The organism is Tardiphaga sp. OK246 (assembly GCF_900188215.1).
GTDB classification, from domain to species: domain Bacteria; phylum Pseudomonadota; class Alphaproteobacteria; order Rhizobiales; family Xanthobacteraceae; genus Tardiphaga; species Tardiphaga robiniae.
In genome coordinates this window covers 345,783-576,468 of the sequence record NZ_FZOX01000005.1, presented here as the reverse complement: position 1 = coordinate 576,468, position 230,686 = coordinate 345,783, and the positions used below count along the sequence as shown (strand labels likewise).

Sequence of the window (230,686 nt, the reverse complement as noted above, 5' to 3'; positions counted from 1 at the left end):
CATGTCCGCGCCATGCTCGACTTCCACAAGATGGGCGTGCCGACGGTCGATTACGGCAACAACATCCGCCAGATGGCCAAGGAAGAAGGCGTCGACAACGCGTTCGACTTCCCGGGCTTCGTCCCCGCCTATATCCGCCCGCTGTTCTGCCGCGGCATCGGCCCGTTCCGCTGGGCTGCACTCTCCGGCGATCCCGAGGACATCTACAAGACCGACGCCAAGGTGAAGGAGATCCTCGGACACAACAAGGCGCTGGTGAACTGGCTCGACATGGCGCGCGAGCGCATCCAGTTTCAGGGCCTGCCGGCGCGGATCTGCTGGGTTGGGCTCGGCGATCGCCATCGCCTCGGCCTCGCCTTCAACGAAATGGTGGCCTCGGGCGAACTCAAGGCACCGATCGTGATCGGCAGGGATCATCTCGACTCGGGTTCAGTGGCAAGCCCGAACCGCGAGACCGAAGCGATGAAGGACGGCTCCGACGCCGTCTCCGACTGGCCGCTGCTCAATGCGCTGCTCAACTGCGCATCTGGCGCAACATGGGTGTCGCTGCATCACGGCGGCGGCGTCGGCATGGGCTTCTCGCAGCATTCCGGCATGGTCATCGTCGCCGACGGCACGCCGGAAGCGGCAAAGCGCCTCGAACGGGTATTGTGGAACGATCCGGCCACCGGCGTGATGCGTCACGCCGATGCGGGCTATGAGGAAGCCATCGACTGCGCCGAGGAACATCACCTCAATCTGCCATCGCTGCAAGCCAAGGGCTGAGTGCGGCGTATGCAAATCCTGCGCGCCGCGAACTACAAGGTGATGCCCTGGAAGAACGGGCTGGGATCGACCACGGAGATCGCGATCTTCCCGGCGAATGCAAAGCTGGACGATTTCGACTGGCGCGTCAGTATGGCGCAGGTGACGAGCGACGGACCGTTCTCGTCATTTCCCGGGATTGATCGTACACTTCTGGTCATCGATGGCGCCGGCATCGACCTCAATGTCCACGGCAGCGTATCTGTGCGCATTGATCGCAGTACGATCCATTCCTTCCCGGGCGATCAGCAAACGTCAGCGTTACTGATCGACGGCCCCATTACAGATTTGAATGTGATGAGCAGGCGCGGGATCGTCTCACAGCATGTGAGACGCATCAACGTCATGAAACGTCAGGATTTTATAGTTTCTGCACAAGCGTTTCTGTTCGTTGAGCATGGCACTGCGACCGTACGGTCGGCATCGACCGTCGACAGCCTGTCGGCGCATGATGGGCTGCTTGTGGAACAAGGATCAGCACCTGTCGCGATTGAGTCCGATGCGACGGCGCGTGTAGTCATCATCGAATTCGGTAGATAGCCGCCACACACTGATTTTGATGACGCCATAAGTTCCCGAAATGCCATCCAAATCAAATATATAACCAAGAGTGATTACGCCTATATGATTGGTGGAGAATCGCGACACCACTTGGTCCGACTTATGGCGCAATTGCGAGGCTGGATATTCAAATGCACAAGCGGCATCTCAATATTCCGATTGAAATTGTTCGTACCGTCGTTGCCATTTCAGAAACAGGTAGCTTGACCAAGGCTGCGGAGCAATTGGGGTTGAGTCAGCCCGCGGTGAGTTCGCAGATCAAGCGCCTCGAACAACTTGTTGGCGGTTCGCTGTTCAGCAAGACGCCAAACGGAAGTTGTCCGACCGATCTCGGCAAGCTGGTGCTTGCGCAGGCGCGCAAGATCATCGAGGCCAACGATCAGGTGCTTGCGCTCGGCGGAGCCGATAATCATGTCGACCGGCTTCGTTTGGGCCTGAGCGTTGTCCTCGCGCAGCGCTTCGTCGCCGAGCAGAGCCTGAGCAACCTCAATGACATCCATATCCATGCCGGAATGTCCACCGAGATTGCGACAGCGTTGATCGACGGCCATGTCGACGTCGGGTGTTTTTTCCAGCGGGGAGAAATCAGTGCCGATCTGGCTCCGCTCATTGTCGATGAATCCGAGGATCGGCTGGCATGGGTTCGCTCGAAATCATTCGTGCTCAGCCCCGGCGCACCGATCCCAATCGTCACCTGGACCAATGACGACTGGATGATTCATACACTCACGCGGCATGGCCTTTCCTATCGGATTGCCTTCAGCAGTCAGGACTACAGCGCGAAGAAAGCCGCCGTCGAAGCCGGCATCGGACTGACGGCTGTTCCCAGCCGGATCATTCCGCCGGGACTGGTCTGGGCCAGGGACTATTACTTGCCGGAGCTTCCGACCATCAAAGCGCTGCTCTGTATTCGCCCGGGTATGACATCGCCGCGTGTCCTGGAAATCAAGGATCAGCTCTCGGCGATGTTCCTGCGCCCCGCACTGCCCATGGAAAACGACAAAGTTGCCTAGCGAAGCTGCATATTTCAGAGAGCAGGCCGAGCGCTGCGAAAAGCTGGCGCGGGAGATTGATGATCCCGTGGTTCGCGAACGACTGCTGAACCTGGCCACGGAATATGCTCGCCGCGCGGAAAGGAAACCTGTGCAGCCCCGAGCCCGGCAATCGCCGCGGCCGGATCGGCGCTGAGCGACAACGCGCTACTGCCGGATGCCGTGTTTTTCCAGATCCGCCTGAACCGCCTCGTCTGAGAGGTCGAGCTTGCGCGAATGTTTCCAGTCGTGATGTGAGGTCTCGACGAGACGCTTCACAACATGATGCGCATCGGTCTCAATGGCCAGCTCGCGGCGATCGTCAAAACTGCCCGGCGTGAGATTGATGGAACCGACGATAGCGCGTTCCTCGTCGGCTAACAGCATCTTGCCGTGCAGCTTCATGTCATTGAGCCGGTGCACCTTGGCGCCGACGTCATGCATGATGCGCAGGCCCCCGATCCCCTCGATCAGCTTGTTCTTCTTCAGCTTGTGCGGCTGCCGCGCCATGATGTGGACCTGAACGCCGCGCAGCACAGCGCGAACCAGCCGCTCGATGATGTCCGTGTCCTGATAACGCTCGTTCTGGATCCAGAGCGTGTCCCGCGCGGAATCGATGAAAGCACCGATCCGCTCGCGGCCGTTGTTCGGGCACCAGATCAGTTGCGAGTCCGGGTTCGGCACGAAATCCTGCTTCGCCCAGTCGGCCTCGAAGCAATCCACCATCTCGGAAATTTCGAGCTTCTTGGTCGTGGTCACCGCGTAGTCGCGCGTCTCGGTGAGATCGCGGGTCTCCCAGTTCAGCGACTCGACAAAGCCCCACTCATGATCGATCACCATCGATTTCTGATGGGTCAGCGCGAAGGCCGGATTGCTGTCACGGACCTCGACCCCGGCAGCAGCCAGCGCCGCGGCGGTTTCGTTATTCTCGCTCTCGCCGTTGCGCCGTGCCGGATTGAGCATGACGCGCACGTTGACGCCGCGCCGCTTCGCCGAGATCACCTCATGCAGCAGCGTCGGATCGGTGAACAGGAACATCCGGATGTTCAGGCTGCGCTTTGCCGCCCTGATCGGATCGATGATGCACTGCGCGGTGTCATCCGGAAACACGAGCAGGTTATGCGTCATGATTGACCTCTCGCGAAGGTGCCCGCAAACGGCTGTTGGTTCTGCAAAACAGCGTCATGGCCTGGAACTACGTCTCCGACTCTATACTTGAATGCGGCGCGGCAGAAAATGGGGCCCGCGCCAGCGCCGAACGGCGGTGATGAATGAGGTTATCGAGGCGCTGTGCCGAAGAGACCAGCGTCGCCATTTCAAGTGCATCGTCATCATTGCGCATGGTCTTCGCCAATTGCGCGCTGAGAAGATCGTCGACCTCCTGCTCGATCGCGCACAGTTCCGCATCGTCCGCCGCCGCCCGGATCCGGCGCGGCAATGCATAAAGTGCATTGAGTGTCGCCTCACGGTGGTCGGGCGGCCGGATGCCGAGGAATTTCCAGGCGGCAGCCAGCACAGAGGCAAGGGCGCCAAGGATCATGGGGGCGAGATAGATGTCGTCGCCGTATTTGTCCATGAAGCTCTGCTCGGTACCGTTGTAGTAGGCAGCAGCGCCGGGATGAATGGGGATAACGGCATCGGGATCGGTGTCGGCAGCGGCGATACCGGCCAGTTGCGGTTGCCCGGCGATCAGATCGCGGCGCGCCGCGATCACCATTTCGGTCAGACGCGCGATCAGGCTGGAATGGAGCTTCTTGTTCGCGACCAGATAGTAACTGACCCGAAGCGTCGTCACGTCATCATCCGGGACGGGCGGCGCGCCGCGGAGCGACCCTTTCGGAATGTCGAAGCTCTCATAGGCGCCATTGGCATCGGCAATGGCGCCGGCGGCATCGATCGGGATCAGCACGGGCGCGCCGGTTTTGAACAGACCGCGCACCAGGGACAAATACTTCTCGGTCAGCGGGATCACCACCAGCAGGGCGCCGACTTCCTTGGCTTCCACCGCGCGCCGGGTATCGCTGACCTCAAGATTCTTGAATGTGACCCTCGCGCTCGTCAGGTCGTATTGCTTCGTGAGCGCATCGACCAGCCTGCGATTGACCTCGCCGCCCACCACACCGACGGTGCGGCCGCGCAGGCCTTCGACGCTGGTGATTTTCGAGCCGGGCGGCGCGATCAGCATGACGACCGCCTTGGCCATGACGGCAACGGCGCGCGCCTCGGAGAGATCGCCGACATCGGCCCGGACCACAGCGAGATCGACCTTGCCGGAGGAGAACGCCTTGCCGGCATCGACGGCGTTGCCGAAGGTCTCGAAATCCAGCCGGATTGGCGACTTCCTGGTGGCGAAATGGCTGGCGATGATCGATGCCGTCTTGCCGGCTTCGCCATCGATCGACCCGACCGCCAGCTTGAGCACGGTCGGACGCTCGATATAGCGCCAGGTCAGAAGGCCGCCGCCCACCACCAGACCGAGGATGCCGGCCAGCAGAAGCACCCTGCCCCAGAACGGGAAAGCAACGGATCGCACGTTCATGTTCGGTCCTGCGCAGCCTTGCCAAATTAACTGACGCTCCTGCCCGCATGCCACAATGCGCGGGCTGTCAGCAAAAATCCATCTGTACCCGACTACAGTTAAGACCCGCTAACCGACGGCGGCTATATACTGCGGCCGCCAGGACTGCTCATGATTCCCGGTCTGGCCGTGTTGCTGGAGACAATGTTCGATGACTCGTCTGGTACTCGAGATGCTCCGGCCCTATCGCGGCTGGCTGATCATCGTCTTCCTCGCCATGCTGGTCGAGATCGCCATGAGCCTGGCCGCGCCTTGGCCGCTGAAACTGGTGCTCGATGACGCGCTGGGCAGCCATCACCTGCCCGCCTGGCTGGACTGGGCCCATGACTACGGCATCGGCCGCCACACGCTCGGCGTCGCATTGTTCGCCGGCATCGCCACCCTGGTCATCGCCGTGATCGGCGCGATCGCCACTTACATCGACAACTACTATTCGACATCGGTTGGCCAGTGGGTGGCCAACGACCTGCGCATCCGCATCTATGCGCATCTGCATCGGCTATCGCTGCGCTATTATGACAAGGCCAAGACCGGCGCGCTGATGTCCACGATCACCACAGACGTCACAACGCTGCAGAACTTCGCTTCATCATCGACGCTGGATATCCTGCTCGATCTCATCACCATCGTCTTCATGATCGGGCTGATGTTCTGGCTCGACTGGGATTTTACGCTGATCGCGCTCGGCATCACGCCGTTCCTGATCGTCTTCGTGTTCCATTTCAAGCGCGCCGTGAAGGAGGTCACGCGCACGGTGCGGCAACGGCAGAGCGAGATCGTTGCCGTGGTCCAGCAGGGCCTCGGCCAGGTGCGCGCAGTCACGGCCTTCGGCAGGCAGGATCTCGAACTGGCGCGGCTGGAGGCCGCCAGCCATGCGACGGTCGAGGCCGCCATGAAAGCGCGGCAGGTGAAATCACTGCTCTCGCCTGTGGTCAGCATCGTGGTGGCGTTCTGCACCGCCATCGTGCTGTGGAAGGGGACCTCGCTGATTGTCGCTGGCACCATGACGGCTGGCGCGCTCACCGTGTACCTCGCTTATCTCGCGCAGTTCTTCAAACCGGTGAAGGATCTCGCCAGCATGACCAGCGCGATCGCGCAGACCACCGTGGCGCTGGAGCGGATCCAGAACATCCTGGCCGCCGACGATGTCATCGTGGAAAAATCGGGTGCGGTCGATCCCGGTCGCGCCAAGGGAGCCATCACCTTCGAAAACGTCGCCTTCGCCTATAGCGAGGAGGCCAGCGTGCTCCGCGACGTCTCGCTGCATATCGAACCCGGCCAGATCGTCGGCGTGGTCGGGCCGACCGGCTCCGGCAAATCCACGGTGCTGAGTCTGATCCCGCGCTTCTACGATGCGACATCGGGGCGCGTGCTGATCGATGGCACCGACGTCACCGACTACAAATTATCGGCGCTGCGCGCCCAGGTCGGCTTCGTGCTGCAGGAGACCGTGCTGTTCCGCGGCACGATCCGCGAGAACATCGCTTATGGCCGGCCTGGTGCCACCGACGACGAGATCGTTGCCGCCGCGAAGATCGCCAATGCCGACGAGTTCATCAGCCGCATGCCGCATGGCTACGACTCCATGGTCGGCGAACGCGGCGACACGCTGTCCGGCGGCCAGCGCCAGCGCATCGGCATCGCGCGTGCGGTGGTGCGCAACAGCCCGATCATGATCCTGGACGAGCCGACCGCGGCGCTCGATCCGGAATCCGAGGCGCTTGTGATCGAGGCGCTGCGCCGGCTGATGCAGGGGCGCACCGTCATCATGATCGCGCATCGGCTCTCGACCATTCGCGACGCCGACAAGATCATCGTGCTGAAAGAAGGCGTCGTCGCCGAGCAGGGCTCCAACGACGAACTGATCGCGCAAGGCGGCATCTATGCAGAACTGGTGAAGATCCAGCAGCGGGTAGTGAACGAGCAGTCCGCGGGCGCATCGTAAGCGGTGCCGGAACGCCTCTTTATAATCATTCTAATAACATACGTGCGTTTGTCTTGACCTTGTCAGGACGCTGCTCGACAAGGTCGGGCATGACCGTCCACCAGACTGCATCCGAAACATCCATACACGAATTGCGCCTCGGCAATGCGCCGCGCGGATTCATCGGAACCATCGTGGCGTTGCAGCCCGATATTGCAGGCGCCGCCGAGAGCGGCCACGAGCTCGAACGGCATCTGCTGGAAATGGGCTTCACCGAAGGTGCGCGCGTCGAGATCCTGCATCAGGGCGCCATCCAGCGCGATCCGATCGCGGTGCGCGTCGACAATATTACGATCGCCGTTCGCCGGCGCGAAGCCATGGCAGTTGTTGTGAAATGACCCATACAGACGTGACCACCGAGCGCTTTCATCTCGCGCTGGTGGGAGCCCCCAATAGCGGCAAGACATCGCTGTTCAACGCACTCACCGGCAGCCGCCAGAAGGTGGCCAACTATGCGGGCGTCACCGTCGAGCGCAAGGCAGGCGCCTTTGTGACACCGGCCGGCCGTCAGGTGACGCTGCTCGACCTGCCCGGCACCTATTCGCTGCGCGGCCGCAGCCCGGACGAAGAGATCACCCGCGACGTCGTGCTCGGCAAGCGCCCCGGCGAAGCCGCGCCCGATCTGGTCCTGTGCATCGCCGACGCCACCAATCTGCGCCTCACGCTGCGGCTGATCCTGGAACTCAAGCGTACCGGTCGCCCACTGCTGGTGGTGCTCAACATGTTCGACATCGCGCAGCGCCGCGGCGTCAGCATCGATGTCGATGCGATGTCCGCAGCACTCGGCGTGCCGGTGATCACCTCGATCGCGGTGAAGAAGGCCGGCGTCGAGGAATTGCGCAAGCGCACCGACGAATTCGCCGCCAATATGCCGACGGTCGCCGCCGGCGACGGCTGGAAGCCGCTCGGCCTGTCCGAGATGAAGGCGCTGCAGCGCGAGGCTGACCGCATCATCCGCGACACCGTCACGATGCCGAGCAAGCCCGACACGCTGACCACGCGGGTCGATGCCGTGGTGCTGCATCCGGTCGCCGGTCTCGCGATCCTCGCGCTCATTCTGTTCGTGATGTTCCAGGCGGTGTTCTCCTGGGCGCAGCCATTGATGGAGCTGCTGTCGGATTCATTCGGCGCGCTGGGCACGCTGGTGGCACAGGTGCTCCCTGAAGGAATCTTGCAGAGTTTCCTGCAGAACGGGTTGATCGCCGGCGTCGGCAGCGTGCTGGTGTTCCTGCCGCAGATCATCATCATCTTCCTGTTCATCCTGCTGCTGGAAGATTTCGGCTACATGGCACGCGCCGCGTTCCTGATGGACCGCATCATGGGTGGCGCCGGTCTGCATGGCCGCGCCTTCATCCCGCTGCTGTCGAGCTTCGCCTGTGCGATCCCCGGCATCATGGCGACGCGCGTGATCGACAACCGCCGCGACCGCCTGACCACCATCCTGATCGCGCCGCTGATGACCTGCTCGGCACGCATCCCGGTCTATACGCTGATCATCTCGGCCTTCATCCCGGCGGAAAACGTCTGGGGCTGGGTCAACCTGCAGGGGCTGGTGATGTTCGGGCTCTATATCGCCGGCATCGGCAGCGCCCTCGCCGCGTCCTTCGTCATCAAGTTCTTCATGTGGCGCGACTACCAGCCGGCACCGTTCATGCTGGAATTGCCGGACTACAAGCTGCCGCGCATCAAGAGCATCGCCATCGGCGTCTATACCCGCGCCAAGATGTTCCTGCAGCGCGCCGGCACCACGATCCTGTCGATGATGATCCTGATTTGGTTCCTGGCCTCGTTCCCGCAAGCACCGGCCGGCGCCGAAGGGCCGGCGATCAATTACAGCCTAGCCGCGATGATCGGAAAATTCCTGGAGCCGTTCTTCGCACCGCTCGGCTTCAACTGGCAGATCGCGGTAGCGCTGATCCCCGGCATGGCGGCGCGCGAAGTCGCGGTCGGCGCACTCGGCACCGTCTATGCGATCGAAGGCGGCAAGGAAGCGGCGGACGCCATCGGCCAGGCGCTGGCCAGCAAATGGAGCCTTGCCACGGCCCTGTCGTTCCTCGCCTGGTTCATCTTCGCCCCGCAATGCGCCTCGACACTGGCCGTGATCCGCCGCGAGACCGGCAGCACCAAGTGGATGGTGGTGACGTTCCTCTACATGTTCGCGCTGGCCTATGTGGCGAGCCTGATCACCTACACCATCGCGAAGGCGGCCGGGCTGGGGTAGCCCGGCCAGCGTGGCATCCTTCGCACCGACACTGTGATTTGAAGTTCATCCTGTGCCGCTGCATCACCATCGGTAACGCAGCGTCGCGATCACATCGCGCCGCATGCCATAATAGCAGCCGGAATCCTGACACAGCCGCACATAGGTCTTGTCGAACAGGTTGCTGGCATTGAGCTGGAACTTGAAGCCCTTGAACTGCGGTCCAAGTCCGGCAAGATCATAGTGAAGCGCCGCATCGAACAGCGTGACGCCGGGAACGTTATAGGTGTTCATGCTGTCGCCCGCTGTTTCCCCGAAATAGCGGACGCCGGCCGCCAGACCGAAACCATCGAGGACGCCGCTGCGGAAGGTGTAATCGGCCCATAGCGATGCCGCATTGCGCGGGACACCGATTGGCCGTTTACCGAGCGTATCAGGCTCCGAATTCGTATTGACCAGGTCGAGATAAGTGTAGGCGCCAAGCAATGTCAGGCTGCGATCGACCTGTACCTTGCCCTCGATCTCGATCCCGCGCGACCGGATCTCACCGGCCTGGACCCGGTTTCTGATATCGTTCGGATCCTGCATCACCACGTTCTGCTGCTTCAGGTCGAAAGCTGCGAAAGTCAGGAGCATCTTTTCTGGTTGATACTTGACGCCGAACTCCTTCTGCTGACCGGTCGTCGGCTTGAACGGATTCAGGGTCCTGTTCGACGCCCCAACGATCGGCTGGAACGACTCCGTGTATTGAATGTATGGCGCCACGCCGTTGTCGAACTTGTACAGCAAGGCGCCGCGCTTGGTGGTCGCTTCATCCGATGTCGCGGTGGTGCCGAAGGTCGTGCCGTCGAAGGTCGAGACCGTACGCGACTCGGCCCGATCATGCCGGACTCCCAATAGCGCAACCCAGCGGTCGAACTTGATCTGATCCTGCAGATAAACGCCGACCTGATCGAAGGTCTGCCTGCTGGCGCCATCGAAATCCAGCGCAGGAACAGTTATGCCATAGACAGGATTCAGCGCGTTGATCGCTCCAACATCGGCGAGATAGCCGTTGGAGGCCCGATCGGTGCCGGTCTGGTAGTCCACCCCGAACAACGTCATGTGCTGGAACGGTCCGGTCGCGAACTTCGCTTCGGCCTGATTGTCGATTGCAAAGGTACGCAGTGTTTCCGCCGCAGAAAACGCATCGCGGCCTATGCTGGTAATGTTCGTCTGGTTGGACTGGGGATAGACCGCCTGTGTATAGGTGCTGTTGTCGGTATAGCGGAGATTTTGCCGCACCGTCCAAACGTTATCGAAGCGATGTTCGAACAGATAGCCAATCGAACCATATTCGCGCTTGAATATATTATAGTTGGGGTCGCCCAGGTAGAAGCTGGTTGGAATCCGGACATTGACGGTCGAGAACAACGTTCCCACGCCATTCGGCAGTAGCTGATTGTAGAAGCCCGCTTTCGGGTCCCTTTGATAGGTCCCCTGGAAGGTGATCGTGGTATCGTTTGTCGGCCGCCACGTCAGCGACGGCGCGATCGAGACGCGCTGATAGTCGCCGTGGTCGACCTGGCTGCCGACGTCGTAGCCGGAAGCGGTGAGGCGATAGAGAAACTCCTTGTTTTTATCGAGTGGCCCGCTGACATCGATGCCGCTCTGGACGCGGCCGTAACTGCCGGTCGAAACGAACATCTCCTGATACGGCTCTGTGGTCGGCCGCTTGCTGACCATATTGACCACACCGCCCGGCGAGGCCTGACCGTAGAGCACCGACGCAGGCCCGTGCAGCACCTCCAACCGCTCAAGATTGAAAGGATCGACCAGCGTATAGGCGAAGGTGCCCGACGCCACCCGCAACGAGTCCAGATACTGATCGGCGAGAAAGCCCCTGACATAAACCTGATCGAAGCGGCCGTCCGCACCGTTCCGCTCGCCGACCACCCCGGACGTGTAGCGCGTGGCCTGCGACACGCTCTGCGCGGCCTGCGCCTGAATCTGATCCTGCGTGACAACGGAAATTGCCTGCGGCGTTTCGATCAACGGCGTGTCGGTTTTTGTACCCGTCCCGCTACGGGTCGCGACGTAGCCGTCCACGTGCCCCCAAGCGGTTTCGGGCCTCGGATTGACCGGACCTGGCGCAACGGCTTGCTGCGATCGGCGGGCAGCAACGCGACGGTCGCCCCGCGCGCCTGATGTGCTGCGTTTGACTTGAGGGCGCCGTGTCGCTTGCTGTTGTGGCGCGTCAACCGTCACTGCGGGAAGTGTCGACTGCGCACGAACAGCAGTCGTAAAATCGAGCGACATGACAAACGCACTCGCCGCACCGAGCCATGCGGCACGCTTCCAGTTCTTTGATTTTATGATCACGAATTGCCCCAGCTATTCAGCAAGCCTAAGCAGCCCGCTTTACAGCTTCTTCGTGATCCAAAGAGAGAATGGCAACAGGTCAACTGCTAGAATAGGTCAAAGTCGGCGCCGGATGCGATCGGCCTGGCGTTGGCAAATGGAGCCTGGCCACCGCACTGTCGTTCCTATGTGGCGAGCCTGATCACCTACACCGTCGCGAAGGCGGCCGGGCTGGGGTAAAGATCTGTAGCCCGGATGAGCGCAGCGATATCCGGGAGTGTCACGCCTGTTGAAACGCCGGCCCGGATGTCGCTTCGCTCATCCGGGCTACGAGATCGACTCAAAATCCCGCCGCGAGCCCATCCTTGCGCGGGTCGGAGCCGGCGACATAGCCGCCATCGATTTTACGCACGAGCTGCGCACCGCCGAAGCCGAAGGCGGAATCCGGCGGTTCGCGCTCGATGACATGGCCGCGGCTGGCGAGATCGGCCGCGACATTGTCCGGCACGGCCGTCTCGATCGCCACTTTCAACCCGGCGACATAGCGCCAGCGCGGTGCATCCGCTGCCGTCTGCGGATCCTGTCCCCAGAGCTGCATGCGCAGCATGATCTGCAGATGGCCCTGCGCCTGCATCGGGCCGCCCATCAGGCCGAAGGCCATCAGCGGCTCTTTGCCCTGCATGACGAAGCCCGGAATGATGGTCTGGAACGGGCGCTTGCGCGGACCGACCTGATTGGGATGACCCTCGGTCAGAATGAAACCGAAGCCACGATTCTGCAGGCTGATGCCGGTGCCGGGCACGACGACGCCGGAGCCGAAGCCCGAATAGTTCGACTGGATATAGGACACCATCATGCCGGAAGCGTCGCCGGTGGACAGGCACACGGTGCCGCCGGTCTTCGGTGCGCCGGCGCCGAAATCCTGAGCGCGACTCATGTCGATGAGCTTGGCGCGCGAGGCGAGATAGCTGGGATTGAGCAGATGCGCGACGGTGACATCGTGCATGTAATCTAGATCGGCGGCATAGGCATAGACATCGGCGAAAGCCAGTTTCGTGGCTTCGATCTGCAGATGGAAGGCATCGCCGCTGTCGAGCACAAGACCGTCGGTGCCGTAGGCCCGCATGATTCCCAGCGCCATCAGCGCCGCGATGCCCTGCCCGTTCGGCGGGATCTCATGCAGCGAGGCATCGCCGAAATCCTGATGGATGGTGCCGCACCAGTCATTGCGATGCGCGGCCATGTCGGCCTCGTCGAGCACAGCGCCATGTTCGCGCGCAAAGGCAGCGATACGCTGCGCGAGTTCGCCGCGATAGAAGGCTTCGCCTTTGGTCTCAGCGATCAATTTCAACGAATATGCATGGCCCGGCGCCTTGAAGAGCTCACCGGCCGCGGGCGCGCGACCGTTCGGCATGAAGGCCTCGGCAAAGCCCGGCTGGTTCTTCAACTCCTCCGCGCCGCGGCGCCAGAGTTCGGCGATCACGGGCGAGACGTGGAAGCCATTCTCCGCATAGGAGATCGCAGGCTCGAACAAGTCAGCGAATGGCAGCTTGCCGAAGCGTTCAGACAGGTCGACCCAGGCCGAGACGGCGCCGGGCACGGTGACGCTCTCCCACCCGCGATGCGGGAATGTCTTGTGATTTGCAAATCGCTCCGGCCTCCATCCCGCCGGCGACCGGCCGGAGGCGTTGAGGCCGTGCAGCTCCTTGCCATCCCAGAGGATGCAATAGGCGTCCGATCCGATGCCGTTGCCGGTCGGCTCGACCACGGTCAGCGTGATCGCTGCCGCGAGCGCCGCATCCAGCGCATTGCCGCCGCGCTCCAGCATGCGCAACCCGGCCTGCGTTGCCAGCGGCTGCGACGCCGCCACGACATTGCGCGCCATGACCGGCGAACGGCGGGAAGCGTAAAGGCCATCATGTCTGTATTGCATCAGTTCAGGCTCTCTTCAGGACTTTGCAGATCAACGCGTCTTCTTATCGTCATTTGCACGAGCCGAACAGACGGGTTGCACCTGCCAAATAGACAGGCGGGTCTGCTCACCTCTCGATCTTGCACCGGCTAGTCGCTTGCGCTTACGGTTCCTCGCCTTCCATCAAGAGGATCAGTATGGCCATCACCGTCATCCGCAACGCGGACTATGTCGTCGCCTGGGACGCCGCAAAGAACAGCCACACCTATGTCACCGGCGGCGATGTCGCTTTCGACGGCGGCCAGATCGTGTTTGCCGGCCGCGACTATCGGGGCGAAGCGGTCGAGACCATCGATGGACGCGGCTTCATGGTGATGCCGGGCCTCGTCGATATCCACTCGCATCCGTCCAGCGAACCGCTCAACAAGGGCTTTCTCGACGAGATCGGCTCGCCCGGCCTGTATAATTCGTCGCTTTACGAATACATGCCGATCCTGCGGTCCGATCCGGAAGGCGTCCCCGATTGCGTGCGCGTTGCGTATTCGGAGCTGCTGCTGTCTGGCGTCACCACGGTGGTTGATCTTTCGATGCCGCATCCGCAATGGCTCGATCTCGCCGGACAAAGCGGCCTGCGCGTCTATATCGCTCCGGGGTTCCGCTCGGCGCGCTGGTTCACGCCGAACGGCACGCTCGTCGATTACGAATGGAACGAGAAGGCCGGCGAAGACGGCATGCTGCAGGCCTTCGCGCTCATCGATGCCGCCGAGAGCCATCCGTCCGGCCGTCTGTCCGGCATGATGTATCCGGCGCAGATCGACACCTGCACGCCGCAACTGATGAAAGACAGTTACGCCGAAGCGAAACGCCGCGGCATTCCGTGGCAGACTCATGCCGCACAGTCGGTGTCGGAATTCCACGAGATCGTCCGCCGGCATGGCGTGACGCCGATCCAGTGGCTCGGCGAACTCGGCGTGCTCGGCCCGACCTCGCTGGTCGGTCACTCCATCTTCGTCGACGACCATCCGCTGACGCCGTGGCACACCAAGCGCGATCTCGCGCTGCTGGCCGAAACCGGAACGACGGTGGCGCATTGTCCCACCGTGTTCATGCGCCGCGGCATCGCGCTCCGTGATGTCGGCCGCTATCGCGCGGCCGGCATTTCGGTGGCGATCGGCACCGACACCTATCCGCACAACATGATCGAGGAAATGCGCAACGTGACGATGACCTCGCGGCTGATGGCCGGGCATCCGCGCGGCCTGAACTCGACCATGCTGTTCGAGGCTGCCACCACCGTCGGCGCCAAGGCGCTCGGCCGCAACGATATCGGCAAACTCGAAGCCGGCTGCAAGGCGGATTTCGTGATGGTCGACGTCACCCATCCGATGATGCAGCCGCATCGCGATCCGATCCGCAGCATGATCTATGCGGCGGCGGAACGCGCGGTCCGTCACGTCTATGTCGATGGCCGACAGGTGGTGAAGGACGGCGTGGTGCAGACCTTCGACTACCCGGCCGCGGCGCTGCGTGTGCATGAAGCGCAGATCCGCGCCGAGGAGCGCACGCCCGGTCTCGACTGGGCCGGCCGCAAGCTGACGGAAATCTCGCCGCTGTCGTTCCCGATGGCGTGGCCGTCGAACGAGTAAGGTCGCCGTAAGCTTCGCTCCAGGCGCCGGCGCGCTCCCTCTCCTCGCCCTTTGCGGGGGGAGGGTTGGGGTGAGGGGCGGGGTTTGACGCTTCAACACACGCGGACTCGCGGGTCGAGAAATTTTCCGACCCGCGAGTCCGCGTGTGCTGTGTCTGAAGTGATAGCCCCTCACCCGACCGGCTTTGCCGGTCGACCTCTCCCCGCAAAGAGCGGGGAGAGGTTAAAGCTTACACGCGCTCGATGATGATCGCCGGTGCCATGCCGCCAGCGGCGCACATGGTGACCAGACCGCGCTTCAGGTTGCGGCGCTCAAGTTCGTCGAGAACCGTGCCGATCAGGATCGCGCCGGTGGCGCCGATCGGATGACCCAGCGCGATCGAGCCGCCATTGACGTTGACCTTGCTGCGATCGAGATCGAGATCGAGGATGAACTTCTCGGCGACCACGGCGAAGGCTTCATTGATCTCCCACAGATCGATGTCTTCCTTCTTGAGACCGGCCTTTGCCAGCACCTTCTTCGCAGCCGGCACCGGCGCATTCAGCATCAGGGTCGGGTCGTCACCGATATTGGCCATGGCGACGATGCGCGCGCGCGGCTTCAGGCCATGCTTGTCGGCATAGGACTTCGAGGTCAGCAGCAAGGCTGCGGCACCATCGACCACGCCCGATGAATTGCCGGCGTGGTGGAAATGCTCGATCTTGAGATCCGGATATTTCTGGTTGATCTGCTTGCGGAAGGTCATGCCGCTTTCATCCAGCGGATGATCGGCCATCGCAGCGAAAGCCGGCTTCAGGCCGGCGAGACCTTCGGCAGTGGTTTCCGGACGCGGATATTCGTCCTTGGCGAGCACGATATTGCCCTCGTCATCCTTGACCGGGACGATGCTCTTGTCGAAACGGCCTTCCTTGATCGCGACGGCTGCGCGGCGCTGGCTTTCCAGCCCGAGCGCATCGAGCGCCTCGCGGCTGATGCCCTCCATCGAGGCGATCGCGTCGCCACAAATGCCCTGATGCGACTGCGGATGCACCTTGGCGAGCCGCTTGTTGCCCGAGCCCATGCCGAGCGGCGCCTTGCCGGCGGCCATGTCCTCGGCAGCCATCGCACCGGTGAGCGACATCATCTCGGTGCCGCCGGCGATGACGACGTCTTCCATGCCCGACATGATCTGCGCCGCCGCGAAATTCACCGCGGTGATGCCACCGCCGCAGAAACGATCGAGGGTGGTGCCGGAGGCCTTGATGTCATAGCCGGCATCGAGCGCGGCCATGCGGCCGAGATCGCCGCCCTGCTTGCCGCGCTGGGTCGAGGTCGACCAGATCACGTCATCGACGTCGGCGGTGTTGAGTTTGTTGCGCTCGGCAATCGCCTTGAGCACGGTGGCGGCGAGATGCTGCGGATGATGTTCGGCGAGCTTGCCCTTGCCCACTTTGCCGATGCCACGGGGCGTGCGGACTGCGTCGATAATATAGGCGTCGGCCATGATCGTCTCCCAAGAGTTTTGAAGTGTTTTTCTGACCGCGAGATTGGCCAAGCGACCCGTGAAGTCAAGGTGCGCAGGCGGCATGCACGTCTGCCAAAATTGGCGGGCATCCGGCGCAATTTCATCCGCTACCGGAAAATTGGCACAACCCAGGCACGATATTATAACCATACCGGTGCTATGAGAGGGAGGCCACCGCGCCGCTGCACGCTCATCGCGCTCAACAGCCAGAAATCCAGGAACCTATCTTCATGGATCAGCCTGATGTCACCCGCCGACGCTCGCGTGTATTTGCGCCCGGCCTCGCCGTTGCCGCGCTGTTGCTTCTGCTGCCTGTTGCGGTGTGGCTCGACCTGACCAATCTGGTTGACGCCGCCTTGCGCCGGCAGGCCAACGACCTGAACTCGGTGATCACGAGCGTGCGAGGTTATTACGCAACCAATGTGGTCGGGCGCGTGCTGGCCCATCAGGGCACCACGCAGGTGGTTCACAATTATGAAAGCGTGCCCGGCGCGATCCCAATTCCGGCGACGCTGTCCCTCGAACTCGGCCGGGTGATCGGCGCGCAGCAGGAGAATATCAACTATCGCTTCGTGTCGGATTATCCGTTCCAGAACCGCGCGCCGCATCAGCTTGACGATTTCGAGAAAGCATCGCTGCGCAGCCTGCGCGACAATTCCGAACAGAAGATCATCGACACCAAGGCGTCGCTGTTCAGCGACACGGTCCGCATCGTCGCGCCTGTGCTGATGGGCCCGGCCTGCGTCAGTTGCCACAACAGCCATCCGGAAAGTCCGAAGAAGGATTGGAAGGTCGGCGATGTCCGGGGCATTCAGGAAGTCATCATCACGCAGCCGATTGCGGCCAATCTGTTCTCGTTCAAGTTTCTGCTGGCCTATTTCGCGCTGGCTGCCGTCAGCGGCGTCTCGTTCCTGGCTTTGCAGCGGCGCCAGTCGCAGCGCATTGCCGGCATGAACCATGAGCTGGAAGCCAACAATGATTTCCTCGCCGCGCTCTCCATGAAGATCTCCCGCTACATCTCGCCCCAGGTCTACAAGAGCATTTTCAGCGGCCAGAAGGACGTCACCATCCATACCGAGCGCAAGAAGCTGACGATCTTCTTCTCCGACATCCAGAATTTCACGGCGACCACCGAGCGGCTGCAGCCCGAACTGATCACCCATCTGCTCAACGAGTATTTCACCGAGATGTCGGCGATCGCCCACGAATATGGCGGCACCATCGACAAATTCATCGGCGATGCGATGCTGATCTTCTTCGGCGACCCCGAGACCAAGGGCGACCGGCAGGATGCGCAGAACTGCCTGCGCATGGCGTGGCGGATGCAGCGCAGGCTCCTCGAACTAAACGCGAAGTGGCGCACCGAAGGCATCGAGGAGCCGTTCAAGGCCCGCATCGGCATTAATTCCGGCTATTGCAATGTCGGCAATTTCGGCAGCGCCGATCGCATGGACTATACAATCATCGGCGCAGAGGCGAACCTCGCGGCACGCCTGCAGTCGATCGCAGAACCCGGCGGCATCGCCATCTCCTATGAAACATTTGCGCTGGTGAGCGACATCATCACCTCGCATCCGCTGCCGCCGATCACCATGAAGGGCATCAGCCGCGAGGTGGTGCCCTATGCGGTGGACAGCATCATCGACGACAGGCCGGTACAAACCGATATCGTCGTTGAACGCATGCCGGGGCTGGATTTCTATCTGGACCCTTCCGCCGTGCGGCCGGCCGACGCCGACCGCCTGCGTTCCGTGCTGAACGAGGCGCTCGCCTCGCTGGATCGCAAGGTATAATCGGCGCCGAATCAACGCCCCAGCGCCACACAGCTGTGTCTATCGCCGGCAGGCAGGTTGCCCCGATTCAGCGAACACCATAGTCATGGCTGAATGACGCTGCGCCTGAAGAACTGCCCGGAATCAGATGCTCCAAGACGATCTTAGCCTGCAGGATGATCCCGGCCTTGCCGCCATGGCGGACACGCTCGCCAGATCGACCGACTACCGCGTCCTCCGCCGGCTGATCCCGCGCACCGAATTCGCGCCGGCCAATGGCCAGCCGACCCGATCCGGAATCCTCCTCGACGTCGAGACCACGGGTCTCGATCAGATCCGCGACGAAGTCATCGAGCTTGCGATGATCAAGTTCGACTATCTGCCGGACGGCAGCATCACGCGCGTTGCGGATGTCTTCACCGCATTCAACGAGCCGTCGCGGCCGATTCCGCCGGAGATCACCGAGCTCACCGGCATTACGGATGAGACCGTTGCGGGACACCGCATCGATCCCGATGCCGTCGCCGCTTTCGCCGACGACGCCGTCATCGTCATCGCGCACAATGCGGGCTTCGACCGCAAGTTTTCCGAGCGCTATTGGCCGGTGTTCCAGCACAAGGCCTGGGGCTGTTCAGCCACGGAAGTGGACTGGCGCAAACACGGCTTCGACGGCTCGCGGCTGGGCTATCTGCTCGCCGGCGCCGGTTTCTTCCATCAGGCTCATCGGGCAATCGACGACTGCCACGCGCTGCTGGAGATTCTCGCGTTCGAATTGCCCGATCTCGGTACGCCGGCACTTGCGGTTCTTCTGGAACGCGCCCGCAAGAAAACGATGCGGGTCTGGGCAGAGCAGTCGCCCTTCGATCTCAAGGACGAGCTGAAGCGGCGCGGCTATCGCTGGAGCGACGGCTCCGACGGCCGGCCGAAGTCCTGGTACATCGATGTCGAAGAAAGCAAGGAAGCGAGCGAAATCGAATTCCTGCGCAAGACGATCTATATGCGCGATGTCGAACCGCGCGTGCAAGCGCTCAGCGCGATGAGCCGGTTTTCGGTACGAGCGTAGAACATCTAAAGAAAAGGCTAGATATTCGCGCCGTCATTGCGAGGAGCTCTTGCGACGAAGCAATCCAGTCTTTTTCTTCTTGAAGACAAGAACTGGATTGCCGCGTCGCTTCGCTCCTCGCAATGACGAACGTTAATTCAATCCAGCCGGTGGTCAGACCGGCTGCAAACCGAGCGCCTGCGCTGCCTCGATCCAGACCGGCAGCTCCTTCTGATACAGCGCATTGGTCTCCTTGAAGCCGAGCGCCGGTTCGAGCACGAAGGTCTTCAGCACTTCCTTCACTTTCGGATCGCTGTTGGCGGCGACGCAAAGCTGCGACAACCGATCGACGATCGGCTGCGGTGTCGCCTTGGGCACAGCCCAGCCCGTGAAGCCACTCACCGTGAAGAACTTCGACGTCGCGCCCTGCTCGGGCAGCGTTTTCACATTCGGGACGGCGTCGACCTTCTTCGAATGCACGGCGAATGGCACGCCGCGGTCGCTCTGCAGCACACTTTGTGACGCAGTGTAGCTGCCCATCGCGAAATCGATCGAGCCTTCCGCCAATCCGGTCCACATCGGTGCTTCACCGCGATAATGGATCGGCTCGATCTTGAGGCCATACTGCTTGTTGAGTTCGTTGATCGTCATATGCGGCGCCGAACCGACGCTATAGGTGCCGAAGTTCACCTTGTCGTTCTTGCGCGCGAAGGCGACGAAGTCCTCCAGCGTCTTGACGCCCGACTTCGGACTGGCGACCAGCGGCAATCCGGCGCCGGGAATGACGCTGACCAGCGTCAGATCCTTGTCCATGTCGTAGCCGGGCGTCTTCAGCATCACCCGGTTCATCACATAGGTGGTCGAGATCGAGCAGAGAAGCGTGTGACCGTCTGGCTCGGCGCGCGCGACCTCCGCTGTGCCAATGGCGCCGGATGCGCCGGCCTTGTTTTCGATGACGACAGTCTGTCCGACCTGTTTGGAAATATATTCGCCGAAGGCGCGCGCGAGCAGATCGGTCTGCCCGCCGGCAGGATAACTACAGATCATGCGGATCTGCCGCGACGGCCAGGCGGCTTGCGCCGAAACATCGCGCGCGACGAATGGCATGGCGGCAGCTGCCGACCCGGCAGCAATGAAGTGACGACGATTGATGATCGCAGACATGTTTCCCTCCGTTGTTTTTTATGACGGTACCCGATCGCTCCCTCATTCGCCACGACGATAGGCGGGACAGATTGGCGCATTGGAAAAGCAAATCACTTCCAGCTCTGCACCTATCGGCTCACGCCATCTGGATCGCAGCGCGGCAGTGCAGTAGTGTCCGCGCCAACTAAAAATGCCGGACCGTTCGGATCTGGCGCGCACACATCACGTGAGGGACGAAACACCATGGCGCGGAATATTCTGATTCTCGGAGCTTCCTACGGCTCGTTGCTGGCGACGAAGCTCTTGATGGCCGGTCACAACGTGACCCTCGTGTGCCGGAAGAAGACCGCCGAACTCATCAATCGCGATGGTACTGAAGTGCGCATCAAACTGCGCGACGAACCGAACCACCGCGCCATCTTCTCACGCGACCTGCCAGGCAAACTGGATGCGACCTCACCGGATCAGGTCGACATATCGCGCTACGATCTGGTCGGCCTTGCGATGCAGGAGCCGCAATATACCAACCACACGATCCGCGTGCTGATGATCAAGATCGCCGCGGCGAAGCTGCCTTGCCTGTCGATCATGAACATGCCGCCGCTGCCCTATCTCAAGCGCATTCCGGGGCTGGCCGACATGAAGCTCGAAGAGGCCTATACCAATGCCCAGGTATGGGAACGCTTCGACCCGGGACTGGTGACGCTGTGCTCGCCCGACCCGCAGGCCTTCCGGCCGCCGGAAGAAGCGGCGAATGTCCTTCACGTCGGCCTGCCGACGAATTTCAAGGCATCGGCCTTTGCCGATCCGGCTCACAACAAGCTGCTGCGCGAACTCGAAGCCGACATCGACGCCGTGAAGCTCGACGGCCAGGACGTGCCGGTGAAGCTGAAAGTATTCGACTCGCTGTTCGTGCCGCTGGCGAAATGGTCGATGCTACTCACGGGCAACTATCGCTGCATCACGCCTGAAGAGCCGCAGTCGATCCGCGAGGCCGTTCACGGCGACCTGAAAGTGTCGCAGTCGATCTACGAGCATGTCGATGCCGTGGCGCGGCGTCTCGGCGCTGATCCCGAAGATCAGGTGCCGTTCGCCAAATACGCTAAGGCAGCGGAGAGCCTGCTCAAGCCGTCATCGGCGGCCCGGGCTGTCGCGGCTGGCGCGCCGTTTATCGAGCGGGTCGATCTTCTGGTGAAGCTGATTTCGCATCAGCTCGGCATGACCAATGCAAATATCGATCGCACGGTCGAGGTCGTCGATCAGAAGCTCAACGAGCGGCTGGAGTCCAGCGCGGGAATCTGACGCGCTGGCGTGACGGCGCTGCGATCCAGTACCGGCTTCGCGACTGACATCAGACGCGAAGCTACCGCCGCGACGGCATCCTCTATTCGATCGATATGATCTCGAGCTCCTGGGCGCCCGCGCCGACGATGTCACCGACGGCCTTGCCCATCAGCGATTTCGCCACCGGGGACACGAAGGAAATCGAACCGGCCTTGGGATCCGCTTCGTCCTCGCCCACGATCCGATAGGTCTGCACACGCCCGTCATTGCGGCTGAAAGTCACCGTGCTCCCAAAGGCTACGGTGTCGGTCGATGTCGGAGCTGGAACGAGTTGGGCCGTGCGGACACGGGCCGCGAAATAGCGCATGTCCCGCAACGGGATTGCCGCCTGCCGCCGCCGTTCGTTCACGTCGTCGATCGCGCTCGCGGCGTCATGCGCCTCGCGGGCCTGCTGGAGCTGCGTCTCCAGCGCCTGCAAACCTGCCTCGGTCACGAGGTTCGGATGAGGCGAGATCGGGCGATCGGGCAGCAGGGTTTCCGCAGCCGTTTCGGCACTTTCTTCCTTGGTGAAGGCAACGCTCAATCTCGAACTCCGTATCGACGCGATCCGCTGTGACGGCGCAGGAAGCGATTACCCCATTGGTTTGTCAAAACCATGCAGAAATAGCCTGATCGCGTAAATGGCACCCGGAATTTTGCTGCTTTGCGGCACCGGACGGCGACAAGGCAGCCTTGTTCCAGCGGAGGGGCAATCCGATTGTGTTTGCGATCTTCGGGGGTTATGCACTGGCTAGACCGATCCTAAATTGGATCGTGGACGGACCCTGCCCTGACCGCAGGGTCTGACATGCGCCAATGCCGAGCGCCGGCGGCGGTGCATTCAAGCCTCGCAGATCAAGAACGCCGTCAGGAAGGAATTCGTCGTGTCCAAGTCGCCCGTCGTCACCATCGACAACCATCCCGGCCGCTCCGCGCAGACCATCGGCATTGCGCGCATACTCGGCACGGACGAGACGCTCATTCATGAGCCGTCGGTGGGCGTGGTGGGCACCAAGGGCGACAGCCAGTGCTATATGGGCGTGATGTCCAAGGTGGACGCGATCCATGAGAGCCTGAAGAAGCGCATCGGTCGCGGCGAAGGCCAGTTGCCCTATCGCCTGGTGCAGCCGGAATACACCATCGCGACCTCGGACGGCATCCGCAACGGCACGCGCGAAATGCGCTATTCGCTGATCGGCCGCGAAGTGACCAACGACGCGCTGTCGGAGCATCTGAGTGCCACCGGCCTGCTCGGCACCATCGCCGTGGTCGCCTGCGACAAGCCGCCCGTCGGCGCGCTGGCCGCGCTGCTCGAACATAACGAGCCGTCGATAATCATGTCGGACGGCGCGATCCATCCCGGCACCGACCCGGAGACGGGCGAGAAGCTCGACATCGTCAGCGCCTATCAGGTCGCCGGCAATCCGGATGCCGAATATCGCCACCGCATCGCCTGCCATGCCTGCCCGGGTTATGGCTCTTGCGGCGGCATCTTCACCTACAACACCATGCAGACCTTCATCGGCGTGGTCGGCATGCAGCCGCTGCACATGGTGGCGCCGCCGTCGGACGATCCGCGCCGCGTCAAGGAATTCCCGGAGCAGCTGGTCAGCTATCTCGCCAACATGATCGCCAAGGGCATCAAGCCGCGCGACATCGTCAGCCGCGACTCGATCCGCAATGCGATGATCGTGTCGCTGGCGATCGGTGGCTCGACCAATGTGACGCTGCATGCGCCGGAAATCGCGCGCGCCGCAGGCTTTGCGGACTTCTGGAAAGAAGTGATGACGCCGGCGGAGTTCAACTACCTTTCGCAATATATCGTGCCGGTCCTCACCGACGCGCGGCCCTATGGCAAATATTCGATGGTCGATATCGATGCGGTCGGCGGCGTGCAGGTGATCGTGCGCGAGCTGATGGATGCCGGCCTGATCAATGGCGACGTGCTGACCTGCACCGGCGAAACGCTGGCCGAGCAGATCAAGCGCCTGGAGACCAAGCCGGCCGACGGCCGTGTCGTCTATACTGTCGCGAAGCCCTACAAGCCGACCGGCGGGTTGCGCGTGCTCGGCGGCAACCTGTCGCCGGAATTCTCCGCCATTCTCAAGCTCGCCGGCGTCGAAGGCGGACTCGAGGACAATCGCTTCCGCGGCACCGCGCGTGTGTTCGAAGGCGAGCGTGGCCTGCTGCAGGCGCTCGACCAGCATCCGGAGAAATTCCAGAACCACGACATGGTCATCGTGCGCTACGACGGCCCCGTGGGTGCGCCCGGCATGCCGGAAATGCTCGACCCGACCTCGCGCATCACCACCCTATGCCGCGAGCGCAACATCGTCGTGGGTCTCATGACCGATGCACGCTTCTCCGGCGGCTCGGTGGGTCTGGTCATCGGCCATGTCGGGCCGGAAGCCGCACTCGGTGGTGCCATCGGGTTGATCGAGGACGGCGACGAGATCATCGCCGATCTCAATCTCAACGAACTCAACTGCACGCAGCTGCAGGACCCCGCCATCTATGCCAAGCGCAAGGCGGCATGGGAGAAGGTGGTCGCGGACAATGGCGGCATCCATCCGAGCTGCGGCGAGGCTGATACTCGGCTCTTGCATCGCGCGCGCACAAGCGCCGTGCCCGCCACCCGCGGCGCCGGCCTGCATCCGAACCGCGAGGTTTGGGTGCGCAACCAGCGCGAGGCCACACGCTCCGGTTTCGTGCCGAAAAATACGCATCGTCCGGAAGCCAACAAGGCTTTCTAGACCTGAGGACGGGCAGTTAGGGCCGGGTTTGCTGCAAAGCTCCCGGCCTGAGCCATTTCCCGTCATCTTCCATCAGCTCTTCCCAAAGCAGCTGGAGCATTTTTCTTGACTGGAAGCACGATCTCTCGACAAACGAACTCGTTTGTCGGCGAAAACCTCATCCACTCTTCGGGGTCATGCCCTAACCGTCTCCTGCTTCAAGCATTTTGAGCGCCTCGCGGTTATCGGCGGCGCGCGCATCGTCGATGTAAGCGACGAGCAACCGGTTGATGGCGACCGAATCAAGCAGCCTGAATTCGCGGGGCCTGATCCAGCCATCGAAATAGCGGTCGATATAACCGATGGCGCTATCGCGCTCCTCCACCCAGTTCGGCCCGATCAGGCCTTGGGGGTGCGGTTCCCAGTAGCAGGAAATGAGGTGGCCGCCCTGGGCACCACCTTGGGCAGAGTGGCCAAGGATTCGCTGACCGTCGCGTGGCGCTTCACTCATCGGCCGAAGGAAGTGGCCGTATTCACGTAAAATCCGCTCAACCTGCATGCAACGCGATTCCATTCCCGGAGGCGCCGACCGACACCACGCAAACATCTAACGGGTCGCGCGTTTTTTGTTTCCCATGACAGACCGATCGGTGTCATCACGCAGCCGGCATTCGCACAGCGGTTTGAGACGTTCCAAAACGTGATGTGGGAGGTTGCAGGCGACGCAGATAAAGCGCTGTAGTTTTGCCGATCACAATAAATCGATCTAGAGCAAAACCAAACTGCTGCGGGTTAGCGCGAGCAGGTACGCTGGTCCGCCAAACCTCTGTAAATTAAGGCATCTTTCAGCTTTTATTAAGGCGTCGATAAGCATGCCGTTGCGCCAATCCAGATCGTGTCGGGTTGTCGATTGCTGTGGCGAATGGGTGACAGCATTTTACGCAAAAGCTGTCTAAGTCCACGCCATAGACGGAGCGAACGCGCTCTCGCTCTAAAATGGTTTTCTGGAGAAGAAGAAAATGAAGAACTTCCTGATGGGCACCGTTGCCCTGATCGCCCTGGGCGCCTCGGTTCCGGCAATGGCCGCTGACCTCGCTGCTCGTCCCTACACCAAGGCTCCGGCTTACGTTGCCGCTCCGATCTACAACTGGACCGGTTTCTACATCGGCGGTCACGTCGGCGGCGCGTTCAATGGTTCGAACGGCTTCGGCGGCACCTCCGACAATTCGGATGGCCGTTTCCTCGGCGGTCTGCAGATCGGCGCTGACTACCAGTTCGCTCCGAACTGGGTCGTTGGTATCGAAGGTCAGTACAGCTGGGTTGGTTCGAACAACACCAACGTCGCTTTCCTCACCACGCCAGGCGTCACCTACAACCTGAACCAGAAGGGCCTCGGCTCGGTTACCGGTCGTATCGGTTACACTTGGGGTCCGGCACTGCTCTACGTGAAGGGCGGCTACGCTTACTCCGACTACAGCGAATCGCTGGTCACCACCGCTGGTGGCGTTCCGGTTGCCTTCGCTGGCGGCACCAAGCATGACGGTTACACCGTCGGCGCCGGCCTCGAATACCTGTTCACCCAGAACTGGTCGGGCAAGGTTGAGTACCAGTACTACGACTTCGGCAAGACCACTTTCGCTGCTCCGTCGCCGGCTGGCATCGTCGGCCTGTCGTCCAAGAACGACGAGCACACCGTCAAGGCTGGCCTGAACTACCGCTTCAACTGGGGTGGCCCGGTTGTTGCGAAGTACTGAGCTTCGCGCCTGATTTCAGGCTCTTAACTACGGAAAGGCCGGCGGAAACGCCGGCCTTTTTCGTTTTACCCTTTGGTAACCTCGCAAGCCCCGCGACAGCCAAAGGTTGCCGATTTACCCGAATATTAACTCGGTACCTACATACTCTCTACGCGATCCGCCACCAGGACGGTGGACGCGGGGGGAATCAATGGCACTGACGTCGTTCATCGGAAAATTCGGACGGTTTCGTTTCTCGCGGCCCCGTTGGGGCATTCGCGGCAGCCTGTTCGCCGCCTTCGCTGTTATCGCGGGCATGGCGATCCTGATCAGTGCCGGTGCCGGCATGATTCTCGGTCAGCTCGGCGGCATGATGACGGACCTGAACGGCCGGGACATTCCGAAACTGACCGCCAGCCTTCAACTGGCCACCGCCAGCGAGAGCCTTGCCAGCCAGGGCCCGATGCTGCTGGCATCGAGCAGCCCCGACGTTCTGAAGGAACGCTCGCAGCGCATGCGCGATACGCACAAGATTGCAGTCGAGAAGCTCGACACCATCGCCAAGCTCGGCGCCGACAAGGCCGTGGTCGCCGCCCTGGCCGATACCGTCAAGAACATCGAAGACACGATTCGCAGCCTTGGCGCTGCCACCCAGGAACGTCTCGACGCCGTCGCCCAACATCAGAAGCAATACGACTCCCTGCGCGCCGCTGCAGCAAACTTCGTCAAGATGTCGGAGCCAGCCGCCACCGACGCCCAGAACGTGATGAACGACACGCTGCGGGCAACAGTCTTCTCGGCCGAAGATTCGGGCGAAGCCGCGCGAGTCATCGTGCAGGTCGGCGAAGTCGTCGCCAGCACCAACCTGATCTCGTCCGATCTGATGGCCGCACTGTCTGCCGGCTCGTCCGAAGCGCTCTCTCCGATCGAAGACAACTTCAAGGCCGCCCAGACTCGCGTCAAATCCAATCTCGATGCTCTCGTCGGCATCAAGGGGACCAAAGAACTCAAGGAAGCCGCCCTGCAGCTGCTGGCGATCGGTGACGGCAAGAACAGCGTCTTCAAGGTGCGCCAGAAAGAGATGGACACCGTCGAATATGGCGAACTCATTCTCGACGAGACGCGCAAGCTCAATGTCGGCCTCGGCATGAGCGTCAAGCAACTGGTCGACAAGGTACGCAGCGAGACCGATGCCGCCACGACACAGGCACAGACGACAATCACGCTCGCGACGCAGGTGATGCTCGGCCTCGGCGCGCTGACGCTGATCGGATCGGCATTGTTCGTCTGGCTCTATGTCGGCCGCAGCATCCTGCGCCGGCTCGCGCAATTGCAGCGCGCGATGCAGCGGCTGTCCAGCGGAGATCTCGACACCGAGATCGCCCGCAGCCGCCAGCAGGACGAAATCGCGGCGATGGCGGGCACGCTCGAAGTGTTCCGCGACAGCATGATCAACGCCCGCGCGCTCAGCGCGGAGCAGGATCAGGACCGCATTGCCAAGGGCGAACGCACGTCGCGCATCGAAGCCCGCATCGTCGACTTCGAGAGCAAGGTGCGCAATGCTTTGGAGAAGCTGCAGAGCTCGGCCGATTCCATGCAATCGACCGCGCAGAGCATGACGGCTACGGCCGATCGCTCCAGCGCGCTGGTCAGCGCCGTCGCATCGGCCGCAGAGGAAACCTCGGTGAACGTCCAGACGGTCTCGGCCGGGACCGAGCAGCTGTCGTCATCGATCAACGAGATCAGCCGACAGGTCGTAACCTCAACCGAAATCGCCGCAAAGGCCGTCAACGAGGCCGGCGAAACCGATGCAACGATGCAGGGTCTGGCCGATAACGCCAATCGCATCAGCGTGGTGATCGATCTGATCCAGACCATCGCGTCGCAGACCAACCTGCTGGCGCTCAACGCGACCATCGAGGCGGCACGCGCGGGCGATGCAGGCCGCGGTTTCGCCGTGGTGGCCTCCGAGGTGAAGAGCCTTGCCGATCAGACCGCAAAGGCCACCGACGAGATTCGCACCCAGATCGTCTCGATGCAGCAGGTCACGTCCACCGCGGTCGGTGCGATCCGCAACATCGGGCAGACCATCGCCGAGATCAATCACGTCAGTGCTGCCATCGCGACCGCCGTTGAACAGCAAGGTGCGGCAACACGCGAGATCGCGCGCAACATCCAGCACGCCGCCGGCGGCACCAGCGAAGTGTCGAGCAACATCGTCGGCGTCAGCGATGCATCGACGCAGGCCGGCACGGCTGCCAACGACGTGCTCGGCGCCTCGGGTGAACTGCGCCGCGAGGCCGACGTTCTTCGCGGTGAAATCGACGAATTCCTGTCGAGCATCCGCGCGGCATAGGAGCGGCGATCCAGCGCATGGCTGCACCCGGCCAGCGTCATTGCTCCAACCCTCAAAATCATGGACTGCTTTCACAGCAGCCCATGATCGGTGGCTGCGCAGAATGTAAGGATTGCGTGAATGCCCCCAACTCCCTCTGCATGGACATCGACCGAACTGCGCCACGACTGGCAACGCCATGAAGCCCAGGCACTCTATGATTTGCCGTTTGCAGACCTGATTTTTCAGGCGCAGAGCACCCACCGCAGCAATTTCGATCCGAATCACGTCGAGACTGCGAGCCTGCTCAGCATCAAGACCGGCGGCTGCGCGGAAGATTGCGGTTATTGCTCGCAAAGCGCGCACTACAACACTGACGTCAAGGCGACCAAGCTAATGGACCGCGACGCCGTGGTTGCCACGGCGCAGCGCGCAAAGGATGCCGGTGCGAGCCGCTTCTGCATGGCCGCGGCCTGGCGCAATCCCAAGGACAAGGATCTCGACCGCGTATGCGACATGGTCAGCGCGGTGAAGGATCTCGGCCTCGAGACCTGCGCGACGCTGGGCATGCTCACGGAAGATCAGGCCAAACGCCTGCAGGACGCCGGTCTCGACTTTTACAATCACAATGTCGATACCTCGCCGGAGTTCTACGGCAAGATCATCACCACGCGTACGATGGAAGATCGCATCGAGACATTGGCGCGGGCGCGCCATGCCGGCCTCAAGGTCTGCTGCGGCGGTATCATCGGTATGGGCGAGCAGGTCGAGGATCGTCTGGGCATGTTGATGCTGCTGGCCAACCTGCCGCATCATCCGGACAGCGTGCCGATAAATATGTGGAACGAAGTGAAGGGCGTGCCGGTCAACGACACCGCCGAACGCCCGGATCCAATCGCGCTGGTCCGCATGATCGCCGTGGCGCGTATCATGATGCCGAAGAGCGTGGTGCGGCTTTCCGCCGGACGGCAATATATGACTGATGAACTGCAGGCGCTGTGCTTTGTGGCCGGTGCCAATTCGATCTTCATCGGCGACGTGCTGCTGACCACGAAAAACCCCCAGAGCGACCGCGACGCCAACCTGCTGGACCGGCTCGGCATGACCTCGCGGCTCGACGACGTGAGCGGAAAGAGCACGGCGGCTCTTCCGGTTACCGCTTCAGCACAGGCCGATATGCGCGCCAGCGCATAAACCCATGCCCTGCGCCAGCCGAATTTGTGCTGGCGCAGGGGTCCTTGGCCCGCTAAGCCGGATGAAAAGGACATTGTGACAGAACCGATGCATTCGAAAACAGACGCCAGCACAAAGCCAGCCGACGACCTCCGATATCCCTGGGAGAACCATCCCGGGACCGATCAGGTGGTCGAAATCGCCCCGGGCGTTCTCTGGATCCGGCTCGACCTGCCGTTTCGCCTCAACCATGTGAACATCTATCTGCTGGCCGACGGCGACGGCTGGGCCATGGTGGATACCGGCATCGGCAATGACGCCACCATCGCTGCATGGACGAAACTGTTCGAAGGTCCGCTGAAGGGCAAGCCGATCAGCAAGGTGATTGTCACCCACGCGCATCCCGATCATGTCGGCCAGGCCGGCTGGATGGTGCAGCGGTTCAACTGCCCCTTCTATATGTCGCAAGTCGAATATCTGCAGGGCGTCTATCACCAGCACCGCCGAACCGAAGAGCGCATCGTCAATATGCGGCAGTTCTTCCATCGCCACGGCATGGATGCAGATATCACCGAGCAATTGCTCGGCCGCGGCCAGGAGTATCTGAAAAAGACGGTGCCACTGCCGGCGGCCTATCGCCGGTTGTCTGACGGCGACGATCTCGTGATCGGCACGCGCACCTTCCGCGTGCTCACCGGCGCCGGCCATTCACCGGATCAGGTGATGCTGTATTGCGAAGCCGATAAACTGTTCCTGTCGGCCGATCAGGTGCTGAGCAAGATCTCGCCCAATGTCAGCGTCTGGGCGCATGAGCCCGACGAGAATTCGCTCGGCTCCTATCTGCATTCGCTGAAGCGTCTCGCCGATACGCTACCCGACGATGTGCTGGTGCTCCCGGGTCATGGCGTGCCGTTTCATGGCCTCAAGATCCGCATCAAGCAGCTCGCAGACCATCACGAAGAGCGCTGCCAGATGATCGCCGCCGCATGCAAGGATACCGGCAAGACCTCGGCCGAGCTGGTGCCGGTGGTGTTTCACAAGCACAAGCTCGATGCCCACCAGACCGGATTTGCCGCCGGCGAATTGATCGCTCACGTCAATCACATGCTGGCGCAGAAGCGGCTGACCTCGACAATGGGCGCCGATGGCATGCTGCGGTTCAAATCGGCGTAACCTGCAGCGCAGCAAAAATTCGTGAATGACCTCAGGCTCTTGATGTACATCAAAAGCCGCGACGCTTAGTCAAATTGACCAATTGCGCCTCGACAGCCAAGCTGGAAAAGCTCTAAAACGCACCTGACGCTGGGTTCGGGTTTCGTTTTTGGGTCTTTTGCGATGGATTACAGCAAGTTCTTCAGTGACGCGCTCAATCGTTTGCATGACGAGCGCCGCTATCGTGTCTTCGCCGACCTCGAGCGCATTGCCGGTCGGTTCCCGCATGCGGTCTGGCACACGCCGCAGGGCCCGCGCAATGTCGTGATCTGGTGCTCCAACGATTACCTCGGCATGGGCCAGCACCCGAAAGTGGTCGGCGCCATGGTCGAAACCGCGACCCGCGTCGGCACCGGTGCCGGCGGCACCCGCAATATCGCAGGCACCCATCATCCGCTGGTGCAGCTCGAGGAAGAACTCGCCGACCTCCACGGCAAGCAGGCGGCGCTGCTCTTCACCTCGGGCTATGTCTCGAACCAGACCGGCATTTCGACGCTCGCCAAGCTGATGCCGAATTGCCTGATCCTGTCCGACGCACTGAATCATAACTCGATGATCGAAGGCATCCGGCAGGCCGGCTGCGACCGCGTCGTGTTCCGTCACAACGACGTCGCGCATCTCGAGGAACTGCTGAAGGCCGCCGATCCCGCGCGGCCGAAGCTGATCGCCTGCGAGAGCCTGTATTCGATGGACGGCGACGTCGCACCGCTGGCTGCGATCTGCGATCTCGCCGAACGTTACGGCGCGATGACCTATGTGGATGAAGTCCATGCGGTCGGCATGTATGGCCCACGCGGCGGCGGCATCGCCGAGCGCGATGGCGTGATGCACCGCATCGACGTGCTGGAAGGCACGCTCGCCAAAGCCTATGGCTGCCTCGGCGGCTATATCGCAGCAAACAAGGACATCGTAGACGCCGTGCGCTCCTATGCGCCGGGCTTTATCTTCACCACCGCATTGCCGCCGGCGATCTGCTCGGCCGCGACTGCTGCGATCAAACACCTGAAGAGCTCGAGCTGGGAACGCGAACGCCATCAGGACCGCGCTGCGCGGGTCAAGGCGATCCTCACCGCGGCCGGCATTCCGGTGATGTCCACCGACACCCATATCGTGCCGGTGTTCGTCGGCGATGCCGAACTTTGCAAGAAGGCCTGCGATCTGCTGCTCGAAGATCACGGCATCTACATCCAGCCGATCAACTACCCGACCGTCGCCAAGGGCGCCGAGCGCCTCCGCATCACGCCGTCGCCCTATCACGACGACGTGCTGATCGATCATCTCGCAGAATCGCTGCTGCAGGTGTGGGATGAACTCGGCCTGCCACTGCGCACCAAGGCGCTGGCAGCGGAGTAATCCTCTCACGGCCGTCATTGCGAGCGCAGCGAAGCAATCCAGAGGCCCGAAGCGAAGACTGGATTGCTTCGTCGCTATGCTCCTCGCGATGACGCGGAGAGAACGACGCCCGCCTCAAAACGAGTCACCATCATGGACATCATCTGGAAAGGTATTCTCGGCGGACTGCTCACCGCCCTGATTGCCTGGTTGTCCAAACGGGGCAACACGCTGCCCGGCATTCTGCCGTTGTTTCCGACCTTTGCGATCATTGCGCTCCTCATCGTCGGCGCAAAAGGCGACAGCGCGGGCTTCCGGGAAGCCTGCATGGCCGGCGCGAAGACCATTCCGGCCTATCTCGCTTTTCTCGGCATCTGCTATCTCACGGTCGGCACGTTCGATTACCGCCTCGCTCTGCTGGCCGGCGTGACCGCGTGGCTGTTCATTATCCTGATCGCCTTTTTCGGCCCGCGCTGGATTTAACGACGATCCGGCATTCCCCGGCGTCCGGCCAAATCCCTGTCGCCTGCACCGGCGCAACCGGCTAGATTTTCGCCTGACGGACGGGCTTCAGCCCGCCAAAGGGAGCACGCACGATGCTGCACGACTGGGGCGTGATTGTTGCCGCCCTCTGCTACATCGGATTTCTGTTTTGCGTCGCCAGCTATGGCGACCGGATCGCGCTTTTCCAGAGCGGCCGCGCCAAGGCCGTCATCTATCCGCTGTCGCTGGCGATCTATTGCACGTCATGGACGTTCTTCGGCTCGGTCGGCGTGGCCAGCCGGACCAGCGTGGATTTCCTCGCGATCTATGTCGGGCCGATCCTGTTCTTTGCCTTCTTCTCGCCCGTGCTGCGGCGTGTGATCCACCTCGCCAAGACCCAGAACATCACCTCGATCGCCGACTTCATCGCCGCGCGTTACGGCAAGAGCCAGGCCGTCGCCGCCACCGTGGCCGTGATCGCCATCATCGGTTCGGTTCCGTACATTGCGCTGCAGCTGAAAGCCGTCGCGTCGTCGTTGGAAACGATCCTCGGCGAGGACAAGGCCATTGCCGGCGTTCCCATCGTCGGCGACATGGCACTGGTCGTGACTCTCGCAATGGCGATGTTCGCCGTGCTGTTCGGCACAAGGCAGACCAATGCGACCGAGCATCAGCACGGCTTGATGCTCGCCGTGGCGACCGAATCCATCGTCAAGCTGGTGGTGTTCATCATCGCCGGCGCCTTCGTGACATTCTGGATGTTCGGCCCCTCGGAGCTGGTCGAGCGCGCGATGAAGACACCGGAGGCGATGCGCGCCATCAACTATGTCCCGTCGTTCGGCAATTTCCTCACGATGGTGCTGCTGTCGTTCTGCGCCATCATGCTGCTGCCCCGGCAGTTCCACGTCAGCGTCGTCGAGAATTCCAGCGACTCCGAAGTGAGCCGTGCGCGCTGGCTGTTTCCCACCTATCTGATCGCCATCAACCTGTTCGTCATTCCGATCGCCCTGGCGGGCCTCGTGACCTTTCCGTTCGGCGCCGTCGACAGCGACATGTATGTGCTGGCGCTGCCGATCGAAGCCGGCTCCAGCGCACTCAGCATGGCGGTGTTCATCGGCGGTTTATCGGCTGCCACCGCGATGGTGATCGTCGAATGCGTTGCGCTGGCCATTATGGTGTCCAACGATATCGTGTTGCCACTGGTCTTGCGGCGCGGACCGCAGACGCAGAATGAGCAGACCGACTTCGGCAACTTCCTGCTCAAGGCAAGGCGGTTTTCGATCTTCGCCATCATGGTGATGGCCTATTTCTATTTCCGCGCACTCGGCAATACGCAACTGGCCGCCATCGGCCTGCTGTCATTTGCCGCCATCGCGCAACTCGCTCCGGCTTTCTTTGGCGGGCTGATCTGGCGGCGCGCGACTGCCCGTGGCGCCATGGGCGGCATGGTGGTCGGCTTCATCGTCTGGGCCTATACGCTGTTCATCCCGAGCTTCCTTGAAGGCAGTACCGCAGGCGTCCTGTTCCTGCAGCACGGCCCGTTCGGCATCGAGGCGCTGCGGCCACAGGACCTGCTCGGCACTGAATTGCCACCGCTGCTGCACGGCACGCTCTGGAGCCTGTCGCTCAATATCCTGACCTATATCGTGCTGTCGCTGATGCGGGCGCCGTCGTCGATCGAACGGCTGCAGGCTGACGTCTTCGTGCCGAACACACTGGCGCCGATCACACCGGCATTCCGGCGCTGGCGGACCACGGTGACGGTGCAGGACATTCTCAGCACCGTGACCCAATATCTCGGCCCGGACCGCGCGCGCGAATCCTTCGATGCTTTCGCCACGCGTCGCCGTGTCGATCTCGATCCGGCCGCACCTGCGGATTTCGAACTGCTGCAGCACGCAGAATATCTGATCGCGTCATCGATCGGCGCAGCCTCATCCCGCGTGGTGATGTCGCTGCTGCTGCGCAAGCGTACGGTGTCGGCCAAGGCGGCCTTGAAGCTGCTCGACGATTCCCACGCGGCGCTGCATTTCAATCGCGAAATTCTGCAGACTGCGCTCAATCACGTCCGCCAGGGCATCGCCGTCTTTAACCCCGACCTGCAGCTCATCGTCTCCAACCGGCAGTTCGGCGAACTGCTCGGCCTCCCACCGCAGATCGTGCAGATCGGCATTCCGCTCCGGGAGATTCTGGAATTCATCGGCATCCAGAGCGCGTCGCCTTATGGCGACAACGAAACCCTGACGCAGGCGCGGTTGGCTGCCTACACCACCGAGGGCGAGCCTTATCTTGAACGTCTTCAGGACCGCCAGATCGTCATCGAGGTACGCACCAACAAGATGCCCGATGGCGGGCTCGTGCTCACCTTCTCCGACGTCACGCCCAGCTTCGAGGCAGCAGAGGCGCTGGAGCGCGCCAACGCCACGCTGGAAAAACGCGTCCGCGACCGCACCGAGGAGCTGACACGGCTGAATTCCGAACTGGCGCTCGCCAAGAGCACTGCGGAAGATGCCAACATCTCCAAGACCCGCTTTCTGGCCGCTGCCAGCCACGACATTCTACAGCCGCTCAATGCCGCACGGCTCTATGTCACCAGCCTGGTCGAGCGAAAGAGCGGCGGCGAGGACGCGCGGCTGGTCGAGAATATCGACGACTCGCTGGAGGCCATCGAGGAAATCCTCGGCGCCCTGCTCGACATCTCACGCCTCGATGCCGGCGCCATGAGTCCCGCGATTTCGAGTTTCCGCATCGGCGACCTGATGCGCTCGCTCGAGATCGAATATGCACCGATCGCGCACGCCCGCGGCGTCAAGCTCACATTCGTGCCGTGCTCACTGCCCGTGGAATCCGATCGCCTGATGCTGCGCCGTCTTCTGCAGAACCTGATCTCGAACGCGATCAAATACACGCCGCATGGCCGCGTGCTGGTCGGCTGCCGGCGCCGCGGCAAGGCCTTGCAGATTGGCATCTACGATACCGGCGTCGGCATTCCGATCCTCAAACGTGGTGAGATTTTCAAGGAATTTCACCGGCTCGAACAGGGTGCGCGGATCGCGCGTGGCCTCGGGCTCGGCCTGTCGATCGTCAAGCGCCTCGCGCATGTGCTCAATCACGGCATCGCGCTGGATTCCAATCGTAGCGGCGGCTCGTTCTTCTCGGTGACGGTGCCCGTGGCCAAGGCGATCAATCACACCACCGCGGTCACCAGCGCGACGCCGCTGTCGAAGTCACCGATGTCGGGCACGCTCGTTGTCTGTATCGAGAACGACATGGCGATTCTCGACGGCATGAAGACGCTGCTGCAGGCCTGGGGAGCCGAGGTCGTCGCTGTCCCTGATCCGGAAGCCGCGATGAATGCGATTGCCGAAATCCAGGCCTCAGGCCGACGCCTCACCGGCTTGCTGGTCGATTACCATCTCGATCGCGGCAACGGCGTCGCCGCGATCCGGGAAATCCGCAACCGTTTCGGCAAGGAAATTCCGGCCATCCTGATCACCGCCGACCGCAGCCCGCATGTGCAATCGGCTGCACGGCAGGACAAGATCGCCGTGCTGAACAAGCCGGTCAAACCGGCGTCGCTGCGTGCGCTGCTCGGGCAATGGCGCACGCAGCAGATGATCGCGGCGGAATAGTCCGATTATTGCGGCGTCTGTTCGCCCTGACGCCACTGGCCGCCGGCGATCTTCGCCGCGGCGATGACGGCCTGGGTGCGGCTCTCGACACCGAGCTTCTGCAGGATCGCCGAGACATGCGCCTTGATGGTCGCCTCGGACACGCCGAGCTCATAGGCGATCTGCTTGTTGAGCAGTCCCTGCGATAGCATCATCAGCACGCGAACCTGCTGCGGCGTCAGCGTTACCAGCCGATCGCGCAGTTTGCTCATTTCCGGATCGGCCGCTGCGGACATGTCGACGTCCGGTGGAACCCAGACGTCGCCATCCATCACGCGCACGATGGCATCGCGCAGCGTATCGACCCCGAAGCGCTTTGGAATAAAGCCGGACGCGCCAAAGTCGAGCGATTGGCGGATCGTACCGACGTCATCGCTGGCGGAGACGATAACCACCGGAATCGCGGGATACTGTGCTCGGAGGTAAATCAGTCCCGAGAATCCTGATATCCCCGGCATCGACAGATCGAGCAGGATCAGATCGACGTCGGAATCCTGTTCCAGCAGTTTGGTCAGATCCTCGAACGTACCGGCTTCATCGACCGTGGTCGTCGGCAGCACACTGCTGACCGCCTGCCGCAATGCACCGCGGAACAACGGATGATCGTCGGCAATAATGAGGCGCGAGGGAGCGATAACGGTCATCAAAATCCATGCAAAAATCTTGCGGCGAACCAGCGACCGCGTTGAGACGACGCGCAAAAGCGCATTTCGCCACAAGTGTCCCCCGCGCGACAACGTCTTGCAAGCGCCCAATGCTGCCACGCGGTAAATTGGTGAACGCGGGCCATTGTGCGGCGCAATATTTCATATGCACGCGCACGTCCGGAAGGACGTTTTCGCCACTGCGACGTCTGCGCACAGCCCCCTTGCGCACGGCCTAAAGTCGTATTGGGTCGCATTTCCCCGCAATGCTACCTTTTGCATCGAAGTTCTCTGCAATGAGCCGACAGAAGTTCGGCGCAGCGAGCGAGAAGCCACAATAAATTTTGCAACGGATTTGGGGAGCGATTCAAACATGTCCACCATCGCAGCTACATCGGCGAAAGCCCAGGGGATGACGAAGGACGAACGCTTCGTCATCTTCGCCTCCTCGCTCGGCACTGTTTTCGAATGGTATGACTTCTACCTGTTCGGCTCGCTGGCCGGCATCATCGGCGCGCAGTTCTTCGGCGTGATCGATCCCGCCACCAAGCTGCCGATGTTCAATCAGGCCACGCGCGACATCTTCGCGCTGCTGGCCTTCGCCGCGGGCTTCATCGTTCGTCCGTTTGGCGCCATCGTGTTCGGACGCGTCGGCGACATCGTCGGCCGCAAGTATACGTTCCTCGTCACCATCCTCATCATGGGCCTGTCGACGTTCATCGTCGGCATCCTGCCTAACGCAGCGACCATCGGCATCGCGGCTCCGATCATCCTGATCGGCCTGCGCCTGCTGCAGGGCCTTGCGCTCGGCGGCGAGTATGGCGGTGCGGCGACCTACGTGGCGGAGCACTCGCCGGCCGGCAAGCGCGGCTACTACACGTCGTTCATTCAGACCACGGCCACGCTCGGCCTGTTCCTGTCGCTACTCGTGATCCTGTTCACGCGGTCGGCGCTGGGTGAGCCTGAATTCGCCGCCTGGGGCTGGCGCATTCCGTTCCTGGTCTCGGTGGTTCTGCTCGGCATCTCGGTCTGGATCCGTCTGCGCCTGAATGAATCGCCCGTGTTCCAGAAGATGAAGGACGAGGGCAAGGGCTCCAAGGCTCCGCTCACCGAAGCCTTCGGCAACTGGAGCAACGCCAAGATCGTGCTGATCGCACTGTTCGGCGGCGTGATGGGCCAGGGCGTGGTCTGGTACACCGGCCAGTTCTACGCGCTGTTCTTCATGCAATCGATCCTCAAGGTCGACGGTTACACCGCGAATCTCCTGATCGCGTGGTCGCTGCTGCTCGGCACCGGCTTCTTCGTGTTCTGGGGCGCCCTGTCCGACAAGATCGGCCGCAAGCCGATCATTCTGGCAGGCTGCCTGATCGCAGCGCTGACCTTCTTCCCGATCTTCCGGATGATCACCACCAACGCCAACCCGACGCTGGAAAAGGCGATCGAGACCGTGAAGGTGGAAGTCGTTTCAGATCCCGCGCTGTGCGGCGATCTGTTCAACCCGGTCGGCACCCGCGTGTTCTCCACGCCTTGCGATACGGCCCGCGCCTATCTGGCCCAGTCGTCGGTCAAGTACTCGACCGCCTACGGTGCAGCGGGCTCGGGCGTGAAGGTCGTCGTCAACGGCAAGGACGTGCCCTACACCGCGGCTGCAGCGTCGAACCCGCAGGTTCTCGCAGCGGTTCAGGCGGCGGGCTATCCCAAGGCGGGCGACGCGCAGATCGTGAAGATGGCGCATCCGTTCGATATCTTCCGTCCGCAGGTCGCGGCGGTGATCGGACTGCTGTTCGTCCTGGTGCTGTTCGTGACCATGGTCTACGGGCCGATCGCGGCAATGCTGGTCGAACTGTTCCCGACCAAGATCCGCTACACCTCGATGTCGCTGCCCTATCACATCGGCAACGGCTGGTTCGGCGGACTTCTCCCGGCGACTGCCTTCGCCATCGTGGCCTCGACCGGCGATATCTATGCCGGCTTGTGGTACCCGATCATCTTCGCGGCAATCACCGTGGTCGTCGGCTTCTTCTTCCTGCCGGAGACCAAGGACGTCGATATCAGCGCGAACTAATCTCGCCAAGCCGGCAGCCTGGCTGCCGGCGGACACGACGACAACAAACCGGCCGCGGAGCAATCCGCGGCCTTTTTTTTGTTTCAGCAGATCTGCGAGCGTCAGGTCGCGCCGACGAACTGCAGCACCACCTCGCGGCGATGCGGGCGGGCGCGGTGTTCGATCAGATAGATGCCCTGCCAGGTTCCAAGCGCGAGCTTGCCTGACAGAACGGGAATGTGCAGCGAGGTTGCGGTCAGCATGGTACGAACATGCGCCGGCATGTCGTCGGGACCCTCCGTATCGTGCGTCCAGTCAAAATCCTGAGGCGCAAGACGATCGAGTGTTGTCATGAGATCGACCAGCACGGAAGGATCAGCGTTTTCCTGGATGGTGAGCGACGCTGAGGTATGGCGGATGAACAGCGTCAACGCACCTTCACGGGCGTCGATCTCGCTCAGGAATTTGCCGACCTCGCGGGTGATATCGATGAAGCCGGCACCGGATGTCTGCACAGTCAGCAGTGACGACATCACGGTCTCGACACGAACTGAAGACGGCGCACTGCGCGTGATGGATCTGGCAGATGTCACGACACTAACCTTTCGACTGGCAAACCTTCTGATGAACCAAAACGCGCATATGGCGTTCCCACTTCAATCTGGATGAACAATGGAAAACGCCATGAAGCCTAAGACATCAAGGGACATTCCGGGGCCGGGGCCACGCAAGGACGAACAGCGTGTGCAGGAGAAAGCTGTCATCAAGGACGCAGACAAGACAGATCAAGCCGACCGCGACGATATCGGGCTCGACCGCAAATAAGAGCTGCGCTCTGCGTTAATCGTCGGAGCTAACCACATCTGCGCGGTGAATTTCCTCGCCCTCCTCGTTGCGGACGGAAATGGCGAAGTGCTTGCCGCGGAGCTCGGGCCTGATCTTGTAAATATCGCCCGCGAGCTTGTCGGCGACCTCAGCGGCCAGCAATTCATTGCGCAAAATCTGCCCGGAAGCGTCGGGCACGGTCGTCCCATCGACGAGATCAAAATAAAATCTCGGCATCAAAGTGCTCCCTTAAGTCGAAAAACGTACGATTTGGCTCCTCTCTGCTAGTACCGAATTATTCTCGATATCGCGGCAAAAGGCGCTGCGATAATACCAGTCAGCTATGTGAGCGCTGCCATCCGGCGCTAAACTCGCAGCGCTCAGATCTTCCCGCTGGAATCGCGCTGGATGCGGCTGGCCATGTCGACAAGGCGACGCCACGCGTTTTCGACAAAGGCCATCACCCGATCGACGTCGCGTTCGCTCGGCAGCGGAATCTCGATCTTCCTCTCGCCATCCGCACTCCCTGGTTTTCCGGGCTTCAGCGAATCCTGCTTCGGGAGCGCTTCATCGGTCTTGCCGGCGACGGCTGGACCGCGCTGGGCAAGCTCCGCCTTCAGTCTGTCGTTGTCCCTCTGCAACCGCCCGATCTCGGTATCGAGCGCGGCACGTTCATCCGGCAAGACATAGCAGGCCCAGCCGGATCCCTTATCCGTGCATGTCGAAACCGTGCCGGTGCGGGTATCCAGGCGGATGACGCCTTCAGCGATCGGCGACAGCGAATAACGGCCATTCTCGATGTCCGGGAGGGCCTGCGCAGACGCACTGACGATCCCGGCCATCAGAACCGCGCCAACCCGCGCAGCGTACCGCATGGGCTGTCCGGGGGAGGCAAAACGCACCACAGCATTCTTCATGGAGATGCTCCGCGTTGCGAGTTCGGGGCGATAGCCGCCTTTACTCTCAAATGTGCTCAGATTTGAGATTTGAAAGGCGCTCGCTTCGCCTTCAACGCATCTGCCAGCAATTCGAGCCGGTCCTGGCCCCAAAATACTTCACCGTTGAGCACATAGGCGGGCGAGCCGAACACGTCGGCCGCAATCGCCTCCTGACGGTTCTGCTCATATTTCTCGGCGATCTCGCTGGACGCCGCGCGCTCTAGCAGTTTCGCGCCCGGCAGCCCCGAATCATCCGCCAGCCTGGTCAGCACGGCCGCGTCGCCGAGATTGAGCTGACCTTCCCAGACCGCAGGAAATGCGCGGCGCAGGAACGGGTCCGGATCGTGTCCAGCCTCAAGCGCCGCGATCACCAGACCATCGGCGAGTCGGCCATCGAATGGCCAGTTCTTTGGCTGCAGATGGAAATCGAGACCGCGCTTGTCGCGCCAGCGCTGCAATTCAAGCATCCGGTAGCGCTGCCGCACCGGATGACGCTTGCCCAGCGGAAGGCCGCCGGTTTCCGAAAACAGATCGCCGAGAAATACCGGCTTATGATTCACCTTGAGATCATAAGTACTTACGAGATCGCGAAAGAGCGTGTGGCCGATATAGGCCCAGGGCGATGGCAGCGAAAAATAGTAGTCGATCTCTTGAGACATTCCGGGCTCCGGCAGGGGCGTTTTCAAACTCTGCGGTACTCCAACAGCGCGCCCTGCGCCGTGCAAGATAGATCACCTCGAAAGTCACTCTTGCACTGCGGCGATCCCGCGCAGCGGGATTCGAATTTTGCCAATAAAATCAAGTGAATCAAGGCGCTAACAAGCGATCAGCGAATCTTGACTTGGCAAGATGCGCTAAGTATGGTCCGCCCGGCTTTGAAGGGTGATGGGGCGTTATTTCCAGCATTTGCAGCGTTATTTCGAGTGTCGCAAGCATGACGAACGGCACACGGGACGATGACAGTGAACGCAGAAACGATGGCAAATCGTCTCCCGATGAGGCTGCGCTTTCCGCAAGGCTCGGAAGTCTGAATCAGCGTCTGTCCAAACTTCAGGATGAGCGCAAACTTCAGACTGACCAATCCGAAACTGGAAGCGGAAACGCGCAGTCCAGGGCATCGGCCATGGCGGTGGGTCTCCGTCTTTCTTCGGAACTGGTCGCGGGCGTCGTCGTCGGAACGATTCTGGGCTGGGGCTTCGATCGTTTGCTGTCGACATCGCCGTGGGGCCTGATCGTTCTCATGCTGCTCGGTTTCGTCGCCGGCGTGATGAACGTGATGCGCTCGGCTGGTGTCGGGAAAAAAGCGGAATAAGAAATTCGCGCCCAAGACCTCTGCGTCGTTGGCGCAGCATTTGAGTGCCGGCTGTCCGGCAAGGAAACGCCGGACGTTCCGGCCGAATTGAAAGACCGACGTGGATGGCCGATCCGATCCATCAATTTGAGATCCACAAGATCTTCACCCTGGGCCATATCGGCAATCAGGAAATCGCCTTCACCAACTCATCGGCCTATATGTTCGGCGCCGTCGCCGTCGTGTCGCTGCTGATGATCGGCGGCAGCGCCGGACGTGCGTTGATCCCGAGCCGCTTCCAGTCGGTCGCCGAACTGTCCTTCGAATTCGTGTCGAATACGGTGCGCAGTAGCATCGGCGAAGAAGGGATGAAGTTCTTCCCGTTCGTGTTCTCGCTGTTCATGTTCATCCTGACGGCGAATCTGATCGGCATCATCCCCTATACCTTCACCGTCACCAGCCATCTGATCGTCGCCGTCGCGCTGGCATTGATGGTGTTCCTGACCGTGCTGCTCTACGGCCTCTACAAAAACGGTCTCGGCTTCTTCAAGCTGTTCGTGCCGCACGGTATTCCGATTTACATCCTGCCGCTGGTTACGGTGATCGAGGTGATCTCGTTCCTGTCCCGCCCGGTGTCGCATTCGGTCCGTCTGTTCGCCAACATGCTGGCCGGCCACATCACACTGAAGGTTTTTGCCGGCTTCGTGACCTCGCTCAGCGCACTCGGCGCACTCGGCATTTTCGGTTCGGTGCTGCCGCTGGCCATGACCACGGCGCTGACCGCGCTGGAACTGCTGGTCGCCTTCCTGCAGGCCTATGTGTTCACGATCCTGACCTGCATCTATCTCAACGACGCACTTCATCCGGGCCACTAACCGCGTTTTAGTGTTCTGGCGGAATTCCACCCCTCAACTGTCTTAATCCCCTATCCCAAGAAGGAGTTTTACTATGGATCCCATCGCAGCGAAGTACATCGGCGCCGGCATTGCTTGTCTCGGCATGGGTGGCGCTGGCATCGGCGTCGGCATGATCTTCAGCCAGTTCCTCAACGGTGCGCTCCGCAACCCGTCGGCTTCCCAGGGCCAGTTCGCTAACCTGATCTTCGGCTTCGCCGTGACCGAAGCGCTCGGCATCTTCTCGCTGCTGATCGCGCTGCTGCTGCTGTTCGCCGTCTAAGCTGAAAACGGATCCGGTTGCCGCTCCGTCCTGGAGCGCTTCCGATCGATAAGGAGACTGCTGTGGCTGAAGGTCAGGGCAAATCCAAGGGCGCCGATCACGGGACTGCCGCGCACACTGCGGCAGACGGTGGTCACAAGGCGTCGTTTCCGCCGTTCGAGAGCAACACCTTCGCTTCACAGCTGGTGTCGTTCGCGATCGCGTTCGGCTTGCTCTATCTGATCGTGTCGCGTCTGGCGCTGCCCCGCGTCGGCGGCGTGCTTGCGGCCCGTCAGCAGGTTCTCGATACGGACCTGAACGAAGCCGCCAAGCTCAAGGGCGATTCCGACGCTGCATTGAAGGCTTACGAAACCGAACTCGCCAATGCCCGCGCCAAGGCGCAGGCGATGGCGACCGAAGTTCGTGAGAAGCTCAATGCGGAACAGGAGCAGGCCAAGGCGAAGCTCGAAGAGAGCCTTGCCACCAAGCTTGCTGCAGCGGAGCAGACCATCGCCACCACCCGCGCAACGGCGATGGGCAATGTGCGCAGCATTGCTGCGGACACGGCCTCGGCGATCGTCGAACGCCTGACGGGCATCAGCCCGGATGCAGGCGCCGTCAACGCCGCGCTCGACGCGTCGCTGAAAGGATAAACGGATGTTCGGACTTCAAGCTGAATTCTGGGTCGCCGTCGCTTTTGTTCTTCTGATGGCGGTTTTCGGCTGGTTCGGTATTCACCGCACCATCCTGACGGCGCTCGATCACCGCAGCGTCCGCATCAAGCAGGAACTCGACGACGCCCGTCGCCTGCGTGATGAAGCCGCCGCGCTGCTCGCAGACTACAAAAAGCGTCATGCAGCGGCCGAGCGCGAAGCGCAGGACATCATCACGTCCGCCAAGGAAGAGGCCGAGCGCATTGCCGCGGAAGCCAAGACCAAGATGGAAGATTTTGTCGCTCGCCGCACCAAGAGCGCCGAAGGCAAGATCGCAATGGCGGAAGCCCAGGCTATCGCAGATGTTCGCGCAGCCGCAGCCGAAGCCGCAGTGAATGCCGCAGCCTCGGTACTGTCGCAGTCCGTAAAGGGCTCGGTGGCCGACGACCTGATCGCCAAGGGTATCGGCGAAGTTCGCTCCAAGCTGAACTAAGCGAAAGACTTCAAACTAAAAAAGCCGGCGCGAAATGATCGCGCCGGCTTTTTTGTTGGCTCGGATAACCCCTTAGCGCCGCTTGCGTGCGGGTGCCTGCGATTTCAGGGCCTGCGGATCGAAGCCGATATAGAAGATGTAGGAATCGCCTGCAGTGCCTGTGGGCACGGGATAAACAAGATCCTCACCGACCAGACTGAACGGCACGCTGGTCTCGCTGCCAATCTGCACATTGGTCTGGAACACCTTGGTGGCGATGGTCTTCGGCGTCACACCTTCCTGCACCACGGCGACACGCAGCGGCACATCGACCACTGCTGGCGCGCCGGCCGGCCCGACGATGACGCGGCCCTGGATGCCGATCTTGACCGAGATCTGACCGCCATTGAGATCGCAGGAGCGCGCTGTCCGGGTGATGGTGGCCTGGAAAGCCAGATCGTTGCCGACCGCAGGCTTGCCCGCAGCGCCGACTGCATAGGTCGAGGCGCCCGGCCGGATGCTGACGCTCGGGCAGGTCAGATCGTTCTCATCGGTCTGCGGCGACTGCGGCGCGCCGACCTCGGTGGACTTGCCCGAGAACAACTGGGTGAAGCGATCGGTCATCGACGGACTGCCGCCGCCGCTGCTGCTCGGCGAACCGCCGCCGAACATGCTGCCGCCGCCGCAACCGGCCAGCGTCAGGCTTGCTGCAGTGATCACCAGCAGGCCGCGGAGCGCGCCGGTGCGGCCGCTGATCGGCATCGAACGAATGTTGCGCATTGTGAAGATATCCCCGGAAATTCAGTCGTTTGCGCAGCCCCGCCCAAGGCGTGCGCAGGGCCTTATAACAGCGCAATGGCGGCGAACCCAAGGCGCTTGAGACAGGACAGATGCGCGCCATTGCGCCACATCCGGACATCGCGCTGCAGCAGAACTACCCGCGGAAGTCCTCATGCAGCATGCCGTAAAGCAGGTGATCCTGCCAGATGCCATTGATGCAGAGATAACGCCGCGCCAGTCCCTCGCGCGAGAAGCCACACTTCTCAAGCACCCGCACCGACGGCAGGTTGCTGGGAATGCAGGCGGCCTCGATGCGGTGCAGGTTCAATTCGCCAAACAAGGTCGGTAGTAGCACCCGCAGCGCCGCGGTCATCACGCCCTGCCCGGTATAGGGCTGGCCGACCCAGTAGCCGATGGTGCCGGCCTGGACGATGCCCCGGCGCACATTGGCGAGCGTCACGCCGCCCAGCAGCGTGCCATCTGACTCGCGAAACACCAGAAACGGATAGGCGCGATCGGCGGACGCATCGTCGGCATAGCGGCGCAGCCGGCGGCGAAAGCCGGAGCGCGTCAGGTCGTCTGACGGCCAGATCGGCTCCCACGGCGTGAGATAACTCCGGCTCAGCTCACGCAGATCGGCCCATTGCGGAAAATCGCTCATCACGGGCGCGCGCAATGCAACGCCGTAGCCGCGCGGCGCCAGCGCCGCCGGCATACTCGATGGCAAACGAAACAGGGCCATAGGCTCGCTCCCTGATGCCTCGGACCTCACCTGCCTAGTGGAGCAGGCTCTTGTCCTTGGCGCGGGTCAATCCTTCCGCAAAAGCCACTGCCGTGTCCAGCCCCCGGCCGCTGCCGAGCGCCGCCACGGCCGGGCGGCTGCGCGTCAGCAAGCCACGGGCGGCATTACGGGTCGATTCCACGCTGACATCATCGATACGCTGGACGAGTTCTTCCACGGTAAGCGGACGGCCATAGGCCAGCATGTGCCGCGCCAATTGCTCGGCGCGCGAGCTGCAGCTCTCCAGCGCCATCAGCAGACCGGCCTTCATCTGCGCCTTGGCACGCGCGATCTCGGCCTCGGTCAATGTCTCTACCGACTCGTTGATGACATCGACGATGACTTCCATCATCTCCGGCGCATCGGTGGGATCGGTGCCGGTATAGAGACCGAAGAAGCCGGTGTCGGTATAGGGCGCGTGGAAGGTGTAGATCGAATAGCAGAGACCGCGCTTTTCGCGCACTTCCTGGAACAGCCGCGAGGACATGCCGCCGCCGAGAATATTGGTGAAGACCTGCAGACTGAACAGCGACAGGTCCGATTGCGGCAGGCCTTCCAGCGCCAGCGTCAGATGCGCCTGTTCGAGATCGCGATTGACCACACGCGAACCGCCCTTGCCGAACATCGCCGGCTGCGGCTTCGGAGCGGCCGTGCCTTCGAAGCTGGAAAAGCGATCGGCGGCTTCATGCACGACCTGGCGATGATTCACGGCGCCAGCCGCAGCCACCACCATGTCCGGCCCGCGATAATGCGTGGACAGATAGCTCTGCAGCATGTCGCGGTCGAACCCCTTCAGCGTCTTGGCGGTGCCCAGAAGCGAACGGCCCATCGGCTGGTCGGGATAGCAGAGCTCGTTGAGATGTTCGAACACGACATCGTCAGGCGTATCCTGCGCCGCGCCGATCTCCTGCACGATCACGCTCTTCTCGCGCTCCAGCTCATCGGGCACGAAAGTGGGGTTGGCGAGAATGTCCGAGAGCACATCGAGCGCCAGCGGCACATCGGCCTTCATCACGCGGGCGTAATAGGCCGTGGTCTCGGTCGAGGTCGCGGCATTGAGATCGCCGCCGACCGCCTCGATCTCCTCGACGATCTCGCGCGACGAACGCTTCTTGGTGCCCTTGAACGCCATGTGCTCAAGCAGATGCGAGATGCCGTGCTCGTTGGGCTTCTCATCGCGGCCACCGACGCCGGTCCAGACGCCGAGCGCTGCGGTTTCCAGATGCGGCATGGTATCGGTGATGACCGTCAGGCCCGAAGGCAGTTTGGTAACTTCGACAGTCATCAGGACACTCCTTGCTTCGCAGCGCGGCTGACCGACAGCACGAACTGCTCAATATCGCTTTGGTCATTCTTCATGACCTTAATATGCTCGGGCTTCGTCATCAGCCCTTCCAGATAGACCGGCAATGCCGGCCGCACGCCGCACGCCGCTTCCACCGCATCGGGGAATTTCGCTGCATGCGCTGTCGACAGCACGACATTGGGCACATGCATCTCGGTGGTGTCGCGATCGGCGACGGCCAATGCCACGGCGGTATGCGGATCGATCAGATCGCCGGTCTCGCGCCACGCCGCGCGAATGGCGGCCGAGGTCTCGTCCTCGTCGGCGCGGCCGGATTCGAAATCGGCACGGATCGCGGTCAGCACTTTCTCGGGCAGCACGAAGCGACCGGACTGCTTCAGCGAATCCATCAGGCCGCGCACCAGCGCAGCATCGCGGCCGGAGGCTTCGAACAGCAGACGTTCGAAATTCGACGACACCTGAATGTCCATCGACGGGGACGACGAGGCGTGCACCTCACGCACCTCGTAGATGCCGGTCTTGAGCGTGCGATCGAGGATGTCGTTGACGTTGGCAGCGACGCGCAGCTTGCGCACCGGCAGACCCATGCGCTTGGCCACATAGCCCGCAAAGATGTCGCCGAAATTGCCGGTAGGTACCGTGAAATCAACGCTGCGTGCAGGCGCACCGACGGCGACTGCCGAGGTGAAGTAGTAAACCACCTGCGCAACGATACGTGCCCAGTTGATCGAGTTCACACCCGACAGCGACACGGCGTCACGAAACTTGTGATGATTGAACAAGCCCTTCACGATCGCCTGGCAATCGTCGAAATGGCCCTCGACGGCGAGCGCATGGACGTTCGACGCGCCGGTCGTGGTCATCATGCGACGCTGCACGTCGGAAATACGGCCGTTCGGAAACAGCACGACGAGATCGACATTGTCGCGGCCGGCGAAGGCATCGACGGCAGCGCCACCGGTGTCGCCCGAGGTCGCGACCACGATGGTGGTGCGCTGATTACGCTTGGCGAGAACATGATCCATCAACCGCGCGATGAGCTGCATGGCGACGTCCTTGAACGCCAGCGTCGGGCCGTGAAACAGCTCGAGCACGAACTGGTTCGACGCGGTCTGGTCGAGCGGCACCACGGCCGGATGGCGGAAGGTGGCATAGGCCTCATTGGCCATGCGGCCGAGATCCTCGTCGGAAATCTCACCGGCTACGAATGGCCGGAGCACCTCGACGGCGACTTCCCAATAGGGCCGGCCGAACAGCGACGCGATGGTCTCGGCTGACAACTGGGGCCAGACCTCGGGAATGTAGAGGCCGCCGTCGCGGGCAAGCCCGGTCAGCATGACATCGCAAAAACCGAGTTTCGGGGCCTCTCCCCGCGTCGAGATATAGGTCGTCAAGGCGTCCTCCAAAGGCGCGGAAACCGCCAAGCCTTTGATAATAATGGGGTTAAAACTTCGCTGGCAGCTAAGTCTGAGGGCACCATAATGGGTTTCGCCGGGTGGGGAAACCGCCAATGGGGCGGTCCGACGAACCAGGCACCCGAGCGTTAAGTTTCGCCGAACGCCCTCCGGATGACCGGCAGGATCGAGCTTCCTGGCTCAACCCATAGGGCAGCTACTCGCTTCAGAAATTCAATTTGGGAAGTTGGCCAATCGTTCGAAGCAAGGATTGGCCGGCTCTCAGACAGGACGGCACCAAGGTCATCCGGACTGTAAGCGTAGATGGCTCCGGAGCCGATACAGCATTCTCCATCAGCGAATAGAAGACTCTGATGTCCGCCATCCGCGATAAGGGAACGGTAGATTGGCACGGTCAGGTAAAGGACGTTCTCAATCGTGTTGATCGGCAGGTAGCTCACCGCTTTTTGGGGCCCAAGAGCCAGATGATGCTCCAGAATTCGCTTTCCTTCGGCGGCCAAAATGACGTCCCGGCTCTTCTCCACGATTTCCTCCGGAGCTGGCTCAAACAGCCCGCTGCTGCCCCTTGATCCACGCTCCGAAGGCAATCACCACCGCGGCCGCGAGGCCAAACCATGTGATCGCATATTGCATGTGGTCATCCTTGAGATGGATTTCGAGCGGCCCGGGCTTTGGAATGGCATTAGCCGGCACGGGACTTTCCAGATCGACATAGAACGGGGCCACAGCACCCCAGCCGAGCGCCTGCGCCATCGCGCGCTGGTCGCGGTTGAACCAGAGGCGCTTGCTGACGTCGTCATGGGGCGTCAACGTGCCCGCGGTTTCGGGAAAGCGCAGATAGCCGGTCAGCGTCACGGGGGCGCCGGTGATGAGCTTCTGCACGGCGCGATCCTGCTGGGCGCGATCCTGCATCGTGTTCTGCACGAAGCCCGCATTGATCACGACAGTCTCGCCGGATGCCAGCTGCGCCGGCAGGAAAGCCCAGGTCACCGGGCCGGGCACATCGGGCCGCACGCCGGAGCCGGAGCTGTAAACCATGCCGTCCGGCACGGGTTTGTAGGTGGCCGAGAAGCTGACGCGGCGGAATTCGTCCTTCGCCGGGGTCAGCGCGCTCCATGTGGCTGGCGCGGGCAATGTGCCGGGCGCACCTGCAAGGCGCTCCGTGAGTGCGGCGATCAACGCGTGTTTCTCGGTACGGCGCTGCAACTGCCAGAAGCCGAGGCTGAGGAGCACACCGATGATGATGAGCGTGATGATGCCGAGACCGGTGATACTGCGCCGGCGCGCTGCAACTGTGTTCATTTCGGCATGCGATCGATGAGTTGGCCTTCGGAGGCCTTGTGGTGGAATTGCAGGGCGATCAGCAACGACTTCATGGACCGCAACGGCAGCAGCGTGGTCGCGAGAATCAGCGGCAGCCACAATGCGGCATGCAGCCAGAATGGCGGCTGGTACTTGACCTCCACCACCAGCGCAGAGCCGACCACGATGGCACCGGCGAGCATGATGATGAAGATCGCCGGGCCATCACCGGTGTCGATGAAAGCATAATCCAGTTCGCAACGCTCGCAGCGCGGCGCCAGATTGATGAAGCCCGCATAGAGCTTACCCTTGCCGCAGCGCGGGCATTTGCAGGTCAGGCCGCGGATGACGGTCTGGCCGAGCGTGACGGGGGCAGCGAGTTGATCGGGCATTTCTGTTCTTTCCCCTCTCCCCCGCGCGAAGCACTGCTTCGCTAGGTGGGAGAGGGTGGATCGGACGAAGTCCGAGCCGGGAGAGGGGTTGCAGCGAAACGAGAGCCTGTCCCCTCTCCCGCCTTCGCTTCGCTCAGGCACCCTCTCCCGCAAGGGGAGAGGGGAAGAAAGAAAACGAAAGAGGGCGGCCCTGCGGCCGCCCTCTTGTAGCACCCGAATACGGTCAGTGCGCGGCTGCGCCGACGATAGGGCCGCCATAGCCCCAGACATAGATCGTGACGAACAGGAACAGCCAGACCACGTCCACGAAGTGCCAGTACCAGGCGGCGAATTCGAAGCCGAGGTGCTGCTTCGGCGTGAAGTGACCGGCATAGACGCGGAACAGACAGACCAAGAGGAAGATGGTGCCGACCAGCACGTGGAAACCATGGAAGCCGGTCGCCATGAAGAAGGTCGCGCCGTAGATGTTGCCCTTGAAGCCGAAAGCGGCGTGGGCGTATTCGAACGCTTGCACGCAGGAGAAGGCTGCGCCGAGCAGCACGGTGAGGATCAGCGCATACTTGACGGCCTTGCGGTCGCCTTCCAGCAGGGCGTGATGTGCCCAGGTCACCGTGGTGCCCGAGGTCAGCAGGATCAGCGTGTTGAGCAGCGGCAGGTGCCAGGGATCGAAAGTCTGAATGCCCTTCGGCGGCCAGACGCCACCGAACAGTGCTTCGCGGGTGGCATGGACGGGATCGCCGGGGAACAGCGACGAATTAAAGTAGGCCCAGAACCAGGCGACGAAGAACATCACTTCCGAAGCGATGAACAGGATCATGCCGTAACGGTGGCTGATCTGCACCACGCGGGTGTGGTCGCCCTTATACTGTGCTTCGCGGACCACGTCGGTCCACCAGCTTGCGAACACGTAGAGCACGCCGATGGTGCCGACGCCAAACACGATGGGCGCCGCGGCATACATGTGATGCATCCAGCTGACCGCGCCGACCGCCATGATGAAGGCGAACAGCGAGCCTACCGCCGGCCACGGCGAGGGATCGACGAGGTGATAGTCGTGGTGCTTTGCTTGCGCCGTAGCCATTGCGGTTCTCTCCGTCAGCTGCGCCGGTTGAAGCCGGTGCGAGTTCTCTCAATTATATAACGCGGAACGCTCCAGGATTTCTCTCAGAGCTTTCTCTTAGAGGTTACCCTTGCGCTTGTCAGTCTCCGTCGCCGCCAGCGGCTTCGGCGCCAGATCGCGCAGGGGGTAGAACGTGTAGGACAGTGTGATCGACTTCAGCCCGTCATTCTCGCTATCCGCGGCCAGCGCAGGATCGACATAGAATACGACGGGCATTTCGCGCTTCTCACCGGGCGCCAGGGTCTGGTCGGTGAAGCAGAAGCAGTTGATCTTCTGGAAATAGGCGCCGACCGTCAGCGGCGCCACGTTATAGGCAGCCTGTGCAGAGGTGGTGCGGGCCGACTGATTGGTCACGGTGTAGAACACGGTCACGACCTCGCCGATCTTGACCTCGATCTCGCTCTGCTCCGGGACGAATTTCCATGGCAGGCCGCCCGACACATTGGCATCAAAGCGCACGGCGATCTTGCGTGCGATCGGGCCCGTCGCGGGTGCCGAACTCGCCACCATCGTGGTGCCGTTGAAGCCGGTGGCGCGGCAGAACCAGTTATACAGTGGCACGGCGGCGTAGGACGCGCCGACCATGAAGGCCACCAGCAGACCGCAAGCCGCAGCCACCGTCGCATCGCGACCGAGGCGCGGCTTGGAGGCTTTGATGTTCTGCGGCTGATCGGTCATGTCACTCAGCTTTTGTCATTACATGGGCCGGATGAGAACGGCCGGCCCTTTGACCATGGTGACGGCAAAGAACAGCACGACGAGGATGCCGAGCGCCCAGGCGATGGCCAGGGAGCGTTCGCGCCGGCTCTTCTTCTGGGCCTCGGTGAGGACGATGCCGTCCGGCTGTTCAGGCTTGTGCTCGTTGTCCATCGGATCATGCGCCCCTCTACCAGACCAGCGGGAGGATGGCCTTCACGACCACCTCGAGCAACAGAATGGCAAACAGCGCGAACAGATAGACGATCGAGAAAGCAAACAGCTTGCGAGTCGCGCGATTGGCAGGCGTGCCTTCGCGCAGACGATAGACCTCGACGGCGAGATACATCATGCCGGCGCCGAGGATCAGCGAAGCCGTGCCGTAGACGGCCGAGAAATAACCGAGCGGCCAAGGTGCGACGGCAGTCGCGACCAGCACGACGGTGTAGAGCAGGATCTGCAGCCGGGTCGCGTCGGGACCGGCGACCACCGGCAGCATGGGCACGCCGGCGCGGGTGTAATCGTCGTTGCGGAACAGGGCCAGCGCCCAGAAATGCGGCGGGGTCCAGAAGAAGATGATCAAGAACAGCAGGACCGGTTCCATCGAGAGCGTTCCTGACGCCGCAGCCCAGGCGACGACCGGCGGCAGCGCGCCGGCTGCACCGCCGATGACGATGTTCTGCGCGGTCCAGCGCTTCAGAGCGATGGTGTAGATCACGACATAGAAGAAGATGGTGAAAGCGAGCAGCGCGCCGGCGAGCCAGTTGACGAGGATGCCGAGCGTCATCACCGAGAAGAAGGCCAGCACCAGACCGAAGGTCAGTGCTTCCGGCCGGGTGATGCGACCGCGCGGGATCGGGCGGTTGGCGGTGCGCGACATCAGCGCGTCGATATCGGCCTCGTACCACATGTTCAGCGCGCCGGAGGCGCCGCCGCCGACGGCGATACAGAGGATCGAGGTGATCGCCAGCACCGGGTGATGATCGCCCGGCGCCAGGAAATAACCGACCATCGCCGTGAACACGACCAGCGACATCACCCGCGGCTTGAGCAGCGCGATGTAGTCGGCAACACCCGCTTCGGAGATGCGGGGGGCAGACAGGTCGATGGTGTGGTGGTCGAGGACGGACAAGATCAATCTCACTTTTGTTACGAGCACTCCGCCGAAACTCTTGCGAGTTCGGCGGAGGCATTAACTCGGTGCGGCACCCAGGAGCGCCGCACGAAAACCACTTACTGAACGCGCGGCAGCACTTCGAACTGATGGAAGGGCGGTGGCGAGCTCAGGGTCCATTCCAGCGTGGTCGCACCCGAACCCCACGGATTGTTCGCAGCCTGTTCCTTGCGGACGAAGGCTTCGATCACGCCGTAGATGAAGATCAGTACGGCAAAGCCGGAGATGTAGGAGCCGATCGACGAGACCAGGTTCCAGCCGGCGAAGGCATCCGGATAATCGACATAGCGGCGCGGCATCCCCGACAGACCCAGGAAGTGCTGCGGGAAGAACACCAGATTCACGCCAATGAAGGTGACCCAGAAATGCGCCTTGGCGATGGTCTCCGAATACATGTAGCCGAACATCTTCGGGAACCAGTAATACCAGCCGGCGAAGATGGCGAACACGGCGCCCAGCGACAACACGTAGTGGAAGTGCGCGACCACATAGTAGGTGTCCTGCAGCACGCGATCGACGCCGGCATTGGCCAGCACGACGCCGGTGACGCCGCCGAGGGTGAACAGGAAGATGAAGCCCACGGCCCACAGCATCGGCGCCTTGAACTCGATGGAACCGCCCCACATCGTGGCGATCCAGGAGAAGATCTTCACGCCGGTCGGCACCGCGATGACCATCGTGGCGGCAACGAAGTAGGCCTGCGTCGCAGACGACATGCCGACGGTGTACATGTGGTGCGCCCAGACGACGAAGCCGATGCCGCCGATGGCGACCATCGCATAGGCCATGCCGAGATAGCCGAACACCGGCTTCTTCGAGAAGGTCGAGATGATCTGCGAGATCATGCCGAAGCCAGGCAGAATCAGAATGTACACTTCGGGGTGACCGAAGAACCAGAACAGATGCTGGAACAGGATCGGATCGCCGCCGCCGTCTGCGGCGAAGAAGGTGGTGCCGAAGTTACGGTCCGTCAGCAGCATGGTGATGGCGCCCGCCAGAACCGGCAGCGACAGCAGCAGCAGGAACACGGTGACCAGGATCGACCACACGAACAGCGGCATCTTGTGCAGGGTCATGCCCGGCGCACGCATGTTGAAGATGGTGGTGATGAAGTTAATAGCACCGAGGATCGACGACGCACCGGCGATATGCAGCGCCAGAATCGCGAAGTCGACGGCAGGCCCGGGATGGCCCGATGTCGAGAGCGGCGCATACATGGTCCAGCCGGCACCGACGCCGTTCGCGCCGGGCTCGCCCTCCACGAAGGTCGAGATGATGAGCAGCGCGAAGGCAGCCGGCAGCAGCCAGAACGACACGTTGTTCATGCGCGGGAAGGCCATGTCCGGCGCGCCGATCATCAGCGGCACCATCCAGTTGCCGAAACCGCCGATCATCGCGGGCATCACCATGAAGAAGATCATGATCAGACCGTGCGAGGTGACGAAGACGTTGTAGGTGTGGCTCTCGTGGAAAATCTGGACGCCCGGATACATCAACTCGATGCGGATCAGGATCGACATGATGCCGCCGATGACGCCCGCCACGATCGCGAAGATAAGGTACATCGTGCCGATGTCCTTATGGTTCGTCGAATAGACGTAGCGCCGCCACCCCGTCGGATGCGCATGCGCATGATCATCGTGGGCGTGATCGTCGTGAGCCGGTGTTGCCGCGGTCGTTGCCATTTTCAAATCCTGCTTTGTCTTCTTCTGGCAGTCTTTGGACCTTGCGGTCCCCTCGCCCTAATTTCTTACAGTGCGTGCGGAGCCTCGCGGCTCCGCCACCCGCTTACTGCGCCACAGCAGTTCCGGCCGAAGCGTAGGAATTCGCCGGATTGGACGCGAACTTCTTCTTCGCGGTCTCGACCCATGCGGTGAATTCCTGATCGCTGACGACGCGGATCGCGATCGGCATGAACGCGTGATCCTTGCCGCACAGTTCCGAGCACTGACCGTAGAACATGCCGGTCTTGGTGGCCTTGAACCAGGTCTCGTTCAGACGGCCCGGAACGGCGTCGATCTTGATGCCGAAGGACGGGATCGCGAAGGAATGGATGACGTCCGCGGCGGTCGTCTGCACGCGCACGACCTTGTTCACGGGAACGACGACTTCGTTATCAACGGCGAGCAGGCGCGGCTGCTTGTCGGTAGCCATCAGCGAGTCGAATTCGAACGGGCCGTTGTCGGGATAGCTGTAGGTCCAGAACCACTGCTTGCCGGTTGCCTTGATGGTCAGGTCGGCTTTCGGAATATCGAGTTCCAGGAACAGCAGACGGAACGACGGCACCGCCACTGCGACCAGGATCAGAACCGGGATGATGGTCCACGCCACTTCGATCAGCGTATTGTGCGTGGTCTTGGATGCGACCGGGTTGGCCTTCGAGTTGAACTTCATCACCACGATGACGAGAAGTACAAGCACGAACAGTGTGATGGCGGTGATCAGCCAGAGCAGAAAATTATGAAACCAGGTGATGTTCTCCATCACCGGCGTGGCAGCTTCCTGCAGCTTGAATTCCCACGGCGCGGGCTGCCCCATCACCTCTGCGAATGCAGCACCGCCAAAAGCAAGCCCGGCCCCAACAACTGCTAACCCCAGCAACCGGCGGCCAATCTGGCCCCTCGACATCCTCATGCCGCTCGCGCTCCCATAATTTACTGTCGCATTTCGGCCTGTCGCCGAATTATGCCGCCCGATCCGCACCCTGCCAATTTGCCAAAACGCCCAAGTGATTGGCCTGGAGGCAGTTGTTAGAATGCGTCGAAATCTAGCCTCTCAAACCATAATTCGCGGTCTGTCGCAATGCAGGAGTGGCGCATCCCGTAATGCATTCGGCGGTATTGAACGAAGGTCGCAATTGCTGCATGAAATCAGGCATAAACAGGCGTGCGGCAGCCGAACGGCGCTTGACAGCGGAATTGTCCGATGTAGGCACAGATCAGGCGATCGGCAGGATGCTGATTCGCGCCTGCGAGCGTTTTCGTGGCTCCGTGGATGCCTTCAAGGCGCCGTCATTGCCGTATCATTCCGTGGTCTGGAAAAATCCTCCGGACAGACAGCGTCAAGCGTGCTGCCCTGGACTACGCGACCACCACGTCACCGCCTAAGGAATCGACCCGGATGGGGCACTCGAAGTTGCAGCATAAATCGACCCTGAACCGCCCGGCCCACGGGATCGCAGGCTGGCGCCGGCTGGCGCTCGGTTGTCTCGCCCTGGCGGCGATCGCCGCCGTCCCGACTACCGCCAACGCCCAGGGTGCGGTGCGGTCGGTTCATGGCGACTGGCAGATCCGCTGCGACACCCCGCCCGGTGCCCAGGCCGAACAATGTGCCCTGATCCAGAGCGTGGTGGCGGAAGACCGCTCCAATGCCGGCCTGACGGTGATCGTGCTGAAGACCGCCGACCAGAAGAGCAAGCTGATGCGCGTGGTGGCGCCGCTCGGTGTGCTGCTGCCGTCCGGCCTCGGCCTCAAGCTCGACAATCAGGACGTCGGCCGCGCCGGCTTCGTGCGCTGCCTGCCCAATGGCTGCGTTGCCGAAGTCGTGATGGACGACAAGCTGCTCGCCCAGCTCCGCACCGCCAAGACTGCCACCTTCATCATCTTCGAAACGCCCGAAGAAGGCATCGGCTTCCCGCTCAGCCTCAACGGCATCGGCGAGGGTTACGACAAGCTGCCATAGGCTTTGAACCCGGCAGCATTAGCCGGAACCACGCCCTCTGTAATAGTCCAGCAATCGCCGGGCATCTTCAGATGTCCAGTCGGCCTCCCCTGCAAGATATCCCTCGACCTGCCCCGTCGTCCCGATCAGATATGAGATAGGCATCGCGTAAAGGCTGAACGGAGTATCCGGAGCAGCAACCTCGCCGGCACGCGCGACCAGTCCACCAGGGCCGATACCGACATCGAGATGTCTCAGCTTCAGGTTGCGCACGAACGAAGCGACGTCCGCGCGATCGGTGGCGATCGCGATCACCTGCAGATTTGCGCGCGTCTCGATATCCTGCAGCCGATCAAGAATCGGCAACTCGGTCTTGCAGGCCGGGCACCATGTCGCCCAGAAATTGACCAGAACGACCTTTCCTGGAAACGCGGTCAGATCAACCGGCTTGCCAACTAGGCGAGGCACCGCAACAGACGGGATCGGCCGCGCTCCCCGGATGACAGTGAACTGATGCCGGGTGGTGCCAAAGGGCGGCGGCCCATCAGGCCGCGCATCCGCGTTGGTGCGCCCCGCGGCCAATGCGACCGTCGTGGCCAGTGCCCGTTTGAGCAGCGTACGTCGCGAGATTGGCGAGCGAGCAATAGCCCGTCCGCGGTGCGGTGTTGTCACGGTCCAGCCTCCGATGGGCATCAAATAGGGTAGCGAAGCGTGCCGCTCAGGATCGGATATAGGACCAACCCGCTTCCTGTAGCTCGATGATCCGTCCAGGCCCGCTCGGAACCATCTGGACATTGTCGATAAACGAAATCGGATGGCCCTCGCTGCGCTCCATGCCGAGCTTGGTCGCTTCGCAGACCACGAAGCGAATGTCAGGGGTGAGAGCCTGGACGACCTTCAGCAGTTCCTTGACCGGCGACGTATCCACTCGAAACATATGAATGCCGGCGTTGTAAGCGACGATTTCGATCGAGAAGTCCTGCTTCGTCTCCCGATAGTATTTCGGCAGGTTTAGCGACGTCGAAATCAGGGCTCTCATGACGGTCGGGTCGTCAGTGTTGATCTGCAGTACGAGACGATGTGCCTTGGCCGCCGCAGGCTTCGTCTCCGGCGCCCACGGCTTTGAAATGGCGGACCCTGCGTCCGTCAAAGCCAGAGTGACGAATAACGGTGCCGCAAACGCCAGACCGAACGCCACCGTGGCCAAAGCCTTGCCGCTATAACTCCGCATTGAAATCATCGCTTGCACTCGAACACACTGAAAGGTTCGGCTTTTTTCAACGGCAATCCGTGGATGGCCGGATGAGAGCGTGAGCGCTCGCTACCTGAGGATCATGCTGCGCTTGGCGTAAGCCACGATACCGCTCAATGCGAGCAGCACGATCGCTGGAATCGGCGAACCGCCAATGACAAACACATGCGTAAAAATCGCACCGATCATGATGCAGCAGAGGAGGATCGCGCCAAACGCGACCGTTGAGGGAATGATGATCAGGACCGCTCCGAGGATTTCGAGCGTGCCGGTCAGATAGCGGAACCATTGCCCAAGACCGATATGTTCGAACTCCTCGACGAGCATCGGCACGCCGTAAAGCTTGGCAGTCCCCGCAGCGGCGAACGCAAGAGCGAGCAAGCCCCTGACGGCCCAGAGACTGATGGAGGTCCAGCGCCGCGGCGCTGGCGAGGTGACGGAAGACGATGACATGGGCAGCTCCGAAGATGGTCAAAACGGTTTCGGCGGCGCGGCTGACGGCAAAGTCTGCTTCAGATCCACGGCGCGCTTTCGAAGCACAAATTTCGGCAGTAAGATGAAAAAGACAAGTAGAATGCTTTTTCTGAGATAGTATGAAAAACATGACTAATAGAAAAACAGACGATATCGCGCTCCCCGAATGTCAGCAGGGCCGGGAAGTCGAAGATTTTCATCGGGCGCTGGGGATGATTACCGGCAAATGGAAATGTGAAATCCTCTGGCAACTGGTCCAGAACAAACACCGGTTCGGAGAATTGCAGCGAGCGATTCCGAATGTGACGCAACACATGCTGACGACACAACTACGCGATCTCGAGTCCAACGGACTCGTCAAGCGCACGGTCTTCGCCGAGATACCTCCGAGGGTGGAATATGAAATCACGGAATCGGCGAGAGCGCTCAGGCCGGTCTTTGACGAACTGTTCCGATGGTCGCAGGCGCATTTCTCTGCGATGCAGGCCCGATCCGCGACCTCATCCGGCTCCGACGAGAGCGCAGCGCCCCTGACTCATCCTTGATCCGGGAACGGAGCTGCTTACTCGCCGGGCACCAGGTTGACCGCATGACGGCGCCCGGGCTTCGATGCCGCGCGCAGGCGGCGGCGCGAGAAATACAGGATGAAGCCGGTCACGGTGAACAGCGGCATCAGGGCCGCGGCCAGCAAGAACACGATGCGGCCGGGCAGCCCCAGGAATGCACCGGTGTGGATGTGCAGCACCGCGGCCAGAATGCGCTCACCGAATGTCTTGTCGTTGTAGAGCTCTGCCGACACCATGCGGCCGGTCACGCCATCGATGCGGAAATCGTCGCGCGCTTCATCGAATGACGCATCCTTTGCCACCGAGCGGATACGCACGACACTGCCCGGTTCGTTCGGCACCTGCATGATCGCCATCGCATAGCGGCTGCCCTGATCAGCCAGAAACGTCGACCAGACCTTGTCGAGTGACGGAGTCGCAGGCGCATCAGCGGCAGGTGCTTTGGCGCCCCCCTTTGCTGCGCGCATTGCCGGCGCACTCGCAGCGGGCTTGCTCGACAGCAGCCAGGTCGCGCTGGCCTTGTACCAGTCGAACGACCACCAAAGGCCGGTGAGAATGGTCACCAGATAGACCGGCAGCAACCAGGTGCCGACGACGCTATGCAGCGACCTGTGAAACGGACGGCCGGGCATCGCCAGATTCGGCTTCATCCAGGCCTTGATGCTGCGGACACGGCGCGGCCAGCGCAGCACCATCCCGGAGATCAGCAACACGAACAGGCCAAGCACGGCGACGCCGGTGATCAGACGGCCATAGCCATTGCCGTTACCGGGCAGCAGCAGAAAGCGATGCAGGTTGCGCAGCGTCGCGAAAAAGCCCTCCCCCTGCATCGCCGAGATGACGCGGCCATCATAGGGATCGACATAGACCGACGAGCGCTCCCCAGTCTCGCTGCGGGCAAAGCGCATCCGCACCGCCGTGCCTGGCTCGCTCGAAAAGACGATGAGACCAACCTTGCCCGCCCCCGGCACCGCCTGAACCCGCGCCACCAGCTCATCAGGTCCGAGCACAGGTGCGGGCCGCGGATCCACCTTCGTCACATCGCGATTCAGCGCAGCGACGATTTCGTCCTCGAAGCTCAGCATGGCGCCGGTCAGCCCGATCAGGCCGAGGATCAGCGAGATCGCCAGGCCGATGATGGAATGGACTTGCAGGAATGCGGATTTGGTTCGTGAGGCCATGAAAAGCGATAATTGCCAGAAGAGATTGGTCCTGCAAGGAATACCGTTCACACAGGATGGTGCTCGGAGGTCTACCGCACCGCAGCCTGAGGCGCATCGGAGCGCAGTTTGTAATAGCTCCAAGGTAGCCCCATCATCGCTGGCACGGTTGCCCCCAGAGGATCTCGCCCCGGCGATGTGCAGGCCTCCCTTTTTGTCAAAACAGCACCTATCTTGGTTTCAATCGCCTGTTTCGCCGCAGGTTACGCCATTGTAAGGCGACCCATCCCCGGGTTGTCGCTACAAATTGAAATCGTGGCCCCGCGCCTGGCGCCGGGGCCGCGCCGCTGACATTGGAGCCTGCATGACCAGCCCAGCCACCACCTCCCTGATCGACCGCGCCAATCTGGACCGCGACGAGGTTCGCCGCGAGCTCATGCGGGGGCTTCAGGGAGCTGACGATGGCGAGCTGTTTCTTGAATACAGCCAGTCCGAGGCGCTTGGCTTCGACAACGGCCGGCTGAAGCAGGCGACCTACGACACTGCGCAGGGTTTTGGCCTCCGCGCCGTCAAGGACGACGCCGTCGGCTATGCGCATTCTTCCGACGTCTCGATCCCGGCGCTGATCCGTGCGGCTGATGCGGTCAATGCGGTCCGTGGCGGCTATGCGGGCACCTTTGCCGCAGCGCCTTCGCACACCAATGTGCGGCTCTATAGTGACGACAATCCGCTGGACGCGCCGGGCTTCGAGGCCAAGGTCAAGCTGCTGGCCGAAATCGACGCCTATGTGCGCGACAAGGACCCGCGCGTCCGCCAGGTCTCGGTCTCCCTCGGCGCCACCTGGCAGGTGGTCGAAATCCTGCGCCCGGACGGCGAGAGCTATCGCGACATCCGTCCGCTGGTGCGCGTGAACATTTCCGTCGTGGCCGGTCAGGGCGATCGGCAGGAAAGCGGCTCGAAGGGCTATGGCGGCCGCGAGGGCTATGCGCGCTTCATCGAGAGCGGGTCGTGGCGCACGGCAGCCGACGGCGCGCTGCGCGAGGCGCTGGTGAATCTCGAATCGATCCCGGCCCCTGCCGGCGAAATGGATGTGGTGCTCGGCCCCGGCTGGCCCGGCGTGATGCTGCATGAAGCCGTCGGCCACGGACTCGAAGGCGATTTCAACCGCAAGCAGACCTCGGCTTTCGCCGGTCTGATGGGTCAGCAGGTTGCCGCCAAGGGTGTGACTGTCGTCGATGACGGCACCATCTCGTCACGCCGCGGCTCGCTGTCCATCGACGACGAAGGCACGCCCACCAATCGCACAACGCTGATCGAGGACGGCATCCTGGTCGGTTACATGCAGGACCGCCAGAACGCGCGGCTGATGGGCATGAAGCCAACCGGCAACGGACGCCGTCAGGGCTATGCCCATGTGCCGATGCCGCGCATGACCAACACCTACATGCTGGCCGGCCAGCGCGATCCCGCGGAGATTCTGGCTTCGGTGAAGAACGGCATCTATGCGGTGAACTTCGGCGGCGGCCAGGTCGACATAACCTCCGGCAAATACGTGTTTCAGTGCACCGAGGCCTACAAGATCGAGAACGGCAAGATCGGAGCGCCGCTGAAAGGCGCGATGATGATCGGCAACGGTCCGACCGACCTGCACCGCATCAGTATGATCGGCAACGATCTCGCCCTCGATGACGGCATCGGGACTTGCGGCAAGCACGGCCAGGGCGTGCCGGTCGGCGTCGGTCAGCCGACTTTGCGCATGGACAAGGTGACCATCGGAGGAACGGGCCAGTGACCACGGATACGGAAACCACAACCGTCGCATCGACTGCAAAGCGCTGGTCCGGCCAGCTGGCACAGATCGTCGCGATTGTCGGCATCGTCTTCGTGGCCAAGGGCGCCCTCGCCGAACCGTTCTATGTGCCGTCGGCCTCCATGGAGCCGACGCTTCTGATCGGCGATGCATTGCTGGCGACCAAGTTTCCCTACGGCTACTCAACAGCCTCGCTGCCGATCCATGTCTCCCTTCCCGAGACCGGCCGCGTCTTCGCGACCACGCCGAAGCGCGGCGATGTCGTGGTGTTTCGCTGGCCCGGCGATCGCTCCCAGGTCTGGGTCAAGCGTGTGATCGGCCTGCCCGGCGACCGCGTCGAACTGCGCGGCGGTCAGGTCTGGCTTAATGGCGTCGCGACGTCGGTGAAGGCCGACGGCATCGGTGCCGCGGAAGACGATAGCGGCGGCTCCGAACCAGCGCATCGTTATGTCGAAACCCTGCCCGGCGGCGTGTCGCATCCGATCTTCAAGCTGCGTGACAACGGCCGCCTCGACAACACGCCGGAAGTCGTCATTCCCCCTGACCACCTGTTCGTGATGGGCGACAACCGCGACAACTCCGCCGACAGCCGCGTACCGGTGTCGCAAGGTGGTGTCGGCCTGCTGCCGATGGATAACCTCGTCGGCCGCGTCGATGCCATTGTCGGCTCATGGGATCTCGGCATGCGCAGCCAGCCGGTCACCAACTGGCTATCGGGCTTCCGCATGGCGCGGTTCTTTACCGGGGTGCATTGAGCACCGCGACAACAGCATGCGCACAGCAGATTTCATTTCCGCTGTGCTGCGTAATCCAGTCCATGACGCACTATTCCGCCGGCTGAACGAAGTCGTTCTCCCGGACGCCTGGATCGTCGCCGGTTGTCTGACGCAAACGGCGTGGCCCGAACTCAAGCTTCAACCTCCGGAAGTTTGGCATCTCGACATGACCGGCGAGGCGGGACCGCGATGACGTTCGAAGATATCCGCACACTCGCGCGCGCTTGGCCCGAAGTAGACGATGGCACTTCCTACGGTACACTGGCTCTCAAGGTGCGCAAGAAACTGCTGGTCCGACTAAAGGAAGACGGCGACTCGCTGGTGATGCCCGGCGTTCCGCGGGACGAGCGCGACATGCTCGTCGAGAACGAACCGAATATCTTCTATTTCACCGATCACTATCGCGATTATCCGATGGTGCTGATCCGCCTCTCCAAGGCGAAGCGCGCTCTGGTCGAACCGCTGTTGCGACGACAGTGGCTGGCGCTGGCCTCGAAGGCCGCGCGCAAGGCGTTCGAGACCGAAGGCTCTTCCCGTCAGAAATAGGCAATCGCGCGGCCGCATATGGCGACCGCGAACCAGATGGCGATTGATGCTAGCGCGCCTTGCCGCGCACCCGCAGGCATCGGTGACAGCGGCGGCAACGCTGCGATCCTCGGCACGATGATCGCCTCAACCCAGACGACATTGAGTAAGCCCAGCGCGATCAGAGCCGCCTTGATCTGAAACACGCGGTTCAGCACGACATGACTCGCTTCGGCGGTAAACAGAATGCCGCCGGTGAGCACGAGGCCGAGAAATCCGGCAATGGCAAAACGGCGCGCCCTGCGCAGCAGCGGACCGGGCGCCGTTGCAGCCAACCCGCCCGCGAGCCGGACATCCATCACCGCAATGGCACCGGCGAAGAACATCAGCGCAACGATGTGGCCGACATTGGCGGACATATAGAGCCAGCGCGATTGCCGGATCGCAGCGCCAATTGCGGACGCTTCCATCGCCATGAAGATCGCGGGCGCCCCCTCGGTCATGGGCCTGGCGCTATCGCAATTCGTAGGTTTTGCCGTCCACGGTGATGCGTTCGGCGCGCATCTCGTCTTTCTCGACGGTGGATGGATAGCCGAAGGCCGAGACCGTCTTGCCGACAGCCACGATATCGGCGGATGCCCCGCGCGCCGTCATGCGGGAGGTCGGCGCAAGAGTGACGGTCCAGGCCTTGTCGGACCCCTTGATCACGATGGTCGCATGCGGGTTCTCGAATTTGCTGTTTTCGACAGGACCGTTCACGGTGACCGGATTGGCGGCGTCGTAACTGCCCCAACCGTGATGGGCGACAGCGGCGACCGTCGTACCAGCAATCAGCAATCCAGCGTATGTCAGTGCGGGCAGGAGACGCGTCATGGCTCAACTCCCTTTATTGCCGGAATGCTACCTCACAACGCCCGAGATGAAACCCGGTTTTCGCCGCGGCGGCTTGATGTCGTTCTTCAGGAAGCAGCGCGCATTCTTGCCGGCATAACCGGGCCGCGCAAAGGTCCAGGCGCGGCATTTATTGTCGCCCTGGCAGGCATCGCGGCAGGCATCGCCGTGTTCGGCCTTGTCGTCGTTCTTGATCTCGAACGAACGATAGTCGCCGCCAAAACGATCTGTCGAGGTTTCCACCGGACCGGTGCGCGGCTCGATGACGCCGGCGCCACGCACGCCGGAGACGCAGCAATAGCTCTCGACCCGCGGCGGCACCTTGTCTTTCAGCCAGCACACCGCGTTTTCGGAATTATCGCTCGGATAGTTGAAGCTCCAGGCACGACACTTCTTGTCGCGCTCGCAGATCAGCGCGCATTCCGCGGGATCGCCGGACAGCGAGACCGAGCGCGAATAGTCACCGCCGGGACGATCGAAATTGGTTTGCGCCTGGGCTGGCGTAACGGCTGCGAGCAACAGCATGGCGAGGGCTGTCAGACACGCTCTGAACAGGTTCCTCGGCATGCGGGATGACTTTCAGCGGTTTGCAAACGGCGTAAGAAGGACGCCATTGGAACGCCGATCACCTGTACCGCCGATGAACGGATTTTCAGCTTCGCCAAGCCGCTGATCTAGAAGCAGTATTCCTTATAGGCGGGCGCCACCGAGCCACCCCAGGCGCCATGGAACCTGTCGAGCATCTGCTCGGCCGGAGTCTTTCCGGAATCCAGAATCCGATCGAGTGCCTCCAGATGGCGGGACTCATCGCGGCCGTGCGCGTCGAGCTTGCCGCGCCGGCGCAGGCCGCCATGGGCGAGCAACAGACACTCCTTGGCGATTTCGAACAGATACCGATCCTTGATCTTCGCCTTGAAGCCCAACTTCGGCACATCGTCGCGCAACGCCTGTCGCTCCGCCGCAGTCCAGTTCTTGACGATATCCCAGGCCGCATTGAGGGCGCTGTCATCATAAAGCAATCCGACCCAGAACGCCGACAGTGCCGGCAAACGATCCGACGGCACTCCATCGGCGCCGCGCATTTCGAGATAACGCTTCAGGCGAACTTCCGGGAAAATCGTCGAGAGATGATTGGCCCAGTCCGAGAGAGTGGGACGCTCGCCGGGTATCTTTTCGTTCTTGCCCGCGAAGAAGTCGCGGAACGACGAGCCGGACACATCGATATAGGTATCGCCGCGCTTGACGAAATACATCGGAACATCCAGCGCGTAATCGACCCAGCGCTCGAAGCCCATGCCGTCTTCGAACGCCCACGGGATCATGCCGGAGCGGGCATTGTCGGTGTCGCGCCAGACTTCGGACCGGAACGACAGGAAGCCGTTCGGCTTGCCTTCGGTGAATGGCGAATTGGCGAACAAGGCGGTCGCGATCGGCTGCAGCGCCACGGAAACGCGCAGCTTCTTGACCATGTCCGCTTCCGAGGAGAAGTCGAGATTGGTCTGCACCGTGCAGGTCCGGTACATCATGTCCAGACCGTACTGGCCCACTTTGGGCATGTAGTTGGTCATGATCTTGTAGCGCCCCTTGGGCATCACCGGAATCTGCGCGCGTGACCAGGAGGGCGTAAGACCGAGACCCAGAAAGCCGATGCCGAGCGGCGTCGCCACTTCGCGCACCTGCGCCAGATGCGCCATCAATTCGGACTGCGTCTGGTGGACTGTCTCCACCGGCGCGCCCGACAATTCAAACTGGCCGCCGGGCTCAAGCGAGATTGCGCCGCCGCCGGTGACGTCATAGAGGCCGATGATATTGCCGGCTTCCATGATCGGCTCCCAGCCGAGCAGATGCTTCATGCCGTCGAGCACCGCGCCGATGCCGCGCGGGCCTTCGTAAGGCACGGGATTGTGACCAGCGAGCGTGAACGGCGTCTTCTCGTGTTCGGTCCCGATGCGGAATTCCGATGGCGGCTTCACGCCCGCCGCCAGCCACGCCACGAGTTCGTCGCGCGACTGCAGCGGCGTCATATCGATTTGGTCACGCGCCATGGAAATTCCGAATGAAAGGCGCTGCAATCTGTTGCGCGCGGTGTCGGGAACGCCCGCGGCCCGTGCGGGTCGCGAACGCAGGCAAAAATTTAAGGTTCATCGCGCCGGCGCGGCGTCTCTGGCGGCCGGCGATGTCACTGTCGATGCCGCTTCTTGGCACGCGCAGCCGAGCCGGTCGAGCAGGCCGCACAGTTTTGCTGCATCTGCGTCGGACAGTTTCGAGCCGACATGTTTCTCGATCGCCGTTGAATAGGCGCAGCCCATCTTCTTGTGCAACTCGCGCCCGGCAGCCGTGATCTCGACGAACAGGCCGCGCTTGTCCATCTTGCATTCGCGGCGTGCAGCCAGGCCTTCGTCGACCAGACGATCGATCAGCCGCGATGTCGAATATTGCGGTATCAGCATCTGCTTTTCGAGCTCGACCGGGCGCATCTCGCCGGTCGGCGAGCGCGACAACTCGGCCAACGCGTCGTACCATGCGAGCGGCGGAAAACCGGCGCGCTTGAGGTCCTGCTCGACGCCGTCCAGCACCCGGCTCTGGATTCGCATCAGGCGGATCCAGGCGGCTGTCGCCTCGGTGGAAGGTTTACGTTTCATGGCTCAGTCCAAATGGTGGCGGCACCCTAGCCCACTTGATGCAGCTGCATCAATCTTGACTCTTTCATGCATATGCATTTAGTCACCCGCGTGGTTAAACCAATGTCCTCAGGGAGGAATTTTCGATGAAGCTGTATTATTCGCCAGGCGCCTGTTCGCTCTCGCCTCATATCGCACTTCTCGAAGCTGGCCTGCCTTACGATCTCGTGAAGGTCGACCTCAAAGCCAAGAAGCTGGAAAATGGCGACGACTATCTCGCCATCAACCCCAAGGGCCAAGTGCCGGCCCTCGGCCTCGACAGCGGTGCGCTCGTGACCGAAGGTCCGGTCATCGTGCAGTACATCGCCGACCAGGCTGCTGCCAAAAATCTGGCGCCGGCCCATGGTAGCGATGAGCGCCGTCAGCTGCAGGAATATCTTGGCTTCATCAATGGTGAGCTGCACAAGAACTTCAGCCCGCTGTTCCAGCCGGTGTTCGATGACGAGGTAAAGGGCTTCTTCAAGACCCGCCTGATGGGCAAATTCAAATATCTCGATGGCCAGCTCGCAGGTAAGGACTACCTGCTGGGCAAGGATTTCAGCGTCGCTGACGGCTATCTGTTTGTCATGCTGAAATGGGCCGACCGGATGAGCATCGATCTCTCCGAATTCAAGAACCTGATGACCTACAAGGACCGCGTCGCTGCCCGCCCGCAAGTGCAGGCCGCGCTGGAAAAGGAAGGCCTGATGAAGGCGGCGTAAGCTGCTGGCATCGCGCTGAAATACGAAAGGGCCGGATCAATGATCCGGCCCTTTTTGTTTGTGTTGGATGCCGCGTTGATCACCACACGATAGACTTGGCGCTGTCGTCCCCTCTCCCCTTGCGGGAGAGGGTTAGGGAGAGGGGTGACCGCAAATCGCGACGCCCGAGTTCTGGACACCCCTCTCCCCGACCCTCCCCCGCAAGGGGGGAGGGAGCATTACGGTCCGTGCTATCGACTACGCCGCCGCGAGCTTCTTCGGCGGGAAGCGGCCGTAGAAGGTCTCGCCCTTGGCGGCCATTTCTTCGAGCAGCTTCGGCGGCGTGAAGCGGGAGCCGTATTTGGCTTCAAGCTTGTGACAGAGCTCGACGAACTTCTTGGTGCCCATGAAGTCGATATAGCTCAGCGTACCGCCGGTGAACGGCGCGAAGCCGAAGCCGAGGACCGAGCCGACATCGGCTTCGCGCGGATCGACGATCACGTGATCCTCGACGGTGCGCGCGGCTTCCACCGCCTGCACCACCAGGAAGCGCTGTTTCAGCTCCTCGACATCGAGCGTATCGGGATCGACCGGTTTCGGCAGCAACGGTGCGATGCCTTTCCAGAGAGCCTTGGAGCCCTTGCCCTTCGGCGGATACTCGTAGAAGCCCTTGCCGTTCTTGCGACCGAAGCGCTCCTGCTTCTCCACCATCTCGACGATCAGCTTCTTCTGCGCCTGATCGACGGCCTGCAAACCCAGATCGGCTTCGGTGGCCTTCATGATCTTCAGCACCAGATCGAGCGCGATCTCGTCCGACAGCGACAGCGGCCCGACCGGCATGCCGGCCATCTTCGCGGTGTTCTCGATCATCGCCGGCGGCACGCCTTCGAGCAGCATTTCCAGGCCCTCGGCCGTAAAACGCAGCACGCAGCGATTGGCGAAGAAGCCGCGGGAGTCATTGACGACAATGGGCGTCTTGCCGATGACGCGAACGTAGTCGAGAGCGGTGGCGAGCGCGACATCGCCGGTGTTCTTGCCGACAATGATCTCCACCAGCATCATCTTCTCGACCGGCGAGAAGAAGTGGATGCCGATGAACTTGGACTGGTCCGCGAACTCTTCGGCGAGCGAGTTGATCGGTAGCGTTGAGGTGTTCGACGCGATGATCGCGCCTTCCTTCAGCAACGGCTGCACCTTCTTGTAGATCTCTGCCTTCACGGCACGATCCTCGAACACGGCCTCGATAACGAGGTCGCAGTCTTTGATCACATCGAAATCGGCAGTCGCGGTGATCTTCGCCAGCAGCGCGGTCTTGTCCGCCTCCTTGGCGCGTCCCTTGGCGATCAGCCCATCGATGGCCGCGATGCAATGACCGAGGCCCTTGTCGGCGCTGGCCTGATCGCGATCGATCAGCACGACATCCATGCCGCCGCGTGCAGAGACGAAGCCGACTGACGCACCCATGAAGCCGGCACCGATGACGGCGAGCTTCTTGACCTTGGTCGGCGGCACGTTCTGCGGACGACGCGCACCCTTGTTGAGCTCCTGCATCGACAGGAACAGGCTGCGGATCATCGCCGCCGCTTCCTTGGTCTGCAGGATATGCGCGAACTGACGGGACTCGACGCGCAGCGCCGCATCCATCGGCAGCTGCAGGCCTTCATAGACGCACTGCATGATCGCGCGGGCCGCCGGATAATTGTCGAAGGTCTCGCGGCGATAGATCGCGTTGCCCGCGGGGAACATCATCATGCCCTGCTTGGAATAGACGGGGCCGCCGGGCAGCTTGAAGCCCTTCTCGTCCCAGGGCGCGACAGCCTTGCCGCCAGCCTTGATCCACTCTTTCGCGGCCGAGATGAGATCGGCTAATGGCACCACCGCGCCGACGATGCCCATCACCTTCGCCTTGACGAGATTGATCGCGTCGCCCTTCAGCAGCATCTGCATCGTGTCTTGCGGCTGCAGCATGCGCGCGAGGCGCTGGGTGCCGCCGCCACCTGGGAACAGGCCGACCTTGATTTCGGGCAGGCCCAGACGCGTCTTCGGGTTTTCAGCCGCAACGCGATAGTGGCAGGCCAGCGTCAGTTCGAACGCGCCGCCGAGCGCGAGGCCGTTGATGGCCGCGACCCATGGCTTGCCGGAGGTCTCAATCTTGCGCAGCGTTAGCGACAGCTTGCGGCTCTCGTCGAACAGCATCTGCTGCGCGGCTTCCTCGCCCTTAGCAGCCCTGGTCTCGGCGAACACCTTGCCCATGCCTTCAAGCATCGACAGGTCGGCACCGGCCGAGAAAGCTTCCTTGCCGGAGGTGATGACGACGCCCTTCACGGCGGCATCCGCAGTGGTCTGATCGACGATCGCGCCGAGTTCCTCGATGGTCGCTACGTCGAGCACGTTCATCGAACGGCCTGAGATGTCCCAGGTGACGAGCGCGATGCCATCGGCGTCGGTCTCAACCTTGAAATTCTTGAAGGTCATGTTGGCCGCTCCTTACACGCGTTCGATGATGGTGGCGGTGCCCATGCCGCCGCCGATGCAGAGGGTGACGAGGGCCGTCGATTTGTTGGTGCGCTCGAGTTCGTCCAGCACAGTGCCGAGGATCATCGCGCCGGTGGCGCCGAGCGGATGGCCCATGGCGATGGCGCCGCCGCAGACATTGATTTTCTCATTGTCGATATCGAAGGCCTGGATAAAGCGCAGCACCACCGAGGCGAAGGCTTCGTTGAGCTCGAACAGATCGATGTCCGACAGCTTCATGCCGGAACGCTCCAGCACCTTCTTGGTGACGTCCACCGGACCGGTGAGCATCATCGCCGGCTCGGAGCCGATATTAGCGAAGGCGCGAATCTTCGCGCGCGGCTTCAAGCCCGCCTTCTTGCCGGCCGCCTCGCTGCCGAGGAGCACGGCGCCAGCGCCATCGACGATACCCGACGAGTTGCCGGCGTGATGGACATAGTTGACGCCTTCGATTTCCGGATGCGACTGGATCGCCACGGCATCGAAGCCGCCCATCTGCGCCATCGTCACGAAGGACGGCTGCAGCGCGGCCAGTGACTGCATCGTCGTGGACGGACGCATATGCTCGTCCTTGGCCAGAATGGTGAGGCCGTTGATGTCCTTCACCGGAATGACCGAGTTCTTGAAGCGACCTTCGTCCCAGGCCTTGGCAGCGCGCTGCTGGCTCTGCACCGAATAGGCGTCGACGTCGTCGCGGGAGAAACCGTATTTGGTCGCGATCAGATCCGCCGACACGCCCTGCGGCATGAAATAGGCGGGCACAGCGATCGAGGGATCGACCGGCCAGGCACCACCAGCCGCGCCGATACCGACGCGGCTCATGCTCTCAGCGCCGCCGCCGATGGTCATGTCGTGCTGGCCAGACATGATCTGCGCCGCGGCGAAGTTCACAGCGTCGAGGCCGGAAGCACAGAACCGGTTGATCTGGATGCCCGGGACGTCGTTGCCATAGCCGGCCGACAGCGCAGCCATGCGCGCGATATCGCCGCCGGCTTCGCCGACCGGATCGACCACGCCGAGGATGACGTCATCGATAGTGCCCGGCTGCAGGTTGTTGCGCTCCTTGAGCGCCTTCAGCGGCGCAGTGGCGAGCGCCAGCGCGGTCACCTCATGCAGCGAACCATCGGCCTTGCCGCGGCCGCGCGGCGTGCGAACGTGATCGTAGATATATGCCTCGGGCATTCATTCTCTCCCGGTTGTCGGATAGTTGATCTATCGGCTCGTCATTGCGAGGAGCACTTGCGACGAAACAATCCAGTCTTCGCTTGTGGCTTTCTGGATTGCTTCGCTGCGCTCGCAATGACGGCGTGAATTGGTGATGACGGAGTACTTATTAGTCTCAGAACGCTTCCGCAGGAAGCTCCATCGTCGTCGCGCTTCCGGTCTGGATGCGGGCGAGATGGAGTGCGGTTTCGGGCAACATCCGCTCCATGAAGAAGCGGCCGGTGACCAGCTTGGTGGTCAGATAGGGTGTCGCGCCATCAGTGGCAATCTTGTCCTGCGCCACCTTGGCCATCTTCGCCCACATATAGGCGAAGGCGGTGAGGCCGAACAGTTGCATGTAATCGGTCGCGCCGGCACCGGCGTTGTCGGGCTTCATCATGGCATTGTTCATCAGCCACATGGTCGCCTGCTGCAGATGACCGAGCGCATTCGAGAGCGGATCGATGTAAGGCTTCATGGCTTCGTCAGCGCCATGCTCCTTCGCAAATGCGCCGACCTCGCCGAAGAACGCCATCGCGGCACGGCCGCCATCGCGCGGCAGCTTGCGGCCGACCAGATCGAGTGCCTGGATGCCGTTGGCGCCTTCATAGATCATGGCAATACGCGCGTCGCGCACGAACTGCTCCATGCCCCATTCGGCGATATAGCCGTGACCGCCGAACATCTGTTGCGCGGACACCGCGTTGGCAAAGCCGCCATCAGTGAGCACGCCCTTCAGCACCGGGGTCATCAGGCCCATGTGATCATCAGCGGCCTGACGCTCCTTCGGATCGTCCGAACGATGCGCGACGTCGCTCTTCAGCGCGGTCCACACCACCATGGCGCGGGCAGCTTCATTGAAAGCGCGGATGGTGAGCAGCGTGCGGCGCACATCGGGATGCACCATGATCGAATCGGCCGGCTTGTCCGGCGACTTCGGCCCCGTCAGCGAGCGACCCTGCAGGCGGTCCTTCGCATAGGCGACCGCGTTCTGATAGGCGACTTCGGACTGCGCGAGGCCCTGCACGGCAACGCCGAGGCGGGCTTCGTTCATCATCACGAACATGCCCTGCATGCCCTTGTTCTCTTCGCCGATCAGCCAGCCGGTGGCGCCGTCGTAATTCATCACGCAGGTGGAGTTGCCGTGGATGCCCATCTTGTGCTCGATCGAGCCGCACATCACGCCGTTGCGTGCGCCGATCGATCCATCGGCATTGACCATGAACTTCGGCACGACGAACAGCGACACGCCCTTGATGCCGGCTGGTGCGCCCTCGATGCGGGCCAGCACCAGATGGATGATATTGTCGGCAAGATCGTGCTCACCGGCCGAGATGAAAATCTTGGTGCCGGAAATCTTGTAGCTACCGTCCGCCTGCGGCGCGGCCTTGGTGCGCAAAAGACCCAGATCCGTGCCGCAATGCGGCTCGGTGAGGTTCATGGTGCCGGTCCATTCGCCGGCGACCATCTTCGGCAGGAACATCGACTTCTGCTCGGGCTTGCCGTGCACGATGAGTGCTGCGGTCGCGCCCATGGTGAGGCCGCCATACATCGAGAACGCCATATTGGCGGAGATCTGGAATTCGGCAACGGTCTGCGACAGCGTCACCGGCAGGCCCTGGCCGCCGAATTCAGCGGGAGCCGAGAGGCCGAGCCAGCCACCCTCGGCGACCTGCTTGTAGGCTTCCTTGAAGCCTTTCGGCGTGGTCACGCTGCCATCATCGTTGCGCTTGCAGCCTTCGAGATCGCCGACGCGATTCAGCGGCTGCAGCACTTCTTCGCTGAGCTTGGCGGCTTCGCCCAGAATCGCCTCGCGCACATCGGCGGACGCGTCAGCAAAGCCGGGCAGATTGTTGTAGCGATCGAACTGAAACACGTCGTTGAGCAGGAAGCCGACGTCTTCGAGCGGGGCTTTATAGCTGGGCATGGAATTCTCTCGGTTTGAATTCAATTGATCGGATGATACGGCGCCGCCGTGTCAGATTTACGCAATTGTTATCGGAGATGAAGCAGGCAGCTGGCGGCTCATTGCCGCGCCAATTCCTCGCCCATCAACCGGTGCAACAGGTTGATGGCCTTGAGCGGCCTGACCATCACCTTGAAGTGGGTAATGCGGCCATCAGCGGCGAAGGTGATCATGTCGACGCCATTGATTTTGATGCCTTCGATCTCGTTCTCGAATTCGAGCACCGCGCCGTTGTCGCTGCGCCATTCGCCTTTGTAAGCGAAGCCAGCGCCACCCAGCACTTTCTCTGCAGTCGTCAGATACTTGAACACGATCTCACGGCCCCGCTGCGGCGCATGCACGACCGGGCTTTCGAACACGGCGTCCGGATGCAGCAGGTCCCACAGCATCGCCCGATCATGAGACCGCATGAAGCTGTACCATCTATCGAGGCCGCTCACGCTCATCGGCTCTCCCTCCCGCATCGGGCACTGTTCTGCCAGCGCCGCTCCATACACTTCTGCATGGACGTTAACGCCAGAGCGTGGATTTCGTCAATACACATGTGTATGGTCGGGGAATGGATGACCAACTGACCAAAGACCGCCTGACCCGCTCGGCCTGGCTCGACCACGGGCTGAGGATCCTCGCGCGGCAGGGCGCCGACGCGCTGAAGGTCGGTGCGCTGGCCACAGGCCTGAATGTGTCCCGCGGCAGTTTCTACTGGCATTTCAAGGATATATCTGAATTTCGACTGCAGCTTCTGCAGCGCTGGCAGGAGCGGACGACCGATCAGGTGATCGAGGGGATCGACGCCTCGGTCGCTGGCGCCGCACGTCTGACCCACCTGATGAAGCTCGCTTTCAACGAAGACCGCAGCCTGGACCGCGCCATCCGCGCCATGGCCTCGACCGACACAGACGTCGCCAAAATGGTCGCCTCGGTGGATGCCAGGCGGGTCGGCTATATGGCGAAATGGTTGATTGAGGCCGGGGTGGAAAGCCAGCGGGCGCTGCCCCGCGCCGAGTTTCTCTATTGGGCCTATATCGGCCAGTCCGCGGTGATGGATCCGCGCCACAGCGCCATCACCGAACTGGATGTCGACGATTTGAGTGCGCTGTTTACGCGCTGACGCCAAAGGCAGAGACATCCGATCCTACCTGCAAATCGGCGCAAGTGTATCGTCGGGTTAACTTTTAAGGCCCGCTCGACCCGATCCTTAACCCGTTATTTACCCTAACCCTGAAAAGTCCGGATCAGAGGCAGACGACCCGCGCACGTTACGATTGTCTTCACAATGGGACGCGCGGGGGAGGCTGCAGGCGCTGGTGGGCGTCAAGCTCGGAACCGGACCAAAGCATGAATTCGCGCGTATCGTGGAGTGTTGACGGGATTGAGCCATCGGTTCGCGAGCGGGCCGAAGCTGCGGCGCGCCGTGCCGGCATGTCGCTGGGCGACTGGCTGAACTCGACCATCGGCGAAGCTCCCCCGCGCTATAACTCCCCCAACGCACGCCCGCGCGACCAGGAACGCCCCCTTACCCCGCGCGCAGCGCTGCCGCAGCGCGACGCTGCCGATGTCGTCGAAATCCACGAGCGGCTCGACGCCATTGCCCGCCAGATCGAACTATTCTCGAAGCCTGCACAACGCAGCAGCGAGCCCGGCGTCGCGCGCCAGCTCAATGATGCGATTTCACGGCTCGATGCGCGCCTGTCGCAGATCAGCGAGCCCACATATCGCCCCGCGCCGCCGCCGCAACAGCCGCGCATCGATATGGTCGAGCGCGCCGCCAATCAGGTCTATAGCGCCTCGCCGCCGATCGATCCGTTCTCGCTGGACTTCGCCATTGCCGAGATCGCCGCCCGTCAGGGTGAGCTCGATGGCACGCCGCGCATGGCCCCGCGCAACGCGCCGCCCATTGCACCGTCCTTCGTGCAGCCTCCTTATGCGCAGTCCGCCATGCCACCGCAGAGCTTCATGCCGGATATGTCCGGCCTGGAGCGGCAGCTGTTCCAGATCACCACAAAGATCGATGCGCTGCAGCGCCCGGACAATAATATCGAGCAGTCGATCGCGGCCTTCCGCGGCGAACTCGCCGACATCCGCAACGTCATCACCGAAGCGATGCCGCGTCGCGCGATTGAATCAATCGAGAACGAGATCCGTGAACTCGGCCGCCGCATCGACGACAACCGCCATAGCGGCATCGACGGCGACGTACTGGCCAATCTCGAACGCGCACTCGCCGACATCCACAAGACGTTGACCACGCTGACGCCAGCCGAACAGCTCGCCGGCTTCGACGAGGCGATCCGCAATCTCGGCGGCAAGATCGACTTGATCGTGCGCTCGAGCAACGATCCCGGTACCATGGAGCAGCTGCAGGGCGCGATCACCGCGCTGCGCGCCATCGTGTCCAACGTCGCCTCCAACGAAGCGCTCGGCCGTCTCAGCGACGACCTGCAGACGCTGTCGTCGAAGGTCGATCAGCTCGCACGCGCCGACAACAGCGATTCATTTGCCGCGCTCGAAGCGCGCATCATGACGCTGACGGCGGCGCTGGAAAATCGCGATCGCCCGGCTGTCATGGCCAGCTCGGATCATCTGGAAACCGCATTGCGGACGCTGTCCGAGCGTCTCGACCATATGCCGGTGGGCAATGACTCGTCGTCGGCCTTCGCGCATCTCGAACAGCGCGTCTCCTATCTGCTCGAGCGGATGGAGAACATCACCGATACGCGCGGCAACAATCTCGGCCGCGTCGAGGACGGGCTGCAGGACATCCTGCGCCATCTCGAACGCCAGCAGTCGCTGTTCGCCGCGCTGGACAATCCCCGCAGCAAGGCGTCATCGATCGATCCAGGCCTGGTCGACACGATCAAGCGCGAACTCTCCGACATGCGCTTCAGCCAGTCGGAAACCGACCGTCACACGCAGGATTCGCTGGAAGTCGTTCACTCGACGCTCGGCCATGTGGTCGATCGCCTCGCAAGGATCGAGGGCGATCTGCGCGCGGTCAGCGCCGCGCCTGCCAAGCAATCCGCGCCCGTTGCAACACCCGCTCCGACCTCGCGCCCGGCAACCGCACCAGCCGTTTCGGTGCCGGCTCCGACGCGCCCGCAGATGCCCAATCCGGTGAAGCCACAGGCTGCGCCGTCGCAGGTCGAGGTGCGTCCGCCGCAGGTTCACTTCGATGCCGCGCCGCGCGACTTCGCGGCAACTGCGATCTCGCACGAACCGGCATCGGCCTTCCCGATGCCGAAGGCGATCAGCGACATTCTCGATCCTCCGCCCGCGCCAAAGCCAGTCGCGCAGTCTGCATCCGCTGCTGAGCGTCCGTCGCCGCGCCCGATGGTTGACCCGGCGCTGCCACCAGATCATCCGCTCGAACCCGGCACGCGTCCGCAGGGCCGCGGCGCATCGCCATCCGAACGCATCGCCGCGTCGGAAGACGCGATCAGCGAAATCGCCGTCGATGCCCCCAAACAGGCCACCGCGTCGAGTTTCATTGCTGCCGCACGCCGCGCCGCACAGGCTGCAGCCGCAACCGGCAACGACAAATCGAGGTCTGACAAATCCAGGGCCGACAAATCGAAGGCCACCAGACCTGGGCCGCAGCTCGCCGATAGCGAAAAGTCATCCTCCACGATCGGCTCGAAGATCCGCTCGCTGCTGGTCGGCGCCAGCGTGGTCGTGATCGTGCTCGGCTCGTTCAAGATGGCGATGACGCTGCTGGACAGCGGCTCGCCGGCGCCGGTGGCCGAGAATATTCACTCGGCACCGCCGCTGCAGCTGAACGCGCCCGAGCCGGCCGAGGCCCTGACCAAGCCCGCCGCTCCGGTGCCTGCCACCCCGTCGATGACATCACCCACCCCGATCGGCAAGCAGTCGCTGATCGCACCGCCGCCCGCCGCCGTCGAGCCTGCGCCGCAGCCAGTGCCACAGGCCGCGCCTGTGCCATATGTGTCGCCCGATGTGACCGGCAGCATTGCCGCGCCGCAGGCCAGTGCCGCCGGGCCGGTGTTGCCGTCGAGCGGTCAGAAGATCACCACAGCCTCGATCCCCGCCGGCGAGCGCCTGCCCGAGACCATCGGCAGCACCGCGTTGCGCAACGCGGCGCTCAAGGGCGACGCCTCTGCTGCGTTCGAAATCGGCGTCCGCTATGCCGAAGGCAAGGGCGTAGCGCAGAACTACGACGAAGCCGCCAAGTGGTATGACCGCGCGGCGCAGGCCAATGTCGTGCCGGCCATGTTCCGCCTGGGCGCGCTGTTCGAGAAGGGCCTCGGCGCGAAGAAGGATCTAGACGTCGCCCGCCGCTATTACGTGCTCGCCGCCGACCGTGGTAACGCCAAGGCGATGCACAATCTCGCCGTGCTCGATGCCGACGGCGGCACCAAGGGCGCCAACTACAAGAGCGCGTCGTACTGGTTCCGCAAGGCAGCCGATCGGGGCGTCGCCGACAGCCAGTTCAATCTCGGCATCCTCTATGCCCGCGGCATCGGCGTCGAACAGAACCTTGCCGAGAGCTTCAAGTGGTTCAGCCTCGCCGCCTCCCAGGGCGACGTCGATGCCGGCCGCAAGCGCGATGACATCGCCAAGCGCCTCGATCCGCAGTCGCTGGCCGCGGCCAGGCTGGCGGTCCAGACTTTCGCACCGGAAGGCCAGCCCGAGGACGCCATTAACGTGGCCACTCCCGCGGGCGGTTGGGATGCTGCGCCGGCACAGGTCGGGGCGAAAGCATCGATGGGCAAGCGAGCTGCGCGCTAAGACAGATTTTTCTGGACCGTCGGATCGAACCGGCGGTCTTATTTCCTCAACAAACCTTCAGCAGACTTGCCGCGGTGAAGTGCGCGCCGAGCCGGATTGAACGACGAGGAAAACTGGTTTGTCTTTTCGAAATGACGACACATCGGGGGACGCGGAACGCCCATCAGGGATTCCTACGGTCAACCCCTGGGCCGCACGTCCCGCCGAGCCGTCTGCCCCACCGCAGCCCCCGCTGCCCGAGCCACCGCGCAGCAAATGGTTCAACTGGCCCTCGGTCGCATTCGCGGTCGTAATATTCGGCGGTATCGGCGCGCAGGCCTATCAGGAGCTCTCCAAACCGGAGGCCTGGGCCTATTGGAAAGACCTCTATATCTCGCCGAGCATGGCGTCTTCGGAGGTCGGAAGTCTCGATCCGGACAATTCGGGCCGCGGCCGCCCGGCGCTGGCGATCACGGGCGAGATCGGGCCGGCCACTGCGAGCTGGTTTCGCGAAAAGCTCGATGAAGCCAAACTCGCGCCCGGCGATACCGTGCTGCTGTCGTCTCCGGGCGGAAATGTCGGCCAGGCCATCATCATGGGCGAGATCATCCGTGCGCGCGGGCTGACCACCGCCGTGGGCACGGTGGATTCGGCCGGCCGGATCAAACCGTCCTACTGCGCCAGCGCCTGCGTGATGACCTATGCGGGCGGCAAGGCCCGCATAGGCGTCGAGGGCTCGCGGCTGGGCGTCCACCGCTTTGTATCTCCCAAGCCGGGCGCTGACCCCACCGCATCGGCGCAGCGCACCATGGGCTATGTGCTGAACTACATGACCAAGATGGGCGTCGCCTCGTCGGTCGTCGAGGCCATGTCAGCCACCGAGAAAATTCGCTGGCTCGGCACCAGCGAGGCCGCCGCCATGAACCTCGTCACCGATCCGGCCAGGAAGTCGTGATACCCCCGGCCCGCGCCTGGGCCAACAAAATTTACCACCTTGAAAGGTGCCTCATCGGTAGAGGCGGAAAACCGCGCCTTTACCGAATTCTTTAATCCCATCAACGAACGATATCGTCTAAGACGGGGACGCGGCTCGCAATCCGCGCCGCCTCCAGAACCACGCCATGAGCGGTTTCGGCCCAACTCAGGGCCAGAATTCCGAAGCGAACGCGCGTGCAACTGTATCTCCCGATCGCCGACATTCCGATCAATGTGTTGCTCATCCTGGCGATGGGCGCTGCGGTCGGCTTCGTCTCCGGCATGTTCGGGATCGGCGGCGGCTTCCTGATGACACCGCTACTGATTTTCGTCGGCATCGCCCCCGCGGTATCGGTCGCGTCAGTGGCAAGCCACATTGCAGCCTCGTCTTTCTCCGGTGCGCTGTCCTACTGGCGACGCCGCGCCATCGATCCCGCGCTTGCGACCGTCCTTCTGACCGGCGGCGTGGTCGGCACGGCGCTCGGCGTGTGGGCCTTCACGCAGCTGCGCAATCTCGGCCAGCTCGACCTCACCATCTCGCTGTCCTATGTGATCCTGCTCACCGCCGTCGGCAGCTTGATGTTCTGGGAGGGCCTGCGCGCGCTGCTGCGGCTCAGGCGTGGCGATCCCGTGAACTTGCGCCGGTCCGGCAGCCATAGCTGGGTTCACGGCCTGCCGCTCAAGATGCGGTTCAAGCGCTCCAAGATCTATCTCTCGGTGATCCCGGTGATCGCCGTCGGTCTCCTGATCGGCTTCATCGGCGCCGTGATGGGCATCGGCGGCAGCTTTATCCTGATCCCGATCCTGATCTACTGGCTGCGCATTCCGACTTCGACGGTCATCGGCACATCTATGGTGCTGACGCTGGTCACCATGGTGATCGCGACATTGCTGCACGCCGTCACCAATCATCTGGTCGATGCGGTGCTGGCCCTCATCCTGATGGTCGGCGGCGTCACCGGCGCACAATTCGGCGCCCGCGCCGGGCAGAAGATTCGCGGCGAGCATTTGCGCCTGCTGCTGGGCCTGCTGATCCTGGCGGTCGGCGTCCGCTTCGCGGTGGAACTGGTCGTTCGCCCCGCGGATCTGTTCACGATCCGCGATACCGGAGGCGTCGCTCCATGATACGCGCGCTCCCGATCATCGCCGCACTCGGCATCGGAATGCTCGCCCCGGCCCGCGCCGAACAACTGATCGTCTCGGTGTCGAACCATCGCGTGACCGTGACGCCGAATTATGCCGGCGAGGAACTGGTGCTGTTCGGGGCTGTCGAGAAAGACGACAAGACACCGCCCGGCCGCAACAACTACAATCTCGTCGTCACCGTCAACGGACCGCGCACCGACCTCATGACCCGGCGCAAGGAGCGCCGCTTCGGCATCTGGATTAACACGGATTCGCGCCAATTCCTGCAGGTGCCGTCCTATCTCGCCGTGTTTTCCAACCGTCCGATGGACGCCATAGCGCCTGCCGACGTACAGCGCCGCCAGCAGCTCGGAATCAATAACATCCTGCTGACCCAGCGCGTCGGCACCGACTATGCCGACGTTGTGGCGACCGACCCGTTCCGGAGCGCCTTTGTGCGACTGCGCAAGGAGCATGGACTGTATCGGGAGGAGACCTCAGCGGTGACATTCCTGACACCGACGCTGTTCCGAACCAGCATTCCGCTACCCGCCGAAGTGCCCATCGGAACCTACGATGTCGAGATCAAACTGTTCGCCGACGGTGCGCTGATCTCGAAAGCGGAGACGGCGTTCGATATCGTCAAGGTCGGCTTCGAGCAGTTCGTCGCCAATGCCGCGCGCAATCACGGTTTCATCTACGGACTGCTCACCGCCGCGATGGCACTGATGTCCGGCTGGGCGGCATCGATCGTATTCAGGCGGGACTAACTCTACTCTCACCACCGTCATTGCGAGGAGCCCTTGCGACGAAGCAATCCAGTCTTCCTTCGCTTGTGGCCTTCTGGATTGCCGCGTCGCTTCGCTCCTCGCAATGACGGTTGAGGATTCTGCGCGCTACAAAAATATCCCCACCACCATCGCCACCACACTGATAGCCATTGCTGCAGTCGACAGCCAACCGAGCCAGTGCAGCGGCCCCTTGATCACAAAATCGCCCATCACATCCTTGCGGCACGACATCACCATCAGCAGCACCATCACCGGCACGGCGAGCACGCCGTTGATGACGGCGCTCCAGTACAGCGCCGAGATCGGGTTGATCGAGGTGAAATTCAGCGCGATCCCGATCGCCGCGGACAGTGCCAGAACCGAGTAGAACGCCACGGCCTCGCGCGGCTTGCGATCAAGGCCGACCAGCCAGCGCTGACCTTCGCCCACAGCATAGGCAGTCGAGCCTGCGAGCACCGGGATCGCCAGCAGACCCGTGCCGACGATGCCCAGCGCAAATATCCATTCCGCGAATACTCCGGCGATCGGACGCAAGGCTTCAGCCGCCTGCGCCGAGGTCTCGATATCCGTCTTGCCTGAGGCATTGAGCGTGGCCGCAGCCGTAATGATGATCGACAGCGCGATCAGGTTGGAGAACGCCATGCCGACGATCGTGTCGGCCCGAATGCGCGAAAACTCCATCGCGGCACCAATCGGCCTCTCGATCAACGGAGCTTTGGCGGGATCGATACGTTCGTCCTCCGCCTCCTGCGAGGCCTGCCAGAAGAACAGATATGGCGAAATCGTCGTCCCGAGAATGGCGACTATGGTGGTGAGATACGAGCCGCTCCAGGTGATTTGCGGCAGCAGGATGCCTGTGAGAGCCGCGCTCCAGTCGACCTTCACGACCGCAAGCGCGGCGACATAGGAGAACAGGCAGAGCGTCAGCCACTTCAGCACCGAGACGTAGCGCTTGTAGTCGAAGAAAATCTGCGCGCCGACCGAGAGCGCGCCGAACAGAACGACATAGATGATGCCGTGACCGCCAACGAGCAGCTTGGTGGCGTCGGCCATCGCGCCGAGATCGGCCGCTATATTGATAGTATTGGCGATGAACAGCAGCGACACGATGAGATGCAGCAGCGACGCCGGATAGTGCCGGCAGACATTGCCGGAAATGCCACGACCGGTCACGCTACCGACGCGTCCGGAAATTTCCTGGATTGCGACCATCAGCGGGAAGGTCAGCAGCATGGTCCAACCGATGCCGTAACCAAGTTGTGCCCCAGCCTGACTATAGGTGCCAATGCCGGACGGATCATCGTCGGAAGCGCCGGTGATCAGACCAGGACCAAGCCGTTTCAGAAAGCCTTTCGGACCAGTAGCTTCTCCCTCCTGATCATCAGGCTTCTCGCTGGACTGGTCCGACATCTGATCCCTGCCATCTCACCGCTCGGCAACGTGCCGTCGCAGCTAACGTTCCGAAGCAGGGACTGGCAATGGGCTAGATCAAGGTCCGCACACCCGGTTCGAGGATACGCAGACGGGCACCGAAGCCGAGCGTGTCGAAGGATGCGCGCAGGTCGCCGGCACTCTGTTTGAAATGCGCCCATCCGTCGGTGTGCACCGGCACAATCGTCGCATCGGGAAATGCGCGCGCCGTCTCGATGGTGTCGTTGGTGTCCATGGTGAGGTGGAATGGCCCGCGGGTTTGCGCCGCGCCGGCGAAGGGCAGTACCACGCCGGCCGGAAAACGCCGCGCGACCTCGGCGACGCCGTCGAACCAGACGGTGTCGCCTGTAATGTAGATCGGCCTGCTCCCCGGCGCGTGCGAGCTCAGCACGAATCCGATGACATCGCCCGACAGCGGCTCGATGCCGGCCGGGCCATGACGCGCCGGGGTCGCGGTGATCGTCAGCGAGTGACCATCCTTACCGGTAAGCTCGGTGCTGTCCCATGGCGCGAGACCTTCAACATCCCCACCGAGGCGCTTGGCGCCCGCAATGGTTGTCAGCACGCGCGGCGCGTGACGCAGGAAATCGCGCCCGGAATTGTCAAGATTGTCGGAGTGCTGATCGTGACTGAGCAGCACCACATCAACCGCGCCGACTTGCGCGGCGGAGATCGCGGGGCCAACGAGTTTTTCTAGCGTGACATGCGGCAGCTTGTAAGCGCCCGGATGATCGAAGGTGGGATCGGTGAGCAGCCGGAAGCCGTCGAATTCAATCAGCGCGGTGGGTCCGCCAATCAAAGTGATGGTGAGAGACATGAACTACTCCTGTCGCAGGGGGGCTGGTGAAGCGGCCGGTCTGGTGACCAGATAGATACCGAGGGCGACCGGGACGATCCCCAGGAGATCACGACTTTCAACATGCTCGCCGAGCACCATCCAGGCGAACAGCATGCCGAGTGGCGGCATCAGGAAGTGATAGGCGCTGGCAGCGGTGGCGCCGCAGGTCTTCAGCAGGTGAAACCACAGCAGATAGCCGAGGATAGAACCGCCCAATGTCAGGAATGCAAACGAACCGATCAATCGCGCACTCGGCACGATCGCGCCGATATCGGAAAACGTGAGCGCCACCGGGATCAGCACCACGCCGGCCACAAGATTCTGCACGCCGTTGCCCAGCCACAGGCTGCCCTTGGGTGCCAGCAGCTTGAACAGGATCGTCCCGGTCACGATGGAAGCGAGCGATGCCAGCGTGAATACGATGCCCTGCGCGCTGTCGGTGCCCACCGATATGCGGTGCCAGACGATCGAGGCGACACCGGCGATGCCGAGCAAGAGCCCGGCTACCTTGCGTCCGGTGAGCGGCTCCTTCAGCAACAGCGCTGCGAACACAGCTGTAAACACCGGGTTTGCGCTGACGACCAGGCCGCCGAGACCAGCGGAGATGGTTTGCAGGCCGGTATAGCCGAGGCCGAGATACAACGCGTTATTGGCCAGGCCGATGACGGCGTAGGCCGCGACATCGCGCCAGGACAGCGACCAGGTATCCCGGCGCAGGGCAGAAATGCCAAGGATCAGAACACCCGCGATCGAAAACCGCGCGGCGAGCAGAATGAGCGGCGGGCAATCGGTGACGGCGATCTTGCCTGCGACGAAGGAGAAACTCCAAAGCAGACAGAAGATGCCGATATAGATCGGCAGCGGATTGAAGGCGGCACGGGGAACCGCAACTGACGGCGCAAGGGACATCGGAAATCTCCTTTGCCGCTGGTCTATGCGCTCGCCTTTCCATTTGGAAATTAAATGATATACTTGTTTTCAGTGGAAAAACGAATGGACAACCGATGCTGGATCTCGAACTCCTGCGCAGCTTCGTCTCGGTGGTCGATGCCCGCGGCTTTACCCGGGCCGGCGAACGCGTTCACCGCACCCAATCCACCGTCAGCCAACAAATCAAGCGACTGGAAGAGGATATCGGCCAGCCGCTGCTGAACCGCACCGGCAAGGACGTGACCCCGACCGAAGCCGGCGAGCGGCTCTTGTCCTATGCGCGACGGCTGCTGGCGCTGGCGGAGGAAGCCCGCGACGTGCTGGCCCGGCCGACCAATGAAGGCGCTGTCAGGCTCGGCATCCCCGAGGATTTCGCGGCCTATCGCCTGACCGAATTGCTGGCGAATTTTTCGCGATCCCGGCCCGGCTTGCGGCTCGACGTGCGCGCCGACCAGAGCACGTATTTGCGCCGCGATCTCGAACGCGGCGAACTCGACCTGGCACTGTTCAAGCGCGCCGCCGGTGAGAAAGGTGGCATTGCGGTGTGGCCCGAGCGGATTCATTGGGTCACGAGCAAGGCGCATCCGATCGACCCCGCCGTCCGGTCGGTCCCGTTGATCGGCTTTCCCGCCGGCTGCCTTTACCGGACCCGCGCGATCCATGCCATCGAGGCGGCAGGCCGCAGTTGGCACATGGCCTATACGAGCTCCGGCCTTGCAGGCATCCAGGCCGCGGTCGCCGCCGGACTTGGCCTCAGTATCCTGTCCGACATGGCTATCCAGGCCGACCATCGCATCTTGACGGCGAAAGAAGGCTTCGCGCCGATCGACCAGACTGAAGTGACGCTGATGGCCGCCCCCGACGCGAGCCCGGCAACGCTGCGGCTTGCCGACCACCTCGCCGAGTTCTGCGATACGGTGCAGGCGAAGGCGGCGTAAGGCCGCTCTTTCTTTTAAATGCTCGTCGGTTTGCAGGGCCATGAAGCCATGCTTCGGACACGCCCCCAAGGAGCCCTCCATGCCGACATCCGACGCTGTTACTGTTGAGGCTCTGAGTCTCACGTCGTTCGAGCCCTTCGGATGGGTGCTCGGCAAAACCGATCCGCTCAAAAAAGACGCGGTCGGTTTTCGAAGCCCGGCGAGCGATTTCTGGCACGAACACTTCTTTGATCCCGGCACAGAAGGCAACACCGAGGTCTTGTGGGTCGAGTATCGTGACAACAATCCGCTTGTCTCAAAGCTCGAAGTCCATCACCTGACCCAACAGGCGGTCGTGCCTCTCACGAAAGAGATCGTTCAGATCCTTTGCTTGAGTGACGCAAACCAGCGGCCGGATTTGTCGACACTCCGAGCTTATCGTTTGTCTCCCGGTGTCGGAATCTGCATGCGTCCCGGCGTTTGGCACGCAACGCGCGCCGACGATGCGACCTGCCTGATGCTGACCCGAGGCTCGACGACTGAGGATCTTATCGACCATCTCGTCAACAAGCGCCCTGCGAAGGAGTCTGCCATCCTGGAAATCCCGCAGGTTCGCCTGATCCAGGCAAAATGACGATCTATTGGATATCGCTGATCTAGCAACAGCGCGACGCAGCAATCGCGTGCATGCGCCGATCACCGAGCACATGGGCAATGAAGCCGAGGGTCTGGAAGATCCTGGCGAATGCTGCATCGCGGATGTTGAGCCCGCCCGTATAGGCGCCGAAGGCCGGCATCACCGCGCGGGCGCCGTCGCTCGCAAAGCAACGCCGTTCGACCGCGCGACCGCGCGTGCTGACGCGCGCCTTCGGATGCAAATGACCGGCAATCTCGCCTGCAGCACCGGTCGGCTCATGACGAAAGGTGATCGGGCCGATGGCCACTTCTTCAGCGACGGTGCCGCCGAGATCCGGCGGCAATGCGGGATCGTGATTGCCTGAGATCCAGATCCAGTCACGGCGCATCTGCAATGCAGACAGCACCTCGCGATTGGCCGGCGACAACCGCTCATGGGCGTCACGGTCGTGGAAACTGTCGCCGAGCGCAATCACAATGCGCGGATCGTGACGCGCGATCACCGCACCGAGGCGACCGAGCGTTGCGATCGTATCGTAAGGCGGCAGCAGCACGCCACGATTGGCATAGCTCGAGCCCTTTTCGAGATGCAGGTCGGACACCACCAGAAGTTTCTGCTCTTCCCAATACAAAGCACCCGACAGGTCCGCAGCCAACGTGACGCCGGCGATGCTGACGGTGCTCATATCGACGGTGATGGTCTCAGCGTGCATGGTGCTCTTTTAGGACGAATGCGAGATTCGCAAAACCCTTACGATCCTGTCTCTTCGAATCCCGCAGCCTCTTTCACGAGTTCCTCGGCGGCTTCTGCCAGGAGCTCGTCCGACGCTTCGCCGTACACGGCTTCACGGCCGATTTCCAGCATCACCGGTACCGCCAGCGGCGAGACGCGATCGAGTTCCCGGTGAATGATACGGCCCTGGATGCGCGTCAGCATGTCGCTCAATCGCCGAATATCCAGCAATCCCGTCGCGGCGTCGGCACGCGCGGCGCGCAGCAACACATGATCGGGCTGATGCTTGCGCAGCACGTCGTAGATCAAGTCCGTGGAGAACAGCACCTGGCGGCGCGATTTCTCCTCGCCGGTGAAACGCGTGTGGATCAGCCCCGAGATCACCGCACAGGTGCGGAACGTCCGCTTCATCAGCGCCGATTCCGCGAGCCATGCTTCGAGATCGTCGCCGAGCATGTCGGGATCGAACAAAGCGGCGAGATCGAGCCTGCCCTGCCTGATCATGTGCGACGTGTCGCCGAGGCCCCATATGGCCAGCGCATATTCATTGGCAACGAAACCCAGCGGCCGCGCTCGGGCGCGTTCCAGCCGCCGCGTCAGCAGCATGCCCAATGTCTGATGCGCGAGGCGGCCTTCGAACGGATAGCAGACGAGGTAATGCTTGTCGGCACGCGGAAAGGTCTCGACCATCAGTTCGCGCGCGCCGGGCACATGCGAGACATGGGCCTGCAGTAACAACCATTCGCGCACCTGGTCGGGCAGGCCTTTCCAGGCGCGCTCATTGTCCAGCAGTTTGCGCACGCGTTCGGCGAGATAGGTCGAGAGCGGAAACTTGCCGCCCATATAGGACGGCACCTTGGCGTCCTTGTCATGCGCGCGCGAGACATAGACCTGATCCTCGACCAGGGATTCGTAGCGCACGACTTCGCCGCCAAAGACGAAGGTATCGCCGACCACGAGGCCTTCGATGAAATACTCCTCGATCTGGCCGAGCATGCGTCCCCCGCGCGCCAGCGCACCAGTGACACCCTTTTTGCCTTTTCCGCTGCCTCCGCGCACCAGCCGCACCTTCAGCATCGTATCCTCGACGATGGTGCCGACATTCATGCGATACATCTGGCGCACCTTGGGATTGGTGACGCGCCACTTGCCGGAGGCGTCCTGCTTGATGCGGGCGAAACGCTCATAGATTTTCAGCGCATAGCCGCCGGACGCCACGAACTCCACGGTGTCGTCGAAATCGACACGCGACAGTTCGGCATAAGGCGCCGCCGAGCGCACTTCGTCATAGAGATCGTCCGCACGAAACGGTGCGCCGCAGGCGCAGCCGAGCACGTGCTGCGCCAGCACATCGAGCGAACCAGTCCGCAGCGGCGGCGTATCCTGTGCATTTTCGGCAACGGCATCGATGGCGACGTGGCATTCCAGAACTTCGAAGCGATTGGCCGGGACCAACACGGCGCGCGAAGCTTCGTCGATGCGGTGATTGGCGCGGCCGATCCGCTGCATCAGCCGCGAGGCGCCCTTCGGCGCGCCGACATTGATGACGAGATCGACATCGCCCCAGTCGACGCCGAGATCGAGCGACGAGGTACAGACCACGCCGCGTAACTTACCGGCGGACATCGCGTCCTCGACCTTGCGGCGCTGCGCGACGTCGAGGGAGCCGTGATGCAGCGCGATGGCGAGGCCATCGTCATTCATGCGCCAGAGATCCTGGAACAGCATCTCGGCCTGGCTGCGCGTATTGACGAAGACAAGCGTCGTCTTGTTGGCCTTGATGAGATCGTAGATCTCGCCGAGCGCATGGCGCGCCGAGTGCCCGGCCCAGGGCAACCGTTCCTTGGTGTCGAGCATCTCGACCACGGGCTCGGCCGCGCCGCCGGCGATGACGATATCGGCCGAGACGCTTTCGCCTGATGGCTGCGGCACCAGAAAGCGCGCCAGCGATTCAGGCTCGGCGACCGTCGCCGACAGGCCGATGGCCCGCATGTCCGGCGCGAGCTTCCAGAGCCGCGCAAGCCCGAGCGACAGGAGATCGCCGCGCTTCGACGTCACCAGCGCATGCAACTCGTCGAGCACGACGCGCTTGAGTGACGAGAACAGAAACGGCGCGTCGTCGGAAGACAACAGCAGCGCCAACTGTTCCGGCGTGGTCAGAAGAATATCCGGCGGATAGCGCCGCTGCCGTGCACGCCGCGACACCGGCGTGTCGCCGGTGCGGGTCTCGACCTTGATCGGCAGCTGCATCTCCGCGATCGGCGTTTCCAGGTTGCGCGCGATGTCGACGGCGAGGGCTTTCAACGGGGAAATGTAGAGCGTGTGCAGGCCACCGGTGCGCAGAACGGTGCGGCCGGTGGAGACGAGGGCGCTTTTCCCCTCGCCCCGCTTGCGGGGAGAGGGTGGCGCGGACGCAGTCCGCGACGGGTGAGGGGGAGCTTCGGCGAACTCGGGAGTTTCAATTATGCGCTCCCCCTCACCCGGCTTGTTCGCTGCGCTCTCAAGCCGACCTCTCCCCGCAAGCGGGGCGAGGTTAGACAGTTCCACCAGCGTCGGCAGGAATCCGGCCAGCGTCTTGCCGGCGCCGGTCGGCGCGATCAGCAGCGCCGAGCGATCGTCCCTCGCCTTCTCCAGCAGCGCCAATTGATGTTCGCGCGGCGACCAGCCGCGCATGGCGAACCAGCGCAGGAAATGATCGGGCAGCAGGTCGGGTTCGGCGACGGATTTACGGGGCGGCACGCGTTAGAACTAGGCACTCTCAGCCGTCATTGCGAGGTCAAGGAAAGTTGCCGTGCAACTTTCCCCTAAGCCCTTGCGACGAAGCAATCCAGAAAACAGCAAGAGAGGACTGGATTGCTTCGCCCAAACGAAATTGGCTGCGCCAATTTTCGCCGGGGCTCGCAATGACGTGGAGAGACCTGTGGTCTTATTGCGTCACCGACTTGTCGGAGATGATCCAGTCCTTGCCGTCGAACCGCTGGGTGTACAGCGTGGCCATCGGAACATAGGCGTCATTGGTATAGCTGTAACTCACCCCCGGCAGCATTTGCGGAGCGCGGAAGCCGTTCAGGCCGATGGCCTGTTTCAGCACGTTCTCATGGGTAAGCTCGTCGCCGCAGCGGCGTAGGATCTCCGCCATGGACACGGCCTGACCATAGCCGAAGAAGGCGATCGAATTATCCGCCGAGACCGTGGGCAGATATTTCGCGCGCAAAGCTTCGAACGCCACGATGTCGGGATCCTTGGCATAAAGCGGCGAGCCGATATCCTTGCCATAGGCAATCGAGACGATGCCCTTGGCGTTCTCCAACCCTGCCGCCTCCAGGATCGATCGACCGGTGGAGCCCGCCGACAACAACTGCAGCGGCTTCCAGCCGAGCTCGACCACCCTGCGAATCGACTGCGACGTCGCCTTGCCGGTGGTGATGTTGTAGAAAACATCGGCACCGGACTTGGCGAGATTGATCAGCTGCGAGTCGATCGTGGGATCGGTGAGATCATAGGTCACCTCGGCGATCACCTTCGCGGAGCCGCCGGCTTTCGCGAGTTCATCCTTGAACGGCCCGAGGAAATCCCGGCCGAAATCATCGTTCTGATAGAGGATACCGACTTTCGCATTCGGATTCACGCTGACGGCATATTTGGCGAGAATACGCGCCTCGGTCGGATAGAGCGGCAGACCCGCCATGGTCCATTTGTTGTTCTTCGGATCGTTCCACTTCGATGCGCCGGTGTTGAGCAGCAGCTGCGGCACGCCCTTGGAATTGAGATATTTGTGCACGGCCGTCTGCGGCGCTGTGCCGAGCGAGCCGTACAGAGCCAGGACTTCTTCCTGCTCAACAAGACGGCGCGTGGCCTCGACCGCCTTCGGCGCGCTGTAGGAATCGTCCATCGTCAGAAACTTGATCTTGCGGCCGTTGATGCCGCCTTTCTCGTTCAAGCTCTGAAAATAGGCTTCGCCGACGCGGCCGAGCACGCCATAGAGCGAGCCGGGTCCGCTATGCGGAATGGTTTGCCCGATCTTGATTTCAGTGTCACTGGCACCTGGATCGTATTTCTTGTCGGCGGCGACAGCGGCCGTCACAGTCAGTGGCAACACGACGACGGCGACCCGCGCCGCAGACGCAAACAGTCCCTTGTTCATGGCGTTTTCTCCCTGATGATTTTTGATCCGGCTCTTTGCGAGTCCGATTGGTCGTCTCCATCCCCGGCCTATTGCCGGGGATGGTCGTTATTTTAAAGTACGCGCTTACTGGCTCACCGGCTTGTCCGACAGATCCCAGTCGGTGCCGTTGAATGTGCCGACATAGAGCGCCTTGATGGTGGTGTAGTCGGTCGGCGTGAAGCCATAGGTGATACCCGGCAGGAACACCGGTGCGCGATAGCCTTCCAGATTGGTCGCGTGCTTGAGCACGTTCTCGCGGGTGAGATCGTCGCCGCAGCGGCGCAGGATCTCCGCCATGGTCACACCCTGCGAATAGCCCTGAAACGCGATGGTGTTATCGGGATCGACATTCGGCAGATACTTCTTGCGCAGCTCCTGGAAGGCGATCACGTCCGGATCGTCCTTCCACTTCTCGCTGCCGACTTCCTTGGTGTAGGTCATCGCCACGATGCCCTTGGCATTTTCGGCGCCGGCGGCGTTGATGATCGAGCGGCCACTTGAGGTCGATACCAACAGATGCAGCGGCTTCCAGCCAAGCTCTGCGACCTTGCGGATCGACTGAGATGTCGCCTTGCCGGTGGAGATGTTGAAGAAGGTGTCGGCACCCGATTTCGCCAGATTGATCAGTTGGGAATCGATGGTCGGATCGGTGAGGTCATAAGACGCCTCGGCGATCACCTTCGCGGAGCCGCCCGCTTCGGCCAGAATCTCCTTGAACGAATTCATGAAGTCCTTTCCGAACTCGTCGTTCTGGTAAAGGATCGCGACCTTGGCGTTCGGCTTGGCCTGCATCAGGTAGCGCGCGATGATCCGGCCCTCGGTCGAATAGATCGGCAGGCCCGGCGTGGTCCACTTGAACTCTTTCGGGTTATTCCAGCGCGAGGCGCCGGTGTTCAGCAGCAGCTGCGGGATCTTCTTGCTGTTGAGAAACTTCTGCACCGCCGACTGCGGCGCAGTGCCCAGCGAGCCGAACAGCGCCAGCACCTCGTCCTGCTCCGCCAGCCGGCGGGTGGCCTCGACGGCCTTCGGCGCGCTGTAGGCATCGTCCAGCGACATGAAATTGATCTTGCGCCCGTTGATGCCGCCCTTTTCGTTCAGCATCTGGAAATAGGCGGCCTGGGTCCGACCGATCACGCCGTACAGGGAACCGGCGCCGCTATAGGGGATGGTCTGGCCAAGCTTGATCTCGGTATCGCTGGCACCCGGATCGTATTTCTTGTCTGCTGCGAAGGCCGAATGGGCCAGTACGGAGACAACTGCAGCGAGTGTTGCGGTCCTGAAGACGGACCTGTGGCGCGAAGGCATCTGGTGTTTTCTCCCTGAGACCCGCTTGTGCGGGTGTGTTTTTGTGACCCGTCGCGGCGTTGATCGCGGCTGTACGGGCTTGCCCTTATCCTCTGCGGGCGCGACAGGCTTGGCAATCCCTCACAGGTTGCCTCATGTTTTCCGTGGGTTGGCTATCGACAGGGTCTCAGCGCGCCCAAACGTGACGAAATACGCATCGCGCCACGGACGTCTAAACGCTTATTTAACCGGCTTTTTTTGGCCGGCGCCCCTGCGGTTGCAATGTCGGACAGTGTGGCCGTCCGGATACAGCCAATATGGCCCGACTCCCCTATTCTAACGGTTCAAATCTGAATTGGGGTCGACCATGAAACGTATTCTTCTTGCGAGCGCCGCGCTGCTCGGAACCGCTGTGAGCGCGCAGGCTGCCGATCTGGCCGTCAAGGCCCCTTATTACAAGGCGCCCCTCGTCTCGGTCTATAACTGGACCGGCTTCTACATCGGTGTGAACGCCGGCGTCGGCATCGGCCGCGACCGCGTCACCCACAGCTACACCGGCGACTCGCTGTATCTCACGCCGCAGGGCGGCTTCGGCGGCGGCCAGATCGGCTATAACTGGCAGGGCGACTCGCTGCTCGGCCCGATCGTTTACGGCCTCGAAGCCGACATCCAGGGTTCGGGCCTCACCGGCGGTGGCGCCAATGTGGTTGGCCCGCTGCAGACCGTCTACGGTCAGAAGTCGGATTGGTTCGGCACCGTTCGTGGCCGCGTCGGTCTCGCAACCGGTCCGGTCCTGAGCTACTTCACCGGCGGTTTCGCTTACGGCAACGTCAAGACCACGATCACCGAAGGCGGCGTGACGGCGTTCTCGGACAGCCGCATGGCGACCGGCTGGACCATCGGCAGCGGCGTGGAAGCAGCGCTCGGCGGCAACTGGACCGGCAAGATCGAATATCTCTACCTGAACCTCGGCAACCGCTCTGACGCGTTCGCCACCCCCACCCAGCTCACCAACACCGAGCTGCGTGAAAACCTGTTCCGCGTCGGTCTTAACTACCGCATCGGCGGCAACAGCGTGTACACCCCGGTCGCTGCGGCGAACTGGACCGGTTGGTACCTCGGCGGCAACATCGGTTCCGGCACCGGTCGCGATCGCACCACGCTTACCGGCGTCACCCCGGTTCCCGAGCAGTTCAACCTTGCTCCGGACGGCATCAATGGCGGTGCCCAGATCGGTTACAATTGGCAGGCATCGAACTGGGTTTACGGTCTTGAAGCCGACATCCAGGCTTCCAGCCAGCGCGACAACAAAACTGCCGTTGCTCTCGGCCTCGTCAGCTACGATCAGAAGCTGCCCTGGTTCGGCACGGTTCGTGGCCGCCTCGGCTACTCGGTCGGTTCGACCCTGTTCTACGCCACCGGCGGTTACGCCTACGGCGGCGTGAAGACCAAGATCAACGCACTGGGCGTGGAAGTTGCCAACGCTTCGACCACCAAGAGTGGCTGGACCGCCGGCGCCGGCATCGAGACCCCCTTCAAGCTGCTCGGCCTGTTCGGACCGAACTGGACCTCGAAGACCGAATATCTCTATGTCGACCTCGGCTCGGCTTCGACCACGATCCTTCCCGGCGTCGTCAGCGAGAGCAAGGTTACCGAGCACATCTTCCGCACCGGCCTGAACTATCACTTCAATAGCCCGGTCGTTGCGAAGTACTGATCTCAGCGACATCCTCTAAAATCGAAAACCCCGGCCTCGCGGCCGGGGTTTTTGTTTGCGTCGAGAACAACGCTGTTCCGAGAAAATTAACCACAAGGAACCCAATATCCAAATACCGCAATTTCTGGTCGCACGGCTGCAGACAGCATTCCGTTACCCCTTCATAGTTCGGCCAGAAACCTGAACTGGATCCCATCATGAAAATCCTTCGCCTCACCGCCGCGGCACTGCTCTCACTGACCGCCGGTGCGCAAGCCGCCGACATGGCCGTGAAGGCCCCCTACTACAAGGTGCCGGTAACAGCGGTTTATGACTGGACCGGCTTCTACATGGGCGTGAACGCGGGCTACGGCGTCGGCCGGGATCGGCTGCAAAACAACGACCCCATCACTCCCGGCTCAGCCACCTCGACCTATCTGCAGCCCGCTGGCGGATTCGGCGGCGGCCAGATCGGCTACAACTGGCAGACCGGCTCCATGTTCGGCCCGCTGGTCTACGGCGTCGAAGCGGACATCCAGGGCGGCGAGTTGAAGGACAGCTATCCGTTGCTGAACAACGGCGCCTTTCCGCTGGCGCCGCAGGACACCTACAGCCAGAAAATCGACTGGTTCGGCACGGTGCGCGGCCGCGTCGGTCTGGCAACGGGTCCGGTGCTCAGCTATGTGACCGGTGGCTATGCCTATGGCAACGTCACCACCACCACCACCTCCCTGGGCTTTCCTGCCCTGGCTACGAGCCGCGTCCAGGGCGGCTGGACCGTTGGCAGCGGCGTCGAGGCATCTCTCGGCGGCAACTGGACCGGCAAGATCGAGTACCTCTATCTCAACCTCGGCAACAAGACCGATCAGGTGATGGTGCTCGGCACGCTTCCGCAGACCACCACCACTGAACTGCGCGAGAATCTGTTTCGCGTCGGCCTGAACTATCGCATTGGCGGCAACAACAGCACCTATGTGCCAGCGCCCGCAGCGAACTGGACCGGCTGGTATCTCGGCGGCAATGTCGGCTCGGGCATCGGACGCGACCGCACCTCGGTCTCCAAAGCCGGTGACGGCCTTGGTGACCTACCTTCCTACGATGCTTTCAACCTCGCTCCCGATGGCATCAATGGCGGCGTACAGCTGGGTTACAACTGGCAGATGGCGAACTGGGTCTACGGTCTGGAAACCGACATCCAGGCCTCCAGCCAGCGCGACAACAAGACGGCCATTGGCCTGGGCGACGTCCCGTTCGACGCCAAGCTGCCCTGGTTTGGCACCGTACGCGGCCGTCTCGGCTACTCGGTCGGTTCGACGCTGTTCTATGCCACCGGCGGTTACGCCTATGGCGGCGTGAAGACCAAGGCCAGCGAAGACGGCGTCGTGCAGCTCAATGCATCGACCACGAGGAGCGGCTGGACCGCGGGCGCCGGCATCGAGACGCCTTTCACCCTGCTCGGCCTGTTCGGGCCGAACTGGACCTCGAAGACGGAATATCTCTATGTCGACCTTGGTTCGACCTCGAACCTGATCAACACCACGACCATCACGACCAACGTCTCCGAACACATCTTCCGCACCGGGCTGAACTATCACTTCAACAGCCCAGTCGTCGCGAAGTACTGATCACGGCGACATCGCCGAAACGCAAAACCCCGGCCTCGCGGCCGGGGTTTTTATTGGTATGACGCTTGGCGCTCACCGACGTTATTGCCCGGCTGTCATTGCAAGGAGCCCTTGCTGACCCCGACGGCGTTAAAGCCGACGCTTGATCGCGACGGCCACCAGTCCTGGTGCGGCAACGCCGCGTTCCGTGCGAGACGAAACGCGTTCAAGATGAATGAGCGCCAGGCCAGCAGCTGCGATCAGGCCGCGCAGATGATCTTCGCTCTGCGCATAACGCAAGCCCGCGCCGAGAGCGACACCGTCGCCGTCATGTGTCTCGGCCGTAAAGGCGAGCAGCCCGTCTGGAACGAGCACGCGCGTAGCTTCTCGCAAAACCGGCGCAAGGTCGTGCAGATAGATCAAGACGTCGGCTGCGATGACCAGCTCGACACTGCTATCTGACCGGCGGCACAAACCCTCGACGATCTCGGCCACTTCAAGCTCGGCGTAAAGCCCGGTGGCATGAGCGCGCTCGATCATGCGCGGCGACAGGTCGATGCCGATGATGGCGCCAGTGCAGGCGGCAAAAGCGCCGGCCGCCAGCCCGGTGCCGCAACCGAGATCGATGGCGCGAGGGAAGAGCATCGCCCTATCCGTCGCAGCGCACGCGGCACGCACGGCGCCCAACAGGACCGCTGGTCCGCGATAACCGAGTGTATCGACCAGCGCGGCGTCGAACTTGGGCGCGTATTGATCGAACAGCGCCGTCACATAGGTCGCCGGCATGGCCGAGAGATCGTCAGCGCCGAGCCGCATCAACCGCAGACCAGCACCGTTGCGATCACCGGGATCACAGGCCTGCGCGCGGCGAAACGCGGCGATGGCGCCGGCGGTGTCACCCAGCTGCTCTCGGACCTCCCCGAGCACGAACCATGCGGTGGCAAAGCCCGGCGCCAAATCAGTGGCCTGCTCGAACAGATCGGCCGCCGCCACCAGATCGCCCTGCACCTGCAGGTCGCGCGCATAGTCGAAACGCCGGTCGGCGTTCATATCTCCGGATGACATGAACAAGCGCGCGGGCATGGTGGGAACCGATCGGAGGGCGGGGCGTTCGCAGGATGACTCGAACCAACCCAAGACGGACCTATATAACCGAGATGCGTCCGCAAGACATCCTTATCCCGGTTTCCGCCGGCCTTTGCTGCAAACCGGGCGGCTTCCATATCGACCCCGTCAGACCGGTCGAGCGCGCCGTGATCACCCACGGCCATTCCGACCATGCCCGCCCCGGCCATGGCGCAGTGCTGGCGACGCAGGAAACGCTCGACATGATGCGGCTGCGCTACGGTGACAATTTCGCCGGCAGCACGCAGGCCATTGCCTATGGCGAGACGATCAAACTCGGCAACGTCACGGTGTCCTGCCACCCCGCCGGGCATGTGCTCGGCTCGGCGCAGATGGCCGTGACCTGCAAGGATATCTGCATCGTCGCATCTGGCGATTACAAGGACGCCCATGATCCGACCTGCACGCCGTTCGAGGTTGTGCCCTGCGACGTGTTCATCACCGAGGCAACGTTCGGACTTCCGGTGTTTCGTCATGGCAATGCCGCCGATGAAGTGAAGAAGCTGCTGGCCTCGGTCGCGCTGTTTCCGGAGCGTGCGCATCTGGTCGGCGCCTATTCGCTGGGAAAGGCGCAGCGGGTCATCAAGCTGATCCGTCAGGCCGGTTATGATGCGCCGATCTATCTGCACGGCGCGATGGAGAAGATCACACACTATTATCAGAGCCGCGGCATCGATCTCGGCGAACTGCGCCCGGTGAAGGGCGTCAAGAAAGCCGATCTCGCCGGCACCATCGCGCTGGCGCCGCCGTCGGCCACATCGGATGTGTGGACGCGGCGCTTTCCCGATCCAGTCACCGCCTTTGCGTCCGGCTGGATGCGCGTGCGCGCCCGTGCGCGGCAACGTGGCGTCGAGCTGCCGCTGGTGATTTCAGATCACGCGGACTGGGATGGATTATGCGCCACCATCGGCGCCACTGGAGCCGGCGAAATCTGGGTCACGCATGGCCAAGAAGACGCGCTTGTGCATTGGTGCCAGAGCAAAGGCCTGACCGCGCGGCCTCTTGCGCTGATCGGCTATGGCGACGAGGAGGAGGAAGAGACACTTCCGCCCGGCGAAAGCGCCGAGGCATGAACCGCTTCGCCGAACTGCTCGATCGCCTGGCCTACGAACCCGGCCGCAACAACAAGCTGCGGCTGATCACGGGCTATTTTCGCGAAGTGCCCGATCCCGATCGTGGCTATGCGCTGGCGGCGCTGACGGGGGCGTTGTCGTTCAAGCATGCGAAAGCTGGCTTGATCCGCGACCTGATCGCATCGCGAACTGATTCGGTGTTGTTTGAACTCTCTTATGACTATGTCGGCGATCTCTCGGAGACCGTTGCGCTGATGTGGCCGAAGGCCCAGGACATCGCGCACAACAACCCGCCACCGCCGACACTCACCGAAGTCGTCACCACACTCCGCACGCTCGGCAAGGCCGAATTGCCCGCACAACTCACCCGCTGGCTCGATGAACTCGACGAGACCGGCCGCTGGGCACTGCTGAAGCTCGTCACCGGCGCGATGCGGATTGGCGTTTCGGCGCGGCTGGCCAAGACCGCCGCCGCGGCGCTCGGCGACAAGGACCCGCATGACGTCGAGCTGATCTGGCCCGGCCTTGCGCCGCCCTATGGCGAATTGTTCGCCTGGCTCGAAGGTCGCGCCGAGAAGCCGGTCAATCGCGATCCGGCGCCGTTCCGCCCGGTGATGCTGGCACATGCCATCGAAGATTCCGACTTCGCCAATCTCGACGCGTCCGATTTCGTCGCGGAGTGGAAATGGGATGGCATCCGGATTCAGGCGGTCAGCGGCAAAGGCGATGACGACAGGATCGTCACGCGGCTCTATTCGCGCACCGGCGAGGACATCACCGGAAGCTTCCCGGACCTGACGCCATCGCTGCGTTTGCCCGGCGCGATCGATGGCGAGTTGCTGGTGCTGCGCGAGGGCCGCGTACAGTCATTCAATGTGCTGCAACAACGGCTGAACCGGAAAAGCGTGACGCCGAAGCTGATGAAGGAATATCCCATCCATCTGCGCGCCTATGACCTGCTCAGCGACGGCGAGACGGATTTGCGCGAACTGCCATTCGAACAGCGACGAACCAAACTGGAAAGATTCATCACAGAGCTGGACGACGACAGGATCGATCTGTCCGACCAGATCCCGTTCGCAACATGGGATGCCCTCACCGCCGCGCGTGCCGATCCTGTCAGTGCCGGAGCCGGCGAAGATGCCGATGCCGTCGAAGGCGTGATGCTGAAGCGGCGCGATTCCGCTTATCTCCCGGGACGACCGAAAGGCCAGTGGTGGAAATGGAAGCGCGATCCGCACATCATCGACGCCGTGCTGATGTATGCACAGCGCGGCCACGGCAAGCGCTCGTCCTATTATTCGGATTACACCTTCGGCGTCTGGACCGCCGGCGAGAGCGGCGACCAGCTGGTACCGGTCGGCAAAGCCTATTTCGGCTTCACCGACGAGGAGCTGTTGCAAATCGATCGCTTCGTCCGCCGCAACACCACCGAAAAGTTCGGCCCGGTCCGCCACGTCACCCATCAACCAGACAAGGGTCTCGTACTCGAAGTCGCCTTTGAAGGGCTGGCGCGCTCGCCCCGGCACAAGTCGGGGGTCGCAATGCGGTTTCCCCGCATCAGCCGGTTGCGCTGGGACAAGCCGCCACGTGAGGCCGACCGGCTGGAGACGCTGGAGCGCATGCTGAAGGCGGAGACCACAATTGCGCCGCCCGAGCCTGCGACGCCTTGACGGTCCATACTTGACGAACGAGCCGGGTTCCCCATTTGCGTGGGACCACCTATGATCAGCGCGCGATTTGCGCGCAGGAGACCATGATGCAGCCAAATGAGACCCGGGACTTGCCGGCCAACAATGACGGCCTGGCGCGCTTCCTCGGCGGTTCGCCGCTGGCGGTACTCGGCCGGCTGATCCTGCTGTCGATCCTGGTCGGCGTCGTTCTCGCCGCCATCGGCTTCGATCCGTGGAACATTGTCACCAGCATCCGCCGCCTGTTCCAGTGGGTCTATGACCTCGGCTTCGATGCCATCAATGGCCTCTGGCGCTACTTCCTGCTCGGCGCCGTGATCGTCGTGCCGATCTGGCTGATCATGCGGCTGTTCAGCGCCCCCCGCGGCCGCTGAGACGCGCATCATCCGCTTCAGGCTGCATTGATGTCGTCGGGATTGTCCGTCACCAACAGGCGCGTCTTTGCCATTGCCGGCCCGGCCATGCTGGCCAATCTGACGACGCCTCTGATCGGCATCGTCTCGACCGCGGCAATCGGCAGGCTTGGCGACCCGCACCTGCTCGGCGGTGTGGCTTTGGCCTCCGTGGCATTCGACTGCATTTTCTGGCTGTTCGGATTTTTGCGCATGGCGACGGTTGCCTTCACCGCACAGGCGCTTGGCGCCGGTGACCGGATCGAGGTGCGCGCTATCCTGCTGCGCGCGTTGATGCTCGGAGCGGCGATCGGGCTGACGCTGATTATCTTGCGGACACCGCTGGCGGCGCTGGTGTTCAGCATCATGGGCGGCAGCGACGCCGTCACATCCGCCGCACGCCAGTATTTCTTCATCCGACTCTGGTCCGCGCCGCTGATGCTCGGCAACTATGTCATTCTCGGCTGGCTGGTCGGCCGGGCGCGCACCGGGATCGCTCTGGCACTGCAGGTCGGCATCAATCTCGCCAACATGGCACTCACCTCCCTGCTGGTCCTGCAATTCGACTTTGGCGTCAGTGGCGCAGCACTGGCCACGGTGATCGCGGAAACCGCGGGCTTTCTCGCCGGCCTCATCGCCGTGTGGAAAATCCTTGGCGGCCGCATCGATGTGCCGCGCGCGGTCCTGTTCGACCGCATCCGGCTACTACGGTTGTTCGCAGTCAATCGCGACATCATGATCCGTACGGCAGCACTGATTGCTGCATTTCTCTTCTTCACGGCGCAGGGCGCCCGTGCAGGCGACCTGACCCTGGCTGCCAATGCAGTGCTCAACAACTTCGTCATGATCGGCTCGTTCTTCCTCGACGGCATCGCCACCGCCGCTGAGCAGCTCTGCGGTCAAGGCACCGGCGCTCGCGACCGCAAGCAATTTTCCCGGGCCGTAAAGCTCGTCCTGATCTGGAGCACGGCATTCGGCATCGCTGTCACGTTGCTATTCGTGCTGTTAGGCGGCCTGCTGATCGATTTCATCACCACCAGCCCCGAAGTTCGGCTCGCTGCGCGGAACTACATGCTGCTGGCGGCGCTGGCGCCCGCCTGTGGCGTCCTCGCTTACGCCTATGACGGCATCTATATCGGCGCATCGTGGGCGCGCGACATGCGCAACCTGATGCTGCTGGCGTTAGCGATTTACATCGCCGCATGGTTCGCACTGGCCAGCCTTGGCAATACCGGACTATGGCTCGCGTTTCTGGTGTTCATGCTGTCGCGCGGCGCTTTGCAAGCGCTGCGTCATCCAGCCCTGCTGCGACAGTCGTTTCCGCAGCAGGCCTGGCTTACGCCGGCCAGTCTTCCGCTGTGATCGTCGCCGCATCGGCGCCGACGATTTCCGACAGTGAATCACGGCCGGTGCGCAGCAGCGTCGAGGACAGGTCCGCCTTGATGCTGTCGACAAGGCCGACGCCTTTATAGACCAGCGCCGAATAGAGCTGGATCAGGCTCGCACCCGCGCGAATCTTGGTCAGCGCCGCACCGCCGCTGTCGATGCCGCCGGCGCCGATCAGCGGAAATGCACCTTCGACACGTACGAAGGTCTCTGCCACCATGCGGGTGGACAGCCTGAACAAGGGCCGCCCGGATAATCCGCCCTGCTCTTTCGAGCGTGCCTGTTCGCGCAAGGTCGAGGGACGGCCGATCGTGGTGTTCGCGACGATCATGCCATCGACGCGGCGCGAGCGCGCGACATGGACGACATCGTCGAGGTCGGCGAGGCTGAGATCGGGCGCGATCTTCAGCAGCACCGGAGAATCTCCCGCATTCTTGCGAACGCGCTCACGGGCATCGATCACCCGGGCCAGCAGATCGTCGAGCTCGGCGGCCTGCTGCAGATTGCGCAGGCCCGGCGTGTTCGGCGATGACACGTTGACGGTGAAATAGCTCGCCACCGGCGCAAAGGTCTCGATCAGCCGCACATAATCCTGCGTGCGATCGGGCGAATCCTTGTTGGCACCGACATTGACGCCGACGATACCGCCATTCTGCGCACGTGCAGCCAGCCGACGCAGCACGACCTCCGCACCGTCATTGTTGAAGCCGAGCCGGTTGATGACCGCTTCGTCACGCTCCAGCCGAAAGATGCGCGGGCGTGGGTTGCCGGATTGGGGCTTCGGCGTCACCGAGCCGATCTCGGCGAAACCGAAGCCGAGACGGAGCAGCGCGTCCGGCACCTCAGCATTCTTGTCGAAGCCGGCGGCGATCCCCACCGGATTGGGGAAGTTCAGGCCGAATGCGCGGACTGCGAGTTTCGGATCGTCCGGCCGCGGGCGGGCGTAAGGCAGCATGCGCAACCCGCGGATCGCGAGGCGGTGCGCGTCTTCGGCATCGAGCATGCGCAGCATCGGCAGGGAAAAGGCATCGAAAGCGCGGATCACGATTTGAGCTCCGGAATGTCATGGTTGCCGTCGGAGCGCGCACGCAGATCCATGACGGCCGTGACGGCGCCGAGATCGAGTTCGCCGTAGAGATGCGGGAACAGATCGCCGCCGCGGGATGGCTCCCAGCGCAGGTCGTCACCGAGTGCGTCTGCGTCCACAGCGACCAGAAACAGGCCGGTCTGGCCGAAATAGTACTTCCGGAGCGTCTCGGGGAGCTGTGCCGCGGTCGAGAAGTGGATGAAGCCGTCCCGGGCATCGTCGGCGCTGCCGCGATAGGTGCCCTGGCGCTCAGCCTCGCGCCAGCTCGAGGCTGGACAGATTTTATAGATGGTGCGCAACCGCCCAGACTTCCAATTTGGTTGAATCAGCTGTTTTCGATGTGGTGTGGACGCCCAGTCGCGGGATTCGATGGCTGGAGCCGACAGTCGACCGTATCGGCGCCCCCCCTCCACTTCAAGGCTGCACATTTTTTTCAAATGCCTGTTGCGAAATCCGTGCATTCACGGCAATAATTCCTAGATTTCGCCACGATTCACCGCCCCGCAGAAATCCGGGCCAAGGGACCGAAACCGATGATGCTCTCGCACGCCCAGATCTGGAACGCCCTCGACCGCCTCGCAGAGCGCAACGGCATGTCACCCTCCGGCCTTGCGAAGAAGGCGGGGCTCGACGCCACGACCTTCAACAAATCCAAGCGCATCACCAACGACGGCCGCGAACGCTGGCCGTCGACGGAGTCGGTCTCGAAGGCGCTGACCGCAACCGGCGTGACCATCGACAGCTTCGTCACGCTGATCGAAGGCACCAAGCGCATCGTGCAGTCGGTGCCGCTGCTCGGCTTCGCACAGGCCGGCCATGGCGGTTACTTCGACGACGCGGGTTTTCCCGCCGGCAGCAAGGGCTGGGACGAAGTGGGCCTGCCGTCGGTGAATGACGAGCACGCTTATGCGCTGAAGATCTCTGGCGACTCGATGAAGCCCGCTTATCGCGACGGCGACATCATCGTCGTCTCGCCTGAAGCGCAGATCCGCAAAGGCGACCGCGTCGTGGTCAAGACCAAGGACGGCGAGGTGATGGCGAAGGAATTGAAGCGCCGAACCACGAAGATCATCGAGCTGCAGTCGCTCAATCCGAACCATGTCGACCGCAGCTTTCCGGCCGCCGACATCGCCTGGATCGCGCGCATCGTCTGGGCGAGCCAGTAACCGAACACACTCTGGACTGGCGTCCGGTCACCGAATGATCCATGCGAGTTCCCTATCCGAAACTCGCAACCTTCGGTGGCGCCATGAAAACCAGAACAATCGTTGCCGGCGCGATCGCGCTGGCCCTCGTTAGCGCAGGTTCTCTCGCACATGCGAAGCCCATGACCTGCGCGGTCGTCACGACAAAGCAGATCGAAGCGCTATTCGACCGCTGGAATGCCTCGCTCGCAACGCTCGACCCCGCCAAGGTCACCGCCAATTACGCCTCGGACGCGGTGCTGCTGCCGACGGTGTCGAACACGCCGCGCACCGACAGCGCGTCGATCCAGAGCTACTTCGTGGATTTTCTGAAGAAGCACCCGCAAGGCAAGATCGACACGCGCACCGTCAAGATCGGCTGCAACATGGCATCCGACGTCGGCACCTACACCTTCACACTGTCCGGAAAATCCCCCAGCGATACGCAAATCGTCAAGGCCCGCTACAGCTATGTCTATGTCTACCGCGACAAGAAATGGCTGATCGCGCATCACCACTCGTCGGCAATGCCGGAGCCTGTCACGCCGGCAGCAGCGCCAAAATAGGCATCAAGAAAAAGGCGCGCTCCGTCAGGAAGCGCGCCTTTGACGTTTCGTTGGGTGTAAGCCTCAGGCCGAGCGCGCCAGCGCGCCGTCGATCATGTTGATCGCATTCTGCACGCCATAGACCGCGACGAAGGACCCGAAGCGCGGGCCCTTCTCCTGGCCGAGCAGCACCTGGTACAGCATGTTGAACCAGTCGAGCGAGACCCCGGGCCGGCCATCCTTGGCGAGCTTCTTGTGATCAAGGAACGGCTCGCGGCGGCCGATCTCATAGACCGCGTTCTGGATGTCTTCCGGCGTGGCCTCCGCCGGCAGTTGCGAGAGCGCATCGCGCAGATCCTGCAGCGCCACGCGCTCGACATCGGTGGGCTCGCGGAACGTCTTGGTCGGCGCCACGAAGTCCCGATAGTAGTTGATGGCATAGCCGACCATCGCGTCGAGCCGCGGATGCGTCGCCGCGGAGACGCCCGGTCGATAACGCCGGATGAAGCCCCACAGGGTTTCGGCATTCTCGGCATTCGACGACGACACCAGCGTCAGCAGGAGCTGGAACGTGACCGGCATGTCCGCCACCGGCGGATCGCCGGCATGGATATGCCAGGCCGGATTGGACAGGCGCTGCTTGGGATCCTGCTTCGCATAGCCTTCGACGAACTGCTGATATTCGTCGACATTGCGCGGGATGACGTCGAAGAACAGCCGCTTGGCCGCCTTCGGCTCGCGATACATGAACAGCGACAGCGATTCCGGCGAGGCATAGCGCAGCCATTCGTCGATGGTCAGGCCGTTGCCCTTCGACTTCGAGATCTTGCCGCCCTTGTCGTCGAGGAAGAGCTCATAGTTGAAGCCTTCCGGCGGCGTGCCGCCAAGCGCAGCGCAGATCTTGCCCGACAGCTTTACGGAATCGATGAGATCCTTGCCGGCCATTTCATAGTCGATGCCGAGCGCCGCCCAGCGCATCGCCCAGTCGGCCTTCCACTGGCACTTCACATTGCCGCCGGTGACCGGCGTCGTGACTTCTTCGTTAGTGTCAGGATCGACATAGGTGACGGTGCCGGCAGCCACGTCGCGCCGGATCATCGGCACCTGCAGCACCACACCCGTTGTCTTGCTAATGGGGAGGAACGGCGAATAGGTCGCACGGCGATCCGGGCCCAGGGTCGGCAGAATGATGTCCATGACCTTGTCATAGACTGCGAGCATCTTCAGCAGCGTCGTGTCGAAGCGGCCAGATGTGTAGTAGTCGGTCGACGAAGCGAATTCGTAGTCGAAGCCGAACTGATCCAGGAAGACGCGCAGCCGTGCATTGTTGGCCGCGCCGAAGGACGGATATTCGTTCGAGAACGGATCCGGCACCCGCGTCAGCGGCTTGCCTAGATGCGATGCCAGCATGTCCTTGTTCGGCACATTGTCCGGCACCTTGCGCAGACCGTCCATGTCGTCGGAGAAGGCAATCAGCCGGGTCTTGATCTTGTCCTCGGTGAGTACGCGAAAGGCATGGCGCACCATGGTCGTGCGCGCGACCTCGCCGAAAGTGCCGATATGCGGCAGGCCCGACGGACCGTAGCCGGTCTCGAACAGCACTTCGTCTTTCGGCGTTTTCTTCAGACGCGCCACCAGCGCCTTCGCCTGCTCGAACGGCCAGGCGTTGGAAGTCTCGGCGAGCGCGCGCAGCTCGCTCGGGCTCATGGTGGGGTCTAGCGTGGACATCGTGTTTTGGGCCTCCGGGCCGCGGAACCTAGCGGCTCCGCACCGAAATGCCAAACCGCGAATTGAGAGAGTTAGAAGGGGCTGACCGAGAAATAACGCAGCCACAAATCGGTGTAGCGGCCTTTCTCCCAGACCCGGAACAGGGCCCAGTTCAGCGCCTGGCGCAGCGTGTCGTTGCCCTTGCGGACGGCGATGCCGATGCCCTCGCCGAAGAAACGGCTTTCGATGAAGGGCCCGCCGCTGAAGGCGCAACAATCGGCGGAATCGCTGCCATTGATCCAGAAGGCGAACGAGATCGCATCGCCGAAGATGAAATCGACCTCGCTGCGTTTCAGCGCCTGGCGTAGCGCATCGTCGCTTGGAAAAGGCACCAGCACCGCATCGGTGAACATCGCCTTCAGATAGGCCTCATGGGTCGAGCCCGCGATCACGCCGACCTTCTTGCCTTCGAGATATTCCGGGCGGATCTCCGGCATCACCGCATTCTTGCGGGCCACGAAGCGCGCCGGCGCACGGTAATAGGGATCGGTGAAATCAACGCGGGCGCGAATCTGCGGCGTCACCGCCATGGAGGCGATGATCGCGTCGCCCCGGTTGCTGGAAATGGCATCGAGCAACGTCTCGAAGCGGCGCATCTGCACCGTGCAGGTGACCTTGATCTCCTCGCAGAGAAGACGTGCGAGATCGACGTTGAAGCCCGCCGGATTGCCGTCGGGGCCGGTGAAGTTGAACGGCGGGTAGTCGGTCTCGGTCAGGAAGCGGATCACGGTGATGCGCGACAGGTCCGGCCGGTCCGGACGGCGACGCGGATCCCAGAAGCCCGGCACGGCCTGCGGACCGGGCTGGCTCACAGCCGGAGCCGACGTCTGCGCCAAAGCCGGTGCGGCCGAAAACAGCGACATCCATGCGGCCAGCAAAGCGCCAAGGGTCAGCGCAGTTGCGCGACACTTCATCAGCGGTATTTGGTTGCGGGAATTAACCATCTGTGGTTGCATAGGGTGCTTCCGGATCGCGGTCTTATAGACCATCCGGCGCGAGACGCGAGTAGCGTTTGTGGTGTGAGGGCGTTGCATGGGGGTGCAGCAATCTTCCCGGGGTCATCGGCCGCGCGTTTCGCGCCAGCCGGCCGCCGCGCTACGCTCTCCTCCTCTGCCGATCGGCAGGATGACCTCCTTCCCCATGCCGGAGCGAGACGGGTCGGACCGGCGCGCGGAACCAGCCAGCGAGCTCGACTGCCTGCGCGGCATACTCCCGGTCCCGCTTCTGCACGCCGCGGAGCGCCGGAGCCGCGAGCTCAATCTGGGCGCCGATCAGGTCCTGATCCAATGGGGCGTCATCAGCGAGGAAAAGTATGTCGCGCATCTGGCCCGCCACCTCAGCATCGACTTCGACGATCTCTCGACAGTCGGGCGCGCTCACTGTCCCCTGGCGGATGCCGATCTTCCGGGGATCGCAGAGTTCGGCATCCTGCCCCTCCAGGAGGATGACACACTCAACTGGATCGTCACGCCGCGCGCCTTTACGGCACGGCGGCTGATGCGTTTCTCCACCACATATCCATCGCTGATCGCGCGCATTCAGCTGACCACGCGGCGTCACCTGCATCAATATCTGACCGAGCAGACCGGCGACGCGCTTTCGGATATCGCCGCCGAAGGCCTGCTGCAGACGCGACCTGCCATGTCGGCCAAGTCGGCCGTCGGTTGGCGCAAAGGATTGCAGCCGGCGCTTCTGCTGCTGGTATGCGCGGTTCTCGCGCTTCTGTATCCGGCGCTGACGATGGATCTGATCGGCGGCCTGGCGGCGATCTGGTTTCTCGCCTTTTCGCTTCTCAGGCTGACTTGCGTGCTGGTGCCGCCGCAGCCGGAGCAACAATTTCCGCCTTTGCGCGACGACCAACTTCCGATCTACTCGGTGGTCGTCGCGCTCTATCGCGAGGAGATGTCCGTTCCGGGTCTGTTGCGATCCCTGCAAAGGCTCGACTATCCCTCCGAAAAACTCGACATCATTCTGGTGCTCGAGCCCGACGATCTGCGGACCCGCGCGGCGGTTGCCAGAGCCCGGCCGGGGCCGCAGGTTCAGGTCCTGATCGCACAGGCGACGGGTCCGAAAACCAAGCCGAAGGCGCTGAATGTTGCACTTCCCTTCGTGCGCGGCAGCTTTCTGACCGTGTTCGATGCCGAAGACGATCCCGCCCCCGGCCAATTGCGCGCCGCGCTCGGCATGTTTCGCCAGCACAACGACGACGTCGCCTGCGTTCAGGCTGGGCTGCATTTCGACAATCTGACGCACAGCCTGCTGTCGCGCATGGCGGCAGTCGAATATGCCGGGCTGTTCGCGGTCTTCCTGCCCGGGCTGGTCGCATTGGGCATGCCACTGCCGCTTGGCGGCACCTCCAATCATTTCCGCACCGACACCTTGCGCGGCATCGGCGGCTGGGACGCCTATAACGTCACGGAAGATGCCGACCTCGGGATCCGCCTGGCGCGGCTGGGCTATCGCTCGGTGACCATTCCATCGGTCACGCTTGAGGAAGCACCGATCGCGTTCGGCGCGTGGCTGCGACAACGCTCACGCTGGATGAAGGGCTGGATGCAGACCTGGGCCGTGCATATGCGCGATCCCCGAAAACTGTGGGACGAAGCCGGTGCGCGGGGATTCCTCGCACTCAACATCGTCTTCGGCGGCAATATCCTGACGTCGCTGGCTTTTACGGTGCTGGTGGTCAAACTTATCGCCTGCCTGCTGCTTGCCGATAGCACCCTGCTGCTTGGCGACCGGCTGTCGTCACTGCACGTGCTGGCCATCGCCTGCGGCTTCATCGCGACCTGCGTCCTCGGCCTCACCGGTCTGGTGCGCCGTGGCCGCCTGCGCGATGGCTGGATCCTGGCCCTGACGCCGATCTATTGGGGATGTCTCTCGATCGCGACCTGGCGCGCGCTGTGGCAATTCTGGACCCGGCGCCATCACTGGGAAAAGACCGAGCACGGCCTCGTGCATCGGACCGGCACGATGGCAGCGAACCGCAGGCGAGTTCAGAGATAGCGCTTGAGATCCGTGGCCGCTTCTTCCGGCTTGCGCTTGAGGTTGAACGGCGCGACGAAATTGCCGTCGCGGTCCATCAGATAGATCAGCGCGGTGTGATCCATCGTATAGTCGCCGTCCTTGGTCGGCACCTTCTTGGCATAGACGCGGTAGCCGGAAATCACCTTCGCCACCGCATCAGGCGTGCCGGTCAAACCCTTCAGGTGCGGATCGAAGCTCGACAGATATTCCTTCATGATCGGTGCCGTATCGCGCTCGGGATCGACCGAGACGAAATAGGTATTGATACGATCGGCGTCCTTGCCCATCGCGCGCAGCACTTCCGACATTTCGAACAGCGAGGTCGGGCAGATGTCCGGGCAATGGGTGAAGCCGAAGAAGACCAGCGTCGGCTTGCCCTTCAGGCTCTGCTCGGTGACGGTCTGGCCGGACTGATCGGTGAGCTGGAACGGACCGCCGATCGAGGCCGGTGCGGCGACATTGCGAAAACCACCCGTCAGCCACAACACGACCAGCAATCCCGCCGCGAGACTGCCGGCGAAGGCAGCAATAATGACCAGCGGCCGGGTGGTTCGATCAGTCATGGAATGTCCCCTGAATTACCCTTGGCAGCCGATCACATGCAGGCGGCGATGCCAGTCTTGATCATCTCGAAAAATACGGCCGTGCCGTAATGTGCCCACAGCCCGATGGCGCCCACCACAAGGAGCGCCACGAATGCCGCGGCCGATGCAACAATGACCGACGCAAGCCGTGACGGCCGCTCGGACGCGGGCATCGTGCTCTCGGGCGTCGATAAAGGCTGCACCATCAGACGATCTCAGAACGGCCAAGGCTCGAGATCATTCAGGAGCCCGCCATCCTAGTTCCAGATAGGCTGAGATGACGGCGCGGGCAAGCGCTCCCGGCGCCGCAGGGCATCACGTCATGCTGATGGAATAAAAACCAGATCGGCCTTTAGCTTTTTGTTCTGACGCGTTTTCTTGACGCGAACCGGCATCCACTTCGCTCGAAAACGCTCTAGCGCGCGCTGGAGGCGTGGGCATCCATGTAACAGGGCTTGTACATGCCCATCAGCTGGCGGCCGCGCAGGAAGATCATCTGCGTCTTCAGTCCGCCGCGTTTGGAGATCCAGCGCCGAATCTGCGTCGGATACATCGAATACAACATCTGGGTGGCTTCCGGGTTGGTCACCGCGCGACCATTGGCGCCCATGTCCCAGGCCGCATGAAAGCCGAGATTGGCATTGGAGGTGACGCAGATCCGGTCACGCGGAACCGCGCCGAGCACGATCGTACAGGCCGAGGCGCACAGGCCATCGATGATCACGGTTTCGCCGGAAGTGCGCAATCCCTGATATCTGTCGACATAGGTTCCGATCCGTCCGCCACGATCATCCGCGATGCGAACCACCGCGTGACTTGCCCCGACGCCCGCGAACAGCAAGACCGCCGCCAGCAAACCCGTAACGAACTTCATGTCCAGCCCCAAAACCTGTCGATCCCGAATCTGAGCGCCCTGATGATGCAGGGCATGATCAGCGTGTTGCCAGATCGTGGCTTTGTCCAGACGAGCATGACGCTTCCAATGCGATTCAAATCGAGTGTTGCGCGCGGGATGCACCTCGTTCCGTCGCGGTATCAATCTGAAACAGCGCCGCCCTTCGCGCGCAATTTCCGTTGACCAAAGTTCCCGCGCCGACTTCAATCTCCATTAACAAAATGGGGGAAACAGTATGGCCGTTGATGCGGATGTCATCGTCGTCGGCGGCGGACTCGCGGGCCTTGTCGCGGCTACGGAAATTGCCGATGCCGGCAAGCGCGTTGTCGTGGTCGATCAGGAAGGCGAGCAGAATCTCGGCGGCCAGGCGTTCTGGTCGTTCGGCGGTTTGTTCTTCGTCGACTCGCCGGAACAACGACGCCTCGGCATCAAAGACTCCCATGACCTGGCGATGCAGGACTGGCAGGGCACGGCCGGCTTCGATCGCGATGAGGACCTCTGGCCACGGCGCTGGGCCGAAGCCTATGTCGCTTTCGCCGCCGGCGAGAAGCGCGACTGGCTGCGCGCCATGGGCCACCGCGTGTTTCCCGTGGTCGGCTGGGCCGAGCGCGGCGGCTATGACGCGATGGGCCACGGCAATTCGGTTCCGCGCTTTCATGTCACCTGGGGCACTGGCCCCGGCATCGTCGAGCCGTTCGAGCGGCGTGCGCGCGAGGCACAGAAGAAGGGCCTGCTGAGCTTCAGGTTCCGCCATCGCGTCGATGCGCTCAGCGTCACCAACGGAACTGTCGACGGCGTGAGCGGCGCAATCCTCGAACCGTCCAATACCGAGCGCGGCGAAAGCAGCTCGCGCAATGTGATCGGCGACTTCTCGCTGCGCGCGCAAGCCGTGATCGTTGCCTCCGGCGGCATCGGCGGCAATCATGATCTGGTGCGCCAGAACTGGCCGAAGCGCCTCGGCGAACCGCCGAAGCGCATGATCTCCGGCGTGCCCGCCCATGTCGACGGCCGCATGATGGGCATCACGGAAGCCGCCGGTGCGCGGCTGATCAATCGCGATCGCATGTGGCACTATGTCGAGGGCATCGAGAACTGGAATCCGATCTGGCCGAAGCACGGCATCCGCATTCTGCCCGGCCCGTCGTCGATGTGGTTCGACGCCACCGGCAAGCGGCTGCCGGCGCCGCTGTTTCCCGGCTCCGATACGCTCGGCCAACTGCAATATATTCAGTCCACCGGATACGATTACTCATGGTTCGTGCTGACACAGGCGATCATCAAGAAAGAATTTGCGCTCTCGGGCTCCGAGCAGAACCCGGACCTCACCGGCAAGAGCTGGCTGATGACCGCGCGCCGCGCCACCAACAAGGGCGCACCGGCGCCGGTTGAAGCCTTCAAGGATCACGGCATCGACTTCGTGGTGCGCGACAATCTCGACGACCTCGTCAGCGCCATGAATGCACTGACCGGCGACAATCTGCTGAAGCTCGATGAGATCCGCACGCAGATCGAGGCGCGTGACCGCACCATGGCCAATCCCTACGTCAAGGATGCGCAGGTGATGAACATCCACAATGCGCGCAAATATATCGGCGACCGCCTGATCCGCACCGCGAAGCCGCATCGCATTCTCGATCCCGCGCAGGGCCCGCTGATCGCCGTGCGGCTCAACATCCTGACGCGCAAGACGCTGGGCGGTTTCGAGACCGATCTGGACTCGCGCGTATTCGGCAGCAACGGCCAGATCATGCCAGGGCTCTACGCGGTCGGCGAAGCTGCCGGCTTCGGCGGCGGCGGCATGCACGGCTATCGCTCGCTGGAAGGCACGTTTCTCGGCGGCTGTCTGTTCACGGGTCGCACCGCCGGGCGCGCAGCGGCGAAGGCGGTGGGGTGATCGGTCTCCCGCTCACAGCCATCCGTTGCGCTTGAAGCGGGTATACAGGTAACCGCAGATCGCGGCGATGCCGCCCAGCACGACGTAATAGCCGTAAGCCCATTTCAGCTCCGGCATGTGTTCGAAATTCATGCCGTAGATTCCCGCAATCGCCGTCGGCACCGCCAGGATCGCGGCCCAGGCCGCAAGCCTGCGGGTAATTTCGGTTTGCTGCGACTGCCCTGACATCAAGCTGGCTTCAAAGGCAAAGGCCAGTACTTCGCGCAGCGAGTCGATATCTTCTTCCGCGCGTTTGACGTGATCCAGCACATCGCGGAACAGAGGTTTCATGTCATCGTCGATGAACAGAATATCGATATGTTCTAGGCGATGACAGACATCGACCAGCGGCCCGACCGCGCGACGCAGGCGCAGCAGCTCGCGGCGCAGCTTGTAGAGCCGCTCGAATTCGGCCCTCGTCAGCATGCGGTGCAGGACACCATCCTCGAGCTCGTCGATCTCGGACAGGATGGATTCGATGACAGGACGATAGTTGTCGACGATAAAATCGAGGATTGCGTAGAGGATGTAGTCTTCGCCGTGCGTCAGGTTGGTCGGGCAAGCCTCGCACCGCTCGCGGACAGACGCATAAGACGTCGAGGCGCCATGGCGCACAGACACGACGTAGCCTTTACCCAAGAAGATGTGCGTCTCGCCGAAAGCAACCGTCTGATCGACCAGTTGCGCCGTGCGCGCGACGATGAAGAGCGCTTCGCCATACTGCTCCACCTTGGGATGCTGATGCGACTTCAGCGCGTCCTCGATGGCGAGCGGATGCAGATCGAATTGCGCGCGCAGTTTTTCGAGCAGTTCAAGGGACGGTTCAAACAGTCCGATCCAGACGACATGGCCCGGCTTCTGCGCCCAGACGCCCGCCTCCTCGACGGGGATATCCGCAACACGGCGGCCATTGGCATAGACGCTGGAGGCGACAACGCCAGGCACATTGCCGGCGGTTGCAGCTGAGAGGGGAAACGTCATGCAAGAACCTTGTGTTGTGCGAACAGCAACGGGCGCCTTTGAAGAACGGCGGGGATGCCAAACCGTTCAATCGCCATGCGGCACCGATCATCTGGAATGAATGAGGGGGCTGGAGCGGACGGAGGGAATCGAACCCTCGTATGCAGCTTGGGAAGCTGCCGTTCTACCATTGAACTACGCCCGCATCGTCGCGCCATCTGATCTAGCCGAGACCGGCCGATCCGCCAAGCGGATTGATGGCAGCTGGTTACAGTTCCTTGCGCCGCACACCCGGCCGCGCCCTCCGAAAGGTCACCGCTCAAAGATTCCAGATGACGGCTTCAATTCGCCTGCTAACATCCCTTCGGGATGGCTGGGCACGGATACACAACCTTCGACACGTCGGCGGGCCGATGCGGTATCGCATGGGGCGACGCCGGCATTGTTGGCGTGCAGTTGCCGGAAGCGCGCGAGATCGAGACCCGGCGCCGCCTGCTGCAGCAATTTCCCGATGCGCGCGAATTCCGGCCGCCGGCCGATGTCGACTACGCCATCGAGGGCATCGTTGCGCTGCTGCGCGGCCAAGCCGTCGACCTCGGCGATATCCCCGTCGACATGCATGGCCTGCCGCTGTTCAATTGCCGCGTCTATGAGGCGATCCGGATGATCCCGCGTGGCGAAACCCGCACCCATGCGGAGATCGCAGCAAAGCTCGGCGCCAGCGGTGCGGTCTATTCGGTCGGGCAAGCCATCGCGCGCAATCCGTTTGCGATCCTCGTGCCATGCCACCGTGCACTGGCCGTTGCGGGCCAGACCAGCGGCTTTGCCGGCAATGGCGGCATCATCACCAAGTCGCGGCTGCTCTCGATCGAGGGCGCGCTGGCGGGCCGGACGACCACCCTGTTCGACGCCCTGCTGTCGGTTGCCCCACCGCGCCCACAGGGCTAAATTCAGCCTATGCAGGCAACAACACTGTTCCAGAGCAACGCGATCACCGTCACGGACTATCGCTGTACGGCGGGGCCGGACGACCAGCCGTTTTCCGAACAGCACGCCGGCCATTCGCTCTCCTATGTTCGCAAGGGCAGTTTCGGCTGTCGCTGCCGCGGGCAATCGCACGAACTCATCGCCGGCGCGCTGCTGATCGGGCACCCCGGCGACGAATATACCTGCCATCACGAGCATCATGGCTCTGGCGACGAGTGCCTTTCATTCTCCTTCGCGCCTGAGCTGATCGACACCGTCGGCGACGCCAGGGACATCTGGCAGCAGGGCGCCATCGCGCCACGCGCCGAATTGATGGTGCTGGGCGAGCTCGCGCAGGCCAGCGCAGAAGCGCACAGCGATCTCGGGCTCGATGAGATCGGTCATGCTTTTGCGGCGCGTTTTGTCGACGTCGTCTCGGGCGAGCCGCGCAGGCGTGTGAACGGCAATGCACGGGATCGCCGGCGCGCGGTCGAGGCCGCGCTGTGGATCGACGCCCATGCCAGCGAGGAGATCGATCTCGATGCGGCCGCCCGTCAGGCCGGATTGAGTCCGTTTCATTTCCTGCGCCTGTTCAGGAATGTGCTCGGCGTGACACCGCACCAGTATCTGGTGCGCGCGCGGCTGCGGCGGGCCGCAAACCTGTTGGTCGAGAAAGACCGCGCCATCACCGACATCGCCTTCGATGTCGGATTCGGCGATCTCTCGAATTTCGTGCGCAGCTTCCATCGCGCTGCCGGCGTCTCGCCCCGCGCATTTCGACAGGCTTCCCGCGGCGACCGCAAGATTTTCCAAGAACGGCTGGCCGTGCACTGAGTAACTTGCCGTCCTGATCAACCGGGAGGCACAGCATGGCATCGATTCACAAAGAGATTTTCCTCGGCGCATCGGCAGACGATGTCTGGTCCGCACTGGCCGACTTCGGCGCGCTGCACACAAGGCTGGTGCCGGGCTTCGTCACTGACACAAAGCTGGACGGCGACGCGCGTATCGTGACGTTCGCCAATGGGTCCGTCGCACGCGAAATACTGGTCACCTGCGACCACGACCGGCAGCGCCTCGTCTATGCCATCGTCAGCGAACGTATCAGCCAGCACAGCGCGTCAGCGCAGGTGTTTGCCGATGGACCCGCCCGCTGCCGGTTTGTCTGGACGGCCGACGTGCTGCCGAATGAAATCGCGCCTTATATGAGCAGCCAGATGGATCTGGGCCTTGCAGCGATGCAGACCCAATTCGGGAAAGTGGCGCGATGACGGCATCGTTTCTCGATGCGCTCGCAGCGGACGGTGCTGCCCCGGATCGCATCGGCCAGATGGATCTCTATGGCTGGCTGATCGGCGCTTGGGATCTCGACGTCACCAGATATATGCCGGACGGCAAAGAGCGACGGCGCAAGGGTGAATGGCATTTCGGCTGGGTGCTGGAAGGCCGCGCCATCCAGGATGTCTGGATCGTGCCGCCGCGCGGCCAGTTGCGCGACGGCGACGCCGCAGCGAATGCCTACTCGTATGGAAGCACGCTGCGGATCTACGATCCGCGCATCGATGCGTGGCAGATACAGTGGACCGATCCGGTGATGCAGAATTTCCTCACCATGACCGGCCGCAAGCAGGGCGACGACATCATCCAACTCGGCCGCGACAATGACGGACGCCCGATCCGCTGGAGCTTCTCGCAGATCACGCCGCGCTCGTTTCTATGGCGCGGCGAGACCTCGCATGACGACGGCGCGACGTGGCGGCGCGATGTGGAATTTACTGCGACGCGCGTCGGCTAGAAACTGCTCAGACGAGCTCCGGCCGAATCTCGGGCACGGGGCCAGCCTTCGGTCCCCACGACGTCAGCAGTACGCTGAGCGCCGACAGCACGCCGAGCAGCACCATGGACGCCGCCGCGAGCCAGAAAAAGCTTGTGGCCGAGGCATCGATCGACAGCAGCCACCAGCCTCCAACGCTGACGAAGACCAGCCGCGCGGTTTGCGCTAGCACCGGGCCGAGTACCTTGGCGGCGCCCTGCGAGGCAAAATAGGCCACCGTGGACAGCCCCAGAAAGGCATACATTGGCGCACAGGTGGCCAGATAGGTCCGGCTTGCCGCACGCACACCGGCATCATTGGTGAACATATTGACCCAGGCATCGGGGAAGATCGCGATCAGTGTGCCGAGCAGACCGACAACACCGAAGGCGATCACGCTGCCAGTCCAGGTCACGCGGCGCGCACGCGCGATGCGGCCAGCGCCGATTGCCATGCCGACAATCGGCACCGAGGCGATACCCACCGCGAAAGCCAGCGTGCTCAGCATGAATTCGAGCCGCGCACCGATGCCGTAGCCGGCCAGCACCGCGGTGCCGTATTGCGCCAGCATATGGGTGAAAATCAGGAGAGTCAGAACGCCCTGTAGCGGATTGAAACAGGCGATGGCACCCACTTTCAGAATATCGAAGAACATCCCGCGCTGAATGCGGAAGCCCTTGATCTGAGGCCGGACTCGCGCACGACCGGAAAAGACATACCAGCCCATGACGCCTGTGCCGATCGTGAACGCAATCAGCGTGCCCGCCGCGACGCCGGGCATGCCGAATTGCGGGATCGGACCGAAGCCGAGGCCCAGCACGCCACCGAGAACCACCTGCAAGGCGGCCCCCGCCATCTGCATGGCGGAGGGCATCTTCATGTTGCCGGTGCCGCGCAGGATCGCCGCGAAGGTATTCAGCAGCCACGGGATCACGCCACCAGCGAAGAAGACGGTGATGTAGCCCTGCGCCTGGCTCAGCACATTGCCGCGGCCACCAAGCAGTTGCAGCAGCAAGGAGCCGAAGGTCAGCATGCCGACCGTGAAGGTGAGGCCGAAGCAGATGGCGATCAGCAGCGCGTGGCCCGCCAGCGTATCGGCGCGCGCGCGGTCGCCGGCGCCGAGCGCGCGTGCGATGGCCGAGGACACGCCACCGCCCATGGCGCCGCCGGACATGGTCATGGTCAGCATCACGAAGGGAAACACCAGCGCCATCGCCGCCAATGCTTCGGTGCCGAGCCGGCCGACATAGGTGGTCTCGAAAATAACGACGACGGCGCCTGCCGTCAGCGCAACGACATTGGGCCAGGCCAGCCGCAGGATGGTCGGCAGAATGGGATGATCCAGCAGGGCGTTTTTGGCCGGCGCCTTCAGGCTCGGAAGCGGCTGCTTGTCGGCATCGACCAATCGGGGTTCGGCGACGACAGCGTCGGACATGCATTCTCCCTGAGCTTCCGGTCTTGCCTGCCGGACACCCCGTTCCTAGCACCGATCACGGACAATGCCATGCGCGACGCACGCATGGGGGATGCTCGATTTGCACTGCAGTATCAAGGGGTCGAGGCGCTAGCCGATCGACCAGATGAACGGCAGCGCACCACCTCGTGCCGGCGTCATCGCGATGGGTATATTGCGACCGCATCCGGCGGCGAGGCCCTCGACCAACCCCTGCAAGGCCCTCGCGCAGGCGGCATTGTTGTCGGCGACGCCATCCATCAGTTTCCAGCTCTGCTGCCGGATCTCGAACAGGCCCTCAGACTTGCTGATCTCCACGACGTCGTCCTGCGCTGCGAACAGAACGCCGAGGAATTCCGCAAAGGCCCTGGCGTCGCCGCGCTGCAAGCCGAAGCCGGCAGAGACCTCGTCGAAATACTGCATGCCGATCAGCTTGCCGGTGAGATGCAGCAAATAGCCAGCATCGACCGGACCGAACAGTTGAACCGCCACAGGCGCTGCGGTCCGCACATATTCCATGGCGTAGTTGCGATAGGCCTTCTCCAGCCGGGCTTTCGGCCAGCTATCGACGGGCAGCGCCGGCGCCTTGGCGGGATCGAACAACGGCGCTTCCAGATGGCGCGCGAACACCAGACGCTGATCGATATCCAAATCATGGTCGTATTCGCAGTAATAGCCTTCGAGCCCATCCTGGCCATCGACGCTCTGCTTGGTGCAGACGAAACCCATGCGGGGATTGCCGAGCGAGACGCCGTTGTTGGCGTGCCAGCCGCGCAGCATCGCGCGGGAGACTTCGCCGGGCACGCCGCAGATTGCCGTGCCGCGCCAGATCCAGCGCGGCGGCGGATAGCGGATCCAGGCCTTGCGGTCACTCTCATACATGTACTCGACTGACACGCCGCCGATCCAGTTCGAGAGATAGTGATACTGGGCCGCAGCGACCGCGGGTGGCAGGCTGGACAGACCGAGCTTCACGAGTCCCGGCAGAAAGCGCTCCTGCTGCTGCCGGCGGAATATCCGAAACATGAACTCGGCGGCGTCTGCCGTGCCGCGGCGCGTGACCGTGGTCAGGATCAGGCCAGTGAAATAGGCGTGATAAAGATCGGCGACGCTACGCCAGCGCGTCCAGGTGGCTTCGTCGCCCGTATTTGTCGGTCCGGTCATCGTTTCTTCCCTGATTATTGGGAAGGACCATAGCCGCGCATCACTCTAGCTTCACATGAAATTCATGCAGGGAGGTCGAACGTTCCTGCATTGGCCGCATTAGATCGTTTCAGTCACAAGGACATTCCATGCGCCAGAAATTCCTGCTTTTGGCCTGCCTCGTCGCTCTGGCGCTGCCGCTGGCCGGATGCAACGAACAATCCACCATCGCATCAGGCGAGGATTTCGGACCGTCGCCGAAGCTTGTCGAGCCCAACAAGTCGCTGATCCCGACCGTCAATGTCTCGAAGGCGGTCGGCTGGCCAGAGGGTGCCAAGCCGAAGGCTGCGGACGGCATGACGGTCAACGCTTTTGCGCGCGGCCTCGATCATCCACGTACGGTCTATGTGTTGCCCAATGGCGACGTGCTGGTGGCAGAAAGCAATGCGCCGCCGAAGCCGGAAGACGGCAAGGGCATCAAGGGCTGGGTCATGAAACTGGTCATGGGCCACGCTGGCGCGGGCACGCCGACGGCAAATCGCATTTCGCTGCTGCGCGACGCGGACGGCGACGGCGTCGCCGAAACCAGGACAGCGTTTCTCGAAGGGCTCAACTCACCCTTCGGCATGGTGCTGGTGGGCGATGAATTCTTTGTCGCCAATGCCGATGCCGTGGTGAAGTTTCCCTACAGGACCAATGATACCAGGATCACGACGCCAGCCGTGAAGGTGGTTGACCTGCCCGGCGGCCCGATCAATCACCACTGGACCAAGGATCTCACGGCGAGCCCCGACGGCACGAAACTCTATGCAACCGTCGGCTCCAACAGCAATGTTGGCGAGAACGGCATGGACGCCGAGAAAGACCGCGCCGCGGTGATCGAGATCGACCGCGCGACCGGCGCCTCACGCGTCTTCGCATCCGGTCTGCGCAACCCCAACGGCCCGTCGTGGCAGCCGCAGAGCGGCGCGCTCTGGGTCACCGTCAACGAGCGCGACGAGATCGGCAGCGACCTCGTGCCGGACTATATGACCTCGGTGAAGGATGGCGGTTTCTATGGCTGGCCCTACAGCTATTACGGCCAGCACGTGGACGTCCGCGTGCAACCGCCACGTCCCGACATGGTTGCCAAAGCCATCGCGCCCGATTACGCGCTCGGTGCGCATACCGCATCACTCGGGCTGACCTTCAACACCGGAGACCTGTTTCCAGCCAGCATGAAGGACGGTGCCTTCATCGGCCAGCACGGCTCGTGGAATCGGCGCCCGCAAAGCGGCTACAAGGTGATCTTCGTGCCCTTCACCGACGGCAAGCCATCGGGCAAGCCGCAGGACGTGCTCACCGGTTTCCTCAATGACAGTGGTGAAGCGCAGGGACGCCCGATGGGCGTGCGCATCGATAGCAAGGGCGCATTGCTGGTGGCTGACGATGTCGGCAATACGATCTGGCGTGTGACGCCATCGGGCACGAAGGCGGCAGCGTTAAAGTGATACCAGAGACCTGACAAAGCTCCGTCATGGCCGGGCAGCGCGAAGCGAGGGCTTCACTTGATGTCCCGGCCATCCACGTCTTCCTGAGTTTATGGCCGAGACGTGGAAGCCCGGCACGAGGCCGGGCATGACGAGCTTTTATTACTTCGCCTATCCCACTTGAAATTCTTCACGTCACCGGCGCGGGGTTGAACAGCACCAGGTCGTTGTGCAGTCCCCATTTGTCCGCCCAGACCTGCTTGCGGCCGCTGGCGACGTCGAGAATCAGCTGGAACAGCTCCCAGCCGGCTTCCTCGATGGTCATCTCGCCTGACGCAATGCGGCCGGCGTCGAAATCGATCAGGTCCGACCAGCGTTTCGCCAGTTCGGTGCGCGTCGAGACTTTGATCACAGGCGCCTGCGCCAGCCCATAGGGCGTGCCGCGCCCCGTGGTGAAGATCTGCATCTGCATGCCGGCGGCGAGCTGCAGCGTGCCGCAGACGAAATCGCTGGCTGGCGTCGCTGCAAACAGCAATCCCTTCGTCGTCGCGCGCTCCCCCGGGCCGATCACGCCGCTGATCGCGCTCGAACCGGACTTGACGATCGAGCCCAATGACTTCTCGACGATATTCGCCAGACCGCCCTTCTTGTTACCCGGCGTCGTATTGGCGCTGCGATCGGCGCCGCCCCGCGCCAGATAGGAATCGTACCAATCCATCTCACGTATCAGCGCGCGGCCGACATCCTCGTTGACCGCACGGCGCGTCAACAATTCGATGGCGTCACGCACCTCGGTGACTTCGGAGAACATCACCGTTGCGCCGGCGCGCACCAGCAAATCGCTCGCGAAGCCGAGGGCCGGATTGGCGGTCACGCCGGAAAATGCGTCGCTGCCGCCGCATTGCAGACCGATCACGAGGTCGGAAGCCGGACAGGTCTCGCGCTTGCGCTGGTTCAGGATTTTCAAGCGCGCTTCAGCCATGGTGATGATCGTATCCACCATGTCGCCAAAGCTCTGATTGCTCTCATCCTGAAGGCGCATCATGCTGCCGGGATCGTCCTTCGGCAGCAAACGCTCCGGTGCGAGCTTCTCGCAGCCAAGGCCGACCACCATCACCTCGCCGCCGAAATTCGGATTGCGCGCGATGTTCTGCAGTGTGCGGATCGGGATATAGGCATCCGGCGCATTGATCGCGACACCACAGCCATAGCCGTGGGTGACAGCGACGACGTCATCGACATTCGGATAGCGCGGCAGCAATTCCGCCTTGATCCGCTTCAGCGCGAATTCGAGCGTGCCGGCGACGCATTGCACCGAGGTGCTGATGGCGAGAATATTCTTCACGCCGACGGAGCCGTCGCGATTGCGAAAACCTTCGAATGTGTAGTCCTTCAGCGGCGGCTGGGGTTCCGGAACGGCATTGGCAATCTCAAGGCTATCGAGATCCGGCGCATCGGGCATGTGGATGCGCGCCTCCTCGACCCATTCGCCGGCCGAAATCATATCCAGTGCATAACCGATGATCTCGCCGTAGCGGATGATCGGCGCATCCTTGGCGATATCTTCCAGCGCCACCTTGTGCCCCTGCGGCACGAAATGGCGCAGCTCCAGACCATCGGTCATCCTGGTGCCTGCAGGCAAGCCAAAATCATTGACGATGATGGCGACATTGTCGCGCGCGTTCAGTTTGATGTAGCGCGGCGCATATGCATCTGCTGCCAGCGTGGTGGCCATCGCCTTGTCCTTCCCAAATCTGCCGGCATTCGCGCCGGTCTCGTAGCAGAGCAGTAGCACAAAAGATGACGGTGTCGCGCACTTGACCAGCGCGCTCTGCAGCCCGAATGATGACGTTGAAATGGGCCGGCGCGCCCGAATTCATGCAGAAATGGAATGAACGTGCGTCTTTTCGTCTTCGGGCTCGGCTACAGCGCAAACCGGTTCATCGCCCAGCATGGCGGTCAATTCACCGGGATTGCCAGCACCATCCGCACGGCCGGCAAGTCGGCTGCTCGGGATATCGAGACGCTGGTCTTCAACCCGGATGTCACCGATCCCGGCATCGGTGATCGCCTAGCGAGCGCCGATACGCTGCTCGTCTCGGTCCCGCCCGGCGCAGATGGCGATCCCGTGCTGCTGACCTTCGGCTCTGTGATCGCGGCCAGCGGCATCCAGCGCATTGTCTATCTCTCCAGCGTCGGGGTTTACGGCGATCATCAGGGCGCCTGGATCGACGAAACCGCCCCGGTCTCCGGCGAGGGTCGGCGCAGGGCACGCATCGATGCCGAAGAGCGCTGGCGCGCTCTGGCCGGCGATCGCACGACAATTCTGCGCATCGCTGGCATCTACGGCCCTGGCCGCAATGCGCTGGAAAATCTCAAAGCCGGCAAGGCCCATCGCATCGTCAAACCGGGCCAGGTGTTCAATCGCATTCATGTGGATGACATCGCGGCTGCCATCGCGGCTGCATTCGAATATCCGCAGACCGGCATCTGGAATCTGTGCGACGACGAGCCGGCGCCGCCGCAGGACGTCGTGACATTCGCCGCAGCGCTGATGGGAATCGCGCCGCCGCCCGAGCAGGACTTCGCAACCGCCGAGATGAGCCTGATGGCGCGCAGCTTCTATGCCAGCAACAACCGCATCTCGAATGCGCGGCTGAAACGCGAGCTCGGCGTGAAGCTCGCATTTCCGACCTATCGCGAAGGCCTCACGGCACTGTGGCAGCGGCGCGAGATCTAAGCAGCCGTGACTTTCGGGCTATCGCCCCGTCATCGCTTCCAACCTGTCCGGATATCGGTTGCCCTGAACGGTGATCTTCGCAGCAGCGCTCTCGATATCCCGCAGATCGTCGGCTGTCAGCTCAACGTCTGCCGCACCGAGATTTTCTTTGAGCCGATGCAGTTTCGTGGTGCCTGGAATCGGCACGATCCACGGTTTCTGGGCCAGCAGCCATGCCAGCGCGATCTGCGCCGGCGTCGCCTGCTTCCGCTCGGCGATCTCGCCCAGCAAATCGACCAGCGCCTGATTGGCCTTGCGCGCTTCGGGGGTGAAGCGCGGGAGGATATTGCGGAAGTCTCCGCTGTCGAGCGTCGTGCTCTCGTTCATGGCGCCCGTGAGAAAGCCCTTGCCGAGCGGGCTGTAGGGCACGAAGCCGATCCCGAGTTCTTCGAGCGTCGGCAGCACTTCCTTTTCGGGACTGCGCGTCCACAGCGAATACTCGCTCTGGATCGCAGTAATCGGCTGCACGGCATGGGCGCGGCGAATTGTCGTCACGCCCGGCTCGGACAGGCCGAAATGCTTGACCTTGCCCTCGGCGATCAGATCCTTCACCGCGCCGGCGACATCCTCGATCGGCACGTCGGGATCGACGCGGTGCTGGTAGAACAGATCAATGGCATCGATCTTCAACCGCGTGAGCGATGCTTCGGCGACCTCGCGAATATGCGCGGGTCGGCTGTCGAGACCAATCTGCTGACCGGTCACGGGATCGAGCCTGAAGCCGAATTTGGTGGCGATGACGACCTGATCGCGAACCGGCGCGAGCGCCGCGCCGACGAGTTCTTCATTGGTGAACGGACCATAAACTTCGGCGGTGTCGAAGAACGTGACGCCGCGTTCGACAGCCGCGCGGATCAGTGCGGTCATTTCCGTTGTGTCGGCCGGAGGCCCGTAGCCGAAGCTCATGCCCATACAACCGAGACCGATGGACGTGACTTCCAGTCCGCTGCGTCCGAGTTTGCGTGTCTTCATGTCAGATCTCCTGTGCCATCCGGCGAATGAGCGGCTCCCGCGCTGGTGGGATTTTGCCGCCGACCTGCGACATCTGGAGATCGTGCGCCCATGAGACTAGATGATATAATCTGCACGCACTTATCAGCCGGATTCATGAATGGCCCGCCAAACAATCGACGACCTCCTCGCCTTCTTTGCCGTCGCGAAGGAGGCGAGCTTTACGCGCGCAGCCGCCAAGCTCGGCGTCTCGCAATCCGCGCTCAGCCACACCATTCGCGGTCTCGAGGAGCGGCTTGGACTGCGGCTCCTCACCCGAACGACCCGCAGCGTCGCGCCGACCGAGGCTGGCGAACGCCTGATCCGGACGATCGGCCCCAAGCTGGAAGAGATCGACGCCGAACTCGCGGCCGTCACGGAGCTGCGAGAGAAGCCGGCCGGCACCATCCGCATCACAACAGGTGAGCATTCCGCCGAGACGATCATCTGGCCCGCCCTCGCCAAGCTGCTGCCGCGCTATCCCGACATCAAGGCCGAACTCGTCGTCGATTACGGCCTCATCGATATCGTTGCGGAACGCTACGACGCGGGCGTTCGCCTGGGCGAACAGGTCGCAAAAGACATGATCGCCGTCCGTATCGGACCGGACTTTCGCATGGTCGTGGTCGGCGCACCGTCCTATTTCGCCAAACGACCGCTGCCGAAACGCCCGCAAGACCTCACCGCGCATGACTGCATCAATATCCGTCTGCCGACCATGGGCGGCCTCTATGCGTGGGAGTTCGAGAAGCGCGGGCGCGCCTTGAAGGTGCGCGTCGATGGCCAGATCGTGTTCAACAACATGTCGCTGCGCCACAAGGCGGTGCTGAATGGACTGGGGCTGGCCTATTTGCCGGAGGATCGCGTGCGCGATCACATTGCCTCAGGCCGGCTTGTTCAAGTGCTTGACGATTGGTGCCAACCGTTCTCGGGTTATCACCTTTATTATCCGAGCCGCCGACAACCGACATCCGCATTCGCGGCGCTGGTTGAAGCGTTGCGTTACCGTGGCTGATCAACGGTTGTCGCGTTCCAGCGCCTCAATCCAAACGTGATTGAAGTGAAATCGCACATCGTGAAAAGTTCCTGAATCAATTTGGGCAATGCTGTGTCTTAAGCGCGACGTGGTCGCCAAAGCTGCCTTTTTCGTTTGAGGCGCTGTTGCACGCGTGTGACAGCAATCACTGCGCAATAGTCTAGGTTGCCTTTCGTCATCCCCCGTCGGGATTGAGAAGGAACACCTGATGAAGAAGCTTCTACTGTCTACCGCTGCTCTGGCCCTCGTCGCTTTGGCCGCTCCGGCGTCCGCTGCTGACCTGGCTGCGCGCCCTTACACCAAGGCTCCGGCCTATGCTCCGGCTACTCCGATCTACAACTGGACCGGTTTCTACATCGGCGGTCACATCGGCGGCGCGTTCCCGGGCAACGACAACAACCTGCTCGGCGGCAGCAATGACGGCACGTTCATGGGCGGTGTGCAGGGTGGTTACGACTACCAGTTCGCGCCGAACTGGGTGTTCGGTCTCGAAGCCAATTACAGCTTCCTCTCCACCAGCAGCAACTTCGACAATCGCGGCCTCGGTTCGGTCACCGGTCGTCTCGGTTACACCTGGGGTCCAGCACTGCTCTACGTGAAGGGCGGTTACGCATGGGCTGACTCGCGCTTCACCAACGGCTTTGCCGGCGATGGTGGCCGCGATGGCTACACGGTTGGCGGCGGTCTCGAATATCTGTTCACCCAGAACTGGTCGGGCAAGGTCGAGTACCAGTATTACGACTTCGGCAACGTCAACTTCATCACGCCGACCCTCGCCGTTGGTGGTTTCAAGAACGACGAGCACACGATCAAGGCCGGCCTGAACTATCGCTTCAATCTGGGCAACTTCGGCGCAGGCTTCGTTCAGTAAGCCTGACGATCTATCGTCTACTTCGTCTCCAGAAAAAACTTAGGCCCGCAGCAATGCGGGCCTTTTTTCTTTCTCGGCCACGATGACCGGCGGTGCGTGTCAGACCTTGAAGTGCTTCGAGAGTTTCAGGCTCTGGCCCTGATAATTCGAGCCGATGCGCTGGCCATAGAGGGCATCCGGGCGGTCCAGCATGCGCTCATAGACGAGACGGCCAACGATCTGGCCGTGTTCGAGAATGAACGGCACTTCGCGCGAGCGCACTTCCAGCACCGCGCGCGAACCTTTGCCGCCGGCGCCGTCATGACCGAAGCCGGGATCGAAGAAGCCGGCATAGTGGACGCGGAATTCGCCGACCAGAGGATCGAATGGCACCATCTCGGCGGCATAGTCCGGCGGCACCTGCACCGCCTCCTTGGAGGCGAGAATGTAGAACTCGCCGGGATCGAGGATCAGCGTGCCGTCCTTGCGCGCCGAGATCGGCTCCCAGAACTCATTGACGCTGTAGCCACCGCGACGATCGATATCGACCACGCCGGTATGGCGCTTGGCACGGTAGCCGACGAAGCCCGAGGCATTCTCGCCGGAGAGATCGACAGACAGCGCGAGGCCATTGTTGAGGTCGGCCGTGTCGCTGTCGACCAGCGGCTCCTGCGCGTGGAGTTCTTCCAGCGCCTCGGTGTCGAGCACCGCATCGCCGACGCGGAAACGGACCTGCGACAGGCGCGAGCCTTCGCGCAGCAGGACTGGAAATGTCTTCGGGCTGATCTCGGCATAAAGCGGCCCGTGATAGCCCGCACCGATCACATCGAACCGTCTGGTGCCATCAGCAATCACCCGCGTGAACACGTCGAGGCGCCCCGTGGAGCTCTTCGGATTGGCAGCCGCGAAGATGTTCGGCGGCAGCGCCAGGCTCTCGATCAACGGCACGATGTAGACGCAGTTGGTTTCGAGCACCGCGCCATCGGACAGATCGATCTCGTGCAGCTTCAGCTCGTCGATGCGCTCGGCGACCGTCGAATTCGGCCCCGGCAGGAAGCTGGCGCGCACACGATAGGCGATGGAGCCGAGCCGCAGATCGAGGCTGGCGGGCTGAATCTGGCTCTCGACGAAGGGATATTCCGGCAGGATCAGGCCTGCATCGGCCATCGCCGCAATCATGCGGTCGGGCAGAATTCCATCGGCATCGGGGGCAAGCGTAAACGGCACAGGTCTCGTCCTTCGGTCGTCCTTCAGCGAGAATACACTGAAAAATAGCGACTTTACCGGTTATCTCAGCCCCGCCTTGACGAAAAGGGCAAGCGGGAATATGCACATCGTTATCCCGTGGTGATTTGAGCCGGCCGGCTTGCAGCCACGTAAAATAAGTCGCTAAACAGGCCGGGGACACATGTCCTTCCAGCATGCGATCCCGGCCTGAGGACGTCCGTCCAGGCCGGTTTTTTTGTGCCCGTGTTACGCGGGTACGTTGGAGGTCACATGTCTACGAAGTCCTATCGCCCCGAAACCCGGCTCGTTCATTCCGGCGCGCTGCGCTCGCAATTCAACGAGACGTCCGAAGCCCTCTTCCTCACGCAGGGCTTCATCTACGAGACCGCAGAAGCCTGCGAGGCGCGGTTTAAGGGCGAAGATCCCGGTTTCATCTATTCGCGCTTTTCGAATCCGAATACGTCGATGTTCGAGAGCCGCATGATCGACCTCGAAGGTGCGGAGGCTGCACGCTCGACGGCCACCGGCATGGCCGCCGTGACCACCGCCATTCTCGCGCCGCTGCGCATGGGCGATCACGTCGTCGCCGCCAAGGCGCTGTTCGGCTCCTGTCGCTACGTCATCGAGGAGCTGCTGCCGCGCTATGGCATCGAGTTCACCCTCGTCGACGGCCTCGACCTCGACCAGTGGCAGAAGGCAATGCGCCCAAACACCAAGTCGCTGTTCCTGGAAAGTCCGACCAATCCGACGCTCGACGTGCTCGACATATCAGCCATCGCTGACATCGCCCATGCCGGCGGTGCGCGACTGATCGTCGATAACGTGTTCGCGACGCCGCTCTGGCAGAGCCCGCTGGCGCTCGGTGCAGATGTCGTCGTGTATTCGGCGACCAAGCACATCGATGGGCAAGGGCGCTGCCTCGGCGGCATCATCCTGTCGTCGAAGGACTTCATCGACGAGCATATTCACAACTATCTGCGCCAGACCGGCCCCTCGATCTCACCGTTCAATGCGTGGACGCTGGTGAAGGGACTGGAGACGCTGGCGATCCGCGTCGAGCGGCAAACCCAGACGGCCGCGGCGATCGCGGATGTGCTCGCCCAGCATCCGAAGATTTCGCGACTGATCTATCCGGGCCGCGAGGATCATCCCCAGGCGGCAACGGTGAAGAAGCAGATGCGTGCGGGTTCGACGCTGATCGGCTTCGAGGTAAAGGGCGGCAAGGCAGCGGCGTTCCGCGTCCTCAACGAGCTGAAAGTGGCCCGCATCTCCAACAATCTCGGCGACGCCAAGAGCCTGGTCACGCATCCGGCGACAACGACGCATCAGCGCCTGCCGCTGGAAGCGCGGCTCGAACTCGGGATCACCGAGGGCTTCATCCGCTTCTCGGCCGGCCTCGAGCATCGTGACGATCTGATCGAAGATCTTCAGGCGGCACTGGCGAAGGCGTAGCCAATCTCTCCATCGTCATTGCGAGGAGCACTTGCGACGAAGCAATCCAGACTTTCTTTCAAGCAAGACTGGATTGCTTCGCTCAGCGAAAATCGCCGAAGGCGAATTTCGCGGGCTCGCAATGACGGCTGAGAGGCATTCGCCCCTCTTCGAACTTACAGCGGCTTCTGCGCCTGCTGAATCTGCGGCTCGTTGATGCCGAGCTTCACCTGGCCGACCGACTTGATGATGTTGTCGCCAAGCAACTGTGCGAAGCAGGCATAGCCCCAGTCGTTCATATGCAGGCCGTCGGCAATAACGAAGCTGTCGAACGACATCTGCTGGCCTTCGTGCCATTCCTTCATCACTTCGAAGCGCGGGAAGATGCCGACCTTGCGCAGTTCGGCCACCTTATGCAGCAGCGAGACCATCTTGCTGGTGCCTTCGGGACGCGTATTCACCAGCGGCGAATATTGCGGATCGACCAGCACCAGATCGGCGCCTGCGGCCTGAATGCGGGCGACGCCGTCTTCCACCATCTTGCTGGTTTCGCCGGGATCGAGATTACGCAGCACCGCATTGGTGCCGACCTGCCAGATCACGAGGTCAGGCTTCGAATTGATCACTTCGCTCTGCAGCCGCGCCATCATTTCCGGCGCATCTTCGCCGCCCTTGCCGCGGTTGAGCACGGTGATGTTGGCCGACGGGTAAGCACGATGCAGCTGCGCTGCAAGGCGGTTCGGATAGGTGAATTCCGGCGCCGTCGAACCATAGCCTTCGGTGGAGGACGAGCCGAACGCAACGATGACCACGGGCTTGCCGGCCACGAGCTTGCTGGCCACATGCGGCAGCGCGCCCATCGCCTTCATGCCGCCTTTCGGTGTACGGCAGGGGACGCGGCTCAAGATATCGGTCGCGGTCTTTGCGACTTCCTTGACCTTGTCGATGGCCTTCGCAGCGACGCCCCTCTTCGCGGCGTCCGCGGGATCATTCACCGCAACGCCCTGATCGGCGCCCTTGCCGTCAGCTGGGGCGGCCTGCGCCGCTTCGGCGTGCGCGACGGACGATGAGATCGGGAGTGCGAGAGTCGTAGAGGCAGCAAAGGCAGCGACGACAGCAAAGCGAGACAAATGGCCGACGAAACTCATTAACGCTGAATCCTCAAATCCGCTGCTTTGATCTTAGCCGCATCGACGACAAAGGTCGAAAGTGCCCGGCCAAGACAATCATGCACCCGCTTCGCCAGCTCCATGCCGGGTGACGCGCTGAACAGGTCAAAATCACCGCTCTCATTCCAGTGCCGCATGATGGCGAAACGGTCGAACAGCGGGACGTCGTGCTGCTGCGCCACCACACGCATATTATCTAGGTAGGCGGAGCCGGAAATCATCGTCTCCGTGCGTGGACTGTACTGCAGATTCATTAAAATGACGTCAGTTCCGGCCTTTTGCATGGCGGCAACGCCCTCATCCAGGGCGTTCCGGAAGTCATCGGCGTCGGCCTGTTTCATGGCATCCACGGTTCCGGTCTGCCAGATCACCAGGTTCGGCTTCTTGTCCGTTACCAGCTGTTCCAGGGTCGGGGCCATTTCCTCGGCGGTCTTCTTGACCTGCAGCTCCAGCGCCACGTTCACCTCGACGCCCGGCAGCTTCTCCTTCAGATAGGCCTGCAGGCGGTTCGGATAGGCTGCGGAATGGTCGGAGACCCCGATCACCGAGGATCGGCTGCCAATGACCAGAATATCGAGCTTTCCGCCCGGTTTGGCCGCAGCCTCGACCTTGGGCAGGGTGCTTTCGGAGGTCAGGAGGTAGGCGGGAACCTCACAGGTATGCGCGGGCGGTTCGGCCCGGACAGGAGCCGCCACCAGCAGGCCAGCCAGCATCGTGAGCCGCAGAACGGCCTTCATGCTTCCCCTCCTGCGAGATCCGCGTCGGATCGTTTGGCGCGGGATCCGCCTTTGACAGTGACGCCCTTGTACCACGAAAACACCCAGGCGGCGGTTGACATAACAACTATGCCGAGGAAGCTGATCAAGGCATGCATGCCGGCTCCGCCGGCGACCTCAGCCAGCACGAAATGGCCGGCAAAGGCCAGGAACACCCCGATACAGAAGATTTCGAGCGAGTGCTGGCCGCACAGCACCATCGGCCGCAGCCAGACCGATTTCAGCCCCGGCCACTCCTTGGGCAGGAAACGGACCGTGAGCGCCGCCAGCGCCAGGAAGTGGGCGAAGCGCAGCACGTCGAGATCGGTCTTGTTGATGGGATACATCCACTGCTCGATGACCTTCGGCAGCAGATGGTGGATCTGCGGAATGTACCAGGTCAGCGTCACCCAGAACGCCGCCAGAAGATAGGCCACGCAGAGCCAGAGCGTGATGTTGGATGACAGTATCCGCGACATCCTGACGGCGCCGCCCAGCGCGCACCAGGCACCGAACACGAACAGCAATTGCCAGGCGAACGGATTGAAGGCCCAGACGCCGTTCGGATAGGCCGTCAGATGCAGGTCGAATTCCCAGGTCAGCGCATAAAGACCGACCGACAGCGCCAGCGTGAGATCGGCGCGGCGCCGCATCAGCCAGAGGATCGGCGGCAGGAACAGCATGAGGACGATATAGAGCGGCAACACGTCCATGTTCACCGGGCGAAATTTCAGCAACAGCGCCTGAACGATGGTCACGTCAGGCTGTTTGAGAAAATCGAGAATCCCCATTTCCTCGGAATAAAGCGGGTTCTCGAACCGCGTCGCAACATAGGAGATTTCCGCGAGGAAGATCGTGAACAGGAAGACGTGGGCGACATAGATCTGCCAGACCCGCTTGAAGATGCGCGCGCTGGCAACCAGCGTGCCCTGCTCCTGCATCGCGCGGCCATAGACGAAAGCGGCGGTATAGCCGGAGATGAAGATGAAGATCTCGGTGGCGTCGCTGAAACCGTAATTACGGATCGTCAGCCAGGTCAGGATATTCGGCGGCAGGTGATCGATGAAGATCAGCCACAGCGCCAGCCCGCGAAACAGATCGAGGCGCAATTCGCGTTCGGTGCCTGCGACGGGAAACGACACGGCATCGGCACGCGTCGAGGCGCGCGACGCGGACACGTGGGAGGACGCATCTGCGTGGGGATGGCCGGCAATCGGGTCGGCAACAGAGGTCATTCAGCACCGCTCAACGGAAATCGTCGCATGATGAAAATCGACCGCCCCACACCACGCAGGCCATCTGCATGGGGCGATCCGTCACGTCATAGCCAAATCAGGGATCGATTATGCGGTAACTATGTTGAAACCGCGATGGGTTGCCGCCGTTCCGCGCAGCACTCCACGCCGATTTTCCCTGGATTTGGCCGGTAACGTGTTTTTCGCTATGCTTGCGACGCATTTTGAACGATGACACCGCCATGTACCGCGCCATAACACGACAGATCGAAGTCACCGTCGAACCGAATTTCATGCCTGAAAGCTCGTCGCAGGAGAAGCGACAGTTCTTCTGGTCCTATACGGTCGTCATCACCAATGCCGGCAAAGAGACCGTGCAGTTGAAGACCCGGCACTGGATCATCACCGATGCATCCGGCCGCATGCAGGAAGTGCGCGGCGAAGGCGTCGTCGGCGAGCAACCCGTACTCGGGCCCGGCGAACGCTTCGAATACACATCGCGCGTGCCGCTGCCGACGACGTCCGGCTTCATGGAAGGCACCTATCAGATGGTGACCGATACCGGCGAGCCGTTCGAGATCGACGTGCCGCTGTTTTCGCTGGACGGACCGGACGGGAAACGCGTGCTGAATTAGGCGACCGCCGTAGAAATGTAGGATGGGTAGAGCGTCTTCGCGAAATCCATCATCACCACCGTATGTTGATGTTGGTGATGGGTTTCGCTCCGGCGCAAGATGCGCCTGCGCTCTACCCATCCTACGGCCTCATCGCAGATTCAACTGTCAAACAGCCACGGCCCTTCAGACATGCGTCATCGCCCCCATTGTTTGCGGCGCGGGGGCGCCGTCGTCTCTTGCATTCCCGCCCCCTTGTGAGAGGGCGTGCGGAACGCCGGGTGCCCGATGCACCCTTGGGCCTGATGCGAATGCGGTCTTCCGCAATAGTGAATGCATCAGGACTTTCGGAGGCGCCGAGCCAGTGCCCGACGTTCCGCCTGCGGTGTTTTTTCGGTTGCTTGCACTTTGCCTCGACGAACGCTCCGATCGCGAATTAAAGTCCCAAGGCGATGGGAAGGGAGCCTCAAGCGAGTAAGCCGAACGCGTTTTGACTTGGTCGTCCGTCACACTGTCCAGGGGTCTGTCCATCCCAAGGCCGGCCGTCTCCTTGCCAGTGGCAGTGCTGGCGCAGATCCGTCCTGCCCGAAGACAGACGTCCCCCATGAACCGCGTAACGCCGCATCTCCGGCGTCCACCGCATCCTGCCCCGCGAACGTGACGATCGCGATCGCCCCTCTCGGTGGGGCAGGACAGAGGGGAATATAATCAAGGCAGGGATCTTGTCAACAGAGGATAGGAAAAAATGTTTAGGCGCTGTCTTGCGGCCCCAAACTGTCATTCCCCGGCAAACCAATTGGTTTGCCTGAGGGCGCGGGCGCATCTTTGCGCACGTGAACCCGGAATCCCCGCCTGGGAGTCTCCGACAGCGTAAAACACTCTGGGATTCCGGGTTCGCGTCCGGCAAGTGCCGGCCGCGCCCCGGAATGACGAGTGTGGATTGAGTTTCCTCGCCGCACCAATTGGTGTGCCGGGGAATGACAGCGGGGCGTGACGCGGGCGAATGCCTATTCCACGCCCGCTTCCTGCGGTGTGAACTCATACACCGACGAACAGAACTCGCAGGTCACGACGACCTTGTCGTCCTTGACCATGTCGGCGCGGTCCTGCGGCTCGAAGCTCTTGAGCATGCCGGACACGGCATCGCGCGAGCAGGAACACTCCGCGCGCAGCGGCGATGAGGCGAAGACGCGGACGCCGCGCTCGTGGAACAGGCGATACAGCAGCCGCTCGCCGGACAGATCGGGATCGATCAGCTCGACATCCTCGACGGTGCCAATCAGCGACTGGCCCTCGACCCAGGCGTCATCTTCCGGCACAGCATCCACCTCCGCGCCCTCCGGCGCATCGCCGGCATGGAGGTCGCGCTGCACGCGCTCCGGCGCCTTTGGCAGGAACTGCAGCAGCATGCCACCGGCGCGCCAGCGATGTGTCGGGCCACCTTCCTCGCCGCTGCGCCATTCCTCGCCGACGGCGAGGCGCACCTTGGTCGGAATCTGTTCGGAGCGCAGGAAGTATTCATGTGCGGCATCTTCCAGCGTACCGCCGTCAAGCGCGACGAGCCCCTGATAGCGGCTCATATCCGCCCCCTGATCGACGGTCATCGCCAGATGGCCCTTGCCGAGCAGCGCCGCGGTGCCGAGACCGGGCAAAAGGCGCTCGGCATCGAAACGCGCATAGGCGCGCATTTTATCCGGCGCGCGGAAGTCGACGATCATCAGCGACACCGGACCATCGGTCTGGGTCTGCAGGATGAAGCGGCCGTCGAATTTCAGCGAGGAGCCGAGCAGCGTGGTCAGCACGATGGCCTCGCCGAGCAGCTTGGCCACCGGCGCAGGATAATCATGCTTGGCGAGCAGCTCGTCGAGCGCCGGGCCAAGTCGCGTCAGCCGCCCGCGTAGGTCGAGCGGCGCCACCTCGAAGGGCAGCACCGCGTCATCGACCGGAACGGAGGACGGCGCGCGAATGGGGGCGTCGGGCTGGAGATTTGGATTTGATGGGGTCATGGCGCTCTATGTAAGGGCGAGGAGCTGAAATCGAAACCCCGCAAAGGGGCAAATGTCCGAACGAATACAAGGCATCCGGCGACGATTTGCCCCCGCTCGGATGAAATATCTACCAAGTATAAGCGAACGATGTTTGAAACCTACCTTAGGCGGTGGCACCTCGTCCCGGACGGCACGGCCATTACCTCCCACGCCGGATATTTGCTGCCAGTCCTGCATCGGGGCCAGCCGGCGATGGTGAAACTGGCCAAGGGCGAGGACGAACGCGCCGGCAGCGCGGTACTGGAATGGTGGGACGGCGACGGCGCCGCACGGGTTCTGGCCCGCCATGACGACGCATTGCTGATGGAACGCGCGCAAGGCCCGGCCTCGCTCTCCGACATGGCGCGCGGTGGACAGGACGACGAAGCCTCGCGCATCCTGTGCGCCGTGGCGGCGCGGTTGCACCGGCCCAGGCAAAAATCGCCGCCTCCGCTGGTACCGCTGCAGCATTGGTTCCGCGAACTCGCGCCGGCCGCAGCGACCCATGGCGGCCTGTTACGTCGCTGTTCCGAAACGGCCAACGCTTTGCTGGACGACCCGCGCGAGGTGACCGTGCTGCACGGCGACCTCCACCATGACAATGTGCTGGACTTCGGGGAGCGTGGTTGGCTTGCCATCGATCCGAAGCACATCATCGGCGAGCGCGGCTTCGACTTCGCCAACATTTTCACCAACCCGGATCTCTCGGACCCCACGCGCCCGGTCTCGACCTTGCCAGGCCGTTTCCAGCGGCGTGTCGAGGTCGTCAGCGACGCGGCCAAACTCGATCGCTATCGCTTACTGCAATGGGTCCTGGCATGGACCGGCCTCTCGGCCGCATGGTTCCTCGGCGACGACGATCCGGCGAGCATCGACTTTCAGGTGGCCGAGCTGGCCGCGACAGAACTCGATCGCTGATCGCGCCTCACGCCACCGCGTTGAGGCACCAGGCCAGAATGCCCTTCTGCGCATGCAGACGGTTTTCTGCCTCGTCGAACACCACCGACTGCGGACCGTCGATCACCTCGTCGGTGACCTCCTCGCCGCGATGGGCGGGCAAGCAATGCATGAACAGCGCATCGGGCTTGGCCAGCGACATCAGGCGCGCATTGACCTGATAGGGCTTGAGCAGGTTGTGGCGGGTCTCGCCGTCCTTGTCGCCCATCGACACCCAGGTGTCGGTGACGACGCAATCGACGCCCTTCACCATCGCATCGGGATCGTCGCTGAAGGTGATCGGCGCGTTTGCCGCCTTGACCCAGTCCTTGAACGGCTTCTTCGGCGACAGCTGCGGCGGCGTCGCGATATTGAGTTTGAACTGGAAGCGTTCGGCCGCATGCGCCCAGGACATCAGCACATTGTTGTCGTCGCCGGTCCAGGCCACGGTGCGTCCCTTGATCGGGCCGCGATGTTCCTCATAGGTCATGACATCCGCCATCACCTGGCAGGGATGCGAGAACCGCGTCAGGCCATTGATGACCGGCACCGTCGCATTCTCCGCGAGTTCCATCAGCGAGTCATGATTGAGGATGCGGATCATGATGATGTCGACGAAGCGCGACAGCACGCGCGCGGTGTCGGCAATGGTCTCGCCGCGACCGAGCTGCATTTCGGCGCCGGTGAGCATCACGACTTCGCCGCCGAGCTGGCGCATGCCGACCTCGAACGACACGCGGGTGCGCGTCGAGGGCTTTTCGAAGATCATCGCCAGCGTCTTGTTCTTGAGCGGACGATCGGGCTCGGCATTCGAGCCATCCCGCCCTTTCAGCTTCGCCTTCATGGCGGCAGCCGCGTTCATGATATTGCGCAACTCACTGGCCGGCACGGCCGTGAGATCAAGAAAGTGCCGCGGTGACTTGCTCATCACGCGGCTCCCTGCGTCTTGGCAGATGAACCGAGGGCCACGCAGGCCTGTTCCAGCCGCTGCACGGCCTGCTCGATCTCGGACTCGCTGACGATTAGCGGCGGCAGGAAGCGCACGACATTATCGCCGGCGCCGACGGTCAGCAGCTTCGCGTCACGCAATGCGGCCACGAGATCACCAGCCGGCACGACAGCCTTGAGGCCGATCAGCAGACCTTCGCCGCGCACTTCGCTGAGCACATCAGGGTGGCCGTCGACCACGCCCGCGAGTTTCTGTTTGAGCAGCAGCGACATCTTCTTCACATGGTCGAAGAAACCGGGCTTCAGCATGATATCGAGCACGGAATTCGCGGCAGCGACCGCCAGCGGATTGCCACCGAAGGTCGAGCCGTGCGAGCCGGGCGCCATGCCTTCGGCCGCTTCCGCCGTGACGAGACACGCGCCGATCGGGAAGCCGCCGCCAAGCGCCTTGGCCAGCGACATCACGTCGGGCGTCACACCAATGCGCTGATAGGCGAACAACTCGCCGGTGCGGCCCATACCGGTCTGCACTTCGTCGAAGATCAGCAGGATGCCGTTCTTGTCGCAGAGTTCGCGCAGCGCGCCGAAGAACGCGTTGCTCGGCGCACGCACGCCGCCCTCACCCTGCAGCGGCTCGATGAGAATGCCGGCGATGTTCGGGCCGATCGCCTTCTTCACCGCTTCGATATCGCCGAGCGGCAACTGATCGAAGCCGTCGAGCGGCGTGCCGTAGCCTTCGAGATATTTGGCAGCGCCGGTCGCCGCGAGCGTGCCGAGGGTGCGGCCATGGAACGCGCCTTCAAAGGTGATAATGCGCGTGCGCTCGGGATGGCCCTTGGAGAAATGATAGTGGCGGGTCACCTTGATCGCGCATTCCATCGCTTCCGCACCCGAATTGGCGAAGAACACGAAATCGGCAAAGCTTTGTTCGCACAGCCGGGCCGCGAGGCGCTCGCCGTCCGGGCTCTTGAACAGGTTCGACATGTGCCAGAGCTTGGTGGCCTGCTCCTGCAATGCGGCGACCATATGTGGATGCGCATGGCCAAGTGCGTTCACGGCAACGCCGCTGGTGAAATCGAGATAGCGCTCACCATCGGTTCCAATCAGCCACGCGCCTTCACCGCGCTCGAAAGCGACATCCGCACGCGCGAAAACAGGCAGCAAGTGAGCCTGAGAGAGGGGCGAAGACGTTGCGTTGCTGGTCATAACCGATCCGATCGAAAAGACTGCGGCCGCGTCGATGACAACTGTGCGAAATCGAACAACGGACCCTAGAAACGAAACGTGCCGCCCTTCTCGGGCGGCACGTGGGCATTATTCTATGTGTGCTGTGAAGACTGTCAACCGCGCACTGCGGCTTTCGAGTCACACGGAGTCGCAGAAAAAGCCGATTTTGCAGCTTTATTTGCAGAAGCATGTGGACGCGGCATGCCCGACTCTTGCGCGCGAGTCACGGCATATTGTAGCTTTTGCCTCGTCGGATACGACATCTCGTGCGGCGGTAGATCCTTTTGACACATCCAGTGCGGCGTAACAGCCGGACGCGAAATTCGCGCCCGGTGAGCGCTAAAGGATTCTGACCGCAGGGATTTTTGAAGTCTCAACTCGCAGCGCTGCCCGGTCAGGCCGGCGCTCACGAAGGGAAAACGGCGATGACGGTAATGACATGGACCGACGATCGCGTCGAACAGTTGAAGAAACTCTGGGAAGGCGGCCTTTCCGCCAGCCAGATCGCTGCGGAACTCGGTAACGTGACCCGCAACGCCGTGATCGGCAAGGTGCACCGCCTTGGCCTGTCCGGCCGTGCCAAGAGCCCCTCCTCGGCAGCTCCGCGGCAGCGCAAGGCGCGCCCGGCACAGCAGATGGTACGTGTCGCCCGCCCGATGGCACGCGGCAATACCGCCCTGGCCCATAATTACGAGATCGAGGCCGAGCCCGACCCGATCGCCTATGACAACATCGTTCCGATCAGCCAGCGCCTGTCGCTGGTCGAACTCAACGAAGCCACCTGCCATTGGCCGATCGGCGATCCGTCGAGCGCGGACTTCTATTTCTGCGGCGGCAAGGCCCTGGCCGGCGCCCCCTATTGCGCACATCACTCGCGCATCGCCTATCAGCCGGCCAGCGACCGCCGCCGCGCAGTCCCGAAGCCGACGCGCTGAGCTGGAAAGCATCTAAACCAAATGAAAATGCCCGGTGATGAGCCGGGCATTTTTTGTTTGCGGGCTTCTAACCTCGCCCCGCTTGCGGGGAGAAGGAAGATACCTACTCCGCCGCCTTGTCGAAGCGGTCATCCAGCGCATAGCCGGCACCGCGCACGGTGCGGATCGGATCGGGCTCGCCAGCGGGATTGAGCAGCTTGCGCAGGCGGCCGATATGCACGTCGACGGTGCGCTCGTCGATATAGATGTCGCGGCCCCAGACGCTGTCGAGCAACTGCTCGCGGCTGAACACGCGGCCCGGATGTTCCAGGAAGAACTCCAGCAGGCGATATTCGGTCGGACCGAGATCGATCGGACGGCTTGAGCGCACGACGCGGCGCTTGTCGCGGTCGAGTTCGATGTCGCCAAACGCCAAGACGGTGGCGAGACGCTCGGGAGCTGCACGACGGAGCAGGCCCTTCACGCGCGCCAGGAGCTCCGGCACGGAGAACGGCTTGACGATGTAGTCGTCGGCACCGGTGGCGAGACCGCGAACGCGCTCGCTCTCTTCGCCCCGCGCCGTCAGCATGATGATCGGCAATGCCTTGGTTTCGGGCCGTGCGCGCAAGCGGCGGCACAGCTCGATGCCGGACAGGCCCGGCAGCATCCAGTCGAGCACCACGAGATCCGGCACCCGCTCCTTCAAGCGGGTGTCGGCATCGTCGCCGCGAGCGACGGTTTCAACATCATAGCCTTCGGCGTCGAGGTTGTAGCGAAGCAGCGTCGTTAGCGCCTCTTCATCTTCCACAACCAGAATGCGTGCATTCACAGCCATCTTGATCAATACCCTCAGTGACGTCCGACAAGTCTTTAAATCATGATCCTTGCGGAAGACTGGCTTCCACTTTTCCTGATCATGCTTCAGACCGTCGGCGTATTCGCGAATGTGGTCATGTCGCCCTTCGGGCGCTTGTCGAGGATCTGCTGGCCCTCGATCATGTAGAACACGGTTTCCGCAATATTGGTGGCATGGTCACCGATCCGCTCGATGTTCTTGGCGCAGAACATCAGGTGGATACAGAACGAAATGTTGCGCGGGTCTTCCATCATATAAGTCAGGAGTTCGCGGAACAGCGAGGTGCAGATCGCGTCGATTTCCTCGTCGCCCTTCCACACCGTCATCGCGGCAGGCAGATCGTGTGCGGCATAGGCGTCGAGCACGGCCTTGACCTGGGTGGTCACGAGGTCGGTCATATGCTCGAGGCCGCGGATCAGCTTCAGCGGATGGAAGTCGCTGTCGAGTGCATTGACGCGCTTGCCGATATTCTTGGAGAGATCGCCGATGCGTTCCAGATCGGTGGCGACGCGCAACGCGCCGACAATCTCGCGCAAATCGACAGCCATCGGCTGGCGCTTGGCGATGGTCAGCACGGCGCGCTCTTCGATCGTGCGCTGCAACTGGTCGATCTCGGAGTCGGTGGCGACGACGCGGGCGCCAAGTGCGACGTCCCGGCGGATCAGCGCGTCGACGGATTCGACGATCTGCCGCTCCGCGAGGCCACCCATCTCGGCGACGAGACGGGTCAGCTCCTGCAGATCGTCGTCGAAAGCCTTGGTGGTGTGTTCAAAAGCCATCTCAAATTCCTCCCGCGAATATGTCGCGTCAGCCGAAGCGGCCGGTGATGTAATCCTGGGTACGGCGGTCGGTCGGCGACGTGAAGATCTTGTTGGTCTGATCGAACTCGATCAACTCGCCGAGATACATGAAAGCCGTGCTGTCGGAGACGCGGGCGGCTTGCTGCATGTTATGGGTCACGATCGCGATCGTGTACTGATCCTTCAACTCGTCGATCAGTTCCTCGATCTTCGCGGTCGAGATCGGATCCAGCGCCGAGCACGGCTCGTCGAACAGGATCACTTCCGGCCGCACCGCGATGGTGCGCGCGATGCAAAGGCGCTGCTGCTGACCGCCCGACAGGCTGAGGCCCGACGCATTGAGCTTGTCCTTGACTTCGTTCCAGAGTGCACCGCCGCGCAGCGCCCTCTCGACGCGGATGTCCATCTCCGACTTGGAGATCTTTTCGTAGAGGCGGATACCGAAGGCGATGTTTTCGTAAATCGTCATCGGGAACGGAGTCGGCTTCTGGAACACCATGCCGACGCGGGCGCGCAGCAGGTTGAGATCCAGCTTCGGATCCAGAATGTTCTGGTTGTCGAGCATGAGCTGACCCTCGGCGCGCTGGCCGGGATACAGGTCATACATGCGGTTGAAGATGCGCAGCAGCGTGGACTTGCCGCAGCCCGACGGGCCGATGAACGCAGTCACGCGGTTCGCCATCAGCGTCAGGTTGATCTTCTTCAGGGCGTGGTGTTCGCCATAGTAGAAGTTCAGGTCGCGCACGGTGACCTTGGGACGGGTCTCGCCCTGCAGGGCCGACGGCGGCGGCATCGAAACGGAAGGAACGCCAGACGACACAGAAAGCTCACTCATTTTGCTGTCCTCTCGGCGCCGAGAATGCGCGCGCCAATGTTAAGGGCAAGTACGGTCAAGGTGATGATCAGGGCACCGCTCCAGGCGAGCTGCTTCCAGTACTCGTATGGGCTCTGCACGAAGTTGTTGATGGTCACCGGCAGGTTGGCCATCGTCTTGGTGAGATCGAGGCTGAAGAACTGGTTGCTCAGCGCGGTGAACAGCAGCGGCGCCGTTTCACCGGCGACACGCGCGGTCGCCAGCAGCACGCCGGTGATGAGACCGGCGCGGGCTGCACGATAGGCGATCCGCTTGATGACCAGGGAGCGCGGCAGGCCGAGCGCCGAGGCCGCTTCGCGCAGCGGGTTCGGCACGAGACCAAGCATATCTTCAGTGGTGCGAACCACGACGGGGATCACGATCACGGCGAGCGCAAGCGAACCGGCGAGAGCCGAGAAGCCGCCCATCGGAACCACCACCGCACCATAAACGAACAGGCCGATGATGATGGACGGGGCCGACAGCAACACGTCGTTGATGAAGCGGATCACCGAGGTGAGTTTGTCGTGCTTGCCGTATTCCGCGAGATAGGTGCCTGCAAACAGGCCGAGCGGCGCGCCGATGCCGACGCCGATGACGGTCATGATGATCGAACCGACGATGGCATTGAGCAGGCCGCCTTCCATGGAGCCGGGCGGCGGCGTGTTCTGGGTGAAGATCTGCAGGCTGATGCCGGCGATACCGTTGTAGAACAGCGTGAACAGGATCAGCGCGAGCCAGGTGACGCCAAAGAGAGCGGCACCCATGCAGAGCCCACGGATGATCATGTCGTTGCGGCGGCGTGATGCGTAAATCGGGTTCATATTAGTTGCCCGCCTTCTTTTCCAGACGCAGCAGCATCAGACGCGCTGCCGAGAGCACGAAGAATGTCAGCACGAACAGCAGGAGACCGAGCAGGATCAGACCCGATTGATGCAGACCGTCGCTCTCCGCGAACTCGCTGGCGATCGCTGCCGAAATCGTGGTGCCCGGGCCAAAGATCGAGCCTGTGATCCGGAACGAGTTGCCGATGATGAAGGTCACCGCCATCGTTTCACCGAGCGCACGGCCGAGCGCCAGCATGACGCCACCGATCACACCAACGCGGGTATAGGGGATGACGACGTTGCGGACGACTTCCCAGGTGGTGCAGCCGACGCCGTAAGCAGCTTCCTTGAGCACCGGCGGCACCGTCTTGAACACGTCGACCGAGATCGAGGTGATGAAGGGCAGCACCATGATGGCGAGGATCAGCGACGCGTTGAACAGCGAGAGATAGGACGGCGGGCCCGCGAAGATCACGCCGAGAACCGGGACGCCTTCGAAGGCGCTGATCATGAACGGCTGCACATGGTTGGCCAGGAACGGGCCGAGCACGAAGAAGCCCCACATGCCGTAGATGATCGAGGGAATACCGGCGAGAAGCTCGACCGCCATGCCGATCGGGCGGCGCAGCCAGTTCGGGCACAGTTCGGTGAGGAAGATCGCGATGCCGATGCCGACCGGGATGGCGATCGCCATCGCGATCACCGAGGTGATCAGCGTGCCGTAGATCGGGCCGAGCGCTCCCAGCACCGGCGGATCAGCCGACGGTGCCCAGCGCTGCGTGGTCAGGAACGAGAAGCCGAATTCTCGAAGCGCCGGCCACGCACCAACGATGAGCGACAGAATGATGCCGCCGAGGATAAACAGAACGGACAGAGCCGAGATGCGGGTGATCCAGTAAAACGCCTGGTCCCCCGTCTTGAAGGCATTCAAAGCCTTCGCACGATCATAAGGTCCGGCAGCGTCCATCGAAGAGCTCTGTACGGCCATGTCTGCCACGCCAGTCCCCTGTAATTGTTACAATACCCCAAAACGCATTGCCCTGGAGGGGCTTGTCAGGGCGCGAAGTCAGAAGAGAAGAAGAAAGAAATTCAGCCCTGCAGCAAACGGAGGAGAGATGCCCCTCTCCTCCGCCCACACACCAGATCAGCTCTTGATGTCAGCCGACCAGGTCTTTTCGATCAGCTTGACGACGGGTTCCGGCATCGGAATGTAGTCGAGCTCTTCAGCCATCTTGGCGCCCTTCTCGAACGACCACTTGAAGAACTTGATCGCTTCAGCCGAGGCCGCCTTGTCGGTCGGGGTCTTGTGCATCAGGATGAAGGTCGCGGCAGTGATCGGCCACGAGGTTTCGCCCGGCTGGTCGGTGAGGATGACGTAGTAGCCAGGAGCCTTGGCCCAATCGGCATTCGACGCAGCAGCCTGGAAAGCGGCGACGGTCGGCTGCACGGTCTTGCCAGCCTTGTTGACCATGCCGGTATAGGTCAGCTTGTTCTGCTTGGCGTAGGCATATTCAACGTAACCGATTGCGTTCTTGGTCTGACCGACGTTGCCAGCAACGCCCTCATTGCCCTTGGCGCCGACGCCAACCGGCCACTCGACAGCCGTACCGGTGCCGACCTTGGTCTTCCAGTCAGCCGAGGCCTTGGACAGATAGTCGGTGAAGTTGAAGGTGGTGCCCGAACCGTCCGAACGACGAACGACGGTGATGGCAGCCGACGGCAGCTTCAGCTTCGGGTTCAGCTTGGCGATGGCAGCGTCGTCCCACTTGGTGACCTTGCCGAGATAGATGTCGCCGAGCACTTCGCCGGAGAGAACCAGCTCGCCCGAGGCGATGCCTTCGAGATTCACGACGGGAACGATCGCGCCCATCACCATCGGCCACTGAACCAGGCCGTCCTTCTCGAGCTGCTCAGCCTTGAGCGGCGCGTCGGTGGCGCCGAAGGTCACGGTCTTGGCCTGGATCTGCTTGATGCCGGCGCCCGAACCAATCGACTGGTAGTTCAAACCATTGCCAGTCTCTTTCTTGTAGGCGTCGGCCCACTTCGAATAGACCGGGAACGGGAAGGTTGCGCCGGCACCCGTGATGTCGGCGGCAAATGCCGAGGTCGAGGCGGCGACGAGGCCGGCAGCGACGATCGCTTTGAGGAATTTCATGGGATGTCTCCAATCTCGTGAGCGACCGCGCCGGATGCGCCAGTTGTGCTCACGCCGCCCGTTTAGGGGTGGTCGATTGTGCTTTTATGATAGTTCCGTGACACTTGGATGACGGCACCAAGCATCTGTAAATGCTTTGTTTTTCTGCCTCCGCGGATAATTTTACCGTGTAAATGACAGCGAAAATGCCCTGCCATAAGGGTCATGCCAGGCCGTCAAAATCCGCCGTCACAGGGGTTAACAATATGTTTCAGCACGCGGAATCCGGCCTCGCGTGCATGCGCGCGAATGACAGCGGCGGGCACGATATTGAGGGGGATCGGACGCAATGCCGCACCACCCGCCAGGGCTTTTTTGACTGCCTGAGCGAAGCGCAGCGATGCGGGACCGCCCGAGGGCGGCCCTGACGGGCGCAAGAGAACGAAGAGAGTTTAAGGCGTCAGGACGCGGCGGAGGTAGGAGGGGCCGGCGGCGTCTTCACCTGCGGAAAGGCGGCGGTAAAAGTCGCGCCGTTCTTCGGCACGCTTTCGATCAGCAGCCGGCCGCGGTGCCGGTTCAGAATGTGCTTCACCAGCGAGAGGCCGAGGCCCGTACCGCCCTGTGCGCGGCTGTCGCCGACATCGACCCGGTAGAAACGCTCGGTCAGGCGCGGCAGATGCTCGGGGGCGATGCCCGGACCATAGTCCCGCACGGCGACGCGGATCTCCGGCACACCCTCCGAGGTCGACTCCGTGGTCAACGATACGTCCACCTTGCCACCGGATGCGCCGTATTTCAGCGCGTTCTCGATCAGGTTCTCGAACAGCCGAAGCAATTCCTCGCGATCGCCAGCGATGGACACCGGCGTCTCCGGCAGCGCCATTTCGATCCTGACGTTGCGCTCATTGGCCAGCGGCTCCAGCCCGTCGCCGACCTGACGGATGATGGGGAGAATATCCACCAGCGTATCCGGCCGCACATGCGCCGACAGTTCGACGCGCGACAGCGACAGCAGATCGTCGATCAGCCGTGCCATGCGGGTCGCCTGCGCATGCATGATGCCGAGAAAGCGCTCGCGCGCCTTGGCGTCGTCCTTGGCCGGCCCCTGCAACGTATCAATGAAGCCGGACAGCGCCGCCAGCGGCGTGCGCAGCTCATGGCTGGCATTGGCGACGAAATCGGCACGCATTTCCTCGACACGGCGCAGCGGCGTCTGGTCGTGGAACGTCATCAGCATGCAGGTGTCGGTGCCACCAAAGGCGGTCGGAACCGGCACCGGCGTGATCATCAATTCCATCCAGCGATCGACCGGAACGTGGTCGAGATAAGTCGCGCGGCGCGGCTCGGTGGTGGCGATGGACTCGCGCAAGGCGGTGATGATCTCCGGCGAGCGCAGCGCGAATTGCGCCAGTTCGTTCTTGCGGAGTGCCGGCGCAAGCTGCGCGGCAGCGGCATTGAGATGGATGACGCGGCCGGCGCGGTCGAGCAGCACGGCGGGATCGGGAATGCCGGCAATGATGGCGCGCACCGCGGGTGCCTCGACCGGATTGGCGGCCAGCGCCTCGTCGCGCGCCGTCACCACATCATGCAGCCGCCACGGCACCAGCGCCGCGCCGGCGATGCAGACGAACACGATGCCCGCGCGAACAGGCGACAACTCGCCGAAAAACACCAGTGCGGCCAGCGCCAGGCCGGCGGCCAGCAGGATGATCGCTGAATGCCGCAGCCGGTCTGGCCACGGCGAAAACATGGTCGATGGAGAAGCTTCAATGGCCATCTGAACCGGATCTCTTCCTGCTGCGAATGCGAACGTATATCAGGCGCCGGAGCGGCCATGTTCCTTGAGCGGGTGGCCGACGCCGGGCTTGGCGTCCGCCGCGACCGCCTGCAGCTTCTTCGATCGCGAACCGATAATAAGCTCGCGAAGCGTCAGTAACATGACTGATATAAAGAACGGCGCGAGGTAATAAAGCACCCTGAACAGCAGCATGCCAGCCAGCAGCTTTTCCTGATCCATCATTTCGAGACCGACCAGCATGGCGGCGTCGAACACGCCAAGACCGCCGGGCGAATGGCTGGCGAAACCCAGCAAGGTGGCCGAGACGAACACCACCGCCACCACGACGAAACCGACGTCAGGCTCGGCGGGCACCAGCATGTACATCGCCAACGCACAGAAGCCGAGATCGATGATGCCGATGGTAATCTGCAGCAAGGTGAGCGGGCCACCCGGCAGTACCACCGACCATGGGCCGCGGCCGACGCTGCGCGGCTTCATCCAGACCCAGACCACATAGCCGACGAGGCCGGCGAGGATGATATAGGCCAGGATGCGGTTCATCCATGGCGGCACCTGGTTGATCGCGCTGGCCGCCTCCGGGTGATAGGCGATGCCCATGCCGAGCACCGCGAGATTGCCGAGCCAGAAGGTGAGGCCGGCGAGAAAGACGATCTTGGCGACATCGACGGCGCTGAGATCCCAGGCCGAATAGATGCGATAGCGCACCGCGCCGCCGGTGAAGACGCTGGCGCCGACATTGTGGCCGATGGAATAGCTGGTGAAGGCCGCCAGCGCGTTGATCCGGTACGGCACGTCGCGGCGACCGATCGTGCGCACCGCAAACCAGTCGTAGAATGTCAGCGTGAAATAGCCGGCGGCAACCGACAGCGCGGACAGCATGATCAGCCGCGGCTCGGTCTCGGTCATCGCCCGGAAAACGGCAGCAGCGTCGATGTTGCGCAGCTTGTGATACAGCATGTAGCAGGCGATGCCGATCACCGCGACGCTGATCAAGACACCGAGCTTGTGCAGGATTTGCTTCTCGCGCAGAAACGAGATCGCCCTGCGTATTGCTTCCAGCATCTCAACCTCGAATGCGATCCCCTGACCAGAGAGATCTGGACCAGGAAGTCAGACTAGCCTCGGCGGAACCGCCACATCAGTTGTCTCCGGCACAACCGTCGTAGCGCGTTTTGCGGCAAAGTGGAATTCGCCGACTGTGAATAAAAACAAGCCACATCAGTATATTAGGTCAGTCCTAACAAACCACCAGCCTCTCGGGCGCATTCGCTGCGGCAAAATGCCGACGTCGTGACGCGTCTCACGTGACAATGAGGCTTTCGTGACCTCATGCCGCCGATTTGGCGGCGAGACGTTGATAAAAAAGACGGCAACGGCATGCACCACAGACCTCAGGTCGCGCGGGCCTGCTGCCTGACCACCACGATGTCGCGCAGCCATGATCCGATGGCGCAGCCGACGAGATAGAAGCCGAACAAGGCGAGGCCGAGATCGAGCCAGTAGCCGAAGCGGCCGGGCACGACCTTGGCAATCGCGATGCCGACGATGACCGCGGCGATCACCGACAGGCGCTGGATCCAGACCCGCGACACCGAACGCCCGCGATAGACCACGGCGATCCAGCCCATGCAGAAGCCGATCAGGAACGCTCCGAGCAGCCAGCCCCAGTGAAACATCGCAAGATAGGTCATGGCGCTTGCCTCACGACGAATTCGATCCGGCGATTCTGCAGCTTGCCTTCGTCGGTATCGTTGGTGGCGATCGGCTGCGTGCTGCCGTAGCCGATGGTGGAGAAACGGTCCGCCGGCAGGCCGGCCTTCACGAGATATTCTTCGACGGCGAGCGCGCGCTTTTCCGACAGCGACTGATTGAACGCCGCGTCGCCATCGCCGTCGGTGTGACCGGCGATCTCGACCCGGACATTGGGACAGCGCATGGCGATCTCCACGAGGCGATCGAGCAAGCCTGCCGAATCCACATTGATGCTGGCGCTGGAGGGCTCGAACCGGATGCGACCCTTGGTCAGATTTTGCGCGAAGAGCTGCTGGCACACGCTGGCATCGACCGGCGCCGCGGCGGGCTTCACCGAGACTTCGGCTTTGGCCTGCCAACCCTGCGGGAGCTCGCGCGCCAGACTTGCGCGGATCTGGTCCGCGGCGACTTCGTAGAGCGCGTCACCTGACAGCTTCACCTCGCGGTCGGACACCACCAGGGTCCCCGTCGACAGGCGTGAAAGCGCACCCAGTGCTGTCGTCACCGCGGCGGCAAAACCACCGGGCGCACCGATGCTGGCCTTCAGGTTGTCGACGATCTTCTCATTGCCGAACTTGCGTCCGGCAGCCGACGCAAGCGCGGCGTGAATGGTGTTGTCCGGGACATAGCCGCTCAGCGTCAGCGTGTTCGTCACGGGATCCTTGTTGGCCTGAAACACATAGGGCGGCGCCTTGACGTCATTGGCCGCGACCGTGAAACCTTCCGGCAGATTCTTCAGCGCCGCCGCAATGGCTTCGCGGCCACCGAGATCGCGCGCCATGCCGGAGAGGCTGATATTGGTATCCGAAATCACCGCCTTGCCTTCCTTCAGCTTGGCGACCTGATCGAGCAAGAGCACGGCTGCGGCATCAAACCGCGGCGGCGCGCCGCGCTTCAGACCCATGCGGTCGGAGACCTCGGTTCCGCTGAGTGCGGCGCGGGCCGCTTCCACGATGCGCGCCTTGCTGGCCGGCAATGGCGCGGTTCCCCACAGCGTCACGCGGACATTGTCGCGCTCCGCGACCCAGACGAACGGCTTGGCTTCCGCGACGAGGCGGGTTTCGTCATTGACCAGGCGAACGCCCGGCGTGGCCTCGACCGACGAGACCGCACTGCGGCGACCATCTTCGGAAAATGCTTCGGCAGAAAACGAGACGTCACGCCCGGCAACCGTGATCTGGCTCTTGTCGAGGATCGTGTTTTTCAGCGCCGCAGTGCTGTGCGCCGTTAAATCCGTTTCAAGCGGAATCGTGCTAACCCAGGCAGCAACCGCCCAAAGGATGGCAAGCGGGATGAGCCCGGGCCACCATTTGGCACTCCACCTGTAAAATCCGTGCATTCGACGTCCTGCGGGTCTGGAAACAGAGAGAAAACAAACCCTTGCGGGACTGTCAAATTGAAATCAAGGCAAACCTCTGGCGTCGCCGCGGGTATTCGAATAACGCTTTGTTCAATCGTTTCTGATCATTTCCGTGGGTAGCATCAATTGCTCGGTCATACGATGAAGCAGATTCGCAACACGATTATTCGTGCCGGCCTGGACGCGCTGTATTTCAGCGGCGCCCACCGGGTGTTGCGACCAATCTTCGGCGGCGTGGGCACCATTTTCATGCTGCACCATGTGCGCCCTGCGCATGCCGGTCCGTTCCAGCCCAACCGCCACCTCGAGATCACGCCCGATTTCCTGCGCGCCACCCTCGCTTATCTGCGCGCGACCGACGTCGATATCGTGACGCCCGATGAAGTGCAGCGACGGTTGACGGAGCGGGATTTCTCGCGCCGCTTCGCCTGCTTCACCTGCGACGACGGCTATCGCGACAACCGCGACCATGCATTGCCCGCGATGCGGGATTTCGACGCCCCCTTCACGGTCTATGTCACCAGCGACTTCGCCTCCGGCACAGGCCGGCTATGGTGGGTGGCGCTGGAGCGCGTCGTTGCCAGGGCCGATGCGATCGAGGCCCCGATCGACGGACAGATGGTGCGCCTGGACACATCGACTCTCGCCGGCAAGGACATGGCGTTCGACCGCCTGCATGGCTGGCTGCGCGGATTGCCGGAAGAAGCGGATATCCGCCGCGAGGTCAGCGCACTCTGCGCCGCGCATGGCATCGACGAAGACGCGGTCAGCCGTGAGCTGTGCATGTCGTGGGACGAACTCAAACCTTTCGCCGCCGATCCGCTGGTGACAATCGGCGCGCATACCGTAAGCCACTGCAATCTCGCCAAACAGAGCGAAGCGATGGTCGTGCATGAGCTGTCAGCCAGCCGCACCGATATCGAAAACGTTCTGCAGCGCCCGGCCGTGCATCTTGCCTATCCCTATGGCGACCGCTGCGCCGCGGGCACACGGGAATTCGCATTGGCAAAAAGCGCCGGCTTCGAGACAGCCGTGACGACGCGCCCCGGCGTGATCGCCTCGGACAACTTCTCGCAGCTCACAGCGCTGCCGCGGGTCTCGCTGAACGGAAACTATCAGGACACCCGCTATCTGCCGGTGCTGACCTCCGGCGCGGCCACCGCGATGTGGAACGGCTTCCAGCGGGGCGGCGTCGGATAGTCTGGCCCACTGCAGGCGAACTGCAGCCTTGCTGGAGTCTTGCTCCCCGCGCCGGATCAGACCGGCTTTTGCGGCAGATCGGTATCCGGCGGAAAATACACGCCCGACATCGGATCGACCCAGCACAGATGCTCGTTGACGCGGGTTACGCCAGTCACATTTTCAGCAGCCACGACGATCGCCCGACGGACATTCTCGTCCGTGATGAAGCCGTCGATGTCCACGACGCCATCCTTCACCCGGACGTCGAGGCCGAATGGTGTCCATTCGTTATGCCTGAGCACAGCGACGATGCGACGGCGGATCAACGCATCACTCGACCCGACATCGGAGACATCGTGCATGAGATCGGCGATGGCTTCGACGAAATTCTGCCGGCTGACGATACCCACGAGCTTGTCGCCCTGCACCACCGGCACGCGCTTGATGTGATACTTCTCCATCACGTCGACAATATCGGCCAGACCGGTCTCCTCGGTCACCGTCCGGACCTCGCGGGTCATGATCTCGTGCACCTTGCGGCCGGCTTCGCGGACATAATCGATGGCCTGCAGGCTGGGGCCACGCACGAATTCGAGCCAGCGCGGACGCTTGCGCTGCGTGCCGACCTCGTGCCGACGCAGGAAGTCCCGTTCGGTCACAATGCCGACCAGCTTGCCGGCCGCATCCACCACAGGCAATCCGCTGACGTGATAATCGATCATCAGCCGCGCAGCTTCGCTAATCGACGCGTCCGGCGACACGGTGACGAGCTTGCGGGTCATAATTTGATGGGCTCTCATGACACTCTCCCGTTGGGTTGAGGTCCGTTTGCTGGACGAACCAACGCGAGAAGCCTACGCCGGCCGCCGGTTCCGGCCTTGATCTGGGTCAACTGCAGTAGCGCTTGTTGACTCGCCTTGTTGACTCCCCTTGCCCGCCGCCGCACACAATCGGTCCAACGACAAAACAAACGGGAGGCGTCATGTTCACCAATCTGTTTTCGCTCGATGGCCGCATTGCACTCGTCACCGGCGGCTCGCGCGGCATCGGCAAGATGATCGCGGCAGGATTTCTCAGCCAGGGCGCGGCGAAGGTCTACATCACCGCGCGCAAGGCCGGGCCGTGTGAAGCCACCGCGAAAGAACTCTCAGCGCAGTATGCCGGTGAATGCATCGCACTGCCGATCGACATCTCGACCATGGCTGGCATCGAGATGCTGGCTGCCGAAATCAAGAAGCGCGAACCCAAGCTCGACATTCTCGTCAACAATGCGGGCGCTGCCTGGGGCGCGGACTTCGATGAATTTCCGGAGAGCGGCTGGGACAAGGTGATGACGCTGAACGTCAAGACGCCGTTCTTTCTGACCAAGGCACTGGCCGGGCCGCTGCGTGCAGCAGCCAGCGCGGACAAGCCCGCCAAGGTCATCAATATCGCGTCCATCGACGGCATCTTCGTCAATCCGATGGAGACCTATTCCTATGCAGCGAGCAAATCCGGCCTGATCCACCTGACGCGGCGGATGGCCGTCAAACTGATCCAGGATCACGTCGTCGTCACGGCCATCGCGCCGGGCCCGTTCCAGTCGGACATGAACAAGGCTGCACGCGACAATGCCGATGAAGTGGCAACCCGGGTGCCCGCCGGCCGGATCGGCACCGACGAGGACATGGCGGGCGCGGCGATCTATCTCGCCTCGCGTGCCGGCGATTACGTGGTCGGCGCCACCATCGCGGTGGACGGTGGCATCGTCTATGCGAATCCAGGCATCAAGGGCGACGGCTGGGACTGAGGGCAAGCGCGCCGCGTCATTGCAGCCCTCCGGGCTGCGATGACGTGCGGTCGCTGCCAATCTATCAGCCCCGGCTACAAACTAAGCAATTAGCCAGCGTCCGGCTTGCGAACGACATTTAGGCCGCAAAGCTATTCTGAAATAACCATCTGATTTATATAAATATAATCTCCTGACCTATTCCATCGTCGCAGTTGTACACAATGGCACGCTGCTTGCTTTGTTAACCTCTGAGACATCCATGCCTCGGGGAGTACACGGCAATGGCGGACTCACTGCATACAACGACGGTCCTTGCAGAACCCGGCCCGATCGCGGTCGACTGGGGCACGACAGCGCTCGTCATCATCGACATGCAGCGCGATTTCATGGAGCCCGGCGGCTTCGGCGAGACGCTCGGCAATGACGTCTCACAACTCGCCAGCGCCGTCGCCCCGATCGCCGCGGTCCTGAAAGCCGCGCGCGAAACCGGGATGATGGTGGTGCACACCCGTGAGGGGCACCTGCCCGATCTGTCCGACGCACCGCCCGCCAAGATCGAACGCGGAGCGCCGTCACTGCGGATCGGCGATCCCGGTCCGATGGGACGCATCCTCATTCGCGGCGAGGCCGGTCACGACATCATTCCCGCACTCTATCCCGTCGAAGGCGAGATCGTCATCGACAAGCCCGGCAAGGGCGCATTCTACGCCACGACGCTCGGCGCCGATCTCAAGGCGCGCGACATCGACACGCTGCTGGTCTGCGGTGTCACCACGGAAGTCTGCGTCAACACCACCGTGCGCGAGGCCAACGACCGCGGCTATCGCTGCATCGTCATTTCTGACGGCTGCGCGTCCTACTTCCCCGAATTCCACGAGATGGGCCTGAAGATGATCAAGGCCCAGGGCGGCATCTTCGGCTGGGTCGCCGACTCCGCCGCCATTCTCGACGCCATCACACGTTCTGAACATGCACCGGAGACTTCCAACAAACTTGCAGCAGGAGCATCACGATGAGCACGACCGCGGGGACGCTTTCTAAAGATTCTGCCGGCAAATCCGACTTCAAGCCCGCTCTATGGACGCCGGGCGACTGGAATGCGTTTTTCGGCTTCGGCACCAATATTCTCGTCAACATGCTGGTGCTGACGGGCCTGCTGCGCTTCGTGCTGAAGATGCCTGACAACATCGTATTCGGACGCATCCTGCCGGCGATGGGCCTGATGATGTGCCTGTCCACGATGTACTACGCCTGGCTCGCCTACAAACTTGCGCAGAAGACCGGCCGCAGCGACGTCTGCGCGCTGCCCTCGGGCATCAGCGTGCCGCATATGTTCATCGTCACCTTCGTGATCATGCTGCCGATCTCAATCACGACAGGCGATCCCATCAAGGGCTGGGAAGCCGGCCTCGTCTGGGTGTTCTTCCAGAGCTTCATCCTGATGATCGGCGGCTTCATCGCGCCGTGGATCCGCAAGGTGACACCGCGCGCCGCGCTCTTGGGCACGTTGGCCGGCGTCTCCATCGCTTTCATCGCGATGCGCCCGGCGCTGGAAATGTTCATGACGCCGGTGATCGGCCTCACATGTTTTGCCATCATCATGCTGAGCTGGTTCGGCGGCTATAAATATCCCAAGGGGATTCCGGCAGGCCTCGTCGCGATCGGCGTCGGCATGGTGATCGCCTGGGGCTCCAATCTCTTTGGAGTCGGCATCGGTGGCGTCAGCGTCGCCGGCGTCAAGGCAGCCTTCACCAATTTCGGCTTCTCGGTGCCGATCCCGGCCTTCGATCACGTGTTCTCGGGATTCCAGTTCCTCGGCATCATCCTGGTCACCGCCATTCCCTATGGCATCTACGATCTGGTCGAGGCGATGGACAACGTCGAAAGCGCGGAAGCTGCCGGCGACGAATATCCGACCACCCGCGTGCTGACCGCAGACGGCGTCGTCTCGCTGATCGGCTGCCTCATGGGCAACCCCTTCATCAACGCGGTCTATATCGGCCATCCCGGCTGGAAGGCGATGGGCGGCCGGATCGGCTACTCGGCAGCAACCGGCCTGATGGTGATCGTACTGTCATGGTTCGGCGTCATCTCGCTGATGCTGGCCGTTATCCCTGTGGTCGCGATCTCACCGATCCTGCTCTATATCGGCATGCTGATCTGTGCGCAGGCGTTCGAGACCACGCCGCGCGAACATGCTCCGGCGATTGCCCTCGCACTCACGCCGCATCTTGCGGCCTGGGCCACGGTGCTGCTGTCGGGCGCACTCGGTGCCGCCGGGATGAATTTCGGCGCGATCCATTCGCCCGAATTCATCGCCAAGATGGGACAGAACGGCGTGCTGTTCCACGGCCTCGAAGTCATGGGCGGCGGCTCGATCCTGGTCGGCCTGGTGCTCGGCGCCATCGCGGTGTTCGTGATCGAGCGGAAGTTCATCAACGCTTCGGCTTTCGCTCTGGCCGGCGCGGTCCTGACCTATTTCGGCTTCATGCACGGCGAGGCGATCGGGATCGGCGGCGGATTGGGGGTGACGCCCGGCGTCGCTCTCGCTTATGCTCTTGTTGCAGCCGGGCTCTTTGCCGCGGACAAGTTCGGCGCAACCAGCCTGTCTTCTGTCCCGCAATCGGAGCCGCCACTTGCCGTGCCTGCTGAATAACATCGTCTCAACCTGCGGGTGGCACACCCGTGCCATCCGCAGCAGGTTCGCATCGTGAGTGAGTCCGTTCCCGAGACCAGCGCTCCCGAAACGATCGCCGCCATCGTTGCCGCGCATCGCGCCGGCACCGTGACGCCCGCACAGACAGTCGCCCGTAGCTATCAGCGCATCCGCGACCGCGGTGACACGGCGATCTTCATCACACTCCGCGTTGAGGCCGAAGCGATTGCCGAAGCCGAGGCGCTCGCTGCGAAGGATCCTGCAACGCTGCCGCTCTATGGCGTGCCGGTCGGCGTGAAGGACAATATCGACGTCGCCGGTCTGCCGACCACCGCCGCCTGTCCCGCTTTCGCCTATAACGCAACGCGCGATGCCAGCGCCGTGGCGCGGCTGCGTGCCGCTGGCGCGATCGTCATCGGCAAGACCAATCTCGACCAGTTCGCGACAGGTCTGGTCGGCGTGCGCTCACCCTATGGCATTCCCAAGAATGCGATCCGCGACGATCTCGTGCCGGGCGGATCAAGCTCCGGCTCTGCCGTTGCCGTGTCCGCGGGACTCGTGCCGCTGACGCTCGGCACCGACACCGCCGGCTCTGGCCGCGTGCCCGCCATGCTCAACAATATCGTGGGCCTCAAGCCCAGCCTCGGCCTGATCCCGACCGCCGGCGTGGTGCCGGCCTGCCGCACGCTGGATTGCGTCTCGATCTTCACGCTCACGGTGGACGATGCTGTTGCCGCGCTCGATGTGATGGGCGGCTATGACGCCCATGATCCCTATTCGCGCAGGCGGGTACCGGGTTCGCTCACCGCGTTTCCGAAGGACCTCAAGCTCGGCGTGCCGCGCAATGGCCAGTTGATCTTCTTCGGCGACAAGGCCTCGGAGAAAGCCTATGCGGACGCGCTGAAGCGCTGGACCTCGCTCGGCGCGACGCTGGTCGAGTTCGACCTCGAGCCGTTCTATGAGACCGCGCGGCTGCTCTACGATGGACCATGGGTCGCCGAGCGCCTGCTGGTGATCCGCGACCTGCTGGCGTCTGCGCCGGATGCAATTCATCCGGTGACGCGCGAGATCACCATCGCCGGTGCACGCCAGAGCGCGACGGATACGTTTGCGGCTTTGTACAAGCTGCAGGAGCTGAAGCGTGTCGCCGAGCAGGCTTTCTCGGCTATCGACGCGCTGGTGCTGCCGACGGCGCCGACCGCCTATACGACGGCGCAGGTGCTCGCCAACCCCATCGAGCTCAATTCCCGGCTCGGCACCTATACCAACTTCGTCAACCTGCTCGACCTCTGCGGCCTCGCCATCCCCGCCGCCATGCGTGCCGACGGCATCCCGTTCGGCATCACTTTGCTGGCGCCGGGCGGCGACGACGCCTTGCTGGCCAGCATCGGCCGGGTGTTTCACGCCGATACCAAATTGCCGGTTGGCGCCAGGGCCCTGCCGCAGCCGGCGCTGGCGGCACTGTCCACTGAGTTGGCCGAAGGCGAAATCGCAATCGCGGTGGTCGGCGCGCATCTCTCCGGCATGGCGCTGAACAGCGAATTGACGGCGCTGAACGGTCGCCTGCTGAAAGCCACGACGACGGCGCCGGACTACAAATTCTATGCGCTCAACGGCACCACGCCGGCGAAGCCCGGCCTGCTGCGCGTCGCGGAGGGTGCGGGCGCGGAAATCGCCGTCGAAGTCTGGGTGTTGTCGGCAGAGGCCTTCGGCAAGTTCGTTGCATCGCTTCCGCAGCCGATGTCGATCGGCACGCTGACATTGTCCGACCGATCGAGCGTCAAGGGCTTTCTGGTGGAAGCCAAGGCGACGGAAGGCGCGCGGGACATCTCGTCGTTTGGCGGATGGCGGGCCTATATGGCAGACGCAAAATAATACGCCGTCATGGCCGGGCTTGTCCCGGCCATCTACGTCTTGCTTTGCGGCAAAGACGTGGATGCCCGGGACAAGCCCGGGCATGACGGAGTTATAGTTGCGGGCAGCGACGCGAAACTTACGCCGCGCGGATATTCCCCATGAACCGATCGAGCTCGGCACGCAGCCGCGCACTCTCGCTCGACAGGGTCTGTGCCGAATTCAGCACCTGAGCCGACGCCGCGCCGGTTTCGGTCGCGCCGCGGTTGACGTCGACGATATCGCCGGCGACCTGCTGGGTGCCGTGGGCAACCCGCTGGACGTTCTGTGCGATTTCGCGCGTCGCAGCGCCCTGCTGCTCGACGGCGCTGGCGATCTCGGACGCAATGCCGGAAATCTCGCCGATGGTGCTGCCGATCTGCTTGATCGCCGACACCGATTCCTGCGTCGCGCTCTGCATGCCCGCGATCTGGGTCGAGATTTCCTCGGTCGCCTTTGCAGTCTGGCTGGCCAGCGACTTCACTTCGGACGCCACGACCGCGAAGCCGCGGCCGGCATCTCCGGCACGCGCAGCCTCGATGGTCGCATTGAGCGCCAGAAGGTTGGTCTGTTCCGCGATCGCCGTGATGAGATCGACGACGTCGCCGATGCGCTGTGCGGCACGCGACAATTCGCCGATGCGGGCATCGGTCTGCTGCGCCTGCACGACGGCGCTGTCCGCGATCTTGCTGGAGGTCTGGACCTGGCGGCCGATTTCATTGACCGACAGCGAGAGCTCCTCGGTTGCGGTCGCGACCGACTGCATGTTCGAGGAGGCCTGATCCGATGCGCCGGCGACGCGGCTCGACAATCCCTCGGTGGTCTCGGCGGTGCGCGTCAGCGTGCCCGCTGCGGTTTCCAGCTGCCCTGCCGATGCCGACACGTTCGAGACGATAGCGCCCACGGCAGCCTCGAAATCGTCGGCAAAGCGGATGAGTTCGGCACGGCGCGCCGCACCGGCCTCGCGGCTTTGCTCTTCCTGCGTAGCGGCATCCCGCTCGGCCTTCGCGATGGCCTGTACCTTGAACTCTTCCACGGCCGACGCCATGTCGCCGAGTTCGTCGCGGCGGCCGAGACCCGGCAGTACGACCTCGAAGTCGCCGGCTGCGAGCTTGCGCATCGCTGCGCACATCGCAATCATCGGACCGGCAATGCTGCGGCCCAGCAGCAGCGCAAGGATGGCACCGACGATGAAGCCGCCAACGCCCAGCACCATCACCTGGCGCTCGGTATCGTGGATCGTGGTGTCGGATTCGGTTTCAAGACGCTGCTGATCGGACAGCAGATCCCCCTTCATCGCCGTCGACAGCTTGGTGATCGCTCCCGCCGTCTCCGACATTTCCTGAACGAGACCGTCGACCTTCTTGGTGTTCTCAACGAACTTGACGAAAGCATCGGCGTAGAGCTTCGTCTCCGCGGTGATCTCCTTCACCTTGTTGTTGATCTTGTCGTCATTGGCATAGATCGTCGCAAACGAGTTCTGCAGGAACTTGATGCGAGCCGTCGCGGCATTCGAGGTCTTGTCCTCGGCCTTGCCGATATAGGTGTTCACGAGCGAGGTCGCGGTGATGAACTGGGTGGTGATTTCCTTGACCTGATCCTGCACGGAGGCAAGGCCGGCCATGGTCGCGGTATCGCCGAGATCATCGATCTTGTTACGCAGCATCAGGCTGGTGCGCGACAACTGGGTCGAGGCGATGGCGTCGTTCTGTCCCTTGACGGTGAGGATGTCGGCGAACACCTTGGTGAACGTAATGAATTCGCGGGACAGTTTGGTGATCTTGTCGAGCCGCGCGGAGTCCTTGGTCACCTTCATCGACTGGTCGATGGCGTCCTTCAGACTGGTTTCCGCAGCCTTCGCTGCCTTGGCGTCCGCTTCATTGCTGGTGAGGACGTAATAGCGCGTCAGCGCCTGATAGGAGGTCAGTTCGCGGTCGATATTGCGGGCCAGACCGGACTCCGCAACGCTGGTGCGATACGACACCACGCCGGCCGAGATGCGCTCGAAGCCGACATAAGCGAGCACCATGCTGAGCGCGGAGATGGCGAGCACGGCCGCAAAGCCCAGCGTCACCTTGGCGCGGAACCTGAGGGCAGGAAACTTAAAAGAAGCCGGCTTCTTCCGGACAAGCGTCGTCGTTGCCACGTGGGGCCCCCGTTCATCACTCCCAACATCCCGGTCATCGCGCGCAAGCGTGCGCAAAGCCGATGCCCAAACCTACGGCACATTGGCTAAGGACGAGTAAACGGATACCGGAACTTCTGGAGGTTGCGCGGCAGGCGAACAGGACTGTCATTCCGGGGCGGGCCGACGCCGTAGGCGGCGGGACCGAACCCGGAATCTCGACATGTTGTGCAAAGCAGCTCAAGATTCCGGGCCCATGCCGGCCCGCTACGCGGTCCGTCCTGTCCCGGAATGACGAGCCAACTACGCCGCCATCGCCGGCGGTGTCAGCGACTGCCAGTTGTTGGCGAGCTGCAGCTTAGGCTCGGTGAGCGCCTGCAACTGCTCCAGCGTCATGCCCTCGACCATCTCGCGCACGAACAGGCCCTGCACCGTGACGTCAATGACCGCCAGATTGGTGTAGATGCGCTTGACGCAGCCCGGTGCCGTGAGCGGCAGCCGGCACTTCTTGAGAATGCGCGGCTTACCTGACTTGTCGGTGTGATCCATGATCACCCGGATTTCCTTGGCGCCAACTGCGAGATCCATCGCGCCGCCGACACCGGGCGGGAAGGACGGGTCTTCCGTGGTCCAGTTGGCGAGATCGCCGGCTTCGGAGACCTCAAAGGCGCCAAGCAGGCTGACATCGAGATGCTTGCCGCGGATCATCAGGAACGCGTCGGCGTGGTGCATGAACACGCCGCCCTTGATCAGAGTCGTGTAGTTCTTGCCGGCATCGATCAGGTTCTCGTCTTCCGTGCCCGGCTCCGGCTTCGGCCCGAGGCCGAGAATGCCGTTCTCGCTGTGGAAGATCACCTCGCGCCCATCGGGCACATAGCTCGCCGCCCGCGTCGGCATGCCGATGCCAAGATTGACATAGGCGCCTTCCTGCAGGTCCTGCGCGGCGCGCCAGGCCATCTGGTCGCGATTGAGCGGCTTGTATGTTGCGGTCTTATCAGACGACGTCATGCCTTTGCTCCCACCACCACCACCACACGATCGATGAAAATGCTCGGTGTCACCACCGCTTCCGGATCGAGACTGCCGAGTTCAACCATTTCATTGACCTGCACGACGCTGAGATCGGCAGCCATAGCCATGATCGGATTGAAGTTACGCGCCGACTGGTCATAGACGAGGTTGCCCCAGCGATCCGCCTTCTTGGCGCGCAGCAGTGCAATGTCGCCCTTCAGCGGCTTCTCGAACACATACAGCACGCCGTCGATCTCGCGGGTCTCCTTGCCCTCGGCAAGTTTCGTATGCGCCGTGACCGGGGAGAAGAAGCCGCCAAGCCCGGCGGCATGGGCATGCATTCGCTCGCTGATGATGCCCTGCGGGACGAGTTCGAGTTCCAGCGTCTTGGCACGATAGGCATTCAGGAAAGCGCTGTAGTCGCCGGAGCGCGGATAGGAACAGATCACCTTGGCGACGCGGCCGGAATTGATCAGCCGGGCCAAACCAGTGTCGCCATTGCCGGCATTGTTGTGGACGATGGTGAGATTGGTCGCACCCTGCTCGTGCAACGCCTCCAGCAGATCATCGGCAATGCCGACAGTACCGAACCCGGCCACCAGGACGACTGCCCCGTCCTTCACCCCAGCCACGGCCTCGGCCGCGCTGGCTACGCGCTTGTCGATCACTCCCGAAAACTCCTCGTCGCGGAATTGTTATTGTCCGCAATCGCTTGCGGCATTTATGGCGCCGCGACTAGAGCATCGCAGCCTGCGGATATGAAGGCACAAATTTGCAGGAGGGATACGCGCGTACCCTCCCCTGGAGGGGGAGGGTCGGCGAGCAGCCGCGAAGCGGATGCGAGACGGGGTGGGGTGAGACCACACACTGCGTCGCTTGTGATTTCACCCCACCCCGCTGCGAGCTACGCTCGCATCGACCCTCCCCCTCCAGGGGAGGGTGAAGCACCCACCAAATTCCCAGTTGCAAACTTTCCGGACCGCGCTTCTAATTGGAATAATTAAAAAATACCGGGAGGTCTGCGTGTCCACAGTGAAACTGACGGTCAATGGCAAATCTGTCTCTGCCACGGTCGAAGACAGAACCCTTCTCGTCCACCTGCTCCGCGAAAATCTCAACCTGACCGGGACCCATGTGGGCTGCGATACCAGCCAGTGCGGCGCCTGCATCGTGCATATCGACGGCAAGGCCGTGAAATCCTGCACCACGCTGGTCGGTCAGATCGACGGCGCCAATGTCACCACCATTGAAGGCATTGCCAAGGGCGACCAGCTGCATCCGATGCAGGCGGCGTTTCGCGACAATCACGGCCTGCAATGCGGCTACTGCACGCCGGGCATGATCATGTCGGCGATCGACATCGTGAACCGGCATGCCGGCGATCTCGATGAAGAGACGGTGCGCCAGGAGCTCGAAGGCAATATCTGCCGCTGCACCGGCTACCACAACATCGTCAAATCGGTGCTCGACGCCGCCGGACGCATGAAGGTTGCGCAAGCGGCTGAATGAACCGCGGCGACTTGAATTGAGCTGAGCCAACCGCGTCTTTCGATGGAAAGCGCGGACAATCAAAAACTCCGGCAGGGAGACCCACGAGATGGGCGTTGAAGGCATCGGCGCACGCGTTGCGCGCAAGGAAGACAAGAGATTCATCACCGGCCGCGGCCGCTATGTCGACGACGTCAAGATCGTCGGCCTCACCCACGCGCATTTCATCCGCAGCCCGCATGCCCATGCGAAAGTAAAGGGCATCGACGCTTCCGCGGCAAAGGACATGCCCGGCGTGGTCGATGTGCTCACTGCACAGCAACTGGTGGACGACAAGATCGGCAATCTGATCTGCGGCTGGGCGGTGTCCTCCAAGGACGGCACACCCATGAAGATGGGCGCATGGCCGGCGATGGCGCCGGACACCGTGCGCTTCGTCGGTCAGGCGGTCGCCGTGGTGATCGCCGAGACCAAGAACCAGGCGAAGGATGCGGCCGAGGCCGTGGTCGTGACTTATGAAGAGCTCCCTGCCGTCAGCAGCATGACCGCAGCGCTCGCCTCGGGTGCACCGCAACTGCATCCGGAAGCGCCGGGCAATGTGGTCTATGACTGGGCGATCGGCGACGAGAAGCTGACCAATGACGCCTTCAGCAAGGCCGCCAATGTCGTTTCGCTGGACCTGACCAATAACCGGCTGGTGCCGAATGCGATGGAGCCGCGCGCAGCCGTCGCGGAATATGACGACGCAGAAGAGCACTTCACGCTCCATACGACATCGCAGAATCCGCATGTGGCGCGGCTCGTCCTGTCGGCGTTCTACAATGTCGCGCAGGAACACAAGCTGCGCGTCATTGCTCCCGATGTCGGCGGCGGATTCGGGTCGAAGATCTTCATCTACCCCGAAGAAATGGTCGCACTCTGGGCGTCGAAGAAAGTGCGGCGGCCGGTGAAATGGACCGGCGACCGCACCGAGGCCTTCCTTACCGATGCGCATGGCCGCGATCACATGTCGCATGCCGAGATGGCCTTCGACGCCAACAACAAGATCCTGGGCCTGCGGGTGAAGACCCACGCCAATTTCGGCGCCTATATGTCGCTGTTCTCGTCCTCGGTGCCGACCTATCTCTACGCCACGCTGCTGTCGGGCCAGTACAGTATCCCGACCATCTATGCCGAGGTGATGGGCGTCTATACCAACACCACGCCGGTCGATGCCTATCGCGGCGCCGGACGCCCGGAGGCGAGCTATCTGGTGGAGCGGCTGATGGAGACATCGGCGCGGCAGTTGAAGGTCGATCCGGCCGAACTGCGCCGCATCAACTTCGTCACCCAGTTCCCGCATCAGACGCCCGTCATCATGGCCTATGACATCGGCGACTTCGGCGCGTCGCTCGACGCGGCGCTGAAAGCGATCGATTATGCCGGCTTCCCGGCGCGGAAGGCCAAGGCCAAAGCCGGCGGGAAACTGCGCGGCCTCGGCTTCTCCTGCTACATCGAGGCCTGCGGCATCGCGCCCTCCAAGGCAGTCGGCTCGCTCGGCGCCGGCGTCGGCCTCTGGGAATCCGCGGAGGTCCGCGTCAATCCGGTCGGCACCATCGAAGTGCTGACGGGCTCGCACAGCCACGGCCAGGGCCACGAGACGACCTTCGCGCAGCTGGTCGCCGGGCGGCTCGGCATTTCCGTCGATCAGGTGCAGATCGTGCATGGCGACACTGATAAAGTGCAGTTCGGCATGGGCACCTATGGCTCGCGCTCGGCGGCGGTCGGCATGTCCGCGATCTTCAAGGCGATGGAGAAGGTAGAAGCCAAGGCGAAGAAGATCGCCGCGCATCTGCTCGAAGCCTCCGAAGGCGACATCGTCATCGAAAATGGCGAGTTCAAGGTCGCCGGCACCGACAAGGCGATCGCGCTGCCGATGGTCGCGCTCGCGGCCTATACCGCACACAACCTGCCTGATGGCATGGAGCCCGGACTGAAGGAAGGCGCGTTCTACGACCCGACCAACTTCACCTTCCCCGCCGGCGCTTATATCTGCGAGGTCGAGATCGATCCCGGGACCGGCAAGACCGACATTGTCGACTTCGTGGCGGTCGATGACTTCGGCCGGCTGATCAATCCGATGATCGTGGAAGGCCAGGTCCATGGCGGCCTCGCCCAGGGCATCGGGCAGGCGATGCTCGAAAGCGCTATCTATGACGACAACGGCCAGCCAGTGACGGCGTCGTTCATGGACTACGCCATGCCCCGCGCCGACGACGTGCCGTCGTTCCGGGTCTCGCACACCACGACGCTGTGCCCGGGCAATCCGCTCGGCGTGAAAGGCTGCGGTGAGGCTGGCGCGATCGGTTCGTCACCCGCCGTCATCAACGCCATCACCGATGCGCTTGGCCACAACAAGATCGAGATGCCGGCGACGCCCGGCCGTGTCTGGGAAGCGCTGCAATTGCAGCAGGCAGCGGAATAAGCGGAGTGTTTTCAAGCGAAGTGGAAGCCGGTTCGCGTCAAGAAAACACGACCAAAAGATAAGGAAGCAATACAATGTATGAGACCACTTATCACCGCCCTGCCAGCATCGACGAAGCAGCGGCCCTGTTCGCCAAGCATCCCGAGGCGAAATATCTCGCCGGTGGCCACACGCTGATCCCCGTGATGAAGCAGCGTCTTGCGGCACCATCGGATGTCATCGACCTCGCGAAGATCAAGGACTTGATCGGCATCGAGGCAACATCCGACGCGCTGATCATCAAAGCGGCGACGACCTATTACGACATCACGCAGAGCCCCGCGGCCAAGAAGGCGATCCCGGCGATCGTGCATCTGACGTCCGTGCTCGGCGACCCTGCCGTGCGCTATCGCGGCACCATCGGCGGTTCGATTGCCAATAACGATCCCGCCGCCGACTATCCCGCCGCTGTACTGGCGCTAAATGCCACGATCAAGACCAACAAACGCGAGATCAAAGGCGACGATTTCTTCCAGGGCCTGTTCTCGACGGCGCTGGAAGAGGACGAGATCATCACATCCGTGTCGTTTCCCATTCCGACCAAGGCCGGCTACGCCAAGATGCGCCACCCGGCGTCGCGCTTCGCGTTGACCGCCGTTTTCGTCGCCCAGACCAAATCCGGCGAAGTCCGTGTCGCTGCCACCGGCGCATCGCAGAGCGGCGTGATGCGCGTGCCGGCGATCGAGGCAGCACTGAAGGCGAACTGGTCGGCGGGAGCGCTGGACGGCGTGAAGATCTCAGCCGATGGGCTGATGGGTGACATCCACGGCTCGGCGGAATATCGCGCCAATCTCATCAAGGTGATGGCACAGCGCGCGGTGGAAGCGGCGGGGTAAACAGTCTTCATCCAGCTTCAGGCAGTGTCTGCTTGCACGCTCTCATGGCGCTCAATAATCTCTCCCTCATGAGTAATGAGTTGAGTTTGCTGGCGCCATTCCGAGCTGCGTTAATAGGTCTGCCGCTGTCTCATGTTTGGCGCGGGCACGGATCTGCGCTTTTTTTGGAGTTTGGCTACTTAACGCCGACGATCCGTCGGAACGGGACGCCGGGAGCATCCAGGGGCCAAATGTCGGCAATGATCGAATGGAGTTGGCGTATTGAGGACGCTCACTCCATCATTTGCGGCAGTTGGAGCAACGAGGATCTTTGGGATTCGAGTTTTCAGAGAATAAAAGGGCAGGCCGTTCTGGATGTTGCCGTCTTTGGTAGACTACCGGAACTCGACATCCATCTTTCAAATGACTTGCACGTACTCTCGTTCATGACCGCGGAGGGCGATCCGCCGTGGGCGCTATTCGATCGGCGAGCCGACAAAGCCACGCTCCATGTCAGAGCCGGGCAGCTTTGTCTGGAATAGAAAAACTCTAACGCCGGACCTCCACTGGCCTTTTCAATTTTGTGCAGTGCCGCAGCATGGCCGCATGCAGGATTGCGGCCAAAAGCTTCTTGCCCTTGTCACCTCCAGCATAGACAGTTTCCGGCAAATCGGCCCGTCGCCATCGACGGCCAATATCAAGCATGGGAAACACAAGTGCAGGACACCACCCTCGCGTCGTCGCGACCACAGACCAAGGCCACCGGCCCGCTCAAGGGCACACGCATCGTCGAATTCGCCGGCATCGGCCCCGGCCCCTTCGCCTGCATGCTGCTCGCCGATATGGGTGCGGAAGTGATCACGCTGGTACGCCCGAAGCAGATGCCGAAGGGCGCGGCGTCACGCGGCCGCAAGGTGATCGAGGTCGATCTCAAGGACAAGGCTGCCATCGCACAGGTGCTGTCGCTGCTGGATAGCGCCGATGCGCTGGTGGAAGGCTATCGCCCCGGCGTGATGGAACGCCTCGGCCTCGGGCCGGATGTCGTCCTCGGCCGCAACAAGAGACTGGTCTATGGCCGCATGACCGGTTGGGGCCAGCACGGCCCGCTGGCGCAGGCCGCCGGCCATGACATCAATTACATCTCGATCACTGGGGCGCTCGCCGCCATCGGCGGCGCCGACAAGCCCGTGCCGCCATTGAATCTGGTCGGCGATTTCGGCGGCGGCTCGATGTATCTCGTGATGGGCATGCTCGCCGCCATGCTGGAAGCCAGCCGCTCCGGCCAGGGGCAGGTGGTGGACGCCGCCATGTGCGACGGCGCGGCATCCTTGATCACCATGTTCTTCGACATGACGGCGGCCGGTCGCTGGAAGGAAAGTCGCGAGAGCAACATGCTCGATGGCGGCGCGCATTTCTACGGCGTCTATGAATGCAGCTGCGGCAACTTCATCTCGATCGGATCGATCGAGCCGCAGTTCTATGCCGAGCTGCGCGAACTCGCCGGGCTGTCGGAGGCCTGCTACGACAATCACATGGACCCGAAGAATTGGGCCGCGGTGAAGGACAAGCTCACCGCGGTGTTCATGACCAAAAGCCGCGACGAGTGGTCAAAAATCATGGAAGGCACCGACGTGTGCTTCGCACCGGTGCTGACCATGTCGGAAGCAACCAAGCATCCGCATATGGTAGCACGCGAAGTCTTCATCCAGCACGAAGGTGCGACACAGCCGGCACCCGCGCCGCGGTTCTCGCGCACGCCGTCGGCAGCACGGCCGGCCGTGAAGGTGGAGCTGAGGGATGCGGTGAAGGAGTGGGCGAGTTGAGAAAGCTCATACTCGCCTAAGGAGCTCCGCTTCTCTTATCCCTCCCCCTTGTGGGGAGGGTGGCCGGCCGAAGGCCGGTCGGGTGGGGGTGCCCCCACGTGACGTCGGGGCGCGGGCCACCCCACCCGTCACGTCTGCTCGCTGAACGCTCGCAGCCGCGCCACCCTCCCCACTGCGCAGCTGCGCTGCTTGGGGGAGGGAGAAGACTACGCCGCCGTCTTATCGCCGACGTGCAGCACGCCGCGCCTGATCTGATCTTCTTCGATCGACTCGAACAGCGCCTTGAAATTGCCCTCGCCGAATCCGTCATCGCCCTTGCGCTGGATGAATTCGAAGAAAATCGGTCCTATCGCATTGGCCGAGAAGATCTGCAGCAGCACCTTGGTCTCGCCGCCTGCGACCACACCCTCACCGTCGATCAGAATGCCGTTCTTCTGGAGACGCGGCACGTCCTCGCCGTGCTTCGGCAGCCGCGCGTCGATCTTCTCGAAATAGGTCACAGGCGGCGCCGGCATGAAGGGCAGGCCGTCGGCGCGCAGCTTCTCGATGGTCGTGTAGATATCCGTCACACCGCAGGCGATGTGCTGGATGCCCTCGCCGTGGTACGTATTGAGATATTCCTCGATCTGGCCGGCATCGCCGGCATCCTCGTTGATCGGAATCCGGATCTTGCCGTCCGGACTGGTCAGCGCGCGCGAGAACAAGCCCGAGGCGCGTCCCTCGATGTCGAAGAAGCGTATCTGGCGAAAATTGAACAGCTTCTCGTAGAAGCCGGTCCAGACATCCATCCGACCGCGATGGACGTTGTGGGTGAGGTGGTCGAGATAGAACAGGCCGGCGCCTTCGGGCCGCGGGTTCTTCGCGCCCAGCCATGTGAATTCATGGTCATAGGCCGAGCCCTTGGCGCCGTAACGATCGACGAAATACAGCAGGCTGCCGCCGATGCCCTTGATGGCCGGCACGTCGAGCGTCTTCCGCGCTGCGATCACATCCGCCGGCTCGGCACCGAGCAAGATCGCGCGGTCATAGGCCGCCTGCGCATCGACGACTCGGAACGCCATCGACGGCGCGCACGGGCCGTGCGCGGCGACGAAATTGAAGCCGTGGGTGCCGGGCTCCTCATTGACGAGGTAGTTGATATCGCCCTGGCGGTACACCGTAATGTTCTTGGTCTTGTGCCTTGCGACGGGCGCGTAGCCCATCAGCTTGAACAGCGCATGCAGCTCCGCGGGCCTCGGATGCGCGTATTCGACGAATTCAAAGCCGTCGGTGCCCATCGGATTATATGCCGAGATGGTGGCGGCCGGCGCGTCGTGCGGAAACGGACCCATGTTGATCTCCCGAAGCTGATTTGCATTATCGCTTGCCTGGAGTGTCGGTCGTTTGCGACGCAAGGTGCATGCAAATTCGGATGGAATATGCGACATTCATGCACGGTTCACGCATGAAAGAGGCTTTTGACGCATGATCCCGGTAGACGCCTTCGATCTCAAGATGCTGGCTGCCTTGCAGGATGACGGCCGGCTGACCAACCAGCAGCTCGCCGATGCCGTCGGCCTGTCCGCCTCGCAATGCTCGCGGCGCCGGATGCGGCTCGAGGAGGAGAAAGTGATCTCCGGCTATCACGCCGATCTGTCATCGGACGCGCTCGGCTTCAACGTGATCGCCTTCATCCAGGTGCAACTGGCCACCCACTCGCCGGACAATGCCAAGAAGTTCCGCACGCTGGTGCAGCGGGTCGACGAGGTGCAGGAGGCTTACTCACTCACCGGCGACGCCGACTATGTGCTCAAGGCCGTGCTGCGCGATCTCAAGGGATTGTCCGATCTCGTCAACAATGTGCTGATGCCGCATCAGAGCGTGGCGCATGTGCGTTCGTCGATCGTGCTGGATCGGTTGAAGGAAACATCGAAACTGCCGCTGAAATCAGCCCTCGCCTGAGCGCCAGAGGCCTGCGACACAGCGGAATTTGCAACCCCCGATTGATCAGTTCTTAACTCGAAGCGCCTACAACACCCGTCTGGTTCCGATCCGAATTGATTGGACACTCGATACTGCCAAAGCATTGCAGGAAAGAGCAGAGATGGGTGGACGCGACGCAGGCACGACCGAGAATGCCAATCACCGGCTTGTTCGCTTCTTCTGCATCTGCCTTGGCACCCTCGTCTTCGCCTATGCCCTGCTGGCAGTGCGCCTGCTGTTCGAGAGCGATGGCATCACCGTAACCGATGGTCTGCTGACACTGGTTCGCGTGTTGCTCGGCGCAGCGGCGCTGGCCATCATCATTTCTCCGCCCGTGATCGCAAAGCCGCTCGGCCGCCAGATCACGCTGCTCGGCACCGATTTCGAAGCCGGCTATACGAGCATGAGCACCAAGGAGAAGGTACGGCTGATCGTGCTCGTCACCATGGTGAGCCTGCTGCTCGAACTGGTGATGATCCGCTGGCTGGCGTCAGTCTTCCCAGTGTTTTCGTTCTTCAAGAATTTCACGCTGCTGGCGTGCTTTCTAGGCCTTGGCGCCGGCTATGCCGTGTCCGAGAAACAACCCTGCGCACCGGCGCTGGTGCTGCCGATGCTGGCGCTGTTCGTCAGCGTCATCACGCTGTTGCGCTACGATATCGGAGCCGGCAACGGATTCTTCACCGGCCTGCCGATGCATGAAATATCGATATGGATCGCCTCGACTGGCTGTCGCTGTTTGCCCAGAGCATTCCCGTCTATTTACTGCTGGCGATGAGCTTCGTGCTATGCGCCTGCATCTGCTATCCGGTCGGCCAGCTCTGCGGAAAACTGCTGCACGCGACCGACGCCCTGAAGGCCTACGGCCTCAATCTCGTCGGTAGCATCCTCGGCGTGCTGGTGCTGTTCGTCATGAGCCTGTTCTGGCTGCCTCCGGTGATCTGGTTCACCGCGGCCGGCGGCATCCTGCTTGTCTTCGTGCTGTCGCGGGATGTCCGCTCGCCGATCGGCATTGCGAGCTTCTGCGTGCTGCTCACGGTGCTGGCATGGCCGGTGCAGCCGGAGACCCAACGGATTTACTCGCCCTATCAGCTGCTCGAGCGCATGGCGAAATCCGACGGATTGATGAATATCCTGTCGGGCGGCTCGTATTATCAGAAGGTGTTCAACCTCGCGGAGAGCCACCGCAGCATTGAAGCTGCCGAGGACCGCTATGTGCGGACCTATTACGAGTTCCCGTTCAACTTCAAGACAAAGCCCGAACGGGTGGCCATTGTCGGCGCCGGCAGCGGCAACGACGTTGCGGCGGCGCTGCGGATGGGCGCGTCCCATGTGGACGCCATCGAGATCGATCCCGCCATCATCCATCTCGGCCGCAGCAATCATCCGGAACACCCCTATGACGATCCGCGGGTGACCGTACATATCAACGACGCGCGCAACTTCTTCCGCACGGCGCAGCAAAAATACGACCTGATCATTTATGGCGTGCTCGATTCCCACACGGCGCTCAGCCATGCATCGAACCTGCGCGTCGATTCCTATGTATATACCCGCGAGGGCATCGACGAGGCCTTCCGCCTGCTCAAGCCTGACGGCGTGATGTCCATTGCTTTCGCGCTGCCGAACGAGTCGCTCGGCTTCAAGCTATCGCATATCCTGCAGGGTCTGCCTGGCGCCGGCAAGCCGCTGGCCATTCGCGTGCGTTACGATTCGAGCACGACGACGGCCTTCGTCGTGCAGAAAGGTCGCGATGCCGTGCTGCCGAACATGGAGGCCTTCGCGGCCATCGGCTTCACGGACGTGTCGCAGCGCTATGCGCAGCCCTATCCTGAAGCCAGCATCCCGACCGATGACTGGCCGTTCTTCTACATGGTCAGCCGGACCTATCCGACCAGCTACATGATCGCGCTCGGCATGGTCATGTTGCTGAGCACGATGTTCGTGCGCAAGACCATCAGCCTCAATGACCCGATCGAGCGCGGCTATCTGCCATTTTTCTTTCTCGGCGCCGGCTTCATGCTGGTGGAGACCAAGGCCATCACCGAACTGGGTCTGCATCTTGGCGGGACCTGGTTCGTGATCGCAGCGACCATCATCATGGTGCTGGTGATGGCCTTCCTGGCCAATCTCATCGTGCAGCGAAACGCATTTCAGCGCACCAATCTCGCTTATGTGGGCCTGATCATCAGCCTACTCGTTGGCTACTTCTATGCGCGCAACCACACGCTGATCGCCTTTGCATCGCCATGGGCGAATCTCGCGCTCAGCGGCATGCTGCTGACGATCCCGCTGTTCTTCTCGGGCATTATCTTCTCGAGCCTGATCGGCAGGGCGAGCGTCAATATCTCGACCGCACTGGCCTATAACCTGATGGGCGCGCTGTTCGGCGGCTTGATGGAATACAACTCGATGTATTTCGGCTTTGCGTTTCTGTACCTGCTGGCCATCGGCTTCTACGCGCTCGCCTGGCTGTTCTCACGCAATCCCGGCATCGCCTGGGCGCGACGGCTCAACATCCCGCGCACGGGCGCAGCATCGTAGCACCCGCCTTCCGGCGTCAGGCCGCCTGAGAGTTCACGAACCATCGCGGTTCTGCCAAGATCGGCGCAACGAACCGATTGGGAGAGAACGATGGCACTGGCGCTGCGACCGAACTGCGAATATTGCGACAAGGATCTGCCGCCCGCAGCGCCCGATGCGCGCATCTGCACTTTTGAATGCACATTCTGCGCGGATTGCGTGGAGACCAAGCTCCACAATGTCTGCCCGAATTGCGGAGGCGGTTTCGCGCCGCGCCCGATCCGGCCGGCCACCGAATGGCGGCCGGGACTTTCCGTTGCCAAGCGCCCGCCATCGGACAAGCGCGTATATCTGTCGCACAGCCTCGAGGACATCGCGGCGCATTCGGCGCGGATCAGGGACGTACCGCCTGGAGAGCGGTGAGGCACGTCAACTTGATGGCGTCGTAGGATGGGTAGAGCGTCTTCGCGAAACCCATCCCTGTCAGAGCTTGCAGTCGATGGGTTTCGCTGCGCTCTACCCATCCTACGGCCGGTGTATCACCGCTTGTTCGGATCGAAGCGCTTCTCCAGGCCCTTCCAGCAATCCGCATAATCGCTCTGCAGCGTCGCCGTCGTGGCCGCGTGTTCCGTAACGCGCTGCGGGTAGCGGGTCTCGAACATGAAGGCCATAGTGCCGGTGAGCTTCACGGGCTTCAACTCGCCATTGCTGGCGTGATCAAAGGCCTCGCGGTCTGGCCCATGCGGCAGCATCATGTTGTGCAGGCTGATGCCGCCCGGCGTGAAGCCCTGCGGCTTGGCGTCATAGACGCCGTAAATGAGCCCCATGAATTCCGACATGATGTTCATGTGATACCACGGCGGCCGGAAGGTGTTTTCCGCCACCGCCCAGCGCTCCGGAAAGATCACGAAATCGATATTCGCGGTGCCGGCGGTTTCAGAGGGCGAGGTCAGCACCGTAAAGATCGACGGATCCGGATGATCGAAGCCGATGGCGCCGACCGGCGAGAAGGTGCGCAGATCGTATTTATACGGCGCATAGTTGCCGTGCCACGCCACGACATCGATGGGTGAATGCGGCAGCACCGTCTTGAACAGCGCGCCGCCCCATTTCACATAGAGCTCGGTCGGCGTGTCCTTGTCCTCATAGGCGGCCATCGGCGTCAGAAAATCGCGCGCATTGGCAAGACAATTGGCGCCGATGGGTCCGCGCTCGGGCAGCGTGAAGGCGCCGCCATAATTCTCGCAGAGATAGCCGCGCGCGGCGCCGCCCGTGAGTTCGACGCGGAACTTGACGCCGCGCGGGATCACCACGATCTCGCCGGGCTCGGCATCGATGCGGCCGAATTCGGTGACGAACAGGAGATTGCCCTGCTGCAGCACGAACATCATCTCGCCATCGGCATTGTAGAAATGCTGATCAACCATTGACTTGGTGATCAGATAGACATGCGCCGCCATGCCGGCCTGGGTGCCGGCGTCGCCGGCCGTGGTCATGGTCTGCACACCCTGCAGGAAGGTCATGTCCTCCTTCGGGATCGGCGCCGGATCCCAGCGCAATTGCGCGATCGGCAGATCGCTCTCGTGACACGGCGCGGTGCGCCACAGCTTGCTATCTGCCTTCTCGAAGCGGCCGGAATGTTTCACCGACGGGCGAATGCGATATAGCCAGGACCGTTCATTGGTGCCGCGCGGCGCCGTGAAGGGCGAACCGGAGAGCTGCTCGGCATAGAGCCCATAGGCCGCGCGCTGCGGCGAGTTGCGGCCGATGGGCAGCGCGCCGGGCAGCGCCTCGGTTTCGAAGCTGTTCCCAAAGCCGGACATATAGCCCGGCGTGACGTTGACGGTGTTGCGGCTGATCAGATCGGGATTGGTGGTGATGTTCATCTCATCCTCCTTGGAGCGCGGCCCACATTTCGCGGTCGCGCTTGTCGGTCCAGATCACGGGGTCGTCGATTCCCGAGGCTTCATCGAAGGCACGCGACACATTGAACGGCAGGCAGTGCTCGTAGATCGCAAAGCTCGAAAACTTCTTGTCCATGACGTCACGGGTCGCCGCCATGGTTTCCTTCAGGCTGCGTCCCTTGGCGACCGACATCTCCGCCGCGCCGTAGAGCGACATCACGAAATCACGCGTCATCGCGATCGCCTCGCGGGTCGTCTCCAGCCCTTTCAGGGCATCGCCGCGGCCCGGCGCAATCGCCTTCGGGTTGAACGCACGAATCTCGTTGAGCGTCGATGGCCATTCGCGCAGCAGCGCATCGCCGCAATAGCAGGCCGAGTGATATTCGATGAGATCGCCTGAGAACATGACTTCGGCATCCGGCACCCAGGCGACGATATCGCCCGACGTATGACCGGCGCCAAGCTGCATCAGGCGCACCTCGCGCTTGCCGAGGAAGATCGACATCTCGCCCTCGAAAGTGAGCGTCGGCCAGGTCAGGCCGGGAATGCTCTCGGCATCCTGGAACAGACGCGGGAAACGCCCGAACTCGGAATCCCAGTCCTGCTGGCCGCGCTCTTCCACCAGCCGATAGGTTTCCTGCGACGCGACGACGCCCTGCGCCTTGTAGGCGGACGCGCCGAGCACACGCACCGCATGATAATGCGACAGCACGACATATTTGATCGGCTTGTCGGTGACGGTTCGCACCCGCTCGATCACCTTGTTGGCCATCGCCGGCGTCGCCTGCGCGTCGAACACGATGCAACCGTCATCGCCGACGATGACCGCCGAGTTCGGATCGCCCTCGGCCGTAAAGGCATAGAGATCGGTACCGATCTCCGAGAAGGTGACCTTCTTCTCGGTCATGTCGGTCGTGGATGCGAAACCCTTGGTCATTCGTTCTTTTCCTTCTTGAATCTCAAACCGTCATTCCGGGATGCACGTAAGTCGGCAGAGCCGACGTAGTGCAGACCCGGAATCCCGAAATGGTTGCGCGTTGAACATATCGAGATTCCGGGTTCGCGTGCGGCTGACGCCGCCCTCGCCCCGGAATGACGAGTTTTGTCATTTCTCGTCCCTCACATTCGGCAGCCGCCGCTTCGCCAGCGCTATCGCGTCACCGAGCACAGCGGCATCGCCGATATGATTGGCGAGGATCAGCACGAGTGCCGTATCGAGCGCCGCGCTTTGATCGTCGGTCAATCCGCGATGCGCCTCGACGATCGCACGATAGGCGTCGTCGGGACTGGCGAAGTTGGACGTCGTGGATAGTGCCGTCATGACGGCCTCCCGCAGGCACGCGCGACCGCGGCCTTGATCGCCTGCGGCGTTGGATGCCGGAAACGCGCCGCGACATAACCATCGGGCCGCAGCAGATAGGCGGCACCCGGATCGGCGCCGTAGCGTGCCTTGAACAGTCCGGTCTCGTCGCGGAGCGCCGCATCATCGCCGACGACCAGACGGGCCACGCCCTTGGGCAGTTCGATCGCCTGACCATCCGAGTGCAATACGGTGAAACCGCGACCCGCCCCCGCGAAACATTCCGAGAGAAATACATGTGCGCCGTCGTCAGTCGCGAGCGGCGCGTCCGGCATATGCGCGCCCGGCTGAGGACCGACCGACCAGTCGTCGCTGTCGGCCGTCGAGAGCGGCGTCTGATAGACCGACGGCACGGACAGTCGCCCGCCATTGATCATCCGCTTGGCGAAATCGGCTTCCCTGGCGAGCGACAGTATTGCCTGCCGCATGCGCTGCTCCTGCTTCGAATGCGGCGCGATGAAATCCGTCGCATGGGTCGAGGCGCGGATGTTCTCGTCAGCGGCCGGACCACGCTCGGCATCATAACTCACCAGCAGCGATGCCGGCGCGTCGCCCGCCAGCACCATCGCCAGCTTCCATGCGATGTTCTCGGCGTCTTCGAGGCCGGAATTGGCGCCTCTTGCACCGAACGGCGATACCTGATGCGCGGCATCGCCGGCAAAGATCACGCGCTCGTGCAGGAAGCGTTGCATGCGGCGGCACTGGAACTTGTAGACCGAGATCCACTCGAAATCGAAATCGTCGTGGCCGAGCATGCGCGCGATGCGCGGACGCACCTTCTCCGGCCGCCGCTCCTCGGCGGGGTCTGCATCCGGCCCGAGCTGCAGATCGATACGCCAGACATCGTCGGGCTGGCGATGCAGCAGCGCGGACTGGCCGGAATGGAATGGTGGATCGAACCAGAACCAGCGCTCGGTCGGGAATTCCGCGGTCATCTTGACGTCGGCGATCAGGAACTGATCCTCGAACACCTCGCCGGAAAAGTCCGCGCCAACCATGCCGCGCAGCCCTGACCGCGCACCATCGCAGGCGACGACATAGTCAGCGCGCAGCGCGTATGGCCCTTCGGGCGTCTCGATAGTGAGTTCGGCGTGATCGTTATGCTGCGCCAGCGCGATGACCTTGTTGCGCCAGCGCAGATCGATCTCCGGCAATTGATGCACGCGATCGACCAGAAAGGATTCAGCGTAATATTGCTGCAGGTTGATGAAGGCCGGCATCTTGTGGCCGGTCTCGGGCAGCAGATCGAACTGATACAGCATGTCCGGTCCGAGAAAGATCTTGCCGACCTTCCACACCACGCCCTTGTCGATCATGCGATGGGCGACGCCGAGACGATCCCAATATTCGAGCGAGCGCTTCGAGAAACAGATGGCGCGCGAGCCGTCGCCGATGCGATCGGCGTCGTCGAGCAGCACCACGCGCTGGCCCCGCTGCGCCAGATCGATGGCCAGCGATAGACCCACCGGCCCGGCGCCGACGATCACAACGGGATGACACGCTGCATCAACGGCAGGGCGTGCCTGATCGGCATGGCGGCGATAGGCAAACTGGCGGACATGCTGCGCCATGGCTCAGACCCCGCCCTGCAACCGGATGTATTTTCGGATCAACGCTGGTCTGGCCAACGGATCGCACTCCCTCTAAGATAGTCTCATTTGCAACCATCTAAACGCCGGACCCGTGGCGGCGTCAACAGCAGAATTGGTGGCTCCGTGGCAAAATTCGACCTGTTTCAGTTCGTTCCGTTCCGGCTCAACCGGCTGGCCGCGGAGGTCAGCGCCGCACTGTCCGACGAATATCAGGTACGCTATGGGCTCGACATTCCGGAATGGCGCGTCATCGCCACGCTGGGCTTTCGCGACGACGCCTGCAGCGCGCAGTTCATTTCGCAATGCACGCGCACCCACAAATCCACCATCAGCCGGGCGGTGACGGCCCTGCTGGACCGCGAACTCATCGAACGGGTCGAAAACGAAGACGACCGCCGCGCCTTCGAACTGCGTCTCTCCGCGAAAGGCACAGCGCTCTATGAAGAACTGATCCCGCGCCTGCTAAGCAAAGAGCGCGACATCCTGTCATGCCTGACGGCGCAGGAGCGCAAGGACTTCGCCGCCGCACTCGGCAAGATCGAGCGTAGCCTCGACCTCGTGCAGACGCGGCATGGGCAAAAGGCCGGCGCCTATTGAGCGATTAGTCTTTCACAAAGGAGCGCGATGGCATCTCGTGCAGCGCATAGGCATCGGCCTTGCTGCCCTCGACGCGCGGATAGAGCTCACGCACCAGCGGATCATGGCCGGGAATGATGCGATCGGGGTGGCCGGCAAGGCGCTCGCAGGTGGTCCAGCCGTCGCACATGTCACCGATATTGTAGACAATCGGAAACGGGCTGCGGCGCTGCATATTGCCGTAATAATGCGAGGCGTCTGATGCCAGCACAACGGGCCCCCGCGCGGTCTGCACGCGCACGATCTGCAAACCATCTGAATGGCCACCGACGCGGTGCAGCGTGACGCCCGGAGCAACCTCGCCATCGCCATTGTGGAACGTGACGCGCTCATTGAACACGTGACGCACCATCAAGGTGACGTCTTCCGCCGAGAACGGATGCCGCAGCAGCCCGTTGCACATGCAGCGACCCGTCGCATAGCTCATCTCGCGGTCCTGCAGATGGAACCTGGCATTGGGGAGACGATCGAGATTGCCGGCATGGTCGTAATGCAGATGCGTGACGATGACGTCGCGGATGTCCGCCGCGCGAGCGCCGAAATCGGCCAGCGCGTCGATGGGATTGATCGTGAGCTTGCGGCTGCGCTCCTTCGAGGCGGCTTCGTTGAAGCCGGTATCGACAAGAATGTCGCGGCCACCGCCGCGGATCAGCCAGACGAAATAATCGAGATCGGCCGCTGCGGTCTCATGGGGATCGGGTGCGAGATAATTCATCTGCGGCGTCCGCGGCGTCATCGTGGCATAGCGGATCGCATAGATTTCGTAAGTCACGCTCATTCGTCCCGTCCCGTTCGTGGTCGTTGTTATGCGCAACAAGCCATTGCTGCCGGGAAAGGTCAAACCGTTCCAGCCACCGGAATGACCGCGAACCGCGACTGTAGCGACAACGCCGGACGCGTGGTGAATTGAGGCGACAGCTGCCGCCCACACTGCACGTTGACAGCCGCGATCACGCCGGTTTGATAATGCGAATGGCGTGGATTAGTGTCGCTGCGGCGCAAGCCACAGCTTGGACAGCGCCCTCAAGTGTGGACCGGTTTCATTATGAAAATGCGCATTGCTCTGATCGCTCTCCTGACGCTTGCCGCCACACCCATCTGGCAGGCCTCCGCCGCGGAAGATCGGACCCACCGGATCGCACTAGTGATCGGCAATGCGAAATATCCGGACGCCGAGACACCGCTCAAGGAGCCCATCAACGACGCCCGCGACGTCGCCGCCGAATTGAAGCGTGACGGATTTGAGGTCGATACCGGGGAAAATCTCGGCGGCGACGGTATGCGCCGGGCGCTCGACAAATTCTACGGCAAGGTGAAGCCCGGCTCGGTCGCCCTGGTGTTCTTCAGCGGCTTCGGCATCCAGTCCGCGCGCCAGAGTTACATGATCCCGGTCGATGCCCAGATCTGGACCGAGCCCGACGTGCGCCGCGACGGCTTCAGCCTCGAGACCGTGCTGGGCGAGATCAACGGCCGCGGCGCCGGCGTCAAGATTGCGCTTTTGGACGCATCCCGCCGCAATCCGTTCGAGCGCCGGTTCCGCAGCTTCTCCGCCGGGCTCGCTCCGGTGATCGCACCGAGCGGCACGCTTGTGATGTATTCAGCGGCGCTGAGCTCGGTCGTCAGCGATGGCGGCGGCGATCACGGGTTGTTCGTCAGTGAGCTGCTCAAGGAAATCCGGGTTCCAGATCTCACCGCCGAGCAGACGCTGAACCGGACCCGCGTCAACGTCACCCGCGCGTCGCGCAGCGAGCAGGTGCCGTGGATTTCGTCGTCGCTGGCAGAGGACTTCTCTTTCATTGCGGGAACGCGCCCGGCGTCAGCCGCTGTGGCAGAAGCCAAACCGGCCGATCCGGCGCCGGCTGCGACACCGCGCCCCGCTGCTGTGGCCAAGCCGGAAGTCGTCGCCGCACCTGCAGCACCTGTGCCCGCTGCACCCACGCCGGCGGCTCCAGCAGCAGCGCCTGCGCCGGCCGCGGCACCGACTCCTGCTCCCGCCGTCGCCGCTGAAGCGCCCCGTGACGAAAACAAGATCCTGCTGGCGCTGGCGGAGGATCCGACCGTCAAATCGCTGAACGTCAAGCTGACCGATAATCCGGAAGACGCCGGCGCGCTGTATCGCCGTGGCCAGGTCTATGCCAGCAAGGGTGCCTATTCCGCTGCGATCAAGGATTTCGACGCCACGATCAAACTGAATCCCAAGGATGTCGAGGCCTACAACAATCGTTGCTGGGCACGCACCGTGACCGGTGACCTCGCCGCCGCGCTCAAGGACTGCAACGAAGCGCTGCGCCTGCGCCCGAATTTCGTCGATGCGCTGGACAGCCGCGGCCTGGTCAATCTCAAGAACGGCCAGAGTAAGAATGCCATTGCGGATTTCGACGCTGCGCTGAAGATCAATCCACAGCTGACCTCATCGCTCTATGGCCGCGGTCTGGCCAAACATCGCCTTGGCCAGACGGCTGAAGGCGATCTCGACATCACCAATGCCAAGGCCATGGACCCGGACATCGTCAAGGAATTTGCCGGCTACGGCGTTCGATAGAACGGCGTTCGATAGGACAGCGCGATAACACGCCATCCGATGATTCCCAGAGGTCGGCAGGATTTCGCAGGAAAGTCGCAAGAAAATCGTAGGAAAGTCGCAAGCCCGGTTTGAACCTGCGGCGCGCGAGCGGACACTATTGATGGCAAGCCGGAAGCCATCCTGAAGCGATCCGGCACCAGATTTTGCTGGATTTGATTCAAGCGCGTTTCGCGCGACTAAATGAAGGATGCACCCATGTCGAACACATCCGCGCGCCCTGGCTTCAAGGCACTTCGCACGATCGCCATGATCAGCGTCGCCCTGTCGCTGACCGCAGGCATCGCCGCAGCGGCTGAGGAAGTGACCTCCGACCAGATCCTGCGTGCATTGGCGCCGAAGAAGCCGCTGACCCGCGGTCTGTCGATGACGCCGCCGGCCGAGCCGGCCGTCAATGCCGCCGAAGGCAAGTTCGTCGACTCCCTTCGCAATCGCAGCACGCGGTCGCTGTCGATCGGCGAGCGCGAGCAGATCGCCGCCGTCGCCCAGACCAAGCCGGCCATCGATCTGGAAATTACCTTCGACTACAATTCGGCGAATATCAGCAAGAAGTCGCTGTCCTCGGTGCAGGCCCTCGGCAAGGCGCTGAGCAGCGAAGACCTCAAGGGCGCGACCTTCGTGGTCGCCGGCCATACCGACGCGGTCGGCGGCGAAGAATACAACCAGGACCTGTCCGAGCGCCGCGCCGACGCCATCAAGCGCTATCTGACGGACAAATACGGCATCGCCGGCGCCGACCTCGTCACCGTCGGCTATGGCAAGGGCAAGCCGAAGGCCGGCGTTGCGCCGACCGATCCGTCGAACCGCCGCGTTCAGGTGGTGAATATGGCGAACAAGACCACCGCATCCCAATAGGCTCGGTGGTACCTCTGAGCTTGCTGCGGATTGCCGCACCACAGCGTTCCGCGCCACGCGGGACGCTGTTTGCTGTGGTGATCGCGGATATCCTGTATAGATTGCCCCGACCTGCCGCCGCACCGATCGAATGCCCCTGGTGCTCCGTAATACCAAGTGGATCGATCTCGCAATGAAGGCTTTTGCCTGCTTCTCCCCCTCTCTCGCATATCTGTCGCTAGCGGCCACCATGGTCGCAACCACCTCTATCGGCTTCGCCGCTGAACCCGCACCTGCCGGCTCCGCCTCGCCGAATGGCGCCATGGTGATCGTCGCCAAGGCCACCAATGCCTGCTTCTCCGATCTCGTGCGGGTGACCGGCTTCGTGGTTCCGCGCCGCGAGGCCGTTGTCGGCGTGGATACCGAAGGTTCAAAGGTCTCCGAAGTGCTGGTCCGCGAAGGCGACAGCGTCACCGAGAACCAGGAACTGGCCCGGCTGATACCGCCGCCGACAGCAGGCAATGCACGCCCGAATCCTGTGACGCTGCGCGCTCCCGCGGCAGGTCTGATTACCTCCGTGAACACCATCGTCGGCGCACCGGCCTCGCCGCAGGCCGGGCCGATGTTCAGGATCGCCATCAACAACGAACTCGAGCTCGATGCAGAAGTGCCGAGCATCCATATCCTCAAGCTCAACCCCGGCGTCACGGCGCGGATCAGCCGCGACGATCAGCCCGATATTTTCGGCAAGGTGCGGCTGGTGTCGCCACAGATCGACCGCGTGACGCAGCTGGGCCATGTCCGGCTGTCACTGGCCAGCAACCCGTCGCTCAAGGTCGGCGTCTTCGCCCGCGCCAGCATCGACGCCAAGCGCAGCTGCGGCGTCGCGATCCCGCGCTCGGCGATCGAACACTTCATGGTGCAGCTCGTGAAGGGCAACACCATCGAGACCCGACGGGTAAAAGTCGGGCTGGTGTCCGATACGTCGACGGAAATTCTTGAAGGCGTCGAGGTGGGCGACATCGTCGTCGCCGATGCCGGCACATCACTTCATGACGGCGACAAGGTCCAGACCATGTTCGCCGATGACCTCGATCGATCGCGGGTGCGTTAATGGCAATGAATATCTCGGCATGGTCGATCCGCCATCCGCTCCCGTCCATCGTCTTCTCGATCATTCTTCTGGTACTCGGCTGGATCAGCTTCACCAAGCTGGCGATCACGCGGCTACCGAGCGCAGACATTCCGGTGATCTCGGTCGCAGTCTCGCAATTCGGCGCGGCGCCCGCGGAACTTGAAGCGCAGGTCACCAAGACCATCGAGGACGGCGTCTCCGGCGTCGAAGGCGTGCGCCACATCTCGTCGTCGATCACTGACGGCCTGTCGGTCACGACGGTGCAATTCGCGCTGGAAACCAATACCGACCGCGCGCTGAACGACGTCAAGGACGCCGTGACGCGCGTGCGCGCCAACCTCCCCCAGAATGTCAACGAACCGCTGATCCAGCGCGTCGACGTAATCGGCCTGCCGATCGTGACCTACGCCGCGATCTCGCCGGGCAAGACGCCGGAGCAACTGTCGTGGTTCGTCGATGACGTGGTCAAGCGCGCGTTGCAGGGCGTGCGCAACGTCGCGCAGGTCGAGCGCATCGGCGGCGTCGAGCGCGAAATCCTCGTCTCGCTCGATCCCGATCGCTTGCAGGCCGCAGGCCTTACCGCCGTCGATGTATCCAGACGTCTGCGCGGCACCAATGTGGACCTCGCCGGCGGCCGCGCCGAAATCGGCAAGAACGATCAGGCGATCCGGACACTGGCGGGCGCCAAGACGCTGAACGAACTCGCCGGCACCATGATCAGCCTGCCGTCCGGCGGCGAAGTGCGGCTCGAAGATCTCGGCACGGTCACCGACACTATCGCCGACCGCCGCACCTTTGCGCGCTTCAACGGCGAACCAGTGGTGGCGCTGGGCATCAAGCGCTCCAAGGGCGCCAGCGATGTGGTGGTCGCCGCGGCCGTACAGAAACGTATCGATGCGCTGAAGGCGTCCTATCCCGATGTCGACCTGAAGCTGATCGATACGTCGGTCGACTTCACCAAGGGCAATTACGAAGCTGCAATCTCGACGCTGTTCGAAGGCGCGGCGCTTGCCGTCATCGTGGTGTTCTTCTTCCTGCGCGATCTGCGCGCCACGGTCATCGCGGCGATCTCGCTGCCGCTGTCGATCTTCCCGGCCTTCTGGGCGATGGACCTGCTCGGCTTCTCGCTCAACCTCGTGAGCTTCCTCGCCATCACGCTGTCGACAGGCATTCTCGTCGACGACGCCATCGTCGAGATCGAAAACATCGTGCGGCATATGCGGATGGGCAAGTCGCCTTATCGCGCCGCGCTGGAAGCGGCCGACGAAATCGGCCTCGCCGTGATCGCCATCAGCCTGACCATTATCGCGATCTTTGCGCCGGCGAGCTTCATGTCGGGCATCGCCGGACAATTCTTCAAGCAGTTCGGCATCACCGTCTCGGTGCAGGTATTCTTTTCACTATTGGCAGCGCGCTTTGTCACGCCCGTGCTGGCCGCCTACTTCCTCAAGGATCACAAGCACGACGACCCGCCGCCGGGGCGCCTGCTGCAAGCCTATAACAAGCTCGTGACCCTGTCGGTGAAGCGCTACTACGTGACGGTTCTGTTCGGTCTCGCCGTCTTCGCACTGTCGATCTGGAGCATCCAGCTGCTGCCGCAGGGCTTCCTGCCGGCCCAGGACACCGCGCGTTCGCTGATGGCGATGGAATTGCCACCGGGATCGCAGCTCGCTTACACCGAGAAAGTCACAGAAGACATCGTCGCGCGGCTCCGCAAGCGACCTGAGGTGAAGAGCGTGTTCGTCGATGGCGGTCACGTCCCGCCCGGCACCTATGAAGTGCGGCGCGCAGCTCTGATCATCAACTACACCCCAAAGAGCGAACGCGACAGCGCACATACACAGCGACTACTCGAACTCGATATCAGCAAGGAACTCGAAAGCGTTCCGGATATCCGTTACTGGTTCCTCGACGAAAACGGGCTGCGCGCCATCTCGCTGGTGGTGACCGGCACCGACAGCAATATCGTCGCCAATGTCGCCAGCGAACTGGCGACGCAGATGAAGCGCATTCCGCTGATCTCCAACGTGATCTCGGAAACCTCGTTGGATCGTCCTGAGCTGCGCGTGCAGCCGCGCGCCGATCTCGCGGCAAGGCTCGGCGTCTCCACCGAGAGTCTGTCGGAGACGATCCGCGTCGCCACCATCGGCGACGTCGGCCCGGCCCTGGCGAAATTCGATGCCGGCGATCGCCTGGTGCCGATCCGCGTGCAGCTCGAAGACACGGCACGCGCCGACTTCCAGATCCTCGAACAATTGCGGGTACCGCTTGGCGGCGGGCGCGGCGGCGTGCCGCTATCCGTCGTTGCTGACATCAAGCTCGATCAGGGACCGACCAGCATCAACCGCTACGACAGAGAACGTCAGGCCACCGTGGCCGCGGATCTCGTGGGCACCGCCGCGCTCGGCGATGCCCTGAAGAAGATCTACGAACTGCCGGTCATGAAGAGCCTGCCGAAGAATGTCAGCGTCAAGCAGTCCGGCGATGCCGAAAGCCTGAACGAACTCGCAGATGGTTTCGCCACCGCGATCTCGGCAGGCCTGATGATGGTCTATGCCGTGCTGGTGCTGCTGTTCGGCACGTTCCTGCAGCCGATCACCATCCTGTTCTCACTGCCCCTATCCATCGGCGGCGCGATCCTGGCGCTGCTGTTGACTGGAAAGCAACTCACGACGCCTGTCTGGATCGGCATCCTGATGCTGATGGGCATCGTCACCAAGAACGCGATCATGCTGGTGGAATTTGCAGTGGAAGCCATTCGCGAAGGTAAACCGCGCGAGGTCGCGATCATCGATGCCGGCATGAAGCGCGCGCGGCCGATCGTGATGACCACCGTTGCCATGGTCGCTGGCATGATGCCGTCCGCACTGGCCTTCGGCGCCGGCGGCGAGTTCCGCTCGCCGATGGCGCTTGCTATCATTGGCGGACTGATCTTCTCGACGGCGCTGTCGCTGCTGTTCGTGCCGGCGATGTTCATGATGATGGACGATGTCGGACAATTGGCATGGCGCTTCGGGCGCAAGCTGCTGGTGTCGAGCGGCGAGGAAGACCCGCAAAACGGTCAACCGCCCGCCGTCCCGCACAAATAGGCAAATGCAATGACCCCGTCCGTCGCCTCTTCCAAGCGAACCACCACATGGGCCAGATTGCTGGTCGCGTTGTCGCTATACGTGTTCACGCAGCCGGCTCTGGCCGCCGACGATCCTGCTGATGCCCCGAAGGGTGCAGCAGTGACCGTACTGACCGCCGCGAAGTCCTGCTTCTCCGCCACGGTCGAAGTCTCCGGCATCCTGATCCCGCGCGAGGAAGTATCGATCCGTCCGGATCGTCCGGGCCTCAAGGTCGCAGAGGTCATGGTCGATGCCGGCGAGAACGTCACCGCGGGCCAGATCCTCGCACGCCTGACGCCACCGGAAGGCGGATCGCTCCAGGTTCAAGCGACGGTCGCAGGATTGGTCAGCGCCTCGTCCGCCGTGGTCGGATCACTCGCATCGGCCAAGGGCGAAGCGCTCTTCAGCATCATCGCGCGGAGCGAGTTCGAATTCATCGGCCAGGTACCGACGCGCGACCTGCCGAAGCTGAAAGTCGATCAGCCGGTCAAGGTCAAGGTGATCGGCGCTGGAGAGCTGGACGGTAAAGTGAAACGCGTCGCCTCTACCGTGGAACCCAATAGCCAGCTCGGCCAGGTCGTGGTCTCGATCACCTCGGCCCGGCGGCTGATGAGCAATTCCTACGCGCGTGCCATCATCAAGACAGGCGAAAGCTGCGGCGTCGCGGTGCCATTGACCGCCGTTCTCTACAGTGCCGGCGGGACCGTCGTGCAGGTGGTCCGGCGGCAGCGCATCGAGACGCGCCGCGTCGAGATCGGGCTGATGTCAGGCGGACGCGTGGAGGTACGCGAAGGTTTGAGCGATGGCGATGTGATTGTCGCGCGCGCGGGCGCGTTGCTGCGCGAAGGCGACCCGGTTCGGCCGGTGATGGCCAGCGCAGACGCTAACAAGTAAACGCGATGGGAAGACTTAGCTGCCGGCTTTGGCCGTTGCGCTATCGCCGAGCAGGATGTCCTCAACCAGCGACGACGACACGGCAGGAACCTGCTCGCCGGCGGTCGCGCGGGTAACCGCAACGCGGGTGTTGGTGAAGACGGACTCGGCACTCGCCGGCTTGGCCTTCATGTTCTTCAGCAATTCGGTTGCGAGCAGGCTGTTCTGACCATCCACATCGTCGGCAACCTTGCCCGGCGTCGCCGAGGTCAGGATCAGCGCATTCTCAGGAACATCGATCGGCGCGAGACCACGGGAGTAACCGCGGAAGCGGCGCTCATAGGGATTGCGGCGGGACGCATCCAGCACGACCAGTTTGGCCTGGGCACCCTGCTCCTTCATGATATCGAGAACGGCCTCGACGCTCATGCCATCGCGACGGATGTCACGCTCTTTCCAGATCGCAGCATCGACCGGGATCATGTAGCTCTGGCGGCCAACCTGGACGCCATAGCCACCGAAATACAGCATCACAACGGTTTCGGGCTTGATCTTGGCCTTCAGGCGCTCGACAGCGCGGGTCATGTCATCGCGGGTCGCGTCTTCCACCACATCGACGTCGAAACCGTCGCGGCGGAGTGCGCTCGTCATGGCACGTGCATCATTGATCGGCTGGCTCAGCGGCGCGCCGGCGTCGGGGTAATGACCGTTGCCGATCACCAGCGCGATGCGCGACGCCTTCGTCACGGGATTGATCGTCCCGGTCACCGTCTCGGCCTGTGCGGCTTCCAGCGAGCGCTTGTTCAGCGCGGCATTGGCGCCAAGCACCAGCGACACCAGGCCGACAAAAGCTGCGGCCACAGTGATCGAGCGACGGGATACGCGAAACTGCCGTACGTTCATAACGTCATTCCTGCTCATCGTTCAGGCGCAACCGTGGGTCGCGCGAACGTCGAAATAGGTTTGAAGGGATGCCAAACCAATGAGTATTAAATGCGCTCAATTTGCGGCATCGCAGCAAACTGGTTGTTAACCCGTCGAGCCCACCCGGGCAACCGGTAAAGGCCGGGATTTAAGACAGGGTTACTGACTGACCAGGCTAAGGTCTTGAACGGGCTTGCGCTTCACGCAATTGTAATCTCGACCGATTCGTGCAATTTTTCAAAGGCTTGCAGGTGTCGGGAGGCGATTGCGCCGCAGCAGCGGCGGGCGGTTTTCGAGGCGTGCGCAGGGGGCGGCACTGAAAGAAACCTCATGGGTGTGACTTATTTTGCCGGCGCCGCATACCGCGCGCTGACAGCGAGCAAGGTCGGCCCGTCGCTTTACGACCTCTGCGATCCCCTATTCCACAAGCACACCGGCGGCGACGCCCATATCGTCAAGTTCTACAAAACCGCGCTTGGCAATGCCGCGCTTCGTCCGTTGCTCTGCCGCGCCGGCCTGCCCGAGTTGCGCGATCCCTCCCGGTTCAAAGCCTTACAGCAGGCCCTGAGAGCGGCGCGCGACGACGAGAACCCCGATTGGGAAGCCATCGGCCAGCCCATCGCCGAGCTGCTCGACACGGTCACATTGAGCCATGCAGAGCCGAAGCCCGTGACGGCGTCAGCGCAGGCACCGTCACTGGGCGAGATCGACCATGTCATCAAGGCCTGCGGCACGCATCTGTTGCGCTCGTTCGACCGCAACGGCTTCATTCCTACTTACGCGGCGTTCAACCTGATCGGCGATCCCGACATGCATGGCCGCGATTTCCTGATGGCCCTGACAGGCCTCAATTCGCGCGGCTACAAGAATTCGACGCTGCTGTTCACCCTCGCGCGCATCTTCATCGCACGCTCACCGGCCGGAGAACTCATCAATCCGCCATGGACCGGAATTGCCGAACCCATGTGGGAGCCGGTGCAGATCCGGCATCGCTCCGCCTATTACGACGCCTTCTTCACCGAGGCGCTGCTCAGCTTCGGCGAAACCGGACTGCCGTCGCCGGACCAGACGACATCCTCGCGCCGCGCCATCGATGCGATGGTTGAATTCTGCCTGGTCACCAGCCGCGAGGAAGTCCGCTCGCATGACGGAACGAGTGTGAACGTTATCACGGCGCTGGCACCGCCGCCGCATCCGCGCTTCAGCCGGCTGTTCGCGCAGATCAAGCAGGACCTCGGTTTCGGCATCTATGTGCCGGACTGCGACACCACCGCCTGCTCCTTCTCTGCCGCCACACAGGCCGGCTCGACCGACACGATCCTCGATCAGCCCCTGCTCGACTTCTATGCCGGCTATCAGGTCGGCAACGGCAGCAACGAACCGATGGTCACCGTGCCGCTCAACGACCATATCGACTATGACGGCGCCATCGTCACCTGGATCGACAATCTCGCGGGCGAACGGCCCTATGGCAACGATCTCGATCCGACGCTCAATCTCGACGTGCTCGAAGTCTCGTTCCGGAATCTCGTCCGCTGGAAGGTGATGGAGACGCCGACACGTCTGGAAACGATGCAGCGGATCATCGGCTTCCAGCGCCGCCTTGTGGCATCCGGCGCCTTCGCCGATCCGAAATCGCACATCTACTATCTGCCGGAGCTCTATAGCGCCTATTTCGGCCGCTGCTATGCGGCTTTCCGTGAATTGCCGGCCGAGACACAACAGGCCATCGATACCGACGGCACGTTCGACTTCATTCGCCTGCGTGTTCTCGCTTATGTGCAGGATGAGTTGATTGCGCGCGAGATGAATACTTTCGATGCGGCACTCGCACTGATCGCGCTCGGACATCTCGGCGGTGAGCTCGCGCATTTCGCACCTGCGCTGCGCTGCATCATCACGGCAACAGGCGAAGGCGGCCGCAAGGGTCCGTTCAAGGCCTATGAATGGAACAAGATGAAAACGCCGACACGGATTCTCGTCGGCGGTCCCGAAGTGACCTCAGCCTTCGTGCTGATGGGTCTCGCGCTGGCGCGGCGGAGAATGATGAATGGCCACGCGGCATAGTTCATCGCGCGAAGTTGAAGGTATGAAGGAGCGACCGCGCTGGCATGCACGGCGAAATGCCCGCACTGTCTCCGGATTGTCGTCATGATTTTGCAATCAAACGGTTCGATGCGCATGTTCCGCACCTTCTCTCTTTTCATCGCGATGCTTTGCATTCCCGCACTGGCACAGGCCGCCGACGTGACCGGGGTGCCGAAGATCCGCGATGGCGACCAGATGACCATTGGCGCGACCCGCATCCGGCTCGCCGGAATGGACTCGCCCGGCCTCGATCAGTTGTGCCTGAATGCCGCCGGCGAGCGCTGGACCTGCGGCGTCGCGGCCCATGAAGCGCTTGTTGAACATGTCGGCGACAAGAGCTGGACCTGCCACGTGCTACGGACCGATCGCTTCGGTCGCTCGGTCGCCAAATGCGAGGTGGACGGCGAAGACATCAGCCAATGGATGGTGAAGAGCGGCTGGGCGCTTTCCTATGTGCGCTTCTCCCATGCCTATGATGCCGACGAGAAAGCCGCACGTGAGGCCAAGGCCGGACTTTGGGCTGGCGCGTTCTTTGCGCCCTGGGACTGGCGCGTACGCAACAAGAAAACCACCATTCTCGGCTCGATCAAGCCTCCGGAGGATGCCTTGCCGATCCTGCTGGCCTCGGCATCCGGCCACGTGGCGCCATCGCCGGCCTGCCGGATCAAGGGCAACGTCAACCGGGCCGGCGTCTGCATCTACCACACGCCCGAAAGCCGCTGGTATGCCAAGATCAGCATGCGGATCAGCAAGGGAACACGCTGGTTTTGCTCTAAAGAAGAGGCCGAAGCCGCCGGCTGCCGCGAGACCCGACGATGACATCGTGGCGCTGACGTGGCAGGTTCCCCGCTCAGATTCGATCGAGCGGAACCGTGGCTGACCTGCAGACGGATGTCATTGCGCAAAAACAACGCCGCAGCCGGACATTTCGGGCAGCGCGACTGACGCTGCTCGCTTTGGTCATCTATGGCGGCATCGCCTATCTGTTGCTCCCGGAACTCTGGACCCATTACGAGCACCAGAAGAGCCTTGCCGGATTGCCGATGACGACGATGACCGCGCAAGGTATTCCCGGCGATCCCATCAATGTCGGCCTGATCGGCGACAAGAAGGACGTGCTGTGCGCGATGCATGCTGCCGGCTGGTATCCCGCCGATCCCGTAACCTTGCGCTCGTCCCTCGAGATTGTCGGCAGCGTCTTGCTCGATCGCCCCTATCGCGAGGCACCGGTATCACCGCTGGTCTATCTCGGCCGCCGCGAGGATCTCGCTTTCGAGAAGCCGGTCGGCAACAGCGCTGATCATCGCCACCACATCCGGCTCTGGAAGGTACTCGACAAGGGACAGGAAGATCGCCCGGTCTGGCTCGGCGACGCGACTTTCGATCGCAGCGTCGGGATCAGCAAATACACCGGCGCGATCACGCATCATATCGCTGCCGATATCGACGCGGAGCGCGCGGTGCTCGCAGGCGACCTCGAAAAGGCCGGCATGGTCGAGGCCAAATATCAGGTCACAGGAATCGGGCCAACCGTCGCCGGCCACAATGGCGGCGGCGACCTGTACTACACCGATGGCGAAGTCTGGATCCTGCGGCTGGTGGTGGCCTGCGCCAAACACGACGGCCCTCCCGAGACAATCCCGAGCCCGGCGGCGACCGAGATCAAGGACCAGATCTTCCAGGCCATCGCGAATGTGATCGGGCGTGATGCGCTGACTCACTAAGCAGTGAAATTCAAACCACCTCACACGCGCTTTGATTTCGCGCTGCGCCATGGCACCATGGCCAAAAATACCAACAAGGATTGAAAATGGTCGTTCGTGCAGGTCGTGAATTTCTCGCCATCCCCGGCCCCACCACGATGCCAGACGAAGTATTGCGGGCGATGCATCGTCCGCCTCTGGATATCTATTCCAAGGAAATGGTGCAGCTCACATTCGGGCTGCTGCGCGATATCGGCACGTTGTTCGCCACCAAGGGCAACACCTATATGTATATCGCCAACGGGCATGGTGCCTGGGAAGCGACGCTCACCAATGTGCTGTCGCGCGGCGACAAGATCCTGGTACTGGAAAGCGGGCGTTTCGCGGTCGGCTGGGGCCATGCGGCACGCGCCATGGGCGTCGAGGTGCAGAGCCTGAAGGGCGACTGGAATCGCGCCATCCGCCCTGCCGAAGTTGAAGCAACGTTGCGACAAGACACCAAGCACGAGATCAAGGCTGTGCTTGCAGTGCAGATCGACACGGCGTCAGGCGCGTTCAACGACATTGAAGCCATCGGCAAGGCGATCAAGGCGGCCGGTCATCCCGCATTGTTCATGGTCGACACCGTCGCGTCGCTCGGCTGCATGCCATTCGAAATGGATGCATGGGGGATCGATGTCGCCATGTCCGGCTCGCAGAAAGGCCTGATGACACCGCCCGGCCTCGGCTACGTCGCGGCGAATGATCGTGCGCGCGAAATCCACAAGACTGCCAATCTACGCACGCCCTATTGGGACTGGACCGAGCGCGACGGCGACGAGCACTACCGGAAACATTCGGGCACCGCGCCGGTGCACCTGATGTTCGCGCAGCGTCAGGCCATCGACATGCTGTTCGACGAGACGCTGGTCAACGTGTTCCAGCGCCACCGATTGCTGGCGGAAGCCGTCCGCCGCGCCGTTGCCGTATGGGCCGATGGCGGCGTGCTGAGCTTCAATATCATCGAGCCAAAAGAACGCGGCAATACGGTCACGACGGTGCGGATGGACAATCCGACGCCGCTGCTCGATTACTGCCGCGATAAATGCGGCGTCATTCTCGGCGTCGGCATCGGCGACCTGCACGGAAAAGCATTCCGCATCGCCCATATGGGCCATGTCAACGCGCCCATGATTCTCGGAACGCTCGGCGTGATCGAGATGGGACTGCAGGCGCTCGGCATTCCGCATGGCAAGGGTGGCGTCACGGCGGCGGTCAACTTCCTCGGCGAGAGTGTCACGCCCTAAGGTCCGCTCTCAACCTCACCGTGGTCGCGGCGGGTTTCCGGCATCACCAGCCAGATCAGCAACAGACCAAGCCCGGCGACGCAGGCCAGGCCGACAAAGGCAACCGGCGCGCCGAGCTTGTCGGCGACGAAGCCGGCGGTCACTGTGCTAAGCGACGCGCCGATGCCGGTAGCTGTGCCGACAATGCCTTGCGCAAGGCTGAAGCGCCCGCTGCCAAAGGCGATGTCGGCGACGATCAGCGGGATCATCACGCTGAACACGGCAGCAGTGACGCCGTCGAAGACCTGCACGGCGACCAGCGCAAACGGGTCGGTGACCACGGCGAATAGCAATCCGCGGATCACGAGCGCGGCGAAGGCGATCAGCAGCAGCGGCCGACGGCCCCACTGTTGCGCCTTTCGGCCGACCGTCGGCGAGGTCGCCGCGACGATGGCCTGCGGTACCACGATGCAGAAGGCGATCAGCGCCGGTGCCCAGTCGGCCGAGCGCGTCGTGACGACACCCGCCATCAAAGGCAGCATCGCGGCATTGGCAAGCTGCAGCAGCAGCACAGCGCAGGCAAAAATCAACAGCGGCTTCTGCCGCACCAGATCGCGAAAACGGATCGGCTTATTGCTCTCGGCTTCTTTAGTGCTGGCACCATGGGCCTGTGCGGAATTGATCTCCTGAGGCCGAATCCGCGACAGCGCATAGAGCACCGGCAGCGCCAGCAGGAAGGTGACGATGAACACCGACCGGCTGGACAGCAGATAGCCGCAAGTACCCATGACGGCAGCAGCGACGCCATTGCCGAGCGAGGCGAAGCGCGCATTGCGCCCCAGCCGTTCACCGATCCGCAGCGGCCCGACCAGCCCGAGGCTGATAGCGGCGATCGCAGGGCCGAGCACACAGCTCGCCATCGCATGCAACGTCGCTGCCGCGACAATGACGGGAAACACCGGCAGCGCCGCGTAAGCTAGCGCACAGCCGCCGATGGTCGCTACCGCGGCGCCGGCGACCAGCCGCGTCGAGCGCGCCGCATCGATGATCGCGCCACCCGGAATTTGGCCGAGCAGCGCGACGATGCCCCCGATCGACAGCACGAAGCCGATCTCGACCTGGGTCCATTTCTGTGTGGTGAGATAGACCGCAACGAACGGACCGAATCCTGTCTGCACGTCGGCAAGAAAAAAGATGAACCAGTCGAGCCCGCGCAGGCTCTGCTTCGACGGCTCCGGACTGTGCCGCGGCTCCTGCGGGCCCAGCTCGGACTCCGGCGCAATCCCCGGCGCACAGGCGACCTCAGGCACCGCCGCGACATCATCGCGGCGGGAGAGATCGGCTGCGCGTGTGGTCGCGTGAACCGCCAATTAGCGCTCCTGCATGGTGAGAGGCGGAAACCTCAGCGGCGTCAGCGTGCCGGACGCGCCGAGCACGACGATGGGTTGATCGTCCTTGTATTCCGGCGCGGCACGGACCTGTTCGCGCGTGAGATCCAGCGTGATGCTCGCGGTCTTGTCGGCCACGTTCCAGAAATGCAGCGCACCCCAATCGACCACGATCTTGCGCGAGCCGACCCCGAGGAATCCGCCGAAGTCGATCACCGCGCCGCGCACCTGCCCCGCGCGATCGACGATCACGTCGGCGATACGTCCCATATTCTCGCTTGCGGGACTGCGCACGTCGCGGCCGAGAATGCCCTTGGCATCGAAAGCATCGATCACCGTAACCGATGGCGGCTTGGCGACAGGCGCAGGAGGCGCGGACGCGACCGGTGGCGCTGCCGGCTGCACGGCAGCCGCATCCGGTGCGGGCGACGGCACGGACGGCTGCGCTTCAGGAGTGGGTTTCTCTGACGTCGCGGGCGGAGGCACAGGCGCATCCGCCGCCTGGCACACGGCCACGGCGTTCAACGCCAACGCTACAGCCAATCCGGCAACGATGCGAATTGCAGGCATGGAAACTCCCTCACTCACGCGTTTCGCTGATGGGCACGACCCCAGCGCCAGGCGACGCGTCAATGCGTCAATACGATCGATACCTGGATCTGACCGCGGGTTCGCAGCACTTCCAGCGACACATCGTTCTCGTGTTTGCGCAGGCAGAGATCGACGCTGGATTCGCCGAGCCGAAGATCACGCAAAATGACGTATTGCAGGAAAGCGGGCAGCCGCGGATTGCGGAAACGAATTTCCCCGCGCGCGACATCGAATTCGATTCCTAGTGCTGCCTCGAGCAGAGTATACGGCGTTGCGCTGGCCCAGGCCTGCGGCGCGCAGGCCACCGGATACAAGGTCGGGCCGCGGCGTTTTTCGCGCTGGAAGCCGCAGAACAATTCCGGCAATCGTCGCAGGTCCATATAGGCCGCGGTGTCGAACAGGCCCTTGAAGACAGCCTCGACCGAATGCTTCAGGCCATAGCGCGCCAGACCGAGTGTGATCAGCGCATTGTCGTGCGGCCAGATCGAGCCGTCATGATAGGACATGGGATTGTAGCGCGCCTCGCCGCGCGCAATGGTGCGAATGCCCCAGCCGGTGAAGAAATGCGGGCGCATCAGGTCGGCAGCGACCATGCGCGCACGGTCTTCACGGACGATGCCTGTGAACAGCAACTGTCCCGCATTGGAGGCACGAACCGCGCAAGGCATCTTCTTGCCGTCGAGCGCAAGCGCATAGGTGCCGAGTTCCTCGCACCAGAATGCTTCCTCGAACCGCGCAGCAAGTTGCTCCGCTTCGGCCTCGAGCTGCCGGGCCTTGTCGGGCAGGCCTATGCGCAATGCGAGACGCGACGCCAGATGCTTGGCGGCGAAGACATAGCCTTGCACCTCCGCCAGCGCGATATTGCCCTCAGCGAGCTTTCCATCGGCATGGAAGATGGCGTCATACGAATCTTTCCAGCCCTGGTTCTGCAGTCCCTGTTCGGTGGCGCGCTGATATTCGACGAAGCCATCCCTGTCGGGGTCGCCGGGACCATCGATCCATCCGAGGGCCGCCTCAACGGCCGGCCATAGCTCGCGCAAGGTTTCATCATCGCCGGTGCGCTCGACATACATCCCTGCGAGCATCACAAAGAGCGGCGTGGAGTCGACGCTGCCGTAATATTGCGCGAACGGGACTTCGCGGAGCGCAGCCATCTCGCCGCCGCGCATTTCGTGCAGGATCTTGCCGGGCTCGGCATCCGCAAGCGGATCGACCGACTTCGCCTGAAACGCCGCAAGCCGTTTCAGCACGCCGCGCGCTACGCGCGGATCGATCCACAACAGTTGCAGCGCCGTGATCAGACCATCGCGACCGAATGTCGTCGAATACCAGGGAATACCGGCATAGGGATATCGCCCCTGCGGCGTATTCGTCATCAGGATACTGAGATCAGCCATCGCCTGGCAAAGCACCTCGTTGAAAATATCGTTCGAGGTCTCGACCGTCGCCGCACCCTTGCTGAAATTGCGCATCTCGCGGCGATGCGCGAGCAACCCGCGAAAGAACGGCACAGGCTTGTGGCCGACCTCGGCATTGCAACTGACAGCAACGAACAGTGACGTCGTTTGCTGCGGCTTCAGCTCGAAGTGGTAGGTCGCGGTGTTGGCTGCCAGCCGCGTCGGGCGCGGATCGAAATGCACCATCGTGCTGAGCGGCTTGCCGTCGAGGCCGGTATATTCCAGCGCAACGTCACTGGGCCCGACTAGGCGGCTCGTGGCGATGCCGCGATGCTTGCGTTTTTCGCCGCGCACCTCGAACAGATCGGCAAAGTCATTGTCGAATGTGAGCGTCAGATCGAAACTGGCGCGGTGTTCGCCGTGATTTTGCAGACCGATCCGCTGATAGGCCGCACCACGCCACAGGAAGAACGTGCGCACGATGTGCAGCATATCTTTCTGCAGCACGAGGCGGCCGTTGCGATAGATATCCGGATTGGTCAGATCGACGGTCAGCGACGAGTTGTCATCGCGCAGATTCGAGCCGAGCAGCAGCGGCTGAACATCGTTCAACGCCAGTTCGAGCCGCGCGAGATAACGCGTATCGGCATTGAACAGGCCATCCGGGCCGCCCGCGGACGCGCCGATGTCACCATGGCTGTCGAGCACCACGAACGTATCGTCGTGCTTGAGCGCTCGCCGCGGGCGCGACGCAGGACCCGTCATCGGAATGTAGAACGGCGACTCGACCGCCTTTTGATCGGCGATAGCGTTCAACTTGGTCGCGGCGGCTTCGATGGGCATGGATGACCTCGGCCGGTTGTAAGGTGAAGACAGGCACGAAGATAAACGCAGCGTTTGGAGAGGATAACTGAGTCGTCAGGCTGCGTGCTGCGCGAGACGGCTCATTTCCTGTGTGACGAGCTCCCGATATGGCCCCTCGCCCTGCATCAGATGATCGGGTTTGCCGTCCTCAATGATCTTGCCGCTCTGCAGCATGACCACGCGATCGAAATTGCGCAGCGTCGCGAGGCGATGCGCGATCGCGATTACCGTGCGACCACGCATCAGACGCGCCAGCGCCTCACGGATCGCCTCCTCCGATTCACTGTCGAGGGCCGCCGTTGCCTCATCCAGCAGCAGAATGGGCGCGTCCTTTAGGAAGGCGCGTGCAATAGCGATGCGTTGACGCTGCCCGCCAGACAGTTTGACTCCGCGGTCACCGACCATGGTGTGAAGACCTTCCGGCAGCGTCTCGACAAAGTCGCAACGCGCCGAAATGGCTGCACGCAATACCTCGTCATCCGTCGCTTCGGGACGCCCATACCGGATGTTCTCCATGATGGAGCGATGGAACAATGAGATGTCCTGCGGTACCACGGAGATTGCGTGACGCAGGCTGTGCTGGGTCACGCGTGAAATATCCTGGCCATCGATGGTGATGCTGCCATCCTGGACGTCATAGAAGCGCTGCAACAGCACGAACAGGCTCGACTTGCCGCCGCCGGATTGGCCGACGAGCCCGACCCGCTGCCCGGCATTGAGCCGCAACGTGAACTTGTCGAACACCTGCAGACCGCCGGGATAACGAAACGAGATATTGTTGAAGGCGATCGCTGCGCCCGACTTCACCAGCGGCTCGGCCTCGGGATGATCGCTAAGCTCATGCGGCACCAGCAATGTGGACAGCGCCTCGGACAAGCGCGCAACATGTTGCGTGACATCCACGAGCGCCACCGCAAGATCTCGCGTCGCATGCAGAATCGAGAGACCGAGCGTACAGATCAGAACGACGTCGCCGGTGCTGGCACCGCCGCGTTGCCACAGCATGATCGCCCAGGCGAGTAGCCCGATCGTGAGCGCGACCGTGATGGCCGCATGCGTCAAGCGCAGACGCTCAAGATAGCGCAGGCTGCGACCACGGGCATTCAGCTCGCGATCGACCGTTTCATCGAAGCGGTCATGTTCGAAGCTCAATCCGCAGAATGCGCGGACCAGCGGCATATTGTTGATGACATCGACCATTTCGCCATCGACGGCGGCCGCCTTGCTGGCGAAGTCGTCATGCAGTTTCTTGCCGGCCGCGGCCATCTTGAACATCATCACGACCACCGCGCCCGCCACCACTGTCAGTCCCGCCGCCATCGGCAGGCTGACGGTTCCAATCAGCAGGATCGCCGCGAATGTCGCGACGCAGGGCGGCAGCACGTTCCAGACAAACATGTTTTCGACGGTGAAGACCGCGTTGGATGTTGCCGTGATACGGCTGGTCAGCATGCCGGGCAGCCGATCCGAGAAGTAGCTCGGTGCGTGTCCGGTCAGATGGCGAAAGATATCGCGCCTGAGATCGCCGGTGACACCAACGAATGTGTAGCTCGCGGTCCAGCTGGCCACGCGCCACAGGAACATGTCTGCCGTGATCAGCGAGATCAGAACGCCAAATGCGATCCAGACGGTATTACCGGCTCCCGAAGGTCCCGATGAGAGGCCATCGACTAAAAATTTAATTCCGTATTGCGTGCCCACCGAACAGGCGACGGCTGCAAGCACGGATATCAGGATGATCAGATGCGATGCAGAACGCATCCTGATGTAGCGCATCACGAAAGCGAAAGGGCGATACGCATATCCGGAAAGACTGTCCATGTGATTGTCAAAACCCGTTGAATAAGAACAAGAATCTCGACGGACAGCGTCCCCGCCCGCTGATGGAGATGATGCCATCCCGAATTTCCCACGCTCTCGCCATCTCGGCGCAACATTCGGGCAGCATTAACACTCCGGAAACCGTGGTTGAACGTGATGGCATCAGCAAGACCACAGTGTGGACGAACTACGCAGATCACATAGGAACCTCGCAGATGCGAGAACGTTCCAGCTTCAGGCATACCGGTACCGACACGTCGTCGCTGAAGTTGTTCATCACTTCCAACATGGGAGATATGTAAAATGCGCATCGCGCAAGTTGCTCCGCTGACAGAAGCCGTTCCGCCGAAGCTCTATGGAGGCACGGAACGCGTCGTCCACTGGTTGACCGAAGAGCTGGTGGCGCAGGGGCATGATGTTACGCTGTTCGCCAGCGGCGACTCTCAAACGTCAGGCAAGCTCGACGCCGGATGGCCGAAGGCGCTGCGGCTCGATGGCTCTGTCCGCGATCCCAACGCCCTCCATATGGAAATGCTCGAGCGCGTAAGACAGAAATGTGACGACGACGAATTCGACGTTCTGCATTTCCATCTCGATTACTATCCGTTCTCGCTATTCTCCCGCCAACCCACACCATTTCTCACGACGCTGCACGGCCGTCTGGATCTGCCGGAACATCAGCCGACCTTCACGACTTTCTCCAAGATTCCCGTTGTTTCGATTTCGAACGCGCAGCGGCGCCCGGTACCGCAGGCGAATTTCGTGCGCACGATCTATCACGGCCTTCCCGAGAAGCTGCTGACGCCGCAACCGATCACGCCGAGCTACCTCGCCGTGCTCGGGCGTATTGCGCCCGAGAAGGGCGTCGACCGCGCGATCAAGATCGCCATCCGCGCCGGCATCCCGCTGAAAATCGCGGCCAAGATCGACCGCGCGGATGAGGACTATTACGAGCAGGTCGTTCGCCCACTGATGGATCATCCGCTGGTCGAATACATCGGCGAGATCAGCGACCGGGAGAAGCCGGAATTCCTCAGCGGCGCCTATGGTCTGTTGCTGCCGATCGACTGGCCGGAGCCGTTTGGCCTGGTGATGATCGAATCCATGGCCTGCGGCACGCCGGTCATTGCCTATAACCGCGGCTCGGTGCCGGAGATCATCGACGAGGCCCTCACCGGCTTCATCGTCGAGGACGAGACCAGTGCAGTTGCCGCGGTGGGTCGTCTCGCCGGCATGGACCGTACAGCGATCCGCAAGCAGTTCGAAACCCGCTTCACCGCCCGGCGCATGGCTCTCGATTATGTGGCCACCTATCGCAGCATGATGGAGCATAGGGTGTCGCTGCGACTGGTCAGCAGCGCAGAGTAGTCTGAAGCGCATAATTAAGGCATCGAAGGGCGGCCCGTCGGGTCGCCCTTTTTCGTGCTGGCCTGCTGCAAAATCACTGGCCCGCTGTACAGCCCGTGCGACATTTGCAAGATAGATGACAGACATCAGATCACGGCATTGGCCCGAATCGACGTCCGACCGTTTTTCTCGCATCTCGACAGGCCCTCATGACCGCCGTTTCCCGCTTCGAAATCATCCTGCTGCTGATGGCTGTCATCGTTTTGCTCGACATGATCGCGCGGCGTTTTCAGCTCCCGCGCGCAGCTGCCCTGATCCTCGGCGGCATCGGCTTCGCGCTGATCCCCGGCACCCCGGATGTCGAGATCGACCCCGAGCTGGTGCTCGTGTTGTTTCTGCCGCCGCTGCTGATGTCGAGCGCCTGGTTCACCTCCTGGCGGGATTTCCGCGCCGATCTGCGCATCATATTGCAGCTCGCCGTTGGCGCTGTCTTCTTCACTACCCTCGTGGTCGGCGTGGTTGCGCATCTGGTGATGCCGTCGCTGCCCTGGGCTGCCTGTTTTGCGCTCGGCGCCATCGTCTCGCCGCCGGATTCGGTGGCGGCCAAGGCCGTGCTGCAGAGCGTGCCGCTCCCGCCGCGCATCATCGTGCTGCTGGAGGGCGAAAGCCTCGTCAACGACGCATCGGGCCTGGTGCTGCTGCGCTTCGCCATCGCGGCAGCGCTGACCGGCTCGTTCAGCGCCACTGCGGCCACCGTGAGTTTCTTCTCGGTTGCGATCGGCGGCCTGCTTGTTGGCATCGTCTTCGCCTTCGCCGCCATCCTGGTAATCAAGCGCATCAAGGACATCGACCTCGCCATTGCCTGGACCTTCCTGGTCGCCTGGATCTCCTATATCGCAGCGGAAAAGCTGCACGTCTCCGGCGTGCTGTCCACCGTCGCCTGCGGCATGATCCTGGGATGGAAGCAGCACGAATTCTTCGGCGCTGCGACGCGCACCCGCGCCACCGCAGCGTGGAGCGTCGTCGTATTCGTGCTGGAATCTCTGGTGTTTATCCTGATCGGGCTGTCGCTGCGCGGCGTGCTGTATCGCCTTGGCGGCTATGACGCGCTGGTGGCGCTGTTACCGGTGACGGCTGCTGTCATCGCAGCAGTGATCCTCGCCCGCTTCGCCTGGATGTTTCCCGGCACCTATCTGCCGCGCATGCTGATGCCGAAGCTGCGTGCCCGCGACCCCGCTCCGCCATGGACGGTGCCGTTCATCATGAGCTGGGCCGGTTTGCGCGGCGTGGTGAGCCTCGCTGCCGCATTATCATTGCCGGAGGAATTTCCGGGCCGCGACGTCATCCTGGCGATTACCTTCGCAGTCATCCTGGTGACGGTCCTTGTCCAGGGTTCGACGCTGGCACCGATCGTGCGCCGTCTCATCAAAACCGACAATGTCCGCGCACCGCATCATTCCAAACTCAGCGAAGCGCAGGCGCGCGCGCGCGTTGCGGCCGCGCAATTTTCTGCCATCGAGAAGGCGTCACGCAATGATGACGGCACACATCGCCATCCGCGCCTGTTCGAGCAATATACCTATCGCAAGGGCGCCGCGGCGCGCTATGCCGAAGAGGCTGAGGCACTATCGCCGCACCGCATCGACCATTACACGACCGTGCTGGCCGCCATCGAAGCCGGCCGTGCAGAGCTTCTGAAGATGCACCGTGAGGGCGAAATCCACGACAGTGTGCTGTATGCGATCGAGGAAGGGCTCGATCTCGAAGAAGTCAACGCAAGACGTTTTCTGTAAAGGCCACGCTTCCTTTAGCAGCCATTCGCCGTGGCGCCTTCACAGCCGCCACCATCGGCTCTAACCTTGATCGTCAAGCGCCAGTCAAGGCGCAAAATCCGGGAGAAAACAACATGCGACTTCAAGGCCTATCCACCATCGTCACCGGCGGCGCATCGGGTTTCGGCGCCGAGATCGCGCGGTCTTACGCGCGCGAAGGCGCCAAGGTCGTCATCCTCGATCTGAATGCCGTTGGCGCGAAGAAGGTTGCGGCCGAGATTGGCGACAGCGCAATCGCCCTCGGCGGCAGCGTCACCAGCAAGGCCGATGTTGATGCCTCGGTGAAGCTCGCGGTCGAGAAATTCGGCAAGCTCGACGTCGTCGTCAACAATGCCGGCTGGACCTTTCGCAACAAGCCCTTGCTCGAAGTGACCGAAGAAGAATTCGACAAAGCATTCGACATCAATGTGAAATCGATCTTCCTGATGACCAATGCCTGCGTACCCGTGATGAAGAAGCAGAAGAGCGGTCGCATCATCAATATCGGCTCGACAGCCGGCGTCCGGCCGCGTCCGGGTCTGACCTGGTACAATGCCACCAAGGGCGCGGTGAACCTCATGTCGAAATCGATGGCCGTGGAACTGGCGCCCGATGGCATCCGCGTCAATTGCATCGCGCCGGTGATCGGGGAAACCGCGCTACTGGAATCCTTCATGGGCGTGCCGGATACGCCAGAGAACCGCGCTAAATTCATCGGGACGATCCCGCTCGGCCGCATGTCGCGCCCCTCGGATATCGCCAATGCCTGCGTATATCTGGCGGGTGAGGAATCCGAGTTCCTCACCGGCGTGATCTTGCCGGTCGATGGCGGGCGAACAATCTAGAACGAGGAAATTCATAAACCATCGAATCCGGTCAGATTCGATTCACCACGCGCGTTAAGCAGTTCACCGGCCATTCATGCGATGGTCGCGTCATGATCGAGGGACACACCTCGGCAGGGAAGGCGTCAGGGTCAGGCCGGTCAACGGTCTGACCCCTCTCTTTGGGGATCGTCATGGCAGCAAAGAAGAAACCGGCTCCGCGCAAGAAAGCCAGTGCATCGGACGCTGTTCATCCGATTTCTGCAGTCGCGGCTGTTGCAGTCCGCAGCCTTATCAATATGGCGATTGTGTCCGCATCCTGCGCAACCACCTTGTTGACGCTGATGGCCGTGCTCAAGTTCCAGACCGCCTGAGCGCCGATCACTTCATTTCGTTTAGCAGCGTCGGGATCAGTTCCGACACCGTCGGATGGATCGGCACTGCCCATTGCAACTGGGTGTAATCGGCGCCGGCATTCATGATGTCGAGGATGCCATGGATCGCCTCGTCACCCCCGGTGCCCAGAATAGCCGCGCCCAAGATCTTCTTCGTCTCGGCATCCACCACGACCTGCATCATGCCTGATGTCTCGCCCTTCTCGACCGCACGTCCAACATGGGTCATCGGCCGGGTGCCAATCAGCAGCCTTCTGCCCGTGGCTTTTGCCTCTGTCAGCGTCATGCCGACACGACCCAATGGCGGATCAATGAACAGCGCATAGCCGGGAAGCCGATCGCTGACACGGCGGCTTGCGCCATCGAGCAGGTTCGCGGCGAGAATCTCGAAGTCGTTATAGGCCGTATGCGTAAAGGCGCCGCGACCGTTGCAATCGCCCATGGCAAAAATGCCCGGCACATTGGTGGCGAGACCGTCATCGACCTTGATGTAGCCGCGGGCATCCACAGCGACGCCAGCCTTGTCGAGACCGAGATCGTCGGTGTTCGGCCGACGCCCAACCGCGAGCAAAACATCGCTGCCGATAATCTCCGGCGCGCCTTCGGTGCAATCGACGCCGACTGCCACGCCATCGGGATGCGGCTTGAAGGTGATGCATTCGGCATTGGTACGGATATGGACGCCTTCGGCGAGCAGGATGTCGCGGATCGCCTCTGAAATCTCCACATCCTCGCGCGAGACCAGATGCGCGCCTTTCTCAACCACCGTCACTTCGGCGCCGAAACGGCGATACATCTGCGCAAATTCGAGCCCGATATAGCTGCCGCCGATGACCACCAGATGTCTCGGTACCCGGTCGAGCTGCAAGATGCCTGTATTGGTCAGATAGGTGACGTCGTTGATGCCCGGCATATCAGGCACGACAGCCCGCCCACCCACATTCAAGAAGATCCTCGGAGCTGTCAGCAGTTCATCGCCAACACGGATCGTATCCGCAGATTCGAACCGCGCATGGCCATTGATGACCGTGCATTTGTCCATACCGCGCAACCAGCCTTCGACGCCATTGCGCGAGTCGTGGATCACCTTGTCGGCGCGCGCCTTCACGCGGGCCATATCGATCCGCACGGGCGCGTCAATCGTCACGCCATAGTCGCCGCCGCGGCGCGCAAGATGCGCGGCATAGGCGGAGGCGACCAGCGTCTTGGTCGGCTTGCAGCCGGTATTGACGCAGGTGCCACCAAACAGATGGCGCTCAATGATCGCAACCGACATGCCGGCGGACGTAAGCCGACCCGCGAGCGAAGGCCCCGCCTGGCCGGCACCGATGATGATCGCATCGAAGCGCATGATTTTAGCTCCCAACCGGCAGAGCCAATGCTCCACTGTGGCGAAAGACTATCGTTGGAAACGGCATCAGCCAACGGATGACCGAAGTTCCAACGCCGGCAATTCCCGAACCGCTTAGGGCTTGCCGACAACCGCAGGATCGCGCCAGCGCGCCCAGAGCCGCTCAAACAGCGGCAACAGCCCACGCGGCGTCACCAAAATCACCGAGATCACGACAATGCCGTAGATGAAGTAATGCAGGCCGGGCAGCGTGCTGCCGAGCTTGCCACGCAGGATTTCACCAAGTGGCACCAGCAGCAATGCGCCAAGCGCGGGGCCATAGGCGCGGCCGAGCCCGCCGACGGTTGCAAACAGCACGATCTCGATGGTGATGACGGGCGAGATCAGCAGATAGGGATCGGCAAAAGTGAGATAGCGCACATAGGCGGTACCGACGACGGAGGCGAGCATCGCCGAGATCACCATGGCGGTGATCTTGTAGCGCAGGATGTTGACGCCAATCGCCTGTGCCGCCTTCTCGTTGTCGCGGATGGTGCGCAGATAATAGCCAAGCGGCGAATTGAGGATCGCGACATTGACCAGCACGCAGATCGCCGCCAATGCCAGCATCATCCAGAACGCGCCGTGGCCACCGCCAAACTGGAACGCCAGGAAATTACCCGTGTCCTTCGGCAGCAGCAGCCCGGACGCACCGCCGAGGAAGTCCCAGCCCTCGACCACGATGCTGCCCATTTCCGCGAAAGCCAGCGTGATAAGTACGAAAGAAAGATGGCCGAGCTGAAAGCGGAAGTCGATCCAGGCGATAACGGCGCCGAGGATTCCGGAGATCACCGCCGAAATCACGAGACCCAGCCACATATTGATGCCGAGCTTGAGCAGGAGCGCGGCCGAGAACATCGATCCGATGCCGATGAACAGGCTGTGCGCCAGCGAGATCTGCCCGGCCATGCCGCCGACGATGTTCCACGACGAGGCCAGTGCCACATAGACCAGCGCCAGCGTGAGGATGTGGACGTAATAGCTCGACAGCACGAAGGGCATGATGGCGGCGATGACCAGCGCGCCCCACCAGATCGGCGATGCGAGCGTCTTGTAGAATTCGTCTCTCATCGTGCCGAGCTCCAGGTCAGGCCCTTCGGGAGAAACAGCATGATCGCCACGAAGATGATGTATGGCAGCAGCAGGCCGATCGGGCCGTCGAGATAGATCGTGCCGAAGGCTTCGGCGACGCCGATGATCAAACCCCCAAGCATGATGCCGACGAAATTGGTCATGCCGCCGAGCACCACGACCAGCAGCGTGATCACGGTGTAGCGCAAGCCCTGGGTCGGCTGGATCGGCGTGCCCGGCAGCAGCAAGGCGGCAGCCAATGCGAGAATGCCGATGCCGAGCGCAAAGGTGAGCACCTGTACGCGTCCGACATTGATGCCCATCAGCGCCGCGGCATGGGCATTCTGATGCACGGCGCGGATCGAGCGGCCGAAGTCGGTCGAACGCAGCATGATGTAGAGGCCGATGGCGAGCGCAAAGGAGACAACGAAGGCCACGATATGCGGCACCCGCAGCACCACCTCACCGAGAATGATCAGCTTGGACTCGACGAAAGAGGGCGTGCGCGCCGGCTCGCCGCCGAACACCATCAGGATGCCGTTCTGCAGCACCAGGCTGAGTCCCAACGTGAGCTGCACCACCATCAGGAACTGATGCCCCACCATCGGCCGTATCAGGAAGATGTAGACCAGTGCGCCGATGGCGGTCATCAGCGGCACCGTGATGATGATCGACACATAAGGGTCCATGGCGAAGGCGGAGTACAGGGCGAGGCACATGAACATGCCGAGCGAGATGAAATCGCCATGCGAGAAGTTGACGACGCCCGACACGCCGTAGACGAGCCCCATGCCCAACGCCAGCAAGCCATAGGTGGCGCCGATCAGAAGGCCTTGGGCGAGAGCCTGATAAAGTTCGGTCACATCACTCTCCGATCACAGACCAAGATAGGCGCTGCGGGTACGCGGATCGTTCTTCACGGTCTCCGCATCACCCTCCACCGCCACCTGCCCGCGCTCCAGCACGTAGCAGCGCTTGGCGTGGCGCAACGTCAGATTCAGATTCTGCTCCACCAGCAGGATGGTCAGCCCATCGGCATGCAACTTGTCGATGATCTCAAAAATATACTGCACGAACAGCGGCGACAGACCGAGCGAGGGTTCATCGAGCATCAGGAGCTTGGCTTCCGCCATCAGCCCGCGGCCGATGGCCAGCATCTGCTGCTCACCGCCTGACAGTGACCCCGCGCTCTGGGTCAGCCGCTCGCCGAGCCGCGGAAACAGGCCGATAACTTTCTCCATCTGCTGTGGACGATGCTTGCGCGCATGCGCATTGATGCCGCCAAGCAGAAGATTTTCGCGGATGCTCATTTCCGGAAACACCAGACGGCCTTCCGGCACCTGCACGATGCCGAGCTCGACACGCGCCTGCGGCGTCAATTTGCTGATGTCCTCGCCGAGAAACAGAATGCGGCCGGATATCGGCTTGACCATGCCGGACAGCGCATTGATCAGCGTGGTCTTGCCGGCGTTGTTGGCGCCGAGCAGGCCAACGATCTCACCCGCAGCGATCTTGGCATTGATGTCGCGCAACACCGGCACACCACCATAGCCTGCAACCAGGTTATCGATCTCAAGCATCGAGATGATCTCCGAAATAGGCATCCACGACGCGCTGATCCCGAAGGATCTCGTCGGGCGTGCCCTGCGCGATCTTCTCGCCGAAATTGATCACCACCATACGCTGCGCGAGCCGCATGATGACGGGCATCACATGCTCGACCATCACGATGGTAACGCCCTGCTTGTTGAGCTCCTCGATGATCGCGATCGGCGCGGCGGTCTCGGCCATGGTCAAGCCGGCCATCACTTCGTCGAGCAGGATGCAGCGCGGATCGGTAGCGATGCACTTCGCCAGCTCCAGCAGCTTCTTGTCCTGCAGCGACAGTGTCGCCGGCGTCTTGTGTTCCTTGCCGCCAAGGCCGACACGCAGCAGCGCCTGCGCCGCATAGTCGATGGCCTCGCGCATCGGACGGCGTGTCAATGCTGCGGTCGTGACGACGTCGAGCGCCGTCATGTCGGCAAAGGACTGGACGATCTGGAAGGAGCGCATCAATCCGCGGCGCACCAGCCGATCCGGCGACACCCCGATAATGCTTTCACCGTCATAAACAACGTCGCCCGCGCTCGGCGGAATGAAGCCGGAGATCACACCGAACAAAGTGGTCTTGCCGGCACCGTTCGGGCCGATGATGCCAAGAATTTCGCCCTTCTCGACGTCGAAGCTCACCGCGTTCAGCGCGACCAGGCCGCCGAACCGCCTGGTGATGTTGGAGACTTCCAGAAATGCCACAGCCGTCCACTCTTTATGTTGCGCTCAGTCTTACTACAGCGCCGATCAGGACTTCGGCCGCGGCGGCACCTGGGCAAATTCCTTCGGGAATACGACTTGCTGATCCTGCTCGGGAGTCCACTGGATGAACATCGCAGAACCGTCCTTGAGCAGACGGTCTTCTGCGAATTGCAGGCCCTTCGGCTTGGCGATGTAGAGGTTCGGATCGCCTGCCGGAATATTGACGTTCTTCAGCGCCTCGAGCAGTGCATCGCTCTGCAGCGATTTGGCGTTCTCGAGCACCTGCTGCAGCACGCGTGCCGCCTGGGCATATTGCACCGCGCCCTGGCCGATTTTGTCGAGCTTGGCGACATCGCGCAGTTCCGTGACGATCTTCTGCATTGATTCAATCTTGGCGCCGGCGCTGAAGCCGGTCATGCCGAACAGGTTCTTCGTCAGCACGGCCTTGCCGATCTCGGGGCCGAGATCCTTCCAGAGCGACAGATCCGAGTAGCCGCCAGTGCCACCGCAGAAGATGCTGCCATGATAGTTCAGATTGTAACGCGCCTGATGCAGCAAAATGCCATCGCGCGGCGTCACGAGACCGACAACGACGTCCGGCTTGAGCGAGCGAATACGGACCATGGCTGCCGTCTGGTCCTGCGCACGAATATCGAGCGCGGCTTCGCCGATGATCTGGATGCCGCTGGCCTTTAGCTTCTCGACCAGGAATTTGTTCGACTGCTGGCCGGCCTCGTAATTCGAATAGGCCATGACGGCGGTCTTGATCGGAAACTTGAAATCGTCGCGCAATGAGATGACGAAATCATGCATGGTCTGCGCATAGCCGCGATCATAGGGATAACCCAGCGTGAACATATAGTTCGACTGCGACCCACCGGCCCAGACCGACAGCGTCGGAATCTTGGCTTCGTCGACCACCGGCGTCAGCGCCAGCATCTGTGCGCTGAGAATGGTGCCGGTCAGAAGCTGCACCTTTTCCTCGGTGATCAGGCGCCGCGCTTCGGCAGCGGTCCGCGCCGGCTGGCTGGTATCGTCCGCCAGCACCAGCTCGATCCTGGCGCCGCCCTTGCTCTTGATGCCGCCTTCGGCATTGATCTTCTTGATGATGTATTCGAAAGCCGGCTGGCCTTCCTGCGCGTAAGCCGCAAGACCGCCGCTCATCGAATTGACCATGCCGATGCGGATCGCCGGCTCGGCGGCGCCTGCGCTACGAATGAACGGCGCGGCGATCGGCCCTGCCAGAACGGCAGAGGCACCAAGGCCAAATGTGCGGCGGGTCATGGTCATGTCATATCCTCCGATGCGCAACGTCGCTGAAGCGGCGCGCTTTCTTGTTCTGTTACTGGGCGCTGGAGTGTCGAACACCGCGTTGCAGATTGGGAGTCTGCATATCGCAGTCGGGCAGCGTTTTTCGGACTTAGCCGCGTTTGCGCAGCTGCGTCAAATTGCGGCGCATGGAAATCGCGAATGAGGGCCATGCATCCGTGACGGGGCTTTCACAGTCGAGCAATCGCAAAGCCTGCACGCGGGAAATGTACAACCGTCGCGCCGAGATCGGGATCCTCACGCCGCAAAGCGATGCTGTCATGACCCGCAGAAACAAACGCACCGATGACGGGATCGAAACCCCAATCGGTCGGCATGACCGATACCATTACGCCTTCCTTAAACGACAGACCTTGATCATCTGCAATATCGTTATGAGGAGAAGCAGATGTCGCCATAGGCTGACAGAGCCGCGCTATATCCAGCGCGTGTTCGGGCGACAGCTCCTCAACCATTCCGTGCCCCAGCGAACCCACCCGGTCCATCCACGCGAGAACGCGCGGATGCTCGGCAAGACCTTCGCTCTCACCGAGATTGCCGCGCGCGTACCAGAGCGGGTGGTAGACGGCGATGTCGGCAAGTGACGGCGCGTTGCCGAGCAAGAATGCGTCGCCATGCGCAAGCCAATCGCTCAGCCACGCAAGATGAATGCGAAACTGGTTGCGCAGCGCAGGAATCTGCTCACGCATCTTCACGCTGTCCCAGCCATCGAACTTGCCTGACGTGAAACTCGCGCGATCGGCATGGAGCTCTGGCGGAAAACGATCTCCGTTCAGGCCGAAGACCAGTCCAAGAGCATTGGCAAAGAGCGCGCGATCGGCCCAGGCCGCGATGATATCGGCCTGACCGCGCTTGCCCGTCGGATAAAGCGTCGTCTCGGGAAAACGCCGCTCAAGCTCCGCGAGAATACGGCGCGTATCGCAATAGACGTCTGCGCCGATCTGCAGCACCGGAATGCGGCGATAGCCTCCAGTGAGCGCCACGAGCTCTGGCTTCGGCGCGATCCGCGGCTGAATCACCGATCGCCAAGACAGACCCTTCAATCCGAAGGCGATGCGCACCTTCTCGGCAAACGGCGAACGCTGATAGTGATGCAGAACAAGATCGGTCGCCGTCACTGCATCCCTTGCCTGCAGCTACGTCGCATGCACCGCCGTCGTCGCACCGGCGGAATACATCGCCTCGAATTCGGCAATCGGATGCGGAAGTCCATCCGGGCCGGTGATTTCAACATCCCAGCTGCCGTCATCGAGCAGCTCCCTGGCCTTCTTGACAGCTCCGGCCGCGTTGTCGCGGCGGAGTGAAACAGTCCCTGACGTATCGGTTCCCCTGACGAAAAACGGCAAGTCACGTCCTCCCTGTGTGAGGCGCCCCGCAATGCGAGACCGCGCGCGACGTCTTGATCGCGTCACTCTGCGCATCAGACCACAGGACTCACGGCAATTCCAGCAACTTGCCGTCGCAATCGTCATGAACCTGTTATGCAGCCCCGCGCTGCGCTGCGGGACGCGTCAACACGAAGAAGACGAGGGTGCATACGGTCAGGAATACCGCCATTGAGATTAAAACTGCGGGCAATCCCCAGGCGGCGGCAATCGGACTGGTAGCCGATTGCATCACGGCGGTGCCGAGGAAGAATGACAGGTTTGCCGCAGAGAGCGCTTTGCCAATATTCTCGGCAGCAACGACCTGGCGGATCATCGCATAGACGAGCGGCTGCATCGCGACGAGAAGGCCGATGACCACAAGCAGGCCGGTATCGACTGCCACGGGCATCACAGGCAGGCCGAAAAGCGTGGCCAACGGATAGCCCGGTGCACCGAGCGCCATCACGAGCAGCAGCGCGGCGGCGCACAGATGGACCGCAAACAGCAGCATGCGGCGATGACCCAGCTTGCGATCGAGCAGGCCCGACAGCGCCGGCCCAATCACCAGCGCCACCGTAAACAACGCCAGCACATTGCCGGCCTCTATCCGCGACAGTCCCTTAATATTCATCAGCCAGGGACCTGCCCAAAGCCCACGCAACACAAGCTGAACCGCAAGTGACACGAAAGCGAGGATCACGATACCGCGCACCGCGCGGGAGACACCGAGTTGCAGAACCGAAACCATCTCACCCAGAAGCGCGCGCGGCTGGCCTTCGGGACGCGACGACGGAACGATAACCGCGATCAGCATGGCCACGACAATAGCCGCGGCCGCCGCAATCCAGAAACCGGCGCGCCAGCCCCAGTGCTCGACGACGTAAGCAAGCGGACTGGCCGACAACAGCAGCCCCGCATTGCCGAATGACAGAATGATGCCGGACCACAGACCGAACTGCGCTGGTGTCAGCCGCTTGGCCGCGAGCGTCATCGGGCACATCAGCATGCCCGACGTCGCCATGCCGATCGTTGCCTGCGACACGAAGAACGACAGAGGTCCTGTCGATAGCGCGGCAATCGCCGCACCGCAGACCGTACCCGCGAACAGCACGAGCGACACCGTGCGGATGCTGTAGCGATCCAGCGCAACGCCGACCGGAATCTGCAGGAGCGCGAAGAAAAAATGATAGGCCGAAGTCAGCGCGGCTAGCGTCTGCGGCGTGACGCCGAGATCGGTCGACATCAAATCGATCGCGACCGCAGGCGTGGTGCGCAGCATGTTGGACAATACATGCCCGCAGGTCAGAATGAGCATGGCGGCCACGAGAGCCACGCTCACGGGCGGATCGATGGCAACGGGCTTGAAGGCAGAAGAGTCGGCAGCACTGGTCATGGCGCTCGCCTACGCGGAAACACGGCGCGCATCAACCGCCACGAAAGCCGTGGCGGTCATGCTCTCTCAATGCTGCGGCGCAACTTAGGCGACCGATGCCTCGATCCGGATCGGGATCGATTTGTAAGCCGGCGTTCCCGACTTCGCATCATGCTGGTCGAGTGACACGAGCACATTGGCCTCAGGATAATAGGCCGCCACCGATCCTTGTGGGATGTTGTAAGCCACCGCCGTCACCCGACGCAGCGCGCGCGGCGCGCTGTCCGGACGATCCAGCACGATGTCGATCAGATCACCGTGGCTCAGCCCGCGGCGGGCGAGGTCCTGCTCGTTCACGAACACCACATCGCGCCGCCCTGTGATGCCGCGATAGCGATCGTTCATGCCGTAAATCGTGGTGTTGTACTGATCGTGGCTGCGCAGCGTGGTCAGCGTCAACGCGGTCCCGGCGGGGCCGTCCTCATAGAGGCCAGAGAAGACCAGGAACTGCGCCTTCTTGCTCGGCGTCAGCCATTCCCGCTCCGAGGCAGCGTTGCGCAGCCGGAAGCCACCCGGCTTCTTGATCCGCGCATTGTAATCCTCGAAGGCCGGAAAGACCGACTCGATGGCGTCGCGGATCTTGCTGTAGTCGGCGACGTAGTCGAGCCACTTCACCTTGGTATTCGGCAAAGTCGCGATTGCCATATCGGCAACGATCGCAGTCTCGGACTTCAGATGCTCGGACGCCGGCTTCAAGCCGCCGCGCGAGGCGTGCACCATCGACATCGAATCTTCTACCGTCACCAGTTGCGGTCCCGTCGCCTGCACGTCGATCTCGGTACGGCCAAGGCATGGCAGGATGATCGACTCTTTCGCGATCAGAAGATGCGAGCGATTGAGCTTGGTGGCGATATGCACCACGAGATCGAGGCTGCGCATCGCCGGATAGGTCGCCTCAGGATCTGACATCGCGACCGCGAGATTGCCGCCAAGACAGATCAACGCCTTCGAACGGCCATCGCGGATCGCCTTCACCGACGCGACGGCATCGTGACCATGCGCGCTCGGCGGCTTGAAGTTGAAGGTGCGTTCGATACCGGCGAGCAGTGCGGCGTTGGGTACTTCGGTGATCCCCACGGTGCGGTCGCCCTGCACGTTGGAGTGCCCGCGTAACGGCGAGATGCCGGCGCCGGGACGGCCGATGTTTCCGCGCAGCATCAGGAGATTGGCGATCTGCTGCACGTTACCGGTGCCGTGGCGATGCTGGGTGATGCCCATGCCGTAGTTGATGATGACGCTCTTGGCCGCGGCGTAGATGTTGCCTAGGTTTTCGATATCGGCGCGCGGCAGGCCAGACGATTTCTCGATCGCCTCCCATGAGGTCGCGTCGAGATCGGCGAGCAGCGCCTCGATGCCGTTGGTATGTTCGGCGATGAAGGCGCGGTCAAGCACGCCGGGGCCGCCTTCGGCAAGGCTCGCGGCGTCGAGCGCCACGACGGTCTTCATCATGCCCTTCAGTACGGCAATGTCGCCGCCGACCTTGACCTGGTAATAGGTCGACGAGATCTGCGTAGAGCTCAACGTCAGCATTTCCGCTGGATGCTGCGGGGATGTGAATCGTTCCAGCCCGCGCTCGCGCAGCGGATTGATTGAAACGATGGCAGCACCGCGCTTGGAGCATTCGCGCAGAGTCGTCAGCATGCGCGGATGATTGGTGCCGGGATTGTGCCCGATGCAGAAGACCGCATCCGCATGGTCGAAATCCTCCAGCGTCACCGTGCCCTTACCAACGCCGATGGATTCCGGAAGGCCGACGCTGGTGGCCTCGTGGCACATATTCGAGCAATCGGGGAAATTGTTGGTGCCGAATTCGCGCACGAACAACTGATACATGAAGGCTGCTTCGTTAGAGCAGCGGCCCGACGTGTAGAATTCGGCCATGTTCGGATCGGGCAAAGCGCGCAAGCCGGCACCGATCCGCGCCATCGCATCCTCCCACGAGATCGGAAGATATTTGTCGCTAGCCTGGTCATAGGCCATCGGATGGGTGAGACGCCCCTCGTTTTCGAGGTCGTGATCATGCCAGTCCCAGAGTTCACTCACCGTATGGGCCGCAAAGAATTCCGGCGTCGTGCGCTTGGCTGTTGCTTCCCACGACACCGCCTTAGCGCCGTTCTCGCAGAACTCGAATGATGACGTATGCTTTGGATCGGGCCAGGCGCAGCCCGGGCAATCAAAGCCATGCGGCTGGTTCATCGTCAGAAGGCCATGGGTCTCATTGACGACCGCCATCTGTCCGCGCACCGCGTCGGCCACTGCTTTCAACGCGCCCCAACCTGCGGCGGCACCTTTATAGTCTTCGACGCCCTGAACCTGCTTCTTCGCCATCGCGATCCGTCCTTCGTCGTCAGGGCCCATATGGCCCAACCTAATTCCGCCTCGTAGCATTAAAGGCTGCATTGCTGCGAATAGATGCCATCAACTTTGATTGACCGACCCCTGCGCTGTATTGAACGATACGAATGCCGCGACACCTGTTCACCAAGGCTATCGCCCGATTGATATTTTGAATGGAGCGCCGATGACCTCTTCTTCCCTGTTCCAGCCGCTGCAAGTTGGCCCGTATCAACTCAGCCACCGGGTTGCGATGGCGCCGCTGACGCGCATGCGGGCCGAGAAGACAACGCTCGCGGCCTGGACCCTCAACGCCGAATATTACGCGCAGCGCGCGACCGAAGGCGGACTGATCATCGCCGAAGCGTCGCAGGTCATGCAGGAAGGACAAGGCAACCCGCACACGCCGGGCATCTATTCGAAAGAGCAGATCGCCGGCTGGCGTCAGGTTACCGATGCCGTGCATGCCAAAGGCGGCATCATCTTCCTGCAGCTATGGCATGTCGGCCGTGCCTCACATTCCTCGTTCCAGCCCGGCGGCGGGCTTCCGGTCGCGCCGTCAGCCATTGCGATCGACGCTACCACGCGGACGGCTTCAGGCGAGACGGTATCTTACGAAACGCCCCGCGCCCTGGAGACCAGCGAGATTCCCGGCATTATCGACGCCTACCGACAGGCCACGCGCAACGCCAGGGAAGCCGGCTTCGACGGCGTCGAGGTGCACGGCGCCAACGGCTATCTGCTCGAACAATTTCTGCAGACCCGCAGCAATCGGCGCACCGACCAATATGGTGGCTCCATCGAGAACCGCGCCCGCCTGCTGCTCGAAGTGACCAATGCCGTCATCGACGCCTGGAGCGCGGATCGTGTCGCCGTCCGCCTGTCGCCTTATGGTGTCTCGAATGACTCCGGCGAAGCCGATCCGATGCCGCTCTACAGCTATGTGGTCCGTGAGCTCGACAAACTCGGCCTCGCCTACCTCCATTTCGTCGAGCCGCGCACAAGCGGCGTCGGCCGCGCGGAAGTGTTTCATAACAATGTGCCTAAAGCCTATGAGCTGTTCCGGCCGATGTGGAGCGGCGTGCTGGTCACCGCCGGCGGATTCGACGGCACCTCCGCCGAGGAGGCCGTCGCTTCCGGCAATGTCGATATTATCGCCTTTGGCCGCCCGTTCATCGCCAATCCGGATCTGCCGGAGCGTATCAAGCGCAAGGCGCCCTTTACGCCTTATAACCGGGCGACGTTTTACGGCGGCGATGTGGCTGGCTACACCGACTACCCGGTGCTTGGCGCAGGCTAGTCTGCGGATTATTCAATAGAAAGCACTTCTGGCGCGCTATAGTCTGTGTACGGCCCGTAGCGGGTCAGGAGTATCGCCCCATGGATTCCACCCTCTCAGCCGCCGAGCTCGACGATCGCATCGCCATCCTTCGCGACAATATCCGGCAGTTGATCGAGCAGGCCACCGCGGCTTCCGGCGAGAGCAACGAGGAGCGCACCGCGGATCGGCTGGCGCAGCAGAATGAGGAGCTGGACCGGCTGATCGCCCAACGCGACGCCCTGGGCAAATAGCCGAGAGGACTACGGACTGGAGGCCTGCCCGGTTGTCGGGCGGGATGCGCAAAACCTCGGCTTTTCCTCCAGTAAACTTTTGGCTAGCTTGGCTGCATGAACGTTCAAGCCAAGATCGACATCAAGCACTCCACCTGCCCGCATGATTGCCCCTCCGCCTGCGCCCTCGACATCGAGGTGATCGGCGGGAACACCATCGGCCGGGTCCGCGGCTCCAAGGAGCAAAGCTATACCGCCGGCGTGGTCTGCGCGAAGGTCGCGCGCTATGCCGAGCGCATCCATCATCCAGAACGGCTGATGTATCCGATGCGCCGCACCGGCCCGAAGGGCTCCGGCCATTTCACCCGCATCACCTGGGACGAGGCGCTCGACGAGATCGCTTTGAGGTTCAACGAGGCCGAGCGCGACTTTGGCGCGGAGTCGGTGTTTCCCTATTACTATGCCGGCACCATGGGTCTGGTGATGCGCGATGGCATCAACCGCCTCGCCAATGTGAAGAAATATTCGCGCTTTTACTCGACTATCTGCGCAACCATTGCCTGGGCCGGCTTTGCCGCCGGTACCGGCAAGGTAGCCGGCGTCGATCCGCGCGAGATGGCGAAGTCGGACCTGATCGTGATCTGGGGTACCAATCCCGTCTCGACGCAGGTCAATGTGATGACCCATGTCTCGCGCGCGCGGAAAGATCGCGGCACCAAGCTTGCCGTCGTCGATATCTACGACAACGACACCATGAAGCAGGCCGACATCAAGATCCTGCTGCGGCCAGGTACAGACGGCGCCTTCGCCGCCGGCGTCATGCATGTGCTGTTCCGCGACGGCCTGGCTGATCGCGACTATCTCGCCAAATACACCGATGCCTCGCCGGAGTTCGAGGCGCATCTTGCTTCGCGAACGCCGGAATGGGCCTCAGACATTTGCGGCGTGCCCGCTGCGGAAATCGAAGCCTTCGCGCGTCTGGTCGGCGAGACCAAGCGCAGCTATTTCCGCCTCGGCTATGGCTTCACCCGCAGCCGCAACGGAGCCGCGCAGATGCATGCAGCGCTGTGCGTGCCCACAGTCACCGGCGCCTGGCAATACGAAGGTGGCGGCGCTTTCTTCAACAATGCCGCGATCTGGAAATTCGACAAGACGCTGATCGAGGGTCTCGACGTGCTCGACGAGAGCGTTCGGCGTCTCGATCAGTCGAAGATCGGCCGCATCCTCACCGGTGACGCGGAAGCCTTGCACAACGGCCCGCCGGTTAAGGCGATGCTGATCCAGAACACCAATCCGATGACGGTGGCGCCGGAACAGGCTTTGGTACGGCAGGGTTTTGCCCGCGAAGACCTGTTCGTCGCGGTGCATGAGCAATTCATGACCGAGACCGCCATGATGGCCGACATCGTGCTGCCGGCAACCATGTTCATGGAGCACGACGATCTCTATTACGCCGGCGGCAACCAGCACATCTCGGTCGGTGCCAAGCTGATCGACGCGCCGGAAGAGTGCCGCTCGAACCACGACGTTCTGCAAGGCCTCGCCACCCGCCTCGGCGCGAAACACCGCGCGTTCGATATGCATCCGCGCGACATCATCGACGAGACGCTGCAAGTCAGCGGCCGCGGTGGCATCGAAGGGCTGGAGGCCGACAAATGGCGCGATATCCAGCCGGATTTCCGCACCTCGCATTATCTCGACGGTTTCGCCCATGCCGACGGCAAATTCCACTTCAAGGCGGACTGGTCGACAGTGCCAATGCCCAATGCCGGGCTGATGGGCGCATGGGACGAGATGCCGTCATTCCCCGACCACTGGGCGGTGATCGAACAGGCCGATGAGGCGCATCCGTTTCGTCTGGCCACCAGCCCATCGCGCTCATTCCTCAACACCTCGTTCAACGAGACGCCATCATCGCAGGCCCGCGAGGGTGCACCCAGTGTGATGATGCACCCCGTCGACGCGGCGAGGCTCGGCATTGCCGATGGCGATGCCGTGACACTTGGCAACACGCGCGGCGAGACGACACTGACCGCGCGTATCTTCGAGGGCCTGCGGCGCGGTGTGCTGATTGCGGAATCGGTGCACCCCAACAAGGCGCATATCGGCGGCCATGGCATCAATATGCTGACCGGCGGCGAAGCCGTGGCGCCTTACGGTGGGGCTGCGTTTCACGATAACAAAGTGTGGGTGAAGAAGGCGGGGTAGCCCGCCTTCTTACGCCGTCGATACCTGCACCAGGATGTCGGAGAAGGTCGGCGCACGTCCGAGATCGGCCATCGCCGGCGAAGTCAGCGCATGCACCGTTGCACTCTTGCGGGTCGAGCGTTGCCAATAGCCGCTCGGTGCCACCACCACGCCGGGCTTCACATCCGCCGAGATGGTGACGAGCGCCTCGAACGAGCCGCGATCGTTATAGACACGGATCGGCGCGCCCGCTTCGATGCCACGTACTGCAGCATCGTCGGGATGCAGCAGTACGGCCTGCTCGCCGGCATGATGGAGCTGCTTCGGCATATTGCCGAAATTGGAATTCAAGAATGCGTGGCTCTTCGGCGAGATCAGGCTGAGCGGATATCTCTTCGCCAGCTCGGGATTGGTCTGCGGCGATTCTCGTGGTGGAATATAGGACGGCAACGGATCGACCGGCTCGCCGGACTGTTGGCCACCATAGCCCTGCCTGAACAGCGGCACGACGAAATTTCCGCCGGCGGCAATCGAGGACTTGAATTCGCATTTGCCTGACGGCGTGAAAAAATTGCCTTCGCGATGTGGCGCGTATGTATCGGATCCCTCGACTTTCAAGCGCGCATAGCCGGTTTGCTTCAGTTGCTCGATGGTGATGTTTTCCAGCACGGGACTGGTCCAGTCCATCGAATCCGCAATCATCTCGTCATCGCTGCGGAAGAACGACGGATCGTCGATGCCCATGGCGGCGGCGAGCCTGCGAAACAGCTCGGTGTTCGATACGGCTTCACCGAGGGGTTCGATCGCCTGGTTGTTGTAGGACAGATAAAGATGCCCCCAGGAGAACATCAGATCCTTCTGTTCGAGCTGCGTCGTCGCCGGCAACACGATATCGGCAAAGCGCGCGGTGTCGGTCATGAAGTGTTCGCTGACGACGGTAAACAGATCCTCACGCGCCAGGCCAACCTCGATCTTGCCCTGCTCTGTGACCATGGCCATCGGATTGGCATTGTAGACGAACAGCGACTTGATCGGTGGATCAAAACCAAGCTCGCCGGTGAGCACCGGGCCGAGTTGCCACAGATTCACGATGCGCAAATCCTCTCCCTGTAGGTCCGGGCGCATCAGCACGTCCCATTTCACCGGAAACGCCCAGATCGGCAGCTGCAGCAGACCGCCGCCGACGTGACGCCAGGCACCGATCAGCGCGGGCAGACATGAGATCGCGCGCACGGTCTGGCCTCCGCCGGCATGTCGCTCGACGGCGACGCCGATGCGGATTACCGCGGGCGGCGTGGTGGCATATTCACGCGCCAGCGTGCGGATGTCGTCCGCCGCGATCCCGGTGATTCCAGACACGTAGTCGGGCGTGTAGATCGCGGCACGTTCGGCCAGCTCGTCATAGCCGATCGAATAGTTGTCGACGTAATCGCGATCGATCAGTCCCTCGGTGGTGATGACGTGGATGAGGCCCAGCGCCAGCGCCGCGTCTGTCCCCGGCCTTATAGCGATGTGCCAGTCCGCCTGCTGCGCGGTCCGCGTCCGTACGGGATCGATGACCACAAGCTTGGCACCGTTCTTCATCGCCTGCTTGATATAAGGCCAGTGATGCGAGTTGGTGCTGAGCGTGTTGCAGGCCCAGAGGATAATGTATTTAGAGTGGACGAAGCTCTCCGGATCGGTACCCGGCGTATGGCCTATCGTCATCAGATAGGCAGTACAGGCGCCGGAATCGCAGAACGTACGTTCGGCCACCGTGGCGCCGAGCTTGTTGAACAGGGGATCGCCTACATTGAGGCCGTTGATGATGCCCTGGGTGCCAAGATAGCTGCACGGCAGGATCGCCTTGGCGCCGTCCTCGGCGATGATCGTCTTCCATTTGCCGGCGATCTCGGACAGCGCGTCATCCCATGAGATGCGCGTAAACTGGCCACTACCCTTTGGCCCCGAGCGCCGCATCGGATAGAGAATGCGCTGGTCGCTATAGACGCGCTCCTGATAATCGTTGACCTTCACGCAGAGCCGACCTTGCGTGAACGGGTGATCCGGATTGCCCCGCACGGACACGGCGCGGCCATCTTCGACCGTCGTGATCATGGAGCAGGTGTCGGGGCAATCATGGGGGCATGCACCAATTACGGTTATCTGGGTCAAGCTGGCCTCCGCTGGCTACCGATCTGGGGCGATGCCGAGCATGCTGAGCTGACGGGCTGTTGGCTTTTCCGAGCCTGCTGTTCTGTTTGCAAATCCTGCTGACCACGCGGCGGATTCCGCCCCGCGCCCATGGCACAGGAATTGAATGTTAAGCGGCGATCATTTCAGCGAGTGGGGGTTGGCTATGACGATTGCAGGCCACGGCGCGGAAAAGTATGTCACCGGACATCTCATCGATGGGTCTCAGGACCGGAATTGGCCCCATCTGCTCGCGGAGCGCTGGAGCCATGGGGCCGGCGATCTACCCTCGGTGCTGCCACGAGATACCGAGATTGCCATGTTCCTGCGCGGCAACTCGGTCGTGGAGCGTCAGGGCGGCGGTATGCGGCAACGGACGTCGGGCCATCGCGGCACCATCTGGCTCTGCCCCGCCGGCATTCGCGAAGAATATATCAACGTCTCCGAACCGGTCGCGGACTGCCTGCACATCTATCTTCCCGGCCAGCCCTTTGAGGACACGCTTCTGCAGGATCTGGAAATCGATCCATCACGTATGACCTTGCGCTATGAGAGCGTCGATCATGATCCATTCATCGAACAGGTCGCCGAGCTGATCCTGCAGGAGCTGAATACGGAGACCTCCGCCGGCCGACTGCTGATTGAAACACTCAGCAGTGCATTGTCCGCACATCTCGTTCACAAATATGCGGCGAACGCGATTCCACTGAAGCCGCCACCGTCATCCGACAAGCCATTGGATCAACGGCGGCTGGCGCGGGTAATCGAATTCGTTGACGCCAATATCTCGCGCGAATTCGCGGTCGCCGATATGGCCCGCACGGCCTGTCTCAGCCCGGCGCATTTCGCGCGGGTGTTCAAGGTCCGAACCGGTCTCACACCGCATCAGTTCGTCAGCGAACGGCGGCTGACACTGGCGAAACAAATGCTAGCGGATCTGTATCGACCAATCGTCGATGTCGCCTATACCGCGGGCTTTTCATCTCAAGCCAATTTTACCCGCGCCTTCCGCCGGGCGACCAACATGACGCCCGGCCAGTTCCGCGGCCAGACAGCCGCCTATCGGATGTCCGACGAACTGTAGCGCTGGAGCTCGCAACTGGAGCTACCGCGCATCCTCCAGGATCATATCCGACGCCTTCTCGGCGATCATGATCACCGGCGCGTTGGTGTTACCCGACATCAGGTCCGGCATGATCGATGCATCGATCACGCGCAGACCTTCCAGCCCACGCACACGCAGGCGCTGATCGACCACCGCTTTCGCATCATTACCCATCCGGCACGTCGAAGTCGGATGATAGACCGTGCTGCCGCGCTGGCGGCAATAAGCGAGCCATTGCTCGTCGGTCACCGTGCCCGGACCAGGCTCGACCTCCTTGGTCACGAATGGCTTCATCGCCGGCGCGTTGAGCATCTTACGCAGGATTTTCAGGCCTTCGACATTCGCCGTACGATCCGTTTCGGTCGCCAGATAGTTGATGCGGATCGCCGGCGGCACCGAGGGATCAGCGCTCTTGATGCGCAGCGAGCCGCGGCTTTCGGGGCGCAACTGACAGACCGACGCCGAGAAGCCGGAAAACGGATGCAGTTTCTCGCCCATCTTGTCGGTGGAGAACGGCAGGAAGTGGATCTGGATATCCGGAGACGCCATGCGCGGATCGGTCTTGAAGAAGGCGCCGGTGGTGCCGGCGGCATAAGTCAGCGGACCGGTGCGGAACGCCGCATATTGCAGACCCATCATCGCCCTGCGAACCGGATGATTGACGAAATCATTGAGCGTGATCTTCTGCGGACACTCCATCACCATCCGGACCTGCATGTGATCCTGCAAATCGCTGCCGACGCCGGGTGCATCGAGGAGGACCTCGATGCCGTGTTCCTTGAGCAGATCGGCGGGACCGACGCCGGAGAGCTGCAGCAGTTGCGGTGAATTATAGGCGCCACTCGACACCAGCACTTCCTTGCGGGCGCGCGCCTTGCGCACCACGCCATGCTGCTTGAATTCGATGCCCACCGCGCGCTTGCCTTCGAACAGGATCCGCTGGGCCAGCGCTTCGGTTTCGACGCGGACCTTGCCCTGCTTCAGCGCCGGGCGCAGATAGGCCCGCGCGGTCGAGGCGCGGCGGCCACCTTTCGTGGTGGTCTGGAACCAGCCAGCCCCTTCCTGCGTGGCACCGTTGAAGTCGTTGTTCACGGGAATGCCGGTCTCGGCAGCAGCGGCGATGAAGGCCTCCGACAACGGATCGGGGCAGCGCGAATCCGACACCGGCAGCGGGCCGCCGACGCCGTGATACTCGCTCGGCCCACGCGTCTGATTTTCCGCCTTCTTGAAATAGGGCAGCACATCGTCATAGCCCCAGCCGGTATTCCCGAGCTGACGCCAGCGATCGTAATCCTCATGCTGACCGCGTACATAGAGCAAGCCGTTGATGGAGCTGGAGCCACCGAGCACTTTTCCGCGCGGCTGAAACACTGAGCGTCCATCGAGGCCCGGTTCGGGCTCGGTCTGATACATCCAGTTGACGGACTTCTCCTTGAAGAGCTTGCCGTAGCCGAGCGGCACGTGAATCCAGATATTGCGGTCCTTCGGGCCGGCTTCGAGCAGCAGCACCGAATATTTACCGGAGGCCGACAAACGATTGGCCAGCACGCAACCGGCCGACCCCGCACCGACGATGATGTAATCAGCCTCAATGGCGTCAGCCGACGCGCGATGCGCCGACGCAGTTTGACCGCTCATGTTTCCCCCAATTGTTTTCAGCAACTGAAAACGGAAATGGCGGGGATGTAAATGGGCGTGGACGGAAGCATGGCACGCATGCGGCTAGAATCGTCGCAATGCGAAAGCGAGCGACTGCGTGAGGTAAGCTCCCTCTCCCCGCTCTGCGCGGGGAGAGGGTTGGGGTGAGGGGCGAGGCACATACGATGCAAAAGGAGTGGTCTCTCGGGTCGAAGACATGTGAACCGAGAGACCCGTGATGGAGGCTTCGTCCGAAACGGCCCCTCACCCGCCGCGAAGACGCGGCGACCTCTCCCCGCAATGCGGGGAGAGGTTAAGAAAGAGCGTTGCTTCAGCTATAGCGGCTGATCGCCAGATCCTTGACGTCCAGCTCCGGCGCCTTGCCGGAGATCTGGTCGGACAGCACGCGGGCGGTGCCGCAGGCCATGGTCCAGCCAAGCGTGCCGTGACCGGTGTTGAGATGCAGATTGCCGAGATGCGTCGGGCCGACGATGGGCGGGCCATCGGGCGTCATCGGCCGCAAGCCGCTCCAGAAGGTCGAGCGCGAGAGATCGCCGGCGGTCGGAAACAGATCGGTCACCGACTTGTCGAGCGGCATACGGCGCGGGGCGGTGGGCACCGGGTGATAATTACCGACTTCGGCGGTGCCGCCGACGCGGATACGGTTACCCAGGCGCGTGATGGCCACTTTGTAGCTTTCGTCCATGATCGTCGATTGCGGCGCAACGCTCTCATCGGTGATCGGCACCGTGAGCGAATAGCCCTTCACCGGATAGACCGGCGCATCGATGCCGAGCGGACGCAGCAGCAGCGGCGAGAAGCTGCCAAGCGCCATCACATAACTATCTGCGGTGAAGACACCCTTGTCGGTCGTCACCTGCGCGACGCGGCCACCCGTCGCATCCACCGACTTGATGGTCGTCTCGTAGACGAATTTCACCCCAAGTCCGGCCGCGATCTTTTCCAGCCGCTGCGTGAACAGATGGCAGTCGCCGGTTTCGTCCTCCGGCAGACGCAGGCCACCGACGAACAGACCCTGCACGCCGGCGAGGCCCGGCTCATACTTCACGCAGCCGGCACGATCGAGCACCTCATAGGGCACGCCATATTGCTTGAGCACGTCGATATCACCGCCGGTGGCATCGAGCTGCGACTGCTTGCGGAACAGTTGCAGCGTGCCCTGGCTGCGATCGTCATAGGTGATGCCGGTCTCCGCGCGCAGCGCACGCAGGCAATCGCGGCTGTATTCGGCGATTCCCACCATGCGCGACTTGTTCAGCGCATAGCGCGCGCTCGTGCAGTTGCGCAGCATCTGCAGCATCCAGCGCCACTGGTGCGGATCGGCCTGTGGCCGCACCACCAGCGGGCCGTATTTGTCCATGATCCAGCCGAGCGCCTTCTTCGGCACGCCGGGGCCGGCCCAGGGCGAGGCGTAGCCGGGCGAGACTTCGCCGGCATTGCCGAACGAGGTCTCCAGCGCGGCGCCGGGCTGACGGTCGATCACCGTCACCTCATGGCCTGCCTTGGCCAGATAATAGGACGTGGTAACGCCGATCACGCCCGCGCCAAGAACCAGAACCTTCATCGCACCGTGCCTCCAGACCGGGCGGTCCACCGCACATCGATCTCATCCGAGTAAATTCGTTCATAGCGCTGACCCAGCGAGGTCAGCATTTCGTAGCCAATGGTGCCCGCGGTTGCGGCCAACGCGTCGAGCGACTGATGCCCGCCGATGATCTCCACCTGCGAGCCCCGTGCCAACATACCGGGCGGCAGATCGCCAAGATCGACGGTCAGTGAATCCATCGAGACGCGCCCGGCAACGGCCAGCCGCCGCCCGCGGAAATACACGGCACCGCCACTACCGAAGGCACGCTGCAGACCGTCGGCGTAACCAATGGCCAATGTCGCCAGACGCGTCGGCTTCGTCGCCTTGAAATTCCAGCCATAGCCGACATGGGCACCGGCTGCGACCTCGCGCATCTGGAGCACCTGCGCGGTGAGCCGAACCACTGGCAGCATCGGATTGCTTTGCGCGGGATGGGGATTGAGCCCGTAGAGCGCGGCGCCGGGGCGGACGAGGTCATGATGATAGTTGCGCCCAAGGAAAATGCCGGACGAATTGGCCAGAGATTGTCGCGCAGCAGGGAAGCGTTTCGCGAGCGCCTGAAACGCGGCGAGCTGGTGCGCATTGGCCGGATGCTCCGGCGTGTCGGCACAAGCGAGATGGCTCATCACCATCTGGATATCGAGAACTGAGGTGTCCTTGCCCGAGAGTTCGGCGACCTCACGCGGCGACATGCCCAGTCGCGACATGCCGCTGTCGACCTGAATGACCGCCGGGAGAATCCGGCCGCGTTGCCGCGCCTGATCGGACCAGGCCTCAAGCTGTTCGCGCGAATTGAGCACCGGAATGATGCCGGCTTCCGCGCAGTCACGCTCGCTGCCCGAGGGCAGACCGTTGAGCACGTAGATCGTAACGTCGCGGGCCAGATGGGTCTGGAGATCCAGCCCTTCGTCGAGATGCGCCACGAAGAAGGTGCGGCAGCCGGCCCGATAGAGTGCCGGCGCGACACGATCAGCGCCGAGGCCATAGGCGTCGGCCTTCACTACGCCGGCGCAGGTGACGCCGGGGCCGACCCGCTCGGCCAATAGCCGGTAATTGCGTGAGATGGCTTCGAGATCGATGGTCAGCACCGCGCTCGCATGCCGCGTGCCCGTTCCGCCTGTCCAAGGTGCCAGCATCACATCCCCCGCTACGAATGATCGCAACGGCAGTATCTCACCTTCCGCATGGCGCTTTACGGCGATTCCGGCCGCTGCTACGGTCATAAATGGTGATTATCGGCGTAAATTTACGTCCCTGTAGAGAAATCCTGCAAAACTTTGGCGAGAACCATGGCAAGCGACCTCGATTCGACCGACCGGAAGATCCTTCGCGAGGTTGTCCGGGATGCCCGGATCAGCCAGATGGCACTGGCAGAGAAAGTCGGCCTGTCACCCACCGCCTGTACCCGGCGTCTCACGGCCCTGGAAAAGAAGGGCGTGATCAAAGGCTATGCCGCCGAGATCGACGCATCCGAGCTCGGCTACATGATGACGGTCCACGTCCACATCACGCTCGACAAGCAGAGCGAGGATGCGCTGTCCGCCTTCGAGCGCGAGATCGCCAAATGCCCGGATGTCGTGTCGTGCTACCTGATGTCGGGCAATGACGACTATCTCGTCCATGTGCAGGCGCGCGACATGGAAGACTATGAGCGCATCCACAAGCAGCACCTCTCGCGGATGCCCGGCGTGGCGCGGCTGCATTCAAGCTTCGCGATGCGCAGCGTGGTGAAGCGCGGCGTCTCGGTGTCCGCGCTGACGGGCTGAACTTGCTTAACCTCTCCCGCCTAGCGAAGCTTCGCTTCGCCGGGCGGGGCGAAGGAAACAGGCGCGCTTAATTCGGATGCAAACCCGGCGCTTCCTGGCCGGTACGTTCGACATATTCAGTATAGCCGCCGCCATATTGCTGGATGCCGTCCGGGGTCAGTTCGAGCACGCGGTTCGACAGCGCCGCGAGGAAGTGGCGGTCATGCGACACGAACAGCATGGTGCCTTCGTAATCGCCGAGCGCCTTGATCAGCATTTCCTTGGTGGCCATGTCCAGATGGTTGGTCGGCTCGTCGAGCACCAGGAAATTCGGCGGATCGAACAGCATCTTGGCCATCACCAGACGCGCCTTCTCGCCGCCCGACAACACGCGGCAGCGCTTCTCGACATCGTCACCGGAGAAGCCGAAGCAGCCGGCGAGCGCACGCAGCGTACCCTGCCCGGCCTGCGGGAATGAGTCTTCGAGATTCTGGAAGATCGTGCGCTCGCCATCCAGCAGATCCATCGCGTGCTGCGCGAAGTAACCGAGCTTGACGCTGCCGCCGATGGTGACGTTGCCGTTGTCCGGCTCGGCCGCGCCGGTCACGAGCTTCAACAGTGTCGACTTGCCGGCGCCGTTGATACCCATCACCGCCCAGCGTTCTTTACGACGCACCGAGAAGTCCAGCCCTTCATAGATGGTACGGCTGCCATAGGCCTTGTGGATGTTCTTCAGGCTGACGACGTCTTCGCCCGAACGCGGCGCCGGCAGGAAGTCGAATGACACGACCTCGCGGCGCTTCGGCGGCTCGACGCGCTCGATCTTGTCGAGCTTCTTGACGCGGCTCTGCACCTGCGCGGCATGCGAGGCGCGGGCCTTGAAGCGTTCGATGAACTTGATTTCCTTGGCCAGCATCGCCTGCTGGCGCTCGAATTGCGCCTGCTGCTGCTTCTCGTTCATGGCGCGCTGCGCTTCGTAGAATTCGTAATCGCCGGAATAGGACGTCAGCGAGCCCGCATCGATCTCCATGATCTTGGTGACGATGCGGTTCATGAATTCGCGGTCATGCGAGGTCATGAGTAGCGCGCCCTCGTAGCCCTTCAGGAACCCTTCGAGCCAGATCAGGCTTTCGAGATCCAGATGGTTCGAGGGTTCGTCGAGCAGCATCACATCGGGACGCATCAACAGAATGCGTGCCAGCGCGACGCGCATCTTCCAGCCGCCGGACAGCTTGCCGACATCGCCGTCCATCATTTCCTGCGTGAAGGACAGACCCGCCAGCACTTCGCGAGCTCGGCCTTCCAGCGCGTAACCGTCGAGTTCCTCGAAGCGGGCCTGCACCTCACCGTAGCGCTCGATGATCGTGTCCATATTGTCGGCCTGGTCCGGATCAGCCATGGCCGTTTCCAATTCCTTCAGCTCGGTCGCGACCACGCTGACGGGGCCGGCGCCCTCCATCACCTCGGCGACGGCGCTATGGCCCGACATTTCGCCGACATCCTGACTGAAATAGCCGATGGTGACGCCGCGCTCGACCACCACTTGCCCCTCGTCGGGCAGTTCGCGGCCGGTGACCATGCGGAACAGGGTCGTCTTGCCGGAACCGTTGGGCCCGACCAGACCGATCTTCTCACCCTTCAGCAGCGCGCCGGCGGCTTCGATGAAGACGATCTGATGACCGTTCTGCTTGCTGATATTGTCGAGGCGGATCATGGGAACTACGGGCTCACGAGACAGGGATTGAGGCCTGCCAATAAGGCATCCGGCCCGCTCAAGGAAGGATATTTTGCACCGCAAAAGAGCTAAGTGCCTGCCCGCATCTCGCTCAGGCTCTTCATCAGGATTTCCGCGAAAGTCGCCGCGGCTACCGGTAGCGTGCGACCGCGCAGCTGGCACAGCACCAGATCGGCGGTGGGCACATCGCGGGTATCGATCGGGCGGCCGACCAGCCCCATTCCGAGGTTCCCGGTGGGGGCTCCGATCTCGATCTGGAAAGAGATCATGTTGCAGCGGAACACCAGCCCGCGCAGCATCTCGAAGGAGTTTGACTCCGCGAGCATGTTGAGGCGCAGATCGCGCCGGGTCGTGACCTCATCGAGAATCTGGCGGCCACTCAAAGTCCGATCCGGCAGGGCTGCGGGATAATCGACACAATCGGAGAGGCGCAGCATCTTCTTGGCTGCCAGCGGATGATCCGAGCGGGTGATCACCACAAGACGCTGGGGAAGGCTGGCGATGACGCGCAGTGACGGCCACATCGCCGGACGATGCACCAGAGCGAGATCGACGTCGTAAGCCGCCAGCGCGGCCAGCGCGCGCTCGTGATCCATCACCTTGAGGTCGAACACCACTTTCGGATGCTTCTTCTGGAACGCAGCGACGCGCAGCGCCAGAAAATCCAGCGCCAGCGCCTGGCTGCAGGCGATCTGGATCGGACCGCGCCGCAGACCTCTGAGATCCTCGACCTGCGATCTCATCCGGTCGGCATCGGCAATCTGGCTGCGCGCGTAGCGCACGAACATTTCGCCGGCAGTAGTCAGCTTCACGCCCCGTGGCCGGCGCTCGAACAAAGGCGTGCCGATTTCGGCTTCGAGGTCCTGAATGCGCCGGTTCATCGCGGAAGGCGTCAAGTTGAGCAGTTCCGCGGCGCGGCGGATCGAGCCGGTGCGGGCCACTTCGACCACATGGGTCAGCAACCGCAGATGCCTCATTGCCCTCGCCTCTCAAGTGATGCCTTTTTCACACCGGTCACTGGAAAAGATAGCAGCAGATGTGACCACTCGAATAGGTCTATCCTGATTCACACAGGAAGATAGTCGCGAGAGCGACGTCGCCCACCGACCAATCATGTCACGTTTCGCAACAGGAAAGCATCGATGACCGAACGCCGGGCACTTCGTGGATTACTGACGCTCGTATTAGCCTTGGGCGTAGCCGCAGGAACCTTCACTCTTGCCCAGGCTGCCGGGCCAACCAAGATCAAGTTTACCCTCGACTGGAAAATCCAGGGTCTGCATGCGTGGTACTACTGGGCGAAGGCCAAAGGGTACTTCAAAGATGAAAATCTCGACGTGACGATCGATCAGGGCGAAGGCTCGGCGGCGACCGTTACGCGGATCATGTCGGGCGCTTATGATGCCGGCTTCGGCGATATCAACGCCATCATTCAGAACGCCGCCACCAAGCCGGACGATGCACCGGTGATGGTCTACATGATCTATAACAAGACGCCGTTCGCGCTGCTCAGCAAGGCGGATGGACCGATCAAAACTCTCAAGAATCTCGAGGGATCCAAGCTTGCCTCGCCTTCCGGCAGTGCGTCGCTGAAATTACTGCCGCTGCTCGCCAAGCAGAACGGCATCGATTACAGCAAGATCAGCATTTTGCAGGTTTCGCCGGCCTTGCAGGAACAAATGCTGCTGCAGGGCCAAGTGGATTCAATCGCGGTGTTCGCGGCCACCAGCTATCTCAACTTGGTGTCGCTCAAGGTCGATCCCGACAAGGACTTCCGCTGGAATTTTTATTCTGACGCCGGCCTCGACCTCTATTCCAACGGCGTAATGGTGTCGCAGAAGCTGCTGAAGGAACATCCGGAGGCGGTGAAAGGTCTGCTGCGCGCCATTAACCGCTCGATCAAGGAAACCGTCCAGGCACCGGACGCCGCCATCGACCTGCTCGCCACCGAGGAACCGCTGATCAAGAAGGATATCGAGAAGCGGCGCCTGACCTACGTTTACAACAACTTCATCAACACGCCAGAGGTCGGGGATCTGGGCCTCGGCGAGCTCGATCAGAAGCGCCTGACTTCAGCGATCTCCACCATCGTCACCTCGTTCGAACTGCCGCGAACACCGAAGCCCGACGACGTGTTCAACAATACGTTCCTGCCGGCCAAGCCCGACCGGATGCCCCCGACCATCGCGCCGTAATGACAACGGCTCGCTCCACCGGCGCGCCGCGTCGCATCACCTGCGCTCATGTGCTTGGTCCGGACGGGCCGATGCCCGGCGCGCAGGTGATCGCGCTGCACGACGGCAAGATCCAGTCGATCGCGCGGACAACTGAAGCAGCAGAGCCGATCATGGCGCTGCCCGCTTTGGTCAATGCCCACGACCACGGCCGCGCGGTCCGCACCAGCTCCATCGGCGCCGACGCCAAGCCGCTGGAGTCCTGGATCCACTATCTTGCATTGTTTCCTGCGGTCGATCCCTATGTAGCGGCCTGCGTCGCGTTCGCCAGCAGCGCGCTGGGCGGTGCCGGTATCGTCATGAACCATTACACCCGCGTGCAGGGCTTCACTGATCTGCCGACCGAACTGGCCGAGGTATCGCGCGCGGCACGCGATGTCGGCGTGCGCACCGGCCTCGCCGTGGCAATGAGAGATCGCAATCCTTTGGTCTACGGTCCCTCGGAACCTGTGCTAGCAGCGCTGCCGCCGGACGTTCGGGCGGAGATCGCGCAGCGCTTCACGCGTCCGCCGCTGTCACCGCGCGATTACATGACGCTAGTGGACGAGATTGTCTCCGCCGCCGATGGCCCGACATTCGATGTGCAATATGGTCCCAATGGCGTGCAGTGGTGCAGCGACGCGCTGTTGCAGGCGATCGCCGAAGCCTCGGTACGGACCGGCCGCCGTGTCCACATGCATCTGCTCGAGACCAAGTATCAACGCCAGTGGTGTGACGCCAATTATCCTGGCGGCGTAGTCCGCATGCTGGACGAGATCGGTCTGCTGTCCCCACGGCTGACGCTTGCACATTGCGTCTGGGCCCGGCCCGATGAACTCGAACTCCTGGCCGAACGGGGCGTCGTCATTTCGGTCAATACCAGCTCCAACCTGCATCTGCATTCGGGCCTGGCTCCCATGACCCGGATGTGGACCGCCGGATGCCGGATCGCCCTCGGCATCGACGGCAAAGCGTTCGACGACGACAACGATGCACTGCGCGAGCTCCGATTGTCACATCTGCTTCATTCCGGCAGCGGTTTCGATCAAGTCGTGACCCGCCACCGGGCGCTGCATGAGAGCGTAAGCAACGGCCGCTTCGCCGTCACCAATATCGCCAGCGACGGCGGCCTGCGCGACCGCGCCGATGCGGACATGCTGCTGCTGGACTGGAACGCCCTCAACGACGACGCGCTGCGCAGCGATCTCGACCCGATCAATCTCCTGTTCTCGCGGGCAACCGCGCGCCATATCCGGGAGGTGATCGTCGCAGGCCACACGATCGTACGCGATGGGCATGTCACCGGGATCGACTTCACGGCCGCGCGGCAGGAGATTCTGGCTCAGATGCGCACCGGCCTGCCCTCTGGCCAGAACCTGGCTGGGGCCCTCGCCGCGCTCGACGGCGTGATTGCCGCAAGCTTTTGCGGATGCTGCTGACGTGCCTGCGCCTCGCGGTTCTGCAAGCGCCGGCCCGAACAACGCGTTATCTGGACGATTCCGGTGAGGCCTTTTTTGCACCGCTTAAGCAAAAAGATAGCAGCAGATAAGCGCACTCGGATAGGCTTAACTTGTTCCCGAGGGCGGCCGCAGGCAGAGACACCCCACCGGCCGATCGTGTCACTCTTCTCAACAGGAACACACCGATGACCGGACGCCATGCATTTCGTGGATTGCAGACGCTTGCCCTGACACTGATCGTGACGGCCGGATCGTTTGTCGCCGCGCAGGCCGACACCAAGATCAAGATGGTCCTGAACTGGAAGTATGAAGGTCCGCAGGGCATGTTCTTCCTGGCGCAGGATCGCGGCTACTTCAAAGCTGAAGGCCTCGACGTCAGTTTCGACCAGGGTAACGGCTCTGGTGCGGCGGTGCCGCAGGTCGCCAACGGGGCCTATGACATGGGGTTCGGCGACATCAATGCGCTGATCGAACTTGCCGCCAGGAAGCCGGACGAAGCGCCGATCGGCGTCTACCAGATGTACAACCGCCCGCCCTTCACGGTGGCGGTGAAAGCCGACAGCCCAATCAAGACCCCCGCCGATTTCGTTGGACGAAAGCTGGGCGGTGCGGCCAACGACGGCGCGCTGAAGCTATTCCCGGCGCTCTGCGCGGCGACCAAGATCGACTGCAGCAAGGTCGAGGTTACCAACATGCAGCCGAATCTGCGCGAACAGATGCTGATGAAGGATCAGGTCGATGGCGTGTTCGGCTACATCACCACCATCCGCTTCAGCGCCAGGCTGATCGGCATCGATCCTGAAAAAGAGATTCGCTTCATCAAGTTCGGGGACTACGGCATGGATCTGTATTCCAACGCCATCATTGTCTCGCGCAAGTTTGCCAAGGAAAACCCTGACGCCGTGAAGGGCTTCCTCAAGGCGCTCAACCGTGGCGTCAAGGATGCGATGGCCGATCCCAAAGCAGCCATCGAGGCGGTGCAGAAGCGCGAACCGCTGATCAAGCCGGACATCGAACGCGCGCGCCTGGAAGCCACGCTGTCCGACGAAATGACTTCGCCGGAAATTTCAAAGATCGGCCATGGCGACATCAGCGACGAACGCATGAGCAAGGCGATCGATATCCTCGTCAGCGCCAAGGAGCTGCCACGCACGCCGAAGGTCGGCGAGGTATTCGACCGCAGCTTCATGCCGCCGCTGGCCGATCGCCCAACGGCCATCAAGGCCGCGATGTAACGACGACCCGGCCCCTCAGCATCATCGCCTCTCAACCGTCATTGCGAGCCCTGGCGAATTGGCGAAGCCAATTCGTTGGGCGAAACAATCCAGTCTTCTTCCGCT

General features: G+C 62.3%; 206 protein-coding genes, 1 tRNA gene and 1 riboswitch (2 of these 208 only partly in view). Of the genes, 98 read left to right on the top strand and 109 right to left on the bottom strand.

From position 1 onward, the window contains the following. From hutU to CHC01_RS24080, 3 genes are all read left to right on the top strand, one after another. Nucleotides 1-765 carry the 3' portion of a urocanate hydratase gene (gene hutU, locus CHC01_RS24090; protein ID WP_089266866.1) on the top strand. 909 nt of this gene lie to the left of the window's left edge, so only the last 765 of its 1,674 coding nucleotides appear in the window; the start codon falls outside the window, past its left edge; it ends in the stop codon at nt 763-765. Nucleotides 766-774: 9 nt separating this feature from the next. Beyond that, nucleotides 775-1,344 (top strand): HutD/Ves family protein, encoded by a 570-nt coding sequence (locus CHC01_RS24085; RefSeq protein WP_089266865.1) that lies wholly within the window; start codon nt 775-777, stop codon nt 1,342-1,344. A gap of 152 nt (nt 1,345-1,496) precedes the next feature. Beyond that, a complete protein-coding gene (locus CHC01_RS24080; RefSeq protein ID WP_089266864.1) occupies nt 1,497-2,378 on the top strand; it encodes a LysR family transcriptional regulator in 882 nt (293 codons plus the stop codon). A gap of 186 nt (nt 2,379-2,564) precedes the next feature. Here CHC01_RS24080 and CHC01_RS24075 read toward each other — a convergent pair whose 3' ends face one another. Together CHC01_RS24075 and CHC01_RS24070 are read right to left on the bottom strand one after the other, a co-directional pair. Beyond that, on the bottom strand, nt 2,565-3,524 hold the full coding sequence (locus CHC01_RS24075) for a phospholipase D-like domain-containing protein (RefSeq protein WP_089266863.1): 960 nt from the start codon (nt 3,522-3,524) through the stop codon (nt 2,565-2,567). A gap of 67 nt (nt 3,525-3,591) precedes the next feature. Next, the gene (locus CHC01_RS24070; protein WP_089266862.1) at nt 3,592-4,935 is read right to left on the bottom strand and encodes a TAXI family TRAP transporter solute-binding subunit; all 1,344 of its coding nucleotides are present in this window, start codon (nt 4,933-4,935) and stop codon (nt 3,592-3,594) included. A gap of 190 nt (nt 4,936-5,125) precedes the next feature. On the opposite strand from CHC01_RS24070, the gene CHC01_RS24065 reads away from it, so the two are divergent. The 3 genes from CHC01_RS24065 (at nt 5,126) to feoB (ending at nt 9,179) form a co-directional block, all read left to right on the top strand. After that, nucleotides 5,126-6,919 (top strand): ABC transporter ATP-binding protein, encoded by a 1,794-nt coding sequence (locus CHC01_RS24065; RefSeq protein ID WP_089266861.1) that lies wholly within the window; start codon nt 5,126-5,128, stop codon nt 6,917-6,919. 89 nt (nt 6,920-7,008) lie between these two features. Continuing rightward, a complete protein-coding gene (locus tag CHC01_RS24060; RefSeq protein WP_175365953.1) occupies nt 7,009-7,296 on the top strand; it encodes a FeoA family protein in 288 nt (95 codons plus the stop codon). Continuing rightward, nucleotides 7,293-9,179, top strand: a complete 1,887-nt coding sequence (gene feoB, locus CHC01_RS24055) for a ferrous iron transporter B (protein WP_089266860.1) — start codon at nt 7,293-7,295, stop codon at nt 9,177-9,179. Before CHC01_RS24060 ends, feoB begins: the two co-directional genes overlap by 4 nt. Before the next feature lie 63 nt (nt 9,180-9,242). On the opposite strand, the gene CHC01_RS24050 is transcribed toward feoB, so the two are convergent. Then, nucleotides 9,243-11,246, bottom strand: a complete 2,004-nt coding sequence (locus CHC01_RS24050) for a TonB-dependent siderophore receptor (protein ID WP_244558498.1) — start codon at nt 11,244-11,246, stop codon at nt 9,243-9,245. A gap of 592 nt (nt 11,247-11,838) precedes the next feature. After that, nucleotides 11,839-13,431 carry a gamma-glutamyltransferase family protein gene (locus CHC01_RS24045; protein ID WP_089266859.1) on the bottom strand — a complete coding sequence of 531 codons (1,593 nt, stop codon included), beginning with the start codon at nt 13,429-13,431 and terminating at the stop codon, nt 11,839-11,841. A gap of 176 nt (nt 13,432-13,607) precedes the next feature. Here CHC01_RS24045 and CHC01_RS24040 point away from each other — a divergent pair, with 176 nt between their 5' ends. Then, nucleotides 13,608-15,056: an amidohydrolase family protein gene (locus tag CHC01_RS24040; protein ID WP_089266858.1), complete on the top strand. Its 1,449-nt coding sequence runs from the start codon at nt 13,608-13,610 to the stop codon at nt 15,054-15,056. A 229-nt stretch (nt 15,057-15,285) separates the two neighbouring features. Here CHC01_RS24040 and CHC01_RS24035 read toward each other — a convergent pair whose 3' ends face one another. After that, on the bottom strand, nt 15,286-16,539 hold the full coding sequence (locus tag CHC01_RS24035) for an acetyl-CoA C-acetyltransferase (protein WP_089266857.1): 1,254 nt from the start codon (nt 16,537-16,539) through the stop codon (nt 15,286-15,288). Nucleotides 16,540-16,790: 251 nt separating this feature from the next. On the opposite strand from CHC01_RS24035, the gene CHC01_RS24030 reads away from it, so the two are divergent. After that, nucleotides 16,791-18,353 carry an adenylate/guanylate cyclase domain-containing protein gene (locus CHC01_RS24030; protein WP_089266856.1) on the top strand — a complete coding sequence of 521 codons (1,563 nt, stop codon included), beginning with the start codon at nt 16,791-16,793 and terminating at the stop codon, nt 18,351-18,353. 127 nt (nt 18,354-18,480) lie between these two features. Further along, a complete protein-coding gene (locus tag CHC01_RS24025) occupies nt 18,481-19,395 on the top strand; it encodes a 3'-5' exonuclease (protein WP_244558497.1) in 915 nt (304 codons plus the stop codon). Nucleotides 19,396-19,548: 153 nt separating this feature from the next. Here CHC01_RS24025 and CHC01_RS24020 read toward each other — a convergent pair whose 3' ends face one another. Next, nucleotides 19,549-20,538, bottom strand: a complete 990-nt coding sequence (locus CHC01_RS24020) for a Bug family tripartite tricarboxylate transporter substrate binding protein (RefSeq protein ID WP_089266855.1) — start codon at nt 20,536-20,538, stop codon at nt 19,549-19,551. A gap of 225 nt (nt 20,539-20,763) precedes the next feature. On the opposite strand from CHC01_RS24020, the gene CHC01_RS24015 reads away from it, so the two are divergent. Beyond that, entirely contained in the window at nt 20,764-21,822 is a 1,059-nt protein-coding gene (locus tag CHC01_RS24015; RefSeq protein WP_089266854.1) for a ketopantoate reductase family protein, read from the top strand. A gap of 82 nt (nt 21,823-21,904) precedes the next feature. On the opposite strand, the gene greA is transcribed toward CHC01_RS24015, so the two are convergent. After that, entirely contained in the window at nt 21,905-22,387 is a 483-nt protein-coding gene (gene greA, locus CHC01_RS24010) for a transcription elongation factor GreA (protein ID WP_089266853.1), read from the bottom strand. 340 nt (nt 22,388-22,727) lie between these two features. Between greA and CHC01_RS24005 the strand changes: the two genes are divergently transcribed. After that, complete coding sequence (locus tag CHC01_RS24005) at nt 22,728-24,596, top strand: dihydroxy-acid dehydratase domain-containing protein (RefSeq protein ID WP_089266852.1); 1,869 nt, start codon at nt 22,728-22,730, stop codon at nt 24,594-24,596. Between the two features lie 181 nt (nt 24,597-24,777). On the opposite strand, the gene CHC01_RS32025 is transcribed toward CHC01_RS24005, so the two are convergent. Then, entirely contained in the window at nt 24,778-25,134 is a 357-nt protein-coding gene (locus tag CHC01_RS32025; RefSeq protein ID WP_141137156.1) for a hypothetical protein, read from the bottom strand. A gap of 460 nt (nt 25,135-25,594) precedes the next feature. On the opposite strand from CHC01_RS32025, the gene CHC01_RS23995 reads away from it, so the two are divergent. The 7 genes from CHC01_RS23995 to CHC01_RS23965 all read left to right on the top strand — a co-directional run bounded on the left by CHC01_RS23995 (nt 25,595) and on the right by CHC01_RS23965 (nt 36,475). Continuing rightward, complete coding sequence (locus tag CHC01_RS23995) at nt 25,595-26,329, top strand: outer membrane protein (RefSeq protein WP_089266850.1); 735 nt, start codon at nt 25,595-25,597, stop codon at nt 26,327-26,329. Nucleotides 26,330-26,519: 190 nt separating this feature from the next. Next, a complete protein-coding gene (locus CHC01_RS23990) occupies nt 26,520-28,664 on the top strand; it encodes a methyl-accepting chemotaxis protein (protein ID WP_089266849.1) in 2,145 nt (714 codons plus the stop codon). A 120-nt stretch (nt 28,665-28,784) separates the two neighbouring features. Next, on the top strand, nt 28,785-29,837 hold the full coding sequence (gene bioB / locus CHC01_RS23985) for a biotin synthase BioB (protein ID WP_089266848.1): 1,053 nt from the start codon (nt 28,785-28,787) through the stop codon (nt 29,835-29,837). 87 nt (nt 29,838-29,924) lie between these two features. Beyond that, a complete protein-coding gene (locus CHC01_RS23980; RefSeq protein ID WP_089266847.1) occupies nt 29,925-30,989 on the top strand; it encodes an MBL fold metallo-hydrolase in 1,065 nt (354 codons plus the stop codon). Between the two features lie 162 nt (nt 30,990-31,151). Then, on the top strand, nt 31,152-32,381 hold the full coding sequence (hemA, locus tag CHC01_RS23975) for a 5-aminolevulinate synthase (RefSeq protein WP_089266846.1): 1,230 nt from the start codon (nt 31,152-31,154) through the stop codon (nt 32,379-32,381). Nucleotides 32,382-32,513: 132 nt separating this feature from the next. Continuing rightward, on the top strand, nt 32,514-32,843 hold the full coding sequence (locus CHC01_RS23970; RefSeq protein WP_068732644.1) for a GlpM family protein: 330 nt from the start codon (nt 32,514-32,516) through the stop codon (nt 32,841-32,843). A 113-nt stretch (nt 32,844-32,956) separates the two neighbouring features. Further along, nucleotides 32,957-36,475, top strand: coding sequence for a PAS domain-containing hybrid sensor histidine kinase/response regulator (locus CHC01_RS23965; RefSeq protein ID WP_089266845.1), 3,519 nt, complete (start codon nt 32,957-32,959; stop codon nt 36,473-36,475). Nucleotides 36,476-36,480: 5 nt separating this feature from the next. Here CHC01_RS23965 and CHC01_RS23960 read toward each other — a convergent pair whose 3' ends face one another. Continuing rightward, entirely contained in the window at nt 36,481-37,158 is a 678-nt protein-coding gene (locus tag CHC01_RS23960) for a response regulator (RefSeq protein WP_068732722.1), read from the bottom strand. A gap of 412 nt (nt 37,159-37,570) precedes the next feature. Between CHC01_RS23960 and CHC01_RS23955 the strand changes: the two genes are divergently transcribed. Then, a complete protein-coding gene (locus tag CHC01_RS23955) occupies nt 37,571-39,223 on the top strand; it encodes an MFS transporter (protein WP_374725619.1) in 1,653 nt (550 codons plus the stop codon). 101 nt (nt 39,224-39,324) lie between these two features. On the opposite strand, the gene CHC01_RS23950 is transcribed toward CHC01_RS23955, so the two are convergent. After that, entirely contained in the window at nt 39,325-39,795 is a 471-nt protein-coding gene (locus CHC01_RS23950) for a secondary thiamine-phosphate synthase enzyme YjbQ (protein ID WP_089266843.1), read from the bottom strand. A gap of 91 nt (nt 39,796-39,886) precedes the next feature. On the opposite strand from CHC01_RS23950, the gene CHC01_RS32730 reads away from it, so the two are divergent. Further along, nucleotides 39,887-40,027 (top strand): hypothetical protein, encoded by a 141-nt coding sequence (locus CHC01_RS32730; RefSeq protein ID WP_176454694.1) that lies wholly within the window; start codon nt 39,887-39,889, stop codon nt 40,025-40,027. 15 nt (nt 40,028-40,042) lie between these two features. Here the strand turns inward: CHC01_RS32730 and CHC01_RS23945 are convergent, their stop codons facing one another. From CHC01_RS23945 to CHC01_RS23935, 3 genes are all read right to left on the bottom strand, one after another. Beyond that, complete coding sequence (locus CHC01_RS23945) at nt 40,043-40,264, bottom strand: DUF6894 family protein (protein WP_089266842.1); 222 nt, start codon at nt 40,262-40,264, stop codon at nt 40,043-40,045. Nucleotides 40,265-40,407: 143 nt separating this feature from the next. Then, nucleotides 40,408-40,944, bottom strand: coding sequence for a hypothetical protein (locus tag CHC01_RS23940; RefSeq protein WP_374725577.1), 537 nt, complete (start codon nt 40,942-40,944; stop codon nt 40,408-40,410). A 56-nt stretch (nt 40,945-41,000) separates the two neighbouring features. Continuing rightward, nucleotides 41,001-41,624: a 2-hydroxychromene-2-carboxylate isomerase gene (locus CHC01_RS23935; RefSeq protein WP_089266841.1), complete on the bottom strand. Its 624-nt coding sequence runs from the start codon at nt 41,622-41,624 to the stop codon at nt 41,001-41,003. Nucleotides 41,625-41,899: 275 nt separating this feature from the next. Between CHC01_RS23935 and CHC01_RS23930 the strand changes: the two genes are divergently transcribed. From CHC01_RS23930 to CHC01_RS23910, 5 genes are all read left to right on the top strand, one after another. Continuing rightward, nucleotides 41,900-42,277: an AtpZ/AtpI family protein gene (locus tag CHC01_RS23930; RefSeq protein WP_089266840.1), complete on the top strand. Its 378-nt coding sequence runs from the start codon at nt 41,900-41,902 to the stop codon at nt 42,275-42,277. Between the two features lie 104 nt (nt 42,278-42,381). Then, nucleotides 42,382-43,131 (top strand): F0F1 ATP synthase subunit A, encoded by a 750-nt coding sequence (locus CHC01_RS23925; RefSeq protein ID WP_089266839.1) that lies wholly within the window; start codon nt 42,382-42,384, stop codon nt 43,129-43,131. Between the two features lie 73 nt (nt 43,132-43,204). Beyond that, nucleotides 43,205-43,432 carry a F0F1 ATP synthase subunit C gene (locus tag CHC01_RS23920; RefSeq protein ID WP_068732626.1) on the top strand — a complete coding sequence of 76 codons (228 nt, stop codon included), beginning with the start codon at nt 43,205-43,207 and terminating at the stop codon, nt 43,430-43,432. Between the two features lie 62 nt (nt 43,433-43,494). After that, the gene (locus tag CHC01_RS23915; RefSeq protein ID WP_089266933.1) at nt 43,495-44,064 is read left to right on the top strand and encodes a F0F1 ATP synthase subunit B family protein; all 570 of its coding nucleotides are present in this window, start codon (nt 43,495-43,497) and stop codon (nt 44,062-44,064) included. A 4-nt stretch (nt 44,065-44,068) separates the two neighbouring features. Further along, nucleotides 44,069-44,557 carry a F0F1 ATP synthase subunit B family protein gene (locus tag CHC01_RS23910; RefSeq protein WP_068732624.1) on the top strand — a complete coding sequence of 163 codons (489 nt, stop codon included), beginning with the start codon at nt 44,069-44,071 and terminating at the stop codon, nt 44,555-44,557. A gap of 72 nt (nt 44,558-44,629) precedes the next feature. On the opposite strand, the gene CHC01_RS23905 is transcribed toward CHC01_RS23910, so the two are convergent. The 13 genes from CHC01_RS23905 to coxB all read right to left on the bottom strand — a co-directional run bounded on the left by CHC01_RS23905 (nt 44,630) and on the right by coxB (nt 56,136). Next, nucleotides 44,630-45,316, bottom strand: coding sequence for a hypothetical protein (locus CHC01_RS23905; protein WP_244528475.1), 687 nt, complete (start codon nt 45,314-45,316; stop codon nt 44,630-44,632). Nucleotides 45,317-45,470: 154 nt separating this feature from the next. Beyond that, complete coding sequence (locus tag CHC01_RS23900; RefSeq protein ID WP_089266838.1) at nt 45,471-46,058, bottom strand: GNAT family N-acetyltransferase; 588 nt, start codon at nt 46,056-46,058, stop codon at nt 45,471-45,473. Between the two features lie 34 nt (nt 46,059-46,092). After that, on the bottom strand, nt 46,093-47,382 hold the full coding sequence (locus tag CHC01_RS23895) for a M16 family metallopeptidase (RefSeq protein WP_089266837.1): 1,290 nt from the start codon (nt 47,380-47,382) through the stop codon (nt 46,093-46,095). After that, nucleotides 47,382-48,797 carry a threonine synthase gene (gene thrC / locus CHC01_RS23890; RefSeq protein ID WP_170849832.1) on the bottom strand — a complete coding sequence of 472 codons (1,416 nt, stop codon included), beginning with the start codon at nt 48,795-48,797 and terminating at the stop codon, nt 47,382-47,384. The genes CHC01_RS23895 and thrC overlap by 1 nt, the downstream gene beginning before the upstream one ends. A 149-nt stretch (nt 48,798-48,946) precedes the next feature. Then, nucleotides 48,947-49,342, bottom strand: a complete 396-nt coding sequence (locus tag CHC01_RS23885; protein ID WP_089266835.1) for a hypothetical protein — start codon at nt 49,340-49,342, stop codon at nt 48,947-48,949. A gap of 19 nt (nt 49,343-49,361) precedes the next feature. Continuing rightward, nucleotides 49,362-50,120 carry an SURF1 family protein gene (locus CHC01_RS23880; RefSeq protein WP_089266834.1) on the bottom strand — a complete coding sequence of 253 codons (759 nt, stop codon included), beginning with the start codon at nt 50,118-50,120 and terminating at the stop codon, nt 49,362-49,364. Continuing rightward, entirely contained in the window at nt 50,117-50,512 is a 396-nt protein-coding gene (locus tag CHC01_RS23875; RefSeq protein WP_089266833.1) for a DUF983 domain-containing protein, read from the bottom strand. Before CHC01_RS23875 ends, CHC01_RS23880 begins: the two co-directional genes overlap by 4 nt. A gap of 223 nt (nt 50,513-50,735) precedes the next feature. Then, nucleotides 50,736-51,593, bottom strand: coding sequence for a cytochrome c oxidase subunit 3 (locus tag CHC01_RS23870; protein ID WP_089266832.1), 858 nt, complete (start codon nt 51,591-51,593; stop codon nt 50,736-50,738). A 96-nt stretch (nt 51,594-51,689) separates the two neighbouring features. Beyond that, nucleotides 51,690-52,310: a cytochrome c oxidase assembly protein gene (locus CHC01_RS23865; RefSeq protein WP_089266831.1), complete on the bottom strand. Its 621-nt coding sequence runs from the start codon at nt 52,308-52,310 to the stop codon at nt 51,690-51,692. An 18-nt stretch (nt 52,311-52,328) separates the two neighbouring features. Further along, nucleotides 52,329-52,502: a cytochrome c oxidase system small membrane protein gene (locus tag CHC01_RS23860; RefSeq protein WP_089266830.1), complete on the bottom strand. Its 174-nt coding sequence runs from the start codon at nt 52,500-52,502 to the stop codon at nt 52,329-52,331. 16 nt (nt 52,503-52,518) lie between these two features. Then, nucleotides 52,519-53,460, bottom strand: a complete 942-nt coding sequence (locus tag CHC01_RS23855; RefSeq protein WP_089266931.1) for a heme o synthase — start codon at nt 53,458-53,460, stop codon at nt 52,519-52,521. Nucleotides 53,461-53,561: 101 nt separating this feature from the next. Further along, complete coding sequence (ctaD, locus tag CHC01_RS23850; RefSeq protein ID WP_089266829.1) at nt 53,562-55,187, bottom strand: cytochrome c oxidase subunit I; 1,626 nt, start codon at nt 55,185-55,187, stop codon at nt 53,562-53,564. A gap of 103 nt (nt 55,188-55,290) precedes the next feature. Beyond that, nucleotides 55,291-56,136, bottom strand: coding sequence for a cytochrome c oxidase subunit II (gene coxB / locus CHC01_RS23845; RefSeq protein WP_089266828.1), 846 nt, complete (start codon nt 56,134-56,136; stop codon nt 55,291-55,293). 486 nt (nt 56,137-56,622) lie between these two features. Here coxB and CHC01_RS23840 point away from each other — a divergent pair, with 486 nt between their 5' ends. After that, nucleotides 56,623-57,183 carry an invasion associated locus B family protein gene (locus CHC01_RS23840; RefSeq protein ID WP_089266827.1) on the top strand — a complete coding sequence of 187 codons (561 nt, stop codon included), beginning with the start codon at nt 56,623-56,625 and terminating at the stop codon, nt 57,181-57,183. 18 nt (nt 57,184-57,201) lie between these two features. On the opposite strand, the gene CHC01_RS23835 is transcribed toward CHC01_RS23840, so the two are convergent. The 3 genes from CHC01_RS23835 to CHC01_RS23825 form a co-directional block, all read right to left on the bottom strand. After that, on the bottom strand, nt 57,202-57,834 hold the full coding sequence (locus tag CHC01_RS23835; protein WP_244558496.1) for a TlpA family protein disulfide reductase: 633 nt from the start codon (nt 57,832-57,834) through the stop codon (nt 57,202-57,204). A 46-nt stretch (nt 57,835-57,880) separates the two neighbouring features. After that, nucleotides 57,881-58,393, bottom strand: coding sequence for a DsrE family protein (locus tag CHC01_RS23830; protein WP_089266825.1), 513 nt, complete (start codon nt 58,391-58,393; stop codon nt 57,881-57,883). 90 nt (nt 58,394-58,483) lie between these two features. Beyond that, entirely contained in the window at nt 58,484-58,867 is a 384-nt protein-coding gene (locus CHC01_RS23825; protein WP_089266824.1) for a DoxX family protein, read from the bottom strand. Nucleotides 58,868-59,100: 233 nt separating this feature from the next. Here CHC01_RS23825 and CHC01_RS23820 point away from each other — a divergent pair, with 233 nt between their 5' ends. Continuing rightward, nucleotides 59,101-59,433 (top strand): winged helix-turn-helix transcriptional regulator, encoded by a 333-nt coding sequence (locus CHC01_RS23820; RefSeq protein ID WP_478116329.1) that lies wholly within the window; start codon nt 59,101-59,103, stop codon nt 59,431-59,433. A gap of 17 nt (nt 59,434-59,450) precedes the next feature. Here the strand turns inward: CHC01_RS23820 and CHC01_RS23815 are convergent, their stop codons facing one another. Beyond that, on the bottom strand, nt 59,451-60,635 hold the full coding sequence (locus CHC01_RS23815; RefSeq protein WP_089266823.1) for a PepSY-associated TM helix domain-containing protein: 1,185 nt from the start codon (nt 60,633-60,635) through the stop codon (nt 59,451-59,453). Between the two features lie 343 nt (nt 60,636-60,978). Between CHC01_RS23815 and tldD the strand changes: the two genes are divergently transcribed. The 4 genes from tldD to CHC01_RS23795 are packed head-to-tail and all read left to right on the top strand — an operon-like array spanning nt 60,979 to nt 63,746. Next, nucleotides 60,979-62,406: a metalloprotease TldD gene (gene tldD, locus CHC01_RS23810; protein WP_089266822.1), complete on the top strand. Its 1,428-nt coding sequence runs from the start codon at nt 60,979-60,981 to the stop codon at nt 62,404-62,406. Then, nucleotides 62,403-63,179, top strand: coding sequence for a signal peptidase I (gene lepB, locus CHC01_RS23805; protein WP_089266821.1), 777 nt, complete (start codon nt 62,403-62,405; stop codon nt 63,177-63,179). The genes tldD and lepB overlap by 4 nt, the downstream gene beginning before the upstream one ends. A gap of 16 nt (nt 63,180-63,195) precedes the next feature. Next, complete coding sequence (locus CHC01_RS23800) at nt 63,196-63,393, top strand: nucleotidyltransferase family protein (protein WP_089266820.1); 198 nt, start codon at nt 63,196-63,198, stop codon at nt 63,391-63,393. Then, nucleotides 63,390-63,746 (top strand): MmcQ/YjbR family DNA-binding protein, encoded by a 357-nt coding sequence (locus CHC01_RS23795; RefSeq protein WP_089266819.1) that lies wholly within the window; start codon nt 63,390-63,392, stop codon nt 63,744-63,746. The genes CHC01_RS23800 and CHC01_RS23795 overlap by 4 nt, the downstream gene beginning before the upstream one ends. Here CHC01_RS23795 and CHC01_RS23790 read toward each other — a convergent pair. The 5 genes from CHC01_RS23790 to CHC01_RS23770 all read right to left on the bottom strand — a co-directional run bounded on the left by CHC01_RS23790 (nt 63,737) and on the right by CHC01_RS23770 (nt 67,258). Continuing rightward, the gene (locus CHC01_RS23790; RefSeq protein WP_089266818.1) at nt 63,737-64,228 is read right to left on the bottom strand and encodes a hypothetical protein; all 492 of its coding nucleotides are present in this window, start codon (nt 64,226-64,228) and stop codon (nt 63,737-63,739) included. The genes CHC01_RS23795 and CHC01_RS23790 overlap by 10 nt on opposite strands. A gap of 10 nt (nt 64,229-64,238) precedes the next feature. Continuing rightward, nucleotides 64,239-64,598 carry a DUF6152 family protein gene (locus CHC01_RS23785; RefSeq protein WP_089266817.1) on the bottom strand — a complete coding sequence of 120 codons (360 nt, stop codon included), beginning with the start codon at nt 64,596-64,598 and terminating at the stop codon, nt 64,239-64,241. A 27-nt stretch (nt 64,599-64,625) separates the two neighbouring features. Continuing rightward, entirely contained in the window at nt 64,626-65,141 is a 516-nt protein-coding gene (locus CHC01_RS23780; protein ID WP_089266816.1) for a PAN domain-containing protein, read from the bottom strand. Between the two features lie 149 nt (nt 65,142-65,290). Beyond that, nucleotides 65,291-66,661: a glutamate--cysteine ligase gene (locus CHC01_RS23775; RefSeq protein ID WP_089266815.1), complete on the bottom strand. Its 1,371-nt coding sequence runs from the start codon at nt 66,659-66,661 to the stop codon at nt 65,291-65,293. A gap of 96 nt (nt 66,662-66,757) precedes the next feature. After that, nucleotides 66,758-67,258, bottom strand: coding sequence for a MarR family winged helix-turn-helix transcriptional regulator (locus tag CHC01_RS23770; protein ID WP_068732586.1), 501 nt, complete (start codon nt 67,256-67,258; stop codon nt 66,758-66,760). A 125-nt stretch (nt 67,259-67,383) separates the two neighbouring features. On the opposite strand from CHC01_RS23770, the gene gstA reads away from it, so the two are divergent. Beyond that, nucleotides 67,384-67,998 (top strand): glutathione transferase GstA, encoded by a 615-nt coding sequence (gstA, locus tag CHC01_RS23765; protein ID WP_089266814.1) that lies wholly within the window; start codon nt 67,384-67,386, stop codon nt 67,996-67,998. 237 nt (nt 67,999-68,235) lie between these two features. On the opposite strand, the gene CHC01_RS23760 is transcribed toward gstA, so the two are convergent. From CHC01_RS23760 to CHC01_RS23745, 4 genes are all read right to left on the bottom strand, one after another. Then, a complete protein-coding gene (locus tag CHC01_RS23760; RefSeq protein WP_089266813.1) occupies nt 68,236-70,452 on the bottom strand; it encodes a 3-hydroxyacyl-CoA dehydrogenase NAD-binding domain-containing protein in 2,217 nt (738 codons plus the stop codon). A 12-nt stretch (nt 70,453-70,464) separates the two neighbouring features. Then, the gene (locus CHC01_RS23755) at nt 70,465-71,673 is read right to left on the bottom strand and encodes an acetyl-CoA C-acetyltransferase (RefSeq protein ID WP_068732581.1); all 1,209 of its coding nucleotides are present in this window, start codon (nt 71,671-71,673) and stop codon (nt 70,465-70,467) included. A 157-nt stretch (nt 71,674-71,830) separates the two neighbouring features. Continuing rightward, on the bottom strand, nt 71,831-73,621 hold the full coding sequence (locus CHC01_RS23750; protein WP_089266812.1) for an acyl-CoA dehydrogenase C-terminal domain-containing protein: 1,791 nt from the start codon (nt 73,619-73,621) through the stop codon (nt 71,831-71,833). Between the two features lie 98 nt (nt 73,622-73,719). Beyond that, on the bottom strand, nt 73,720-74,106 hold the full coding sequence (locus CHC01_RS23745; RefSeq protein ID WP_089266811.1) for a nuclear transport factor 2 family protein: 387 nt from the start codon (nt 74,104-74,106) through the stop codon (nt 73,720-73,722). Between the two features lie 77 nt (nt 74,107-74,183). Here CHC01_RS23745 and CHC01_RS23740 point away from each other — a divergent pair, with 77 nt between their 5' ends. The 5 genes from CHC01_RS23740 (at nt 74,184) to CHC01_RS23720 (ending at nt 81,255) form a co-directional block, all read left to right on the top strand. Beyond that, nucleotides 74,184-74,771 carry a TetR/AcrR family transcriptional regulator gene (locus tag CHC01_RS23740; protein WP_349636628.1) on the top strand — a complete coding sequence of 196 codons (588 nt, stop codon included), beginning with the start codon at nt 74,184-74,186 and terminating at the stop codon, nt 74,769-74,771. A 227-nt stretch (nt 74,772-74,998) separates the two neighbouring features. Then, nucleotides 74,999-78,406 (top strand): tetratricopeptide repeat protein, encoded by a 3,408-nt coding sequence (locus CHC01_RS23735; RefSeq protein ID WP_089266809.1) that lies wholly within the window; start codon nt 74,999-75,001, stop codon nt 78,404-78,406. A 118-nt stretch (nt 78,407-78,524) separates the two neighbouring features. Beyond that, nucleotides 78,525-79,340 (top strand): COG3904 family protein, encoded by an 816-nt coding sequence (locus CHC01_RS23730; protein WP_244558495.1) that lies wholly within the window; start codon nt 78,525-78,527, stop codon nt 79,338-79,340. Between the two features lie 215 nt (nt 79,341-79,555). After that, nucleotides 79,556-80,485 (top strand): sulfite exporter TauE/SafE family protein, encoded by a 930-nt coding sequence (locus CHC01_RS23725; RefSeq protein ID WP_089266808.1) that lies wholly within the window; start codon nt 79,556-79,558, stop codon nt 80,483-80,485. Then, entirely contained in the window at nt 80,482-81,255 is a 774-nt protein-coding gene (locus tag CHC01_RS23720) for a TIGR02186 family protein (protein WP_089266807.1), read from the top strand. Before CHC01_RS23725 ends, CHC01_RS23720 begins: the two co-directional genes overlap by 4 nt. A 126-nt stretch (nt 81,256-81,381) precedes the next feature. Here CHC01_RS23720 and CHC01_RS23715 read toward each other — a convergent pair whose 3' ends face one another. The 3 genes from CHC01_RS23715 to CHC01_RS23705 form a co-directional block, all read right to left on the bottom strand. Beyond that, complete coding sequence (locus CHC01_RS23715; protein ID WP_089266806.1) at nt 81,382-82,686, bottom strand: NRAMP family divalent metal transporter; 1,305 nt, start codon at nt 82,684-82,686, stop codon at nt 81,382-81,384. Between the two features lie 73 nt (nt 82,687-82,759). Then, a complete protein-coding gene (locus tag CHC01_RS23710) occupies nt 82,760-83,524 on the bottom strand; it encodes an MBL fold metallo-hydrolase (protein WP_089266805.1) in 765 nt (254 codons plus the stop codon). Between the two features lie 3 nt (nt 83,525-83,527). After that, nucleotides 83,528-84,454 (bottom strand): DMT family transporter, encoded by a 927-nt coding sequence (locus tag CHC01_RS23705; protein ID WP_089266804.1) that lies wholly within the window; start codon nt 84,452-84,454, stop codon nt 83,528-83,530. A gap of 95 nt (nt 84,455-84,549) precedes the next feature. On the opposite strand from CHC01_RS23705, the gene CHC01_RS23700 reads away from it, so the two are divergent. Together CHC01_RS23700 and CHC01_RS23695 are read left to right on the top strand one after the other, a co-directional pair. After that, entirely contained in the window at nt 84,550-85,413 is an 864-nt protein-coding gene (locus tag CHC01_RS23700; protein WP_089266803.1) for a LysR substrate-binding domain-containing protein, read from the top strand. A 79-nt stretch (nt 85,414-85,492) separates the two neighbouring features. Then, the gene (locus tag CHC01_RS23695) at nt 85,493-86,026 is read left to right on the top strand and encodes an ureidoglycolate lyase (RefSeq protein ID WP_089266802.1); all 534 of its coding nucleotides are present in this window, start codon (nt 85,493-85,495) and stop codon (nt 86,024-86,026) included. Nucleotides 86,027-86,048: 22 nt separating this feature from the next. Here the strand turns inward: CHC01_RS23695 and pdeM are convergent, their stop codons facing one another. The 4 genes from pdeM to CHC01_RS23675 all read right to left on the bottom strand — a co-directional run bounded on the left by pdeM (nt 86,049) and on the right by CHC01_RS23675 (nt 92,231). Continuing rightward, nucleotides 86,049-86,741, bottom strand: coding sequence for a ligase-associated DNA damage response endonuclease PdeM (gene pdeM / locus CHC01_RS23690; RefSeq protein ID WP_089266801.1), 693 nt, complete (start codon nt 86,739-86,741; stop codon nt 86,049-86,051). Between the two features lie 38 nt (nt 86,742-86,779). Continuing rightward, nucleotides 86,780-89,500: a ligase-associated DNA damage response DEXH box helicase gene (locus CHC01_RS23685; protein WP_089266800.1), complete on the bottom strand. Its 2,721-nt coding sequence runs from the start codon at nt 89,498-89,500 to the stop codon at nt 86,780-86,782. A gap of 187 nt (nt 89,501-89,687) precedes the next feature. Then, complete coding sequence (locus CHC01_RS23680) at nt 89,688-90,905, bottom strand: ABC transporter substrate-binding protein (RefSeq protein ID WP_089266799.1); 1,218 nt, start codon at nt 90,903-90,905, stop codon at nt 89,688-89,690. A 105-nt stretch (nt 90,906-91,010) separates the two neighbouring features. Then, complete coding sequence (locus CHC01_RS23675) at nt 91,011-92,231, bottom strand: ABC transporter substrate-binding protein (RefSeq protein WP_089266798.1); 1,221 nt, start codon at nt 92,229-92,231, stop codon at nt 91,011-91,013. Nucleotides 92,232-92,577: 346 nt separating this feature from the next. On the opposite strand from CHC01_RS23675, the gene CHC01_RS23670 reads away from it, so the two are divergent. Together CHC01_RS23670 and CHC01_RS23665 are read left to right on the top strand one after the other, a co-directional pair. Further along, nucleotides 92,578-93,927 carry an outer membrane protein gene (locus CHC01_RS23670; protein WP_089266797.1) on the top strand — a complete coding sequence of 450 codons (1,350 nt, stop codon included), beginning with the start codon at nt 92,578-92,580 and terminating at the stop codon, nt 93,925-93,927. A gap of 197 nt (nt 93,928-94,124) precedes the next feature. Beyond that, a complete protein-coding gene (locus tag CHC01_RS23665; protein WP_176454692.1) occupies nt 94,125-95,531 on the top strand; it encodes an outer membrane protein in 1,407 nt (468 codons plus the stop codon). Between the two features lie 129 nt (nt 95,532-95,660). Here the strand turns inward: CHC01_RS23665 and CHC01_RS23660 are convergent, their stop codons facing one another. Beyond that, nucleotides 95,661-96,593, bottom strand: a complete 933-nt coding sequence (locus tag CHC01_RS23660; protein WP_089266796.1) for a class I SAM-dependent DNA methyltransferase — start codon at nt 96,591-96,593, stop codon at nt 95,661-95,663. Between the two features lie 74 nt (nt 96,594-96,667). On the opposite strand from CHC01_RS23660, the gene CHC01_RS23655 reads away from it, so the two are divergent. The 4 genes from CHC01_RS23655 to CHC01_RS23640 all read left to right on the top strand — a co-directional run bounded on the left by CHC01_RS23655 (nt 96,668) and on the right by CHC01_RS23640 (nt 101,153). After that, nucleotides 96,668-97,708 (top strand): ligase-associated DNA damage response exonuclease, encoded by a 1,041-nt coding sequence (locus tag CHC01_RS23655; protein ID WP_089266795.1) that lies wholly within the window; start codon nt 96,668-96,670, stop codon nt 97,706-97,708. Beyond that, nucleotides 97,705-99,381, top strand: coding sequence for an ATP-dependent DNA ligase (locus tag CHC01_RS23650; protein WP_089266794.1), 1,677 nt, complete (start codon nt 97,705-97,707; stop codon nt 99,379-99,381). The genes CHC01_RS23655 and CHC01_RS23650 overlap by 4 nt, the downstream gene beginning before the upstream one ends. A gap of 86 nt (nt 99,382-99,467) precedes the next feature. Then, complete coding sequence (locus tag CHC01_RS23645; protein WP_068737958.1) at nt 99,468-99,773, top strand: DUF6460 domain-containing protein; 306 nt, start codon at nt 99,468-99,470, stop codon at nt 99,771-99,773. 30 nt (nt 99,774-99,803) lie between these two features. Next, entirely contained in the window at nt 99,804-101,153 is a 1,350-nt protein-coding gene (locus CHC01_RS23640) for an MATE family efflux transporter (protein ID WP_089266793.1), read from the top strand. Here CHC01_RS23640 and CHC01_RS23635 read toward each other — a convergent pair. Beyond that, a complete protein-coding gene (locus CHC01_RS23635) occupies nt 101,128-102,222 on the bottom strand; it encodes a quinone-dependent dihydroorotate dehydrogenase (RefSeq protein WP_089266792.1) in 1,095 nt (364 codons plus the stop codon). The genes CHC01_RS23640 and CHC01_RS23635 overlap by 26 nt on opposite strands. Beyond that, on the bottom strand, nt 102,219-102,563 hold the full coding sequence (locus CHC01_RS23630; RefSeq protein WP_170849835.1) for a DUF952 domain-containing protein: 345 nt from the start codon (nt 102,561-102,563) through the stop codon (nt 102,219-102,221). The genes CHC01_RS23635 and CHC01_RS23630 overlap by 4 nt, the downstream gene beginning before the upstream one ends. Nucleotides 102,564-102,800: 237 nt before the next feature. Here CHC01_RS23630 and CHC01_RS23625 point away from each other — a divergent pair, with 237 nt between their 5' ends. Next, on the top strand, nt 102,801-103,430 hold the full coding sequence (locus CHC01_RS23625; RefSeq protein ID WP_089266927.1) for a S24 family peptidase: 630 nt from the start codon (nt 102,801-102,803) through the stop codon (nt 103,428-103,430). An 83-nt stretch (nt 103,431-103,513) separates the two neighbouring features. Continuing rightward, nucleotides 103,514-104,014: an SgcJ/EcaC family oxidoreductase gene (locus CHC01_RS23620; RefSeq protein WP_089266926.1), complete on the top strand. Its 501-nt coding sequence runs from the start codon at nt 103,514-103,516 to the stop codon at nt 104,012-104,014. Nucleotides 104,015-104,077: 63 nt separating this feature from the next. Here the strand turns inward: CHC01_RS23620 and CHC01_RS23615 are convergent, their stop codons facing one another. Beyond that, entirely contained in the window at nt 104,078-105,721 is a 1,644-nt protein-coding gene (locus CHC01_RS23615; RefSeq protein ID WP_089266790.1) for a lysine--tRNA ligase, read from the bottom strand. Nucleotides 105,722-105,792: 71 nt separating this feature from the next. Continuing rightward, a complete protein-coding gene (locus CHC01_RS23610) occupies nt 105,793-106,674 on the bottom strand; it encodes a transporter substrate-binding domain-containing protein (RefSeq protein ID WP_420878639.1) in 882 nt (293 codons plus the stop codon). Nucleotides 106,675-106,885: 211 nt separating this feature from the next. Here CHC01_RS23610 and CHC01_RS23605 point away from each other — a divergent pair, with 211 nt between their 5' ends. Next, nucleotides 106,886-108,766 carry a glycosyltransferase gene (locus CHC01_RS23605; protein ID WP_176454691.1) on the top strand — a complete coding sequence of 627 codons (1,881 nt, stop codon included), beginning with the start codon at nt 106,886-106,888 and terminating at the stop codon, nt 108,764-108,766. On the opposite strand, the gene CHC01_RS23600 is transcribed toward CHC01_RS23605, so the two are convergent. From CHC01_RS23600 to CHC01_RS23590, 3 genes are all read right to left on the bottom strand, one after another. After that, entirely contained in the window at nt 108,757-109,350 is a 594-nt protein-coding gene (locus CHC01_RS23600; protein ID WP_089266787.1) for an SCO family protein, read from the bottom strand. The genes CHC01_RS23605 and CHC01_RS23600 overlap by 10 nt on opposite strands. A 32-nt stretch (nt 109,351-109,382) precedes the next feature. Further along, a complete protein-coding gene (locus CHC01_RS23595) occupies nt 109,383-109,544 on the bottom strand; it encodes a hypothetical protein (protein ID WP_244528478.1) in 162 nt (53 codons plus the stop codon). Nucleotides 109,545-109,786: 242 nt separating this feature from the next. Continuing rightward, nucleotides 109,787-110,245 carry a Clp protease/crotonase-like domain-containing protein gene (locus tag CHC01_RS23590; RefSeq protein WP_089266785.1) on the bottom strand — a complete coding sequence of 153 codons (459 nt, stop codon included), beginning with the start codon at nt 110,243-110,245 and terminating at the stop codon, nt 109,787-109,789. Between the two features lie 256 nt (nt 110,246-110,501). On the opposite strand from CHC01_RS23590, the gene CHC01_RS23585 reads away from it, so the two are divergent. Then, nucleotides 110,502-112,160: an FAD-binding dehydrogenase gene (locus CHC01_RS23585; RefSeq protein ID WP_089266784.1), complete on the top strand. Its 1,659-nt coding sequence runs from the start codon at nt 110,502-110,504 to the stop codon at nt 112,158-112,160. Between the two features lie 12 nt (nt 112,161-112,172). On the opposite strand, the gene corA is transcribed toward CHC01_RS23585, so the two are convergent. Next, nucleotides 112,173-113,180, bottom strand: a complete 1,008-nt coding sequence (gene corA / locus CHC01_RS23580) for a magnesium/cobalt transporter CorA (protein ID WP_089266783.1) — start codon at nt 113,178-113,180, stop codon at nt 112,173-112,175. Nucleotides 113,181-113,290: 110 nt separating this feature from the next. Next, nucleotides 113,291-113,364 (bottom strand) — tRNA-Gly (locus tag CHC01_RS23575). 164 nt (nt 113,365-113,528) lie between these two features. On the opposite strand from CHC01_RS23575, the gene CHC01_RS23570 reads away from it, so the two are divergent. The 4 genes from CHC01_RS23570 to CHC01_RS23555 are packed head-to-tail and all read left to right on the top strand — an operon-like array spanning nt 113,529 to nt 115,920. Next, nucleotides 113,529-114,107, top strand: a complete 579-nt coding sequence (locus CHC01_RS23570) for a methylated-DNA--[protein]-cysteine S-methyltransferase (protein WP_089266782.1) — start codon at nt 113,529-113,531, stop codon at nt 114,105-114,107. Between the two features lie 9 nt (nt 114,108-114,116). Continuing rightward, a complete protein-coding gene (locus tag CHC01_RS23565; RefSeq protein ID WP_089266781.1) occupies nt 114,117-114,959 on the top strand; it encodes an AraC family transcriptional regulator in 843 nt (280 codons plus the stop codon). Nucleotides 114,960-114,994: 35 nt separating this feature from the next. Beyond that, entirely contained in the window at nt 114,995-115,396 is a 402-nt protein-coding gene (locus CHC01_RS23560) for an SRPBCC family protein (RefSeq protein ID WP_089266780.1), read from the top strand. Further along, the gene (locus CHC01_RS23555; protein WP_089266779.1) at nt 115,393-115,920 is read left to right on the top strand and encodes a hypothetical protein; all 528 of its coding nucleotides are present in this window, start codon (nt 115,393-115,395) and stop codon (nt 115,918-115,920) included. Before CHC01_RS23560 ends, CHC01_RS23555 begins: the two co-directional genes overlap by 4 nt. 7 nt (nt 115,921-115,927) lie before the next feature. Here the strand turns inward: CHC01_RS23555 and CHC01_RS23550 are convergent, their stop codons facing one another. Both CHC01_RS23550 and CHC01_RS23545 read right to left on the bottom strand, forming a co-directional pair. Then, on the bottom strand, nt 115,928-117,373 hold the full coding sequence (locus CHC01_RS23550; RefSeq protein WP_089266778.1) for an MATE family efflux transporter: 1,446 nt from the start codon (nt 117,371-117,373) through the stop codon (nt 115,928-115,930). Nucleotides 117,374-117,502: 129 nt separating this feature from the next. Beyond that, entirely contained in the window at nt 117,503-118,555 is a 1,053-nt protein-coding gene (locus tag CHC01_RS23545; RefSeq protein ID WP_089266777.1) for a hypothetical protein, read from the bottom strand. A 128-nt stretch (nt 118,556-118,683) separates the two neighbouring features. Between CHC01_RS23545 and CHC01_RS23540 the strand changes: the two genes are divergently transcribed. Continuing rightward, nucleotides 118,684-120,024, top strand: a complete 1,341-nt coding sequence (locus tag CHC01_RS23540) for a PQQ-dependent sugar dehydrogenase (protein WP_089266776.1) — start codon at nt 118,684-118,686, stop codon at nt 120,022-120,024. Nucleotides 120,025-120,193: 169 nt separating this feature from the next. Here CHC01_RS23540 and garD read toward each other — a convergent pair whose 3' ends face one another. Next, entirely contained in the window at nt 120,194-121,738 is a 1,545-nt protein-coding gene (gene garD, locus CHC01_RS23535) for a galactarate dehydratase (protein ID WP_089266925.1), read from the bottom strand. A 162-nt stretch (nt 121,739-121,900) separates the two neighbouring features. Between garD and CHC01_RS23530 the strand changes: the two genes are divergently transcribed. Further along, nucleotides 121,901-122,743: an NAD-dependent epimerase/dehydratase family protein gene (locus tag CHC01_RS23530; RefSeq protein ID WP_089266924.1), complete on the top strand. Its 843-nt coding sequence runs from the start codon at nt 121,901-121,903 to the stop codon at nt 122,741-122,743. 18 nt (nt 122,744-122,761) lie between these two features. Here CHC01_RS23530 and CHC01_RS23525 read toward each other — a convergent pair whose 3' ends face one another. Next, nucleotides 122,762-123,754: an aldo/keto reductase gene (locus tag CHC01_RS23525; RefSeq protein ID WP_089266775.1), complete on the bottom strand. Its 993-nt coding sequence runs from the start codon at nt 123,752-123,754 to the stop codon at nt 122,762-122,764. A 139-nt stretch (nt 123,755-123,893) separates the two neighbouring features. On the opposite strand from CHC01_RS23525, the gene CHC01_RS23520 reads away from it, so the two are divergent. Next, on the top strand, nt 123,894-124,787 hold the full coding sequence (locus CHC01_RS23520) for a LysR family transcriptional regulator (RefSeq protein WP_089266774.1): 894 nt from the start codon (nt 123,894-123,896) through the stop codon (nt 124,785-124,787). Between the two features lie 229 nt (nt 124,788-125,016). After that, a complete protein-coding gene (locus tag CHC01_RS23515) occupies nt 125,017-125,679 on the top strand; it encodes an outer membrane protein (protein ID WP_089266773.1) in 663 nt (220 codons plus the stop codon). 99 nt (nt 125,680-125,778) lie between these two features. Here the strand turns inward: CHC01_RS23515 and CHC01_RS23510 are convergent, their stop codons facing one another. Then, entirely contained in the window at nt 125,779-126,885 is a 1,107-nt protein-coding gene (locus CHC01_RS23510; RefSeq protein WP_068737579.1) for a 2'-deoxycytidine 5'-triphosphate deaminase, read from the bottom strand. A gap of 107 nt (nt 126,886-126,992) precedes the next feature. Further along, nucleotides 126,993-127,072: riboswitch (SAM riboswitch) on the top strand. Nucleotides 127,073-127,155: 83 nt separating this feature from the next. On the opposite strand from CHC01_RS23510, the gene CHC01_RS23505 reads away from it, so the two are divergent. Then, nucleotides 127,156-128,337 carry an O-succinylhomoserine sulfhydrylase gene (locus CHC01_RS23505; protein WP_089266772.1) on the top strand — a complete coding sequence of 394 codons (1,182 nt, stop codon included), beginning with the start codon at nt 127,156-127,158 and terminating at the stop codon, nt 128,335-128,337. Between the two features lie 155 nt (nt 128,338-128,492). Here CHC01_RS23505 and CHC01_RS23500 read toward each other — a convergent pair whose 3' ends face one another. Genes CHC01_RS23500 through CHC01_RS23490 form a run of 3 tightly spaced genes read right to left on the bottom strand, consistent with a single transcriptional unit; the run spans nt 128,493 to nt 131,475 of the window. Then, nucleotides 128,493-129,464 carry an SGNH/GDSL hydrolase family protein gene (locus CHC01_RS23500; protein ID WP_089266771.1) on the bottom strand — a complete coding sequence of 324 codons (972 nt, stop codon included), beginning with the start codon at nt 129,462-129,464 and terminating at the stop codon, nt 128,493-128,495. Beyond that, entirely contained in the window at nt 129,464-130,222 is a 759-nt protein-coding gene (locus CHC01_RS23495; RefSeq protein ID WP_089266770.1) for an SGNH/GDSL hydrolase family protein, read from the bottom strand. The genes CHC01_RS23500 and CHC01_RS23495 overlap by 1 nt, the downstream gene beginning before the upstream one ends. After that, complete coding sequence (locus tag CHC01_RS23490) at nt 130,219-131,475, bottom strand: OpgC domain-containing protein (RefSeq protein WP_089266769.1); 1,257 nt, start codon at nt 131,473-131,475, stop codon at nt 130,219-130,221. Before CHC01_RS23490 ends, CHC01_RS23495 begins: the two co-directional genes overlap by 4 nt. Nucleotides 131,476-131,717: 242 nt before the next feature. Here CHC01_RS23490 and apaG point away from each other — a divergent pair, with 242 nt between their 5' ends. Continuing rightward, nucleotides 131,718-132,110, top strand: coding sequence for a Co2+/Mg2+ efflux facilitator ApaG/CorD (gene apaG, locus CHC01_RS23485; protein WP_089266768.1), 393 nt, complete (start codon nt 131,718-131,720; stop codon nt 132,108-132,110). A gap of 986 nt (nt 132,111-133,096) precedes the next feature. On the opposite strand, the gene CHC01_RS23480 is transcribed toward apaG, so the two are convergent. Then, nucleotides 133,097-134,095, bottom strand: coding sequence for an Hsp33 family molecular chaperone (locus CHC01_RS23480; protein ID WP_089266767.1), 999 nt, complete (start codon nt 134,093-134,095; stop codon nt 133,097-133,099). A gap of 129 nt (nt 134,096-134,224) precedes the next feature. On the opposite strand from CHC01_RS23480, the gene CHC01_RS23475 reads away from it, so the two are divergent. Beyond that, nucleotides 134,225-135,034 (top strand): aminoglycoside phosphotransferase family protein, encoded by an 810-nt coding sequence (locus CHC01_RS23475; protein WP_089266766.1) that lies wholly within the window; start codon nt 134,225-134,227, stop codon nt 135,032-135,034. A 7-nt stretch (nt 135,035-135,041) separates the two neighbouring features. Here the strand turns inward: CHC01_RS23475 and argF are convergent, their stop codons facing one another. Both argF and CHC01_RS23465 read right to left on the bottom strand, forming a co-directional pair. After that, nucleotides 135,042-135,980, bottom strand: a complete 939-nt coding sequence (gene argF, locus CHC01_RS23470; RefSeq protein WP_089266765.1) for an ornithine carbamoyltransferase — start codon at nt 135,978-135,980, stop codon at nt 135,042-135,044. Further along, a complete protein-coding gene (locus CHC01_RS23465) occupies nt 135,980-137,206 on the bottom strand; it encodes an aspartate aminotransferase family protein (protein ID WP_089266764.1) in 1,227 nt (408 codons plus the stop codon). The genes argF and CHC01_RS23465 overlap by 1 nt, the downstream gene beginning before the upstream one ends. Before the next feature lie 446 nt (nt 137,207-137,652). Here CHC01_RS23465 and CHC01_RS23460 point away from each other — a divergent pair, with 446 nt between their 5' ends. Next, nucleotides 137,653-138,162 (top strand): GcrA family cell cycle regulator, encoded by a 510-nt coding sequence (locus CHC01_RS23460; protein WP_068737968.1) that lies wholly within the window; start codon nt 137,653-137,655, stop codon nt 138,160-138,162. Between the two features lie 103 nt (nt 138,163-138,265). On the opposite strand, the gene phoB is transcribed toward CHC01_RS23460, so the two are convergent. The 10 genes from phoB to CHC01_RS23410 all read right to left on the bottom strand — a co-directional run bounded on the left by phoB (nt 138,266) and on the right by CHC01_RS23410 (nt 148,503). Further along, the gene (phoB, locus tag CHC01_RS23455) at nt 138,266-138,970 is read right to left on the bottom strand and encodes a phosphate regulon transcriptional regulator PhoB (protein WP_068737970.1); all 705 of its coding nucleotides are present in this window, start codon (nt 138,968-138,970) and stop codon (nt 138,266-138,268) included. Between the two features lie 92 nt (nt 138,971-139,062). Further along, entirely contained in the window at nt 139,063-139,776 is a 714-nt protein-coding gene (gene phoU, locus CHC01_RS23450; protein ID WP_089266763.1) for a phosphate signaling complex protein PhoU, read from the bottom strand. A 28-nt stretch (nt 139,777-139,804) separates the two neighbouring features. Then, a complete protein-coding gene (gene pstB / locus CHC01_RS23445; protein ID WP_068737599.1) occupies nt 139,805-140,632 on the bottom strand; it encodes a phosphate ABC transporter ATP-binding protein PstB in 828 nt (275 codons plus the stop codon). After that, entirely contained in the window at nt 140,629-141,474 is an 846-nt protein-coding gene (gene pstA, locus CHC01_RS23440; protein WP_089266762.1) for a phosphate ABC transporter permease PstA, read from the bottom strand. Before pstA ends, pstB begins: the two co-directional genes overlap by 4 nt. A gap of 1 nt (nt 141,475) precedes the next feature. Beyond that, nucleotides 141,476-142,474, bottom strand: coding sequence for a phosphate ABC transporter permease subunit PstC (gene pstC / locus CHC01_RS23435; RefSeq protein ID WP_089266761.1), 999 nt, complete (start codon nt 142,472-142,474; stop codon nt 141,476-141,478). A gap of 147 nt (nt 142,475-142,621) precedes the next feature. Beyond that, nucleotides 142,622-143,632 (bottom strand): phosphate ABC transporter substrate-binding protein PstS, encoded by a 1,011-nt coding sequence (pstS, locus tag CHC01_RS23430; RefSeq protein WP_089266760.1) that lies wholly within the window; start codon nt 143,630-143,632, stop codon nt 142,622-142,624. Nucleotides 143,633-144,071: 439 nt separating this feature from the next. Continuing rightward, nucleotides 144,072-145,388, bottom strand: a complete 1,317-nt coding sequence (locus CHC01_RS23425; RefSeq protein ID WP_089266759.1) for an ATP-binding protein — start codon at nt 145,386-145,388, stop codon at nt 144,072-144,074. Between the two features lie 39 nt (nt 145,389-145,427). Beyond that, a complete protein-coding gene (locus CHC01_RS23420) occupies nt 145,428-146,474 on the bottom strand; it encodes a lysylphosphatidylglycerol synthase domain-containing protein (protein WP_089266758.1) in 1,047 nt (348 codons plus the stop codon). 329 nt (nt 146,475-146,803) lie between these two features. After that, a complete protein-coding gene (locus tag CHC01_RS23415) occupies nt 146,804-147,103 on the bottom strand; it encodes a hypothetical protein (protein WP_068737611.1) in 300 nt (99 codons plus the stop codon). Beyond that, complete coding sequence (locus CHC01_RS23410) at nt 147,100-148,503, bottom strand: OmpA family protein (RefSeq protein WP_089266757.1); 1,404 nt, start codon at nt 148,501-148,503, stop codon at nt 147,100-147,102. The genes CHC01_RS23415 and CHC01_RS23410 overlap by 4 nt, the downstream gene beginning before the upstream one ends. Nucleotides 148,504-148,665: 162 nt before the next feature. On the opposite strand from CHC01_RS23410, the gene CHC01_RS23405 reads away from it, so the two are divergent. Beyond that, nucleotides 148,666-149,724, top strand: a complete 1,059-nt coding sequence (locus tag CHC01_RS23405; protein ID WP_089266756.1) for a polysaccharide deacetylase family protein — start codon at nt 148,666-148,668, stop codon at nt 149,722-149,724. A gap of 56 nt (nt 149,725-149,780) precedes the next feature. Here the strand turns inward: CHC01_RS23405 and CHC01_RS23400 are convergent, their stop codons facing one another. Continuing rightward, entirely contained in the window at nt 149,781-150,506 is a 726-nt protein-coding gene (locus CHC01_RS23400) for a CBS domain-containing protein (protein ID WP_089266755.1), read from the bottom strand. Between the two features lie 182 nt (nt 150,507-150,688). Between CHC01_RS23400 and CHC01_RS23395 the strand changes: the two genes are divergently transcribed. The 4 genes from CHC01_RS23395 (at nt 150,689) to atzF (ending at nt 156,008) form a co-directional block, all read left to right on the top strand. Next, nucleotides 150,689-151,495: an SDR family oxidoreductase gene (locus CHC01_RS23395; RefSeq protein WP_068737620.1), complete on the top strand. Its 807-nt coding sequence runs from the start codon at nt 150,689-150,691 to the stop codon at nt 151,493-151,495. Nucleotides 151,496-151,758: 263 nt separating this feature from the next. After that, nucleotides 151,759-152,493 carry a cysteine hydrolase family protein gene (locus CHC01_RS23390; protein ID WP_089266754.1) on the top strand — a complete coding sequence of 245 codons (735 nt, stop codon included), beginning with the start codon at nt 151,759-151,761 and terminating at the stop codon, nt 152,491-152,493. Beyond that, nucleotides 152,490-154,133, top strand: coding sequence for a regulator (locus CHC01_RS23385; RefSeq protein ID WP_089266753.1), 1,644 nt, complete (start codon nt 152,490-152,492; stop codon nt 154,131-154,133). The genes CHC01_RS23390 and CHC01_RS23385 overlap by 4 nt, the downstream gene beginning before the upstream one ends. Nucleotides 154,134-154,187: 54 nt before the next feature. Beyond that, nucleotides 154,188-156,008: an allophanate hydrolase gene (atzF, locus tag CHC01_RS23380; protein WP_089266923.1), complete on the top strand. Its 1,821-nt coding sequence runs from the start codon at nt 154,188-154,190 to the stop codon at nt 156,006-156,008. 118 nt (nt 156,009-156,126) lie between these two features. On the opposite strand, the gene CHC01_RS23375 is transcribed toward atzF, so the two are convergent. From CHC01_RS23375 to CHC01_RS23365, 3 genes are all read right to left on the bottom strand, one after another. After that, nucleotides 156,127-158,172 carry a methyl-accepting chemotaxis protein gene (locus CHC01_RS23375; RefSeq protein ID WP_244558494.1) on the bottom strand — a complete coding sequence of 682 codons (2,046 nt, stop codon included), beginning with the start codon at nt 158,170-158,172 and terminating at the stop codon, nt 156,127-156,129. A 282-nt stretch (nt 158,173-158,454) separates the two neighbouring features. Continuing rightward, nucleotides 158,455-159,159: a 3-oxoacid CoA-transferase subunit B gene (locus tag CHC01_RS23370; RefSeq protein ID WP_210421705.1), complete on the bottom strand. Its 705-nt coding sequence runs from the start codon at nt 159,157-159,159 to the stop codon at nt 158,455-158,457. Continuing rightward, entirely contained in the window at nt 159,156-159,830 is a 675-nt protein-coding gene (locus CHC01_RS23365; RefSeq protein ID WP_089266752.1) for a 3-oxoacid CoA-transferase subunit A, read from the bottom strand. Before CHC01_RS23365 ends, CHC01_RS23370 begins: the two co-directional genes overlap by 4 nt. Nucleotides 159,831-160,185: 355 nt before the next feature. Between CHC01_RS23365 and CHC01_RS23360 the strand changes: the two genes are divergently transcribed. The 5 genes from CHC01_RS23360 (at nt 160,186) to CHC01_RS23340 (ending at nt 165,791) form a co-directional block, all read left to right on the top strand. Next, nucleotides 160,186-160,671 carry a (2Fe-2S)-binding protein gene (locus tag CHC01_RS23360; protein WP_089266751.1) on the top strand — a complete coding sequence of 162 codons (486 nt, stop codon included), beginning with the start codon at nt 160,186-160,188 and terminating at the stop codon, nt 160,669-160,671. A gap of 88 nt (nt 160,672-160,759) precedes the next feature. Continuing rightward, nucleotides 160,760-163,114: a xanthine dehydrogenase family protein molybdopterin-binding subunit gene (locus tag CHC01_RS23355; protein WP_089266750.1), complete on the top strand. Its 2,355-nt coding sequence runs from the start codon at nt 160,760-160,762 to the stop codon at nt 163,112-163,114. A 74-nt stretch (nt 163,115-163,188) separates the two neighbouring features. After that, nucleotides 163,189-163,989, top strand: coding sequence for an FAD binding domain-containing protein (locus tag CHC01_RS23350; RefSeq protein ID WP_089266749.1), 801 nt, complete (start codon nt 163,189-163,191; stop codon nt 163,987-163,989). A gap of 230 nt (nt 163,990-164,219) precedes the next feature. Beyond that, a complete protein-coding gene (locus CHC01_RS32725) occupies nt 164,220-164,510 on the top strand; it encodes a hypothetical protein (RefSeq protein ID WP_176454690.1) in 291 nt (96 codons plus the stop codon). A gap of 174 nt (nt 164,511-164,684) precedes the next feature. Beyond that, complete coding sequence (locus CHC01_RS23340; RefSeq protein WP_089266747.1) at nt 164,685-165,791, top strand: CaiB/BaiF CoA transferase family protein; 1,107 nt, start codon at nt 164,685-164,687, stop codon at nt 165,789-165,791. A 206-nt stretch (nt 165,792-165,997) separates the two neighbouring features. Here the strand turns inward: CHC01_RS23340 and hppD are convergent, their stop codons facing one another. Beyond that, on the bottom strand, nt 165,998-167,122 hold the full coding sequence (hppD, locus tag CHC01_RS23335) for a 4-hydroxyphenylpyruvate dioxygenase (protein ID WP_089266746.1): 1,125 nt from the start codon (nt 167,120-167,122) through the stop codon (nt 165,998-166,000). Between the two features lie 133 nt (nt 167,123-167,255). Here hppD and CHC01_RS23330 point away from each other — a divergent pair, with 133 nt between their 5' ends. The 4 genes from CHC01_RS23330 (at nt 167,256) to CHC01_RS23315 (ending at nt 170,696) form a co-directional block, all read left to right on the top strand. Then, entirely contained in the window at nt 167,256-167,732 is a 477-nt protein-coding gene (locus CHC01_RS23330; RefSeq protein WP_089266744.1) for an Lrp/AsnC family transcriptional regulator, read from the top strand. Between the two features lie 142 nt (nt 167,733-167,874). Further along, nucleotides 167,875-168,528 carry a hypothetical protein gene (locus CHC01_RS23325; protein WP_089266742.1) on the top strand — a complete coding sequence of 218 codons (654 nt, stop codon included), beginning with the start codon at nt 167,875-167,877 and terminating at the stop codon, nt 168,526-168,528. After that, complete coding sequence (locus CHC01_RS23320) at nt 168,462-170,294, top strand: spermidine synthase (RefSeq protein WP_089266740.1); 1,833 nt, start codon at nt 168,462-168,464, stop codon at nt 170,292-170,294. The genes CHC01_RS23325 and CHC01_RS23320 overlap by 67 nt, the downstream gene beginning before the upstream one ends. 90 nt (nt 170,295-170,384) lie before the next feature. Further along, nucleotides 170,385-170,696 carry a DUF1272 domain-containing protein gene (locus tag CHC01_RS23315; RefSeq protein ID WP_089266738.1) on the top strand — a complete coding sequence of 104 codons (312 nt, stop codon included), beginning with the start codon at nt 170,385-170,387 and terminating at the stop codon, nt 170,694-170,696. Between the two features lie 116 nt (nt 170,697-170,812). Here the strand turns inward: CHC01_RS23315 and hmgA are convergent, their stop codons facing one another. The 4 genes from hmgA to CHC01_RS23295 form a co-directional block, all read right to left on the bottom strand. Next, nucleotides 170,813-172,159 (bottom strand): homogentisate 1,2-dioxygenase, encoded by a 1,347-nt coding sequence (hmgA, locus tag CHC01_RS23310; protein ID WP_089266737.1) that lies wholly within the window; start codon nt 172,157-172,159, stop codon nt 170,813-170,815. Nucleotide 172,160: 1 nt separating this feature from the next. Beyond that, nucleotides 172,161-173,114, bottom strand: coding sequence for an MBL fold metallo-hydrolase (locus CHC01_RS23305; protein ID WP_089266735.1), 954 nt, complete (start codon nt 173,112-173,114; stop codon nt 172,161-172,163). Between the two features lie 168 nt (nt 173,115-173,282). Next, complete coding sequence (locus CHC01_RS23300; RefSeq protein ID WP_089266733.1) at nt 173,283-173,498, bottom strand: DUF2783 domain-containing protein; 216 nt, start codon at nt 173,496-173,498, stop codon at nt 173,283-173,285. Next, a complete protein-coding gene (locus CHC01_RS23295) occupies nt 173,495-175,108 on the bottom strand; it encodes an FAD-dependent oxidoreductase (protein ID WP_089266731.1) in 1,614 nt (537 codons plus the stop codon). Before CHC01_RS23295 ends, CHC01_RS23300 begins: the two co-directional genes overlap by 4 nt. Nucleotides 175,109-175,252: 144 nt before the next feature. Here CHC01_RS23295 and CHC01_RS23290 point away from each other — a divergent pair, with 144 nt between their 5' ends. Continuing rightward, the gene (locus tag CHC01_RS23290; protein ID WP_089266730.1) at nt 175,253-175,726 is read left to right on the top strand and encodes a MarR family winged helix-turn-helix transcriptional regulator; all 474 of its coding nucleotides are present in this window, start codon (nt 175,253-175,255) and stop codon (nt 175,724-175,726) included. A gap of 4 nt (nt 175,727-175,730) precedes the next feature. Here CHC01_RS23290 and CHC01_RS23285 read toward each other — a convergent pair whose 3' ends face one another. Beyond that, the gene (locus CHC01_RS23285) at nt 175,731-176,543 is read right to left on the bottom strand and encodes an N-acyl homoserine lactonase family protein (RefSeq protein WP_089266728.1); all 813 of its coding nucleotides are present in this window, start codon (nt 176,541-176,543) and stop codon (nt 175,731-175,733) included. Between the two features lie 267 nt (nt 176,544-176,810). On the opposite strand from CHC01_RS23285, the gene CHC01_RS23280 reads away from it, so the two are divergent. From CHC01_RS23280 to CHC01_RS23260, 5 genes are all read left to right on the top strand, one after another. Continuing rightward, nucleotides 176,811-178,307 (top strand): caspase family protein, encoded by a 1,497-nt coding sequence (locus tag CHC01_RS23280; protein ID WP_089266726.1) that lies wholly within the window; start codon nt 176,811-176,813, stop codon nt 178,305-178,307. Nucleotides 178,308-178,544: 237 nt separating this feature from the next. Beyond that, nucleotides 178,545-179,201 (top strand): OmpA family protein, encoded by a 657-nt coding sequence (locus CHC01_RS23275; RefSeq protein ID WP_089266920.1) that lies wholly within the window; start codon nt 178,545-178,547, stop codon nt 179,199-179,201. 229 nt (nt 179,202-179,430) lie between these two features. Further along, nucleotides 179,431-180,294 (top strand): efflux RND transporter periplasmic adaptor subunit, encoded by an 864-nt coding sequence (locus CHC01_RS23270; protein WP_089266919.1) that lies wholly within the window; start codon nt 179,431-179,433, stop codon nt 180,292-180,294. After that, complete coding sequence (locus CHC01_RS23265) at nt 180,294-183,404, top strand: efflux RND transporter permease subunit (RefSeq protein ID WP_089266725.1); 3,111 nt, start codon at nt 180,294-180,296, stop codon at nt 183,402-183,404. Before CHC01_RS23270 ends, CHC01_RS23265 begins: the two co-directional genes overlap by 1 nt. A 9-nt stretch (nt 183,405-183,413) precedes the next feature. Continuing rightward, complete coding sequence (locus CHC01_RS23260; RefSeq protein ID WP_089266723.1) at nt 183,414-184,319, top strand: efflux RND transporter periplasmic adaptor subunit; 906 nt, start codon at nt 183,414-183,416, stop codon at nt 184,317-184,319. Between the two features lie 15 nt (nt 184,320-184,334). Here CHC01_RS23260 and CHC01_RS23255 read toward each other — a convergent pair whose 3' ends face one another. Next, on the bottom strand, nt 184,335-185,201 hold the full coding sequence (locus CHC01_RS23255; RefSeq protein ID WP_089266722.1) for a caspase family protein: 867 nt from the start codon (nt 185,199-185,201) through the stop codon (nt 184,335-184,337). A gap of 351 nt (nt 185,202-185,552) precedes the next feature. Between CHC01_RS23255 and CHC01_RS23250 the strand changes: the two genes are divergently transcribed. The 4 genes from CHC01_RS23250 to CHC01_RS23235 all read left to right on the top strand — a co-directional run bounded on the left by CHC01_RS23250 (nt 185,553) and on the right by CHC01_RS23235 (nt 190,299). After that, nucleotides 185,553-187,289 carry a hypothetical protein gene (locus tag CHC01_RS23250; protein ID WP_089266720.1) on the top strand — a complete coding sequence of 579 codons (1,737 nt, stop codon included), beginning with the start codon at nt 185,553-185,555 and terminating at the stop codon, nt 187,287-187,289. 114 nt (nt 187,290-187,403) lie between these two features. Then, nucleotides 187,404-188,129, top strand: a complete 726-nt coding sequence (locus CHC01_RS23245; RefSeq protein WP_089266918.1) for a thermonuclease family protein — start codon at nt 187,404-187,406, stop codon at nt 188,127-188,129. Between the two features lie 53 nt (nt 188,130-188,182). Beyond that, a complete protein-coding gene (locus tag CHC01_RS23240) occupies nt 188,183-189,034 on the top strand; it encodes an LssY C-terminal domain-containing protein (protein ID WP_089266719.1) in 852 nt (283 codons plus the stop codon). Between the two features lie 86 nt (nt 189,035-189,120). Beyond that, nucleotides 189,121-190,299: a pyridoxal-phosphate-dependent aminotransferase family protein gene (locus CHC01_RS23235; protein WP_089266717.1), complete on the top strand. Its 1,179-nt coding sequence runs from the start codon at nt 189,121-189,123 to the stop codon at nt 190,297-190,299. Here CHC01_RS23235 and CHC01_RS23230 read toward each other — a convergent pair. From CHC01_RS23230 to CHC01_RS23215, 4 genes are all read right to left on the bottom strand, one after another. Then, nucleotides 190,296-191,561 (bottom strand): MFS transporter, encoded by a 1,266-nt coding sequence (locus tag CHC01_RS23230; protein ID WP_244558503.1) that lies wholly within the window; start codon nt 191,559-191,561, stop codon nt 190,296-190,298. The two genes, CHC01_RS23235 and CHC01_RS23230, sit on opposite strands and share 4 nt — an antisense overlap. An 87-nt stretch (nt 191,562-191,648) precedes the next feature. Then, nucleotides 191,649-192,236, bottom strand: coding sequence for a PRC-barrel domain-containing protein (locus tag CHC01_RS23225; protein WP_089266715.1), 588 nt, complete (start codon nt 192,234-192,236; stop codon nt 191,649-191,651). 59 nt (nt 192,237-192,295) lie between these two features. Beyond that, nucleotides 192,296-194,497 carry an amylo-alpha-1,6-glucosidase gene (locus CHC01_RS23220; protein WP_089266714.1) on the bottom strand — a complete coding sequence of 734 codons (2,202 nt, stop codon included), beginning with the start codon at nt 194,495-194,497 and terminating at the stop codon, nt 192,296-192,298. Between the two features lie 75 nt (nt 194,498-194,572). Further along, nucleotides 194,573-196,339, bottom strand: a complete 1,767-nt coding sequence (locus CHC01_RS23215; protein ID WP_089266712.1) for an ABC transporter ATP-binding protein — start codon at nt 196,337-196,339, stop codon at nt 194,573-194,575. Between the two features lie 17 nt (nt 196,340-196,356). Between CHC01_RS23215 and CHC01_RS23210 the strand changes: the two genes are divergently transcribed. The 5 genes from CHC01_RS23210 to CHC01_RS23190 all read left to right on the top strand — a co-directional run bounded on the left by CHC01_RS23210 (nt 196,357) and on the right by CHC01_RS23190 (nt 200,695). Further along, nucleotides 196,357-196,641: a hypothetical protein gene (locus tag CHC01_RS23210; RefSeq protein ID WP_139285809.1), complete on the top strand. Its 285-nt coding sequence runs from the start codon at nt 196,357-196,359 to the stop codon at nt 196,639-196,641. A gap of 1 nt (nt 196,642) precedes the next feature. Next, entirely contained in the window at nt 196,643-197,707 is a 1,065-nt protein-coding gene (locus CHC01_RS23205; RefSeq protein ID WP_089266708.1) for a glycosyltransferase family 4 protein, read from the top strand. 188 nt (nt 197,708-197,895) lie between these two features. Further along, nucleotides 197,896-199,479 carry a Na+/H+ antiporter gene (locus CHC01_RS23200; protein WP_089266707.1) on the top strand — a complete coding sequence of 528 codons (1,584 nt, stop codon included), beginning with the start codon at nt 197,896-197,898 and terminating at the stop codon, nt 199,477-199,479. Nucleotides 199,480-199,592: 113 nt separating this feature from the next. Further along, on the top strand, nt 199,593-200,342 hold the full coding sequence (locus CHC01_RS23195) for a glucose 1-dehydrogenase (RefSeq protein WP_089266705.1): 750 nt from the start codon (nt 199,593-199,595) through the stop codon (nt 200,340-200,342). Nucleotides 200,343-200,515: 173 nt separating this feature from the next. Beyond that, on the top strand, nt 200,516-200,695 hold the full coding sequence (locus CHC01_RS23190; protein WP_089266704.1) for a hypothetical protein: 180 nt from the start codon (nt 200,516-200,518) through the stop codon (nt 200,693-200,695). Between the two features lie 7 nt (nt 200,696-200,702). On the opposite strand, the gene CHC01_RS23185 is transcribed toward CHC01_RS23190, so the two are convergent. The 10 genes from CHC01_RS23185 to CHC01_RS23135 form a co-directional block, all read right to left on the bottom strand. Beyond that, nucleotides 200,703-202,067 carry an FAD-containing oxidoreductase gene (locus CHC01_RS23185; RefSeq protein ID WP_089266702.1) on the bottom strand — a complete coding sequence of 455 codons (1,365 nt, stop codon included), beginning with the start codon at nt 202,065-202,067 and terminating at the stop codon, nt 200,703-200,705. Nucleotides 202,068-202,181: 114 nt separating this feature from the next. Further along, complete coding sequence (locus CHC01_RS23180) at nt 202,182-203,177, bottom strand: branched-chain amino acid ABC transporter permease (RefSeq protein ID WP_089266700.1); 996 nt, start codon at nt 203,175-203,177, stop codon at nt 202,182-202,184. Continuing rightward, on the bottom strand, nt 203,174-204,040 hold the full coding sequence (locus CHC01_RS23175) for a branched-chain amino acid ABC transporter permease (protein ID WP_089266699.1): 867 nt from the start codon (nt 204,038-204,040) through the stop codon (nt 203,174-203,176). The genes CHC01_RS23180 and CHC01_RS23175 overlap by 4 nt, the downstream gene beginning before the upstream one ends. A 12-nt stretch (nt 204,041-204,052) precedes the next feature. Continuing rightward, complete coding sequence (locus CHC01_RS23170) at nt 204,053-204,757, bottom strand: ABC transporter ATP-binding protein (protein ID WP_089266697.1); 705 nt, start codon at nt 204,755-204,757, stop codon at nt 204,053-204,055. Continuing rightward, nucleotides 204,750-205,469 (bottom strand): ABC transporter ATP-binding protein, encoded by a 720-nt coding sequence (locus CHC01_RS23165; RefSeq protein WP_089266696.1) that lies wholly within the window; start codon nt 205,467-205,469, stop codon nt 204,750-204,752. Before CHC01_RS23165 ends, CHC01_RS23170 begins: the two co-directional genes overlap by 8 nt. A gap of 45 nt (nt 205,470-205,514) precedes the next feature. Continuing rightward, nucleotides 205,515-206,759 (bottom strand): ABC transporter substrate-binding protein, encoded by a 1,245-nt coding sequence (locus CHC01_RS23160; protein WP_089266694.1) that lies wholly within the window; start codon nt 206,757-206,759, stop codon nt 205,515-205,517. Nucleotides 206,760-206,968: 209 nt separating this feature from the next. Next, nucleotides 206,969-207,916 (bottom strand): glutathione S-transferase family protein, encoded by a 948-nt coding sequence (locus CHC01_RS23150; protein WP_089266691.1) that lies wholly within the window; start codon nt 207,914-207,916, stop codon nt 206,969-206,971. 18 nt (nt 207,917-207,934) lie between these two features. Beyond that, nucleotides 207,935-208,144 (bottom strand): hypothetical protein, encoded by a 210-nt coding sequence (locus CHC01_RS23145; RefSeq protein WP_068737702.1) that lies wholly within the window; start codon nt 208,142-208,144, stop codon nt 207,935-207,937. Nucleotides 208,145-208,277: 133 nt separating this feature from the next. Then, nucleotides 208,278-209,558, bottom strand: a complete 1,281-nt coding sequence (locus CHC01_RS23140; RefSeq protein WP_089266689.1) for an MFS transporter — start codon at nt 209,556-209,558, stop codon at nt 208,278-208,280. An 84-nt stretch (nt 209,559-209,642) separates the two neighbouring features. Continuing rightward, entirely contained in the window at nt 209,643-211,925 is a 2,283-nt protein-coding gene (locus CHC01_RS23135) for an FdhF/YdeP family oxidoreductase (RefSeq protein WP_089266916.1), read from the bottom strand. 193 nt (nt 211,926-212,118) lie between these two features. On the opposite strand from CHC01_RS23135, the gene CHC01_RS23130 reads away from it, so the two are divergent. The 3 genes from CHC01_RS23130 to CHC01_RS23120 all read left to right on the top strand — a co-directional run bounded on the left by CHC01_RS23130 (nt 212,119) and on the right by CHC01_RS23120 (nt 215,690). Continuing rightward, nucleotides 212,119-213,231, top strand: a complete 1,113-nt coding sequence (locus tag CHC01_RS23130; RefSeq protein WP_089266915.1) for an alkene reductase — start codon at nt 212,119-212,121, stop codon at nt 213,229-213,231. A gap of 80 nt (nt 213,232-213,311) precedes the next feature. Next, a complete protein-coding gene (locus CHC01_RS23125) occupies nt 213,312-213,503 on the top strand; it encodes a hypothetical protein (protein WP_081422070.1) in 192 nt (63 codons plus the stop codon). Nucleotides 213,504-213,599: 96 nt separating this feature from the next. Further along, entirely contained in the window at nt 213,600-215,690 is a 2,091-nt protein-coding gene (locus CHC01_RS23120) for a molybdopterin-containing oxidoreductase family protein (RefSeq protein WP_089266687.1), read from the top strand. Nucleotides 215,691-215,699: 9 nt separating this feature from the next. Here the strand turns inward: CHC01_RS23120 and CHC01_RS23115 are convergent, their stop codons facing one another. Beyond that, entirely contained in the window at nt 215,700-217,823 is a 2,124-nt protein-coding gene (locus CHC01_RS23115) for a molybdopterin-containing oxidoreductase family protein (RefSeq protein ID WP_089266685.1), read from the bottom strand. Between the two features lie 184 nt (nt 217,824-218,007). Here CHC01_RS23115 and CHC01_RS23110 point away from each other — a divergent pair, with 184 nt between their 5' ends. After that, the gene (locus CHC01_RS23110) at nt 218,008-218,925 is read left to right on the top strand and encodes a helix-turn-helix domain-containing protein (RefSeq protein ID WP_089266684.1); all 918 of its coding nucleotides are present in this window, start codon (nt 218,008-218,010) and stop codon (nt 218,923-218,925) included. 21 nt (nt 218,926-218,946) lie between these two features. On the opposite strand, the gene CHC01_RS23105 is transcribed toward CHC01_RS23110, so the two are convergent. The 3 genes from CHC01_RS23105 to alr all read right to left on the bottom strand — a co-directional run bounded on the left by CHC01_RS23105 (nt 218,947) and on the right by alr (nt 223,329). Continuing rightward, on the bottom strand, nt 218,947-220,584 hold the full coding sequence (locus tag CHC01_RS23105; protein WP_089266682.1) for a GMC family oxidoreductase: 1,638 nt from the start codon (nt 220,582-220,584) through the stop codon (nt 218,947-218,949). A 331-nt stretch (nt 220,585-220,915) separates the two neighbouring features. Then, the gene (locus tag CHC01_RS23100) at nt 220,916-222,169 is read right to left on the bottom strand and encodes a D-amino acid dehydrogenase (RefSeq protein WP_089266681.1); all 1,254 of its coding nucleotides are present in this window, start codon (nt 222,167-222,169) and stop codon (nt 220,916-220,918) included. Then, a complete protein-coding gene (alr, locus tag CHC01_RS23095; protein WP_089266679.1) occupies nt 222,166-223,329 on the bottom strand; it encodes an alanine racemase in 1,164 nt (387 codons plus the stop codon). Before alr ends, CHC01_RS23100 begins: the two co-directional genes overlap by 4 nt. Nucleotides 223,330-223,482: 153 nt before the next feature. On the opposite strand from alr, the gene CHC01_RS23090 reads away from it, so the two are divergent. After that, nucleotides 223,483-223,959 (top strand): Lrp/AsnC family transcriptional regulator, encoded by a 477-nt coding sequence (locus CHC01_RS23090; protein ID WP_068737711.1) that lies wholly within the window; start codon nt 223,483-223,485, stop codon nt 223,957-223,959. Nucleotides 223,960-224,026: 67 nt separating this feature from the next. On the opposite strand, the gene CHC01_RS23085 is transcribed toward CHC01_RS23090, so the two are convergent. Further along, complete coding sequence (locus CHC01_RS23085; RefSeq protein ID WP_089266678.1) at nt 224,027-225,652, bottom strand: ABC-F family ATP-binding cassette domain-containing protein; 1,626 nt, start codon at nt 225,650-225,652, stop codon at nt 224,027-224,029. A gap of 89 nt (nt 225,653-225,741) precedes the next feature. Continuing rightward, nucleotides 225,742-226,650 (bottom strand): LysR family transcriptional regulator, encoded by a 909-nt coding sequence (locus CHC01_RS23080; protein WP_089266676.1) that lies wholly within the window; start codon nt 226,648-226,650, stop codon nt 225,742-225,744. A 165-nt stretch (nt 226,651-226,815) separates the two neighbouring features. Here CHC01_RS23080 and CHC01_RS23075 point away from each other — a divergent pair, with 165 nt between their 5' ends. The 3 genes from CHC01_RS23075 (at nt 226,816) to CHC01_RS23065 (ending at nt 230,581) form a co-directional block, all read left to right on the top strand. Then, the gene (locus CHC01_RS23075) at nt 226,816-227,868 is read left to right on the top strand and encodes an ABC transporter substrate-binding protein (RefSeq protein WP_089266675.1); all 1,053 of its coding nucleotides are present in this window, start codon (nt 226,816-226,818) and stop codon (nt 227,866-227,868) included. Next, nucleotides 227,868-229,325, top strand: a complete 1,458-nt coding sequence (locus CHC01_RS23070) for an amidohydrolase family protein (protein WP_089266673.1) — start codon at nt 227,868-227,870, stop codon at nt 229,323-229,325. The genes CHC01_RS23075 and CHC01_RS23070 overlap by 1 nt, the downstream gene beginning before the upstream one ends. A gap of 206 nt (nt 229,326-229,531) precedes the next feature. Continuing rightward, nucleotides 229,532-230,581 carry an ABC transporter substrate-binding protein gene (locus tag CHC01_RS23065; protein WP_089266672.1) on the top strand — a complete coding sequence of 350 codons (1,050 nt, stop codon included), beginning with the start codon at nt 229,532-229,534 and terminating at the stop codon, nt 230,579-230,581. A 38-nt stretch (nt 230,582-230,619) separates the two neighbouring features. Here CHC01_RS23065 and CHC01_RS32720 read toward each other — a convergent pair whose 3' ends face one another. Continuing rightward, a protein-coding gene (locus CHC01_RS32720; protein WP_176454689.1) for a hypothetical protein crosses the window boundary here: on the bottom strand, nt 230,620-230,686 show its final stretch. 86 nt of this gene lie beyond the right edge of the window; only the last 67 of its 153 coding nucleotides appear in the window; its start codon lies off the right edge, out of view — the gene reads right to left on this strand; its stop codon occupies nt 230,620-230,622.

Bases quoted from the DNA above. Each gene is read 5' to 3' on its own strand.
- CHC01_RS23415 (WP_068737611.1), bottom strand. From the start codon at position 147,103: ATGACCTATCTTGCGATGTTTCACTGGGGCTGGCTGCTCGGAGCGTTC.
- CHC01_RS23625 (WP_089266927.1), top strand. From the start codon at position 102,801: ATGCTCTCGCACGCCCAGATCTGGAACGCCCTCGACCGCCTCGCAGAG.
- CHC01_RS23665 (WP_176454692.1), top strand. From the start codon at position 94,125: ATGAAAATCCTTCGCCTCACCGCCGCGGCACTGCTCTCACTGACCGCC.
- CHC01_RS23220 (WP_089266714.1), bottom strand. From the start codon at position 194,497: ATGCCCATCGAAGCCGCCGCGACCAAGTTGAACGCTATCGCCGATCAA.
- CHC01_RS23990 (WP_089266849.1), top strand. From the start codon at position 26,520: ATGGCACTGACGTCGTTCATCGGAAAATTCGGACGGTTTCGTTTCTCG.
- CHC01_RS23645 (WP_068737958.1), top strand. From the start codon at position 99,468: ATGCAGCCAAATGAGACCCGGGACTTGCCGGCCAACAATGACGGCCTG.
- coxB (WP_089266828.1), bottom strand. From the start codon at position 56,136: ATGAGGATGTCGAGGGGCCAGATTGGCCGCCGGTTGCTGGGGTTAGCA.
- CHC01_RS23295 (WP_089266731.1), bottom strand. From the start codon at position 175,108: ATGGCGCAGCATGTCCGCCAGTTTGCCTATCGCCGCCATGCCGATCAG.
- CHC01_RS23315 (WP_089266738.1), top strand. From the start codon at position 170,385: ATGGCACTGGCGCTGCGACCGAACTGCGAATATTGCGACAAGGATCTG.
- CHC01_RS32730 (WP_176454694.1), top strand. From the start codon at position 39,887: ATGAAGCCTAAGACATCAAGGGACATTCCGGGGCCGGGGCCACGCAAG.
- CHC01_RS23320 (WP_089266740.1), top strand. From the start codon at position 168,462: ATGGATCGCCTCGACTGGCTGTCGCTGTTTGCCCAGAGCATTCCCGTC.
- CHC01_RS23070 (WP_089266673.1), top strand. From the start codon at position 227,868: ATGACAACGGCTCGCTCCACCGGCGCGCCGCGTCGCATCACCTGCGCT.
- CHC01_RS23910 (WP_068732624.1), top strand. From the start codon at position 44,069: ATGTTCGGACTTCAAGCTGAATTCTGGGTCGCCGTCGCTTTTGTTCTT.
- CHC01_RS23595 (WP_244528478.1), bottom strand. From the start codon at position 109,544: ATGCCCGCGTCCGAGCGGCCGTCACGGCTTGCGTCGGTCATTGTTGCA.
- CHC01_RS23955 (WP_374725619.1), top strand. From the start codon at position 37,571: ATGACGAAGGACGAACGCTTCGTCATCTTCGCCTCCTCGCTCGGCACT.
- CHC01_RS23735 (WP_089266809.1), top strand. From the start codon at position 74,999: ATGAATTCGCGCGTATCGTGGAGTGTTGACGGGATTGAGCCATCGGTT.
- CHC01_RS23775 (WP_089266815.1), bottom strand. From the start codon at position 66,661: ATGGCGCGTGACCAAATCGATATGACGCCGCTGCAGTCGCGCGACGAA.
- CHC01_RS23670 (WP_089266797.1), top strand. From the start codon at position 92,578: ATGAAACGTATTCTTCTTGCGAGCGCCGCGCTGCTCGGAACCGCTGTG.
- CHC01_RS23620 (WP_089266926.1), top strand. From the start codon at position 103,514: ATGAAAACCAGAACAATCGTTGCCGGCGCGATCGCGCTGGCCCTCGTT.
- CHC01_RS23410 (WP_089266757.1), bottom strand. From the start codon at position 148,503: ATGCACGGATTTTACAGGTGGAGTGCCAAATGGTGGCCCGGGCTCATC.
- CHC01_RS23250 (WP_089266720.1), top strand. From the start codon at position 185,553: ATGGGTGTGACTTATTTTGCCGGCGCCGCATACCGCGCGCTGACAGCG.
- CHC01_RS23870 (WP_089266832.1), bottom strand. From the start codon at position 51,593: ATGGCTACGGCGCAAGCAAAGCACCACGACTATCACCTCGTCGATCCC.
- CHC01_RS23255 (WP_089266722.1), bottom strand. From the start codon at position 185,201: ATGAACGTACGGCAGTTTCGCGTATCCCGTCGCTCGATCACTGTGGCC.
- hemA (WP_089266846.1), top strand. From the start codon at position 31,152: ATGGATTACAGCAAGTTCTTCAGTGACGCGCTCAATCGTTTGCATGAC.
- CHC01_RS23225 (WP_089266715.1), bottom strand. From the start codon at position 192,236: ATGCCTGCAATTCGCATCGTTGCCGGATTGGCTGTAGCGTTGGCGTTG.
- CHC01_RS23965 (WP_089266845.1), top strand. From the start codon at position 32,957: ATGCTGCACGACTGGGGCGTGATTGTTGCCGCCCTCTGCTACATCGGA.
- pstA (WP_089266762.1), bottom strand. From the start codon at position 141,474: ATGAACCCGATTTACGCATCACGCCGCCGCAACGACATGATCATCCGT.
- CHC01_RS23585 (WP_089266784.1), top strand. From the start codon at position 110,502: ATGGCCGTTGATGCGGATGTCATCGTCGTCGGCGGCGGACTCGCGGGC.
- CHC01_RS23350 (WP_089266749.1), top strand. From the start codon at position 163,189: ATGTATGAGACCACTTATCACCGCCCTGCCAGCATCGACGAAGCAGCG.
- CHC01_RS23495 (WP_089266770.1), bottom strand. From the start codon at position 130,222: ATGAAGGCCGTTCTGCGGCTCACGATGCTGGCTGGCCTGCTGGTGGCG.
- CHC01_RS23830 (WP_089266825.1), bottom strand. From the start codon at position 58,393: ATGCGGAGTTATAGCGGCAAGGCTTTGGCCACGGTGGCGTTCGGTCTG.
- phoU (WP_089266763.1), bottom strand. From the start codon at position 139,776: ATGGCTTTTGAACACACCACCAAGGCTTTCGACGACGATCTGCAGGAG.
- CHC01_RS23275 (WP_089266920.1), top strand. From the start codon at position 178,545: ATGTCGAACACATCCGCGCGCCCTGGCTTCAAGGCACTTCGCACGATC.
- CHC01_RS23655 (WP_089266795.1), top strand. From the start codon at position 96,668: ATGCGTCCGCAAGACATCCTTATCCCGGTTTCCGCCGGCCTTTGCTGC.
- CHC01_RS23285 (WP_089266728.1), bottom strand. From the start codon at position 176,543: ATGAGCGTGACTTACGAAATCTATGCGATCCGCTATGCCACGATGACG.
- pstS (WP_089266760.1), bottom strand. From the start codon at position 143,632: ATGAAATTCCTCAAAGCGATCGTCGCTGCCGGCCTCGTCGCCGCCTCG.
- CHC01_RS23425 (WP_089266759.1), bottom strand. From the start codon at position 145,388: ATGGCCATTGAAGCTTCTCCATCGACCATGTTTTCGCCGTGGCCAGAC.
- CHC01_RS23900 (WP_089266838.1), bottom strand. From the start codon at position 46,058: ATGGCCCTGTTTCGTTTGCCATCGAGTATGCCGGCGGCGCTGGCGCCG.
- corA (WP_089266783.1), bottom strand. From the start codon at position 113,180: ATGACGTTTCCCCTCTCAGCTGCAACCGCCGGCAATGTGCCTGGCGTT.
- CHC01_RS24045 (WP_089266859.1), bottom strand. From the start codon at position 13,431: ATGCAATACAGACATGATGGCCTTTACGCTTCCCGCCGTTCGCCGGTC.
- CHC01_RS23600 (WP_089266787.1), bottom strand. From the start codon at position 109,350: ATGACTGATCGAACCACCCGGCCGCTGGTCATTATTGCTGCCTTCGCC.
- CHC01_RS23395 (WP_068737620.1), top strand. From the start codon at position 150,689: ATGTTCACCAATCTGTTTTCGCTCGATGGCCGCATTGCACTCGTCACC.
- CHC01_RS23105 (WP_089266682.1), bottom strand. From the start codon at position 220,584: ATGAGCGGTCAAACTGCGTCGGCGCATCGCGCGTCGGCTGACGCCATT.
- CHC01_RS23610 (WP_420878639.1), bottom strand. From the start codon at position 106,674: ATGAAGTGTCGCGCAACTGCGCTGACCCTTGGCGCTTTGCTGGCCGCA.
- CHC01_RS23680 (WP_089266799.1), bottom strand. From the start codon at position 90,905: ATGAACAAGGGACTGTTTGCGTCTGCGGCGCGGGTCGCCGTCGTCGTG.
- CHC01_RS23080 (WP_089266676.1), bottom strand. From the start codon at position 226,650: ATGAGGCATCTGCGGTTGCTGACCCATGTGGTCGAAGTGGCCCGCACC.
- CHC01_RS24035 (WP_089266857.1), bottom strand. From the start codon at position 16,539: ATGGCCGACGCCTATATTATCGACGCAGTCCGCACGCCCCGTGGCATC.
- CHC01_RS23780 (WP_089266816.1), bottom strand. From the start codon at position 65,141: ATGCTGTTGCTCGCAGCCGTTACGCCAGCCCAGGCGCAAACCAATTTC.
- CHC01_RS23590 (WP_089266785.1), bottom strand. From the start codon at position 110,245: ATGAAGTTCGTTACGGGTTTGCTGGCGGCGGTCTTGCTGTTCGCGGGC.
- gstA (WP_089266814.1), top strand. From the start codon at position 67,384: ATGAAGCTGTATTATTCGCCAGGCGCCTGTTCGCTCTCGCCTCATATC.
- CHC01_RS24020 (WP_089266855.1), bottom strand. From the start codon at position 20,538: ATGTCTGCGATCATCAATCGTCGTCACTTCATTGCTGCCGGGTCGGCA.
- CHC01_RS23140 (WP_089266689.1), bottom strand. From the start codon at position 209,558: ATGACCAGTGCTGCCGACTCTTCTGCCTTCAAGCCCGTTGCCATCGAT.
- bioB (WP_089266848.1), top strand. From the start codon at position 28,785: ATGCCCCCAACTCCCTCTGCATGGACATCGACCGAACTGCGCCACGAC.
- CHC01_RS24015 (WP_089266854.1), top strand. From the start codon at position 20,764: ATGGCGCGGAATATTCTGATTCTCGGAGCTTCCTACGGCTCGTTGCTG.
- CHC01_RS23170 (WP_089266697.1), bottom strand. From the start codon at position 204,757: ATGCTTGAGATCGATAACCTGGTTGCAGGCTATGGTGGTGTGCCGGTG.
- CHC01_RS23355 (WP_089266750.1), top strand. From the start codon at position 160,760: ATGGGCGTTGAAGGCATCGGCGCACGCGTTGCGCGCAAGGAAGACAAG.
- CHC01_RS23420 (WP_089266758.1), bottom strand. From the start codon at position 146,474: ATGCTGGAAGCAATACGCAGGGCGATCTCGTTTCTGCGCGAGAAGCAA.
- CHC01_RS23130 (WP_089266915.1), top strand. From the start codon at position 212,119: ATGACCTCTTCTTCCCTGTTCCAGCCGCTGCAAGTTGGCCCGTATCAA.
- CHC01_RS23660 (WP_089266796.1), bottom strand. From the start codon at position 96,593: ATGCCCGCGCGCTTGTTCATGTCATCCGGAGATATGAACGCCGACCGG.
- CHC01_RS23135 (WP_089266916.1), bottom strand. From the start codon at position 211,925: ATGGCGAAGAAGCAGGTTCAGGGCGTCGAAGACTATAAAGGTGCCGCC.
- CHC01_RS23800 (WP_089266820.1), top strand. From the start codon at position 63,196: ATGCGCACAGCAGATTTCATTTCCGCTGTGCTGCGTAATCCAGTCCAT.
- CHC01_RS23560 (WP_089266780.1), top strand. From the start codon at position 114,995: ATGGCATCGATTCACAAAGAGATTTTCCTCGGCGCATCGGCAGACGAT.
- CHC01_RS24060 (WP_175365953.1), top strand. From the start codon at position 7,009: ATGACCGTCCACCAGACTGCATCCGAAACATCCATACACGAATTGCGC.
- CHC01_RS23785 (WP_089266817.1), bottom strand. From the start codon at position 64,598: ATGACGCGTCTCCTGCCCGCACTGACATACGCTGGATTGCTGATTGCT.
- CHC01_RS23940 (WP_374725577.1), bottom strand. From the start codon at position 40,944: ATGAAGAATGCTGTGGTGCGTTTTGCCTCCCCCGGACAGCCCATGCGG.
- CHC01_RS23180 (WP_089266700.1), bottom strand. From the start codon at position 203,177: ATGAGAGACGAATTCTACAAGACGCTCGCATCGCCGATCTGGTGGGGC.
- CHC01_RS23465 (WP_089266764.1), bottom strand. From the start codon at position 137,206: ATGACCAGCAACGCAACGTCTTCGCCCCTCTCTCAGGCTCACTTGCTG.
- CHC01_RS23065 (WP_089266672.1), top strand. From the start codon at position 229,532: ATGACCGGACGCCATGCATTTCGTGGATTGCAGACGCTTGCCCTGACA.
- CHC01_RS23185 (WP_089266702.1), bottom strand. From the start codon at position 202,067: ATGCGCTTCGATGCGATCATCATCGGTGCCGGCCAGGCGGGGCCTTCG.
- CHC01_RS23260 (WP_089266723.1), top strand. From the start codon at position 183,414: ATGACCCCGTCCGTCGCCTCTTCCAAGCGAACCACCACATGGGCCAGA.
- CHC01_RS23650 (WP_089266794.1), top strand. From the start codon at position 97,705: ATGAACCGCTTCGCCGAACTGCTCGATCGCCTGGCCTACGAACCCGGC.
- CHC01_RS23100 (WP_089266681.1), bottom strand. From the start codon at position 222,169: ATGAAGGTTCTGGTTCTTGGCGCGGGCGTGATCGGCGTTACCACGTCC.
- CHC01_RS23480 (WP_089266767.1), bottom strand. From the start codon at position 134,095: ATGACCCCATCAAATCCAAATCTCCAGCCCGACGCCCCCATTCGCGCG.
- CHC01_RS23120 (WP_089266687.1), top strand. From the start codon at position 213,600: ATGAACGTTCAAGCCAAGATCGACATCAAGCACTCCACCTGCCCGCAT.
- CHC01_RS32725 (WP_176454690.1), top strand. From the start codon at position 164,220: ATGTCGGCAATGATCGAATGGAGTTGGCGTATTGAGGACGCTCACTCC.
- CHC01_RS23970 (WP_068732644.1), top strand. From the start codon at position 32,514: ATGGACATCATCTGGAAAGGTATTCTCGGCGGACTGCTCACCGCCCTG.
- CHC01_RS23200 (WP_089266707.1), top strand. From the start codon at position 197,896: ATGACCGCCGTTTCCCGCTTCGAAATCATCCTGCTGCTGATGGCTGTC.
- hppD (WP_089266746.1), bottom strand. From the start codon at position 167,122: ATGGGTCCGTTTCCGCACGACGCGCCGGCCGCCACCATCTCGGCATAT.
- CHC01_RS23825 (WP_089266824.1), bottom strand. From the start codon at position 58,867: ATGTCATCGTCTTCCGTCACCTCGCCAGCGCCGCGGCGCTGGACCTCC.
- CHC01_RS23865 (WP_089266831.1), bottom strand. From the start codon at position 52,310: ATGACCGATCAGCCGCAGAACATCAAAGCCTCCAAGCCGCGCCTCGGT.
- CHC01_RS23905 (WP_244528475.1), bottom strand. From the start codon at position 45,316: ATGCGCAACATTCGTTCGATGCCGATCAGCGGCCGCACCGGCGCGCTC.
- pdeM (WP_089266801.1), bottom strand. From the start codon at position 86,741: ATGCACGCTGAGACCATCACCGTCGATATGAGCACCGTCAGCATCGCC.
- CHC01_RS23920 (WP_068732626.1), top strand. From the start codon at position 43,205: ATGGATCCCATCGCAGCGAAGTACATCGGCGCCGGCATTGCTTGTCTC.
- CHC01_RS24080 (WP_089266864.1), top strand. From the start codon at position 1,497: ATGCACAAGCGGCATCTCAATATTCCGATTGAAATTGTTCGTACCGTC.
- CHC01_RS23305 (WP_089266735.1), bottom strand. From the start codon at position 173,114: ATGACCAAGGGTTTCGCATCCACGACCGACATGACCGAGAAGAAGGTC.
- CHC01_RS23090 (WP_068737711.1), top strand. From the start codon at position 223,483: ATGGCAAGCGACCTCGATTCGACCGACCGGAAGATCCTTCGCGAGGTT.
- CHC01_RS23540 (WP_089266776.1), top strand. From the start codon at position 118,684: ATGCGCCAGAAATTCCTGCTTTTGGCCTGCCTCGTCGCTCTGGCGCTG.
- CHC01_RS23960 (WP_068732722.1), bottom strand. From the start codon at position 37,158: ATGACCGTTATCGCTCCCTCGCGCCTCATTATTGCCGACGATCATCCG.
- CHC01_RS23945 (WP_089266842.1), bottom strand. From the start codon at position 40,264: ATGCCGAGATTTTATTTTGATCTCGTCGATGGGACGACCGTGCCCGAC.
- CHC01_RS23695 (WP_089266802.1), top strand. From the start codon at position 85,493: ATGCCGACATCCGACGCTGTTACTGTTGAGGCTCTGAGTCTCACGTCG.
- CHC01_RS23570 (WP_089266782.1), top strand. From the start codon at position 113,529: ATGGCTGGGCACGGATACACAACCTTCGACACGTCGGCGGGCCGATGC.
- CHC01_RS23615 (WP_089266790.1), bottom strand. From the start codon at position 105,721: ATGTCCACGCTAGACCCCACCATGAGCCCGAGCGAGCTGCGCGCGCTC.
- CHC01_RS23895 (WP_089266837.1), bottom strand. From the start codon at position 47,382: ATGACTGTCGAAGTTACCAAACTGCCTTCGGGCCTGACGGTCATCACC.
- CHC01_RS23555 (WP_089266779.1), top strand. From the start codon at position 115,393: ATGACGGCATCGTTTCTCGATGCGCTCGCAGCGGACGGTGCTGCCCCG.
- CHC01_RS23700 (WP_089266803.1), top strand. From the start codon at position 84,550: ATGCTGGATCTCGAACTCCTGCGCAGCTTCGTCTCGGTGGTCGATGCC.
- apaG (WP_089266768.1), top strand. From the start codon at position 131,718: ATGTACCGCGCCATAACACGACAGATCGAAGTCACCGTCGAACCGAAT.
- CHC01_RS23205 (WP_089266708.1), top strand. From the start codon at position 196,643: ATGCGCATCGCGCAAGTTGCTCCGCTGACAGAAGCCGTTCCGCCGAAG.
- CHC01_RS23875 (WP_089266833.1), bottom strand. From the start codon at position 50,512: ATGCCCGATCAACTCGCTGCCCCCGTCACGCTCGGCCAGACCGTCATC.
- CHC01_RS23390 (WP_089266754.1), top strand. From the start codon at position 151,759: ATGGCGGACTCACTGCATACAACGACGGTCCTTGCAGAACCCGGCCCG.
- CHC01_RS23500 (WP_089266771.1), bottom strand. From the start codon at position 129,464: ATGAGTTTCGTCGGCCATTTGTCTCGCTTTGCTGTCGTCGCTGCCTTT.
- CHC01_RS23705 (WP_089266804.1), bottom strand. From the start codon at position 84,454: ATGTCCCTTGCGCCGTCAGTTGCGGTTCCCCGTGCCGCCTTCAATCCG.
- CHC01_RS23525 (WP_089266775.1), bottom strand. From the start codon at position 123,754: ATGAAGACACGCAAACTCGGACGCAGCGGACTGGAAGTCACGTCCATC.
- CHC01_RS23980 (WP_089266847.1), top strand. From the start codon at position 29,925: ATGCATTCGAAAACAGACGCCAGCACAAAGCCAGCCGACGACCTCCGA.
- CHC01_RS23370 (WP_210421705.1), bottom strand. From the start codon at position 159,159: ATGACGTCGTCTGATAAGACCGCAACATACAAGCCGCTCAATCGCGAC.
- CHC01_RS23750 (WP_089266812.1), bottom strand. From the start codon at position 73,621: ATGCCCAGCTATAAAGCCCCGCTCGAAGACGTCGGCTTCCTGCTCAAC.
- CHC01_RS23300 (WP_089266733.1), bottom strand. From the start codon at position 173,498: ATGACGGCACTATCCACGACGTCCAACTTCGCCAGTCCCGACGACGCC.
- pstB (WP_068737599.1), bottom strand. From the start codon at position 140,632: ATGAGTGAGCTTTCTGTGTCGTCTGGCGTTCCTTCCGTTTCGATGCCG.
- CHC01_RS23385 (WP_089266753.1), top strand. From the start codon at position 152,490: ATGAGCACGACCGCGGGGACGCTTTCTAAAGATTCTGCCGGCAAATCC.
- CHC01_RS23790 (WP_089266818.1), bottom strand. From the start codon at position 64,228: ATGACCGAGGGGGCGCCCGCGATCTTCATGGCGATGGAAGCGTCCGCA.
- CHC01_RS23720 (WP_089266807.1), top strand. From the start codon at position 80,482: ATGATACGCGCGCTCCCGATCATCGCCGCACTCGGCATCGGAATGCTC.
- CHC01_RS23405 (WP_089266756.1), top strand. From the start codon at position 148,666: ATGAAGCAGATTCGCAACACGATTATTCGTGCCGGCCTGGACGCGCTG.
- CHC01_RS23085 (WP_089266678.1), bottom strand. From the start codon at position 225,652: ATGATCCGCCTCGACAATATCAGCAAGCAGAACGGTCATCAGATCGTC.
- CHC01_RS23160 (WP_089266694.1), bottom strand. From the start codon at position 206,759: ATGACCATGACCCGCCGCACATTTGGCCTTGGTGCCTCTGCCGTTCTG.
- CHC01_RS32025 (WP_141137156.1), bottom strand. From the start codon at position 25,134: ATGCAGGTTGAGCGGATTTTACGTGAATACGGCCACTTCCTTCGGCCG.
- feoB (WP_089266860.1), top strand. From the start codon at position 7,293: ATGACCCATACAGACGTGACCACCGAGCGCTTTCATCTCGCGCTGGTG.
- CHC01_RS23860 (WP_089266830.1), bottom strand. From the start codon at position 52,502: ATGGACAACGAGCACAAGCCTGAACAGCCGGACGGCATCGTCCTCACC.
- CHC01_RS23795 (WP_089266819.1), top strand. From the start codon at position 63,390: ATGACGTTCGAAGATATCCGCACACTCGCGCGCGCTTGGCCCGAAGTA.
- argF (WP_089266765.1), bottom strand. From the start codon at position 135,980: ATGAGCAAGTCACCGCGGCACTTTCTTGATCTCACGGCCGTGCCGGCC.
- CHC01_RS24065 (WP_089266861.1), top strand. From the start codon at position 5,126: ATGACTCGTCTGGTACTCGAGATGCTCCGGCCCTATCGCGGCTGGCTG.
- hmgA (WP_089266737.1), bottom strand. From the start codon at position 172,159: ATGAACATCACCACCAATCCCGATCTGATCAGCCGCAACACCGTCAAC.
- CHC01_RS23125 (WP_081422070.1), top strand. From the start codon at position 213,312: ATGGATTCCACCCTCTCAGCCGCCGAGCTCGACGATCGCATCGCCATC.
- CHC01_RS23520 (WP_089266774.1), top strand. From the start codon at position 123,894: ATGGCCCGCCAAACAATCGACGACCTCCTCGCCTTCTTTGCCGTCGCG.
- garD (WP_089266925.1), bottom strand. From the start codon at position 121,738: ATGGCCACCACGCTGGCAGCAGATGCATATGCGCCGCGCTACATCAAA.
- CHC01_RS23110 (WP_089266684.1), top strand. From the start codon at position 218,008: ATGACGATTGCAGGCCACGGCGCGGAAAAGTATGTCACCGGACATCTC.
- CHC01_RS23710 (WP_089266805.1), bottom strand. From the start codon at position 83,524: ATGTCTCTCACCATCACTTTGATTGGCGGACCCACCGCGCTGATTGAA.
- CHC01_RS24040 (WP_089266858.1), top strand. From the start codon at position 13,608: ATGGCCATCACCGTCATCCGCAACGCGGACTATGTCGTCGCCTGGGAC.
- CHC01_RS23280 (WP_089266726.1), top strand. From the start codon at position 176,811: ATGAAAATGCGCATTGCTCTGATCGCTCTCCTGACGCTTGCCGCCACA.
- CHC01_RS23880 (WP_089266834.1), bottom strand. From the start codon at position 50,120: ATGAACACAGTTGCAGCGCGCCGGCGCAGTATCACCGGTCTCGGCATC.
- CHC01_RS23460 (WP_068737968.1), top strand. From the start codon at position 137,653: ATGACGGTAATGACATGGACCGACGATCGCGTCGAACAGTTGAAGAAA.
- CHC01_RS23265 (WP_089266725.1), top strand. From the start codon at position 180,294: ATGGCAATGAATATCTCGGCATGGTCGATCCGCCATCCGCTCCCGTCC.
- CHC01_RS23815 (WP_089266823.1), bottom strand. From the start codon at position 60,635: ATGGCCTCACGAACCAAATCCGCATTCCTGCAAGTCCATTCCATCATC.
- CHC01_RS23245 (WP_089266918.1), top strand. From the start codon at position 187,404: ATGTTCCGCACCTTCTCTCTTTTCATCGCGATGCTTTGCATTCCCGCA.
- CHC01_RS23760 (WP_089266813.1), bottom strand. From the start codon at position 70,452: ATGACCTTCAAGAATTTCAAGGTTGAGACCGACGCCGATGGCATCGCG.
- CHC01_RS23545 (WP_089266777.1), bottom strand. From the start codon at position 118,555: ATGACCGGACCGACAAATACGGGCGACGAAGCCACCTGGACGCGCTGG.
- CHC01_RS23930 (WP_089266840.1), top strand. From the start codon at position 41,900: ATGACGAACGGCACACGGGACGATGACAGTGAACGCAGAAACGATGGC.
- tldD (WP_089266822.1), top strand. From the start codon at position 60,979: ATGACCAGCCCAGCCACCACCTCCCTGATCGACCGCGCCAATCTGGAC.
- CHC01_RS23755 (WP_068732581.1), bottom strand. From the start codon at position 71,673: ATGCCCGAGGCATATATCTACGATCACGTTCGCACGCCGCGCGGCCGC.
- CHC01_RS23190 (WP_089266704.1), top strand. From the start codon at position 200,516: ATGGCAGCAAAGAAGAAACCGGCTCCGCGCAAGAAAGCCAGTGCATCG.
- CHC01_RS23270 (WP_089266919.1), top strand. From the start codon at position 179,431: ATGGTCGCAACCACCTCTATCGGCTTCGCCGCTGAACCCGCACCTGCC.
- CHC01_RS23840 (WP_089266827.1), top strand. From the start codon at position 56,623: ATGGGGCACTCGAAGTTGCAGCATAAATCGACCCTGAACCGCCCGGCC.
- CHC01_RS23475 (WP_089266766.1), top strand. From the start codon at position 134,225: ATGTTTGAAACCTACCTTAGGCGGTGGCACCTCGTCCCGGACGGCACG.
- CHC01_RS23490 (WP_089266769.1), bottom strand. From the start codon at position 131,475: ATGACCTCTGTTGCCGACCCGATTGCCGGCCATCCCCACGCAGATGCG.
- CHC01_RS23675 (WP_089266798.1), bottom strand. From the start codon at position 92,231: ATGCCTTCGCGCCACAGGTCCGTCTTCAGGACCGCAACACTCGCTGCA.
- CHC01_RS23995 (WP_089266850.1), top strand. From the start codon at position 25,595: ATGAAGAACTTCCTGATGGGCACCGTTGCCCTGATCGCCCTGGGCGCC.
- ctaD (WP_089266829.1), bottom strand. From the start codon at position 55,187: ATGGCAACGACCGCGGCAACACCGGCTCACGACGATCACGCCCACGAT.
- CHC01_RS23550 (WP_089266778.1), bottom strand. From the start codon at position 117,373: ATGTCCGACGCTGTCGTCGCCGAACCCCGATTGGTCGATGCCGACAAG.
- CHC01_RS23505 (WP_089266772.1), top strand. From the start codon at position 127,156: ATGTCTACGAAGTCCTATCGCCCCGAAACCCGGCTCGTTCATTCCGGC.
- CHC01_RS24070 (WP_089266862.1), bottom strand. From the start codon at position 4,935: ATGAACGTGCGATCCGTTGCTTTCCCGTTCTGGGGCAGGGTGCTTCTG.
- CHC01_RS23745 (WP_089266811.1), bottom strand. From the start codon at position 74,106: ATGAGCGTGAGCGGCCTCGATAGATGGTACAGCTTCATGCGGTCTCAT.
- CHC01_RS24030 (WP_089266856.1), top strand. From the start codon at position 16,791: ATGGATCAGCCTGATGTCACCCGCCGACGCTCGCGTGTATTTGCGCCC.
- CHC01_RS23715 (WP_089266806.1), bottom strand. From the start codon at position 82,686: ATGTCGGACCAGTCCAGCGAGAAGCCTGATGATCAGGAGGGAGAAGCT.
- CHC01_RS23400 (WP_089266755.1), bottom strand. From the start codon at position 150,506: ATGAGAGCCCATCAAATTATGACCCGCAAGCTCGTCACCGTGTCGCCG.
- CHC01_RS23325 (WP_089266742.1), top strand. From the start codon at position 167,875: ATGGGTGGACGCGACGCAGGCACGACCGAGAATGCCAATCACCGGCTT.
- CHC01_RS24075 (WP_089266863.1), bottom strand. From the start codon at position 3,524: ATGACGCATAACCTGCTCGTGTTTCCGGATGACACCGCGCAGTGCATC.
- CHC01_RS23820 (WP_478116329.1), top strand. From the start codon at position 59,101: ATGATTACCGGCAAATGGAAATGTGAAATCCTCTGGCAACTGGTCCAG.
- CHC01_RS23215 (WP_089266712.1), bottom strand. From the start codon at position 196,339: ATGGACAGTCTTTCCGGATATGCGTATCGCCCTTTCGCTTTCGTGATG.
- CHC01_RS23330 (WP_089266744.1), top strand. From the start codon at position 167,256: ATGATCCCGGTAGACGCCTTCGATCTCAAGATGCTGGCTGCCTTGCAG.
- CHC01_RS23075 (WP_089266675.1), top strand. From the start codon at position 226,816: ATGACCGAACGCCGGGCACTTCGTGGATTACTGACGCTCGTATTAGCC.
- CHC01_RS23605 (WP_176454691.1), top strand. From the start codon at position 106,886: ATGACCTCCTTCCCCATGCCGGAGCGAGACGGGTCGGACCGGCGCGCG.
- CHC01_RS23195 (WP_089266705.1), top strand. From the start codon at position 199,593: ATGCGACTTCAAGGCCTATCCACCATCGTCACCGGCGGCGCATCGGGT.
- CHC01_RS23565 (WP_089266781.1), top strand. From the start codon at position 114,117: ATGCAGGCAACAACACTGTTCCAGAGCAACGCGATCACCGTCACGGAC.
- alr (WP_089266679.1), bottom strand. From the start codon at position 223,329: ATGCTGGCACCTTGGACAGGCGGAACGGGCACGCGGCATGCGAGCGCG.
- CHC01_RS23770 (WP_068732586.1), bottom strand. From the start codon at position 67,258: ATGAAACGTAAACCTTCCACCGAGGCGACAGCCGCCTGGATCCGCCTG.
- CHC01_RS23925 (WP_089266839.1), top strand. From the start codon at position 42,382: ATGGCCGATCCGATCCATCAATTTGAGATCCACAAGATCTTCACCCTG.
- CHC01_RS23515 (WP_089266773.1), top strand. From the start codon at position 125,017: ATGAAGAAGCTTCTACTGTCTACCGCTGCTCTGGCCCTCGTCGCTTTG.
- CHC01_RS24085 (WP_089266865.1), top strand. From the start codon at position 775: ATGCAAATCCTGCGCGCCGCGAACTACAAGGTGATGCCCTGGAAGAAC.
- CHC01_RS23235 (WP_089266717.1), top strand. From the start codon at position 189,121: ATGGTCGTTCGTGCAGGTCGTGAATTTCTCGCCATCCCCGGCCCCACC.
- CHC01_RS24025 (WP_244558497.1), top strand. From the start codon at position 18,481: ATGCTCCAAGACGATCTTAGCCTGCAGGATGATCCCGGCCTTGCCGCC.
- CHC01_RS23640 (WP_089266793.1), top strand. From the start codon at position 99,804: ATGTCGTCGGGATTGTCCGTCACCAACAGGCGCGTCTTTGCCATTGCC.
- CHC01_RS23935 (WP_089266841.1), bottom strand. From the start codon at position 41,624: ATGTCTCAAGAGATCGACTACTATTTTTCGCTGCCATCGCCCTGGGCC.